At 47.8% G+C, this 230,686-nt stretch carries 192 protein-coding genes, 17 tRNA genes, 3 rRNA genes, 1 other RNA gene and 10 pseudogenes (2 of these 223 running past the window's edge); 79 read left to right on the forward strand and 144 right to left on the reverse strand.

The genetic code is table 11. The annotated features are described in order from the left end of the window. The 3 genes in view from xthA to rlmA are tightly spaced (at most 8 nt apart) and all read left to right on the forward strand, a layout consistent with a single transcriptional unit that may run on beyond the window. A protein-coding gene (gene xthA, locus PRUTH_RS06530) for an exodeoxyribonuclease III (protein WP_045978660.1) crosses the window boundary here: on the forward strand, positions 1-429 show its 3' portion. 375 nt of this gene lie to the left of the window's left edge; the window shows 429 of its 804 coding nt (coding positions 376-804); its start codon lies beyond the left edge, outside the window; it ends in the stop codon at positions 427-429. An 8-nt stretch (positions 430-437) separates the two neighbouring features. After that, positions 438-1,061, forward strand: coding sequence for an energy-coupling factor ABC transporter permease (locus tag PRUTH_RS06535; RefSeq protein ID WP_130144894.1), 624 nt, complete (start codon positions 438-440; stop codon positions 1,059-1,061). Continuing rightward, positions 1,058-1,867, forward strand: coding sequence for a 23S rRNA (guanine(745)-N(1))-methyltransferase (gene rlmA, locus PRUTH_RS06540; protein ID WP_151172888.1), 810 nt, complete (start codon positions 1,058-1,060; stop codon positions 1,865-1,867). Before PRUTH_RS06535 ends, rlmA begins: the two co-directional genes overlap by 4 nt. On the opposite strand, the gene yfbV is transcribed toward rlmA, so the two are convergent. Then, positions 1,852-2,298, reverse strand: coding sequence for a terminus macrodomain insulation protein YfbV (yfbV, locus tag PRUTH_RS06545; protein WP_022943645.1), 447 nt, complete (start codon positions 2,296-2,298; stop codon positions 1,852-1,854). The genes rlmA and yfbV overlap by 16 nt on opposite strands. A gap of 177 nt (positions 2,299-2,475) precedes the next feature. Between yfbV and PRUTH_RS06550 the strand changes: the two genes are divergently transcribed. From PRUTH_RS06550 to PRUTH_RS06580, 7 genes are all read left to right on the forward strand, one after another. Then, positions 2,476-3,678 (forward strand): acetate kinase, encoded by a 1,203-nt coding sequence (locus PRUTH_RS06550; RefSeq protein WP_151172889.1) that lies wholly within the window; start codon positions 2,476-2,478, stop codon positions 3,676-3,678. After that, positions 3,678-5,843, forward strand: coding sequence for a phosphate acetyltransferase (gene pta / locus PRUTH_RS06555; protein WP_138510216.1), 2,166 nt, complete (start codon positions 3,678-3,680; stop codon positions 5,841-5,843). The genes PRUTH_RS06550 and pta overlap by 1 nt, the downstream gene beginning before the upstream one ends. 247 nt (positions 5,844-6,090) lie before the next feature. Then, the gene (locus tag PRUTH_RS06560) at positions 6,091-6,474 is read left to right on the forward strand and encodes an ACT domain-containing protein (protein ID WP_022943642.1); all 384 of its coding nucleotides are present in this window, start codon (positions 6,091-6,093) and stop codon (positions 6,472-6,474) included. Beyond that, positions 6,471-6,965 carry a PTS glucose transporter subunit IIA gene (locus tag PRUTH_RS06565; protein ID WP_052698142.1) on the forward strand — a complete coding sequence of 165 codons (495 nt, stop codon included), beginning with the start codon at positions 6,471-6,473 and terminating at the stop codon, positions 6,963-6,965. The genes PRUTH_RS06560 and PRUTH_RS06565 overlap by 4 nt, the downstream gene beginning before the upstream one ends. Before the next feature lie 5 nt (positions 6,966-6,970). Further along, a complete protein-coding gene (locus PRUTH_RS06570; protein ID WP_045978657.1) occupies positions 6,971-7,324 on the forward strand; it encodes an ArsC family reductase in 354 nt (117 codons plus the stop codon). Between the two features lie 2 nt (positions 7,325-7,326). Continuing rightward, on the forward strand, positions 7,327-8,454 hold the full coding sequence (dapE, locus tag PRUTH_RS06575) for a succinyl-diaminopimelate desuccinylase (RefSeq protein WP_151172890.1): 1,128 nt from the start codon (positions 7,327-7,329) through the stop codon (positions 8,452-8,454). After that, entirely contained in the window at positions 8,451-9,134 is a 684-nt protein-coding gene (locus tag PRUTH_RS06580; protein ID WP_151172891.1) for a M15 family metallopeptidase, read from the forward strand. The genes dapE and PRUTH_RS06580 overlap by 4 nt, the downstream gene beginning before the upstream one ends. Here PRUTH_RS06580 and PRUTH_RS06585 read toward each other — a convergent pair. The 3 genes and pseudogenes from PRUTH_RS06585 to PRUTH_RS06595 form a co-directional block, all read right to left on the reverse strand. After that, positions 9,103-9,993 carry a DMT family transporter gene (locus PRUTH_RS06585; protein WP_170268906.1) on the reverse strand — a complete coding sequence of 297 codons (891 nt, stop codon included), beginning with the start codon at positions 9,991-9,993 and terminating at the stop codon, positions 9,103-9,105. The genes PRUTH_RS06580 and PRUTH_RS06585 overlap by 32 nt on opposite strands. 127 nt (positions 9,994-10,120) lie before the next feature. Continuing rightward, positions 10,121-11,338: pseudogene (locus tag PRUTH_RS06590) on the reverse strand (pyridoxal phosphate-dependent aminotransferase). Between the two features lie 88 nt (positions 11,339-11,426). Then, positions 11,427-11,768, reverse strand: coding sequence for an Hpt domain-containing protein (locus PRUTH_RS06595; protein WP_022943635.1), 342 nt, complete (start codon positions 11,766-11,768; stop codon positions 11,427-11,429). Positions 11,769-11,884: 116 nt separating this feature from the next. On the opposite strand from PRUTH_RS06595, the gene PRUTH_RS06600 reads away from it, so the two are divergent. Beyond that, on the forward strand, positions 11,885-12,475 hold the full coding sequence (locus tag PRUTH_RS06600; protein WP_130144875.1) for a tRNA-uridine aminocarboxypropyltransferase: 591 nt from the start codon (positions 11,885-11,887) through the stop codon (positions 12,473-12,475). After that, a complete protein-coding gene (locus PRUTH_RS06605) occupies positions 12,472-13,263 on the forward strand; it encodes a CLCA_X family protein (RefSeq protein WP_151172893.1) in 792 nt (263 codons plus the stop codon). The genes PRUTH_RS06600 and PRUTH_RS06605 overlap by 4 nt, the downstream gene beginning before the upstream one ends. On the opposite strand, the gene PRUTH_RS06610 is transcribed toward PRUTH_RS06605, so the two are convergent. From PRUTH_RS06610 to apbC, 3 genes are all read right to left on the reverse strand, one after another. Further along, positions 13,205-15,706, reverse strand: a complete 2,502-nt coding sequence (locus PRUTH_RS06610; RefSeq protein ID WP_151172894.1) for an EAL domain-containing protein — start codon at positions 15,704-15,706, stop codon at positions 13,205-13,207. The two genes, PRUTH_RS06605 and PRUTH_RS06610, sit on opposite strands and share 59 nt — an antisense overlap. Before the next feature lie 90 nt (positions 15,707-15,796). Next, positions 15,797-16,387, reverse strand: coding sequence for a dCTP deaminase (gene dcd / locus PRUTH_RS06615; protein ID WP_022943631.1), 591 nt, complete (start codon positions 16,385-16,387; stop codon positions 15,797-15,799). Between the two features lie 2 nt (positions 16,388-16,389). Continuing rightward, a complete protein-coding gene (gene apbC / locus PRUTH_RS06620; protein WP_151172895.1) occupies positions 16,390-17,475 on the reverse strand; it encodes an iron-sulfur cluster carrier protein ApbC in 1,086 nt (361 codons plus the stop codon). A 172-nt stretch (positions 17,476-17,647) separates the two neighbouring features. Between apbC and metG the strand changes: the two genes are divergently transcribed. After that, the gene (metG, locus tag PRUTH_RS06625; protein WP_138547155.1) at positions 17,648-19,681 is read left to right on the forward strand and encodes a methionine--tRNA ligase; all 2,034 of its coding nucleotides are present in this window, start codon (positions 17,648-17,650) and stop codon (positions 19,679-19,681) included. A 48-nt stretch (positions 19,682-19,729) separates the two neighbouring features. Here metG and PRUTH_RS06630 read toward each other — a convergent pair whose 3' ends face one another. Beyond that, a complete protein-coding gene (locus PRUTH_RS06630; RefSeq protein WP_138547154.1) occupies positions 19,730-20,713 on the reverse strand; it encodes an NAD(P)H-quinone oxidoreductase in 984 nt (327 codons plus the stop codon). Between the two features lie 175 nt (positions 20,714-20,888). On the opposite strand from PRUTH_RS06630, the gene PRUTH_RS06635 reads away from it, so the two are divergent. Further along, complete coding sequence (locus tag PRUTH_RS06635) at positions 20,889-22,133, forward strand: DNA-binding protein (protein ID WP_022943627.1); 1,245 nt, start codon at positions 20,889-20,891, stop codon at positions 22,131-22,133. A gap of 34 nt (positions 22,134-22,167) precedes the next feature. On the opposite strand, the gene PRUTH_RS06640 is transcribed toward PRUTH_RS06635, so the two are convergent. Beyond that, positions 22,168-22,566 carry a DUF4488 domain-containing protein gene (locus PRUTH_RS06640; protein ID WP_179954355.1) on the reverse strand — a complete coding sequence of 133 codons (399 nt, stop codon included), beginning with the start codon at positions 22,564-22,566 and terminating at the stop codon, positions 22,168-22,170. 163 nt (positions 22,567-22,729) lie between these two features. On the opposite strand from PRUTH_RS06640, the gene PRUTH_RS06645 reads away from it, so the two are divergent. Next, complete coding sequence (locus PRUTH_RS06645) at positions 22,730-23,665, forward strand: LysR family transcriptional regulator (RefSeq protein WP_138547153.1); 936 nt, start codon at positions 22,730-22,732, stop codon at positions 23,663-23,665. Between the two features lie 101 nt (positions 23,666-23,766). Beyond that, positions 23,767-24,156, forward strand: coding sequence for a hypothetical protein (locus tag PRUTH_RS06650; protein ID WP_045978644.1), 390 nt, complete (start codon positions 23,767-23,769; stop codon positions 24,154-24,156). Here PRUTH_RS06650 and PRUTH_RS06655 read toward each other — a convergent pair. Next, positions 24,130-25,329 (reverse strand): isocitrate/isopropylmalate family dehydrogenase, encoded by a 1,200-nt coding sequence (locus PRUTH_RS06655; RefSeq protein ID WP_151172896.1) that lies wholly within the window; start codon positions 25,327-25,329, stop codon positions 24,130-24,132. The genes PRUTH_RS06650 and PRUTH_RS06655 overlap by 27 nt on opposite strands. A gap of 101 nt (positions 25,330-25,430) precedes the next feature. On the opposite strand from PRUTH_RS06655, the gene PRUTH_RS06660 reads away from it, so the two are divergent. Beyond that, positions 25,431-26,279 (forward strand): hypothetical protein, encoded by an 849-nt coding sequence (locus tag PRUTH_RS06660; RefSeq protein WP_151172897.1) that lies wholly within the window; start codon positions 25,431-25,433, stop codon positions 26,277-26,279. Here the strand turns inward: PRUTH_RS06660 and PRUTH_RS06665 are convergent. Further along, positions 26,251-26,793 (reverse strand): dienelactone hydrolase family protein, encoded by a 543-nt coding sequence (locus tag PRUTH_RS06665; protein ID WP_151172898.1) that lies wholly within the window; start codon positions 26,791-26,793, stop codon positions 26,251-26,253. The genes PRUTH_RS06660 and PRUTH_RS06665 overlap by 29 nt on opposite strands. Before the next feature lie 101 nt (positions 26,794-26,894). On the opposite strand from PRUTH_RS06665, the gene PRUTH_RS06670 reads away from it, so the two are divergent. Continuing rightward, positions 26,895-27,791: a TIGR02285 family protein gene (locus PRUTH_RS06670; protein WP_151172899.1), complete on the forward strand. Its 897-nt coding sequence runs from the start codon at positions 26,895-26,897 to the stop codon at positions 27,789-27,791. Between the two features lie 10 nt (positions 27,792-27,801). Here the strand turns inward: PRUTH_RS06670 and PRUTH_RS06675 are convergent, their stop codons facing one another. From PRUTH_RS06675 to PRUTH_RS06695, 5 genes are all read right to left on the reverse strand, one after another. Further along, positions 27,802-28,380 (reverse strand): YceI family protein, encoded by a 579-nt coding sequence (locus PRUTH_RS06675; RefSeq protein WP_151172900.1) that lies wholly within the window; start codon positions 28,378-28,380, stop codon positions 27,802-27,804. Then, positions 28,373-28,936, reverse strand: a complete 564-nt coding sequence (locus PRUTH_RS06680; RefSeq protein WP_151172901.1) for a cytochrome b — start codon at positions 28,934-28,936, stop codon at positions 28,373-28,375. The genes PRUTH_RS06675 and PRUTH_RS06680 overlap by 8 nt, the downstream gene beginning before the upstream one ends. Before the next feature lie 98 nt (positions 28,937-29,034). After that, on the reverse strand, positions 29,035-29,562 hold the full coding sequence (locus PRUTH_RS06685; RefSeq protein ID WP_045978639.1) for a GNAT family N-acetyltransferase: 528 nt from the start codon (positions 29,560-29,562) through the stop codon (positions 29,035-29,037). 66 nt (positions 29,563-29,628) lie between these two features. Then, a complete protein-coding gene (locus PRUTH_RS06690; protein ID WP_151172902.1) occupies positions 29,629-31,788 on the reverse strand; it encodes a prolyl oligopeptidase family serine peptidase in 2,160 nt (719 codons plus the stop codon). A 287-nt stretch (positions 31,789-32,075) separates the two neighbouring features. Beyond that, positions 32,076-32,633: a GbsR/MarR family transcriptional regulator gene (locus PRUTH_RS06695; RefSeq protein WP_151172903.1), complete on the reverse strand. Its 558-nt coding sequence runs from the start codon at positions 32,631-32,633 to the stop codon at positions 32,076-32,078. 184 nt (positions 32,634-32,817) lie between these two features. Here PRUTH_RS06695 and PRUTH_RS06700 point away from each other — a divergent pair, with 184 nt between their 5' ends. Next, a complete protein-coding gene (locus tag PRUTH_RS06700; protein WP_151172904.1) occupies positions 32,818-33,237 on the forward strand; it encodes a hypothetical protein in 420 nt (139 codons plus the stop codon). 88 nt (positions 33,238-33,325) lie between these two features. After that, complete coding sequence (locus PRUTH_RS06705) at positions 33,326-34,240, forward strand: M14 family metallopeptidase (RefSeq protein WP_151172905.1); 915 nt, start codon at positions 33,326-33,328, stop codon at positions 34,238-34,240. 82 nt (positions 34,241-34,322) lie between these two features. On the opposite strand, the gene ccoG is transcribed toward PRUTH_RS06705, so the two are convergent. The 9 genes from ccoG to PRUTH_RS06750 all read right to left on the reverse strand — a co-directional run bounded on the left by ccoG (position 34,323) and on the right by PRUTH_RS06750 (position 45,796). Further along, a complete protein-coding gene (ccoG, locus tag PRUTH_RS06710; RefSeq protein ID WP_151172906.1) occupies positions 34,323-35,702 on the reverse strand; it encodes a cytochrome c oxidase accessory protein CcoG in 1,380 nt (459 codons plus the stop codon). Positions 35,703-35,865: 163 nt separating this feature from the next. After that, complete coding sequence (locus PRUTH_RS06715; protein ID WP_151172907.1) at positions 35,866-37,293, reverse strand: sigma-54 interaction domain-containing protein; 1,428 nt, start codon at positions 37,291-37,293, stop codon at positions 35,866-35,868. A gap of 73 nt (positions 37,294-37,366) precedes the next feature. Further along, positions 37,367-37,930 carry a YceB family lipoprotein gene (locus PRUTH_RS06720; protein ID WP_151172908.1) on the reverse strand — a complete coding sequence of 188 codons (564 nt, stop codon included), beginning with the start codon at positions 37,928-37,930 and terminating at the stop codon, positions 37,367-37,369. Then, positions 37,927-40,635, reverse strand: a complete 2,709-nt coding sequence (locus PRUTH_RS06725) for a DUF349 domain-containing protein (protein WP_151172909.1) — start codon at positions 40,633-40,635, stop codon at positions 37,927-37,929. Before PRUTH_RS06725 ends, PRUTH_RS06720 begins: the two co-directional genes overlap by 4 nt. Further along, complete coding sequence (locus PRUTH_RS06730) at positions 40,625-40,906, reverse strand: YeaC family protein (RefSeq protein ID WP_022943608.1); 282 nt, start codon at positions 40,904-40,906, stop codon at positions 40,625-40,627. Before PRUTH_RS06730 ends, PRUTH_RS06725 begins: the two co-directional genes overlap by 11 nt. Continuing rightward, positions 40,903-41,232: a hypothetical protein gene (locus tag PRUTH_RS06735; protein WP_022943607.1), complete on the reverse strand. Its 330-nt coding sequence runs from the start codon at positions 41,230-41,232 to the stop codon at positions 40,903-40,905. Before PRUTH_RS06735 ends, PRUTH_RS06730 begins: the two co-directional genes overlap by 4 nt. Before the next feature lie 67 nt (positions 41,233-41,299). Further along, a complete protein-coding gene (locus PRUTH_RS06740; RefSeq protein WP_151172910.1) occupies positions 41,300-42,967 on the reverse strand; it encodes an alanine/glycine:cation symporter family protein in 1,668 nt (555 codons plus the stop codon). A gap of 128 nt (positions 42,968-43,095) precedes the next feature. Beyond that, the gene (locus PRUTH_RS06745) at positions 43,096-44,223 is read right to left on the reverse strand and encodes a M14 family metallopeptidase (protein WP_151172911.1); all 1,128 of its coding nucleotides are present in this window, start codon (positions 44,221-44,223) and stop codon (positions 43,096-43,098) included. Positions 44,224-44,350: 127 nt separating this feature from the next. Next, a complete protein-coding gene (locus tag PRUTH_RS06750; RefSeq protein WP_022943604.1) occupies positions 44,351-45,796 on the reverse strand; it encodes a glyceraldehyde-3-phosphate dehydrogenase in 1,446 nt (481 codons plus the stop codon). Positions 45,797-46,095: 299 nt separating this feature from the next. Here PRUTH_RS06750 and PRUTH_RS06755 point away from each other — a divergent pair, with 299 nt between their 5' ends. After that, on the forward strand, positions 46,096-46,890 hold the full coding sequence (locus PRUTH_RS06755) for a DUF2989 domain-containing protein (RefSeq protein ID WP_151172912.1): 795 nt from the start codon (positions 46,096-46,098) through the stop codon (positions 46,888-46,890). 46 nt (positions 46,891-46,936) lie between these two features. On the opposite strand, the gene ihfA is transcribed toward PRUTH_RS06755, so the two are convergent. The 8 genes from ihfA to PRUTH_RS06795 all read right to left on the reverse strand — a co-directional run bounded on the left by ihfA (position 46,937) and on the right by PRUTH_RS06795 (position 58,056). Next, positions 46,937-47,236, reverse strand: a complete 300-nt coding sequence (gene ihfA, locus PRUTH_RS06760; protein WP_022943602.1) for an integration host factor subunit alpha — start codon at positions 47,234-47,236, stop codon at positions 46,937-46,939. Between the two features lie 2 nt (positions 47,237-47,238). Then, on the reverse strand, positions 47,239-49,626 hold the full coding sequence (gene pheT / locus PRUTH_RS06765) for a phenylalanine--tRNA ligase subunit beta (protein WP_151172913.1): 2,388 nt from the start codon (positions 49,624-49,626) through the stop codon (positions 47,239-47,241). A gap of 13 nt (positions 49,627-49,639) precedes the next feature. Further along, positions 49,640-50,620: a phenylalanine--tRNA ligase subunit alpha gene (pheS, locus tag PRUTH_RS06770; RefSeq protein WP_022943600.1), complete on the reverse strand. Its 981-nt coding sequence runs from the start codon at positions 50,618-50,620 to the stop codon at positions 49,640-49,642. A gap of 93 nt (positions 50,621-50,713) precedes the next feature. Then, positions 50,714-51,415, reverse strand: coding sequence for a DnaA regulatory inactivator Hda (gene hda, locus PRUTH_RS06775; protein ID WP_179954358.1), 702 nt, complete (start codon positions 51,413-51,415; stop codon positions 50,714-50,716). Between the two features lie 6 nt (positions 51,416-51,421). Then, the gene (locus tag PRUTH_RS06780; RefSeq protein ID WP_306669451.1) at positions 51,422-52,468 is read right to left on the reverse strand and encodes a DUF2066 domain-containing protein; all 1,047 of its coding nucleotides are present in this window, start codon (positions 52,466-52,468) and stop codon (positions 51,422-51,424) included. A gap of 678 nt (positions 52,469-53,146) precedes the next feature. After that, positions 53,147-53,261 (reverse strand): 5S ribosomal RNA (gene rrf / locus PRUTH_RS06785). A 115-nt stretch (positions 53,262-53,376) separates the two neighbouring features. Beyond that, positions 53,377-56,260: ribosomal RNA gene (locus PRUTH_RS06790) — 23S ribosomal RNA — on the reverse strand. Between the two features lie 261 nt (positions 56,261-56,521). Further along, positions 56,522-58,056 (reverse strand): 16S ribosomal RNA (locus PRUTH_RS06795). Together the 16S, 23S and 5S rRNA genes form the textbook arrangement of a ribosomal RNA operon. 664 nt (positions 58,057-58,720) lie before the next feature. Here PRUTH_RS06795 and PRUTH_RS06800 point away from each other — a divergent pair. Continuing rightward, positions 58,721-60,133, forward strand: coding sequence for an alanine/glycine:cation symporter family protein (locus PRUTH_RS06800; protein WP_045978058.1), 1,413 nt, complete (start codon positions 58,721-58,723; stop codon positions 60,131-60,133). A gap of 45 nt (positions 60,134-60,178) precedes the next feature. Here PRUTH_RS06800 and PRUTH_RS06805 read toward each other — a convergent pair whose 3' ends face one another. From PRUTH_RS06805 to PRUTH_RS06860, 12 genes are all read right to left on the reverse strand, one after another. Next, positions 60,179-60,727, reverse strand: a complete 549-nt coding sequence (locus PRUTH_RS06805; protein ID WP_151172914.1) for a hypothetical protein — start codon at positions 60,725-60,727, stop codon at positions 60,179-60,181. Positions 60,728-60,783: 56 nt separating this feature from the next. Continuing rightward, a tRNA-Cys gene (locus tag PRUTH_RS06810) sits at positions 60,784-60,857 on the reverse strand. A 33-nt stretch (positions 60,858-60,890) separates the two neighbouring features. After that, positions 60,891-60,966, reverse strand: a tRNA-Gly gene (locus PRUTH_RS06815). A gap of 55 nt (positions 60,967-61,021) precedes the next feature. Next, positions 61,022-61,108, reverse strand: a tRNA-Leu gene (locus PRUTH_RS06820). 38 nt (positions 61,109-61,146) lie between these two features. Then, positions 61,147-61,222 (reverse strand) — tRNA-Gly (locus tag PRUTH_RS06825). A gap of 55 nt (positions 61,223-61,277) precedes the next feature. Continuing rightward, positions 61,278-61,364: transfer RNA gene (locus PRUTH_RS06830), tRNA-Leu, on the reverse strand. Positions 61,365-61,399: 35 nt separating this feature from the next. Then, positions 61,400-61,473: transfer RNA gene (locus PRUTH_RS06835), tRNA-Cys, on the reverse strand. Positions 61,474-61,482: 9 nt separating this feature from the next. Further along, a tRNA-Gly gene (locus PRUTH_RS06840) sits at positions 61,483-61,558 on the reverse strand. A 161-nt stretch (positions 61,559-61,719) separates the two neighbouring features. Next, positions 61,720-62,271, reverse strand: coding sequence for a CDP-diacylglycerol--glycerol-3-phosphate 3-phosphatidyltransferase (gene pgsA, locus PRUTH_RS06845; protein WP_022944538.1), 552 nt, complete (start codon positions 62,269-62,271; stop codon positions 61,720-61,722). A 51-nt stretch (positions 62,272-62,322) separates the two neighbouring features. Continuing rightward, positions 62,323-64,143 carry an excinuclease ABC subunit UvrC gene (gene uvrC / locus PRUTH_RS06850; protein ID WP_022944539.1) on the reverse strand — a complete coding sequence of 607 codons (1,821 nt, stop codon included), beginning with the start codon at positions 64,141-64,143 and terminating at the stop codon, positions 62,323-62,325. A gap of 8 nt (positions 64,144-64,151) precedes the next feature. Further along, positions 64,152-64,802, reverse strand: coding sequence for a UvrY/SirA/GacA family response regulator transcription factor (uvrY, locus tag PRUTH_RS06855; RefSeq protein WP_022944540.1), 651 nt, complete (start codon positions 64,800-64,802; stop codon positions 64,152-64,154). Positions 64,803-64,879: 77 nt separating this feature from the next. Further along, positions 64,880-66,031, reverse strand: a complete 1,152-nt coding sequence (locus tag PRUTH_RS06860) for a dicarboxylate/amino acid:cation symporter (protein WP_022944541.1) — start codon at positions 66,029-66,031, stop codon at positions 64,880-64,882. A 208-nt stretch (positions 66,032-66,239) separates the two neighbouring features. Between PRUTH_RS06860 and PRUTH_RS06865 the strand changes: the two genes are divergently transcribed. The 3 genes from PRUTH_RS06865 to PRUTH_RS06875 all read left to right on the forward strand — a co-directional run bounded on the left by PRUTH_RS06865 (position 66,240) and on the right by PRUTH_RS06875 (position 70,252). Further along, a complete protein-coding gene (locus PRUTH_RS06865; protein ID WP_257221053.1) occupies positions 66,240-68,600 on the forward strand; it encodes a carbohydrate binding family 9 domain-containing protein in 2,361 nt (786 codons plus the stop codon). Positions 68,601-68,732: 132 nt separating this feature from the next. Further along, positions 68,733-69,701, forward strand: a complete 969-nt coding sequence (gene cysK / locus PRUTH_RS06870; protein ID WP_022944543.1) for a cysteine synthase A — start codon at positions 68,733-68,735, stop codon at positions 69,699-69,701. Between the two features lie 116 nt (positions 69,702-69,817). Next, positions 69,818-70,252, forward strand: a complete 435-nt coding sequence (locus PRUTH_RS06875) for a hypothetical protein (protein WP_151172915.1) — start codon at positions 69,818-69,820, stop codon at positions 70,250-70,252. Positions 70,253-70,290: 38 nt separating this feature from the next. Here PRUTH_RS06875 and PRUTH_RS06880 read toward each other — a convergent pair whose 3' ends face one another. Next, positions 70,291-72,564: an acyl-CoA dehydrogenase gene (locus tag PRUTH_RS06880; protein ID WP_151173714.1), complete on the reverse strand. Its 2,274-nt coding sequence runs from the start codon at positions 72,562-72,564 to the stop codon at positions 70,291-70,293. A gap of 189 nt (positions 72,565-72,753) precedes the next feature. Between PRUTH_RS06880 and PRUTH_RS06885 the strand changes: the two genes are divergently transcribed. After that, the gene (locus PRUTH_RS06885) at positions 72,754-74,613 is read left to right on the forward strand and encodes a M2 family metallopeptidase (RefSeq protein WP_151172916.1); all 1,860 of its coding nucleotides are present in this window, start codon (positions 72,754-72,756) and stop codon (positions 74,611-74,613) included. 69 nt (positions 74,614-74,682) lie between these two features. On the opposite strand, the gene PRUTH_RS06890 is transcribed toward PRUTH_RS06885, so the two are convergent. The 10 genes from PRUTH_RS06890 to nagK form a co-directional block, all read right to left on the reverse strand. After that, positions 74,683-75,474: a putative porin gene (locus PRUTH_RS06890; RefSeq protein WP_045978064.1), complete on the reverse strand. Its 792-nt coding sequence runs from the start codon at positions 75,472-75,474 to the stop codon at positions 74,683-74,685. Between the two features lie 130 nt (positions 75,475-75,604). Continuing rightward, positions 75,605-75,979: a PH domain-containing protein gene (locus PRUTH_RS06895; protein WP_022945089.1), complete on the reverse strand. Its 375-nt coding sequence runs from the start codon at positions 75,977-75,979 to the stop codon at positions 75,605-75,607. A 2-nt stretch (positions 75,980-75,981) separates the two neighbouring features. Continuing rightward, positions 75,982-76,893 carry an ABC transporter ATP-binding protein gene (locus PRUTH_RS06900; RefSeq protein WP_151172917.1) on the reverse strand — a complete coding sequence of 304 codons (912 nt, stop codon included), beginning with the start codon at positions 76,891-76,893 and terminating at the stop codon, positions 75,982-75,984. Then, positions 76,890-77,699, reverse strand: coding sequence for an ABC transporter permease (locus PRUTH_RS06905; protein WP_022945087.1), 810 nt, complete (start codon positions 77,697-77,699; stop codon positions 76,890-76,892). Before PRUTH_RS06905 ends, PRUTH_RS06900 begins: the two co-directional genes overlap by 4 nt. Positions 77,700-77,799: 100 nt before the next feature. Then, on the reverse strand, positions 77,800-78,978 hold the full coding sequence (locus PRUTH_RS06910) for a cystathionine beta-lyase (protein WP_151172918.1): 1,179 nt from the start codon (positions 78,976-78,978) through the stop codon (positions 77,800-77,802). Continuing rightward, complete coding sequence (gene nudC / locus PRUTH_RS06915) at positions 78,975-79,895, reverse strand: NAD(+) diphosphatase (protein ID WP_151172919.1); 921 nt, start codon at positions 79,893-79,895, stop codon at positions 78,975-78,977. The genes PRUTH_RS06910 and nudC overlap by 4 nt, the downstream gene beginning before the upstream one ends. Before the next feature lie 198 nt (positions 79,896-80,093). Further along, positions 80,094-80,888, reverse strand: coding sequence for a glucosamine-6-phosphate deaminase (gene nagB, locus PRUTH_RS06920; protein WP_045978068.1), 795 nt, complete (start codon positions 80,886-80,888; stop codon positions 80,094-80,096). A gap of 215 nt (positions 80,889-81,103) precedes the next feature. After that, on the reverse strand, positions 81,104-82,240 hold the full coding sequence (gene nagX / locus PRUTH_RS06925) for a transmembrane glucosamine N-acetyltransferase NagX (protein ID WP_151172920.1): 1,137 nt from the start codon (positions 82,238-82,240) through the stop codon (positions 81,104-81,106). A 93-nt stretch (positions 82,241-82,333) separates the two neighbouring features. Further along, on the reverse strand, positions 82,334-83,464 hold the full coding sequence (gene nagA, locus PRUTH_RS06930; protein ID WP_151172921.1) for an N-acetylglucosamine-6-phosphate deacetylase: 1,131 nt from the start codon (positions 83,462-83,464) through the stop codon (positions 82,334-82,336). After that, positions 83,461-84,378: an N-acetylglucosamine kinase gene (gene nagK / locus PRUTH_RS06935; protein WP_151172922.1), complete on the reverse strand. Its 918-nt coding sequence runs from the start codon at positions 84,376-84,378 to the stop codon at positions 83,461-83,463. Before nagK ends, nagA begins: the two co-directional genes overlap by 4 nt. Before the next feature lie 403 nt (positions 84,379-84,781). On the opposite strand from nagK, the gene PRUTH_RS06940 reads away from it, so the two are divergent. Then, a complete protein-coding gene (locus PRUTH_RS06940) occupies positions 84,782-85,411 on the forward strand; it encodes a hypothetical protein (RefSeq protein ID WP_022945886.1) in 630 nt (209 codons plus the stop codon). Continuing rightward, positions 85,404-86,159, forward strand: a complete 756-nt coding sequence (locus PRUTH_RS06945) for a DUF3307 domain-containing protein (RefSeq protein WP_045978073.1) — start codon at positions 85,404-85,406, stop codon at positions 86,157-86,159. The genes PRUTH_RS06940 and PRUTH_RS06945 overlap by 8 nt, the downstream gene beginning before the upstream one ends. Positions 86,160-86,192: 33 nt before the next feature. Here the strand turns inward: PRUTH_RS06945 and PRUTH_RS06950 are convergent, their stop codons facing one another. The 3 genes from PRUTH_RS06950 to metE form a co-directional block, all read right to left on the reverse strand. Further along, complete coding sequence (locus tag PRUTH_RS06950) at positions 86,193-87,032, reverse strand: isopenicillin N synthase family dioxygenase (RefSeq protein ID WP_022945884.1); 840 nt, start codon at positions 87,030-87,032, stop codon at positions 86,193-86,195. Positions 87,033-87,247: 215 nt separating this feature from the next. Beyond that, positions 87,248-88,291, reverse strand: a complete 1,044-nt coding sequence (gene pyrC, locus PRUTH_RS06955) for a dihydroorotase (protein WP_022945883.1) — start codon at positions 88,289-88,291, stop codon at positions 87,248-87,250. A 126-nt stretch (positions 88,292-88,417) separates the two neighbouring features. Continuing rightward, positions 88,418-90,688: a 5-methyltetrahydropteroyltriglutamate--homocysteine S-methyltransferase gene (gene metE, locus PRUTH_RS06960; RefSeq protein WP_151172923.1), complete on the reverse strand. Its 2,271-nt coding sequence runs from the start codon at positions 90,686-90,688 to the stop codon at positions 88,418-88,420. A gap of 299 nt (positions 90,689-90,987) precedes the next feature. On the opposite strand from metE, the gene PRUTH_RS06965 reads away from it, so the two are divergent. The 4 genes from PRUTH_RS06965 to PRUTH_RS06980 all read left to right on the forward strand — a co-directional run bounded on the left by PRUTH_RS06965 (position 90,988) and on the right by PRUTH_RS06980 (position 94,058). Next, entirely contained in the window at positions 90,988-91,878 is an 891-nt protein-coding gene (locus tag PRUTH_RS06965) for a LysR family transcriptional regulator (RefSeq protein ID WP_045978077.1), read from the forward strand. A 262-nt stretch (positions 91,879-92,140) separates the two neighbouring features. After that, on the forward strand, positions 92,141-92,719 hold the full coding sequence (locus PRUTH_RS06970) for a DUF2589 domain-containing protein (RefSeq protein WP_022945880.1): 579 nt from the start codon (positions 92,141-92,143) through the stop codon (positions 92,717-92,719). 74 nt (positions 92,720-92,793) lie between these two features. Beyond that, positions 92,794-93,489, forward strand: a complete 696-nt coding sequence (locus PRUTH_RS06975; RefSeq protein WP_022945879.1) for a hypothetical protein — start codon at positions 92,794-92,796, stop codon at positions 93,487-93,489. A 5-nt stretch (positions 93,490-93,494) separates the two neighbouring features. Then, on the forward strand, positions 93,495-94,058 hold the full coding sequence (locus PRUTH_RS06980; RefSeq protein WP_053911569.1) for a hypothetical protein: 564 nt from the start codon (positions 93,495-93,497) through the stop codon (positions 94,056-94,058). Positions 94,059-94,064: 6 nt separating this feature from the next. Here PRUTH_RS06980 and PRUTH_RS06985 read toward each other — a convergent pair whose 3' ends face one another. Further along, positions 94,065-94,817, reverse strand: coding sequence for a Nif3-like dinuclear metal center hexameric protein (locus PRUTH_RS06985; RefSeq protein WP_151172924.1), 753 nt, complete (start codon positions 94,815-94,817; stop codon positions 94,065-94,067). Positions 94,818-94,982: 165 nt separating this feature from the next. Between PRUTH_RS06985 and PRUTH_RS06990 the strand changes: the two genes are divergently transcribed. Continuing rightward, positions 94,983-95,372, forward strand: coding sequence for a hypothetical protein (locus tag PRUTH_RS06990; protein WP_022945876.1), 390 nt, complete (start codon positions 94,983-94,985; stop codon positions 95,370-95,372). 50 nt (positions 95,373-95,422) lie between these two features. Here the strand turns inward: PRUTH_RS06990 and PRUTH_RS06995 are convergent, their stop codons facing one another. Next, entirely contained in the window at positions 95,423-95,980 is a 558-nt protein-coding gene (locus tag PRUTH_RS06995; protein ID WP_151173715.1) for a DUF1287 domain-containing protein, read from the reverse strand. Between the two features lie 250 nt (positions 95,981-96,230). On the opposite strand from PRUTH_RS06995, the gene PRUTH_RS07000 reads away from it, so the two are divergent. Both PRUTH_RS07000 and PRUTH_RS07005 read left to right on the forward strand, forming a co-directional pair. Then, on the forward strand, positions 96,231-96,674 hold the full coding sequence (locus PRUTH_RS07000) for a host attachment family protein (RefSeq protein ID WP_022945874.1): 444 nt from the start codon (positions 96,231-96,233) through the stop codon (positions 96,672-96,674). Between the two features lie 39 nt (positions 96,675-96,713). Further along, positions 96,714-96,986: an acylphosphatase gene (locus tag PRUTH_RS07005; RefSeq protein WP_026111250.1), complete on the forward strand. Its 273-nt coding sequence runs from the start codon at positions 96,714-96,716 to the stop codon at positions 96,984-96,986. Here PRUTH_RS07005 and PRUTH_RS07010 read toward each other — a convergent pair. Further along, the gene (locus PRUTH_RS07010) at positions 96,983-97,357 is read right to left on the reverse strand and encodes a septal ring lytic transglycosylase RlpA family protein (RefSeq protein WP_045978081.1); all 375 of its coding nucleotides are present in this window, start codon (positions 97,355-97,357) and stop codon (positions 96,983-96,985) included. The two genes, PRUTH_RS07005 and PRUTH_RS07010, sit on opposite strands and share 4 nt — an antisense overlap. Before the next feature lie 285 nt (positions 97,358-97,642). On the opposite strand from PRUTH_RS07010, the gene PRUTH_RS07015 reads away from it, so the two are divergent. Then, positions 97,643-98,356: a hypothetical protein gene (locus PRUTH_RS07015; RefSeq protein WP_151172925.1), complete on the forward strand. Its 714-nt coding sequence runs from the start codon at positions 97,643-97,645 to the stop codon at positions 98,354-98,356. Between the two features lie 208 nt (positions 98,357-98,564). On the opposite strand, the gene PRUTH_RS07020 is transcribed toward PRUTH_RS07015, so the two are convergent. From PRUTH_RS07020 to PRUTH_RS07035, 4 genes are all read right to left on the reverse strand, one after another. Next, complete coding sequence (locus PRUTH_RS07020; protein WP_151172926.1) at positions 98,565-99,134, reverse strand: hypothetical protein; 570 nt, start codon at positions 99,132-99,134, stop codon at positions 98,565-98,567. Between the two features lie 164 nt (positions 99,135-99,298). Further along, positions 99,299-102,472, reverse strand: a complete 3,174-nt coding sequence (locus tag PRUTH_RS07025) for an amidohydrolase family protein (protein WP_151172927.1) — start codon at positions 102,470-102,472, stop codon at positions 99,299-99,301. Positions 102,473-102,720: 248 nt separating this feature from the next. Continuing rightward, the gene (locus PRUTH_RS07030) at positions 102,721-103,224 is read right to left on the reverse strand and encodes an outer membrane protein (protein ID WP_045978085.1); all 504 of its coding nucleotides are present in this window, start codon (positions 103,222-103,224) and stop codon (positions 102,721-102,723) included. 304 nt (positions 103,225-103,528) lie between these two features. Then, positions 103,529-104,359, reverse strand: coding sequence for a M90 family metallopeptidase (locus PRUTH_RS07035; RefSeq protein WP_151172928.1), 831 nt, complete (start codon positions 104,357-104,359; stop codon positions 103,529-103,531). Positions 104,360-104,451: 92 nt separating this feature from the next. On the opposite strand from PRUTH_RS07035, the gene PRUTH_RS07040 reads away from it, so the two are divergent. After that, positions 104,452-106,809, forward strand: coding sequence for a helicase-related protein (locus PRUTH_RS07040; protein WP_151172929.1), 2,358 nt, complete (start codon positions 104,452-104,454; stop codon positions 106,807-106,809). Here the strand turns inward: PRUTH_RS07040 and PRUTH_RS07045 are convergent. From PRUTH_RS07045 to PRUTH_RS07070, 7 genes are all read right to left on the reverse strand, one after another. Beyond that, the gene (locus PRUTH_RS07045; protein WP_151172930.1) at positions 106,806-109,706 is read right to left on the reverse strand and encodes a ligand-binding sensor domain-containing diguanylate cyclase; all 2,901 of its coding nucleotides are present in this window, start codon (positions 109,704-109,706) and stop codon (positions 106,806-106,808) included. The two genes, PRUTH_RS07040 and PRUTH_RS07045, sit on opposite strands and share 4 nt — an antisense overlap. 206 nt (positions 109,707-109,912) lie before the next feature. Next, positions 109,913-110,395, reverse strand: coding sequence for a M23 family metallopeptidase (locus PRUTH_RS19290; protein ID WP_257221057.1), 483 nt, complete (start codon positions 110,393-110,395; stop codon positions 109,913-109,915). Further along, positions 110,335-111,120, reverse strand: a complete 786-nt coding sequence (locus PRUTH_RS07050) for a LasA N-terminal domain-containing protein (protein ID WP_257221058.1) — start codon at positions 111,118-111,120, stop codon at positions 110,335-110,337. Before PRUTH_RS07050 ends, PRUTH_RS19290 begins: the two co-directional genes overlap by 61 nt. A 103-nt stretch (positions 111,121-111,223) precedes the next feature. Further along, the gene (locus tag PRUTH_RS07055) at positions 111,224-111,877 is read right to left on the reverse strand and encodes a CatA-like O-acetyltransferase (protein WP_151172931.1); all 654 of its coding nucleotides are present in this window, start codon (positions 111,875-111,877) and stop codon (positions 111,224-111,226) included. A gap of 86 nt (positions 111,878-111,963) precedes the next feature. Next, positions 111,964-113,004: a Leu/Phe/Val dehydrogenase gene (locus tag PRUTH_RS07060; RefSeq protein WP_045978088.1), complete on the reverse strand. Its 1,041-nt coding sequence runs from the start codon at positions 113,002-113,004 to the stop codon at positions 111,964-111,966. A 365-nt stretch (positions 113,005-113,369) separates the two neighbouring features. Then, complete coding sequence (locus tag PRUTH_RS07065; protein WP_151172932.1) at positions 113,370-115,433, reverse strand: alpha/beta hydrolase family protein; 2,064 nt, start codon at positions 115,431-115,433, stop codon at positions 113,370-113,372. Positions 115,434-115,488: 55 nt separating this feature from the next. Then, positions 115,489-117,015 (reverse strand): fumarate hydratase, encoded by a 1,527-nt coding sequence (locus tag PRUTH_RS07070; RefSeq protein ID WP_022945861.1) that lies wholly within the window; start codon positions 117,013-117,015, stop codon positions 115,489-115,491. Positions 117,016-117,169: 154 nt separating this feature from the next. On the opposite strand from PRUTH_RS07070, the gene pabB (PRUTH_RS07075) reads away from it, so the two are divergent. From pabB (PRUTH_RS07075) to PRUTH_RS07085, 3 genes are all read left to right on the forward strand, one after another. Continuing rightward, entirely contained in the window at positions 117,170-118,519 is a 1,350-nt protein-coding gene (gene pabB, locus PRUTH_RS07075) for an aminodeoxychorismate synthase component I (RefSeq protein ID WP_151172933.1), read from the forward strand. After that, the gene (locus tag PRUTH_RS07080; protein ID WP_249364409.1) at positions 118,516-119,109 is read left to right on the forward strand and encodes an NUDIX hydrolase; all 594 of its coding nucleotides are present in this window, start codon (positions 118,516-118,518) and stop codon (positions 119,107-119,109) included. Before pabB (PRUTH_RS07075) ends, PRUTH_RS07080 begins: the two co-directional genes overlap by 4 nt. An 81-nt stretch (positions 119,110-119,190) precedes the next feature. After that, on the forward strand, positions 119,191-120,567 hold the full coding sequence (locus PRUTH_RS07085; RefSeq protein ID WP_022944049.1) for an L-serine ammonia-lyase: 1,377 nt from the start codon (positions 119,191-119,193) through the stop codon (positions 120,565-120,567). Positions 120,568-120,622: 55 nt separating this feature from the next. Here PRUTH_RS07085 and cysB (PRUTH_RS07090) read toward each other — a convergent pair whose 3' ends face one another. After that, positions 120,623-121,600, reverse strand: coding sequence for an HTH-type transcriptional regulator CysB (gene cysB / locus PRUTH_RS07090; RefSeq protein ID WP_022944048.1), 978 nt, complete (start codon positions 121,598-121,600; stop codon positions 120,623-120,625). A 331-nt stretch (positions 121,601-121,931) separates the two neighbouring features. On the opposite strand from cysB (PRUTH_RS07090), the gene PRUTH_RS07095 reads away from it, so the two are divergent. Then, positions 121,932-122,696: a hypothetical protein gene (locus PRUTH_RS07095; RefSeq protein WP_151172934.1), complete on the forward strand. Its 765-nt coding sequence runs from the start codon at positions 121,932-121,934 to the stop codon at positions 122,694-122,696. 356 nt (positions 122,697-123,052) lie between these two features. Here PRUTH_RS07095 and PRUTH_RS07100 read toward each other — a convergent pair whose 3' ends face one another. Next, positions 123,053-124,345 (reverse strand): NCS2 family permease, encoded by a 1,293-nt coding sequence (locus tag PRUTH_RS07100; RefSeq protein WP_138548919.1) that lies wholly within the window; start codon positions 124,343-124,345, stop codon positions 123,053-123,055. A 257-nt stretch (positions 124,346-124,602) separates the two neighbouring features. Between PRUTH_RS07100 and PRUTH_RS07105 the strand changes: the two genes are divergently transcribed. Next, positions 124,603-125,052: a SulA-like leucine-rich domain-containing protein gene (locus tag PRUTH_RS07105; protein ID WP_026110985.1), complete on the forward strand. Its 450-nt coding sequence runs from the start codon at positions 124,603-124,605 to the stop codon at positions 125,050-125,052. A 125-nt stretch (positions 125,053-125,177) separates the two neighbouring features. Further along, entirely contained in the window at positions 125,178-125,546 is a 369-nt protein-coding gene (locus PRUTH_RS07110) for a YchJ family metal-binding protein (RefSeq protein WP_170268908.1), read from the forward strand. A 128-nt stretch (positions 125,547-125,674) separates the two neighbouring features. Here PRUTH_RS07110 and PRUTH_RS07115 read toward each other — a convergent pair whose 3' ends face one another. Further along, on the reverse strand, positions 125,675-126,184 hold the full coding sequence (locus PRUTH_RS07115) for a VC2046/SO_2500 family protein (protein WP_151172936.1): 510 nt from the start codon (positions 126,182-126,184) through the stop codon (positions 125,675-125,677). Between the two features lie 112 nt (positions 126,185-126,296). Here PRUTH_RS07115 and PRUTH_RS07120 point away from each other — a divergent pair. Together PRUTH_RS07120 and PRUTH_RS07125 are read left to right on the forward strand one after the other, a co-directional pair. Continuing rightward, a tRNA-Tyr gene (locus PRUTH_RS07120) sits at positions 126,297-126,381 on the forward strand. A gap of 24 nt (positions 126,382-126,405) precedes the next feature. Then, a tRNA-Tyr gene (locus PRUTH_RS07125) sits at positions 126,406-126,490 on the forward strand. A gap of 5 nt (positions 126,491-126,495) precedes the next feature. Here the strand turns inward: PRUTH_RS07125 and PRUTH_RS07130 are convergent. Continuing rightward, on the reverse strand, positions 126,496-127,173 hold the full coding sequence (locus PRUTH_RS07130; RefSeq protein WP_151172937.1) for a M48 family metallopeptidase: 678 nt from the start codon (positions 127,171-127,173) through the stop codon (positions 126,496-126,498). 286 nt (positions 127,174-127,459) lie between these two features. On the opposite strand from PRUTH_RS07130, the gene PRUTH_RS19295 reads away from it, so the two are divergent. From PRUTH_RS19295 to PRUTH_RS07140, 3 genes and pseudogenes are all read left to right on the forward strand, one after another. Further along, positions 127,460-128,611 carry an MHYT domain-containing protein gene (locus PRUTH_RS19295; protein ID WP_257221060.1) on the forward strand — a complete coding sequence of 384 codons (1,152 nt, stop codon included), beginning with the start codon at positions 127,460-127,462 and terminating at the stop codon, positions 128,609-128,611. Then, positions 128,589-130,784, forward strand: coding sequence for a PAS domain-containing hybrid sensor histidine kinase/response regulator (locus tag PRUTH_RS07135; protein ID WP_257221061.1), 2,196 nt, complete (start codon positions 128,589-128,591; stop codon positions 130,782-130,784). Before PRUTH_RS19295 ends, PRUTH_RS07135 begins: the two co-directional genes overlap by 23 nt. Then, positions 130,777-131,010 (forward strand): annotated as a pseudogene (locus PRUTH_RS07140) (response regulator); the annotation flags it as partial. The gene PRUTH_RS07135 and the pseudogene PRUTH_RS07140, both read left to right, overlap by 8 nt. Positions 131,011-131,035: 25 nt before the next feature. Here PRUTH_RS07140 and PRUTH_RS07145 read toward each other — a convergent pair. The 4 genes and pseudogenes from PRUTH_RS07145 to PRUTH_RS07155 all read right to left on the reverse strand — a co-directional run bounded on the left by PRUTH_RS07145 (position 131,036) and on the right by PRUTH_RS07155 (position 134,215). Continuing rightward, complete coding sequence (locus PRUTH_RS07145; protein ID WP_170268912.1) at positions 131,036-131,797, reverse strand: S9 family peptidase; 762 nt, start codon at positions 131,795-131,797, stop codon at positions 131,036-131,038. Further along, complete coding sequence (locus PRUTH_RS19120) at positions 131,772-132,242, reverse strand: hypothetical protein (RefSeq protein ID WP_170268914.1); 471 nt, start codon at positions 132,240-132,242, stop codon at positions 131,772-131,774. The genes PRUTH_RS07145 and PRUTH_RS19120 overlap by 26 nt, the downstream gene beginning before the upstream one ends. A 34-nt stretch (positions 132,243-132,276) precedes the next feature. Then, positions 132,277-132,636: a TolB-like translocation protein gene (locus tag PRUTH_RS07150; RefSeq protein WP_151172940.1), complete on the reverse strand. Its 360-nt coding sequence runs from the start codon at positions 132,634-132,636 to the stop codon at positions 132,277-132,279. 56 nt (positions 132,637-132,692) lie between these two features. Next, positions 132,693-134,215, reverse strand: a pseudogene (locus PRUTH_RS07155) (fumarate hydratase). A 154-nt stretch (positions 134,216-134,369) separates the two neighbouring features. On the opposite strand from PRUTH_RS07155, the pseudogene pabB (PRUTH_RS07160) reads away from it, so the two are divergent. From pabB (PRUTH_RS07160) to PRUTH_RS07170, 3 genes and pseudogenes are all read left to right on the forward strand, one after another. After that, positions 134,370-135,719: pseudogene (gene pabB, locus PRUTH_RS07160) on the forward strand (aminodeoxychorismate synthase component I). Next, the gene (locus PRUTH_RS07165) at positions 135,716-136,309 is read left to right on the forward strand and encodes an NUDIX hydrolase (protein WP_151172941.1); all 594 of its coding nucleotides are present in this window, start codon (positions 135,716-135,718) and stop codon (positions 136,307-136,309) included. Before pabB (PRUTH_RS07160) ends, PRUTH_RS07165 begins: the two are co-directional and overlap by 4 nt. A gap of 81 nt (positions 136,310-136,390) precedes the next feature. Further along, positions 136,391-137,765 (forward strand): annotated as a pseudogene (locus PRUTH_RS07170) (L-serine ammonia-lyase). Between the two features lie 65 nt (positions 137,766-137,830). Here the strand turns inward: PRUTH_RS07170 and cysB (PRUTH_RS07175) are convergent. Then, positions 137,831-138,797, reverse strand: a pseudogene (gene cysB, locus PRUTH_RS07175) (HTH-type transcriptional regulator CysB); the annotation flags it as partial. A 330-nt stretch (positions 138,798-139,127) separates the two neighbouring features. Between cysB (PRUTH_RS07175) and PRUTH_RS07180 the strand changes: the two are divergent. Beyond that, a pseudogene (locus PRUTH_RS07180) lies at positions 139,128-139,891 on the forward strand (hypothetical protein). A gap of 357 nt (positions 139,892-140,248) precedes the next feature. Here PRUTH_RS07180 and PRUTH_RS07185 read toward each other — a convergent pair. Then, positions 140,249-141,540, reverse strand: a pseudogene (locus tag PRUTH_RS07185) (NCS2 family permease). 257 nt (positions 141,541-141,797) lie between these two features. Here PRUTH_RS07185 and PRUTH_RS07190 point away from each other — a divergent pair. Both PRUTH_RS07190 and PRUTH_RS07195 read left to right on the forward strand, forming a co-directional pair. Continuing rightward, positions 141,798-142,247, forward strand: coding sequence for a SulA-like leucine-rich domain-containing protein (locus PRUTH_RS07190; RefSeq protein WP_026110985.1), 450 nt, complete (start codon positions 141,798-141,800; stop codon positions 142,245-142,247). A gap of 125 nt (positions 142,248-142,372) precedes the next feature. Continuing rightward, on the forward strand, positions 142,373-142,741 hold the full coding sequence (locus tag PRUTH_RS07195) for a YchJ family metal-binding protein (protein ID WP_170268908.1): 369 nt from the start codon (positions 142,373-142,375) through the stop codon (positions 142,739-142,741). Between the two features lie 128 nt (positions 142,742-142,869). Here PRUTH_RS07195 and PRUTH_RS07200 read toward each other — a convergent pair whose 3' ends face one another. Then, a complete protein-coding gene (locus tag PRUTH_RS07200) occupies positions 142,870-143,379 on the reverse strand; it encodes a VC2046/SO_2500 family protein (RefSeq protein ID WP_151172936.1) in 510 nt (169 codons plus the stop codon). Positions 143,380-143,491: 112 nt separating this feature from the next. On the opposite strand from PRUTH_RS07200, the gene PRUTH_RS07205 reads away from it, so the two are divergent. Next, a tRNA-Tyr gene (locus PRUTH_RS07205) sits at positions 143,492-143,576 on the forward strand. A gap of 24 nt (positions 143,577-143,600) precedes the next feature. Then, positions 143,601-143,685 (forward strand) — tRNA-Tyr (locus PRUTH_RS07210). A gap of 5 nt (positions 143,686-143,690) precedes the next feature. Here the strand turns inward: PRUTH_RS07210 and PRUTH_RS07215 are convergent. Beyond that, positions 143,691-144,368: a M48 family metallopeptidase gene (locus PRUTH_RS07215; protein ID WP_151172937.1), complete on the reverse strand. Its 678-nt coding sequence runs from the start codon at positions 144,366-144,368 to the stop codon at positions 143,691-143,693. Between the two features lie 287 nt (positions 144,369-144,655). Here PRUTH_RS07215 and PRUTH_RS07220 point away from each other — a divergent pair, with 287 nt between their 5' ends. Beyond that, positions 144,656-147,979 carry an MHYT domain-containing protein gene (locus tag PRUTH_RS07220; RefSeq protein ID WP_151172942.1) on the forward strand — a complete coding sequence of 1,108 codons (3,324 nt, stop codon included), beginning with the start codon at positions 144,656-144,658 and terminating at the stop codon, positions 147,977-147,979. Next, complete coding sequence (locus PRUTH_RS07225; RefSeq protein WP_151172943.1) at positions 147,972-148,958, forward strand: response regulator; 987 nt, start codon at positions 147,972-147,974, stop codon at positions 148,956-148,958. Before PRUTH_RS07220 ends, PRUTH_RS07225 begins: the two co-directional genes overlap by 8 nt. Here PRUTH_RS07225 and PRUTH_RS07230 read toward each other — a convergent pair. Together PRUTH_RS07230 and PRUTH_RS07235 are read right to left on the reverse strand one after the other, a co-directional pair. Beyond that, positions 148,955-149,353 carry a VOC family protein gene (locus PRUTH_RS07230; RefSeq protein WP_022944038.1) on the reverse strand — a complete coding sequence of 133 codons (399 nt, stop codon included), beginning with the start codon at positions 149,351-149,353 and terminating at the stop codon, positions 148,955-148,957. The genes PRUTH_RS07225 and PRUTH_RS07230 overlap by 4 nt on opposite strands. Further along, positions 149,346-149,984 carry an HD domain-containing protein gene (locus PRUTH_RS07235; RefSeq protein ID WP_371741521.1) on the reverse strand — a complete coding sequence of 213 codons (639 nt, stop codon included), beginning with the start codon at positions 149,982-149,984 and terminating at the stop codon, positions 149,346-149,348. Before PRUTH_RS07235 ends, PRUTH_RS07230 begins: the two co-directional genes overlap by 8 nt. A 207-nt stretch (positions 149,985-150,191) precedes the next feature. On the opposite strand from PRUTH_RS07235, the gene PRUTH_RS07240 reads away from it, so the two are divergent. Beyond that, positions 150,192-151,382: a class I SAM-dependent methyltransferase gene (locus tag PRUTH_RS07240; protein WP_151172945.1), complete on the forward strand. Its 1,191-nt coding sequence runs from the start codon at positions 150,192-150,194 to the stop codon at positions 151,380-151,382. Positions 151,383-151,391: 9 nt separating this feature from the next. On the opposite strand, the gene PRUTH_RS07245 is transcribed toward PRUTH_RS07240, so the two are convergent. The 25 genes and pseudogenes from PRUTH_RS07245 to pspA all read right to left on the reverse strand — a co-directional run bounded on the left by PRUTH_RS07245 (position 151,392) and on the right by pspA (position 176,190). Then, the gene (locus PRUTH_RS07245) at positions 151,392-151,691 is read right to left on the reverse strand and encodes a PilZ domain-containing protein (RefSeq protein ID WP_022944035.1); all 300 of its coding nucleotides are present in this window, start codon (positions 151,689-151,691) and stop codon (positions 151,392-151,394) included. A gap of 137 nt (positions 151,692-151,828) precedes the next feature. Further along, on the reverse strand, positions 151,829-152,200 hold the full coding sequence (locus tag PRUTH_RS07250; RefSeq protein ID WP_022944034.1) for a response regulator: 372 nt from the start codon (positions 152,198-152,200) through the stop codon (positions 151,829-151,831). A 78-nt stretch (positions 152,201-152,278) separates the two neighbouring features. After that, positions 152,279-156,181, reverse strand: a complete 3,903-nt coding sequence (hrpA, locus tag PRUTH_RS07255) for an ATP-dependent RNA helicase HrpA (RefSeq protein ID WP_151172946.1) — start codon at positions 156,179-156,181, stop codon at positions 152,279-152,281. Between the two features lie 132 nt (positions 156,182-156,313). Continuing rightward, entirely contained in the window at positions 156,314-156,742 is a 429-nt protein-coding gene (locus tag PRUTH_RS07260) for a CBS domain-containing protein (RefSeq protein WP_026110983.1), read from the reverse strand. A gap of 78 nt (positions 156,743-156,820) precedes the next feature. Continuing rightward, positions 156,821-157,849 (reverse strand): isoaspartyl peptidase/L-asparaginase family protein, encoded by a 1,029-nt coding sequence (locus PRUTH_RS07265; RefSeq protein WP_151172947.1) that lies wholly within the window; start codon positions 157,847-157,849, stop codon positions 156,821-156,823. Positions 157,850-157,991: 142 nt separating this feature from the next. Then, positions 157,992-158,735, reverse strand: coding sequence for a M12 family metallo-peptidase (locus tag PRUTH_RS07270; RefSeq protein WP_022944030.1), 744 nt, complete (start codon positions 158,733-158,735; stop codon positions 157,992-157,994). A 16-nt stretch (positions 158,736-158,751) separates the two neighbouring features. Continuing rightward, complete coding sequence (locus PRUTH_RS19300; RefSeq protein WP_235419663.1) at positions 158,752-159,468, reverse strand: protease inhibitor BamI-like protein; 717 nt, start codon at positions 159,466-159,468, stop codon at positions 158,752-158,754. 380 nt (positions 159,469-159,848) lie between these two features. Beyond that, the gene (locus PRUTH_RS07280; RefSeq protein ID WP_045978104.1) at positions 159,849-160,238 is read right to left on the reverse strand and encodes a nuclear transport factor 2 family protein; all 390 of its coding nucleotides are present in this window, start codon (positions 160,236-160,238) and stop codon (positions 159,849-159,851) included. Between the two features lie 246 nt (positions 160,239-160,484). After that, entirely contained in the window at positions 160,485-160,856 is a 372-nt protein-coding gene (locus PRUTH_RS07290; protein ID WP_170268916.1) for a hypothetical protein, read from the reverse strand. A gap of 96 nt (positions 160,857-160,952) precedes the next feature. Continuing rightward, the gene (locus PRUTH_RS07295; RefSeq protein WP_151172948.1) at positions 160,953-161,384 is read right to left on the reverse strand and encodes a WapI family immunity protein; all 432 of its coding nucleotides are present in this window, start codon (positions 161,382-161,384) and stop codon (positions 160,953-160,955) included. Positions 161,385-161,886: 502 nt separating this feature from the next. Further along, positions 161,887-161,962: transfer RNA gene (locus PRUTH_RS07300), tRNA-Ala, on the reverse strand. Between the two features lie 120 nt (positions 161,963-162,082). Further along, on the reverse strand, positions 162,083-163,999 hold the full coding sequence (htpG, locus tag PRUTH_RS07305) for a molecular chaperone HtpG (protein ID WP_138509132.1): 1,917 nt from the start codon (positions 163,997-163,999) through the stop codon (positions 162,083-162,085). Positions 164,000-164,145: 146 nt separating this feature from the next. After that, a pseudogene (recR, locus tag PRUTH_RS07310) lies at positions 164,146-164,758 on the reverse strand (recombination mediator RecR). A gap of 137 nt (positions 164,759-164,895) precedes the next feature. Further along, positions 164,896-166,059, reverse strand: coding sequence for a hybrid sensor histidine kinase/response regulator (locus tag PRUTH_RS07315; protein ID WP_151172949.1), 1,164 nt, complete (start codon positions 166,057-166,059; stop codon positions 164,896-164,898). Positions 166,060-166,185: 126 nt separating this feature from the next. Continuing rightward, complete coding sequence (locus PRUTH_RS07320) at positions 166,186-166,512, reverse strand: YbaB/EbfC family nucleoid-associated protein (RefSeq protein WP_022944023.1); 327 nt, start codon at positions 166,510-166,512, stop codon at positions 166,186-166,188. 58 nt (positions 166,513-166,570) lie between these two features. Next, on the reverse strand, positions 166,571-168,928 hold the full coding sequence (gene dnaX / locus PRUTH_RS07325; RefSeq protein ID WP_151172950.1) for a DNA polymerase III subunit gamma/tau: 2,358 nt from the start codon (positions 168,926-168,928) through the stop codon (positions 166,571-166,573). Positions 168,929-168,930: 2 nt separating this feature from the next. Next, a complete protein-coding gene (gene apt, locus PRUTH_RS07330; protein WP_151172951.1) occupies positions 168,931-169,476 on the reverse strand; it encodes an adenine phosphoribosyltransferase in 546 nt (181 codons plus the stop codon). 117 nt (positions 169,477-169,593) lie between these two features. Continuing rightward, positions 169,594-169,938, reverse strand: a complete 345-nt coding sequence (locus PRUTH_RS07335; protein WP_022944020.1) for a 4a-hydroxytetrahydrobiopterin dehydratase — start codon at positions 169,936-169,938, stop codon at positions 169,594-169,596. Positions 169,939-169,948: 10 nt separating this feature from the next. Beyond that, positions 169,949-170,746: a phenylalanine 4-monooxygenase gene (gene phhA / locus PRUTH_RS07340; RefSeq protein WP_026110982.1), complete on the reverse strand. Its 798-nt coding sequence runs from the start codon at positions 170,744-170,746 to the stop codon at positions 169,949-169,951. Positions 170,747-170,991: 245 nt separating this feature from the next. Beyond that, a complete protein-coding gene (gene megL, locus PRUTH_RS07345) occupies positions 170,992-172,176 on the reverse strand; it encodes a methionine gamma-lyase (protein WP_130145492.1) in 1,185 nt (394 codons plus the stop codon). A 102-nt stretch (positions 172,177-172,278) separates the two neighbouring features. Next, positions 172,279-173,340: a TIGR01620 family protein gene (locus PRUTH_RS07350; RefSeq protein WP_151172952.1), complete on the reverse strand. Its 1,062-nt coding sequence runs from the start codon at positions 173,338-173,340 to the stop codon at positions 172,279-172,281. Further along, a complete protein-coding gene (locus PRUTH_RS07355; RefSeq protein WP_257221062.1) occupies positions 173,337-174,728 on the reverse strand; it encodes a YcjX family GTP-binding protein in 1,392 nt (463 codons plus the stop codon). The genes PRUTH_RS07350 and PRUTH_RS07355 overlap by 4 nt, the downstream gene beginning before the upstream one ends. A gap of 85 nt (positions 174,729-174,813) precedes the next feature. Continuing rightward, complete coding sequence (gene pspC, locus PRUTH_RS07360) at positions 174,814-175,212, reverse strand: envelope stress response membrane protein PspC (protein ID WP_022944394.1); 399 nt, start codon at positions 175,210-175,212, stop codon at positions 174,814-174,816. After that, positions 175,209-175,442, reverse strand: a complete 234-nt coding sequence (gene pspB, locus PRUTH_RS07365; RefSeq protein ID WP_022944393.1) for an envelope stress response membrane protein PspB — start codon at positions 175,440-175,442, stop codon at positions 175,209-175,211. The genes pspC and pspB overlap by 4 nt, the downstream gene beginning before the upstream one ends. Before the next feature lie 76 nt (positions 175,443-175,518). Beyond that, positions 175,519-176,190 carry a phage shock protein PspA gene (pspA, locus tag PRUTH_RS07370; RefSeq protein ID WP_022944392.1) on the reverse strand — a complete coding sequence of 224 codons (672 nt, stop codon included), beginning with the start codon at positions 176,188-176,190 and terminating at the stop codon, positions 175,519-175,521. Positions 176,191-176,378: 188 nt separating this feature from the next. On the opposite strand from pspA, the gene pspF reads away from it, so the two are divergent. The 6 genes from pspF to PRUTH_RS07400 are packed head-to-tail and all read left to right on the forward strand — an operon-like array spanning position 176,379 to position 182,742. Next, positions 176,379-177,467: a phage shock protein operon transcriptional activator gene (gene pspF, locus PRUTH_RS07375; RefSeq protein ID WP_022944391.1), complete on the forward strand. Its 1,089-nt coding sequence runs from the start codon at positions 176,379-176,381 to the stop codon at positions 177,465-177,467. A gap of 3 nt (positions 177,468-177,470) precedes the next feature. Further along, positions 177,471-179,075 carry an ABC transporter substrate-binding protein gene (locus PRUTH_RS07380; protein ID WP_026111030.1) on the forward strand — a complete coding sequence of 535 codons (1,605 nt, stop codon included), beginning with the start codon at positions 177,471-177,473 and terminating at the stop codon, positions 179,073-179,075. After that, on the forward strand, positions 179,072-180,106 hold the full coding sequence (locus PRUTH_RS07385) for an ABC transporter permease (RefSeq protein WP_022944389.1): 1,035 nt from the start codon (positions 179,072-179,074) through the stop codon (positions 180,104-180,106). The genes PRUTH_RS07380 and PRUTH_RS07385 overlap by 4 nt, the downstream gene beginning before the upstream one ends. Beyond that, entirely contained in the window at positions 180,093-180,986 is an 894-nt protein-coding gene (locus PRUTH_RS07390) for an ABC transporter permease subunit (protein ID WP_022944388.1), read from the forward strand. The genes PRUTH_RS07385 and PRUTH_RS07390 overlap by 14 nt, the downstream gene beginning before the upstream one ends. Continuing rightward, on the forward strand, positions 180,986-181,981 hold the full coding sequence (locus PRUTH_RS07395; RefSeq protein ID WP_151172954.1) for an oligopeptide/dipeptide ABC transporter ATP-binding protein: 996 nt from the start codon (positions 180,986-180,988) through the stop codon (positions 181,979-181,981). Before PRUTH_RS07390 ends, PRUTH_RS07395 begins: the two co-directional genes overlap by 1 nt. Then, positions 181,981-182,742, forward strand: a complete 762-nt coding sequence (locus tag PRUTH_RS07400) for an ATP-binding cassette domain-containing protein (protein ID WP_022944386.1) — start codon at positions 181,981-181,983, stop codon at positions 182,740-182,742. Before PRUTH_RS07395 ends, PRUTH_RS07400 begins: the two co-directional genes overlap by 1 nt. Positions 182,743-182,745: 3 nt before the next feature. Here PRUTH_RS07400 and PRUTH_RS07405 read toward each other — a convergent pair whose 3' ends face one another. From PRUTH_RS07405 to PRUTH_RS07460, 12 genes are all read right to left on the reverse strand, one after another. Next, complete coding sequence (locus PRUTH_RS07405) at positions 182,746-182,925, reverse strand: hypothetical protein (protein WP_151172955.1); 180 nt, start codon at positions 182,923-182,925, stop codon at positions 182,746-182,748. A gap of 142 nt (positions 182,926-183,067) precedes the next feature. Next, positions 183,068-184,969 (reverse strand): peptidylprolyl isomerase, encoded by a 1,902-nt coding sequence (ppiD, locus tag PRUTH_RS07410; protein ID WP_151172956.1) that lies wholly within the window; start codon positions 184,967-184,969, stop codon positions 183,068-183,070. 163 nt (positions 184,970-185,132) lie between these two features. Next, complete coding sequence (hupB, locus tag PRUTH_RS07415; protein WP_022944383.1) at positions 185,133-185,405, reverse strand: nucleoid-associated protein HU-beta; 273 nt, start codon at positions 185,403-185,405, stop codon at positions 185,133-185,135. Positions 185,406-185,632: 227 nt separating this feature from the next. After that, positions 185,633-187,993: an endopeptidase La gene (gene lon, locus PRUTH_RS07420; RefSeq protein WP_138509141.1), complete on the reverse strand. Its 2,361-nt coding sequence runs from the start codon at positions 187,991-187,993 to the stop codon at positions 185,633-185,635. A 128-nt stretch (positions 187,994-188,121) separates the two neighbouring features. After that, positions 188,122-189,405, reverse strand: a complete 1,284-nt coding sequence (gene clpX, locus PRUTH_RS07425) for an ATP-dependent protease ATP-binding subunit ClpX (RefSeq protein WP_022944381.1) — start codon at positions 189,403-189,405, stop codon at positions 188,122-188,124. Positions 189,406-189,520: 115 nt separating this feature from the next. Then, on the reverse strand, positions 189,521-190,138 hold the full coding sequence (clpP, locus tag PRUTH_RS07430) for an ATP-dependent Clp endopeptidase proteolytic subunit ClpP (protein ID WP_022944380.1): 618 nt from the start codon (positions 190,136-190,138) through the stop codon (positions 189,521-189,523). 104 nt (positions 190,139-190,242) lie between these two features. After that, the gene (gene tig, locus PRUTH_RS07435; RefSeq protein ID WP_151172957.1) at positions 190,243-191,547 is read right to left on the reverse strand and encodes a trigger factor; all 1,305 of its coding nucleotides are present in this window, start codon (positions 191,545-191,547) and stop codon (positions 190,243-190,245) included. Positions 191,548-192,560: 1,013 nt separating this feature from the next. Beyond that, positions 192,561-192,637 (reverse strand) — tRNA-Pro (locus PRUTH_RS07440). Between the two features lie 28 nt (positions 192,638-192,665). Continuing rightward, a tRNA-Pro gene (locus tag PRUTH_RS07445) sits at positions 192,666-192,742 on the reverse strand. Between the two features lie 20 nt (positions 192,743-192,762). Further along, positions 192,763-192,838 (reverse strand) — tRNA-His (locus tag PRUTH_RS07450). Between the two features lie 8 nt (positions 192,839-192,846). Beyond that, positions 192,847-192,923: transfer RNA gene (locus PRUTH_RS07455), tRNA-Arg, on the reverse strand. A 50-nt stretch (positions 192,924-192,973) separates the two neighbouring features. Next, positions 192,974-193,050, reverse strand: a tRNA-Pro gene (locus PRUTH_RS07460). A gap of 357 nt (positions 193,051-193,407) precedes the next feature. Here PRUTH_RS07460 and folD point away from each other — a divergent pair. Continuing rightward, positions 193,408-194,265 (forward strand): bifunctional methylenetetrahydrofolate dehydrogenase/methenyltetrahydrofolate cyclohydrolase FolD, encoded by an 858-nt coding sequence (gene folD / locus PRUTH_RS07465; protein WP_022945640.1) that lies wholly within the window; start codon positions 193,408-193,410, stop codon positions 194,263-194,265. A gap of 52 nt (positions 194,266-194,317) precedes the next feature. Here folD and PRUTH_RS07470 read toward each other — a convergent pair whose 3' ends face one another. Both PRUTH_RS07470 and cysS read right to left on the reverse strand, forming a co-directional pair. After that, complete coding sequence (locus PRUTH_RS07470; RefSeq protein WP_151172958.1) at positions 194,318-195,229, reverse strand: DMT family transporter; 912 nt, start codon at positions 195,227-195,229, stop codon at positions 194,318-194,320. A gap of 195 nt (positions 195,230-195,424) precedes the next feature. Beyond that, positions 195,425-196,804 carry a cysteine--tRNA ligase gene (gene cysS / locus PRUTH_RS07475; RefSeq protein ID WP_151172959.1) on the reverse strand — a complete coding sequence of 460 codons (1,380 nt, stop codon included), beginning with the start codon at positions 196,802-196,804 and terminating at the stop codon, positions 195,425-195,427. A 185-nt stretch (positions 196,805-196,989) separates the two neighbouring features. On the opposite strand from cysS, the gene PRUTH_RS07480 reads away from it, so the two are divergent. From PRUTH_RS07480 to PRUTH_RS07490, 3 genes are all read left to right on the forward strand, one after another. After that, the gene (locus PRUTH_RS07480; RefSeq protein ID WP_151172960.1) at positions 196,990-197,481 is read left to right on the forward strand and encodes a peptidylprolyl isomerase; all 492 of its coding nucleotides are present in this window, start codon (positions 196,990-196,992) and stop codon (positions 197,479-197,481) included. Positions 197,482-197,524: 43 nt separating this feature from the next. Continuing rightward, positions 197,525-198,277 carry a UDP-2,3-diacylglucosamine diphosphatase gene (gene lpxH, locus PRUTH_RS07485; RefSeq protein ID WP_151172961.1) on the forward strand — a complete coding sequence of 251 codons (753 nt, stop codon included), beginning with the start codon at positions 197,525-197,527 and terminating at the stop codon, positions 198,275-198,277. 72 nt (positions 198,278-198,349) lie between these two features. Continuing rightward, the gene (locus tag PRUTH_RS07490; RefSeq protein ID WP_151172962.1) at positions 198,350-199,150 is read left to right on the forward strand and encodes a substrate-binding periplasmic protein; all 801 of its coding nucleotides are present in this window, start codon (positions 198,350-198,352) and stop codon (positions 199,148-199,150) included. On the opposite strand, the gene miaE is transcribed toward PRUTH_RS07490, so the two are convergent. After that, positions 199,123-199,893: a tRNA isopentenyl-2-thiomethyl-A-37 hydroxylase MiaE gene (gene miaE / locus PRUTH_RS07495; RefSeq protein WP_151172963.1), complete on the reverse strand. Its 771-nt coding sequence runs from the start codon at positions 199,891-199,893 to the stop codon at positions 199,123-199,125. The two genes, PRUTH_RS07490 and miaE, sit on opposite strands and share 28 nt — an antisense overlap. A 155-nt stretch (positions 199,894-200,048) precedes the next feature. Between miaE and PRUTH_RS07500 the strand changes: the two genes are divergently transcribed. Beyond that, entirely contained in the window at positions 200,049-200,648 is a 600-nt protein-coding gene (locus PRUTH_RS07500; RefSeq protein ID WP_022945647.1) for a Yip1 family protein, read from the forward strand. A gap of 60 nt (positions 200,649-200,708) precedes the next feature. On the opposite strand, the gene purF is transcribed toward PRUTH_RS07500, so the two are convergent. The 10 genes from purF to fabB form a co-directional block, all read right to left on the reverse strand. Continuing rightward, positions 200,709-202,238 (reverse strand): amidophosphoribosyltransferase, encoded by a 1,530-nt coding sequence (gene purF, locus PRUTH_RS07505; RefSeq protein WP_151172964.1) that lies wholly within the window; start codon positions 202,236-202,238, stop codon positions 200,709-200,711. 17 nt (positions 202,239-202,255) lie between these two features. Further along, the gene (locus PRUTH_RS07510) at positions 202,256-202,750 is read right to left on the reverse strand and encodes a CvpA family protein (RefSeq protein WP_022945649.1); all 495 of its coding nucleotides are present in this window, start codon (positions 202,748-202,750) and stop codon (positions 202,256-202,258) included. 60 nt (positions 202,751-202,810) lie between these two features. Beyond that, complete coding sequence (locus PRUTH_RS07515) at positions 202,811-203,434, reverse strand: SPOR domain-containing protein (protein ID WP_022945650.1); 624 nt, start codon at positions 203,432-203,434, stop codon at positions 202,811-202,813. A 2-nt stretch (positions 203,435-203,436) separates the two neighbouring features. Beyond that, positions 203,437-204,705 (reverse strand): bifunctional tetrahydrofolate synthase/dihydrofolate synthase, encoded by a 1,269-nt coding sequence (gene folC / locus PRUTH_RS07520; protein ID WP_151172965.1) that lies wholly within the window; start codon positions 204,703-204,705, stop codon positions 203,437-203,439. A gap of 30 nt (positions 204,706-204,735) precedes the next feature. Beyond that, on the reverse strand, positions 204,736-205,611 hold the full coding sequence (gene accD / locus PRUTH_RS07525) for an acetyl-CoA carboxylase, carboxyltransferase subunit beta (protein ID WP_022945652.1): 876 nt from the start codon (positions 205,609-205,611) through the stop codon (positions 204,736-204,738). 152 nt (positions 205,612-205,763) lie between these two features. Then, complete coding sequence (gene truA, locus PRUTH_RS07530; protein WP_151172966.1) at positions 205,764-206,567, reverse strand: tRNA pseudouridine(38-40) synthase TruA; 804 nt, start codon at positions 206,565-206,567, stop codon at positions 205,764-205,766. A gap of 178 nt (positions 206,568-206,745) precedes the next feature. After that, complete coding sequence (locus PRUTH_RS07535; RefSeq protein ID WP_151172967.1) at positions 206,746-211,380, reverse strand: FimV/HubP family polar landmark protein; 4,635 nt, start codon at positions 211,378-211,380, stop codon at positions 206,746-206,748. Between the two features lie 244 nt (positions 211,381-211,624). Beyond that, positions 211,625-212,641, reverse strand: a complete 1,017-nt coding sequence (locus PRUTH_RS07540) for an aspartate-semialdehyde dehydrogenase (RefSeq protein ID WP_130147230.1) — start codon at positions 212,639-212,641, stop codon at positions 211,625-211,627. Positions 212,642-212,657: 16 nt separating this feature from the next. Then, positions 212,658-213,773 carry a 4-phosphoerythronate dehydrogenase gene (locus PRUTH_RS07545; RefSeq protein WP_151172968.1) on the reverse strand — a complete coding sequence of 372 codons (1,116 nt, stop codon included), beginning with the start codon at positions 213,771-213,773 and terminating at the stop codon, positions 212,658-212,660. A 104-nt stretch (positions 213,774-213,877) separates the two neighbouring features. After that, complete coding sequence (gene fabB, locus PRUTH_RS07550) at positions 213,878-215,092, reverse strand: beta-ketoacyl-ACP synthase I (RefSeq protein WP_022945657.1); 1,215 nt, start codon at positions 215,090-215,092, stop codon at positions 213,878-213,880. A gap of 186 nt (positions 215,093-215,278) precedes the next feature. Between fabB and mnmC the strand changes: the two genes are divergently transcribed. Together mnmC and PRUTH_RS07560 are read left to right on the forward strand one after the other, a co-directional pair. Then, positions 215,279-217,255, forward strand: coding sequence for a bifunctional tRNA (5-methylaminomethyl-2-thiouridine)(34)-methyltransferase MnmC2/FAD-dependent 5-carboxymethylaminomethyl-2-thiouridine(34) oxidoreductase MnmC1 (gene mnmC, locus PRUTH_RS07555; RefSeq protein ID WP_151172969.1), 1,977 nt, complete (start codon positions 215,279-215,281; stop codon positions 217,253-217,255). Positions 217,256-217,318: 63 nt separating this feature from the next. Continuing rightward, the gene (locus tag PRUTH_RS07560) at positions 217,319-217,669 is read left to right on the forward strand and encodes a hypothetical protein (RefSeq protein WP_138547863.1); all 351 of its coding nucleotides are present in this window, start codon (positions 217,319-217,321) and stop codon (positions 217,667-217,669) included. 16 nt (positions 217,670-217,685) lie between these two features. On the opposite strand, the gene PRUTH_RS07565 is transcribed toward PRUTH_RS07560, so the two are convergent. Beyond that, positions 217,686-218,552, reverse strand: a complete 867-nt coding sequence (locus PRUTH_RS07565) for a flagellar protein MotY (protein WP_045978129.1) — start codon at positions 218,550-218,552, stop codon at positions 217,686-217,688. A 180-nt stretch (positions 218,553-218,732) separates the two neighbouring features. Between PRUTH_RS07565 and rnt the strand changes: the two genes are divergently transcribed. Then, positions 218,733-219,413 carry a ribonuclease T gene (gene rnt, locus PRUTH_RS07570; protein WP_026111206.1) on the forward strand — a complete coding sequence of 227 codons (681 nt, stop codon included), beginning with the start codon at positions 218,733-218,735 and terminating at the stop codon, positions 219,411-219,413. Between the two features lie 13 nt (positions 219,414-219,426). On the opposite strand, the pseudogene PRUTH_RS07575 reads toward rnt, so the two are convergent. Beyond that, positions 219,427-221,053, reverse strand: a pseudogene (locus PRUTH_RS07575) (flagellar assembly protein A). A 256-nt stretch (positions 221,054-221,309) separates the two neighbouring features. On the opposite strand from PRUTH_RS07575, the gene ssrA reads away from it, so the two are divergent. Continuing rightward, positions 221,310-221,667: a transfer-messenger RNA gene (ssrA, locus tag PRUTH_RS07580) on the forward strand. Between the two features lie 89 nt (positions 221,668-221,756). Next, complete coding sequence (locus PRUTH_RS07585; protein WP_151172970.1) at positions 221,757-222,197, forward strand: hypothetical protein; 441 nt, start codon at positions 221,757-221,759, stop codon at positions 222,195-222,197. A gap of 196 nt (positions 222,198-222,393) precedes the next feature. Here PRUTH_RS07585 and PRUTH_RS07590 read toward each other — a convergent pair whose 3' ends face one another. The 3 genes from PRUTH_RS07590 to PRUTH_RS07600 all read right to left on the reverse strand — a co-directional run bounded on the left by PRUTH_RS07590 (position 222,394) and on the right by PRUTH_RS07600 (position 225,395). After that, positions 222,394-222,936, reverse strand: a complete 543-nt coding sequence (locus tag PRUTH_RS07590; protein ID WP_151172971.1) for a hypothetical protein — start codon at positions 222,934-222,936, stop codon at positions 222,394-222,396. A gap of 285 nt (positions 222,937-223,221) precedes the next feature. Next, the gene (locus tag PRUTH_RS07595) at positions 223,222-224,403 is read right to left on the reverse strand and encodes a response regulator (protein ID WP_151172972.1); all 1,182 of its coding nucleotides are present in this window, start codon (positions 224,401-224,403) and stop codon (positions 223,222-223,224) included. A 56-nt stretch (positions 224,404-224,459) separates the two neighbouring features. Continuing rightward, a complete protein-coding gene (locus tag PRUTH_RS07600) occupies positions 224,460-225,395 on the reverse strand; it encodes a PDC sensor domain-containing protein (RefSeq protein ID WP_151172973.1) in 936 nt (311 codons plus the stop codon). Between the two features lie 249 nt (positions 225,396-225,644). Here PRUTH_RS07600 and PRUTH_RS07605 point away from each other — a divergent pair, with 249 nt between their 5' ends. The 4 genes from PRUTH_RS07605 to PRUTH_RS07620 all read left to right on the forward strand — a co-directional run bounded on the left by PRUTH_RS07605 (position 225,645) and on the right by PRUTH_RS07620 (position 228,697). Next, positions 225,645-226,070 (forward strand): hypothetical protein, encoded by a 426-nt coding sequence (locus PRUTH_RS07605; protein WP_022945666.1) that lies wholly within the window; start codon positions 225,645-225,647, stop codon positions 226,068-226,070. Between the two features lie 160 nt (positions 226,071-226,230). Beyond that, a complete protein-coding gene (locus PRUTH_RS07610; protein WP_151172974.1) occupies positions 226,231-226,764 on the forward strand; it encodes a porin family protein in 534 nt (177 codons plus the stop codon). Positions 226,765-226,908: 144 nt separating this feature from the next. After that, complete coding sequence (locus tag PRUTH_RS07615) at positions 226,909-227,421, forward strand: outer membrane beta-barrel protein (RefSeq protein WP_045978143.1); 513 nt, start codon at positions 226,909-226,911, stop codon at positions 227,419-227,421. A gap of 10 nt (positions 227,422-227,431) precedes the next feature. Beyond that, positions 227,432-228,697, forward strand: a complete 1,266-nt coding sequence (locus tag PRUTH_RS07620; RefSeq protein ID WP_151172975.1) for a hypothetical protein — start codon at positions 227,432-227,434, stop codon at positions 228,695-228,697. Between the two features lie 50 nt (positions 228,698-228,747). On the opposite strand, the gene PRUTH_RS07625 is transcribed toward PRUTH_RS07620, so the two are convergent. Together PRUTH_RS07625 and PRUTH_RS07630 are read right to left on the reverse strand one after the other, a co-directional pair. After that, complete coding sequence (locus tag PRUTH_RS07625; protein WP_151172976.1) at positions 228,748-229,470, reverse strand: SIR2 family NAD-dependent protein deacylase; 723 nt, start codon at positions 229,468-229,470, stop codon at positions 228,748-228,750. A gap of 36 nt (positions 229,471-229,506) precedes the next feature. Beyond that, positions 229,507-230,686: the 3' portion of a sensor histidine kinase gene (locus tag PRUTH_RS07630; RefSeq protein ID WP_151172977.1), read on the reverse strand. The gene runs 134 nt beyond the window's last position; the window shows 1,180 of its 1,314 coding nt (coding positions 135-1,314); its start codon lies beyond the right edge, outside the window; its stop codon occupies positions 229,507-229,509.

Below are 230,686 nucleotides of genomic sequence, written 5' to 3' on the forward strand. Positions count from 1 at the left end.
AAACGACAGTTTTATGCTGATTTGATGACTGAATTGGATAGCCATTACCACGCTGACAGTAAATTAGCCGTTATGGGGGATATCAACATTTCCCCAACCGACCTAGACATCGGTATTGGTGAAGCGAATAAAAAGCGTTGGCTAAAAACCGGAAAATGCTCATTTCAACCACAAGAACGCGAGTGGCTGGATACACTGCTGGCCTGGGGCTTGGTCGATACCTATCGCCAATGCCACCCAGATACGGACGACCAATTTTCTTGGTTTGACTATCGTTCGAAAGGCTTCGATGATAACCGAGGACTGCGAATTGATGTAATTTTGGCGACCAAGGCATTGGCGAGCACCCTGAGTGACAGCGGCATTGATTATGAGTTAAGAGGCATTGAAAAGCCTTCTGATCACGCCCCAATTTGGAGCACTTTTTAAACGCAGCCATGAGCTATATCATACTTGCAATTATCCTTGCCCTGAGCATCGATAAAGCCAGTTTAACCGGGTTGATAGCGCATCCTGCTCGGCAAAAAGGCTTATTTGCCTGCGCCTTAGTACTGGCACTACTTTGGCGTATCAAGGCAGGTATATTCCCGGGCCTAGATATCCATATTCTTGGCGTCACTGCGGTCACTCTGATCTTAGGCTGGCGCCTAGCGACACTGGCCAGTGTATTAGCAACGGCCTTGTTGCTGGCGTTTTCCGTGGTCAGTATTGAAAGTGCAGCAACCTTCATCATACTGACGGCGCTGATCCCTATTTATTTTAGCTATTTGTTATTTATTGTGGTGTATCACGCCCTTCCCCGGCATCTGTTCATCTATATTTTTGTTTGTAGCTTTTTGTGTGCAGCATTGGCCAATTGCCTAAAAATTTTTGTCGGTGCCGGCTATTTTTGGTTTATCGGTAGTTATGATTGGGTAACGCTCACTGAAAACTACCTATTTTTAAGCGCCCTGATCTGGTTTCCCGAAGCGATGCTAAATGGCATGGCCATGACATTGATGGTGATCTATCGGCCACACTGGGTGCGCACCTTTTATGATAAGGAATACCTCTCTCAATGAGTGCTTACTGTTGTCCTCTTTGTCAGCAACCGCTGCAACGTCAAAACCAAGCATTGGTGTGCGCCAAGGGCCATCAATTTGATTATGCCAAAGAGGGATACGTCAACTTGCTCCCGGTACAGTTTAAAAAATCCAAACAACCTGGAGATAATCAGGACATGGTGCAGGCGCGAAGACGATTTTTAAATGCGGGCCACTACCAATTTATGCGCGATGCGCTGGCACGAGAAGTCTCGGCGTGTTATTCGGGAACAGGTTATGTTGTCGATATGGGCTGCGGTGAAGGCTACTATAGCGCAGCGATGGCAGCACAATTACAAGACCCAGAGCTTGTTCATGGCATTGACATTGCAAAACCTGCCGTGCGTTATGGAGCCAAGCGCTACCCTGGTTGTCAGTTTGCCGTGGCGTCAACCAAACAAATGCCCATGGCCAGTGGCTGCGCCAGTGTGGTGAGCAGCGTATTTGCCCCTATTTTCGCCGATGAAAGCGCACGCTTGTTACAGGACAACGGCCACCTTATTGTTGTTTCGCCAGGGCCAAGACACTTAGCGCAGTTAAAAGCGCTCATATATCAACAAGTGCGCGAGCACACTGCTCCTGACACACCGCCCGGATTCAATCGGCAACGGCAACAGTTGTTACAACAGCAGATTTCATTAGCTGGAGAAGATGCCAAGGATTTAGCCCTGATGACACCCTTTGCATGGAAGTTCAGTGAAATTCAAATGGCAGATTTGGCAAGCGCCGATGAGGTGACTATCGACGCCGAGTTTTTCATTACGGTGTATCAGAAAATATCCTGACGAAAGGCTTTGTCCATTTTTTCAAACATATCACGGAGCAACTTAGCCAACTCCATATAGCAAGGTTTAGTTTTTGCTGGTGCTCCTTGATATCCTTGTGCAGCCATCTTCTCGTGAAGTTCACGATACCACAGTGCCATACTTGGTGGCAGCGGTGTCTCAGCACGTTTTCCGAGCCATAATAAACCTTGCACCGGTAAAGACAAGATCAGTAAGGCGCATGCAAGAGCGGGCCCCAAAAACTGTTGCCCCAACACCTGAAGCTGAATCACTAAACTTGTCAGTGCCACCGCAGGCATGATTTTGATAGCGAAGGCCGTGGCATTCACCACCCTGTTTTCTATAAACAGCGGCGCTAGCTCACGCCGTAGCGGCCACACTTTAGTGTACTGGTGACCTTGCTGTATTTGCGAAATAAGACTTTTTTGCATTTGCGCCTCTAACAACTAACGCTATGTCTGAAATTAAGGTAAAATATATATCACCTATCAATTATACCTTAGTCTAGTTTTGCACTAGGTTCACCTAAGGATTATAGCTAATCTTTTGGCGCCCGACTAAGTTCATTGATGGGTTCACGTTCCTACATTCAACCACAGGTCTATTTAATGTCTGTACAACACGTCCTCGTACTCAATTGTGGCAGCTCAAGTTTGAAGTTCGCTGTTATGGATGCCAACTCTGGCGATGAACTACTCACTGGATTAGCAGAACGTCTGCACAGTGACGACGCCACCTTAAAGTATAAATTTGCTGGCGACAAGCATACTAACGCCTTACCTAAGGGCGCCGATCACCAAACAGCGATCGATACCCTGGTCACGCTTATTGGTAATTTCTCTTTGAGCCAACATTTAATCGCCGTAGGTCATCGTGTGGTGCATGGCGGCGAACAATTCACTGGCTCGCAGATTATCACTCCCCATATTATTGATGCCATTACTCAAACTGCACAATTGGCGCCATTGCATAACCCAGCAAACCTAACGGGCATTCGTGCTGCACAGGCGGCATTTCCTGAGCTCGTTCAGGTTGCCGTATTTGATACCGCCTTCCATCAAACAATGCCTAAGCACGCTTATTTGTATGCCTTGCCTTACTCATTATATGAGCGCCATGGTGTGCGACGTTATGGCTTTCATGGTACCAGTCATGCGTATGTGAGTTTAATGGCTATTAAAGAGCTTGGATTAGATGCAGATAACAGCCGCATCATTAGTGCCCACCTCGGCAATGGCTGCTCGGTGTGTGCGATAAAAAATGGCCGCAGTGTTGACACCAGCATGGGGCTCACCCCTTTAGAGGGCGTGGTGATGGGCACTCGCAGTGGTGATATCGACCCGGGACTGTTTGACTTTCTGACTAACCAACTAGGTTATGCCAGTGCAGAAGTCAGCGACATACTCAACAAGCAAAGTGGCTTATTGGGGATCAGCGAATTATCCAATGACTGTCGCACCATAGAAGAGGCGCATGTCGCTGGCAATGCTAAGGCTACCCTGGCCCTGGATATTTTCTGTTACCGACTGGCTAAGCAGATTGCTGCTTATTTAGTACCGCTTGCTGGTCTCGATGCACTTATCTTTACCGGTGGCATTGGCGAAAACTCAGACATTATTCGTGCTAAAGTGCTCGCCCATTTAGGCTTTTTAGATATCCATGTTGATCCAGAGAGTAACCTTGCGGCCCGCTTTGGCAACCTAGGCGTTATTACCACGGCAACCAGCCGTGCTCAGGCGGTGGTGATCCCCACCAATGAGGAGTGGATGATTTGCCAAGATGCCGCTCGCCTAGCAAAAGGAGTGTCATAATGTCACGTCGTATTATGCTAATTCCCGTCTCCACGGGTGTCGGCCTTACCTCTGTTTCCGTGGGCTTAGTGAGGGCCTTGGAACAAAAAGCCATCAAAGTAAACTTCTTTAAGCCCATTGCCCAACCCCGTCGTGGCGAGTGTGGACCTGAGAAATCGACTGCGATCGTGAAAATCGGCTCTAGCATCAATCCACCAGAGCCATTTTCTTTGACCTACGCTGAAAATATGATTGGCGATGGCAAAGGAAATACCTTGCTTGAAGAGATCGTTGAGCGTTTTGAAAGTGCAATTCATGATGATGAAATTGCCATCATTGAGGGCATGGTACCAACCAGAAACCAACCTTATGCGGGGCGTGTGAACCGAGAAATAGCCCAGACTCTTGGCGCTGATATTGTGTTTGTAGTGACTCCCAGTAATGACTCTTTAGAGGAGTTAGAGGACAAAATTGAGATAGCCGCTGGCAATTACGGTGGCATCAGTCACCCGCGTGTGCTTGGTTGTATCTTTAACAAAGTGAATGCGCCGCTTGATGAGCAAGGCCGAGCACGGGCCGACTTGGTTGAGCAATTCAACCCGGAGCAACTAGAAAATGAGCTGCACCGTTTAGCCTCGATGCCGCTATTTCGCCGGCAACCCTTTCGCTTGCTCGGTAGCATCCCGTGGGATTTCGAGCTGGTCGCTCCAAGAGCCATCGATTTAGCACAGTATCTTGATGCTAAAGTGATTCATCAAGGCGATTTATTGCATCGGCGTTTACGTCGCGTAACCTTTTGTGCGCGCACCGTGTCTAACTTACTTAATCATATCTCTCCCGGAGTGTTACTGGTTACACCGGGGGACCGTTCAGATGTGTTAGTTGCAGGTTGCTTATCGGCGATGAACGGCACCAAGATAGGAGCCATTTTGCTCACCGGTGATATTGAACCTGAGCCCCGTATTATGGCGCTGTGCCAACAGGCTATGGAACAAACCGGCCTGCCTATTTTGGCTACCGAGCACGATACGTGGCGCACGTCATTATTGCTGCATAACTTTAACCTTGAAGTGCCCTGCGATGATGAGCAGCGCGTTGATAAAGTTAAGGCGCACCAAGCCACCTATATCGATAGCCAGTGGCTCGATAGCTTGGCGCAAAGTTCGCAGAAAACACGTAAACTCTCGCCGCCAGCATTCCGTTACTTGCTTACCGATAAGGCTCGTAGAGCCAACAAAACCGTCGTCCTGCCGGAGGGCGAAGAGCCACGCACCATCAAGGCTGCAGCTATTTGTGGTGAGCGCGGCATTGCCCGGACTGTGCTATTGGGCGACCCTCAAGAGATAGCGCGTATCGCTGAGCAACAGGGCGTGGAACTCAATGACTATGTTCAACTTGTTGACCCTGACAGCATCCGCGCTAACTACGTTGCACCTATGGTTGAGCTTCGTAAGAACAAGGGTCTTACCCATGTTGTCGCCGAGGAATTGCTGCAAGATAACGTTGTGCTAGGCACCATGATGTTAGCCGAAGGCGAAGTCGATGGGCTAGTGTCTGGGGCTGTCAATACCACAGCCAACACCATTCGCCCACCGCTGCAGTTGATTAAAACGGCGCCAGGCTCATCACTGGTATCATCGGTCTTTTTCATGTTGCTGCCAGATCAAGTACTGGTTTATGGCGATTGTGCTATTAACCCAGACCCAACGGCGGAGCAATTGGCAGATATTGCTATCCAGTCGGCAGATTCAGCAGCCGCTTTTGGCATTGAACCTAGGGTGGCGATGATCAGCTACAGCACCGGTAGCTCTGGCGCGGGCGCCGACGTCGAAAAAGTACGGACCGCCACTGAATTAGCGCAACAAAAACGTCCCGACCTTATCATTGATGGGCCCCTGCAATATGATGCCGCGATCATGGAAAATGTAGCGCGCAAAAAGGCCCCAAATAGCCCGGTCGCCGGACAGGCAACAGTGTTTATATTTCCTGACTTGAATACCGGCAATACCACCTATAAAGCTGTACAACGAAGCGCCGAGTTAGTGAGTATTGGCCCGATGCTTCAAGGCATGCGTAAACCGGTGAATGACTTAAGCCGTGGTGCCTTAGTGGATGACATCGTCTACACCATCGCACTGACAGCAATTCAAGCACAACAAGCGGCTGAGCAACTGAGCGACGCCTGAACAATAATCAGGCAGCACAGATAAGTGCTGCCTTTTCATAAAGTTATAGACTATTAACCACGCTACCCCCAAACTTATCCACAGCTTTTGTTAGCAACTTATTTTGTCACCATGGCCCTTACCTCACCCCACTCTTAATACCCATTTATGTTGGATTTGCTTATAATCTAACTAAGCAAAAGCAAAGTCCCTAGACCCGTCGAGTTATTTTCGGTATAAGTTAACTTTAACCTCAAAGGGGATCGTTATGGCTAAACAAACGCTACAATTGCTTGCGAACGACTTTACGATTCATAGCTTTGAGAGCACCAGCGAGATCCCCAAAGCCATTACCCAAAGCGAGTTTTATTTCGTTGCCAAAACAGCTGAAGAGCTTTCCGTTGTATGCAACAGTGATATTGAGCTTGATAGTTTAGAGCAAGAACCAGGCTGGGTGGCCTTTGAAGTACTCGGTCCCCTTGGCTTTTCGCTTACGGGTATATTGTCTAATATTTCCGGCGTGTTGGCACAAGCGAACATTTCCATTTTTGCTGTATCTACCTTTGATACAGACTATATTTTGGTTAAACGCGTACAGGCAAAAAATGCCATGTCGACACTTAAAAAAGAAGGTTACACCGTTCGCTCATGAGCCAAGTTAGTCAATTTTGCTTGCCAGCTGAGTTACCCCCTTCACCCACCCTAACACTGTGTGCTCCTGTGAGCGGCCAAGTGCACCCTTTAAGTTGCCTGCCCAGTGCACTTATGGCACATGGGTTACTTGGCGCTGGGGTGTGTATCGAGATGCATTCACATAAGTTGGTAGCCCCTTGCGACGGTCAGCTACTCAGCGTTGATATGGGTGCCAAACAATGGCGCTTTAAAAGCAATAACGGCGTGCATATATTAGTGCATTTACACAGCGATGAGCCCACGCTAACGAACAAGGCAAAACTATCGGCGCTTAACTGCACCCCTGTACGCAAAGGGATGCAACTCGCTTACTTTGACCTACGCCAGTTTAAATCGGCACCTCGGGTCGCTATGATAGTGACCCACACACGTTTTAGCGCAGAGATATTATTTAGCCACAAGCAGGCACATTGCGCTGAGCCTTTGTTATTCATTTATCACAAGAAGTAGATTTCATGAGCATCATTCTTTACGGCATTAGTAATTGCGACACCATTAAAAAAGCGAAAAAGCACTTAGATAATTTGGGCGTCGATTATTCATTTCACGATTATCGCAAACACGGTCTCGACAGTGACCTGCTGGCACAACTCGAAGCCCTGTTTGGTTGGCAAACCATGGTCAATAAACGAGGCACCACCTATCGCCAACTCAGTGATGAGCAAAAACAGCAGCTTGATAAAGACAGCGCCATGGCATTAATGGTTGAACACCCGGCGTTAATCAAGCGCCCTATTCTACGCACTGACGATCAGGCATTAATTGGCTATAAAGCGGCCGATTACGACAACATGTTCGCTAAGAGCTAATTATGAGTGATGTCATAAACCTAGCTAAAGAGCTGATGCGCCGGCGCTCGGTGACCCCTGATGACGCCGGTTGCCAGCATGTGATCAGTGAACGTTTAGCCAAGGTGGGCTTTAACAATGAGCCGATGTTTTTTGTTGATACCCTAAACACCTGGTCACGACGTAATAATCAGCCGCCCAATGTCTGCTTTGCCGGGCACACCGATGTGGTACCTACCGGCGATGAGAGCCAATGGCAATTCCCACCCTTTGCCGCCACAGAGCACGATGGTTATTTACATGGGCGCGGTGCCGCTGATATGAAAGGGTCATTGGCGGCGATGGTGGTAGCAACCGAGCGTTTCGTAAAAAAACACCCTAATCATAAAGGTTCAATCTCATTTCTTATCACCTCTGATGAGGAAGGACCCTTTATTAATGGCACCACTCGGGTTATCGATACACTGCAAGCACGTAATGAGCACATAGACATGTGTATTGTCGGAGAGCCTTCATCCACAGATAAGTTAGCTGATGTCGTTAAAAATGGCCGCCGTGGCTCATTAACTGCGTTTTTAACCGTGAAAGGTAAACAAGGGCACGTAGCTTACCCCCATTTAGCCGATAACCCCGTCCATCGCGCCACTGGTTTTCTAGACGCTTTGTGCGCTGAAAAGTGGGATGAGGGAAACGCATACTTCCCTGCCACCAGCATGCAAATCTCCAATATCAATGCAGGAACCGGAGCCGGAAATGTAATTCCAGGGGATTTAGAGGTGCAATTTAACTTTCGCTACAGCACCGAAGTAACGGCACCACAACTACAGCAACGCGTTGTGCAATTGTTACAACAACACCAGCTCCCCTATGAGCTCAGTTGGGTGCACAATGGTGAACCCTTTATCACTGAGCCGGGTGAGCTGATTGACGCTGTCCAACAGGCAATTCATAGCCAATTGGGTTATCAAGCCGAGTTGCAAACCAGCGGCGGTACCTCTGATGGCCGCTTTATCGCCCCCACAGGGGCAAAAGTCGTCGAGCTTGGGCCGCGTAATGCAACTATTCACCAAGTGAACGAATACGTCAGTTGTGCTGATTTAGACAACCTTGCGCTCATTTATGAGGGAATTTTGGAACGTTTACTCACATGAATCTAGCGATGTGTGCCACAGGGCGAAGTGACGAGCACTTAGTCAGTTATCAACAGCAATCTGTCCACCATGAGGCGCTACACGATTTGAAGCGGTTGCAGCGCGGGGCTGCAAAGGACGGTATTGATTTACGCGTAGCCTCGGCGTTTCGTTCGTTCTCACGCCAAGCTGCGATTTGGAATGCAAAATTTAATGGCCACCGCAGTGTATTAGATATCAATGAGCAGGTAGTCGAGTTGTCGCACCTCAATACTTTGCAACGATGCCAAGCTATTATGTTATTTTCAGCTCTCCCCGGTGCCAGTCGGCATCATTTTGGTACTGACTTTGATGTCTGGGACAGTGGCGCTGTCAGCGACGACTATGCGCTGGCATTAACGCAGCAAGAATATGCACCCACAGGGCCTTTTGCACAGTTATCTCAATGGTTGGATGAGCACATGGCCGAGTACGGCTTTTACCGACCGTATGATTGTTATCGCGGAGGCGTAGCGCCGGAGCCGTGGCACATTAGCCATATAACCAGCGCCAGTATCTTGCTGCCATGGCAAAACCCGAGCACCATCGCCGATGCCTTGCGCGACAGTGACGTGGCTGGCAATGAGACAATCATGGCGCACCTCGATACCCTGTGTACGCAGTTTGTTACTAATGTTGGCCCTGTTTTTGCCGCGCGATAATAAACACGCCAATTGCAGCCACTAATACGGCGGCACTGACCATGGCAGTGCCATCAATGCGCTCACCGAGCAAGACAGCCCCACCTACCATAGCCAGCGGCGGTACGCTGAGTTGCATCACCGCCGCTTGACTGGCTTTAATGCGCTGGATAACCCGATACCACAAGGCATACCCGAGCGCTGACGTTATAGCGCCCGAGACGAAAGCAAGCACAAGCCCTTTGGGGTGAGCAAATAATGTTTGTTGTGATACCAATACTCCAACCATAATTAGCACTGAAAGCATTGCCGCACGTTGAAAATTATCTGCACTTGCCAAAGTCGCGTCTTTGCGGCCTTGCCCGAGTATACTGTAGCTGCCCCACGCGACACCGGCGACTATCATAATTCCGCTATACCCTAAATGCACATCCGTGCCCTGTGGGCTCAGCAAAATGAAAAAGGCTGTCATCGCCACCAGTAGCATCACCCATTGCAAAACGCTGAAGCGCTCTTTGTGTAACAGGGCCCAAGAGATCATGCAAAACTGCACCGCACTGAACAGTAGCAAGGCGCCTAGGCCAGCATCTAAGCTAATGTATGCAATCGAAAAAGCAAACATGTAAATGGTTAAGCTTATTGCCCCGAGCCAACTGCCCCCTGTTGCCCGCACCGATTTCTTTTGGCCTTGCCGACCCGTAGAGCACATCACCAGGAGTGTTAACATTAAAGCGCCGCTAACGGTGCGAATGGCGGCAAAGCTCAACGGATCAATATGCACCATGGCCAGGGCCTCACGATTGAGTAAGGAATTAGCAGCAAATGCGAGCATGCTCAGCAGCGCATACAACCAAGGAGCATACCGAGAGTGTGAGGGCATAGTGGTTTCCATGTGTGCTTAATTATTTAGTAGCAGACAGGCAAAAACGGTAAAATTTTTCACGGCTAAGGGCATTAAAAACCCAATGGTGCTTCACACCAACGATAGGCTGGCGTGATAACCCCCACTAGCTTTGCCGATACCGACTGAAAAAGCGCCCGATGCGCTCCATCGCTGGTCGTAACTCATCTTTGTGCGGCAGGAACACAATGCGGAAGTGGTCCGGCTCAGGCCAGTTAAAACCGCGCCCATGCACCAACAGAATTTTCTCTTGCGTAAGCAAATCTAACACCATGGTCTCATCATTGGTGATATTAAAGCGCTTTGTATCGACCTTAGCAAAGCCATACAACGCGCCTTTGGGTTTGACACAACTAATGCCGTCAATATCGTTCAACCCTTGCCAAGCGATAGTACGCTGCTCGTACAAACGACCACCCGGCTCGATTAACGCATCAATGGATTGCACGCCCCCTAACGCTTGTTGAATTGCGTTTTGTGCTGGCACATTGGCACATAAGCGCATCGAGGCAAGCATCTCTAGGCCTTTGATTAAGTCTGCCATCCTTTTGGTGGGCCCGCTTAGTACCATCCACCCCATACGTAAACCCGCTGCGCGATAAGTTTTCGCCAAGCCATTAAAGGTGATCACCGGGACATCGTCGCACAACGCTGCAATAGAGCTATGTGGCGTATTATCAAATAGGATTTTCTCGTAAATCTCATCACTTAAAAGTAATAAGTTGTGCTCGCGAGCGAGTGCGATAAGTTCATGCAAGAGCGCATTGCTATACACAGCCCCGGTGGGATTATTGGGGTTAATTAATACCAGCGCCTTGGTCTTATTGGTGATTTTACTGCGAATATCGTCGATATCAGGAAACCAATCAGCCTGTTCATCACAGCGATAATGGACAGCTTTCCCTCCTGAGAGCGTCACACAGGCACTCCACAAGGGGTAATCAGGGGCAGGAATAAGGATTTCATCGTCATTGTTAACCAGCGCCTGCGTCACCATTTGGATGAGTTCGCTGACCCCGTTACCAATAAAGATATTATCAACGCTAAGGTTGTGTAGGCCGCGTTGTTGATAATGCTGATATACAGCTACACGCGCCGAGTATAAACCCTTTGAATCGCAATAACCTTGTGCTGAGCTCAGGTTACGGATGATGTCTCGGAGCATGTCCTCTGGCATGTCAAAGCCAAACGCGGCAGGGTTTCCGATATTGAGCTTAAGGACTTTTTACCCTTCATCTTCCATGGCCTTTGCGGCTTGTAAAACCGGACCACGAATATCGTAACACACACCCTGTAACTTCTGGCTTTTGAGTATCTCGGACATACTTCCCCCTTAATCGAAATGCTCAGTTAGATTATCGGGCCCAAAGGGAAATTACCAGTAGCGACAGGGGGTTATTAATGAATTAATTTCAACTCTGTTGCTGCCACTGCTTCATTTGCACGACGCTACTGGCGATGACCTCATCCAAACTATCAATATCCTGCTGTAGTGACTGGCGCTCACCTTGAGATAACCCCTGCTCAATACGTCGCGCAGTATCTGCTAAGGTGATAGCACCGAATTGCGCCGCATTCGACTTTAAGCTGTGAATGTTACGTATCGCTTCACTATCTTGGCTATCTAAGCTTTGCAAAAAAGCACCATGTAAGCGGGTAAATTCACTAAAGCAAAAGGTCAACGTCGCATCAAATTGATCGGCCAATAAACTTTTCATGGCAACCAGCGCATTCTCATCTATTTTTATTTCCATGATACTAATTCCTAAGGTTATTTCTTAAAGCATAAGCTGAGATTAGCAAATGGACAACTTGGAGCAAGCACTTAAAGCAATTACAATAGCGGTGTTTGCAATTTAATGGGGCATTTATGGCTCGGAATCTGTGCACTCAGTGTCACTACCCAAGCTCTCACTGCGTGTGTAAATATGTTATTGCGGTTGAGAATACCATCACTGTGTGGATTTTACGCCATCCCCACGAGCTCAGCCAAGCTAAGAGCACCACGCCGCTTCTTCAGCTCGCTTTAAAGCGAATTAATGTCTGTACCGGTGAAAACCCCGGGGATTTTTTGGCTGTGCAAAGCATCCTTGATCAGGGCGTTGCGGTTGTCTACCCCAGTGAGCAAGCAAACGCCATTGAGCAACTTAGCGAGCAGCGCGGTACCATCAAGCATATTATTCTACTCGATGGCACCTGGAGTAAAGTACATCGGTTGTGGCAGTTGAACCCTTGGCTGCATGCCCTGCCTAGTTTGACTTTCGCGCAACCACCGGCAAGCGAGTACCGGATCCGTAAAGCAAACCGTGACGATAGCCTGTCGACGTTGGAAGCGACGAATTATTGTTTGGCTCAGCTTGAGGGCCTATCAACACAGCCCCTAAAGCAACTATTGGCTGGGTTCGTCCAGGAGCAGCTCAAAAACATGCCTGCGCATGTTCGTCAGCGGTACTCATCATGAGTCAGTTAATGGCAAAAAAGTACCGCCGAGGGCCTGATTACCGCTTTGGTGTTGATGTCGATTTTGCTGAAGTGCGTGCCACATTTGGCTTTCGAGCCATATCTCTTGGCCGCTGGGTGAGCGCTGAGGAATGTCAGCGCGCCGCTAATCTAGTGTACGATGCGCTTGCGGACCTAACCCAGATTTTAGCCATCCCTCCCGAAGCGATTGGCCTGCGGCAAACCTTAACGCTGGCATTCGGTCAAGGCGGCCAGCTCGGTGTCCAAGCCCATTATCAAAGTACCACCCGGACCTTGGCATTGGCGAAAAACGCAGGCTGTGGTGCATTGGCTCATGAATGGTGGCATGCATTTGATCATTACATTAGCCGCTTTTTGTTCACTTCGCAGGTCAGCCGGCTCGCCTTTGCCAGCAAACTATGGCTGACGCGCGAAGATATCCATACACACCCCATGAACCAAGCGTTAAACTCTTTGTTCCGGCATTTATTTCTTGATGCCAGCGCGCATCATAGCTCCGATTACATGAAGCGCGCCATTGACCTTGATAATTCTGCTGGACGCCTTTACTTTGCGATGCCTGAAGAGCTTAGCGCACGCGCTTTTGAGCATTATATTCAAAGCCATACGCTGCAAAACCAGTATTTGGTCAATGGTACTAAACAAGGTGAGTTGGCAAAGCTTGGCGGCTACCCTACTGACGATGAAGCGCGCCTGCTAGCGCCCTATTTCAGCCGTTACTTTGCGATTTTGGGTCAAGCCCTAAGCCGAAGTCATGATGCTGACTAAGCCATTGCATGTACTGAGCAACCGGCATAGGTTTAGCAAAATAATACCCTTGACCGATGTCACAACCATAGCTACGCATGTACTGCGCATCGCTCAGTGACTCAATCCCTTCTGCGACCACCATCGCTTGAAGACTTTGCGCAAGGTCGCAGGTGGCTTGGCATATTGACTGATCTTTTGGAGAGTCAGCAATATTGTGCACAAACTGCTTATCGATTTTGAGTTCGTTAAAGCCTAAGTAACTTAAATATGCCAATGATGAATAGCCGGTGCCAAAGTCATCAATGGCTAATTTAACACCAATGCGCCGGAATTCATCAAACACTGTTTTAGCGTTACGCTGACCACCTATTGTCGCCGACTCTGTCAGCTCCAACATAATGCTCGATGGTGCGACCCGTTGCTCTTGTAGTGAGGTGAGAATATGCGTCGGCAAACTCTTATTGCTTAAGTCTCGACCGGAGATATTAATCGACATAACATGCTTGGGGGCGAACTCATGGAGTTTAGCCTGCAATGCAATACATTCGCTTAGCACCCATTCGGTTATTTCCATAATTTGCCCTGCCGACTCTGCAATGGGTATAAACTGGTCGGGGGTGATTAAGCCATTGCTAGGGTGTTGCCAACGCAGTAACACCTCGGCACCATAGACACTCTGATCTTGCAGACATATTTGCGGCTGCAAATAAATACGAAATTGGTTATCGCTGATGGCGGTTTTTAAATCTGAGGCTAAGCTTAAGCGCCGCTGCGAGCGAATACTGTCTTCCAAAGAGTACAGGTGCCACAACTGCCCGGGTAACCGGTCACGATATAAAGCTTGCATTGCGTAACGCACTAATTGCTCATGAGATTGAGCATGAAGTGGATAATTCGCAACACCAAAATCAACCTGGTCTATCAAGTGGGTATCATCAATCTCGACGCCCTCATTAAATACCGAATTGATCACGCATACCGCTTGCTCAATAGTACTGAGCTCCAGTGTGCCACAAATCCCTAAAGCAAAAATATCGTCACTAAAGCGACACACCACAGCAGAATTCTGATGCCCCAGCGCCAATAGCGGTAACCCATCAAGTTGGTGCTCAACATGGTGGATCACCGATTTAATGTAACGGTCCGCGTGGCTAATACCGAAATTAGCGCGCGACTGCACCAAACCCCGAGGCTTAAACATAACCAGCGTGATGGCCTCGTGACGAGCGCTCTTCAAGGTTTTATTAAGCAATTGCTTATTTGCCAGACCGGTTCCAGAATCTGTATACACTATCTGGCGATGGGCCATCATTTGCCCCCGCTCTCGCAGCGTCATCGCAAAGCCTATCAGCAAACAGTTCAATACTAAGGCAAAGGCAAACGCGGCGTACAAATAAATGCCCACTTCATAAGGTCGCAGATAAAATAACGCTAACGCCAGGACCACGGTGGCCAAAGGTAGCCAACTAAACGCCAATAGCCTGCCCCAGCGCTGCATCGGACTGTATTTGACACTAGCAATGATGGCTAACACTAGGGTTGCGGCAAACAACACCTCCATGATTACTCCTTGGTGAGCCAACGCCATAAAGGGGCTCACACTCGCGGCAATACAGCCAGCCCACAACGCGGCTATAAACACTTTATGCAGGGTTTTCGCACGCTCATCTAGCCTGAGTAATCGCGATAAGAAAAGTAATAAAGAGATGCATATAATCACGCCGTTAAGCGCCGTGTAGTGAACCAAAAAGCTGTGCACACTCTGGGGAGTTAAAAATTTAGTAATGCCAACTTGGGCCAGTAGAAATATGCTGCTACTGGCGATGTACAAAGCAAAAAATCCATAGTAACCAGCGCGATAGGCAAGCCATACAGCGACGCAGTAGATCACGAAGCCAAGCATCAACCCTGAAAAGGACGACCACCCAAGCCAATGCTGCTGTTGCTCTTTATTAAATGCGAGTTCTGTTTGATGCTCGAGGGCAAAAAGCGCATGACGCTGCGCCCGCACGTGCACATACACAATACGGTCTTGTGCACCACTAATGGCCATTGAGGCGCCAACATCACGCCCCGGTGGCCAAGCCAGAGACCCTGCGGCACTGTGGCTCAGCAACCGGCCATTATCAAAAAGATAAAAGTCGATATTAAAAATGGCGGGGTTTTGCGCGCGCAAGTAACAGCTTGAACTGGGACAGCTATCAGCAGGCAGAGCAATCTTGAACCAATAATCCCCTCCCGCATTAAGCAGCATTGCTTCGCCCATCGCTACCATGCGACTTCCTACAAAGGGCTGTTGAGTTACCTGAGCTAATGACAGGGGCTGCTCGCTTTGCATCATCTCGACGCTGACATGCTGTTGGTCATCAGCCAGCGCACCACTATGCCCTGGAGCCAAAAATCCCAGCATAACGATAACCATGACCCACAAATGTGCGCTCAGTTTATGCTGCTTTACCATTAAGCCCCCGTGCAACTTCTTCCTTGTACAGTATGGAAGAGGTGCACGATTTTTCCATGAAATTTAAATACTTTGTATTACAGCATAGGGTTATTGCTGACCATCATCACCAATACGACTGGCGATGGCACCGTCTTGTCCTTTGTATTTTGCATCTTCACGGGCATTATATGGCTTCTCAGCGGGGCTGGTGAGTGTTTCAAAGCTCATGGCACCAATTTTCATGTTCGGGCGCAGCGCCAGCGGCAGCTTGCCTGAATTATAAAACTCAAGGACAATATTGCCCGACCACCCCGGATCAATACGGTGAGCAGTCACATGAACCATTAAGCCCAAGCGGGCGAGCGATGACCGTCCATCGAGCCAGCCAACAATATCAGCCGGTAAGGTCACTGATTCGTAAGTGATTGCCAAAGCGAGTTCCCCTGGATGAAGGAAAAAGGCTTCTCCTTCACCAAGCACGATTTCATCACTCATAATGGATTCCATAGCCGCGTTTAGCTGCGCTTTGGGGCCACTGAGATCAACATACGGGGCGGCATGATCTTGAAATACTCTAAATTTATTACCCAATCGCAAATCAACGCTGACGCCAGAGATGGCTTGCTCACCTGGCGTCGGGGTAATTTGAATTCGCTGCTCAGCCAAGTACTGTTTTATATGGGTATCTGATAAACGCATGGTTAGTCGTCCGTAAAAATAATCTCAACGCGCTGCTTAGCGCCCTGTTGGTAATAAAGCTCACTGGCACTGATACGCGCCGCATGAGCAAAGTAGTGGCCTAACTCAGGATATTCATCACCCAAGTCCGCGCCTTGTTCCGAACATTGACGAATGCCCATCTCGAGCGGCAGCTGCGCTAATATAGGCACGCCATAACGCTGTGCCAGCTGTTGCGCTCCATCGGCACCAAAAATGTGGCTGGTTTCGCCACAGTGCGGGCATTGGAACTGACTCATGTTTTCTATCAAACCGAGAATGGGGACGTTCACTTTTTCAAACATCTTCACGCCCTTGTGGGCATCGGCAAGGGCTAGGTCTTGTGGTGTTGTGACGATAATGGCTGCGCTGGCCGGTACTTTTTGTGACATAGTCAATTGAATGTCGCCAGTACCTGGAGGCATGTCAACCAACAAGTAGTCAAGCTCGCCCCAGTCTGTTTCCATGAGCAGTTGCGACAGAGCTTGCGAGGCCATCGGTCCGCGCCAGACGGTGGCATCATCGGGGTCTACCAAAAAGCCGATAGACTGCGCTTTGATGCCATGGACTTCAAATGGCAGCAAAGTATTTTCATCCTTGGCCTGAGGTTTTTCACCTTGCAAGCCCAATAACAGCGGGATAGAAGGGCCGTATATATCAGCATCGAGAATGCCCACTTTCGCTCCCTCTCGGCGAAGCGCCAACGCCATATTGACAGCACAGGTCGACTTGCCAACCCCACCTTTGCCAGAGGCCACGAGAATAATGTGCTTAATGGCTTTAAGACGCGGCGATTCTTGCAGTGTTACGTCGATGTCAACACGCACATCACGTTGAAGATGCTCAGCGATATACTGACGCAACGCCGCTGCCTCTTGAGCACATGCAAAAGGAGCGTTGATGTGGCAATGCGTCTCGCTACTGTCACCACTAATAGCGTCTGGGGGAACCCCGACTGGAAATGCGGCGCTGCGATACGACGCTAAACACTGTTGATATTGAGACGGCCATTTTGCTGGCTTGTGACTACCGAAAAGTGCGGATTTCACTTTTGAACCAAATCCTAACATGATAACTGCATAAATAATTAACGAAGCGTAATGAAAAGTGCCGCCAAATTATGTAACATTCGGGGCATTAACACCAGTCTATTCACCCCACTGATACTCGGGAGACGCTTATGATCATTATAAGCCCCGATATTAGCGGGAGTAACCCTATCTGAGATGGAATGAGCACTTTATGGCAAAGAGAAAAATTCTCATAACAAGCGCCCTGCCTTACGCCAATGGCCCAACACATTTAGGCCATTTGTTAGAGTATATTCAAACTGATATCTGGGCCCGTTTTCAAAAATCCCAAGGCCATGACGCCTACTATGTGTGTGCTGATGACGCGCACGGCACGCCCATTATGCTCAATGCCCAAAAGCAAGGCATTACCCCTGAGGAAATGGTCGCCCAAGTCAGTGTTGAGCGCCAGCGTGACTTTGCTGACTTTAACATCGAGTTTGACAATTACCACAGCACGCACTCAGATGAAAATAAAGCGCTGAGTGAATTGATTTATACCCGTCTTGATAATGCGGGCTATATTAAAAAGCGGACCATCTCACAACTGTTCGATCCCGAAAAAGGTATTTTTCTTCCAGATCGTTTTGTTACCGGTACTTGCCCTAGCTGTGATGCCGAAGATCAAAACGGTGATAGCTGTGATGTTTGTGGAGCGACCTACGCACCCACCGAACTGAAATCACCACGCTCGGTGATGTCCGGCGCCACTCCTGTGCTCAAAGACTCTGAACACTACTTTTTTGATTTACCCGAATTTGAGGGCATGCTCAAACAATGGCTGCACTCCGGCTCAATTCAACAAGAGATGGCCAATAAGCTGGATGAATGGTTTGCCGATGGTCTACAGCAGTGGGATATTAGTCGTGATGCGCCTTACTTTGGTTTTGAAATCCCCGGTGCACCTGGCAAGTACTTCTATGTTTGGTTGGATGCGCCCATAGGCTACATGGCCAGCTTTAAAAATCTTTGTGATAAAAGCGACTTAGATTTCGATGCTTTCTGGAAAGAAGGCGCCGACGCCGAACTCTATCACTTCATCGGTAAGGACATCATTTATTTCCATAGCCTATTTTGGCCAGCTATGCTTGAGGGCGCAGGGTTCAGAAAACCAAGCAATATCTTTGCTCATGGCTTTGTCACCGTCAATGGCGCAAAAATGTCTAAGTCAAAAGGTACTTTCATTAAAGCGCGTACTTATTTAGAGCACTTGGACCCAGAGTATCTGCGTTACTACTTCGCCGCTAAACTCGGCAGTGGCATTACTGACTTAGATTTAAATCTCGAAGATTTTGCCCAGCGAGTTAATTCTGATTTGGTAGGTAAGGTGGTTAACATAGCGAGCCGCTGCGCCGGGTTTATCACCAAAAAGTTCGACGGTACACTCTCTAGTGATAACGTTGAAGCTGAGCTTATCGCTGAGTTTGCCGCTGCACGCCAAAGTATCGCTGATCACTACGAAGCCAGAGAATATGGCCGCGCTGTGCGCTTGATCATGGCGCTGGCGGATAAAGCCAACCAGTACATCGACGCGCAAGCTCCGTGGGTCTTAATCAAAGACGAAAATACCGCGAAGCAAGCTCATGATGTGTGCAGTGTGGGGATCAACTTATTCCGCATACTGATGACGTACTTAAGCCCTATCCTACCTGGTATGGCCGCAAAAGTGAGCAGCTTCCTCAACGATGACCTAGCATGGGATAAGGTAGACACCGTTTTGGTTGATCATAAGATCAATAAGTTTAAAGCCTTAATGCAACGTGTCGATATGGACAAAGTGAATACCATGCTTGAGCAGTCAAAAGAAAGCCTCGCACCAGCTGCTGCCACACCAGCGCCAGATGCCAATAATGGTGAGATTGATAAAGACCCTATTGCCGATGAAATCGAATTTGATGATTTTGCTAAAGTGGATTTACGCATCGCGAAAATTGCCAACGCAGAGCATGTTGAAGGTGCTGACAAATTGCTCAAGCTAACCCTTGATTTAGGGGGCCCACAGCGTCAGGTTTTTGCTGGTATAAAATCAGCGTACGCACCCGAGCAACTTATTGGCAAGCACACGGTCATGGTCGCAAACCTTAAGCCAAGAAAAATGCGCTTTGGCCTATCTGAGGGCATGGTGTTGGCTGCTGGACCAGGCAAAGAGGATATATATATTCTTGAGCCCCATGATGGCGCCAAACCCGGTATGCGGGTTATGTAATACCGCCAAAAGGCCAGCATATGCTGGCCTTTTCAATTTAGGGCTGCTTTAGCGCTCGCCTAACGATTCATGAGTAAGCACCACTTTGCCTAAATTAGCATTATCTTGTAGAACTTGATGCGCTGACATAGCCTCTTCCCAAGGGAAGATAGAATCAATGACTGGCGCGATGTGGCCACTGTTTAATGCATCGCCAAACGTACGCTTTAGGTTATCAACCAGTTTCGCCTTATAATCGGGTGTACGATTACGCAGCGTCGACCCTATCAGCTGAGCTCGCTTTTGCAATAGCTTGGCACCATCAAATTGCTCACTATAGCGCCCCCCCAACAGCGCTAAAACGACAATACGACCATCCATATTAAGCACCGACAAGTCGTCATTCAAATACCCACCGGCAACAGGATCAATAATGAGATCGGCGCTGAGCCCTTCGGCCTTCATCACCTCACGCCAATTGTGTTGACGATAATTAATCGCTTTATCTGCGCCATGAGCTAAACAAAATTGTTTCTTTTCATCACTGCCGACGGTCACCACCACCTGCGCTTGCAAATATTTTGCAAGGCTAATAGCCGCAGTGCCCACACCGCTCGCACCAGCATGTACTAAAACCGTGTGCTCTGCGCCAAACTCTGGGTACTGTGCAATGGCATCAAAAGCGGTTAAAAACACCTCACAAAATGCCGCGCCTTGAGCATTGGAGAATGTCGCCGGTTTGACCATACAATGACGTACATCGACTGCTACAAATTCACCGTATCCCCCACCCGCGCAAAGCGCCATCACATGCTGCCCTAACCATTGCGACGCTACGCCCTCACCCAATGCAACCACTTCTCCGCACACCTCGAGTCCGAGGATCTCACTATCACCTGGCGGTGGTGGATATTTTCCTTGACGCTGTAAAAGATCGGCGCGATTCACTCCCGCTGCGTTTACTTTTATTAACACTTGTCCGCGAGCCGCTGCTACAGTGGGCGTTTGCGCTATAACTAGCTGTTTATTTTCGTTTAAGTCAATTGTTAGCATTGTGTAATACCGTTTGATCGTAGTATGATGTAAACGTAATTTTAAAGGGACAAACCTACAACTAAAATAGTAATTACGAGCAGCCAAGGATCTTTTAGCTCCGATATTTTTATTAGAAGCACTTTTTCTTGGCCGTTTTAATGCTATCCTAAATGTCTGTTGGGAGGATAGGTTGATGACACAATATAGTGAAATAAAAGCAGTGTGCGATGAATTGCACCAAGCCGGTACACCAATCACGTTAGCAACATTGCTCGAGCGTGTGGATGGAGATCGCGCTACCGTACTCGAACATTACCGTCAGTGGCGTAGCGAGGATCGCTCGGCCCGGCCACAAGATAGTCAACAGCCTACCAAAGTGACCGACTTAGATATCGAGTTTTCTGAACAGTTTATCCATGCCTTCAAGGCGCAAACGCAGGCCTTTGCCGATGCGCAAGTCGAGCCCGTGCAAGCACAGCTTGACGAGATGCGTGAAGCTGAGCAATTAGCCATTCAAAGCCTTGAAGATCTACAACAGAATTACGATCAACTTGCTGAGCAAAATGAACAACTCCAACAGCAGGTCGATGCTCGCCAGAGCCAGCTCGATGAACAGGCTGCGCAGTTGGCTGAACAAACACAGAATATTGAACAGCTACACCAACAGGCGCAAGACACTGAACAAGAACATCAGCAGAAACTTGCAGGCTTGCAACAGCGTATCGAGAATTTTGACAACGACTATGCGGCTTTGGCGCAAGAGCGTGATGAAATTCAACGCCAACATGATGAGTTAAACCATCAGCACCAACAGCTCGAGGAGCTTAAAGCTCAACTTGACGCCAGCGTTGCCCAATTACAGGCGCAACTCGAAGAGCAACAGCCACTTGTTGATAAGCTGAAAAATGAAAACAACCTGCTGAAAGAACAAAGTGCAGTAGCCGCCAAGCACCAAGCTAGCCAACGCGAAGATATTCGTCAGTTGCGTGAGCAAAACAAAGAGCAAGGCGAACAACTCGGCACCATTCAAAGCGAAGCTGAGCAGGCCAAGCAGGATAATGAGAAGTTACACGAGCAAGTACGGTTCTTAAAAACCAACTCCGCTTCTACCATCGAGCGCCTTACTGCAAGTAACGAGCAGTATCAGCACAAGATCAAAGAGCTTGAAGAGCAACTGGTGGCTAAGGACAGCGAGTCTGCAGACACCGTAGCTGAGAATAAACGCTTGAAAGAACAAATCACCTTTCTTAAGCAAAACTCAAGCTCTACGCTCGAGCGCCTATCTAAAAGTGCAACCTTGGCACAAAGCCGCCTAGGCGAGTTAGAGCTGAGCTTAGCCGAAACTCACGCTGAACTTGAACGCTTGCGTTCTGAGGAAGACGGTGAAAGCGCAAAAAAGAACTCGGATGATGATATGGACTCCATCCAGTCAGCATAGGATAAAAGGCGCTATTACAGCGCCTTTTTAGTGCTCACTGAGCAACTCGTTGCCATACTTCATACTCTACCAGTTCATCTTCTTGATAAAGCGTGTGATGCCATAACTGCTCTTTGATTTCATAGTCAAAAACCAGTTCTTTGCCTAACAAAGAGGGAATGTTGCCATAATCAACATGCTCTATGAATGCATCTTCTGTAATCTCATACCGCCCACCAGCGGCATAATGAAATTCGCCATTTTTTTGCGTGATGTAATTAAAGTGGCCGCCACTTAGGACCTTTACTGAGGTCACATCAGGAGCCTCAGCATAGAACACCTGTCCCTCACTGTAATACTCCCCTTTTACAAATTGCCAGCTCCCCTCTAGCGGGTGGGCCTCGGTGACATGAGCCACAAATACACACGTAATTCCAACAATATATTTCAACATAAACCTTCCTTTTTCTTACAGGATACGGCGCTTTAAGGGTTGGTAAAAGTGAAAATTGCTCACTATCACTGCTGGAAATAGCCGTTATTTTCTAGTGAGTTAGCTATATACAGTTGGCTAAGCTAGAGTAAATAACAGCAGTAATAAGGGATGCGACCTGGGCATGAACCTAAGACAAATTGATTTAAACTTGTTGGTCTATTTGAACGTGTTGATAGAGGAATGTAGTGTGTCTGCGGCTGCAAACCGCCTCGCTCTTACCCAAAGTGCGATGAGTAACGCGCTCAAGCGGTTGCGTGACTTATTTGCTGATCCACTCCTTGTGCGCAGCGGCAGCACCATGCTTTGCACGCAAAAAGCATTGGCACTCAAACCCGAACTCGAACAATTCATCGCTCTCGCACAAGGGATCACGTCACAACAGCAGCCTTTTGATGCCAAGACAAGTAGCCACACATTTCGAGTAATGGCCAATGAATTTCTTGTCAGTTCGATGTTGGTACCCCTGATCAAAGAGCTCTGTTGTCATTATACAGATATCCACATAGACTTAGTTAATCCCAGTGATGTCACTCTCAGTGAACTAGAGCAAGGTCAGGTAGACATCGCCATAGACCGTTTCATGCGCCTACCGTCTTCATTCCATCAAAAAACCTTGTGGCGCGACAATTACTGTTGCCTGAGCGATCAATCACACCCAATACAACAGGATACCTGTTTGGAGAACTACTTATCAGCACCACATATTTGGCTTAACCGCAGTGGTTTTGGGCCTGAACCCTTGGTCAAAAATCGTGAGCCACAAAAGCTTGGCTGGGTTGATCAGGCGCTCATGCAACTGGGTGAGCGCCGGAATATCCGTGTGTACGCACGTCAACATAGTTTAATACCGAGCCTGTGCGAACATTCTCAGCTTATTGCTACGCTACCGAAACGCTTAGCTGAACATCTGGTCGCGACGAGCAGCCAAAAACTCGCTATATGCCCGGTGCCCTTTCCCATCGTGCCCATCAGTGTATCCATGCTTTGGAGCCCGCTTGTCCATCATAACAATGCCCATATTTGGCTCCGCCAACAACTGCTGCAGTTTGCACATTGATTTCATCAATACTAATAATGGATACCACCCATTTCATAAATAGCACTTTCACCCATACAGTTATAGTGACGCTGACAAAATGAGCCATAACGGAGGCAACTATGCAACAACGACACTACACCCACTATGACTGCATCCACATTAATGCTGATCTTGATACCTTTATTCGTGCTCAGTTAGATGCTTGCGGCAATGCCATCCATATTGAAGAATTTTACCAAGCACTGGCACAACTGAATGACGAGTTTGGCGGCCATTGTCGTGCCTGTGGCGATAATACTTTAACATTGGATGCGCTGCGCGAGCACTATCCTAACGCTGCTCAAGTCGACTCACGTGCTGCAGATATTCTCGATGAAGACAATTGTCCGGTTCCCGTAAGCATTTTATTTGTCATGCTTGATGAGTTAGGGCTGGCACCGAAATTAGGCAATACCGATGCGGTGCGTTTACGGGCACGACAGTTACTGCGCGGCGCGATTGCGGCTTAGATATTGCTCAATCGCCGTGATCACCGCGTCTGTGGACACCTGTGGCAGTTTATGAGTACGGGTGTCGAGTTGAAACAACTGCGGGTAGTGGCTGATAACATGCTTAAGCGCGTGAAATAACCGCGTACTTGCTTGCTCCAGGCCTAAGTGTTGTAGCAATAACACACCCGCCCATAGTGTTGCACAAGGGTTGGCAACACCCTGGCCTGCGATTCGTCGAAATGGACCATGACTGGGCTCAAAGATTGCCATCTCGTTATTACAATTAATGCTGGGAATAATGCCTACGCCCCCGACCAGCGCCGCTCCTAAATCAGCAATCAAATCCCCTGCGAGATTATTACACACCAACACGTCAAACTCTGATGCGTACTGCGGTAAACGTTGCATTACCCGATCGAGCATCATGAACTCGACTTCAATACTTTGGCCTGTGTTGCTGCGTAGCTGGTAATACTGCTTGCAGGTACTTAACGTAACCTCATGGTGCTGCTGCAGGTAGGCCAGCGCCCAACGTTGGAATTGCCCTTCAGTAAGCTGCCAAGCATTACTTTTATGTACAATAGTGAGCTTTGTGCGATGATGCGCCAAGGCATAGCTGAGTGCTTGCGCGACCAGTCGCTCGGTCGCGGCTTGCGAGCAGTTTTTGATCGCTAAGGCGCAGTTATCAGCAAAGCGGAGCTTGTAATACCCTAACTCCTGCTCCAACACCTCGATTAAACGTGACGCATCACTGCTTTGGGCAGCCAGTTCAATACTTGCAAAGCTATCCTCACTGCACTCACGAAAGACTACCATATCAATAGCGCCACTGTTTTTCAGAGGGCTTGGCAAACCATCGAGTGCTTTAATCACACGCATATTGCAAAATAAATCGAGCTCTTCACGTAAAGCAATGTTCAAGGAGCGAAACCCACCGCCAATGGCACTGCTCATCGGCCCTTTTAAGGCTACTTTGAGCGCTCTTAGCTGCGTGATTGTGGCCTCAGGAAACCACTCGCCATCGCCTTCTCTAGCCGCTTGCTCACCGAGCAATAAAGCATGCCAGTCAATGCCGTACTGACCATGGTAGGTAAGCGCAACCACCTGATCAATCACGGCGCGTACATACGGCATTATCTCCGGGCCGATACCATCGCCATCAATATAGCCCACCTCGAAATTATGCATCATAATGATTGTAATAAAGTTCAGCTTACAGAGATCTTGTTATAACAATCAGCAGTACAATTCGCTAATCAACCGTGACTTTGTTTAGCATTCATAGGATCAATATGCGCATTTATGTTGCCATCATAGTCTTGGCCTTTCTAACTCCCGGCACTAGTGCAGACACGCACTGGCAGTTGAACTTCGAAAGCTATGCAAGTGATGAGCGCCAACAACAGCTACAAGCGTGGGTAAATACCGCAGTAGACAATACCCACAAACAGCTTGGAGCCCTTAATTATAAGCATGTTGACGTGAGCATTAGTCAACCTGTGTTTACCACTGAAGCTGTGCCTTGGGGGGAGATAAAACGCGGGCCACCGGTGCAAGTGGTGCTCGAAATTGGACGTTTTGCCGATATAAAGCGTATACGCAAAGACTGGACTATTTATCATGAGTTGGCGCATTTATACATGCCCTATCTCCCCGCCGAAGACAGGTGGTTAAGCGAAGGGTTTGCCACTTTGATGCAAAACTACACCATGCTCCATGCAGGAATATACAATCGCGGGCAATTCGAACACCGCCTGCAAGCCGGATTAGCACGCGGTAAAGCTGACACACGTATCCAGCAAGGGCCGCTTAGTGAAGTCAGTGCCACCATGTGGCAACGCCAAGCCTATCAACGTGTTTATTGGTCTGGCGTGGCTTATTTTATTGAAGTAGAGAGTGAACTCGCACGCCAAAAGCTGAGGCTAAGCGATGTCATTGCACGTTATAATCACTGCTGCTTTCGCCCACGCAGCAGTGCCAAAGAATTTATCAGTGCCCTTGATGGCATCGCAAAGACACCTGTGTTCTCAAATTTGTATAGCCGCTATCGACTGCGCCGTGACTTTCCTACTATCAAACAGGCCCAAATAGCGCGCTTAACCATCAGCGCGGTCAACCTGGGCGCCGCCACTGGGCAATAAGGGCGTTGCCGTAATCACGTGCTTGAGCGCTGAAGCTCGATGCAAGTGGATTCATAAAGCCATGCTCATAGGCACTGCGATGGTAATGGATACGCGGGTGTGACAGTGTCGCCATCAGCTGTTTAACGTCAAATGCGCTTTCATGACGAGCAAAAATAATGTCCGTGTTACAGCTTGGCACTAAATCGACATGATGCCTTATTTGCGTTGGATAAAATAACAGGGCACGAGAGACATTTCGACTTTGACTTATCGCGCGCCATGCGGCACTTGCCCCCGCACTAAAACCAATGACATCAACCTGCCTAAAGCGCTCAAGGGTCTGCATAACACGCCGCAAATACTCATCATGGCCACCTTTTGCAATGAACTGCTGATAGGCCTGATGTTGCTGTGTAGCTGGCAACGCTGTGTCATTGGCACATAGTAATGTCGCATCGAGGCTCTTGGCGAGCGCTTGCGTCGCCTGCGTTTTAGAAAAAATGTCGGAGAGTAACAGTAATTTAGCCATCATCGCCCCCCTGCTAGGCAAACAACGATTATAAAGCAAGCTTGATAAAGTTTATATTTATTTATGTTCTTGATTCTGAAACATAAACAAAGCTGCTACACTCAATGAACAAGGTATTAATAAATGCAGTAAGCTTTATGTTGCGTCGGTATCCACTTATATTGCTCTTAGGCTTCGTGCACTCGCTCACAGCATATGCAAATGAGCGCCAAACGATACGCTGGCTGGTGTTTGACTTTGCCCCCTATTACATTATGAGTGACACACATCAAGGTGAAGGGCGAGATGAGCAAACCATCGCCCTGTTGCAGCAACAACTGCCTGATTACCGGTTCGACTATGTGCATATCCCAGGCAGTCGTGCTATCCATGAGCTCAGCAACCCGCAAAATACCTACTGCATCTTATCCTTGTACAAAACCCAGCGTCGCCTAGACAAACTGTTGTTTACTAATAACGCTTCAACTGTGGGACTTTCTCCTGCATTGGTGATGCGTAAGGAGCTTGCTAACACGTTAGGGTTGGTAGAAGGTGAGCCAGTATCGCTCAGCCAATTGCTCGCTGAGCAAGGCCTACGGTTAGGGTTACCGATGAACCGCTCTTATGGCAAAGAGCTTGACCACATCATCAACCACAGTCCACGCGGCAGCCTAGTCACTCGTCCGGGCAAAGACGTACTCGCCAGCCTGACTTATATGTTGATCAAAGAACGGCTAGATATGCTCGTTGGTTATCCGAGCGAGCATTACTATTTGGCATCAAAAATGGGAGTGAAAGAGCAAATGGCTATTTTTCCTATCGCCGAGGTCGCGCCCATTAGTCACGGCTACGTGGGGTGCAGCAATACCGCCTTGGGATCCGAACATATTGATATTATCGACAGCGCGTTAGAAAAAATAACAACAACCGATAGCTTCCAGCAAGTAATGATGCGCTGGCTGCCACCACAATTGAAGCCACGCTTACAACAACAGTTGCAAACGCGGCTAAAAGCACCGTAAGTCGAAAATATTACTTACGTACACCTTCTATCGATAGCTCGATGTCAACATGAGTCGATGCTGGTCCAAGGTTATAATCAATATTGTAGTCTTTAAGCGCTAGCTGGGTATGCCCTAAAAAGCCGACACGGTAGCCACCCCATGGATCATCACCTTCACCAATTTTTTCTATATCGAAGCTAATGGTTTTGGTTACACCATTGAGGGTAAATTCGCCCGTTACTTTACCAGTAGTATCATCGCTAAAGCTGATATCGGTGCTTTTGAAGGTCGCTTTAGGGTGCTCACCAACATTTAAGAAATCGTCACCACGCAAGTGCTTATCACGCTCAGCATGGTTAGAATCAATACTGCTGGTGTCTATCACGACATTGATCTTTGACTCGTTAGGTTTATCAGCGTCATAGCTGAAGTCGCCCGAGAAAGTATTAAAGCGGCCATATAACCAACTATAACCTAAGTGCTGAATTTTAAAGTTAACAAAGGCATGCGCCCCTTTGGTATCGATCACATAATCAGCAGCAAGTGCGGCTGAACTGGATGTGAGTAAAGCGGCACCAAGTGCAAGTTTAGTAAGTGATTTATTCATGATTATCTCCTTTTGTCGCTTTGAGCATACGCGTCAAAGTACGATCTCGATTAATAAAGTGATGTTTTAATGCCGCTAGGGCGTGTAACGCAGCAAAAATAATTAAGCTCCAAGCCACATACTCATGGATCAATCCAGCGATATCCTCTTGGTTATCAATGAATTCGCCCATTGAAGGGACAGTGAATAATGAGAACACCTCGATACCGCGCCCATCTGCAGTTGAGATTAAATACCCGGTCATCAGTAATACAGCTAACAACACATAGAGTAGCCCATGGGCGATGTGTGCTAGGCGGTTTTGCCATACCAAGGTCGGATCAGCGGCGCGCGGAGTCACCTGGGTAATACGCCACACTAAGCGCAGCGTAAACACCAGTGCTAGGGTGATACCGATGCTTTTATGCAAATCCAATGAGCCTTTGTACCAGCTGTCGTAGTAACTCAAATCAACCATGTACAAGCCCAATCCAAACAGCCCAAACACAGCTATAGCCACTAACCAGTGCAGAAATATGGCTATCCATCCATAGCCATATTGAGTATTTTTTAACATCGCTCACTCTCCTTAATAACTGCAAATAGCTTAAATCAGCCGTTGAGAAAAAAACATGGCGCTGGCGCAATGCTAAGTGTGCGTAAATGCACAAAACTTTATTCACCATCGCTGAAAGTGCGCTTAAATAGCCAGTCCTCCACTTCTTCGCCATTGATATAATAGCCGTTATAACCTTGGCAGTGCTGAGTGAAACCCTGCTTTAATAAAAGCGCTCGTGACGCCTCATTGCCGGCAGTAACTGTGGCTGTATATTCGCGCAGACTAAACTGACTGTGCCCATGCTCAAGCAACGCATGCAGAGACTCACTCCCCAACCCTTGCCCTTGGTATTGTGGTAGGAGCATAAATCCCAACTCTGCTAGGTGCTCACTGTGACGATAAAACCCCGTGACCCCAATAAGCTCACCGCTTCGCTTTGCAATGGCCCACGTATACCAACAAGGCTGCATACTCGTAGGGTTTAAACGTTGTTGAAAGCGTTCTTGCACCTCATCAATATCCCCTATATCCGCCACATAGCGCATCACCTCGGGGTGTTGATGTAAGGCATAAAACACTGGCCAATGTGCTGCTCGCAATGGCTGATGTTGTAATCGAGGCGAGTGAAAATCCATTAATGACATGCTCTAGTGCTCCAAAAAAGCCGAGCGCTAGGCTCGGCTTCGATACGTGTATAACGCAATAAATTGTTAAAGCTTTTTAATACCCATGTTGTAGAGAGTAAAGCCATAAATATCAGCGTATTGCTCAATGGTTTTACTGGTTGGTGTGCCAGCACCATGCCCGGCATTGGTTTCAATGCGGATCATCACTGGATTCTCACCTTGGTGCTTATCTTGAAGCTCTGCTGCGAACTTGTATGAGTGCGCTGGAACCACACGATCATCGTGATCGCCTGTGGTAATTAAAGTTGCAGGATAGTTCACACCTGGTTTTACATTGTGAACCGGTGAGTACCCTTTTAGGTAATTAAACATTTCTTTGCTATCTTGCGCCGTACCATAGTCGTACGCCCATCCCGCACCTGCGGTGAAAGTATGGTAGCGCAGCATATCAAGAACACCGACCGCTGGGAGTGCTACTTTGAATAAATCAGGGCGCTGGGTCATTACCGCCCCCACTAACAAGCCACCATTTGAACCGCCACGTACAGCAAGGCGCTCACTGGAGGTGTAGTCGTTATCGATAAGGAATTCTGCGGCAGCAATAAAGTCATCAAACACATTTTGTTTTTCTAACTGGGTGCCCGCTTTATGCCATTTTTTACCGTATTCGCCGCCACCGCGTAAATTAGCTACCGCGTATACTCCGCCCTGCTCAAGCCATGCAGCCGTTGTGGCGCTAAAGCGCGGCGTCAAGCTAATATTAAAGCCACCATACCCGTATAAAATAGTAGGCGCCTCACCGTTGAGCTTAGTGCCTTTTTTATAGGTGATGATCATGGGTACTTTAGTGCCGTCTTTAGAGGTGTAGAATACCTGTTTAGACTCGTACTGTGAGGGGTCAAATTTAGCACCTGACTCTCTATAAACCTGAGATTCTCCGCTTTGTACATCAAAGCTAAAAATAGTGCCCGGAGTCTTATAGTTAGTGAAGGTGTAATACAAGGTCTGTTGCTCTTGTTTACCGCCAAAGCCAGAGGCCGTGCCGACACCCGGTAACGCGATTTCTCGCACTAGCTTACCGCTTTTATCAAACTGTTTAACTTGTGAAATGGCATCGACCATATAGCGGGCAAAGAAATAACCGCCGCCCTTTGATAGGTTGAGTACATTGTCTGTTTCAGGGATCAAATCTTGCCAGTTTTCAGGAGCTGGGTCCTTCGCATCCACCGTAACCACACGCTTGTTTGGCGCATCTTTGTTGGTCACTAAAAACAGTGTGTCACCTTCGTTGTCAATGACACTGGTGTCATAGGTAATATCATCAATCACCGTGACCAGTTCACTGTTTTCATCTGTCAAATCTTTAATAAAGAGCTTGTTGCCTGATGTTGATACCGCTGCGGAAATAACCAAGAAACGCTCGTCTGAAGTCACCGCTGCGCCAACATAGCGATGTTTTTGCGCCTCAGTGCCACCAAAGATGAGTTGATCGTCTTTTTGCGCCGTACCTAGCTTGTGGTAATACAGTTTATGCTGGTCTGTTTTTGCTGACAGTTCACTGCCCTCTGGCTTGTCATAGCTTGAATAATAAAAGCCGTCGTTGCCTAACCAAGAAATACCGCTGAACTTAACATCCACTAAGGTTTCACCCAGCTGCTTTTTGCTCTCGGTATCAAGCACAATCACTTTACGCCAATCACTGCCGCCCTCTGAGATTTGATACGCTGCTAAAGAGCCATCCTCACTAAAGCTAATGCCAGCAAGCGACGTCGTACCATCTTCACTAAAAGTGTTAGGGTCTAAGAAAATTTCTGCCTCACCGTCTCCTTTTTGACGATAAAGTACATATTGGTTTTGCAAGCCGTCATTTTTGTAAAAGTAGGTGTAGTCACCTTCTTTAAAGGGGGCGCTGACTTTTTCGTAATCCATTAGCGTCTTAAGACGCTCTTTTAGCTCGTCTCGGTAAGGAATTTGCTCGAGGTAGTCAAAAGTGACTTGGTTCTGTGCCTCAACCCATTTAGCGGTCTCTTCGCTCATATCGTCTTCTAACCAACGATAGGGATCAGCAACTTGCTCGCCAAAATAACTGTCGACAACGTCGCCTTTGCGAGTATCCGGGTAGTTTATCTGGGCGACCTGTTTTTCAGGCTGTTCTAGTTGTTCATTTTGCTGTTGTGAAGCTGGCTTTTCGCTGCATCCCGTTAGGGCAATGCATACCGCAACTGCGAGAGATTTTTTAAGCATAATTTTTTCGTATTTTGTTGTTAGAATCGAAGTTAAATTAGCGCTCTAGCTGTCTATTGTCCAGCGAAGCGAGACAGTTTCGCGTTTAAAAGCCCTATAAAAAAGAAAACCAACCTGAGTATTCAGGTTGGCTATCTGGCTGGTTGCATGCCTGTTAACTTATTATTAACTCAAAACTGGCTTTTTTGCTCAACTTTTTCGTTATATAGCGACATTTAATTATATCGTTGAGTAATTTTGAATAATCATCCTGTACGTCGGCCTTGCGCTCTGCTGACTCAATCAAGCTAACTTTCAGGATTCGATTTACCAGTGAACTTGTCACGCATATCAAGCATTTTGGTAACCCCTGCTCCCAGTTTCATCAACGTTGAGAGTTTTTCAGGGCTTAACCGTTGCAGTTCACCGGCCCACTGGGTGATCATTTCCAACAAATCATGAATTTCCAGCATACGCTGCTGGGCGTATTGCTCTGCCTGGTTATTAGGTTCATCAAGAAGGTTATCGCGCAACAGGCTTAAGGTTGGGTCAATTTCGCGTTTTTGGCGCTGCTCAAATACGCGATTAGCCATTTGCCAAATCGTCCCTGCTGGTTGATAGTACTCTTTACGATCCCCTGGCTTATGTTTGGTGGCGATCAACTGCCACGAATTGAGCTCTTTAATTCCCATACTGACGTTACCACGGGAAATATGGAGCGTCTGCGAAAGTTCATTCGCACTGAGTGGCTGTTCACTGAGTAACAATAGCGCGTACATTTGCCCTATTGTGCGATTAAACCCCCAGCGGCTTCCCATCTCTCCGCAATGCATGACGAATGCTTGCATCTTTTCAGTCAATTCCATGCGCGCTGCCTTATTTTCTGTATTTTCTGAAATTATCAGCATTTATGGGGTGTAGCGCAAGTGTGAATGTTAACCCTGAGTAAACCACAAAGAAATCGTATTAATTTTAGACAAAATAGTCGTTTTTCCTCTTTACATCACTAGTAAATTGATTAAAATCTCGCCTCTTCAAAAAGGAGTGTGAATGTTTAACTACAACGGTACAAATGGTTCGCATCAGCTTAGCTTGCAAGAACAAATCGTCACGGCGTCTTTTGTCGGCGCGATTAATGGCCGCATGCTCGAATCATTCGCATCGCAATTGCAATCAATCATCAACGACAGCGCGTTGACCCATTGGGGTTACATTAGCAACTCTCAGCGTTTAAGCGCCGCAACCCCAGATGCGCAGCAAAAGATGATTGCACTGGCTAAGCACATGCGTGCTCATGGGTGTCAAGCTTCGGCCTTTGTGATTGACTCGGCGATTGCCATTAGCCAACTAGACAAGGTACGTCAATCGCTGCATTTAGAAGGCAACACCCGCGATATCATCTTCAGCTGTTATGATGAAGCTCTGCGATATGTAAAACAGCAGCTTAATCCCTTGGTGCTGGGCAGTTAACATGAATGTGCAAGTCAGCTCGCCAGAGTTGACTTTCACGTACACCTCTCTAAGCTGCGCCCATCACCATAGAGTTTAAGGAAGGGTTATGAGCGAGCAACACACATATCCAATTGGTATCGCTGGGCAACCATGGTCGAGCAAACACCGTCAACAATGGCAAGCACAGCAAACTGTGCAGCGCAGCTACGCCGATGAAGTGGTAACGAAAGTTAAGGCACTAGCCGACAACTGGGATATCATTGAGTATGGGCAACTGCCCTATGAGCAAAGTTACCCCTTGTTCGCACTAAAGCATAAGCAGTGGCAAAAAGGCCGCCCTATCGCCTTAGTGACCGGTGGCGTGCATGGCTATGAAAGTAGTGGTATTCACGGCGCTCTCGCCTTTGCCAAGCAGGTTGAGCACACGCAAAGCGCTAACTTCAATATTCTCGTTGTGCCCTGCATCAGCCCTTGGGGTTACGAGACGATCAATCGCTGGAATCCGGATGCCAATGATCCGAACCGCTCATTCTTTGAAGGCTCTCCTGTGCCTGAAGCGCAGTTGTTGTTAGACTTTATCGCTCCTTTTAGTAGCGATATTCTGCTGCATATTGATTTGCACGAAACCACTGATAGCGATAATTCCGAGTTCCGTCCAGCACTTGCCGCACGCGAAGGAATCGTAAACCATAATTGGAATATCCCCGATGGCTTTTACCTTGTCGCCGACAGCGAGCGTCCGCAAGCGTCATTTCAGCGCGCCATTATCGATGCCGTGGCCAAGGTCACGCATATCGCCCCCGCCGATGAGAATAATCAGCTTATCGGCGCTGATTTGGTGCAACCTGGTGTCATTGAATACGCTGGACGTAAGTTAGGTTTGTGCATGGGCTTAACGCCAGCGCCTTACGTCACGACTACGGAGGTGTACCCAGATAGCCCGCAGGCAACTGAGCAAAACTGCATCGATGCCCAAGTGGCGGCGGCCAATAGCGCCATTGCCTTTGTTGCCGCATTATAATTAGGCACTTGCCGTAAAAAAGGGTCACATCCAGTGACCCTTTTTTGTCTCTTTACCTTTGTAGCGTGGTAGCTCACACTGCTTATTTGTAAAAGCGTGTTTCTTTGCGCTGCTGCGTACTCGGATCGCTCGCTTGCTCAACAACAAACGTCAAAGTGCTCACTTTTTTGGCCAGTTCGTAGCCATCAATACTGACTGTCACGGGGATCTCTTTTTGCTCTCCCGGAGCTAAAGAAAGGCCGCCATGCACCGCCAGCTTCGCCCCTTCTAAGCCAGCAATACTGATTTGATACGCTTGCTGCTGTTGGGTTTTATTGACCACCGAGATACGGTAGGGATTCTCAACCCAGCCTCGATAATCTGTACGCGACAACTCGCCCCTATCACGACTAACGTACACCTCCAATGGTGTGCGGCTGCTCAACCACCACGCCATGACCACAAATACCAGCACCGTCATCGCTGCATAGCCCAATAGCTTCAGCCGCAGTATAGAGGTTTTACCTCCCTCCTGTTGGCGCTCACTGGTGTAACTGATAAGACCGCGAGGATAGTTAAATTTATCCATGGTTTGGTCGCAGGCATCAATACATAAACCACAGTTAATACACTCATATTGAAGACCATTGCGAATATCGATGCCAGCTGGGCACACCTCGACACACAGCTTACAATCAACACAATCCCCCAGTGCGAGCTCTTCACGTGCAGCTTTACGCTTGCGTGGTCCTCGGGTTTCACCGCGTTCACTGTCGTAACTGACGATCAGGGTGTCTTTATCGAACATTACCGATTGGAACCGCGAATAAGGGCACATATAAATACACATTTTCTCGCGCAGCCAACCGGCATTACCGTAGGTGCACAAAGCAAATAAAAACACCCAAAAGCTGGTTAACCCACCCCAAGTAAAGGCTAGCATCTGTGAATAAAGCTCCTTGGCGGGAATAAAGTAGCTCATAAAGGAGGTTGCGGTGAAAAATGCAATGCCAAGCCAAGCTGCATGCTTGGCTGCCTTTTTCATCATTTTGCTAAAGCCCCAAGGCTGTTTGTCGAGCTTTATACGCTGATTACGAGTCCCCTCGATGCGGTGCTCGACCCAGGTAAACAGTAACATCCACACCGTTTGTGGACACATATAGCCGCACCATACGCGCCCCAGCCAATTAGTCACAAAAAACAAGGCGAAGGCACCTGCCATAAATACCCAAGCTAGGATCATAAAATCTTGGGGAAAGAACGTAATAGAGAATATCCGGAATTGTTGTTGCGCCACATCCAGCAACACCGCCTGCTGGCCTTGGTAAGAAATCCAAGGAGGGGCAATAAAGGCAATCATTAATGCCCAACTCATAACCCTACGAATGCGTTGGTAACGGCCTTTTTGTTCACGAACATAAATAGGCCCAGACTGCTTATAGGGCTTAATGATGAGATCTTCTTCTTTAATATCGAACTTCATAATACTTGCTTGTCATTGCTTGAGAACAAGCGGGTATCCGCAAGTCTTGTGCCATAACAACAAGCATTAAAATCTATAATTTTCAGTGAGTTATAAAATAACCTAGACGCAAAATAACGATATATCGACACCCTTATCGATATATCGTTATTTTGCCTATTTTTTACTCGCGGTTGACGCCCAATTTTTGCATTTTTGAGCGCAGTGTACTCGGTGCCAAACCGAGCCGTTGCGCGGCTCCACCTTCACCATTGATGCGCCCGCCGCACATAGATAAAACATATTCGATATAGCGCTTTTGCTCACTATCAAGGGTTCTTATCTCTGTGCCTTCTAGGCGCGCCGCCTCCGATAATTGCATGTCATCGATATGCACAACTGGGCCTTGCGTGAGAATAGCGGCTCGTTCGAGAATATTCTGCAGCTCACGCACATTGCCCGGCCAGTGGTAGGACTTAAGACGATTAAGACTGCGCGCACTGATACCAGTGAATTGCTTGGCCAGCTTCTGTGATGGCTTACTGAGTAACTGCGCCACCAATAACTCTAAATCTTCAATGCGCTCGCGCAGCGCTGGCACCCGTAGCGGAAAGACATTGAGGCGGTAATACAAGTCCATGCGGAAGCTGCCTTGTTCAACCATGGCCCATAAATCACGGTTGGTGGCGGCGATAAGGCGAATATCTACTTTCAGGGTTTGCTGTCCCCCGACCCGTTCAAACTCTTGTTCTTGTAATACTCGCAGCAGCTTGCTTTGCGCCTCTAACGGCAGCTCTGCGACCTCATCTAAAAATAACGTGCCTTTGTGCGCCAATTCAAAGCGCCCTTTGCGCCGCTGTTGAGCGCCGGTAAACGCGCCTTTCTCATGACCGAATAACTCGGACTCAATTAAGCTCGCACTAAAAGCCGCACAGTTGACCTTAACCAAGGGTGCATTGCGACGCTGCGAGCGATTATGCAGCTGTCGCGCAATCAACTCTTTACCAGTGCCATTTTCACCGAGGATCAGTACCGTACTGTCAGTTTTAGCCACCAGCTCAATCTGTTGCATCATTTGTTGAAAAATGACCGATTGACCCACTAAATCACTGTCTTGCCACTGCGCATTGATCTCTTCTAGCAAGTAGCGATTTTCTGCCTGCAACTGTTCGCTAAGCTCATTCACTCGTGAGAGTGCTTCGCGTAACGCCTGCTCAGTACTGCGCTGCTGTGATACGTCACGAAATATCGCCACAGCACCAATAAGCTGTTGATCTTTATAAATAGGTGTGGAGGTATATTCCACTGGGAATTGACTGCCATCTTTACGCCAAAACACCTCGTTGCTAACCGTCCGTGGTTGGCCGTCGACCACAGTGCGATAGATTGGACACTCACAGGCTGGGTAGTCACTGCCATCAGCATGGCTATGGTGGTGAAAACGGTGGATCTGCTGACCAAGGAGTTCACTGGCTTGCCAGCCGGTCATGCGCTCTGCTGCGGGATTGATAAAGACCGCATTACCATCGCGATCAAAGCCATAAATACCCTCTCCTGCAGCATCAAGCAGCAGTCTAGGATCATGAAGAAAGTGTTTGAGTGATTGGTCCATTACTCATTCCAAGCGAGGTAACGACATATCGTTACTATACTCGCTTGGCAAAGAGATAAACAGAGGCGGCTGACTATAATCCGCTGGTTAGGGTAATTTCACCGGGTTTGACAGCCAGAGCAAGGTCAAAGCGCGATAACAAAGCTTGCTTCGGATCTTGGCTATTGAGGGTATAGACCGGGTATTGACGTAGTGCTTGCGTGACGATGTCTTGCACCTGTTGCGACAGCGGTGCTAGCTTGCCTCGGTACCCCATGGCATCAACGTCGGCATTAATAATAGTGAAGTCTTGCAGATAAACCGCGTCGTCATCATTGTTGAACACTGGCTTTGCGGCAATACTCAAGCGTACACGCACAGGAACTTTTAATGCCAAAGCTTGGACAAATACAGTGTTATCAACACTGAGTTGCACACTGTCGGGGTGTTGCTTAGGGCCAATATCAACGCCAACATCGTTCACTTGCATGCGCATAGGCATGCCCATAAGCTCGACCTCACCTTGCAAACGCTCACTATTAGATTGCAAGTTCTGCTCCAATTGCGTTGCACTGAGCGAATAAACCGACACAGGGGCGTGCGACGCACACCCCGCCAAGCTAAGTAACCAAACGGCGACGATTAAAAACCTTTTCATTGACTCTCCACGGCTTCGAGCACGCTAACAATACGATTAAGCTGTTGTTGCTCCCCTAGACATTGGTGTTGCTCATTAACCCCAACGGCGTTAAGCCAGGCAATAAGCAAATCATCCAGGCTATAAACCACACCTTGGTGCTTTTCATCAAGCATGGTCACTTGCTCTTGCATACGCAAACCGGCGTCACTGGATGGACTGTCAATATTAGCTGTCACTTCTAGGCGAACAAGTAATTGTTCAGCGGCTAATGCTAGCTTGCTGTCGCTTAACCAACGCTTATCAAGCGCCTGTCCTTGCGACAGTGCACTGCGTAGCTGCCGATAGTGCGTATGGCGCTGTGCCGCCTGAAGTGTGTGTAGCGACTGTTGGGCCTGTGCCAGTAATTGCTTTTTCATATCCTGCAACGGCCGCTCTACGTTGAGCGCCGTTACAGTATGCACCACTTCTTGGTAATCCCCAGCTTCCTTACATGCATTCAGTTGTTGTTGCAGTTGCGCTAACTGTGTTTGTTGCTCATTGAGCAAATCATTATGTACCTGCTGACGCTGTTCTTTGGCCTCATCACGCTGAGCAAAAACGGCATCGTTTATACGTCGAAACGCTAACCATAGTTTACGTTCTTTACTCTTACCCGCGAAGCCCACTTGCTGCCATTGTTGTTGCAAGTCTTTCAATGTATGGGTGGCGGCAAACACATCTTGCTGCTGCGCCTGATGAGCCTGCTCAAGCAGATCCTCTTTGGCACTAGCATTATGCTGGTAATAATCTTGTACGCGCTCAGCAATCGCCGTTTGTGCTTCGTTGAAAGCTTTGTTGAGCTTATGATAAAGCTTGCTCTCTAACCGTTTAGCGCCGCGCCACTGCTTTAGTAGCTGATTAAATTGGGCTTCTAAAGACACAATATCATGATCCGCTTGCTGTGCTTGAGCATCGAGGGTTTGCATCTGTGCAATCAACGCCTCGCGCTCAGCCACCGCCTGTTCCTTTTGTGCCTGCTGCTCAGCAAAATAGTCGCGACAGGGCGCAAACGCGGTTTCGATTTGTTGTTCAAACTCTTGCTTGGCTTGCGCCTCTACGTGCGGGCCCAATAGTTGCCAGCTTTTACGTAACTTTTTCACTGCGGCTAAACGCTCATTGGCATCTTCACAAGGTGATTGCGCGAGCTCGAGCGCGGCCTCGAGCAACTGCGTTTGCTGTGATTGCCCAGCATACTGATGCCAATCTTCAGCCTCGCTCAAGGTTGTCTTCAAGCTTTCATATTCTCGGCTGACTTGTTGGCGGTAGTGCTCGGTGAGCTCTTGATACAGCGTATCTAACCCATTAAACACGCCGAAAGCAACGCGGTAGCGCCCTTGATTAATTAAACGACGCAAGTCTTTTGTCTTTTTGCGCGCTTGGTTAAGGGTTTGCTGCTGCGCATCTAATAGTGGCTGCATCTGCGCAAACCATGCCTTTTTGGCTTGCTGGTATGATTGGCGCCATACGCCAGCAAGCTCTTTAGGTAAGGCCGACAAACTCTGTTGAATCTCTTTCGCAAGCTCAGTCTCACGCATAAGCGCTGCATCAAGCTGAGCTGAGGTTTCAGCAACAGCCATAGCTTGATATTCCTTTAGTCGCTCCCGCAACTGCTCCACATCTTGCTCATAGGCACTAAGTTGTTCAACTTGCTTAAATAAACGCTTGAGCTCTTGGCGCTGACTAGTCAGCTCAGCTCCAGGCTGCAAATCGGGGCTTTGCAACATATCTTCAGCTTGCGCTACTTTGGCATGCAACCAATCGGTTTGAATTTGCTCATTTCCATCGAAACGTAACGCCATGGCATTGCTGATCTCTTCCGCTAGCGCGCTTAAATTGGCCAATGCCAACACACTGCGTTGCTGCGCTTGTTGTTGCGCCTGTTGACGCTCATATTGTTCGCCAAGAATAGCGATATGACGCTCAAGCTTGTTTTTCAAAACGGCAAATTTCTCATCGTTTTGCGTTCGCAATTCTTCATCAAGCCAATGCGTCTCTAGTTGAGCGAACTGATGGCTGAACTGAGTGTATTGAGTCGTGACCAGTTGGTAGTCGTTTTTATCGCGCAAAGCGTTCAGCTGCGCCAACAAGAGTTTACTCTGCTGCGCTACCTGTTGTGGCATGTGTGCTGCTAATTGCTGCTCTTCAATGGCCTGTGCCAACCGTGTTTTCGCTTCGCCTTGAGCCTGCTTGACTAGCTTATCTGCTAACTGGGTATTAATCACTAACTGGCACAACTGCAGCTGCAAGGCCTCGTCTGCACCTCTGAACACCTGTTCGGTAAGCTGCGGTTTATTAAGGCGATGAATTAATTTAACTTTCGTTGCTGTGGTTTTCTCTGCTAATGCTAGTTGCTCTAACGTTTTCTCATTGGCGAAACGCTCTAAGTATCGCTCTTTATCTGCGCTCGACAAAGCCTGAGGTGAATGCATTAGCACTTCTGCCACTTTTTGATTGGCCAAGCGCTTGATACCCGGCTCGGCGTCACTTTGGCAAGCCTGCCACCACAAATCGATGTCATTGAGTTTTTTTAGTGCTGCCGAGCGCACTTTACTGCTCGGGTCTTGGCTGGCTAATTGCTGCAATATAGCATGGTGTTGTTGATTATCGAGCTGAGACAATGCCCCTAGGCGCGTGCTCTCATTAGGGTGCTTCCACTTTGGTTTGAATAACTGCTTAAAGATCATTTTCACTAAACCTGGCTATCTCATTGTCTGCTTTGAACTGCTTCTTAAGTTCTTGTTTGGATTTTTGTACTAGCTCACCATTTTCACCAACGGTGAACTGCTCGTCGCTTTTAAGTACTTTGGCTTGATACAACATGACCAACTGCACTGTTTGTTGTTTTTGTTCGTCACTTAGGGGTGTCCCATCCGGCCATTTACCAGTGGCGGCACCATACTGCAGGCGCTCAAAGGTTTGCGGAGTAATTGCTTGGACTAACTGCTCAATATTCATAACTTCTTTCTTTTCAAAAATACCAAACGAACGCGATTAATTAGATACCAGATAAACCCGAGAACGATGGCGCCGTAACAGGCATTTTGCTGCCATGAGCCAGGCTCCGGCTGCTGCCAATACAACACTAAGAAGCCACCAAGGAAAAAGATCAAAGCAATGAAAGATTGATTCATCAACCCCTGTTGCTTTTGCAGTTTAGTTCGCGCGGCTAAACGGCGCTGGTCTTGCTCGTTCATTTGTTCTAGAGCGATATTGCAATGGGGACAGGACTGGTGTTTGTCGGAAATCGACTTTTGGCACTGCGGACATGAAATGATGGCCATGCTTACTCCTATTTGCAACTACGCGCCCATAAAAAAAGGCGCCTTCTGGCGCCTCATTGTACTGGTTTTAATTGCTCTTGTCTTTTTCCAATTTCTGCCAGTAGTCTTTTACTGAGTCTTTCATTTCTTTACGCAGTAACATGATGCCAAACAAGTTCGGCAAGGTCATCACCACGATGGCTACGGCGGCGAGCTTCCATACCAAAGTGGTGTCGGCAAATGATGCCCAAAAGAAACCGGCCACATAAAATACGCGATACGGCATCACCGAGCGCGAACCCAATAAATAGGTCATCGCCCTATCCCCGTAGTAAGACCACGCTATCGCCGTAGAGAAGGCAAACAGTAATAAGCCTATAGACACGATATACTTACCATTGTCGCCCAAGAAGCCACGCGTAAAGGCTTTCGTGGTCAGCTCGGCGGAGTGCACTAGGGATTTACCCATCACACTGATACTGTCATCGACTATCTGGCCATCTTTCACTTCCACTTCACCGGTGTAGACGTGACGCTCAGTAATGCCAAAACGCAGGTCTTCAGCCACTGAACGTGAGTGCAAAATGGTGAAATCTTTATTTATAGCTTTGCCGTTAATTACGTTGATAGTGCCGTTGTAAGGCGCAACGTCACTGCCGTTACCGTTAAGGTAGTTGTAGAGATCGGTGCGGTCTTCATCACTTTGGTCTGAGTAGTTCCCTTGCAGCACGGTCATTGAACTGCGCTCAAAGTGTGTATCAAATTTTTCGTTCCACACCCCTGATGACAAGATCACTAAACCGGTTAACGTACAAATGATAATAGTGTCGATAAACGGCTCTAAAATTGACACCATGCCCTCGGATACAGGCTCATCGGCTTTGGCTGACGCGTGAGCGATAGGTGCCGAGCCCTGACCAGCTTCATTTGAAAATAGACCTCGGTTTACACCTCGGTTAAAGGCATAAGCAAAGCTGGCACCCAAGAAACCACCGGCGGCGGCTGAGCCTGTGAAGGCCTCGGTAAATACCGAAGCAAACGAAGGGCCTATATTCTCAATGTTATAGAAAATGACCAGGAGCGCGCCAATTACATAGACAGCGGCCATTAGCGGTACGATTTTCGAGGTAATCGCGGCGATGCGTTTAATGCCGCCAAGGATCACTAAGGCTAGTAAGATAGATAGAACGACCCCTGTGGCCATAGGTTCAAAACCAAAAGTGGCTTCCATACCCTGGGCAATATTATTAATTTGCGGCAGACTACCGGTACCAAAGGAGCTAATAACGGTGGCAATGGCAAATAAAATAGCTAACCACTTCATGTTTAGGCGTTTGTCCATGTAATACATGGGACCCCCTGCCATGGTGCCATCTTCGGTTTTCTCGCGATATTTGTGCGATAGCGTTACTTCCACAAATTTTGTGGTCATGCCGAAAAATGCCGTCATCCACATCCAAAACAGTGCTGCGGGGCCACCGATGGAGATGGCCAAAGCAACACCACCGATGTTACCAGTGCCCACTGTTCCGGACAGCGCAGTAGAAAGAGCTTGGAAGTGCGTGGTATCACCCTGGTGCGATTTTTTATCATATTTACCAGAGACGATGCGCACGGCATGTTTGAAGTAGCGAACCTGAGGGAATTTTAGATAAATCGTAAAAAATAAACCCACACCAAGCAAAACATAGGGGAACCAAACGGAACCACCAAGCATGGAGTCGAGGGTATCAAAGAAGTTTCCTAGGGCATCCACGGGTATATTTCCTCTTTTATTATTATGTCTAACTGCGAACTATGACAGCATCTCACAAGGTTGCGAATATGTTAAAGCATTTGTTATTAAAATGAAGCATAAAAAAGGCGCTTAAACGCGCCTTTTTGTTATCTTAGCTTATCAACCACCGCGATAATGGCGGCTAACGTGTCTTGCCCAAACTGATAGGACCGTCTGTCTGACCAGCCGTAGTCTATATCTGGCAAGTTAGCGTTGTCTTTAAATGGCATCTCTACGGTATAAGCCAAGGCTTTAAACTCCTCACCAACGGCGCAAGAAGCCACTGTTAGGTTAGCCTCGCCAGGAGCATCCTTGTCATAGCCGAATTCATCTTGGAATTCTGGTGTAATAGTCAAAAGTGCATCTTTAAAGGTGTTTTCTAAATCCTCGAGGCGAGCGTCATAGCTTGGGATCCCCTCGCCGCCAGCAACAAAGTTATAAGGCAATGCTTCGTCACCGTGGATATCGAGATACATATCCAATCCAACTTCGCGCATTTTGTTTAGTACTAGGTAAACTTCTGGGCTCTGGTCCATGCTCGGGGTGGCCCATTCACGATTCAAGTTGACACCAGCAGCATTGGTGCGCAGATGACCACGCACACTGCCATCAGGGTTCATATTAGGAACGATGTAGAATACTGCTTTCGATAGCAACTTCGCCGCATGAGGGTCCTCGTCGTCGAGTAATTTATGCAATAACCCCTCAACAAACCACTCGGCCATGGTTTCACCTGGGTGTTGACGAGCGGTGATCCAAATCGCCTTTTTATCAGCGCTTGGCTCGCCAATACGCAGCATCGTCATATCGCGACCATCTAAGGTGGTACCGAGGTTTTCAGCATCACAGATAGCATGACTTTGCGCCCAATAAATTAAATCAAGATGACGCTCATAACTGTAAGGGGCAAAATAAGCAAAGAACACCTGAGAACACTCTGGTTCAAAGTCGATAATCAAAGTGCCGTTGTCATAACGCGTAGGCACGCGGAACCATGTTTGTCGATCATAGGACGCAACGGCTTGGTAGTCATCCCAGCCCTCTGGGTATGCCGACTCTTTTAGATTATTAATGTGCAAGCAGTGTTCAACGAAAGGTGTGGTTTCTAGACGAAAGTGAAACCATTGAAAAAACGCGGACTGATTGTCTTTATTAATCTCAAGTTGGATATCCAGTGGCGATTCACAGGCGATAACCTTGATATTACCACTATCGAAATTACTGGTGATGTTCATACTTTATCCTTTCAGACATGAGAAGTAGTGATGCTCGCAGACTAGCACAGCCCCTGCAGAGCAACAATTAACAACAAAAAAGCCGGTGCGCTAAAAAGCGACCGGCTGTGAACTAACTTGGTTTTTATTAGCGTGGCAAGCTTGGGTGGGCAATTTCAGCCATATCTTGCATACAACGCACAACCTGACAGCTGTAACCAAACTCATTATCATACCAAACGTAAAGCACAACGCGCTCACCATCAACAATAGTTGCTTGGGAATCCACCACACCGGCATAACGGCTACCAACAAGGTCGGTAGAGACGATTTCTGTTGAAGCGGTGTAATCGATTTGATCGCGTAGCTCTGAGTGTAATGCGGTCTCGCGTAAGAAGGCATTCAGCTCTTCAACACTGGTCCCCTTTTCCAAGTTAAGGTTAAGGATAGCCATTGATACATTCGGTGTCGGCACACGAATAGCATTACCGGTTAGCTTACCTTCAAGTTCAGGCAAGGCTTTGGATACAGCTTTCGCCGCACCAGTAGAGGTAATAACCATATTGAGCGCAGCAGCGCGACCACGGCGCTCAGCTTTGTGGTAATTATCAATTAAGTTTTGGTCGTTAGTGTATGAGTGTACGGTCTCAACGTGACCATTTTTAATACCAAACTTATCATTTAAAGCTTTTAGCGTCGGCGTAATGGCGTTAGTGGTACAGCTTGCAGCACACACAATTTTATCTTCAGGTTTGATATCTTGGTTGTTAACACCGTAAACAATGTTCTTGATATCGCCTTTTGCCGGTGCTGTTAGTAATACTTTCGAAGCACCTTTTGACTCTAGGTGTTGGCCTAGGCCTGCTTCATCTTTCCAAATACCAGTGTTATCAACAACTAACGCATCCTCAATACCATATGCAGTGTAGTCAACTTCACTTGGCGAGTTGGCATAAATCACTTGGATGTAGCTGCCGTTAGCTTTAATGGCATTACGCTCATTATCAACGGTGATAGAGCCGTTGAATGGGCCATGAATTGAATCACGACGCAATAGGCTAGCTCGTTTTTCAAGATCCCCATCTTTACCACCACGTACCACAATGGCGCGTAAACGTAAGTCGGCATACGGGCCTGACTTTTCGATTAACAAGCGCGCTAACAAGCGACCAATACGGCCAAAACCATATAAAACCACATCACGCGGTGCTTTTGGCTCACCTGGATTAGTGATTTCTGCAAGCTCGTCTTTTAAAAATTCTTCTAACGAGCGACCTTTGGCCGCATCTTTATATAGGAAGCTGTAAGCCAATTTACCAATATCGATACGGCCAGAGCTAAGTTCCATGTTGCTGATCGCTTCTAACACCGGGTAGCTTTCGCGCAGACGTAGTTTAGAGTCTTCAAATTGCGCCACGGTTTTGTGCGCTTTGATAATATCGATGGTGCTGGCGTTGACCAGAGGGCGGCCATAAACGGCAATTTCGATACCACGGTTGCGATACAGTTTACCAATGATGGGTTGCATACTTTCAGCGTAGTCTTGGCGTTCTTGCCAGCTGTTCAAGTACTCTTGCTCGTGAGATGAGGTCATTGTTTCTGCCTTTGAAATTTGTTTTGAACGGATATAGCCCGAGGAGGGAATGTGTCATCACAAAGTGAGAGCGTGATCAAGGACAATATACCTCCTAGCAGGCGGGCATATTCTAATGCAAAGCGCGAGCAATAACCACCTCTACATTACTCTTGGGTACAAGGTGTCTCCCTATAACGCTTTGAGCTACAATAAAATCAATGACTAAAGCGGCTTTACACCCATTGACGAAAAGTAACGTCAATTTCAGCGCATAACATGATGGTGTGAGCGCACTAATACAAAGAAAAGGAATAACCATGCGACTTATTATCGGCTTGGCCTTAGTTACAACGTTGAGCGGCTGTGACTCAAGCCTGACAGTGCGGGAAGTCTGTGAGCAAACTCCGGCCATGTGTAATGACTTAAACACAGACAGTCACTGCCGACATGAACGCGCAGAAGTGATCATTAGTCGCTTTCATGAGTATGAAAAGCCGACTTTGGAGCGAAAATACCAATTATTAAAAGACTTTGAACGTTACAGCCAATGTGTCAATCTCGCTTCAAAAATTGAACACATAAAGCTTAAAGAAAAGACCGCCTCACGTTATAAGGGCTATCACACGGCACAAAAAGAAATTAATCGCTTACTTTATGAAACCCGTGGTAGTAATCACCCAGGGCTGCTGTATTTTCACTGGTCGCGTAACAACGATAATAGTGCACTGCAAAAACTGCTGTCGATGCAAGAAGACACAAAAGTAAAAAACAGCCGAGATGCACAGTTTTACCTCGCTAGCTATTACATGAAGGTAGACACCGAAAAGACCTTGGATCACTTATACCGTAGTCTTGAGCTTAATGGTGCTGAACAACAGCCTCACCCTGAAGTGCTTACTTCACTGGTCAATATTTTCTATCAGCAAGAACAGTATAATTTAGCGTATACCTTTGCGGTGGTGGCCAAGCAGGCCGGCGTGGAAAACATTGACTTTGCGCCTTTGCGCGCAAGAGCCTTAGATGACGGCCATGATCTCGAGCGCCTAGATACCTTAGCACAAACTACTTACGAGCAAATCATGAGCGGACAATTCCGCTCGCCCCGCTCATAAGTAAATTCCATAAAAAGTAAAAAGCAGCCTTAAGGCTGCTTTTTTATTACTTTAATTTGCTAGTGCCCACTTCAACACGGGTTTTTAGCTTTTGTCCGGGTCTAAAAGTGACCACTCGGCGCGCCGAGATAGGAATATCTTCTCCGGTTTTGGGGTTACGACCTGGTCGCTCTTTCTTATCACGAAGATCGAAGTTGCCAAAGCCGGAAAGCTTAATTTGCTCCCCATTTTCTAAAGCTGAGCGGATTTCTTCAAAAAACGCTTCAACTAGTTCTTTGGCATCCTTTTTATTGATCCCCAACTTCTCAAATAGGTGTTCAGCTATGTCGGCTTTGGTAAGCGCCATATCTAGTCCCTCAACGATGCGTTAAACTCTTTGGCCAATGCGGCCACGACGTTGTCGACAACTAAGTTGATATCTTTCTCTTCGAGCGTTCTATCAACCGCCTGCAGTGTCAGAGCAATTGCCAAACTCTTATAATTTGGCTCGATACCTTTGCCCTTATACACATCGAATAAGTTTAGGTCAACCAATTGATTTCCGCCAACTTTTTCTATAGTGGCTAAAACATCACCAGCATGAACCTTATCTTCCACCAAAATCGCGATGTCTCGGCGGTTCGATGGGAACTTGGATATTCCTACAGCTTCTGGAAGAACACGGGTAGCCACTGCGGCTACTTCGATTTCAAAGACATAGGCTGCACCGTTAATACCAAGCTGCTTTTGCAACTGTGGATGCACAGCACCAACAAAACCGACCTGCTGCCCATCAACAAAGATAGCGGCACTTTGGCCCGGGTGCAAACCATCACATTGCTGTGCTTTGAAACTAAAGCGCGCACTGTCATTGCATAACGCCAGTAACGCTTCCACGTCCCCTTTGACATCATAGAAGTCGACCGCGCGGCTTGGTACATTCCAATGCTCGCCATAACTTGTGCCCGAGACAATGCCACCAAACACGGCCTGCTGACGCACGCCATTTTCAGCTTGTTCATCAGCAATGAACTTCAGTCCATGCTCAAACAAGCGCACGCGTGATTGCTGACGATTTTGGTTGTACACCAACGCATTCAGTAACCCCGGCATCAACGACAGACGCATGACCGACATGTCCGCCGAAATAGGGTGCGGTAAATGCAATGCTTGCTCATCGCCGTGGATGGCAGCCTGGACCTTAGGATCAACAAAGCTATAAGTAATGGCTTCTTGATAACCGCGCGTCACTAAGGTATCGCGCAAACGCTTAACCGGCACTGACGCTTCGTTGTGAGCTGTCATGTTAAGTTTCGCCATTGGCGCAACATTAGGAATATTGTTGTAGCCATAGACCCGAGCGACTTCTTCAATTAAGTCTTCCTCGATGCGAATATCAAAGCGATAACTGGGCACATCGGCCTGCCAAGTACCGTTTGTGAATTGGACGTCTAGGCCTAACCGACGCAGGATATTGGTCACGGTTTCATCATCGATATGATAGCCAATCACACGGTCTAAACGTTCACGACGTAAAGTAACCGCTGTGACCTTTGGTAACTGCTCTGTAGCAACAGCCTCAACAACAGGGCCAGCTTGACCTCCGACTATATCAAGTAACAATGCCGTAGCACGTTCCATAGCGTCACGTTGTAGCGCAAAATCAACTCCGCGCTCATAACGGTGCGAGGCATCGGTGTGCAGCCCATAGCTTCGTGCCTGACCGGCAATAGCGACAGGGTTAAAGAAGGCACTTTCAAGTAAAATATCGCTGGTTTTCTCGGTGACCCCAGAGCCCTCACCACCAAAGATACCCGCCATGGCTAAGGCTTTATTATGATCGGCGATCACTAGCGTCGATTCATTGAGTTTCGCAGTGTTGCCATCAAGTAAAACCAGTTCTTCACCGCCATTGGCACTGCGTACCTTAATACCACCTTCAATGGCGGCTAAGTCAAACGCATGCATTGGATGGCCCAGCTCAATCAACACATAGTTGGTGACATCAACCACAGGGTCAATAGAGCGAATACCACTGCGGCGCAATTTCTCAACCATCCACAGCGGCGTTTGCGCATCAAGATTGATGCCCTTAATTACGCGACCAAGGTAACGAGGGCAACCTTGCTCGTTAACTAGCTCAATGCTGACTTTATCATCAATGGTGGGCTCTACTGGCGCAATCGTCAGTTCATTCACGTCCAGGTTGTTTAGCACCCCCACTTCGCGAGCCAAGCCTTTAATACCCAGGCAATCGCTGCGGTTCGGCGTTAAATCAACATCGATAATATGGTCATCAAGGCTTAGGTACTCACGTAAATCGGTGCCAATGGGCGCATCGGCTGGCAATTCCATAATGCCATCGCCCTCTTCACTGATACCTAGCTCTACAAATGCGCAAAGCATGCCATGCGACGGCTGACCACGCAGCTTGGCCTTTTTGATTTTAAAATCGCCGGGTAATACCGCGCCGACTTTCGCCACTGCCACTTTGATACCTTGGCGACAGTTAGGTGCGCCGCACACAATATCAAGTAACTCATCATCACCGACGTTTACTTTCGTCACACGCAGTTTATCGGCATCGGGGTGCTGACCACACTCGACAACTTCGCCGACAACCACACCACTAAACTGGCCTGCAGCTGGTTCTAATGCATCCACTTCCAGTCCCGCCATTGACAGCTGCTCCGCAAGTGCGTCGCTATCGATGGCCGGATTCACCCATTCACGTAACCACTTTTCACTGAATTTCATTTATCACGACCTCTTAACGGAACTGGTTTAGGAATTTCAAATCATTTTCGAAAAATGCGCGTAAGTCATTAACGCCATAGCGCAACATGGTAAGGCGCTCTACCCCCATACCAAAGGCAAAACCAGTGTATTTTTCAGGGTCGATATTAACTGAACGCAACACATTCGGGTGCACCATACCGCAACCAAGAACCTCTAACCATTTGCCGTCTTTACCTTTCACATCAACCTCTGCCGATGGCTCAGTGAATGGGAAGTAAGAGGGGCGGAAACGAATTTCCATATCTTCTTCAAAAAAGTTACGAAGAAAATCGTGCAAAATGCCCTTGAGTTCAGTGAAGCTAACGTCTGTATCCACCATCAAACCTTCAACCTGATGGAACATCGGTGTATGCGTTTGATCGTAATCGTTACGATACACACGACCTGGCGAGATAATACGCAACGGCGGTTGCTCTGTTTCCATGGTACGTATTTGTACACCACTGGTTTGCGTACGTAATACCAACTTGGGGTTGAAGTAGAAGGTATCGTGATCCGCGCGTGCCGGGTGATGTGCAGGAATGTTCAAGGCATCAAAGTTGTGGAAGTCATCTTCCACCTCGGGCCCTTGCTTCACCGCAAAACCCAACTCACCGAAGAAAGACTCGATGCGTTCAATGGTCCGGGTAACGGGATGAATGCCGCCGCTGGCCATATTGCGCCCAGGTAAGGTGACATCAATGGTTTCTGCTGCCAGCTTTTGTTCTAATGCTTTTGCGTTCAGCGCTTCACGCTTTTCGTTGATCGCTTCAGTCACTTGCTGCTTGGCTTGGTTAATCACTTGGCCGGCGCTCTTACGCTCTTCTGGCGCCATTTTACCAAGCGTTTTCAGTAACCCGGTAATTTCACCTTTCTTTCCAAGGTAGTTTACGCGCACATCTTCTAGGTGCGCGATTTCGCTGGCTGAATCAACCGCCTTTAAGGCGTCAGCCAAAATCGCTTCTAAGTTCATCGGATACCTGACTAGGGTGATAATTTAAAGTGTTTATTTAACCACTTATGATAACCAAAGGGCCGCTCTGATTCTAGCCCTGAGCGGCGCTTTCTATAGCTTTAAAGTGGCTTTTATAAACGGAATGGTGAGCTTTCGCTGCGCTGCCATAGAGGCATGATCGAGTGTGTCCAATACATCGAGTAGTGCACGCATGTCACGACTTAAGCGCGTCAATAAAAAACGTGCACAATCATCAGAAAGTTCTAAGCCGCGCATTTTCGCTCTATTTGTTAATGCTTGAGCCTTATCATCATCGCTCATCGAGCGGATTTGTAAGGTGGTGCCCCATTTCAGACGCGATTCTAAATCCGGCAGCGTAATATTAAGCATATCCGGCAATAAATCGGCGGAAATCAACAACAGCTTGCCCGGCTCGTTAAAACGGTTAAAAAAGTTGAATAAGGCTTTTTCCCAGACCTCATCACCGGCGACTAAGTGCAAATCGTCGATACATACCACATCGAGGGTATCGAGCCCCTCTAACACCTGAGCACCAAACTGCTGAACCTCACTTAACGACAACAGCATACTGGACAAGCCCTGCTCTTGGGCATGGATACAGGTAGCATAAAGTAAATGCGATTTACCCGAGTCCCCTAACCCACATAAATAGGTGTACTGAAATTGCTGTGTCAGGTGTTCAAAGGCCGCTTTTAAGTGATTAACCTCTAACGAGTCTTCGCCACCAAAGTAACTGGCATAGGTTTCGTCATCAGGTAAAGTAACAGGCAATGCCAGTTGCGAATGCTGCATCATCAGTTATTGCCACGCATACTCAAGATCGTCATTGCTAGTGGAGTAATAAAACTTATCTGGGTCGCGATAATCACTAAAATAGGAATCAAGCGTCAGTGCTTTGCGCAAGTCATCAATACTGCCAGTATGACTGACATTTATTTCAATGAACTTTTTAGCAACATGACTAACGTTGGCATCAGTGACCACACTCAGACTACGTAACCGCCGCAAGGCATACTCAATATCAACAAAACTGGTGGTGTTATAAAGCTTAAGCATTTGCTGCTGTGCATCATAGCCAGAAGCCGCATCAATTGCATACTCACTGGCAAGGGCACTGGCTAGCGCGTCGACCATATCGAGAATAACCTGTTGCTTGTCGCCCTTGTGTCGGGTGGCCTCGAACTGATCTTCATTGGTGAAGCGCCAATCGAGCTCCCACGCTCCGGAGCGTTCATCTTGATAGAGTCTCGCTGACACAACGCGTTCTGCCATATAGCGCTGCGAAGCGATGTCCAGCGAGTCACTGAAATTTCCCCATACGTCGGTGACTTCGACATGTTGTCTGTCTTCAAGGTCGAGTAAAGGAGTAACAATGGGGAGCCCGCGACGAGAGGCACGATCTGACAGTAACCCCTCGACTTGCGGGTGGGTATCAGCAGTGAGCAGCTCCCGTCGCCAGCCATCTTCAATCGCCAACCAAATGACCACCAAAGGACGGCGATTGCCCCACAGTGGCAAACCGGCTTCTCTGACTAAGGTATTGACCTTGTTGCTGTCAAATTGCACGTTTAAGTATGATTGCCCTTCGTTATCGCCGTATTCAAATTTAGTCATATAATCGGAGATATCAGATAATGCGCCCCGCACCACCTGGTTGTTCGTTGCATCAGGCTCGCCCGTGACCTTGATCACTACATTTAATAATGCGTTCTGACTTGCCGTGACCCGGCTGGCACGAGTTTTATCATCTACTGGCTGTTGATACTGGTACAGCCCTTTTACCTCTATCGCCTGACTTGAGAAGGCGATAAACATTGCATATAGCAGGAATAAATTACGGATCACGTTGCTTCATACCTCAATCATAATGCCCTGATCCTAAAGCAAAGACTAAAACAAAGCAAAAGGTTCGCTAAGATTAACAACGGCTATGAAGAGAGCCTGAATATAGGCGGTTAACAATGATTAATGTATCCCTGTGTTGTGGGTCGGGGTTTTACCCTGTCTAGGGTGATGCAAGGCTAAAAGCCTTGCCTACAGGTGTGATGACCGATGATGATGTGTTGTGGGTCAGGGTTTTACCCTGACTAAGGTGTTGCAATGCTGAAGCCTTGCCTACAGGTGTCGGGTTCTTCTGTTGTTTGGTTCTGTTGTAGGTCAGGGTTTACCCTGACAAAGGTGTCGCGAGGCTAGAGCCTTGCCTACAGGTGTGGGGTTCTACTGTTGTTTGGTTCTGTTGTGGGTCGGGATTTATCCCGACTATATGATACAAGGCTGAAGCTTTGCCTACGGTTGTGGTGACAGGGGTTTCGGTGTGTTGTAGGTCAGGGTTTACCCTGACTCGATGATGCAAGGCTGAAGCCTTGCCTACAAATGCGATGAGTGGGGATGTGCTGTGTTGTGGGTCAGGGTTTACCCTGAATAGGTGTTGCAAGGCTCAAGCCTTGCCTACAAGTGTGGGGTTCTTTTCTACAGGCATAAAAAAACCCGCTGCACTTCTGCAACGGGTCTCTCTAATTAGGAGCCTGGTGATGACCTACTTTCACATGGGCGAACCCACACTATCATCGGCGCAGTTCCGTTTCACTTCTGAGTTCGGCATGGGGTCAGGTGGGTCCAGAACGCTATTATCACCAAGCATAAACTTGGGCTAACACGGCGTGTTAGTCATTTGGAAAGCCGTATAAGTAAATCTACTTTAGTCTCTTAACTTCTGTGCTTAAACAGTCACATACAAACCACTTTGGCGTTGTATGGTTAAGCCTCACGGGTAATTAGTACAGGTTAGCTTAACGCCTTGCAGCGCTTCCACATCCTGCCTATCAACGTTGTCGTCTTCAACGGCCCTTTAGTGGAGTCGAACTCCAAGTGAGAACTCATCTCGAGGCTCGCTTCCCGCTTAGATGCTTTCAGCGGTTATCGATTCCGAACGTAGCTACCGGGCAATGCCTTTGGCAAAACAACCCGAACACCAGCGGTTCGTCCACTCCGGTCCTCTCGTACTAGGAGCAGCCCCTCTCAATTCTCAAACGCCCACGGCAGATAGGGACCGAACTGTCTCACGACGTTCTAAACCCAGCTCGCGTACCACTTTAAATGGCGAACAGCCATACCCTTGGGACCGACTTCAGCCCCAGGATGTGATGAGCCGACATCGAGGTGCCAAACACCGCCGTCGATATGAACTCTTGGGCGGTATCAGCCTGTTATCCCCGGAGTACCTTTTATCCGTTGAGCGATGGCCCTTCCATTCAGAACCACCGGATCACTATGACCTACTTTCGTACCTGCTCGACGTGTCTGTCTCGCAGTTAAGCTGGCTTCTACCATTACACTAACCGTACGATGTCCGACCGTACTTAGCCAACCTTCGTGCTCCTCCGTTACTCTTTGGGAGGAGACCGCCCCAGTCAAACTACCCACCAGGCACTGTCCGCAACCCCGATTCAGGGGCCAACGTTAGAACATCAAACATACAAGGGTGGTATTTCAAGGATGGCTCCATGATTACTGGCGTAACCACTTCAAAGCCTCCCACCTATCCTACACATGTAGGCTCAATGTTCAGTGCCAAGCTGTAGTAAAGGTTCACGGGGTCTTTCCGTCTAGCCGCGGGTACACAGCATCTTCACTGCGATTTCAATTTCACTGAGTCTCGGGTGGAGACAGCGTGGCCATGGTTACACCATTCGTGCAGGTCGGAACTTACCCGACAAGGAATTTCGCTACCTTAGGACCGTTATAGTTACGGCCGCCGTTTACCGGGGCTTCGATCAAGAGCTTCGACAAAGTCTAACCCCATCAATTAACCTTCCGGCACCGGGCAGGTGTCACACCGTATACGTCATCTCACGATTTAGCACAGTGCTGTGTTTTTAATAAACAGTCCCAGCCACCTGGTCACTGCGACCCACTTCAGCTCCAGACGCAGGTCCTTCACCTAATGTGGGCGTACCTTCTCCCGAAGTTACGGTACTATTTTGCCTAGTTCCTTCACCCGAGTTCTCTCAAGCGCCTTAGTATTCTCTACCTGACCACCTGTGTCGGTTTAGGGTACGATTCGATATAGACTGAAGCTTAGAGGCTTTTCCTGGAAGTATGGCACCAACAGCTTCCACTCCGTAGAGTGTCGTCTCGACTCTCAGCCTTAAAGAATCCCGGATTTACCTAAGATTCAAGCCTACTGCCTTTCACACGGACAACCAACGCCGTGCCTGCCTAGCCTTCTCCGTCCCCCCATCGCATCTATACCAAGTACGGGAATATTAACCCGTTTCCCATCGACTACGCCTTTCGGCCTCGCCTTAGGGGTCGACTCACCCTACCCTGATTAACATGGGATAGGAACCCTTGGTCTTCCGGCGTGCGGGTTTTTCACCCGCATTATCGTTACTCATGTCAGCATTCGCACTTGTGATATGTCCAGCATGCCTCCCGGCACACCTTCAGCCACTTACACAACGCTCCCCTACCCCGCAACTTACGTTGCAGCCGCAGCTTCGGTGGTATGTTTAGCCCCGTTACATCTTCCGCGCAGGCCGACTCGACTAGTGAGCTATTACGCTTTCTTTAAAGGGTGGCTGCTTCTAAGCCAACCTCCTAGCTGTTTTAGCCTTCCCACATCGTTTCCCACTTAACATACACTTTGGGACCTTAGCTGGCGGTCTGGGTTGTTTCCCTCTCCACGATGGACGTTAGCACCCACCGTGTGTCTCCCGGATAGTACTCATTGGTATTCGGAGTTTGCATGGGGTTGGTAAGTCGGGATGACCCCCTAGCCCAAACAGTGCTCTACCCCCAATGGTATTCGTCCGAGGCTCTACCTAAATAGATTTCGGGGAGAACCAGCTATCTCCCGGTTTGATTAGCCTTTCACTCCAAGCCACAGGTCATCCCCTAACTTTTCAACGTTAGTGGGTTCGGTCCTCCAATTGATGTTACTCAATCTTCAACCTGCCCATGGCTAGATCACCGGGTTTCGGGTCTATACCTTGCAACTCAACGCGCAGTTAACGCTCGCTTTCACTACGGCTACCCTATTCGGTTAACCTCGCTACAAAATATAAGTCGCTGACCCATTATACAAAAGGTACGCAGTCACCCTCGAAGGGCTCCTACTGCTTGTACGTACACGGTTTCAGGTTCTATTTCACTCCCCTCACAGGGGTTCTTTTCGCCTTTCCCTCACGGTACTGGTTCACTATCGGTCAGTTGGGAGTATTTAGCCTTGGAGGATGGTCCCCCCATATTCAGTCAAAGTTTCACGTGCTCCGACCTACTCGATTTCACTTATTAGACGTTGTCGTGTACGGGACTATCACCCTGTATCGTGGCACTTTCCAGAGCCTTCCACTAACATCAAATAAGCTTAAGGGCTGCTCCGATTTCGCTCGCCGCTACTTTCGGAATCTCGGTTGATTTCTTTTCCTACGGGTACTTAGATGTTTCAGTTCTCCGCGTTCGCCTCTTACACCTATGTATTCAGTGCAAGATACCTGCAAGCAGGTGGGTTTCCCCATTCGGAAATCCTGGCCTCAAGCGCTTTTTACTAGCTTGACCAGGCTTATCGCAAGTTAATACGTCCTTCATCGCCTCCAACTGCCAAGGCATCCACCGTGTACGCTTAGTCACTTAACCATACAACCCAAAGTAGTTTGAGTTGTTTGGTGCGACTGTTTAACTTCGCCAGAAGTTATAGAATACTAAAGTAGACGCACAATTAATCTGTCGATTAACTGGCATTTTCTTTACTTATTGAGAACTCTAAATCACTTAACGTGATTCAAAGTTTTTATCAGCTTTCCAAATTGTTAAAGAGCAAAATATTACCTACCCGCCTTAGCAAGTAAGTAACAATCATCTGTGTGGACACTGCGAACAAATTCGTTCTAAATCGTATAAGGAGGTGATCCAGCCCCAGGTTCCCCTAGGGCTACCTTGTTACGACTTCACCCCAGTCATGAATCACTCCGTGGTGATCGCCCTCCCGAAGGTTAGGCTAACCACTTCTGGAGCAACCCACTCCCATGGTGTGACGGGCGGTGTGTACAAGGCCCGGGAACGTATTCACCGCGACATTCTGATTCGCGATTACTAGCGATTCCGACTTCATGGAGTCGAGTTGCAGACTCCAATCCGGACTACGACGCACTTTAAGTGATTCGCTCACCCTCGCAGGCTCGCAGCACTCTGTATGCGCCATTGTAGCACGTGTGTAGCCCTACACGTAAGGGCCATGATGACTTGACGTCGTCCCCACCTTCCTCCGGTTTATCACCGGCAGTCTCCTTAGAGTTCCCGACCGAATCGCTGGCAACTAAGGATAGGGGTTGCGCTCGTTGCGGGACTTAACCCAACATCTCACAACACGAGCTGACGACAGCCATGCAGCACCTGTCTCAGAGCTCCCGAAGGCACCAATCTATCTCTAGAAAGTTCTCTGGATGTCAAGTGTAGGTAAGGTTCTTCGCGTTGCATCGAATTAAACCACATGCTCCACCGCTTGTGCGGGCCCCCGTCAATTCATTTGAGTTTTAACCTTGCGGCCGTACTCCCCAGGCGGTCTACTTAATGCGTTTGCTTTGGAAAACAGCTCCGAAAAGCCGAGCTCCTAGTAGACATCGTTTACGGCGTGGACTACCAGGGTATCTAATCCTGTTTGCTCCCCACGCTTTCGTACATGAGCGTCAGTGTTGACCCAGGTGGCTGCCTTCGCCATCGGTATTCCTTCAGATCTCTACGCATTTCACCGCTACACCTGAAATTCTACCACCCTCTATCACACTCTAGCCTGCCAGTTCGAAATGCAGTTCCCAGGTTAAGCCCGGGGCTTTCACATCTCGCTTAACAAACCGCCTGCGTACGCTTTACGCCCAGTAATTCCGATTAACGCTCGCACCCTCCGTATTACCGCGGCTGCTGGCACGGAGTTAGCCGGTGCTTCTTCTGCAAGTAACGTCACAGATGTAAGGTATTAACTTACACCCTTTCCTCCTTGCTGAAAGTGCTTTACAACCCGAAGGCCTTCTTCACACACGCGGCATGGCTGCATCAGGCTTGCGCCCATTGTGCAATATTCCCCACTGCTGCCTCCCGTAGGAGTCTGGGCCGTGTCTCAGTCCCAGTGTGGCTGATCATCCTCTCAAACCAGCTAGGGATCGTCGCCTTGGTGAGCCATTACCTCACCAACTAGCTAATCCCACTTGGGCCAATCTAAAGGCGAGAGCCGAAGCCCCCTTTGCTCCGTAGAGATTATGCGGTATTAGCCGTCGTTTCCAACGGTTGTCCCCCACCTCAAGGCATGTTCCCAAGCATTACTCACCCGTCCGCCGCTCGACGCCAGAGGTGCAAGCACCTCTTCGTTTCCGCTCGACTTGCATGTGTTAGGCCTGCCGCCAGCGTTCAATCTGAGCCATGATCAAACTCTTCAATTAAAAGTTTTTTATTCTCTACCTAATGAAAGGCGAAGAATCAGCTCAATGAATACTGATTTTGATATCTGTCGATATCGAATTGACTGTGCTGAATAAATTAAATTTATTCCGTTGGTCACTCAGTTCAATTGAGACTCTAAATCTGTTTGCGTCATCTAGCGAACTAGAATCGGCTGTTAGAACTCAATCTGTACGAGTGCCCACACAGATGATTGCTTCATATTTTTAAAGAACGTTTTAGGCTTTCGCCTCGGAAGCTTTGCTCCCGTTCAGGGCTGCGCATTCTACGCTTTCCTGATTTTGTGTCAACACTTAATTTTAAGTTTTTTTAATTCGCTTTAAACTAAGTTTTATCTGACTCTCTAACACTGCGTCTAGCTTGTTATTCGTTGCTGTCTGCCGTGTCAGTGGGAGCGCATTATAGGGAGAAACAAAATCAACGCAACCCCTTTTTTAAATAAAACAGAAAAAAATATCACCTCAAGATACCCCCCACAACTTAACCACCATTTACCCACAAAACCCTGTGGATAACACTGCTTTTCGAACATAAACTAACCGATTATGTGGCTCTTTTATCTATATACCCCAATTCACTAAAAATCTCGCGACCTATGTGCTAGATTGCCGCGCTATTCTCATACTAACTAAAGGTACACGTGTTATGACCGAAATCGCTAATACTATTAGCGGCCTTATTTGGGGGCATGTGCTGGTATATTTGCTAATCGCTGCTGGCCTATTCTTTACTGTGCGATTGGGCTTTATTCAATTTAGAGACTTTGGCCATACTTTTAAGGTTATGTTTAACAGCCGTCAAGGCGCGCAAGGTGGGATATCCTCATTCCAAGCATTTTGTACGTCACTTGCTGCACGCGTTGGCACCGGCAATATGGCCGGGGTGGGTGTTGCTCTGTATTTAGGTGGTCCTGGTGCGATATTTTGGATGTGGCTTATTGCTTTAATTGGTATGGCCACAAGTTTTGCCGAAAGCACATTAGCCCAAGCGTATAAAGTGAAGGATGAACACGGCAATTTTCGCGGTGGTCCGGCCTACTACATGGAAAAAGGCTTGGGTAAACGCTGGATGGGCGTTGCTTTTTCATTATGCTTAATTCTTGCGTTTGGTCTGGTGTTCAATGCCGTACAAGCAAACTCTATTGCGGCGGCTTTTAATGAGGCCTTTGCTATCCCCAATTACGTTGTCGGCATCGCCTTAGTTATAGGCTCTGGCTTTGTCATATTCGGTGGCTTAAAAACCATTGCTCGCTTTGCAGAATTGGTTGTGCCCTTTATGGCACTGGCTTACTTAGTGCTAGCACTATATGTGTGCGCGGTTAATCTTGAGCAGCTTCCTCAGGTTTTTATGGTTGTTATCAACCATGCGTTTGGTATTGAGCAAGCCGGAGCCGGTGCCATTGGCTATGGAGTCATGCAGGCGATGATCCAAGGCATAAAACGCGGCTTATTCTCTAACGAAGCTGGTATGGGTAGTGCGGCTAATGCAGCGGCAACAGCTACCCCCAACCCACCGCATCCTGCATCCCAAGGTTACGTGCAAATGTTAGGGGTGTTTATCGATACTATAGTGATCTGCTCCGCGACCGCCGCACTCATATTGCTCTCAGGGCAGCTGGCCCCAGGCTCTGGCTTGACTGGGATCGCTCTTACACAAAATGCTTTAGTTACACACGTTGGTGAATGGGGCGCTATTTTTGTAGCCGTTGCCATCTTATTTTTTGCCTTTACTTCCATTGTTGCAAATTACTCTTACGCAGAAACTAACCTGTTATTTTTGGAACATAATCACGAGAAAGGTATGCTGATTTTCCGCGCCTTGGTATTGGCTATGGTGATGTTTGGTTCTTTAGGTGAGATAAAGCTTGTGTGGACCCTCGCCGATATCTCAATGGGGATGATGGCCATTATTAATGTCATTGCATTGTTTATGCTTTCGGGCGTCGTGATTTGGCTGAGTAAGGATTACCAACAACAACGAAAACAAGGTGTCGTACCCACCTTTGATAAAAACAAACACCCCAAGTTAGCACAAGAAGTCGACCCCGACTCTTGGTAAAAACGCTTGGTAACAAAAAAGGAGCTTCACGCTCCTTTTTTGTATTTAAGGCAGCTGTGCCCCTAGTTTTGCTAGTGCTATTTTTAGCTCAGCAACTATTTCGTCAGTGCTTTGCATAGAAAGCTCATTCAGCGAGCCGATCAGTGCACTGTTTTGCTCATAGCTGGTTGCTACTATTGCTAAGTTATTTGTATCAACGATGCGCGAAGTGATCTCAACTTGATGGAAAGCTTGAGAGCGATTGGCATGATTGCTAATCACTTCCCCCTCTATCACACCGTCCGCGTTCACCTTTTTAGCCAGCTCAAAAAGCGCTTCTCGTGGGTGCTGCTCATATTGCTCTTGCAAATCATGCTGTTTAAGCAGCATATCGACGTTGTAACTAGGGATAACAGTGATCCCAGCGAGCGTGCTCAATTGGTAATCTACACGCTTGCTTACTGTGCGCTCGCTACTGTCTCCGCTAAATGGCGCAACAATCACAGTATGCCACTGCTGCTCATAACGTGGGTTAAATTTAACTGCGGTGCACGAGCACAACAAAACAATACTAGGAAAAAGTAGGAATATCCGTTTCACTTGTATAACGGCCATGACATTAAACTGAATGCCAATATACAAAATAACTGTAAGTAAAAAGGGATTTATTATGGAGGCGGAACCCGGAGTCGAACCGAGGTAGACGGATTTGCAATCCGCTGCATAGCCACTCTGCCATTCCGCCGTAGAGATATGATTTTAGCATGTTATTAAGAATTGGAGCGAGTAACGAGGTTCGAACTCGTGACCTCAACCTTGGCAAGGTTGCGCTCTACCAGCTGAGCTATACTCGCAATTCTAAATATATAAGTGCCATCTTATACTTATTGCCGAAGCAATGCTAGAAAATGGTGCCCGGGGCCGGACTTGAACCGGCACGCTGTTACCAGCGAGGGATTTTAAATCCCTTGTGTCTACCAATTCCACCACCCGGGCGGATGGCTGACATGCTGTCATACACACGTTAAGTAGATTGGAGCGAGTAACGAGGTTCGAACTCGTGACCTCAACCTTGGCAAGGTTGCGCTCTACCAGCTGAGCTATACTCGCAATCCTAACTGTATAAGAGCTAACTTATACTCATTGCCGAAGCAATGTTAGCAAATGGTGCCCGGGGCCAGACTTGAACCGGCACGCTGTTACCAGCGAGGGATTTTAAATCCCTTGTGTCTACCAATTCCACCACCCGGGCTCGGGTTGCTATACGCGTGTGGAAACGTTGAGATATGGAGGCGGAACCCGGAGTCGAACCGAGGTAGACGGATTTGCAATCCGCTGCATGGCCACTCTGCCATTCCGCCATCAATGATTGGAGCGAGTAACGAGGTTCGAACTCGTGACCTCAACCTTGGCAAGGTTGCGCTCTACCAGCTGAGCTATACTCGCATCATTGAACACTGTTTATAACGCTTAGTTAAATCAGTGGTGGGCTAGCGCCCTCTCAACACCGACGCATTCTACAGAGATTATTAAACGCGTCAATACAAAAAATATGGGTTTTGAATCGTTTGCTTAATTTTTATCTAAAACGGCGTGTTATTATACATTTAGCCTTCTTTAGCGAAGAAGCTATGGCGCGCAGCCATGAGATACTGCACCATAGAGCCAAAGGTCAGAATAGTCGCTATGTATAATAGAATATAACTCAGGGTCACCATCCAAGGCTGAAATTGCCAAATCAGGCCAATGATGGCGAGCATTTGCGCCGCTGTTTTCACCTTACCAAGTTGGGATACCGCTACCTCACCACGCTTACCCTGCTCCGCCATCCACTCTCTTAAAGCCGAGATCACTATTTCGCGGCCGATAATAATCAACGCCGGTACGGTCATCCACGCACTTTGATAGTGGCCAACTAACACCACCAGGGCTGCACTGACCATTACTTTATCGGCAACAGGGTCTAAAAAGGCACCGAACGGCGTCGACTGATTTAAACGCCGAGCTAGATAGCCATCAAGGATATCGGTGATCGAGGCTAGCCAAAATACAAATGCTGCTGCGAAAAACGCCCATTGACTCGGTAGATAGAAGATAAATAAAAAAATTGGGATTAAACACAACCTAAAGGCTGTTAGGGTATTGGGAATGTTCCACATAACTACTAGGCGTTCTTAGCGTTTTCTTTTCAGTAATATTCGCACGAAGGGCTATGCCTTGTCATGCAAATGGTTAAATATCTTTTCCGCCATCGCGGGACTGATCCCCGGCGCTTGGCTGAGCTGCTCAATTGTCGCGCTTTTCACGCCTTGCATACCACCGAGGTATTTTAGCAGCGCTTGGCGACGCTTTTGCCCTACACCACCGATTTCCTCAAGCACTGATTGATTACGCTGCTTCTGGCGCTTGTTACGGTGTCCAGCAATGGCAAAACGGTGCGATTCATCACGAATATGTTGAATAAGATGCAACGCGGGTGAATCACTGCCAAGAGATACGGTTTTGCGACCGGCATCAATCAATAACGTTTCTAAACCTGGCTTTCGGCTAGTGCCTTTAGCGACGCCGACAAGCAAGGGCATTTTTGCAAACGGCCAATCGCTAAAAAACGCCACGGCTTGGTTCAATTGTCCCTTACCACCGTCAATAAAAATGACATCCGGGATCTTGCTCTCGTCAGTCAGCTTGCCATACCGTTTATTGAGCGCAAAGGCCATCGCGGCATAATCATCACCTGGGGTAATGCCGGTGACATTAAAACGTCTATATTCACTCTTATTGGGTCCTTGACGGTCAAACACCACGCATGATGCCACCGTGTTCTCACCCATGGTGTGGCTGATATCGAAACACTCCATACGAGCGATATCATCAAGGTGTAGCGCCTCTTTAAGTAGTGCGTAGCGTTTATTGATAGCATCTTGCGTGCTTTGCTGCACTTCTAAGCTAGAGTCGGCATTTTTGTTCGCTAACTGCAGATACTGAGCGCGTTCGCCACGATGCACTGTATTGAGCTTTACTTGTGTGCTTTTAAGCTCACTCATAGCATTGCTCAACGGTTGCTGCTCATCAATTGCAAAGGGCAGCACCAACTCTTTCGCGATACGTCCAGTCGCTCCCGGCGCACAATAATACTGGGCAATAAAAGACGTTAAAATTTCGTCATCGCTGGAGTCTTTTGGCACTTTGGGGTACAACGTTTTGCTGCCCATCACTTTGTGATCGCGCACCATGAGAATATGCACCGCAACCATGCCATTACGGCGACAATAACCAAGGGCATCTAGCTCAGCGTGCTTTCCGGACACTGACTGCTGCTCTTGTACTTTACGTAACAGCTGGATTTGGTCACGGTACTTGGCGGCTTTTTCAAAGGCGAGTTGCTCACTGGCGTGTTCCATTTTAGCCACCAATGAACTTATTACCTCATGAGATTTGCCACCGAGAAACTTACGTACGTAGTCTACTTGGGCGCTGTACTCTTCATCACTGACTTTGCCAACACAGGGCGCACTGCAGCGTTTAAGTTGGTACTGCAAACAAGGACGACTGCGTGCTTTGTAGTAGCTGTCTTCACATTGACGTACGGGAAACAACTTTTGCATCAAACGCAGACTTTCAGAAACGGCGCCAGCACTTGGAAAGGGGCCAAAGTATTCACCCTTGATTTTGCGCGCACCGCGATGGAAAGCTAATCTAGGGTGTTGATGCTTAGTCAATAAAATGTACGGGTAGGACTTATCATCGCGAAGTAGAATATTGTAGCGTGGCTGATACTTCTTGATCAGGTTATTTTCTAATAGCAAGGCCTCGGTTTCAGTATTGGTCAGCGTTACATTGATATCATCAATATTACGCACCAATACTTGCGTTTTAGCATCGAGGCCCGTTTTACGAAAATAGCTTGAAAGGCGCTTTTTAAGGTTTTTCGCTTTACCTACGTATATCACTTGCTGCTCACTATCTAGCATACGATATACGCCGGGTTCTTCAGAGACCGTTTTTAAAAACTGGTCGGCAGCAAAACTCATAGCCAGGATCAGTGGTCGCTATCAATATCTATCATTTTATGGCGAATGGCTAAGTGCGTGAGTTCCACGTCGCCGTTCACAGCCAGTTTTTCGAATATACGATAGCGATAGCTGTTGACCGTTTTTGAGCTTAGATTTAATCGGTCGGCAATGCTTTGCACCTTTTCGCCTCGCGTAATCATCAGCATAATTTGCAGTTCGCGATCTGAGAGAGTTTGAAATGGGTTTTCGTCGGTGCGGCCACTGAACTGCGCCAACGCAATTTGCTGAGCAATTTGTGGCGCAATGTAGCGTTGACCGGAGTTCACTGCGCGAATCGCATTAACTACCTCTTCAGGGCCCGCCCCTTTGGTGAGGTAACCGTGAGCGCCAATTTGCATGACTTTGCTAGGGAAAGGGTCTTCGCAATGGACAGTGAGCACAATCACTTTAACATCAGGACAGTAACGGCAGATCTTCTTCGTGGCCTCAAGACCGCCAATGCCCGGCATATTCATGTCCATTAGTACGATGTCTGGCTCATTTTGACGGCAGAACTGCACCGCCTCTTCACCAGTTTTTGCTTCACCGATAACCTTAAAACCGCGAACATCATCAAGGATGCGCTTTATCCCGGTACGCACCAGTTCATGGTCATCTACTAGCAGTACATTAATCAACAGGAAAACCCTCTTTATACACGTGTAGTTACAGCTGTTTTGTACAACAACTACACGTATTATTCTTACACCCTAAATCAAGCACTTGTTTTATCAGAAAAACGGTCAACCCACAATGCTATGATACCATCACCGGTCACATTACAGGCCGTGCCAAAGCTATCTTGAGCCAAATACAATGCGATCATTAATGCAATTGCTGCATCAGTGAACCCAAGCATACTGGTTAATAGCCCCAGTGCCGACATAACCGCACCGCCCGGTGCCCCAGGGGCTGCGATCATCACTATACCTAACATTAGTACAAATGGCAGCATTTCCGTCAAGCTTCCTATCGCCATTGTCGGTGATAGTGCCATCACCGCCATGGCACAGGTAACGATGGTAATGGTCGAGCCAGAGAGGTGTATGGTCGCGCACAGCGGTACACTGAAATTAGCAATGTGTTCTTTCACGCCATTATCTTTACTGGCTTTGAGCGATACCGGGATGGTCGCGGCACTGGACATCGTACCAAGCGCGGTTAAATAAGCAGGCAACATATTCTTTAATAACATCCAAGGTGAGCGCCCCAATAATAATCCGGTGCCAATGTACAGCACACTTAGCCATACCCAATGCATAACCAGAGCGATGGCAAGGACAACGGCAAAAGTTTGCAATGTTGAGGCTACGGTGCCGGCAACGGTCATGTCAGCGAACACCCCGGCAATATAAAATGGTAACGCTGGGATGATGACTTTAGAGAGTAACCCGTCAATCACTTCTTTCCCTTGATCAACCACTTGTTGTAACTGTGTCAGCTGGCGCTGACTGATACCGATGCCAAAGGCGAATGCCGCCACTAATGCACTCATCACCCCCATCAACGGCGGTATCTCTATATCAATAAAGCTGCTCAGAGCCGATTCTTCACCGCCATGAAAATTGATTGAACCACTTATATAAGGGGCGGCCCAAGTCATAACAATGATTGCCAAGGTCCCTGCTACCACCGTCGAACCATAAGCAAACCCCACTGTGCGGCCAAGTAAATGATTCGCCCCTTTGGGTAGCCCAGCGATGCCTGAACAAATAAAAAATAAAATAATAAGTGGAATGGTAAAGCCTATCAGCTCGCCGATGAGCACTTTGGCAGTATACAAAGCGCGTGCTACGGCCTCCGGTGCAAAGGCGCCGATTAGCATTCCAAGGACAATGCCAGCAACCAATTTAAGTATTAGTTTCATGATGGTTTAGCAGTAATGAATAATGCCACCTGTTTTAACATTTTTTGCCATCAATGTATGGAAAAACCGCTGAGCACAAAGCTAAGTGTCTAATCATTGAGCACCTGTGCAGTTTATCGCGCTGAATCGCAACTGAACGAATATATTTTGTTTACACCCTGCTAACTTGTTACAACAGCGCCATCAAGAATCATCACTTGGACATGTTGTGCTTTTGTCTCGTTTTCTCGCAGGTCGTCTTGCTGTCTTAGCCATGGCCGTTACTCCCTTTATTGTATTGGCTGAGACGGCACAGCCGGCACTCAATATCCCCTACCTCGCTGATGCAGCGACTATTGATGGTCGTTTGGATGAGCCGCAATGGCAACAGGCTAAGCGCATCAGTGTAAATAACATCACTTGGCCCTATGAAAATAAACCATCACCGGTGAGTACCACCGCGCTGATTTATGAAAATGACGATACCCTCTATTTAGGGTTTATCGCCGAGGACCCTCACCCCGAGAAAATTCGTGCCTTTTATCGCGATCGTGATAGCGCTTGGGATGATGACTTAGTAGGGATAAAACTGGACACCTATGGCAGTGCCAAGCTCGCCTATCAGTTTTTTGTCAATCCGCTTGGAGTTCAACAAGACTCTATCGAAAATGAGTTGAGTAAAACTGAAAACAGTGCCTGGGATGGCATTTGGGATAGCGCAGGCCACATCACCGCCCAAGGATACCAGGTGGAAATAGCCTTACCTATGCGTATGTTCAACTTCGATGACGCACCACGCAGCCAAGCCATGACCATGGAGTTAGTGCGCTTTTATCCACGAAATGAGCGCCTTCGCCTTTCAAGTATGCAATTGGACCATGGTAATCACTGCTGGATATGCCAAATGCCGCAAGTGAACGGTTTTGCTAATGCCAAACAAAGCAGTAATCTCATCGTTGTCCCCTCCTTGGTGCTTAACCAACAGCAACAACGCGACATCAATGGCGCGGTCCTAAAGCCTTGGCAAAAAGACAATAACATTGAGCCAAGCTTAGACCTGAAATGGGGGATCACTCCAGATTTAACGCTCAATGCCACTGTTAATCCCGACTTCTCACAAGTAGAGGCTGATGTTGCACAGCTCAACGTCAATGAAAGCTTTAGCTTATTCTTCCCAGAAAAGCGCAGCTTCTTTTTAGATAATGCCGACTATTTTGCTTCGAATTTAAACTTAATTTATACCCGAAATATCGCTTCGCCTGGCGCAGGAGCGAAACTAACCGGAAGCAAGAATGGCCACACCGTGGCCGCATTTATTAGTAACGATGAGCAAACCAATGTGCTTATACCGGGTAATTTAGGTTCGCGAGTTGTGAGTTTAGAGCAACATTCACAAGCCGGCGCGCTGCACTATCGTTACGATATCAGCAGTGCGTTTTCCCTGGGTGCCAGTTCGACGTTCAGACGCAGTGACGATTATCACAACGAAGTGCTGAGCATCGATAGTAAATATCGGTTTGACGACTTCACCACCTTGGTGGTGCAAGCTCTGGCATCGCAAAGTGACTATAGTGAGGACTTCATTGAGCAATTATGTGATGCCGATGAACCTTGCCAAGCGCCACCCGTGCAACCTTGTGATAGCCGCTATGACTGCGGTTATTCGGAAGCTTTGCTACGTGTGAACGAGCGCCACTATGATGGCTATGGGTATTATTTAAGCTTGGATAGAGACACCAAATACTACAGCCTGTTTGGTAATTATCATATGCGCAGCCGTGGACTGCGTGCGGATTTAGGCTTTCTTAGTGAAACTGACTTCAACAAGTTTACCACCGGTGGTGAATACCGTTGGTACGCCGAGCAAGACGCATGGTGGAATCGCGCCCGATGGTATGCAGATTGGGATATCACCCACAACCAAGCAGGCGAGTTAATAGAGAAAGAGGCGCAAAGCTTTGTTTCACTTGACGGCCCCTGGCAAAGTTATCTAGAGCTTGGCACCATCAGTCGAGAGCGGCGTGGGTTACGAGCCGATCCATCATCCTTAGCAATCGACGGCAATAGTGCGCGCTTCAACGAAAACGAAATAAACCTATTTGCGTCCATCAAACCCAGCGCCGGTGTTGTTGCTGATATCGATGTGACCCAAGGTAATAAGGTTGATTTGGCCAATAACCGTTTGGGTGAGTTTGTGCGTATTCGCCCCACTGTGAATTACAATATCAATTCGCATCTAGCGCTGCGCTTGCGCCACACCTACGAGGATTTGCAACGTCGCTCAGGTGAGGACATCTTCAGCGCTAATTTAAGTGACTTACGCTTAACCTATCAGTTTAATTTACGTAGCTTTTTGCGTTTAACCATGATTTATACCGACATCGAGCGCGAGCCCAGTAGCTACGTTAAAGAAGTGGATGCGCGCTATCGAGCATTGAGCACCCAGCTGCTCTACTCTTATAAACTCAATCCACAGTCCGTGGTGTTTGTAGGTTACTCAGACAGTGGCTACCAGGACGATGACTTATCACAGTTGGAAAAAGATAATCGTACACTGTTTGCAAAATTCAGTTACGCTTGGATTTTGTGATATAAGAAACTACATTTATATACCTCTTCGTTATAACTGATTGGCTATATCATATAGCCAATCTTTCCTTTAGTTTTCATAAACAGTGAGTAAAGTGAGGGTATACAGCGACAAACCCGTTAGGTATTGAATATGTCAAAGATTTACGAAGATAACTCCCTATCCATTGGTAACACCCCGTTAGTAAAACTTAACCGTGTTACCGGTGGTAATGTTTATGCCAAAGTAGAAGCTCGCAACCCGAGCTTCAGCGTCAAGTGCCGCATTGGTGCTTCAATGATATGGGAAGCGGAAAAATCAGGACAACTGACCAAAGATAAAGAGCTTATCGAGCCAACATCAGGAAATACCGGAATTGCCCTCGCTTTCGTTGCGGCCTCTCGAGGTTATAAGTTGACGTTGACCATGCCCAACAGCATGAGTTTGGAGCGCCGTAAGCTACTCAAAGCGCTAGGTGCTAATTTAGTGCTCACCGAAGGTCCTAAAGGCATGAAAGGTGCGATTGAGAAAGCCAAAGAAATTCATGACAGCGATCCTGATAAATACATTCTGTTACAGCAGTTTGAAAACCCAGCTAACCCGAAAATTCACTTCGAGACAACGGGTCCAGAGATCTTTGATGCACTCGATGGTAAAGTCGACTTCTTCATTGCTGGTGTCGGCACTGGCGGTACTATCACCGGCGTGAGCCGCTATCTTAAGCAAGAGAAAGGCTTAAATGTGCAATCTATTGCTGTTGAGCCAACGGATTCTCCAGTGATCAGCCAAACAATGGCAGGTCAGGAGGTCAAGCCGGGCCCCCATAAAATTCAAGGTATTGGTGCTGGTTTTATTCCTGGTAACCTAGATTTAGAGTTGTTAGATGGGGTTGAACAAGTCAGTAATGATGACGCCATCGCTATGGCACATGAACTAATGAAAAACGAAGGGATCTTAGCCGGTATTTCATCTGGTGCTGCTGTGGTCGCTGCTAAGCGTCTTGCTGAAAAGCCAGAGAATGCTGATAAAAACTTCGTGGTTATTCTGCCAAGCTCTGCCGAGCGCTACCTTTCAAGTCCGTTGTTTGCTGGTGAGTTCAGTGATCAGGAACTTGAGCAGTAAAGCCAAGAGCCATTCTTTATTCTGAAAAAAAGGCGCTTTAGCGCCTTTTTCTTTACATATTTTCAATTGCCCCTCACACTTTATTCCAGTGTATAGCCTTTATTAAATACAGTGGAATGAAACGTACTTTACTTCTTGCTCTGATACTTTTATTGACTGCCTGCGGCCAAAACGACGATGATATTACAGGCGATCCTAACTCTCCGGGCTACGTGGCAACTCAGTACTTCTATGCGTTGTACAACCACGATAACCTTGAGCGCGCCACACAATATGCGACCCCAAAATTAGCGCGTATTATGCGCTCCTACGGTACGGCATCACAATTCACCCGTAACCTAGTTAATTTACAATATGATCAGGTCACCATCGAGTTAGACCGTACCGAGATGAGTGTTCGCCAACAATACGGCGACCACGCTACCATCAATTTAGTATTCACCGGGCACTTTCATGGTAACCAAGTCGATGATATGCGCAGTGTGAAGATGATCCGCGAACGCGGTGATTGGCTGGTGAGTGAGATTGTCCCCGACCCTTACGGTCGTTAGTAAAAAAGGCCGCTTTTGCGGCCTTTTATTGTCTCTAATCACTCAAACTCTTGTGCGGCAAAAACATCCACAGCGATGACCTCTTGCCTTAGTGACTCAGCCGCAATCAGTTGCTCGCTCTGCTCAGCACTAAGCTTATTCTTAGCCCGTGCATCTTCAATTAGCTGCATCATCGTCAGCCCTTGAATCTCTCCTTTTTTACGCAACTTATGAACCTCACGATATCCTTGAGCTGCATGTTGTTGCGCTTCTAAAGCCTTATCAAGCACCGCTGTACCATTGCTGTCATCAACCACACATAAATGCGTGAGGCGCTCACGTACCACGCCACTGCGAGTCATATGCTGCGCAACTTGCTTAGCGACCTCATCCTTAGGCATTTTAAAATGATTGCCCAACGGTAGTACCACGGCACGAACAGCCAACGACAGTGGCCAGCTTCCTAGGTTGTAGATAAATTCATCAAAGGCTTTGGTGCACAGATAGAGGCTACGCTCAACACTGTATTGTACAAATGGCAAATCGGCGTGTTGATGGCCCTCATCTTGGTAGCGCTTAAGTACTGCTGAGGCGAGGTACAAGTGGCTGAGCACATCACCCAAACGAGCCGACAGCATTTCCCGGCGCTTTAAATCGCCCCCGAAACGGAGCATGGCAATATCGGCACAAAATGCCAGTGCTCTAGAGAAGCGCCCTAGGTAGCGGTAGTATTTGGCTGTCGCTCCACCGACGGGTGCCTTGGCAAAATAACTACCAGTGAGCGCATGCACAAACGACATAACGCCATTACCAGCACTGTATAACATATGCTGGCAAAGCAGCGGATCAAACTCACGCACCCCTTTTTCTTCATCATCCAATCCTGCGGCGACCATTTCATCAATCACATAGGGGTGGCAGCGGATCGCGCCTTGCCCAAAAATCATCAGATTCCGGGTAAGAATATTGGCTCCCTCTACGGTGATCGATACCGGTGTGCCCATATAACAATGGGCGAGATAATTATTGGGGCCCATTTGAATGCCCTTGCCGGCGTGTATATCCAAGGCATCGTTGATCACTTGGCGGCCCATCTCGGTCATATGATACTTAGCGATGGCGGTGATCACCGAGGGGCTTAATTTTTGGTCTATCGCCGTTGCGGTCAAGACCCGCGCAGCTTCTAATTGGTAGGTTAATCCGCCGATGCGAGCGAGGGCTTCTTGTATTCCCTCAAATTCGCCAATTGCGACACCAAATTGTTGCCTTAGCGCCGCGTAAGCGCCACTGGTGCGCGCACTCAAGTGCCCGGTTGCCGTGCTCAGCGCTGGCAATGAAATACCGCGCCCAGCACTTAAACATTCCACTAGCATACGCCAACCGTTGCCTGCTTGCACTTCACCACCGATAATCCATTCAAGTGGAATGAAGACATCTTTCCCTTCTGTGGTGCCATTTAAAAAGCCCATATTCATGGGTTTATGTCTGTCGCCAGTGCGTACTCCAGGGTGGTCGGTGGGGATCAATGCACAGGTAATACCGATATTTTTTGTTGTTCCTAATAATCCGTCGGGGTCGAACATTTTAAAGGCCAAGCCCAATACTGTCGCGCGCGGTGCCAAGGTGATATAGCGTTTTGACCAGTTTAGGCGTAAACCCAGCACTTCCTTACCGGCAAATTCGCCTTTGCATACAACCCCAGTATCTGGAATGGCACCGGCATCCGAACCTGCTTCTGGACCGGTTAAGGCAAAACATGGCAGCGCTTCGCCTTTGGCAAGCTTAGGTAACCACTGTTGTTGTTGTGACAAGGTGCCATAATGAAGCAGAAGCTCAGCGGGCCCTAAGCTATTGGGCACCATGACAGTCACCGCAGCACTTAGGCTTTTACTGGCAATTTTGGCAACAATGGTTGAGTTGGCCAATGCCGAGAAGTCATGGCCACCGTGCTCTTTGGGAATAATTAGGGCGAAAAACCCCTCACCCTTTAGGTACTGCCACACTGACTCTGGCATGTCCTGTTGTGCGGTAATGGTTTCATCATCAAGCATGGCGCACAGCTCAACGACTTGGTTATCAATAAACTCACGTTCTTCAGCACTTAACTGTGAGGTTGCATACTGGTGCAATTGGTGCCAATCGGGGTTGCCGCGAAAGAGCTCCCCATCCCACCAGATATCGCCCGCTTCCATGGCATCTCGCTCTGTCGCAGACAGCGGCGGTAATGCTTGTTTAAACCACTTGAAAACTGGTCGAGTAACAATGCTCATGCGAATATCTCGTACTGCGAAAATAACGATCACAGCTACGATGATTAATAAAACTAACCACATCATCTTGTGTTCCTTGATACCGTAAAGGGTGTTTTTCAGTATGGACGAACGGCAAATATTTACAATCCCTTCAATGTACTAGCCGAGTGCTCTGACTATCTATAATAATTTACCCCCTCTGCGTACGCTGCTATATTTAGCCGGCGTTAGCGATGCCCACCATCGCCTATAACAATTAGAGGAAAAATAATGACACGTCTTCCATTTAAACTGAGCCTGAGTGCGGTTTTGGTCTCGGTAACCTTAGGGTTAAGTGGCTGCAATGACACAACCACAACTCAGCCCACTGAGAGCGCTGCAGAAACAAAAATGAGCAGCAACAAACTCACAGCAACTGATGCCAAAGCGTTTTTAGCAAACACTGAACAGCAGTTAGCCAAGCTGTATGAGAAAAGTAGCCGTGCCGCGTGGATTTACGCCAATTTTATTACTCATGATACGGCACAGCTCGCAGCGGCCGCGAACCAAGAAGTAACCGAAACCATCGTGCGTTTAGCCAATGAGGCTGCCCGTTTTGATGATCTGGAGTTAGACGCTGATAGCCGCCGCAAACTCGATAAACTGAAACTGGCACTGACGCTACCGGCACCACAAGATGCAGCAAAAACCGAAAAGCTGGCCAATATTGTCGCTGAGCTTGATGGTCTGTATGGCAAAGGCGAGTATTGTAAAGATGGTGGCCAATGTTTAAGTCTCGGTGAGATGACCGCAACCATGGCATCGAGTCGCGACTACAATGAGTTATTAGATCTATGGCAAGGGTGGCGACAAATTTCTAAGCCTATGCGCCCTTTATACGAACAGCAAGTCACGTTAACGAATGAAGGCGCGCAAGAGCTTGGCTATGCCGATACAGGCGCAATGTGGCGCAGTAAGTACGACATGCCTGCCGATGAATTTGCCACTGAACTTGACCGCCTATGGGGCCAAGTTAAGCCTTTATATGACTCCCTGCACTGTCATGTGCGCGCCAAGCTGGGTGAGCAGTATGGCGAAGATAAATTACCTGAAGATGGCACCATTCCAGCGCACTTACTCGGTAATATGTGGGCACAACAATGGGGTAATATCTACGACTTGGTTGCGCCTGAAAATGCCGATCCTGGCTATGATGTAACCGAACTACTAGCGCAGCATGACTATGATGAGCTCGAGATGGTGCGCGGTGCGGAAAAGTTTTTCACCTCCATGGGCTTTGCACCGCTACCTGATACTTTCTATGAGCGCTCTTTATTTACCAAACCTCAGGATCGCGATGTGCAATGTCATGCATCAGCGTGGAACCTCGATAGTAAAGATGATTTACGTATTAAGATGTGTATTCAGCGCACCGGCGAAGAGTTTGCCACCATTCACCATGAATTAGGACACAACTTCTACCAACGCGCTTACAACCAGCAACCTCTGTACTATCAAGAAAGTGCCAACGATGGGTTCCATGAAGCCATTGGCGATACGATTGCGCTGTCGGTCACTCCTGAGTATTTAAAAGAGATTGGCCTATTAGATGAAGTCCCTGATGAATCTAAAGACATTGGCTTACTCATGCGCATGGCACTAGATAAAGTGGCCTTTATCCCATTTGGTTTGTTAGTTGATCAGTGGCGTTGGCAGGTGTTTTCTGGAGAGATTACCCCTGAGCAGTACAACCAAGCTTGGTGGCAATTGCGCAAGAAGTATCAAGGGATCAGCGCTCCCATCGCTCGTTCTGAGTCGGACTTTGATCCGGGGGCCAAGTACCACGTGCCTGGAAACACGCCTTATACTCGCTATTTCCTAGCCCATATTTTACAGTTCGACTTCCATCGTAGCCTATGTGAGATTGCCGGCAATGACGCCGCCATTCACCGTTGCTCCATCTATAACTCAAAAGAAGCTGGGCAGCGACTTAACGAGATGTTAGAAATGGGCTCTTCGCAGCCATGGCAACAAGCGCTCGCAAAAGTAACAGGTAAAGAGCAAATGGATGCAACCGCTATTCTTGATTATTTTGCACCATTACAAGCTTACTTAGATGAGCAAAACAAGGGTCGTCAATGTGGTTGGTAAGCGTTATTAACCATTAGCGACAAAAAAGCCCAGCATATGCTGGGCTTTTTTTATTAATTAGTTCAACGCTTAGAACTGTGCAGTTGCTTTTAGGAACCACTGATCATAGCTTGACTCATCCCAGTTGCTGCCGTAACCAGCAGATACTGCGAAGTTGGTGTCGATGAAGTATTTCGCACCAAAGTTATAGAAGTCTTCATCGTCGAAGTTAACGAATACTGACGTCATTTTATTGAAGTAGTAGTTAGAACCTAGCTGCCAGTAGTTGTCCGCATCGTCACGGTTAATGTACTGTGCTTCAACAGTTAAGTAGTTACCTTGCTTAAGGTCTTTGAAGTACTTACCGTTAAGCTCACGGTGGTCGAACTCGTCATCAATACGCACTTCAAAACCGACGTAATCAGTGCTGTTTAAAGCGTGATCGTAACGGCCAGAGAAGAAGTAAGTTTCATCACCGTGCTCTGGGTCTACGCGCTCAGCTTTCAACAAGAAGTTGTCGCTAACTAGGTAACCAAGGCTTAGTGTGTATTGATCAGCACTGTCGAAGTCATCTGGGTCAACAACGCTGTAAGACGCGCCTACTAGGAATTGATCCGCGAAGTATTCACCGCCTACGTTGTAGCCAGTCGCATAATCATTGTCTGAGATACGGCCAAAGATGTTTGACTCTTTGTTAATATACTCAAACTGATCAAGCGGGCCCAACACCTGCTTTGGTGCGAAGTAGTAAATCGAATCTACGGCAACATTGTCCTCACTTTCTACATTGAGGTATTCAAGGTTGCTGATTGATTGATAAGACTGTGCGAAGGCAGCACCGGAGAAAAGTACAGACGCGATGGCGACGGATAGTTTTTTCATAAATAGATTTCCCTATATCTAGTTTTTTAAAACAGCGCCACTCTAGCGCTGTTGAAATGAATTATAACTTAACTAACCACTTGATTGTTTTAAATAAATGTTAGTTTTTGTTAGATATAGGTACAGTTTTTTACAAAACGTAGCGAGATAGGATCCGATACACTTCGTTAATGTTATCACCCGCTTTAAAGTTCTTACACAACGGACTCGGATCAGAGCCTATCCAAATTTTTAGTTCAGCATCCATATCAAAGTGGCCAGCACTTTCCTTACTGAACTTAGTGATTTTACTAAATGGAATACTGAGCACCTCCATCTTCGACCCTGTTACACCTTGTTTGTCTACTAAGATCAGACGTTTGTTAGTGAACAAGAATAAGTCACGGATCACTTTATACGCTTTTTCTAGGTTCTCACCTGGAGCAAGTATCTCTTCAAGTAAAGAGTCTAACTCCCCTTCATCTACTTCACTGGCATTGCCAATTAATCCACTAAGTAATCCCATTGCTATGCTCCTGTTGCGAATAATTGATTTTCTAGGGTGTGACCGTTTATCAAGGCGCGATAACGCCAATTTTGTTTATGGCACAGCGTTAGCAAGGCGATATCCATTGCCTCACTGAGGCCCTCGCTGCTGTAACCAATAACAAATTCATTACGCTGACTATTATCAACGCTCACTACGTGAGGAAGCGCCTTTAACGCCGCTGCAACGTGATCGTTTTGCTCACGTAGTTGCAGAGTTAGATACGCCAACTGCTCGGTTTGCGAGTCCAATTGATGGGTCGCCAAGCGCCCTTGCTGCAAGTATAAAACGCGGTCGCAGAGCCGCTCCAGCTCCGATAAGTCGTGCGAGCTCAATACAAAGGTCGTCTCGGTACTGAGCGCACTGACCAACTCTCGAATAGCCCTGGCATTGGCGGGGTCTAAACCAGCCGTTGCTTCATCAAGCATCACCAACTTCGGCGAACCAAGCAGCGCTTGGGCGATACAAATGCGCTTTTTCATGCCATGAGAAAGCTCTTTAGCGCGACTGTCTGCGGTGTCTTTGAGATTGACCAGTTCCAACACCCGCTGTGTTTCTATTTTTGCTTGGCGCTGGCTAAAACCTTGCAGGCGGGCATATAAAGCCAATTGCTGGGCAACACTAAAGTTGGGGTCCAGTAGCGCGTCTTGTGGTAAGGCACTTAACTGACCGAACAACGCGGCGCTGCCGGGACGATGTCCCAATACCTTAATCTCGCCTTCACTGGGTTGCAAATAGCCGCAGATAAGGCTAAACAGCGTGGTTTTACCTGCGCCATTGGGGCCGACTAACGCAATGGGCTTTCCGGTTTGTAATTCAATATCAACATTATCGAGCGCTTTTTTGCTGCCGAAATAGTGGCTAACGCCGCGTGCTAAAATTAACTGGCTCATAGACTACTCCGCTGCAACTTATAAAAACTTAGCGCTAACAACAGGCCACTTTGCAACAATGGCCAAGCTATGTCAGTGACAGGGCTAGGCCGAACGGTGGCGATATTATCTAGCGGCTCACCGGGAATAAGGTAATCCAACCACATCGGCAGTCCTAACTGGCCTTGTAGAATAGCCAGTACCATTAACCCTATGGTGTACAATAAAATAACGTAAATAAGCGCCATACGTGATGAGCGCGCTATGGTATTCAATAACGTCATCAAGGCAATAAATGGCATTAGGTTAACCAACAGGAGGAGTTCAAACTGCAGCGCGCGTGCCAAAGCAGGGACCAGTGCACTGGTATCGCGAAAGGCAATGAGGATCAGCGTGCCGATAATGCTAATCGCCAGCAACGCAGCGGCGCTTAAGCAGTGACCGAAATAGCGCCCTAATAGAATTTCAGCGCGAGTGGCGCGTAAAGCGATGAACCGCAGCGTGCCGCGTTCTTTGTCGCTAACAAATTGATCACTGGTTAAATAAATAATGAAAAGAGGAAAGGTGACTAAGGCAATCAGCCAATATACGGCCATTTCCGCATCAGGCCAGTGCAATAAACTCTGTAACCCGAGGTTGCCAAAAGCGGCAAGCATAAACTGTTCAAAGTTAGGGTCTGAAAGCACCGATACAGCTTGAGAAATACCGTAGCGATAAATCATCAACCACACTAAGGCAAAAGCAAGCAGCGCCAACCACGCCTTTTTGGTAAGAAAGTGTCGCGCCAGTTCAAATTTAACCAGCTCGAAGATACGCCTTGGATCCATCCTGATATCCTGATTTGTCGTTATTTGTCGTTATTTGTCGCTACTATAAATGAAAAAAGCGCTCAAAAGTATGAGCGCTTGTAAAAAGATGTGTCTGACGCTATTTCTTGGCTAAAGCATCGGCGTACACATTAAGCCCTTGGCTGAGATCGGCAATTAAGTCATCGACGTCTTCTAAACCGATATGCAAACGCACTACCGGGCCATACTGCCATGACGTTTCACTGCGCAAAGCCTTCATGCTCAGGTTGGTGGTAATTAGACTCTCAAAGCCACCCCAAGAGAAGCCCATTTTAAAATGGTGTAATGATTCAACTAAGGCATCAAGGGCTTGTTGTGTGCCCTCTTTCATTACAACGGAGAATAACCCATTACTGCCGTCAAAATCGCGTTTGAAAAACGCATGGCCCGGACAACTTTCCAGCGCAGGGTGACGAACATGATCCACTAACGGGTGCGACTGTAGCCACTTTGCTACTTGTAATGCGTTGCGCTCATGTTGCTGTAACCTCACAGCCATGGTGCGTAGCCCTCGCAAGGCCAAATATGCATCGTCGGCACTACAACATTGCCCCAAAAGGTATGACTGCTCGCGCAGCACCGGCCAATGCTGCTCATTGGCAACACTGACTCCCATCATCACATCACTGTGACCAACTATGTATTTGGTGGCCGCCTGAATACTAATATCAACACCATGCTCTAAGGGTCGAAAATGCATACCATTGCCGTAAGTGTTATCCAGCATGGTCATAATATTGTGAGCCTTAGCCTCGGCCACCATGGCGGGCACATCTTGGACCTCCATGGTGATTGAGCCGGGGGATTCCATAAATAGCACCTTAGTATTTTCCTGGAAAAGCGTACTAATATCGGCGCCAATTTGCGGGTCATAATAGGTAGTTGTCACCCCTAACCCTGCCAGCACTTTGTCGCAAAAATCCCGGGTAGGTTCATAGGCATTATCCATCATTAGAATGTGATCGCCGGCTTTGACAAAAGATAGCAGGCTATTACTGATGGCAGCAGCGCCCGACGGATAAAGGGCACAGCCGGCTCCGCCTTCTAGCTGAGCAATTGCTTGTTGTAGCGCAAAGTGTGTTGTGGTGCCGCGACGACCGTAAAATAATGCATGGTTTCCGCGATTTTTAGCTGCGTCTTTAAACTCAGCAACGGAATCAAAAACCACGGTAGAGGCGCGCTGTACCACAGGGTTAACAACCCCTTGAGTGAACTTTTTATCTCGCCCAGAGCTTATCAACTGTGTTTGTTTTTTCATTTGTTTTCCTCATTCTGTGCAACCCAAGTATCAATAAGATACCGTGAAATAGAATCGCAGCGGGGAAGTTTGTAGTCAGTGCCCGCATCTCCCCAGGTGCCAAAATGCTTTAGCTCGTCTCTAGAGAACCAACGTGCGTCGCTGAGCTCGTCTTGGTCAATAAAGATATCTGTTGAGCTTGCCTGTGCCATATAGCCTAACATCAGCGAGCTTGGAAAAGGCCATGGCTGTGAGGCAATATAGCGTGGCGATTGCACGGCTATTCCCGCCTCTTCCATCACTTCTCTGGCAACAGCAGCTTCGAGTGTTTCCCCTGGGTCGACAAATCCAGCTAAGGTGGAATAGACGCCCTCAGGCCAGCTTGCTTGACGACCTAATAAACAGCGTTCGATACCATCATTGAACTTATGATGCACCAACATAATAACGGCCGGATCGGTACGTGGAAAAGTAAGGTGACGACAGTCGCGGTTGATGCATTTTCGGGCATGACCGGCCTCCGCTTGAATATTTTCATTGCCGCAACGGCCACAAAAGCGGTGGGTCTTATGCCAATGGCACAGCCCTCGCGCAAGTACCAGTATTGCAGCAGCGCCAGGCTCAACTATCGAGCCATAACGGCGGATATCGACAAATTCACCTTCGGCATAAGCACAGTCGTTAGCCAATGTTTCACTCACATCAAGAGCAAAGTAATGCTGGCATTGATGCTCACCTAAATAAATCGCGTTATCGGGGGCGAAGTCTTTTACTTGCTCATAGCTCAAAAACAGTGGGGTTTGATTATCAATACTGAACAGATTTCGATCTGTATTTATTAATACATAACGCCCCAGCGGGCGTTTATTTAACAGCCAGTTAGGGTCTTTACGCTCGCTTGAGTGCCTATCCAATGGCAACTGGGTGTATTGCAGCATGGTTTTGCGGTAATTCAGGACAACATGGTTCTACATTATCACAGTTCAGTAAAATCACAGTAATGCGGGTGATAGTGACATAGCTTCTTTTATCGTTACATTAACCATCAAGGGGTTGTGCCTGTTCTCATTAATAAACGCCTCTAACACAGATACAAAAAAAGCCCGAGCTGGGCTTTAATGGTATTTAGCGTGATGTTACTTAGCTGCTAGGCGCGCCAATAACTTCTGATTTTCGGCCTCTATATGCTTGTAGAAATCAACATCGGCAAGCTCACTGGCTGCGGCTTCATCAATAACGATAACGGCATCGCGATGCATCTGCAGTGCCGAAGCTGGGCAAGAGGCAGTTAGCGGCCCTTCTACCGTGGCTTTGATGGCTGCCGCTTTATTTTCACCGGTTGCCAATAACACCACTTTTTTGGCATCAAGTATGGTACCAATACCCATGGTAATGGATAAGTGCGGCTGATATTCATCCTCGCTGAAAAAGCGAGCATTATCATCGATCGTTGCCTTCGTTAGAGTCTTAACACGGGTTCGCGATGTTAAGCCTGACGAGGGTTCATTAAAGCCTATATGGCCATTGCGCCCTATTCCAAGTAACTGAATATCGATGCCACCGGCTGCGAGAATGCGCGCTTCATATTCCTGACATGCAGCAATAGGATCTTGGGCATCGCCCGGCGGTACATGGGTACGCTCTTTGGCAATATCAATGTGGTCGAACAACTGCTCATTCATAAAGAAGCGGTAGCTCTGCGGATGAGAGCCGTCTAAGCCTAAGTATTCATCTAGATTAAAGCTAGTAACTTGTGAAAAGCTGATATCACCCTGTTGATTTTTTTCGATCAAATTTTGATATAGCGCCACTGGCGTTGAGCCTGTCGCCAGGCCGAGCGTGGAAGCGGGTTGCTTTTTTAGCTGGGCTACAAATAGGTCAGCGCCGTAACGGGCTACCTCTGTAGCATCTTTAAGAATCACGATTTGCATGTTTAGCTCGTTGTTATAGTTGATAAAAATGGGACCTATGACCAAGCGTTCCGTGCAATCTGAACTTGGTCATAGGTCAGAACCTAATCGGGATACTGTAATTAGGTTTACACCATTATGACAACGCTGTCATTATTGGTTATAAAACCTCATTTGTAAAGTAAAAGTGAGCAAAAAATGTCACTTTTTTAGTTATTTATTAAGCATCAACAGGGTTAAACACTGACAAAGATTTTACGTTTATACATCCAGTGTAGGACAAGCAGCTGTACTGTTAACAAGGCGACGACAGCAAATAGAGGTTGCCATGGCTCACTGACAGAGCGCACGACCCCACCAAACACACTATTGGCGATGTAGCCCCAGTTCACTAAGCTTGAAGCAAGGTAAATAATAATTGAATTAGCGCCGATAATTACAAACGGATAAGCGGCTTTACGTTGGCCAAGAATATCAACCACGCCATAGAACACCGCCAATAAAATTGCACTCCAGCCGACAGTAACGAGTACAAACGAGCTGGTCCACAATTCTTTATTCACTGGAAAGACACTGTCCCATCCCCAACCTAGCGCTAAGCTGACTAACCCCGCAGCAAACAGCTGCGCCGCTACTCGCCATTGGCCTTGAGTGGCACCTTGAGCAATTAATTGCCCGGCAAAGACACCTAAAATAGCGTTGGCGGCTGCAGGAATATTTGACAGTAAGCCTTCTGGGTCAAGAGGCCGGTTTTGGTAGGTAATACCAGGTAATAGGTGTTGATCAACCCAGGCATTCCAACTGCCTTCAGGACTCAGCGGCGAGCCGTGGCCGCCGGGTACCGGCAACACCGTCAACCAGAGCCAGTAGCCTAACAAAATTACCACAGCGACAATCGCTTGAGTGCGCAACGAGGTATGCCACACCAGCATCGCCGCGATAAACCAAGCAATAGCTATACGCCCAAGCACACTGGCATAGCGAATTTCGTCAAATGCCATTGGCATTCCTGTGCCCCAGCCGTGATTATAGAGAACTCCTAAGGCACTAAGTAGTAACAGGCGTTTTACTGCTTTGTGATAAAAAGGTTTGCGTTCGGCCAGCGGCAGATGATCAATCCGCTTCGGGGAAAGCCCCATGGCCACACCAGAGAGAAAGATAAATAGCGGGAAAATAAGGTCGTAAAAGGTGAAACCGTGCCATTGCGAATGCACTGTATGCGCTTCAAACGCCTTCCACCCTTGCCAACCTGTTAATACGAACAATGCAGCAAAAATAGATTGCCCGCCTAAAATCCAAAACATGCCCATACCGCGCAGCGCATCTAACGAGGCTAAGCGTTGTTTTTTTTTGCCGGTATCAGGTGTTGTCATAGTTTCTCGCTGTTAGTTTCTGCGCACTGTTACATCACTGTATCCATGCGTACCTCTTCCATGACGGCCTGTTTTATAAGGGGTTCACTGTGCTTAGCGGCTAAGGCGTATGCCGCCTATGTAGGTGGCCTGCACATGTTGGTGCTCATCCAGCGCCACAAAATCAGCATCGAAACCATTTAGGAGACGACCTTTGCACTGTGCTAAGCCCAAGTATTGCGCCGGATAGAGCGATGCCATACGCAGACTCTCAGCTAAGCTGATATCCAATGTATTTACGGTGTTGCGCACAGCACTGGCCATATCCAACACACTGCCAGCTAATTCACCCGTACTGGAATTCAACCGGTCGCCGGTGCGATAGACTTTACGGCCATCGAAAAAATCAAACTCTTCGGCATCGGTGCCCACTGGAGGCATTGCATCGGTAACAAGCATTATCTTGCCGCGCTGCTTGGTGCGAATTGCCAACTTCGCCGAATCCGGGTGCAAGTGATGACCGTCGACAATTAACCCGCACCAACTACTGTCATGCCACAACGCCGCACCGACAACCCCGGGTTCACGTGAGGTAAAGGCAGACATAGCATTAAATAGGTGGGTGAAGCCATCAGCGCCAGCGTCTAGCGCCGACATCGTGGTTTCATAGTCGGCATTGGTGTGGCCCAATGAGACCTTTACACCCATGGCGACTAAACGCTTAATATCCGCTGCGCTAACATTTTCTGGCGCCAAGGTAACCATTTTAATACCAAGGTCATCGCGCTCGTAAATCGCAAACTCTTCATCGCTAATGGGACGAATAAACTGCTCGCTGTGCGTGCCTTTTTTTGGCAAACTGAGATGTGGACCTTCAAAATGAACACCTAAAATACCTGGTGTATTTTTTGCCACCGCTTCAGCCACTGCGTCAGCGGCACGACGCATAATCGCGATGTCGTCTGTGATTAAGGTCGGCATATTGGCCGTTGAGCCAAATTGACCATGTGCTCTCGCTATTTGCGCTAAGCAGTCAACACTTTGTTCAGCATTAAAAAATGCGCCGCCACCACCGTTTACTTGTACATCAATAAAGCCGGGGACTACGAGCCCAGAAAGTTCAGTGACAGGGTCGCTGGTGGGTGCATCAATAAATTGCACTTTACCGTTAACACTTTGAAAATAAACATCGTTATGAAAACGCTGCCCGTCAAATAGGCGTTCAGCATGGAAACTTTGACTCATTTAATTGCGACCTTTTGTTCTTCTTCTAACAGCGCATTTTGGGCAAAATAAACAGCGCCCATCTCGGGTGGCTGACGAGGCACTTCAACACGTTTAGCTATATCAGGATCTAACCATGTTTGCATGGGTTCAGACAAGCCGCCAATCATAGATAAACGTGGAGGGTGAATTTCTAATAATCGTTTAGCCAAATTACTGATGTAGCGCGCACCGTCTTTGACTATGGAGAGCGCGACCATATCACCATCATGAGCCGCCTCTATGACCATACGCGCGAGTTTGGCGTAGCTGCTTGAGGGTTGACCCGCCATTTGCTCTGCAACTCCCATTGCTGAGCTGGCATTAAAATGCAATTTAAACATCTCACTCAGGCGAGTTTGCGGACCTAATCCGTCCAAATCTAATAACACCGCCTTGAGTGCTTCAAGACCCAGCCATGCACCGCTGCCTTTGTCGCCTTGAGCAAATCCATGACCGCCATAATTCACACTATGACCTTTAACACAGGCAAAGCCACAAGAGCCAGTACCGGTAATAATCACTGCCCCGTCACCGCCCTCATGTGCGCCGATACAGGCAGTATGCAGATCGGTGGTCAAATACATTTTTTGAAATGGGTGTTCCCACTCACTGATTTTCTCAAATAGACTGGGTAGGTTAACCCCTGCCAAGCCTAAACCAGCCACTAATTGATGCACGCTCTCTAGGCTTAGGCCTGCATCACGCATCGCTTGCTGAGTAGATACCATAATCGACTCTAAAGTGCGTTCAAGACCATGTAATGGATTTGCAGGGCCGCCCAAGCCGGTACCCAGTACTCCCCGTTGGGCGGAGTAAATGGTCGCCCGGCATTTGGTTCCCCCACCATCTATGCCTATAAATAATTGCTCTTGACTCGCACTCTTCGCCATCATTGTACGACCTCTAACCTTGTTAATGTATTCGCAAATACGCTTTATCGTTTTTGTAGCGCGTATGCTCTTCCTCAACCCATGTTGAAATTATGTTACACAATTAATGACAGCGTTGTCATTAATTTTTTTAAATTTTCCCTAATTAATTCTGTTCACTAGGTTACTACTTTGTTTTTATTGGTCTTTTCTTAATTCTAGCAGGATAGCTAAGACATCAGCATATATGAATTCATTAGTTCCATCAATCGAGAGTAATAGAATAAATAATTCCTACCGTCTGCCTTACCGCTCGACTTGCGTGTGTTTCCTTGCATCAACGGGTTTATGTAACTATATTGAGTTACCTAAGTACATGTAACTTTAATTAGTTACTTAACCGAATGTAACCATTGAGAGTTCCTTTATGCCCCAAACACCTTCTTATTACACTGTGTTAAGCGGTGATCTCGTCGACTCTCGTAAGCTAAGCAGTGACGACTATGACAATGCATTATATAGCCTAGAGCAAGGGCTACGCGCTATCTGTGAACGCTTCGATGGCGACTTTAGCATTTATCGCGGTGATGCCTTCCAGTGTATTCTTAGCCAAAGCCCCACCCCTTTGCTAGCCAGCATTATGCTGCGGTTGTTTTTACGTGCCCGAGCTCTGGACGCACGCATTAGTGAGGCATGGGGCCCTATAGATAACTACCGCAAAGACATAAAAACCGCCACCGGTCCAGCGCTACTCCTCTCGGGGACGGGCTTAGATAATATAAAAAATATGCGTCTTCGCCTTAGTCTACACCAAATAGACATGAGCCCAAGTTTTGTATTGAATATTCGCTTTATAGATAACCTGATCAGTCACACCAGTGCCAAACAAGCACAAGCCTTGTATTTGTACCATTGGTTACGTAATAATGACCATGCAACCATAGCCAAAGAGCTTGAAACTTCAAGAGAAAACGCCACCAAGCTACTTAACGCTGGCAACTACCACCTCGTTGATGAATTTATAGCCGTAGCCGCAAAGGAACATGCTTATGGATGAGCAAATAGCACTTCTATTGGCGCTATTATTAGCGCACTTTATTGCCGATTTTTATTTGCAACCAATGCACTGGGTGCACAATCGCAACACTTACCACTATAAATCAAGCAAATTAGCACTGCATGTGTTGGTTCATGGCGTGTTATCGGCCACCGTGCTTATTGCGTGGGAGCACATTTACGGCTTGGGTGAGTGGCCGGGCGTGTTGCTGGCTACGTTGAGTATTATGCTCAGCCATTGGCTCATTGATGTAGGAAAGTCCTATACTCGAGGCGGTATTATACCCTTTGTGGTTGATCAGCTCGCACACATAATGGTGATCATTTCGCTGTGCCTGTGGCTCAGTGATGCAGATACCCTCACACAATGGGCGAGTCAGGGGCTGAGTACACAGTCATTATGGGTAACGCTGCTTGCCTATGCCTTGGTTTTAAACCCCTGCTCTGTGGCTATTCGCATGTTATTGGAGCGCTGGCAGCTACCTTGTAGCCATAATGAGCAACAGCTGCCACAGGCAGGCCATAGTATTGGCGTACTTGAGCGCGTGCTGATGCTCACCTTTGTACTGATTGATGAACTCGCTGGTGTCGGTTTTGTGTTAGCGGCTAAATCGGTGTTTCGCTTTGGCGATTTGACCAATAGCAAAGAAAAGCACCTGACCGAATACGTGATGCTGGGCACCTTATTAAGTGTCACCTTAACATTGGCCATCGGCCTCGCTACCCGCGCTTTGTTAAACACCCTATAATGAAAAAAGCCCGCAAATGCGGGCTTTTTCTAGTTACTTTACACCAAGCTCTCGTAAGCGCTCTTGTAAGTAGCTATCTGCTGTATAGCGCTCGGAGAGCACCACATCCGGGCGCGGATGCAAAAACAGTGGCAGTGAAATACGTGATTTCGTTGACGCTTTCCCCGTCGGGTTAATAACGCGGTGAATGGTCGAAGGGAAGTAATCACCTGATGCTTCTTGCAGCATATCACCAATGTTGATGATCAGATTACCGAAGTCACTTGGCACATCTAACCAACCACCCTCTTTAGTTTGCACCTGTAAGCCAGGCTCGTTCGCTGCAGGTAAAACCGTTAATAGGTTAATGTCGCCATGCGCCGCCGCGCGAATAGCACCCGGCTCTTCGTCACCGGTCATTGGCGGATAATGAAGTATACGCAGTAAGGTTTGCTCTGAGTCCTTGATCATGTCTTTAAGATCAATGGAAAAACGTTTTTGTACTTCTTCTGGTGCGTGCGATTGCACCCAGCTCAGTAGCTCGCTAGCAAACTCATTAGCAAGTCGGTAATACTCACGAATTTGCTCTTCTAGTTGTGCCGGGACGCGACCTTTAGGGTAAACGTGGTAATACTCTTTAATGTCTTTAACATTAAAGCCTTTGGCTACTTCACTTACTTCCGGTGGAAAATATCCGTCTTGTGTAGTCTTATCATATAAAAACTCGTGCTTTTGCTCAGAGTTGAAAAAAGCCTGCCAATTTTCATAAATTGATTCCACTAAAGACTGCGGGATCGGATGGTTCGTCAATACCCCAAAGCCGGTATTGCGAAGAGACTCGACAAATTCAGCAGGAGCGTTGGGCGACTGATAGTCCACTGTAGGTAAGTGCATGGTAAATTTCACCTGTTCGTTGTAGCGCTAAGCACGAAAACATGCTTAATTTTAGCGCCAGAGCTTAGTCAAAGCCACCATAATTCATAAGGACAATTGTCCGCAGAGCCCTCTCAGCGAAGCGGCTATTGACGCAGATCAAAGTAACAGCGCAGCTGACATTGCTTGCCCGGATAGCCAATAAAAAGCCCGGTATCAAACCGGGCTCTAAACTCTTAGTCCTTAACCTGCCAGTTAAGTGTTTCACCGGCGCAGATAGGGATCACTTTATCATCGGCAAGTGGGTAACTTTCGGGCACTTGCCAGGGTTCACGTACCAACGTAATAGTATCGCTGTTGCGTGCAAGGCCGTAAAAGTCAGGACCAAAATGACTGGCAAAGCCTTCTAGTTTATCCATCGCATCGGCTTGCTCAAACGCTTCTGCATATAGCTCCAATGAAGCATGGGCGGTATAGGCGCCGGCACAGCCACAGGATGCTTCTTTTTTATCTTTTAAATGCGGTGCCGAATCGGTGCCCATAAAAAATTTCGCGCTGCCACTGGTAGCCGCTTCAATCAAGGCTTGTTGATGGGTATTACGCTTAAGAATCGGTAAACAATAGTAATGCGGGCGAATTCCACCAGCCAACATATGATTGCGGTTATATAGTAGATGGTGAGCCGTAATCGTTGCTGCCACATTGGTTGATGCTGAGCGTACAAACTCCACGGCATCGCGGGTGGTAATGTGCTCGAGCACCACTTTCAATTCAGGGAAATCAGAGACCACTTTTTTCAGTTTGGTTTCGATAAACACTTTTTCACGGTCAAAAATATCGATGCTGGAGTCGGTCACCTCACCATGCACCAAAAGCAGCATGCCGACTTCTTGCATTGCCTCAAGCACAGGATAGATGTTTTCAACATCCGTCACTCCTGAAGCCGAGTTGGTGGTCGCGCCAGCAGGATACAATTTAGCCGCGACAATTTTACCGCTGGCTTTGGCTTTGCGAATTTCTTCAGGCGTGGTGTTATCAGTGAGATAAAGTACCATTAATGGTTCAAATTGCGCGCTAGGACCTGCCGCCATGATCCGTTCACGATAGGCTAATGCCGTCTCGGTACAGGTCGCAGGTGGCACTAGGTTAGGCATAATAATCGCGCGGCCAATATAGCGGCTCGCATCACGCACGGTATCTTTTAGCTGTTCACCATCGCGTAGGTGAATGTGCCAATCGTCAGGACGAGTGAGGGTAATACGTTGCGGGGTACTTGTCATTGCTCTTATCCACTGAAAAATTTGTGTGATCTTAGGGGGGATACAAGGGAAAGTAAAGCAATCTGCGGGGTAATACCTAGGCTGAGCGGGGGGTGCCTGGGCCCACCCCGCTACAGTGAGCTTAATTTAGTTCAGCTCTTGTCGTAACTCCTTTGCGGCCTCTACCATGTTATAAAGCGCGGCTCGGGTTTCTTGCCATTGTCGCGTTTTCAAACCGCAGTCAGGGTTAACCCATAATCGCTCAACAGGTATTTTCTGTGCAGCTTTGTGAATTAAGGCCTTTATCGACGCAACATCGGGCACATTAGGAGTGTGAATATCATACACACCCGGCCCTATTTCATTGGGGTAATCAAAGTGTTCAAAGGCGTTCAGTAACTCCATATGAGAACGGGACGTTTCAATGGTGATGACATCGGCATCCATATCAGCAATAGCGCCAATAATATCATTGAATTCACTGTAACACATGTGGGTATGAATCTGAGTTTTATCCTCGGCACCGCTTGCAGCCACGCGAAATGCATAAGTCGCCCAATCCAAGTAATCTTGCCAATGACTTGTTTTTAACGGCATGCGCTCACGAAAAGCAGGCTCATCAATTTGAATAATGCCAATGCCCGCATTTTGCAAATCCACAACCTCGTCACGCAGCGCTACCGCGATTTGCTTGGCGATAGTGGGGTTGTCTAAGTCATCACGCACAAAAGACCAAGATAGAATCGTCACTGGCCCAGTTAACATGCCCTTCACTGGTTTTTTTGTAATTGACTGCGCATAGCGGCTCCAATGCACAGTCATTGGTTGCGAACGGGCCACATCACCCCAAATGATCGGTGGCTTCACACAGCGGGAGCCGTAGCTTTGCACCCAGCCAAACTGAGTAAAGGATACGCCCTCAAGCAGTTCACCAAAATACTCGACCATATCGTTACGCTCAGCTTCGCCATGCACCAGTACGTCCAAACCAAGCGCTTGTTGCTCTTCAATGACGTAGCGAATTTCAGCTTCCATTTGCGTGTGATACGCCTGGGAGTCTAAAGTACCATTTTTAAAATCCCGCCGCGCTTGGCGAATAGCTTGGGTCTGCGGAAAAGAGCCGATAGTGGTGGTCGGTAATAGTGGCAGTTGCAAGGCTTGACGCTGGGTCTTCGCCCGCTTAGAAAACGCACTTTGTCGTTGTGCGTCTTGCGCACTGAGCGCCGCAACGCTTTGTTGCACCCTCTTGTTATTCACTCGCGTTGAGCTCTGCCGAGCCTTAACCGCAGCACTGTAGCGATCAATAGCAGTGGTGTCGCTGCTATGCAGTGCATGACGTAACAGTTGCAGCTCTTGACACTTTTGTGTTGCAAAAGCCAACCAGCTTTTTAGTTCACTGTCGAGCTGCTGCTCCTGCTCTAAATCTACCGGAGTGTGAAGCAATGAACATGAAGGGGCTATCCACAACATCTCGCCCCGCTGCTCAGCAATAGGATGTAATTGTGCATGCAACGAGGATAAATCCGCACGCCAAACGTTACGTCCATTAACAACCCCTAAGGACAACACTCGCTCATTGCCTACGGCCTTATCTAAAGTCTGTATATCCACCGTGCTCGCCAGCCAATCAAAATGTACTCCGTCGATGGCGTAATCTTGAATATCATCAAGATGATGGCTGACATCATCAAAGTAAGTGGCCAATAGCAGCTTCACCCCGTGGCCAGATAAACTCGTAAAACTGTCTTTCAAGGCTTGGCGATAAGCATCATCCAATTCCAGGGCGAGAATGGGCTCATCAATTTGCACCCACTGAACCTGTTGCGCCGCAAGTTTGTCCAATATCTGCTGATACACCTCAAGTAACTGAGGCAATAGCGCAAGTTTGTCAAAAGGTTCATCGGCGCATTTGGCTAAATATAAATAGGTCACCGGGCCGATAAGCACGGGCTTTGGTGTATGGCCTAGTTGCTGTGCTTCACTGAGATGGGTAAATAACTCTGAATCAGTCAGCGAAAAGCGCTGCTCGGCGCTGAGCTCGGGCACAATATAATGATAGTTGGTATCGAACCATTTGGTCATTTCACTGGCGGCACAGACACATCCCGAAGGCGCTCGCCCACGAGCAATACGAAATAAGGTATCGAGGGGGTTGCTATCAGAGCTGTGATGACGCGCTGGCACGGCTCCGACCATCACTGTGGTAGCAAGCACATGGTCATACCATGCAAAATCACCAACGGGGAGCAACTCAACACCAGCCTGTGCTTGCAAAGCCCAATTTTGCTTGCGTATCTCAGCCCCTTTTGCTCGCAATGTGGACTGATCGATGGTGCCCGCCCAGTATGCCTCAAGGGCAAACTTAAGCGCCCGCTGCTTGCCGATTCGAGGGAAACCAAGATTATGTATTAATGCCATAACAAAACTCCATTTAGCTATATAGATGGCTAAACACTAGATTCCTCACCCTCACTGTGCAACTGCAGCTTTCTCACCATTAATGTGAATTTTATTCATAGCTAAAAATTATAAGTAAATGCCAAATTAGATGACACCGCTGTCATTTTTATTGCTATAGTGGAATTTATCTATGGTTAGCTTTACGTTTACATTTTATACATCAATTATGGACGTCTAGACTTTGAAATGTCTATTACGATGCAGTAAACTGTATTCACGTTGAGCACCGCTCACAATTTTTATGAGATTTACTAAAGATGATAGATATAAAACACCTCAAGACTATTTCCACCTTGAAAGAGACCGGCTCTTTAGTGAATACCGCACGTGAGCTGTTTTTAACTCAATCTGCACTTTCTCATCAAATCAAAGACTTAGAAAACAAACTCGACTGCCAATTGTTTGAGCGGAAAACCCATCCGGTGCGATTTACTCCACAAGGCATGCTGCTATTAGAACTTGCACATGATGTACTACCAAAAGTTGAAGCGGCGAAATGCCGTTTGAAAGAGAGCTTAAATCAGCCAATTTCGCAATTACGCTTGAGCGTCGAGTGCCACGCCTGTTTTCACTGGTTATTACCGACAATTAAAGAATTTAATAACTTTTGGCCCGACATTCATGTGGACTACGAACGTGGTTTTAGTTACGACGCTATCCCTGAGCTGCTTGAGGGCGATTTAGATCTGGTATTAACCTCGGATATACGTGACCCAGAGCGCCTAGAGTACGTGCATTTATTCGATTTTAAGCTCAAGCTGATCGTTGCCCCCGACCATGAGCTGGCTAATAAAGCCTATGTCACGGCGCTGGATTTAAAAGACGAAACCATCATCTCCTACCCTATTCCTCGCGAGCGCCAAGATATTTTCAAACACTTTATCCAAAATGCGCGTTTTGATGGCACCTTGAAAAGCGTGGATCAAGGCTTGCTTATTTTCCAATTAGTGAGCGCCGGCATGGGTGTTGCTGCGCTACCTGATTGGCTTGTTACCCCCTATGAAGCGCAAGGGTTAATAAAATCTATTCCCCTTGGTGCATTAGGTCTCAATCGCCCCATGTACTTGGCCATGAAAAAAGAAATGAAAGATAACCCTGTCTATCGCCACTTCTTGAATACCTGTAAACAAAATAACACGCGTAAATAGCAAAAGCTGGGGCTGATTGATCAATTGGCCCCATTGCACACAAACGCACTGCTCTGACCATTTCAACTGCCCCTTCACTTTAGTCCCTTAAAAAGAACAACTTAGAAATTAACAGGGACAAAGGTAAAAATAAAGTTAACAAATCAGCTGTTACTCTTGCCTTTTATACACTATAAATCTTGTGTGTTTTTTATACACACCTATCTCGAGTAGGCAGTGTAACTCGAGCCTCAACCGCGCCGTAAAAAAAAGGAGAATTTGTATGGCTATTGGCGACGAACTATCGAGTATTGATTTTAAATCTATGATTGGCGGCCCCCTTGATGCTGTGGTACGTGCTCAAGCGCAATCGGCTCAGACCTCGGTAGATTTTATAAAATCTGTCGGCTTTGACGCTGACAGCAATGAACCCACCATGATCACCTTCAGTTATATGAAGGCCGTAGAAACCCGAGATGGAGATGGTAATGTGACCGGCACAGAGCCGAAGAAATTCGACCTTACCGTACCTATCTTAACCATGTTACCCATTCCATTTATTCGCGTTGAAGAGACCACTATTGCTTTTAACGCAAAGATAAACTCAGTGCAGGAGTCCAGTACTTCCTCCTCTCATGAGCTCAATAGTAAGCTCTCGGTGAAAGCAGGCTGGGGGCCAGTATCAGCTAAACTCAGCGCCAGCTACTCGTACAAGAAGTCGAGCTCAAGCTCATCGAAAATTGAGCGTACCTACAGCCTGTCTGTTAATGTTCGTGCCGTTCAAGACGAGCTTCCAGCGGGAACGGAGAAACTGTTAGGCATTTTAGAGAACTCTATTACTGAAGTGGAATCGGCGGCATAACGCCACATTAACTAACATAGGGGGCAAAGCCTTAGGCTGCGCCCCCTTATCCAACTCACCAAGAGGGAAACGCCATGAGTGAATTAAGTGAGGTGCTAGGATCGCTGATGATAAGCTTAGTGCACGCACGCCGCCTTGCCGACGAAGAAACAGCAGCCGTAGCCGAATATTATAAAGACCACCCCTTACTTGAGGGCATGAGTCTACCTCGGGTGCGCGTCCCTGAGCTGACCATAGATATGCCACTGACCATTAATCAGCACATACCGGCTAAAAATGCCGAATTAGACAGCCCCGCCAATGTTCACAAAGCCTTGATGAGCCACTTTAACCAAGCACTCGATGATGAAGATATTCTCAGTCGTACGAAAAGCTTTCAACACAATTTCGACAGAGAAGCCCGTGCCGCATTGGATAAAGTAACAGAGCGCCAACGTAACGGAGATGTGCGGATCAGCAAAGAGAGTATGGTCAGAGCCGTTGACGAAGCCTTTCAAAAAGCCCTGAAAAAAAGCGGCTCCGATAAAGAAGTACCATTTGAGCGTCTCAGTGCGGTGAATAAGCAGGTGCGTCACAATGTTTCCGCTATCGCCTTAAAATCGCGTTCCACTCCGCCTGCGATAAAAACCAGCGTGGTCAGCTCCGAAGTAAAAGAAACCGCCACACCTCAGAACAGCATTCGTCTTAACATTACCATTCGTGAAGAAGGCTTAGAATGGGCCACAGGCCTTGAGAACGGCCAGACCAAGAACAAACTGATGCCGGAGTAACGGCCATGCAATCCGTTCTCAAAGAAACCATTATCACACAATTAATGTTGTTACCCGCACTCAGTGACAAATACTTGGCGCAGGAGTCCAGCTATGTTGTTGATGCTGCGCAATGGTTGAAAAACACGGAAGTCAAGCTAGCACCTTTGCGCAGCCCTTTAGTCAGTACACTGAGTTCATTACGCGGGCTGATTGAAGCCTGCGACGATGGCTATCAAGATCCATCCGTACAAAGCCATAGTCGCAGTAAACGTAAAGGCAAACGGGCTTTCGTTGCCGCCACCTTGAGTAAAGCAGAGCAGCAACTCAATGAAGAGCTGCAACGCATTGAGCAACACTTTAGTGAAGCCAACGATAAACTCGCGCAGCTGCTTGCCTTGGGGTTTGCTAAGCAGCCGCTGCCCATTCCCGAGACCTTAACAACTCACTATCTTGATAGTATCTGGCAAACATTAGGAGAGCACACAGACACCCAAACCATGTTTTTATATCTGCAGGCACGCTACAGCGCCACCGACCGCCGCTACCTCTTGCAGCAATTGTTGCACAACATGCTGGCGCAGCAATAACCGTGGCTATACTGGATTATCAATATCGATAAAGGTGACATCCAGATGATGCTCACGCGCTAAAAATTCACCTAGGGCTTTGGCGCCATAGCGCTCAGTGGCATGGTGCCCGGCTGCGAAGAAATCCACTCCTTGCTCTCGGGAGCTGTGAATAGTTTGCTCCGAAGCCTCCCCGGTTAGATACGCATCCAGCCCCAGACTCGCCGCCAAATCTATATAGCCTTGCCCGCCGCCGGTGCATAATCCAACAGTTTCAATTACCTCATCGCGTACCACAGAAGCCAGCGGCGTTCGGGATAAGACCTTGGCAATTTTATCAGCAAAAGCCTGCCCAGACAGCGGCGTGCGCAAACGCCCCCACACCGGCACACTACTTGGGCCACTTTCCATGGGCCCTTGAATTTCAATATCCAACAACTGTGCTAGCTGCGCATTGTTGCCTAGCTGGGGATGGATATCCAAAGGCAAATGATACGCAAACAGATTGATACCGGCGCTGAGCAGCGCCTCAATACGGCGCTTTTTCATACCGGTAATGGCTTGTGATTCACCCTTCCAAAAATAGCCATGATGAACAATTAATGCATCAGCTTCGAGGGCCACGGCTTTATCAACCAGTGCCTGACTCGCAGTCACACCCGTGACCACCTTATTGATGTGCGCACGCCCTTCAACCTGCAGCCCATTGGGGCAAAAATCTTTGATTGGCTGTGCCATTAATGTTTGTTCAAGGATCTGTGCGAGCTCTTTACGGTGCATATTACCCCCCTGTTAACCACAAATATTCCCAAATTGTCCCGTGAACACCGGTAAAAATAAAGAAAATTCGGTGTTTAGGCACAAAAAATTGAAAAACTCAGCGCAAATGGGTATAACTATAAACTTGTAATAAAATTAACCTGCGTTAACGACTAGGACCTTTTGATGAGTAAACTAGACAAAACAGAAGTGTTAGCTGCTTTTGAAGCTGCCTATGAAGCAGCCCATGGCAAAAAGCCAGAAATCACCACTAAGCCTGGCTGGTATAGCATTGACGGCGGAAAGAACATGCGCCTTGCCGATGTAGCTGCGCTAACTGAAGAACTCACTTCTGGTAAAACAGAAGAAGTCGCCAAAGCAGAGACCAAAGCACCGGCCAAAGCGAGCAAGAAAACAACGACTAAGAAAGCCGCTCCTAAGGCAAAACCAGCTGAGAAGAAAGCAGCATTCACTGTGGCTAAACCTAATGAAGAAGGTTACACCGCAGAAGAGCTTTGGATTAAGCAACTGGCAGAGAAAGATCACGACTGTCGCCTACCTCGCGGCGTAGTGTAAGCTTTCAATAATAAAGAAAAGCCGCTCAAGAGCGGCTTTTTTTGTGCTCGTTATTCAGCAAGGCCGTCACCATCATAGCGATAATGACCGGTAATAGGATACTGAAAAAGAATATCTGTCACTTGCGGGCCTGCGCCAATATTATGAATAATTAAAGGCTGTCCCAGCTCATTGCGTTGCTCGCTGACAATACCAATATGCGACAAGTTTCCTGGTAGCATCCATGAAACAATATCACCGGGTTCATAATTGTTACCGTCATCACTCACTCTCAGACTCTCTCCGTGACGAGTAAAAAAAGCACGTAAATTTGGCACGCGACGATGGTCAATATTGCTGTCCGGGCGAGTTAACCCCCAAATTCTCTGGGATGGATAGGCATCAAAGTTACGCTCCATATCCTCATGCACCAACTGCTGCAGATCAATGCCTAAGGCTCGATAACTGCGTATCACGACATCCGTACATACACCAATCCCAGCAGGAACATCCCCCCCTGGGTAATCAATAGCAATATAGCGACCATCATAGGTCACGTCCGCTTGAGTCCGCTCGTTAGCGGCACTGACTAACTGCTCACTGAAGCTCGGCTCTGCCGCAACCGGCATGGCTATGATGAGCGCGGCCCCAAAAAGCCAACTCCCTGTACCTCGTTTCCCTGTCATTGTCTCTCCTAAGTGTATGCCATATATCTGCACCCACATCTCATTAAAGGGCTAAGTTATTCATAAATCAGTTTAAGTTGAACACAGCCGGAGAAAAACAACAATCTTTACTTCTTAGGGTTGAAAAACTCCCCATCCATTCCAAGCTCTATAGTAAGGGCCAAGTTTTTGGCTCGCAAAAAAGGAGATTGATATGATTGGTCGTTCTTATGTGGTGGTTGCCAACCACAGTGAAGCACAAATTTTTGCCTTACGTAATCATTCCACCGAGCTTGAGCTGCAAGCCCATTGGTCAAACCCCTTCGCTCGCTCAGACGAGCAAGATATTTATACTGACCGTGCGGGCCGTCAAAGCGCCCCGGCAAAGCAAGTGCAAGGTGTCGATGCCATGAGCCGAAAAGATGCGGTTGATATAGAAGCGCAACGCTTCGCCGCTGACATTGCCAAGTGGCTTGACGACAAACGTAAAAACGACAAAGTATATCGTATCGAACTGATTGCTGAGTCGGGCTTTTTAGGCAAGCTACGCGGTGAGTTCAATAAGCACACCACCGAACTGATAGATAAGACCCTCGCTAAAGATGTGATTGGCGCTAATGAGGGACAAATTCTAGACTACCTTAAGAAAGTTCATTAATGATTCGTTAGGCGGCGTAGCCGCCTTTTTTGAGGAGAGATGATGACATACGCATTTCGAGCTTGGGTAAGTGGCAAAGTTCAGGGCGTGTATTTCCGTGCTAACACTGCCCGCCAAGCACAGGCTCTCAATATTGCTGGTTACGCCAAAAATCTTGATGATGGTCGCGTTGAAGTCCACGCAGAGGGGGATAAGGCAGCATTAACTTCCTTACTTACTTGGTTAGAGCAGGGCCCGCAAACGGCTCACGTTGAGCAGCTCAACCACAAGGAGGTTGATGTACAGGGTTATAGTGAGTTTACCACCGCTTAGGGCTCACTGAGCACTTCTACCTCTACGGCAATCACGCCGGCAGACAAATTGCTGATGTGCGTAAATGCACGACGGCTCAAGTCTATGATGCGCCCTGAAACAAACGGGCCTCTGTCATTTATCCGTACTACAACTGAGCGCCCATTATTGATATTGGTGACTTTTACTTTGCTACCGAAAGGAAGGTTACGGTGGGCTGCACTCAGAGCTGTTTGCTCAAAACGCTCGCCGCTAGCGGTAGTGCGCCCATGGTACTTATCATGATAATAAGACGCGAGACCCTGCTGCACAGCTCCTTTTTCAGCGGGCAAGTGATTGGCGCAGCCTGATAAAACAACTAATAACACCACGGCAATGGCACTTCTGAACATACTGCTCTCTCCTTGCTACGAAACGCTCAGTGTAATAGTCAAAACGTGAACTAAGCATGTATCGCCAGCAAACTGAGCGCACTGGTGATATTCCTCAGGTACTGTTAAATGAAACTCGATACGCAATGACCCCGACTTACTTAGGCTGTCGCAACGCAACGATCAAATATAGAGACAAGACCAACTTAATAAAACGAGAATAAAATAGCTAACAATTTAAATATCCACCCTCATAAACTCATGATAATATTCATCGCGGTTTATATTTTTATAAGGATATATTTTATGGATATTATCGTGGGACAACTGGTGCAAAAGAAAAAAACCCAGTTAACTAAGCTGGCCGAACGTGCCATAGGCCGTGAATTTAAAGACCAAGCCGCATTAGCGATACAGATGACACAGTGCAGCGCTGCTGTTTATCGTCGTTTGCAACGCACCTACAAATCCACTATTACACCTAAAGATCAAAAGCGCGTAAAAGCCGGAGGCTTAAGTACGCAATCAGTGACCTTCTCCGCCAGTAATAACAGTCAGAAAGCTTTTAACACCTTATTGCCAGCTATGCGCGGCGGCAGCTCAGCACCTGGCAATGCTCCAAAAACCTCCGACGATGTTGCCGTAGCGAGCCACCAACCGCAAGCCACTAACCTGCTCGCGTTATTACACCCTATTCTCAGTGACGACATTACCAAAGCAGGACACGGTGTTGAAAAAGCGGCGACTATTTTGGGTCTAGTGACCACCACCGCTGGCTTTGTTGTGCCAGGTGGAGGCGTTGCTTCATCCATCGTCACTTGGCTTGGCAGCGGTGCGACCTACTCTGCTTACTCGGTATCACGAATTCGCCCTGATGCCCCAGATCGCGCCTACTATCAACTAACCAACTACATTGCTTGTCTCGCCGCATGGAACAAAAAAGCCTGTGAGCTTATTGATATTGCCGACGCTAAAGGACAATGGACGTTCCGTGATATTGAAAGAGGCTTTGCATCATAACAGCACCAAAAAATCTCAACTTCGACTCATTTATAATAGCTATTACTTGGGTTGTATTGTGGGTTAAATAATTAAAGGCTCCAGTATTGTTAATTTAAAAACAAACTCTCGCTTTAAATAAATAATACATGTCTTTTGTTAGCAAAAGGATAACAACCAAGTCCTATACTCTAGGCTGATGTTATCCTTTTCCCTTTATTATGACCCCTTACCTTTGTATCGGCTGCCACTGCATTACAGCATTGAAATCACTGCAATTGTGCACAGCGTCACCGGCATCGGCTATGAACACTTGCTGCACCGCCGATACGCCATAGCGCAAATACTCAGAGCATTGTGCACTTTGGCCATTGCCCACCACCACTTGTACGCCGGGTTTAAGCTCACAGCGTACTAACTTATCTAGCGGCGACCATTGGTAGCAAATTTCATAGTTGGCGCGGTATTCGCTGACCGTGCCACTGGGTTTTGCCCAAGCCCACCAGCTCCCGAAGCGGCTATTTGGGTTCGTGCTGTTATACGCGCGATACAAAATCACTGTCGCAGGCTGTGTGCTTTCATACACCTGACCTTGGCAGAGCTTTCCTTGTTGTGGCTCACCCAGCGCCGATTGCAGCAGTTCGGGGTTGTCGACCGCGCGAAACTGGCCTTGCCACTGCGCTGGCAGTGCAGTGCTACCAACACACGCCTTGGTGAGTACATTAACATCATCTGAGCGGGGCTGTTGCGCGCAGCCACCAATGAGCAGCAAGATAGCTGTGATAGTGAAGCGTTTCATCTTGGCTTGTCCTTCCCTGTGGGTTCTGTTTGCAGTGTAGTTAATACAGAGACAACTCTCCAGTCACTTTGTAGCCCACAGCACTTAATGCTTATCTGCAGCGAAGCGATACCCACAAAAAAGCCCGTCGATGACGGGCTCAAGTAGCATTGCTGCGACAGGGCTTATTCGAAGTGTAGCGGAGCGCGTGCCGGCTCGCCGACTTCGTTCATGGTTGCAGCATCAAACAAACGTCCATTGATCATGGTGTAACGTACCTTATCGCTTTGACGAATATCACTTAGAATGTCGCCATCAATGACGATGAGATCCGCTAACTTGCCTGCTTCTAGCGAGCCCAGGTTATTTTCTAGACCTAAGGTTTTCGCCGGATCTATGGTGGCTGTGCGGATCACCTCTAACGGACTCATGCCGCCTTGTGCAAACATCCACATTTCCCAATGCGCCGCTAAGCCTTCACGTTGACCATGCGCGCCAACATTCACCAGCACCCCTTGGTCTTGCAACTGTGCTGCAACCCGCGCATTGTTAAAGTGATTGTAGTGGTGATCGGGCGCCTTGGTACGGCGCATCGCTCTCGGGAGCAACTGATTCTTGGGCACAAATTTACTTAACCGTGGATGATTCCACACATCGGTTTTATCGTACCAGTAGTTCTCCCCCCAGATACCGCCATAAGCCACGCCCAACGTAGGGGTGTAGGCAACATCACTTTGCGACCATAACTGGCGAATATCATCATAAATATTGGCAACCGGAATGGAGTGCTCAATCGTGGTGTGGCCATCAACCACCATGGTCAGATTATGCTGCAACAGAGAACCCCCTTCAGGGACAACCATCATACCAAGCTCTCGACCGGCGGCAATCACTTGTTGGCGCTGATCGCGACGCGGTTGGTTGTACGACTTCACACTAAACGCACCGACTTTCTGCAGGCGCTGAAGGTGGAATTTCGCATCATCAAGGGAGTCAACATGGGAGGTATACCCCGGCATGTTTGCTCCGTATAGAATGGTCCCTGTGGAGAAAATACGTGGTGCAACGATTTTACCGGCCTTTTGCATCTCACTGGCAGCGAAAATTTCCGTGGTATCGTTGCTGGGGTCGTGAATCGTGGTGACTCCCAGGGATAAACCGGCTAGGTTTTTCCAGTTTTGCTCAGGAATAATTTCGTCACTGCCTTGAGCGCCATGCGCGTGCGCATCGATGATCCCCGGCATAATGGTTTTACCGCTGACATCAATCACTTCAGCATCTTGTGGAATCTCTACCTGGTCTTGACTGCCAACCGCTTTGATGTGCTTACCATCGGTCAGCACCACGCCATTATCAATGACTTTATCGCCCTGCATGGTGATCACTTTTGCTCCCACCAGCGCTATCATGCCCTGTGGCTCTGCCATGGTTTGTTTAAAACCAATATTATCGCCACTGTCTACTTTAAAGTCGGCGTTCTCATCGCTTTGAATATTAAAAATACCCGCCAGTGAGGCATGATAAAGCTCGGGCCCTAAACTCCAGTAAAGCCTATCACTTGCACCACTCCAACTGATATTTTCACCAGCACGCACAGATAACGGCTCTATTGGGAACTGGCTGTCTTTAGGGCCGATATTAATGGTTTTGCCACGTTCAACAAAAGGCGTCACGAACACTTTAAAACGCTCAGCAAACGCCAAGTATTCCCCGTTTGGTGAAATACGAAACTCAGTGGCATGCTCAGATTCATACAGTTTGCGGATTTTTTTACTTTCCAGCTCAACCACACTTAAGGTCGGTTTTGGCCACGGGCTCATCACATAGATACGGTCATTGGCTTTGCCAAACTGTGGCTGATAGCCATGCTCAGTAATAAGCTCTGGCTGCTCATCACCATCGCTATCCACTGCGTAGATGCCTGCTTTCAACGACCACTGCGGGGCAAGTAAACTGCTTCCCGAAGATTTTCTAAATACCACGGTTTCTCCGTCGGGGCTGAACGCCGGCTCGACATATTTACCCGGCTGAGAGGTCAGCGTATCACCACGACCTGAGCGCGCCGAGACCACGCGAACACTGCCTTGTTTTTTGTCATCCCAAGTGACGTAGGCAATCTTTTTACCGTCGCGAGAAAAGGTCGGGAAGAATTCAAAATGATCGTCTTGGCGTGTTAGGCGCTGCACTTTACCTGATTCAAGGTCGCGCTTGTAAATATGACCCATGGCTTCAAAAATGGCGGTTTCACCATCGGGTGATACCTGCACATTGCGCAGCATTTTTACGTCAAATTCTGAGGAGTCTAACTGTTGGGTTACACGCACCGCTTTTTGGATGGATTTACTGGTGTTTACTGCAAAAGCGATTTCTGAACTCTCGCCACTTTGCACGTCAAGTTTGTGGATTTTCCCCCCGGCCCAAAACACCAATGACTCGTTGTCAGGTGTCCAAGCCATGCTAGGATACACCCCGTGAATTGCCCAAGTCTCTTGCATATCACGCTCAAGCTTATCGTACAGCTTGGTTTCTTTACCCGACTCTAAATCATATAAATACAGGGTGCTTTGGAAATCATCACGCTTGATGTAGGCCAACGTTTTGCCATCGGGAGAAGGCGTGGGCCGAATTGCACCACCGGGGCCGCTTAAAATGGTTTCTATCTCACCTGTTTCGCGGTCATAGCGCTTAATTTTGTAGATGCCCTGTACCGAGTCTTTGGAGTAGTGGAAGGTTTTACCTGGGGTGGCATCCTGTGAGAAATATACATAGCGGCCATCCGGTGAGAATGCGGGTTCGCCTAAGTCTTTCTGATCATTGGGGCGCTCTGTTAGCTGCACGCCCGAGCCACCGGCTTTGTGATACATCCATACTTCCCCGGCACCCAATGAACGGCTTGCAGTAAAGTGCTTACGGGCAACAATAAAGTCGCCATCGGGGCTCCATGCTGGGCTATTAAGCAAGCGAAATGACTCCTTGGTCACCTGCGTTTGTTCCGAGCCATCGATGTTCATAATCCAGATATTGTCACCGCCGCCTTGATCTGAGGTAAACGCAATATGCTTGCCATCTGGGCTAAAGCGAGGCTGCATTTGCCAGCCAATATCCGAGGTCAACTGTGTCGCCTCTCCGCCGCTTATCGGCATGGTGTAAATATCACCAAGCAAATCAAATACTAAGGTCTGCCCATCGGGGCTGATATCGACATTCATCCAGGTACCTTGAGTGACGTTGATGTTGGCATCAACAAATTCACCCTGAGGCTTATCTACTTGCCATTGTTGTTTTTCTTCTTGCTCGGCGCTGACCGGTAAAGCCAGCGAAACCGCCAGTGCTAAAGCACTGTATAGTGGAGTCTTCATTTGTGGGTCTCTTATTCTATTTATTTATTATCATTACCTACTAAAACAAAAACCGTATAAAAGTGGAAGTAACATGGGTTTAATAAGCAAAAATGGGGGATGGAATAGCAAGTCTGCGAGTATCGTTGTTATGTGAGCAAGATTGCAAGCTATGGCAATGTCGTTGACCAACCTGAGGCTAAAGTAAAAGGTAGCAAGCCAACAGCGCAGACCCTCTGGCCTGCCGCTGTTAGCATGATTAGCGAGACTTAGAAGTCAAACTTCACAGCAAGGCTAACCACATCCACACCATCAAACTGTTCGTACGACAGCTCAGCTAGCATAGCGTTGCTGAAGTTATACCCAACTCCGCCACCTAAGCCAAATTCCCATTCGTCTTCAGAGGCAGACTCGCCGTAAGCCGATGCTTTAACCTCTAGGTTAGCGTATGAAGGAGCGCCGTAGATATACAGGCCGCTCTCAAGGTCATATTGACCACGAAGTGACAGAGCCGTAAAGCTCTCTACTTCAATTTTAGCTCCGTATAATTCGTCATCACCAACACCTGTACCCAAACGTAACTCAGGTACAAGGTAAAAGTTGTCACCTGTTTTAAATTTGTAGCCTAAAGAACCAACCAAAGCGTTAAGGCTGATGCTGTCACCACCTTCACTGTCAGAAAGATTTACATAGCCTACACCCGCTTGCCAATTAGCCTGAGAAGCGAATGAAGTACCGGCTAAAACCAGTGCTAGCAGTGTTTTTTTCATCATGTTATTTCCCTTTATTTAATTATTAGCATTGCCGGGGGAGAACAAATCTTCAGCGTATACCCGCATCTTTTAACTGCTGGCATAACAGCTGTCGGGAGAGCGCAGAGTCAGTGCATAGAAAGGCTAATCGCATCCCAACGACAAATTCCATCCCTAGAAGTAACCCTGTAGTGATAGCTAGTTAACTAACACCTTTGTCACTTCGATGCGGATGTTAACAAAAAACAACATTAGCTACCTAGAGTTAAGCTTGATCTTTTTTCTGACCATTTAAGTAATAAGTTGCCTTGGAACGCTTACACTTTTAGTGCCTTTGCCAGTCACTGGGGTCGAATTGGTAATAATCTTTGAGGATATAAAATAGCTCAGCATCAAACTGCCGCATCGCCATGGGTTTTTCGATAAAAGTTTCGGTGGCCACAGCAAAAAACTCAGCCTCATTGGTGGCCCCGTAGCTGTGCATTACATGGGGCATATTGTAAGCAACATGGCTTTTTAACTTGGTAAAAGCGCGCGAGAACACCTCGCCCCAGCGTTGATACGCGGCCTTATTTGCTAGCTGCGGCGTACCATTGGTGCTGCCTGTTACCTGATCTAACTGGTGTGCAAATTCGTGAAACACCAAGTTATGGCCATCTTCCGGGAGGCGATTGCCCTCGAGCACATCGTGCCAGCTGAGCACCAAGGTGCCACCGGGCCATGACTCGCCTTCACGCACCACTTGATGATAGCTCACCAAACCGGCGACATCACGCTGGGTGACATTGGCGTAATAAGCACTGGGATAGAGCAAGATTTCTTTAACATTAGGGTACAAAGGCCAAGGTTTATTGAGCACCAACAGGCAGGCATCGGCGGCCACCACCAGTCTCATCGCCTCATTAACCTCTAAACCATCGCGACCGAGAAAACGCTTTTCGCCCAAAAACCAACAGATATGACGCTCAAGCTTGGCTCTATCGGCATCGGTCATGGCGTTATAAATGGGCATAGCCCGCTGCAAAAAAATCTGCTGCTCCTGGCTGAGTCCGGCATCATGGTATTGTCGCTGCCAGCGCTTGAGGCGGACATGGTCCCATTGCCAATACGCTACCACAAACACAATTAGCAAAATCAACAGTATCAGGTTTAACATCGGGTAATTCCTTGGCGCTATTACATGTTAATATGACCGCTGGCGCTAATTTTCAATTCCTCTACAAGCTTAAACAACATTATTTGTATCCTATGACATTACCAATCGAGGCAATAAAAGATCAGTTTTTATCAACACTTAGGCAGCAAAATGTAATCGTGCATGCGCCAACCGGCAGCGGTAAGTCCACCAACTTACCGCTATGGGCAAGCACACAAGGGCGTGTTTTGGTTGTGCAACCGCGGCGTATCGCGGCCACCTCGTTGGCGAACTATTTGGCTGAGCAATGCCAGCAAAAACCAGGACAACGCATCGGCTACGCAATTCGCTTTGAGGCTAAAATGGCGGCCCAAACCCAGGTTGTGTTTGCCACCCCTGGGGTCGCACTCAGGTGGTTTTTCGAGCAACAGCTTGCTGATTTTGACGTGGTCATGCTGGATGAGTTTCACGAGCGCCGCTGGGATACCGATTTACTCTTGGCGCTGTTGAAACACCATGGCAAGCACCGCTTGATACTCACCTCCGCGACCTTAGATGACCGTGCTTTAAGCGCTTATCTCACCACCAAAGCGCTCACCAGCCATGGCCGTACCTACCCTATCAGCAGCTACACCTTCGCCAGCGACGCCAGAGCGATGCCCAGCTCCCAAGATTTAGCGGCGCGTGTGCGCCAAGCCTGTGTCTATGCGCTGGATAACAGTGGTGCTGATATTTTGGTGTTTTTACCTGGTCGCGCTGAGATAGCTGCGTGCGTCAGCGCCTGCCAGGACTTACCCGCTGAATGTATTTCACTACACGGTTCCAGCCCGTTACAAGAACAACAGCGCGCGCTGCGCCAAGGGCCACAGCGACGCATTATTTTTGCCACTAACGTGGCCGAAACCTCGCTCACCGTGCCCGGGGTCGAATGCGTTATCGATTCCGGGCTTGAGCGCCGCACGCATCTTCGCAAAGGGAAAACCGTACTCGGCCTTGACGCCATAGCCGAAGACTCCATGCGCCAACGTATGGGCCGCTGTGGGCGCATCGCGCCTGGGCTATATATTCGCCTATTTGGTGAGCATGCTCCCTTGCTCAGCACCACGCCGGTAGAGGTGGAACGTGAAGCATTAGACGAACTCGTGCTAGCCAGTGCTTGCGCCGGTATTGCCGTGGATGATTTACCGCTGCTAACCGCGCCGCCGGACTCGTCTTTGCAACGAGCGATGACAAAATTACAACGCTTAGGGGCCGTAACCGCAGACGGCTTAGCCACGGCGTTGGGTAAAACCATTTACCCACTTCCTGTGGATGCTGATTTAGGTATGCTGATCCACAATATGCCCAGCAATGTATTGCGCCAAGCAATGATTGACTTGGCCGCCGCCATCGCCACCCCAGCGGCGCTATTTTCGCCGCCAAGCAGCAGTGAGCGTGAACAACTGCAAGCGCAACTCGGTGAGCAGTATGCCCTGTGCGACCTGGCGCTGCATATCGCCGTGGTCCGTGGCGGTGCTGCACAGCACATACTCACTATCAATAGCGAGGCGCTTAGCGAAGCGCGCACCTATGCCAACTATTTACGCCATGCCTATCAATTACCAGAGCTCGATAAAGCAGCGCGATACCAACATGCCACCCTAGTCGAGGCCATCGCCGAGCTAAACCCACACTGTGTCTATGTAAAACGCGATAATCGCCGTGGCAGCTTCGCCAATGGCGAAGATGAAGTGCGTCCTGCAAAAAGCTCCCTGCTTCAACACAACAGCAATGCGGCGCTGGTACTGGCAACATTTTCCTTAGCCGGGCGCGGTAAAAAGCACGCCGACACCTTAGCGACTATGTGTGCGCCAATGCAATTATCCCAGGTGCGCCAAGCTGTCCCTTACGACACCACCTTAGGCCAGTGTTATTGGTATGTTGACGAGCAGTGCCCGGAGGGAGAAATTCGTGCTGATATTATCCACAGCTATGCGGGAGTCGAGTTAGGGTCAAGCCATCAGCGCGTCGATGGCCAACATCTAAGCGCCAGCGTGGTTGCGCTTATGCGTGACAACCAGTTATTCGCCGGCAGCTATGAGCAGATATCGCAGGCTATTGCTCAGCATAATTTGTATCAGGCTTACCATCTACAACCAGCCATTGATATGGATGCCGACACCTTTATCGCTGAGCGTTTATATTCTCTGGGTGTACAAAGCCAAGAAGATCTACAGTTAATAGAGGCCGAGGATCTGCACTATCAGGGCATTGACCCTTGGCATGCGAAAGACTTTAATGAGCGCTTTCCCTTGCAAGTCACACTCCCGAGTATGGTACTCAACATCGAATATCACTTTCGCGCTAAGCGGTTAATCGCCCATTACCACAGCGGCGAGCGCAAAGACCCGCCCAAGCGCTGGGAGTTACCGGCGTGGAGTGGCCTTAAAATTCAATATAAAAAAGCCAGTAAGCTTGTGGATATCCGCTAGGGCATTGGCTTTTGGTACACCACAACTTGGTTTCTGCCGCTCTGCTTCGCTTGATATAGGGCGTTATCCGCTTGGGCGAGCATTCGGTCATAGTCCTGTGCGCCTTGACTGTCGGCAACGCCGATACTCACGGTAATATGCACACCATCGGCAAGCGCCGAGTAATCATGGCCAGATATCAATACCCGGATACGCTCGGCGCAGACTTGCGCCTCATGTACACTGAACCCAGGCAGTAGCAATGTGAACTCCTCCCCACCCCAGCGAGCAAACATCGCCTCTTGCGGCGCACAATGATGAATGAGGTTAGCCACTTCGGTGATCACTTTATCACCCACCATGTGCGAGTATTTATCATTGATGTTTTTGAAGTGATCAATATCAATGATCGCTAAGCTTAGAGGTTGTTGTTGCTGTTTAGCTTGCTCAAAATGCGCTATCAACCATTTGTCAAAGGCACGACGATTCGCCACCCCGGTGAGTTGATCATGCGTCGCTTGATGTTCAAAGGCTTTAGCTTGCTCCGCTAGGCTGCGAGTTTGCGCCTGCACCCTTAGCTTTAACTGGGCTTCGCTGCGCTTAAGGTGTAAAAAGCGCAAACGATATAGGGTAAATAATGCCAGTGCTAACACCACAATCATTGCGACTTTAAAGCTGAGTGTTTGCCAAAACTTAGGGGTAATGGTGAAATGAAAGCTTGCCGCAGATGCGGGCCATTCGCTATAAGGATAGCGCGCCCGCACATGAAACTCGTAATTACCGGGCGGTAAATTAGTGTATTCGGTCAGTGTGAGGTTACCGCGATTTACCCAGTTATCATCAAAGCCTTTGAGCTTAGTTTGATACTCAATGCGCTCCGGCATAATAAAGCCTAAACCGGCATAGGCAATAGATAAACGGTCTGCTTCTGAAGGCACCGTTAACGACGTTTTATCAAGGTTAGGTAGGAAGCCTTGCTCATCGTCAAAACCAATACTCTCGATGCTCACCGGCAGTGAGACACTGGCCATACGAACCAACTTCGCTGGGTCGACCACCGCTGCACCGCGCGCTGTCGCAATCCAAACGCTGTCATCATGGTGGCGCACTGCTGGGTATTGGGAGCCGCCGTTGGCTTGTGAGCTAAGCATACCATCACCTTCATCAAATAAGGTGAATTCTAATTGTGCATCCTCACTATCAAGGGAAGCCATCACATGAGTTTGACTTATGCGGATCACACCCCGGTTACTGGAAAGCCACAAGTGATCATACTTATCGTTTACAACGGCAAACAGCTTATCAACCGGTAACCCTTGCTCTCGACCGAGCTTGCGCAGGCGATGACTTTGATAATCATAATGGAGCAGCCCGCGATCGGTGGCCATCCACAGCGCATCATCCTGAACTAAAAACCCAAATGCATAGTCGGCATCGAAATGCTCGCGCAACGGCAAGGTGGTAAATTGCCCTTGGTGATAAAAAGCGACGCCGACCCCGGTGCCTATCCACAGTCGCTGTTGTTTATCTTGCGCTAGCGCCATAATAAAGTTACCGGGCAGACCTTGTTTATCGGTCAAGATTGTTACTTCTTCGGCGTTTTTCATACGCACAAGGCCACCCGCAGTGCCAATCCATAACGTGCCGTCAGCTTGCTCGTGAAGGGCCCTTACTTCGTTGCTCGGCAGACCCGTATCCCGGTTAATCACTGTTGTCAGACGTTGGCCGTCAAAATACATCAACCCGCTGGTATAAGTACCGACATACACACCACCGCGTTGGCTACTCGTGAGTGAAAGTACAGAAATGGGCGCATCCAGGGGAGATGAAATTTGCTCCACCTGTCCTTGGGTGTAACGGTTTAAACCGTTACTGGTACCAATGTAGAGCGCTCCATCAGTGTGCGAGAGCACACTACGCACATAATCTCCTGAGAGTCCGCGTGCGGTATTGACGGTGGTAAAGGGCGCTTGCCGCAAGCGAAAAAGCCCCCCATTGGTGCCAATCCAAATACTGTGTTCATTATCTTCAAGCAGCGATAAAATGCGATTGCTTGGTAGGCCAACATTGGCATCCAACTTTTCCAGCCCATACTCGCTGAAGCGAAATACCCCTTGATTGATGGTGCCAAGCCAAATGTCACCACGAAAATCAACCAAAATACTCGACACAGAATCGTCTGCTAGAGCGTTGTGTAGCAACGTAAATTCATTATTTACATAACGCCATACACCCTGCTCGGTGCCAACCAATAACGCCCCATCACGGTCTTCAGCCAACGAATAAATGGCGCCGGTAATAGCGCTGTTATCGCCCTCAACACCATGCATGGCTCCGTCTTCATAGTAATAAAGGCCGTTATTTGTTGCTGCCCAAATTCGCCCTTCTTGTTGCTCGAAGACTTGATAGGCACTGACATTAGGCAGCAAATTTTGCTCGTCGCCCTGTTGTGTTCTGCGCACCAAACCGCCATCTTCTAGCGCCAGCCATAAGGCGCCATCACCACTGCGCACGGCAAAATTCACCATCGGTTGTGCCGGTTTAAGTGCTTGCCAACGCTCGCGCTCGACCACGCTGATCCCACCCCGAGAGCCAGCTACATAGAGCTGCTGAGTCGCTTTATCGACATTGAGGCTGCGGATCCCTGAATCGGGCAACCCGGTGAGAACGCCGCGAGTAAAAAGCTTAAAAGTGCGGCCATTAAAACGGGCAACACCTTCCCATGTCCCCACCCAGACATAACCATCGGGAGTTTGAGCTAGGGCATTGACACTGTTGTGAGGCAAACCATCACGGGTATCCCAGGTTTCGGCAAAGTAGTGACTTAGGGGAACATTACTAGGAATGTTTTTTGGGACTTGATTGGCGAAACTGCTTAGGCTTAACAGTGAAATAGCTAAATAAAGGATGATTTTCACAGCAGCGCGCCTACGTCTTTTTTATTATTACGTTTTATTCTACTTCAAACACATAAAATAACAATTAGCTTGAGCCAAATCGCTTACAACTAATAACAATAGGCACTATAACGCCCATCAATAAGAACTTAACCTTTTGAATTAAAATATAAACTTCTAGTGAAGATACTGTAGATAGCGCCGTAGACCGGCGCTATCCGTTCGCACTAGCGATACAAGCGCTGCCACGCACAGGTTTTATAACCGTTCCGCTCAAAGTAAAAGTTGTAGCAATTATCGTCATAGTTGTAATTACCCACATCAATACGATAACCACTAATATAGCGATTTTGTAGGCTCACATATTGGCCATTATACAGCAGTGAAAAATGCACATGTGGTCCCGTTGACTGACCACCCTGACACAGCGCAGTACTTTGATTGTTAGCATAGCGCCCTATCCAACTCCCTGCGGAAATATAATCACCGGAGTTAAATTGCAACGCATCCATATGGTAGTAGTTGGTCGCATAGCCACTTGGATGAGTGATGCGAATATTACATTGCGAATAACGTGTAACAGTGCCCTCATGGGCCGCTTGCACCCAAGGTGTATTGCTGCCCCATCCCCCAGAGCCATTATTAAAGTCTAACGAGGAATACGGATACCCAGAGCCGGTGTTAGAGTGTGCCCCCCCCCACTGAACCAAGCATAGCCACTTGGCCACGGAAGATTCATACTAAAAGCTACCTGAGCTTGAGGCTGCGCACTGAGCGCTTGGCGCTGTGGGGCTGATACCTGCTTTTGCGTCAGTTGTATTGATGGTTTCCCGGTCACAACCTCATAGGCACTCATCAATGCGGTGATCTTCTTACCCTTACGCGGGCGGCGCGGACCCACTGGCTTTTGCCGCATAATAAACATATCGACCAACGCAAAGCTGGCGACATCTTGATTAAACTGCTGGCTGCTTTGTGCGAAGCGTTTATAGGCATAAAAGGTATGGCTGAGCCGGTTAGTGACATCGCGAAGCTGCGCTTCAAATCCGACTTCATCACTCAAATCAGCGAAAGGCCTTTGCATTGCCTCGGCAGTGGGGTTAGTGACTAGTTGGCTCTGCTGCTCCATTAATGCTAATAACAGCTCTGGGTTGATACTGGCGTAGCCAGCGAAATGCAGTATCGCTTCTTGCTTTGCTTGTAATTCGCTATTCAGCCCAGCGAAGAAATTAGTCCAATCCCGCGCTGCCAGGGCGTTATTAAAAACAAACTGTTCATCGGCAATAAGCGCTTCGCTGTGTAAATCAATCAGCGCCATATCTTGCTTGGCTACAATACGCTCGGGTAACTGAGCATGCTCTGCATGCACCGAAAAGCTCAATAGTGTTGTTGCACCGGCGCAGGCTATGCCGGTGAGTATGGTGTTCAATTTCATCTTTGTTCCCTCTATCGTTATCATGTCCCGTATGTGGGAATACTCACTATAGATCTATAAAGGGAACAAATGTAAATTTAATGTTTAAATATTTACATTTAAATCACAAATAATCCGAAGGATTATGCATCATTTCCTGCAATACTTGAATATATTTTGCACTATGCAGACCATCCATCAGTGCATGATGCACATCCAGGGCTAAAGGCATACAACCTGAAACTTTATCATATTGCCCCAACACCACTTTAGGAATACCGTGAGTAGCACCCAAACAAGTAGCGTGAGAAAAACTACTAAATTGTAACCACGGCAATACCGATACATGCAGCACATCGGCGCGCCCTTCGGTGTGCGCGAAAGCCTCACTAAACAAAGGCTCAGACGCAGCACGGGCTTTTTCTTCGCGCATACGCTGGGCGTAAGTTGTATAACATGGCGTGTCATCGAGATAACTAAAACGAAAGCTGTCATCCTCGGCCAGTTGCACCACACTCATCGTCACTTGCTGATAATGCACGGGCTGATCATCAACAATACGTAGCCCCATTGGCCAATATTGCTGCGCGCTTTTGTGCACCAAATAAATGTAAGCACTAAAAAAGGACAAAGCCTGCGCTTGGCAGTATGCAAATAACAGCCGTGCGTCTAGGCGCACACACACATTGAAGTAGGGTTGCTGAAAATCTTTGAAAAAGGCAAAGTGCTGTGCACGCGGCCACTGCTGGAGGTCCACTTGCGTGGCGGGATAAGGCATTATCTACTCGACAACAAAAAAGGCATGCCCGAAAGCATGCCTTAATCTGATATTAGGAGCAATAAAATGCGCCTAAACGCTGAGTACTAAAGACCCTGAGCGATGATCTCTTCTGCCAGTTTATCAGCGATAACATGCGTTGATACCTGCTCTTTTTCCGAGCGTTGGAAAATCTCCAGCAAAGTATCAAAGATGCCTTCAACGTGCTTAGTCGCATCGTCAGCATTATAGCCTTGTGGCTTGGTTTCGTAATAGACGTTGATGATGCCGCCGGCGTTAATAACGTAGTCTGGCGCATAGAGCATGCCTTTTTCACGAATGATCTCACCATGACGAGGCTCCGCTAACTGGTTGTTAGCACAACCGGCAATAATCGTAGCCTTAATACGCGGAATGGTGTTGTCATTAATGGTCGCTCCTAGCGCACAAGGTGCGTATACATCCACATCCAGGTCATAAATGTCGTCAATACCCACAGCTGTGGCATTGAAGTCATTGACTACACGCGCTACCGACTGCTCGTTAATATCGGTCACGAATAGCTCTGCACCAGCGTTATGCAAATGTTTACATAGGTCGTAGGCCACAGCGCCTAGGCCCTGTACCGCCACTTTCACACCTTCAAGGTTTTGATGACCGTGCTTGTGTTGAAAAGCCGCTTTAATACCTAGGAAAGTACCTAAAGCAGTAAACGGCGACGGATTACCACTTTTACCTTCCAAGCCCATTACATAGTTTGTTTCTTGGTGCATCATCATGACATCACCGGTGGTGATGTTGACATCTTCAGCAGAATAGTAACTTCCACCTAAACGCTCTAGTTGCTTACCAAAAGCACGAAATAGTGCTTCTGATTTAATGCTTTTTGCATCGCCGATGATCACAGATTTACCGCCACCGAAAGGCAAACGCGCCACAGCGTTCTTGTAAGTCATGCCTTTGGAAAGACGTAGTACGTCGGTAACGGCTTCTTCATCACTGGCATAGTTCCACAACCGGCAACCGCCCACAGCCGGGCCTAGGTTAGTGTTGTGTACGGCAATAATTGCCTTTAGGCCGGATTCTTTATCACTACAAAAAACCACTTGCTCGTGGTTATCGAAATCAACTTGATTAAAAACAGCCACTGTTATTCTCCGAACTTGTTACCCTACTTGGGTGCGCTGAAATTGCCGCAGACTCTATCACTAAGTGCTGTGCCTTACCACTATATAAGATGATAAAACCACGCATTTCGTTTGTGGTTGAATTTCTATTCACACATAGAGCAGTAAGTGAATATTTAATTCAAAATATGGTTAAATTAACGAACTTTAAACTATAACCAATCACCCTATGTACCACCTTTATCCACGCCCATCTGACGTTTACGTTAACGGCAATACCTATGTAAATATTTTAATACGCTGGGCGGGAATGTCGAGTTTCAAGGAGGACGGGCGCTGCCAGTCTAATCACCGGCGACGCCCTTAACTGGTCAGAGCAGAACTTATTATTGTTCGCTCTGTGGCTGGGTGTACTTTGCCATCCACGCAAATACTTGCTGATACCAGTGAATTAAATTATCAGGGTTATGGATCCAATGATTTTCCTCAGGGTAGACCACCAGCCGCGAGTCGATGCCCTTGCGTTGCAAGGTGGTAAACGCCCCTAAACTTTGCGCATATGGTACGCGGTAGTCTTTAAGGCCTTGAGTCACTAACATCGGTGTTTGCCAATTGGCGACGAAGTTAGCCGGGTTATACTTACTGTAATCCCCGTCTTTCGCCCAAAACGGGCCGCCCATTTCATGCTCAGCAAACCACAACTCTTCGGTGCTTTGGTGGAAGCTTGGCATATCAAATAAGCCCGCATGATTAACCAAACAGTTAAAGCCTTTAGGCCAATTTCCGGCAATCCAGTTCATCATGTAACCGCCGTAGGAGGCTCCGAGGGCACAGCCGTTGTTAATGTCTAACCAGGCATAATTATCGCCCACGTAATCGAGACCTTTTTGTAGGTCTTGCAGCGGCTTACCTCCCCAATCGCGGGAAATAGAGTTGGTAAACGCTTGGCCATAGCCCACCGAGCCGTGAAAATCGATCATCACTACGCCATAGCCTTGCGCCGCCCAAAGCTGAGCATTCCAACGACTGTGGAACATATTGCCGAACGAGCCTTGCGGACCCCCATGGACTAAAAATGCCAGTGGATAGCGCTTGTTAGCATCGAACTGGGCCGGCTTAACAAGATAACCATATACCTGTTCATCGTTGGCACCACTGAAGCTAAACTGCTCTACGTCACCTAAAGTCACATCAGCCATTTTTTCTTTATTAACATCACTTAACTGCATTAAGCCGCTGCCATCGCGATTAATACGATAGAGCTCTTTCGGTGAATTCAGAGCATGGCGAGAAAACACGATTTGCTCGCCTACAACCTGCACGTCACCGACATAGCCATCGCTGAACACGCTACGGATATCGCCAAACCCGGTGCTGATTTCAAATAAGCTGGTCTGACCTAAATCTTTGGCGGTGGCATAAATAGCACGGCCATTGGCACCGAATTGGAAGCTGCTCACACTGCGATCCCACTGTGGTGCCAGTGCTTTGTTCTCACCAGTGCGCAAATCTAGCAACTGCAAAGTGAACTTGTCTGATTCAAAGCCTGGTTTTGTCGTCGCTTTATAGGCAAGGTAACGGCCGTCAGCGGAGAACTGCGGCGCTGCATCCCAAGCTTTGTTTGCTTCGGTGAGGTTGCGAATAGAGCCGCCTTCGATAGCCACTTCAAATAAATCGAAGTTTGTGCTCCAAGCATTATCCGGGGCTTTAACCTTAGCGCTGAAAACCACCTTGGTGCCATCAGGGCTAATTGCCACTTCTTCCATGCCGGAAAAAGGCTTAGCAGGCACATCGGTTTGCCACTGTGGGGTGATGTCTTTAACGTCGGTGATCACTTTGTCAGCAAGTTTAGCACTAAATAGATGACGTACTTTATCGTCATTCCAGTGATCCCAATGCCGCACCATTAAACTGTCATAGACTTGGCCGTTATGGGCCGGTGGATTGGCATCGCGCTCGATAGTGCACGCCAAGGTATCACACTCGGGATACACATCTAAGCTCAGTACCACGGATTGGTTGTCAGAACTTAAGGTGTAACCCTCGATATCCATGGGTAAGTTGGTAACGGGGCGCGCTTCTCCGCCGCTAAGGGGCAGTCGCCACAGCTGATTGGAGCCCGAGCGGGATGATAAAAAGTAGATAGCTTGGCCGTCGCTAGAAAAGCGTACCGCTGTTTCACTGCTGCTGTCATAGGTTAACCGTGTCGCTTTCGCTAAATTGGCCGAGCCAGCATAACTGCTGCTCACTGCTGATAAGGGCTGCAGATATAAATCGCTGCCCTCGGGCGTTTTTACACCGTAAACAAGCTGCCTTCCATCACTGGATACCGCCACACTGTGCACTTTATTGAGCTGAGTTAGTTTTTCAACGCTGAGTACTTCAGCCTGGGCGCTCAGCGCTGAGCCGCCAAGCAACATCACACTGAGGATAGAATTTATTGTTGTCATTGTTTCACTCCATAAAAAAGAGCGCCAAGGCGCCCTTCTTAACCGAACCGATGCATTACTTCAACGCACCATCCAATTCTTCAATTTTTGCTTTCCAAATTGCTGGACCTTGGGTGTGAGCATTTGCTCCTTCGCTGTCCACGGCCACAGTGACCGGCATATCTTCCACTTCAAATTCGTAGATAGCTTCCATACCTAAGTCCTCAAATGCCACCACGCGGGCCTTTTTAATCGCTTTGGCGACCAGGTAAGCGGCGCCGCCAACAGCCATTAAGTATACCGCCTTGTTGTCTTTTATTGAGGCAACTGTAGCTGGACCGCGTTCAGCCTTACCAATCATGCCAATAAGGCCGGTTTTCTCTAGCATCACGTCGGTGAATTTATCCATACGGGTCGAGGTAGTGGGTCCTGCGGGGCCGACGACTTCATCGCCCACCGCATCCACAGGGCCCACGTAGTAAATAAATTTATTGGTAAAGTCAACCCCCTCAGGCAAGCCTTCACCGCTTTCAATCATTCCTTGCAAACGCTTGTGGGCCGCATCACGACCAGTCAGAATTTTACCGCTAAGCAGCACGGTTTCACCCATCTTCCAGTCTTGGATATCATCCTTGTTAAGGGTATCAAGATTAACGCGACGGGTGTCTTCGCCTACTTCCCAGGTCACTTCTGGCCAGTCTTCTAGTTTCGGCGGCTGCAAATCGGCGGGACCCGAGCCATCAAGAGTAAAGTGCACATGACGAGTCGCCGCACAGTTGGGGATCATCACCACAGGCTTTGACGCCGCATGAGTGGGCGCGGTCTTCACCTTTACGTCTACGACGGTGGTTAAACCACCGAGCCCCTGGGCACCAATACCGAGCTTGTTAGCTCGCTCAAAAATCTCCAAGCGCATTTTCTCTTCGGTCGTTTCAGCCCCTCGTTCGATCAGCTCATGAATATCCACAGGGTCCATCAACGACTCTTTGGCCAATACCGCTGCTTTTTCCGCAGTGCCGCCAATACCGATACCTAACATACCCGGTGGACACCAACCAGCGCCCATTGTTGGTAAGGTTTTTTCTACCCACTCGGCAACATCATCGGAAGGGTTCAACATCACCATCTTGGTTTTGTTCTCAGAGCCGCCGCCTTTAGCCGCAATCATCACTTCTACTTCATTGCCTGGCACCATATCAATGTGCACCACGGACGGGGTGTTATCTTTGGTATTTTTTCGACTGCCAGCAGGGTCGGCAACAATCGATGCACGCAACGGGTTATCTGGATTGGTGTAGGCACGACGCGTTCCCTCATCCACCATTTGCTGCACCGTCATGTCGGTTTGATCCCACCGCACATCCATACCAACTTTAACAAAACAAGTAACAATGCCGGTATCTTGGCACAGTGGGCGTTTGCCCTCGGCAGACATACGAGAATTAATAAGGATCTGCGCAATGGCGTCTTTGGCCGCCTTGCTTTGCTCTTTGTTATAGGCTTTTTCTAAAGCTTGAACAAAGTCTAGCGGGTGATAAAAAGAAATATACTGCAGCGCATCGGCAATGCTGTCGATAAAATCTTGCTGGCGAATAGTGCTCATGATTAATCCTTCCTACTGGGTCACACCTTCAGTTAATACATAAGTCGGTGCGACGACTCGGTGACGTGTGCACGGTTAGACCGCGTCTTCTGATAAAGTGTAACTTATGATAACCTCCCTGCCCGTTTCGGGCTAGTTCTTCGAGTTGAAGATAATGACAAATTCGCAATTACATTGCCGTAAATTGGCGCTTTCATCCTCGCCGTGTGAGGTGTTTGCCCAATTACACCATCTCCAAGGGGCGGTTTTTCTTGACTCTGCTAGTGCAGCGCACGTCAATAGCCGCTTCGATATCTTAGTGATTGAGCCTGAAGCGACGCTCAGCGTCGAGCACAACAAGGTATACCTAGACGGCGTTGAGCTGCATCAGGAGGTGTTCGCCTATATGCAGCAACGCCTAGCTAGCCTGTGCACGCAATCCCCGGCGCATGACCTGCCTTTTAGTGGCGGCTGGCTTGGCTACTTTGGCTATGATTTAGGACGCACCCTCGAGCGCCTACCCAGCTTAGCGGCGGACGATATTGCCTTGGCGCAGATGCAACTGGGCCTTTATCTTGATGCCTTAATTTACGATAAAGCGGCCAGCCAATGGTATTATATTGCCCAGCCAACGGTGGATGTCGAAGCCCGTTTACAGCGTTACCTGCAGCCACCCGCCGCCGCAAACGCAGGTAAATTTGCCTTAACCAGTGACTGGGCCTCCAATATGAGCCAAGCGCAATATGCCGATAAATTTACAAAGATACAGGACTATTTGCGCAGCGGCGACTGCTATCAGATCAACCTGGCACAGCGCTTCAGTGCCACATATCAGGGCTGCGAATGGCAAGCCTATCGCCGTTTACGCAGCCACAACAGCGCCCCCTTTTCTGCTTTTATGCGTTTACCGCAAGGCTGCATTTTATCCATTTCGCCAGAGCGCTTTATCGAAGTGCACCACAATCAGGTCGAAAGCAAACCGATTAAAGGCACGCTGCCGCGCAGCAGTGACCCTAAAAAAGATCAAGCCTTGGCAGCACAGTTGGCAAGCTCCCCCAAAGACCGCGCCGAGAACGTCATGATTGTCGATTTACTGCGTAATGACCTCGGCAAGGTTGCGAAACCGGGCTCGGTGCATGTGCCCTCACTTTTTGCCATAGAGAGCTTCCCCGCTGTCCATCATTTAGTCAGTACCGTGCAGTCGCAATTGGCTGAGGGCAAAACGGCGCTCGACCAACTGAAGGCCGCATTCCCGGGTGGCTCTATTACCGGTGCCCCAAAAATCCGGGCGATGGAAATCATTGAAGAGCTCGAACCACATCGGCGCAGTGCCTATTGTGGTTCAATTGGCTACATTAGCGCCTGCGGTGATATGGACACCAGTATCACCATTCGTACCTTAGTGGCCAAAGACAATACCCTACATTGCTGGGCCGGTGGTGGCATTGTTGCCGACTCAGATGTTGCCTCTGAGTACCAAGAGACTTACGATAAGGTAAATAAAATCTTACCGGTATTGACGTGATAAAATCACCCCATGCGGCGCTCTCATGCGCTCAGGTTATTGCGCGGTTTAATCTCAGTGCCGCGCCCTCCAGCTTTGTTCCAATCCACCCAAAGCGCCGTAGCGCCGTGGTTATGCTGCTCTCAGAGTCTGAGCACGGAGCACAAGTGTTGCTGTGTAAACGCGGCGCCCATCTGCGCCATCATCCCAGCCAACTGTGCTTTCCAGGAGGAAAGCAAGAGCGCGAAGATAAGACGCTTGCCCACACCGCCCTACGAGAGCTGCACGAGGAGCTAAATATAGACAGCAAAGATGTCACCATCATCGGCCGTCTCGATGAGGTGAGCACCCTCAATGATATGAGTATTACGCCGTATCTAGCACAGCTACGCGCCGGTGCCCGTTGGCAAATTGATCAAAATGAGGTCGAAGCCGCATTTTTTGTGCCTCTGGCTGAACTATTGGCAACCCAAAACTGGCAGTCTCTGCGGGTCGAGCGGCAACAAAAAAACCTCCACTTTCGCGTTTTTAAAACCCCTTATGGTCTGCTGTGGGGAGCAACCGAGCGAATTATTGAGCGCTTTACGAAGCGCCTTGGTCCGATCAGCTAAAATTAGTGTACAGAGGATTACATCCCTGGTGTTTAACGTTATGATGGGCGCCCGTTCAAAGGCAATGTGAGTATAGATTTTATGATCAGTGCATTCGATATGTTTAGCATTGGCATTGGGCCGTCGTCGTCCCATACCGTAGGCCCAATGCGCGCATCTCGGTTGTTTGTGCAAACCCTGCAAGAGCAAGGCACACTTGAGGATGTTACCGAGGTAAAAGTAGAGCTGTTTGGTTCCTTGGGTCAAACCGGTGTTGGCCATGGCTCAGGTAAAGCTGTTATTTTAGGGCTCGCCGGATACGACCCAGAGACGGTCGATGCCGACGCCGTGCCCGATATTTTGGCTAAAATCGAGCAAGAGCAGGTTATTTATCTCAATAAAACCCACCAGGCTAAGTTTCCAAAGCAAGGGGCGATTGTATTTCATCGCCGCAAGACCTTGCCCAAGCACTCTAATGCCATGGAGATTATTGCCTTTAAGGGTGATGAACGCATTGCCTCGCAAGTGTATTACTCTATTGGTGGCGGCTTTATCGTCAGCGACGAGGACTTTGATAAGGAAAAGCAGGCTGCGCTGGATATCCGTGAGCAAAATCCTGCCCCCTACCCGTTCGATAACGCACAGCAACTGCTAGAGCTTTGTAAGGAATCCGGCCTGAGCGTCTCAAGCCTAATGATGGCCAATGAGAAGACCTTGCGCGACGAAGCTGATATCAAAGATGAGTTATTTCATATTTGGCAGGTGATGAAAGCCTGTACTGAACGCGGTATGCGCACCGAAGGCATTCTTCCCGGTGGCCTAAAAGTTCGCCGTCGCGCACCCAGCTTATATTTAAAGTTAAATGTTGAGAACAATAACGACCCACTTAGAGCAATGGATTGGGTTGACCTATTCGCTCTTGCCGTGAACGAAGAAAACGCCGCTGGGGGTCGAGTAGTCACTGCCCCCACCAACGGCGCCGCAGGTATCCTGCCGGCAGTACTCATGTATTACCACACCTTTATCAAAGAGGTGGATCGCGATATCGCCACGCGCTATCTGCTGACCGCAGCAGCAATTGGTATCTTGTATAAAAAGAATGCTTCTATCTCCGGGGCCGAAGTGGGTTGTCAGGGCGAAGTGGGCGTGGCCTGTTCGATGGCTGCGGGCGCCTTAACGGAGATTATGGGTGGTAACGTAGTGCATGTAGAAAATGCCGCTGAAATCGGCATGGAGCATAACCTCGGTCTCACCTGCGACCCTGTGGGCGGCCTTGTGCAAGTGCCTTGCATAGAGCGCAACGCCATGGGTGCGATTAAAGCTATTAATGCCTCACGCCTAGCCATGCGCGGCAGCGGTGAGCAAAAGGTCTCCTTGGATAAAGTGATTAAAACCATGTGGGACACCGGCAATGATATGAAAACCAAATACAAAGAAACCGCTCGAGGCGGTCTGGCGGTAAACATCATTGAGTGTTAATCGCACAAAAGAAAGGCGCCAACAGGCGCCTTTTTAATATCGTGACACTGATCACTTAGCGCACTGGCAACTCGATGCTTTCAAACATCGCATCGACGTCATCTTGATTACGTAATAAGCAGGCTTTTTCAACCCGATCTTTGGTCAGGTGCGGCGCGAAACGCTCAATGAAGTCATACATGTAGCCACGCAAAAACGTTCCTTTACGGAAGCCGATTTTGGTCGTGCTTGCCTCAAATAAGTGGCTGGCATCAATGCACACTAAATCTTTATCGGTGATTTCATCAACTGCCATCGAGGCGACCACCCCGACACCCAAACCTAAACGTACATAGGTTTTTATAACGTCCGCATCAGTGGCGGTGAAGACTATATGAGGTTCTAACCCCTGAGCATTGAACGCTTTGTCTAGCTCTGAGCGACCCGTAAAGCCAAACACATAAGTGATCAGCGGAAACTCAGCAACATCAGCAATACTAAGGTTATCGGCTTTTTGCGCCAGCGGGTGAGTTTTCGCCACCACAATACTGCGATTCCAGTGATAGCAAGGCAACATCACTAAGTCGGAATACAAGTGTAAGGCTTCTGTTGCAATAGCAAAATCAGCATCTCCACGTGCCGCTGCATCAGAGATTTGCTGCGGCGTACCTTGATGCATATGCAATGAAACCGCCGGGTACTTTTTCATAAAACCTTGAATGACTTCCGGCAAAGCATAACGCGCTTGAGTGTGGGTGGTGGCAATATTAAGTTTACCTTGGTCTGGCAAGGTATGCTCATTGGCTACAGCCTTAATTCCCTCGACTTTGGAGAGAATCTCACGAGCAATATTGATAATGTCTTTACCGGCACTGGTTACGTGCGTCAGGTGCTTGCCACTGCGTCCAAAAATTTGCACCCCTAATTCGTCTTCCAACATACGTACTTGTTTGGAGATACCGGGCTGCGAAGTATAAAGACTCTCCGCTGTGGCGGATACATTGAGGTTGTGATTAAGCACCTCAACAATATACTTTAGCTGCTGTAGTTTCATGGTCGTTGTTACTTTCTATTATTATTTTACTTGCGATTGCACCAGGCGTTATACGCAGTGGCCTAGACCCTAATCTTCCTGGTGAATGGGAAGGCAAATCAACACCTTGAGCCCATCTTCTTATACATTTTAGCTATTGCGATTAGCTAGGCTAGCACATTTAATTATGTCTCGGTACTGTTGATTTATGTTCAAGGCTGCGATGTTCTCCTATACTCTTATTTTATTTAATGTTATTTCATGAATTTAACGTGTATTACTACCCCAACCTAGGTTCTTTCGGTTAAGATGGGTGGTAATTGGGCAACTCAATGAGTAAGAGAATCGGGGTATGATAGTCTCTATCATTATTATGTTAATTGTCGCGCTTATCGTTATTGCGGTTTGGGTAAGTGCAGTGCAACAGCATAAAGAAAAGCAAGAAGCTCAGCGCCGCCAAGAGCTCGCAAAGCAGAAAAAAATAATAGAAGAGACGGAAGAAGTGCTGGTCAACAGTGTCAATATCCCGTTATCTAATAATGTGATGATGATTCTTTATCGTCGAATTCACGATGCGCTTGCCGCCATGGTTGAGTTGTCACCCTCCTCGAAAGAGCTTAAATCTCGGCTTAATGATGCAAAAACTCGCTTAATCAGTGGCGTTGATGAGAGCGCCAATATGGGCGAGAACTTTGTTCTTCCCGATCATGACAAACAGCTTATTTCATTGATACAGGGAATAAAGAAGCTGCGTACCATCATGCGCTCTGAACACAGCAAGGGCAAAATCGATACCCCTGTGTTTATGCAAGAGGACAAAACCTTTGAGCGCCTGCAATTAAAGATAAATATTGAAAGCCAAATTAAGCGCGGCGTGGCTGCAAGAAACGCCAATATGGTTGGCTCGGCACGGCAGTATTTCGAAAAGGCGTATGCCACAATTACCGCCCTGAATTACAGCGACGACTATGTCACAAATAAGAAAAATCAGCTTGAGGATTATCTCAACGAGATCAGCTCTGAGTTGAAAGCCTCTAACGCCTCCGCCCGTAAAAAACGTGAAGAGGAAGAAAAAGACGATTTGGATGTGTTATTCGCGCCAAAGAAAAAGTGGTAACAGCGTAAATCAAGCTATAACAGATAGGCCGATATCAAACTTCGCCTATCTGCTGCCTGTACCGGGCCATGCAGGGTAAATACCTTACGTAAAATCTGCCCACTACCTTCAATCATTGAGCCATACATACCATCCAGCTGTGTGTGCGAACACCCAAACCAAACTCTCCATAATGCTGCGCCGGTACGCAGGGCTAGCCATGATCTGAGTGTGCTGAAGTACAACTACGAAGTGCGACGTCAAGGAGCGACAATTGACAATAGAGGCTGGTTTTTTGAAGCTCGTTGGCTCATACAAAAAATAAAGGCACAGCGTCATAGCTGTGCCTTTTTAGCTGTTATATATGACCTTGCTTACTAAGATAAAAACATGAACTTAAGCAAAAATAGTACTGTTAGAATCCACACACTCAAGCTAATCTCCGCCCCCTTATTACACACTAATTTCACCGCCGTATAGGCGATAAAGCCAAGGGCAATGCCGTGGGCAATGGAAAAAGTTAACGGCGTCATCAACAGCACCACGGCAACTGGAATCGCATCTGTCATATCATCCCAATCAACCAGCTTAAGGTTTTGCAGCATGAGCACCGAGACATACAAAATCGCACCCGCTGTTGCATAAGCTGGAACCATGGCTGCCAAAGGAGCAAAAAACATCATCAGTAGGAAGCAACAGCCCACCACCACAGCTGTTAAGCCTGTACGCCCACCCACTGACACACCGGATACCGACTCGATGTAGGAAGTGGTCGTAGAGGTGCCGAGCATAGAGCCTGCAATTGTCGCTGTACTATCGGCACTCAGTGCTCGACCCAAACGTGGCATGCGCCCTTGCTCATCGGCCAATCCCGCTTTTTGCGTTACCGCCACCAAGGTGCCTGAGGTGTCGAACAAATCCACAAACAAGAATGCGAAAATGACACTGAGCATGGATAACTCTAACGCCGAGGCAAAGTCTAATTGCATAAAGGTAGGAGCGATGGACGGTGGCGCTGAGATCACCCCTTGATATTCAACCAGCCCCAGAGATAACGCAATGCCTGTAACCAACATAATACTGATCAATACGCCGCTTTTGATATCACGATACAACAACGCCGCTATTACGAAAAAGCTCAGGATAGCGAGCAAAGGCCCACTGCTGGTAATATCACCCATCTGTACGAGCGTGGCTGGACTGGCAACAACAATACCCGCGTTTTTCAGTGCAATGAGCGCCAGAAAAGCGCCAATCCCCGTGGCGATAGCGCGCTTAAGTACCAGTGGAATGGCATTGATTATCCACTCTCTGACTTTAAATAGGCTCAACGCTAAAAAGATACACCCCGACATAAATACCGCCGCTAAAGCCGCCTGCCAGGTGTAACCCATACCTAATACTACGCCGTAGGTAAAAAATGCATTTAAGCCCATGCCTGGCGCTAATGCCAACGGATAATTCGCCCAAAAACCCATAATGAAGCAACCGATAGCAGCAGCAATACAGGTTGCGACAAATGCTGCCCCTTGGTCCATTCCCGCCTCTGCTAGCATTGCCGGGTTGACAAACACGATGTACACCATGGTGATAAAGGTCGTGAGTCCTGCGATAACCTCGCGCTTAACGGAGCTTCCATGCGATTTTATTTTGAACAGTCTTTCGAACATAGGAGTAAACAATGATACGTAAAATAGAAGCGGCGGATACTAGCATAAATGCGGACAAATGACCGCATGTTTACACAGCAATATTGGCACCGAAACACGGCTTTAGCTTCTTCGGTATCGCTAAGCGTTTAAAGCAACAAACAAGACGTTTAAAAAAGAAACAAAAAAAACTTGCACTGAATAACTGTATAAACTACTGTATACACATACTGTATAAAACACTGTATATGGTTCACAAAATCCACAGCGAGGCAATTATGTTACATACAGCAAGTGTTCGTCATGTTAAAAGCTATCAGCAAGATAACCCTAATGTGATCAATATCGTAAAAACTGAGGATGAGATCTCTGCAACATTTGAGATGCTTAAAATCGTTCATCGCTACAATCAAAATAATGGCTGGACGCTATTAGTCGCCCCTGACAATGTGCCTAGCCGTCACCTATTGGACGCTTGCTCTATCGACACGAATAAATTGCTGGTAATTCGGGCTAAACATGTTGTTGATATGGAGTACATGCTTAATTGTGCGCTGCAAAATGGCCGTTTTGCGGCGGTGATCACCTGGACGGACATTTTAAAACAGCAACAACTCGAAGCCTTACAACTTAATACCCACCAAGCTAAAGCACAGCTTTACTGTTTCACTACCGAGCATAACGCCAGCGAACAAACAACTGTGCCCTCGCAGTTACAAGTCTGCTAATATATTGGCGTGATTCCTTGTAGTTAGAAAATGCGATGTGCCATTGTGGATTGCCGCAGCCTTTTGCTGATTGCTGCGGCCGGTTTGTAAGTAGAGCTATTGATGCCCCCGACGCCCAGAGCCTCATGCGCTCTCGTTATAGTGCATTTTGTGAACAAGCTATTGATTACTTATGTTTTACCTGCTCAGAGAAAGCCCTAGAACAAAACCCCAGAGATGAAGTGGCTGAATTTGCCCAAGCTGCGCATTTTGTACGCTTACACATAATGGATTATGAGCCTGGCGATGCTTTGGCCTATGTTGAATTTAAGGCTTTTTACATCATTGCTGACACCCTTCACTGTATTCATGAACGCTCACAGTTCATTCAACGCCACCACCAATGGAAATACGACAGCGGACGGTTGTTTGAAGCCGCTGATGTAAAGCTTAAACGCAACGATCCCTGCCCATGCTTAAGTGGCAATAAATTCAAAAAATGCTGTATGCCTTGATGTGATGCCGCCGCCCGGTGGCAGCTTTAGGTATTCGCTTAATTAGTACAAGAAACCCTTGGCTCGCACCTGCTATTGCACCCTGATTAGCGCGCTCTGACTGGCCAAACGCCATTATGCGCAGGCCACTACGCGTGTGCTAAAGACGAGGACTTATTCATATCCACAAGTTGATCGTAAAAAGCTGCACTATCCATTTGCGGCTCGTTCAGTGGCTCATATTGGCGATGATGTTTTGCCTGTACGCTCGGATCGCAATTGTCAATTATAGGTAGTGGAACATAGGTTTTGTCGTCTCGCACTGCCAAAGGCTCGGGGGTTAGACACTCTTTTAATCGCAGAGTTGTCATTGAGCTTTGCGCCAATAATGCCCTGTCATGCTGAGCTCTATCTATGTGGTAATCCGGTAATGCCGTTGGTTTTGCAGGCGCAGCGCCCAACTGTAATCGCAACTGCTGCTCATCCACTTGGTGAGATTCTAGTTCCGATTTGGGAAGGTGAAACTGGGCAAAATCGAGTGCATCTGCTGATAATGATGCTAACAGCCAAGCAAAGTCTCCACGACGGGCCTCATGGACACTGCGACATAATTGCGAGTCCATTTGTAGTTCGTTACGAATGACGGGCTTAACTTGCATAAACTTTATTCAACCTGAATTACTTCTAAGCAGTTATCGGCCTTTTTTCAGCTTTCTTTAGTTTTTTTCTTTACTTGGACTCTGAGTTTGCTATTATCGCCGCCGTTGTTTAGGAGGGGTTCCCGAGCGGCCAAAGGGATCAGACTGTAAATCTGACGGCATTGCCTTCGCTGGTTCGAATCCAGCTCCCTCCACCACTTAACAACACACATCATTCTATCGGAGGGGTTCCCGAGCGGCCAAAGGGATCAGACTGTAAATCTGACGGCATTGCCTTCGCTGGTTCGAATCCAGCTCCCTCCACCACTTTCCTATCGTACAAAATCCAACAGATGTGCATTCTCTTTAAGCCATAATCGCGCTTGGTCGGTATGCTCGTAGTAGCCATTAACCAGTGCCCAAAATTGATGGCTGTGATCCATATGTACACGGTGCGCCAGCTCGTGAACAATGACATAGTCAATAACCCAATGCGGAGCTCCTGCCAACAAGGTATTAAAACATAACTCACCGCGCGAATCGCAACTGCCCCAACGACGCTTGTACACTTTAACACTAATGCCGTTAGCGGCGATATTCATCACCTTTTGCCACCGCATTATGCGGACCGATAAGTGATCAGATAATTCATCGTGCATCAGTGCCAATAGCTGTTGATTAAAATAGCGCTGGCGATGCTTCACTCGCTTACTGATTACGATGTTTATCGATTGGTTATCTGTCTGCTTAAGTGAGCTCTCGCTTACCTCTATTGCACGTAATTGACCGAAAAGCATAATGCGACGATGTAGCCAAGGGTTATACCTTGCCGCTTCAATATCAGATTGCTTATGTAATTGTTTGTTTATCCACGCCTGTTTGCTCTCAACGAAGTCTGCAATGAAATCACCACATGCCCCATAAGGCGCTTTCACACTCACTTGCTGATTTTTGACCACCAAAGCGAGCGTTCGTCGACGGCTGTAGTGCACATCATATTGCCTACTCATATTAAACCTTTGTTGTAATTACTTGAACTAAAAGGGTTTGCCAAACAATGTGCTAATATTAAGTACATCCTTTGCAGCGCTTACTAATATGATACCGTAATTACGCTCTTGGGTAAGCTTGCAGCGCACTCATAAATAACTAAACTCAGCCGTCGCTGCGCTGATAGAACAGTCAGTGTCATTGTAAGATACAGGGCGCTCTCACTTTTGTGCGCGACAGGTGTTTTTCACTGTGCTAGGCTGTGATTGCCACTTGGCATCCGTTGTTGGAGTATCGAAGTACTTTATGCTTTCTCAATTTTTTATCACCGACCCTGCTCCCGAATTGCTGGTCAATGGCAGCTATGATTGGGCCTTAGTGTTACTTTCGGTCACTGTTGCTATTTTTGCATCTTTCTTTGCGCTGCAATTAAGGGAATTTGCTCAACAACAACGCCACACCCCATTTTATCGCATGGCACTGCCAGCAAGTGCCGCCGCTTTTGCCGCTGGCGTGTGGAGCATGCACTTTATCGGAATGCTGGCATTTAGCCTATGCGTCAGCGTCGACTATGATTTCACAGTGACGGTGGTATCATTCATCCCTGTCTTTTTAGCCACTGCCTTAGGGTTCCATTTACTCAGTACGAGCGATCCATCTCGAGCCAAGCTTGCGCTCAGTGCCCTGCTGTTGGGCGCCGGCATAGGGGTTATGCATTACACGGGTATGGCCGCGATGCGCCTAGGGCCAATGCTAGGCTATGACCCACTTTGGTTTGTTGTCTCTGTATTAGTGGCGGTCATTCTCGCATGGCTCGGCCTGGCCGCTCATTTATATTTACAACCCACAGGGCGCAGCACTCTAGGGCAAACCGGTTATCGTATTCTCAGCGCCATTGTTATGGGCTGCGCAGTCTCTGGCATGCATTATACCGGGATGCAAGCGGCACGATTTGTGGCCCAATCCCCGGTGTACAGTGAGCTCACCGATAATAGCCATGTAACCGATCTCGCTCTGAGTATTGCTATTGTAAGCCTCTTGCTCAGTGGTCTCATTGCTTTATTGCACAGTGTGATGCGCTATCGCTTGGCCCTTCAGCAACAACTTATCACTCAATCACGCCTTGAAGCGGTCCTCAATACCGCCGTCGATGGCATTATTACCATTAGCGCGAAAGGCCAAGTACTGAGCTTCAACGCCGGAGCCGAACGTATACTCGGGTATCATCGCGATGAAGTGATTGGCGAAAACGTAAAAATGCTGATGCCACAAGAAATCGCCAATCAACATGATAATTACTTAAGTGCCTACCAAAGTACCGGCATTAAAAACATTATTGGTTCCGGACGTGAGGTCAACGCCGAACATAAAAATGGCGCGCTGATCCCCATTCGTTTGGGGGTTGGTGAAGTCGCTATTCCCGGACCAAAAGCGCATGTTTGTAGGTTTTATTACTGACTTGAGCGCGCAAAAGGCGATGCAAAATCAGCTTGCCCAACAAGAGCGTCATTATCGCACTTTGTTAACGAATATGCCCGGCGTGGCTTTTCGCTGCCGTTTAGATAAGCATTGGAGCATGCTCTACATTAGCCCCATCGTAAAACAATTAACCGGCTATGATGACCAGCAGTTTATCGACGGCAGTGTTAATTTTGACATGCTTATCTCTGCGCAGCATAGCAACTATGTGCGCGAGCAAATATACAGCGCACTTGCACAAGGAAAAAAACACTACTCTTTTGAATACCAAATACAGTGTCGCGATGGCAGCCGTAAATGGGTGATTGATAAGGGAACATTTGAGCATACCGAAGGAGAAGAGCTTTTCATTGCAGGTGTATTGGTCGATATCAGTGAGCGCCAACAAATGGAGCAAGAGCTTGTAAAAGCGAAAGAGAAAGCCGAAGCTGCGGCGGAGACAAAGCAAGCCTTTTTAGCCAACATGAGTCATGAAATACGCACGCCCATGAACTCCATCATTGGCTTCTCTGAAGTGCTGCTAGATAGCCCATTGAATAAACAGCAGCGTCAGCAACTCACCAACGTATTGCAATCTGCACGCTCTTTATTGCATTTACTCAATGATATTTTAGACTCCGCCAAGCTTGAGCAAGGTAAAGTGAGTATTGAGTCAGTGCCCTTTAACTTGCTGGCTCTCGTCGACTCTGTGGTCTCCAGCTTTTATCACAGTGCTGAACATAAGCAGCTCTCGGTTGCCCTGAATATGGATAGTAACCTCGGTGAGCACTATCGCGGCGATCCGCAGCGCTTACGCCAAGTATTAGTCAACTTAATCGGTAACGCAGTAAAATTTACCGAGCAAGGCAGTGTCACCATCAATGTTCGCGGCGATAATCAAGGTGTCTATTTTGAGGTGGTTGATACTGGCATTGGTATCGCCCCCGAGCGGGTGAGTGCTATTTTCAATCCTTTCGAGCAAGCAGACGACAGTACCACGCGGCGTTTTGGCGGCACCGGTCTAGGCACTACCATTAGCCGCCAGCTCGTACAACTTATGGGCGGGGATATAGGCGTCACCAGCACCTTGGGCCAAGGCAGTACATTTTACTTTACCCTGCCCCTAAAACAGGTGGCGGACGAGCACGTTAATGAGCAGAGCTCATTGACCCCACTTAGCGAAATGCCTAAATTGCGAATACTGGTGGCTGATGATGTACCGCAAAACCGCGAGCTACTGCAACTACGCCTAACTAAACTCGGTCATCAAGTAGAGGCAGCTGATGACGGCGAGCAAGCAGTGCAACTGGCCACAAGTAATAATTATGACATTGTGTTGATGGATATTCATATGCCCAAGTGTGATGGTCTCCAAGCAACCCGACAATTGCGTCAATATGAGCAGCACAACGAGGTTGCTACAACGCCCGTTATTGCTTTAACGGCCAGTGTCATGGGCAGTGACCGTGAAGCGGCTAAAGCCGCTGGAATGGACGGCTTTGCCAGCAAACCTGTGGTGCTGAGCGATTTACTAACGGAAATAGCCCGCGTTCTCGATATAGATTTGGCTGCACATGTATTCGCACAAACTAACGCCACCGCCCACGACAGCCAACAGCTGGTCAACGAAACCCAAGGAGCGGAGCTGTGGGGTTCAAAAGCGCATTACCTCAAGGAACTAAAGCACTTCTATAGGCAGCGCAATGAGCAACTGCGAACACTGAGTAAGTATGATCAGCTCAGCGCCGAACAGCTTGTTGACGTGCATACATTAAAAGGATTAGCCGGTAATCTAGCCCTGCCCAAATTAGCCGATACATTAAAGTCGATTGAACGACAAAAGCAGGTTCAAGACCCTCATCGGTTTGCCTTATTCAGCTGTATTGATGAGCTCTATCAATATCTGCAAAACCACACTGACACGCCTAGCAAAGCCGTGAGTAATCACCATAACGATGAGGACTTTAAGCAATTATTGCGGGAGGTTGCGCAGTTATGCGATAACTTTGAATATGATAGTGAACACAGTGAACAACTTATTGCGGCAACGCCACAACAATGGCATAAACAAGTAATGGATATCGCAAATCTCATTAACGAATTCGAATTTGCGGCGGCTAAGGCCGCTATTGAGCAATTACTTGAGCAACTGCAGAGTGTGCAACATGATTGAGACACAAAAGCCGACTCTCCTAGCTGTAGATGATGAGCCGACGAACCTTAAGGTTTTAAATCAAGTATTAGGAAACGACTATCGCCTTATATTTGCAAAATCAGGGCCTCAAGCTTTGGAATTAGCTCATAGCAAGCAACCCGCGCTCATTTTACTTGATGTTATGATGCCAGATATGTCTGGCTTTGAAGTATGTGAACTGTTAAAGCAACGGCCAAGTACGCAGCCGAGGGCACAGCCGTTGTTAATGTCTAACCAGGCATAATTATCGCCCACGTAATCGAGACCTTTTTGTAGGTCTTGCAGCGGCTTACCTCCCCAATCGCGGAAATAGAGTTGGTAAACGCTTGGCCATAGCCCACCGAGCCGTGAAAATCGATCATCACTACGCCATAGCCTTGCGCCGCCCAAAGCTGAGCATTCCAACGACTGTGGAACATATTGCCGAACGAGCCTTGCGGACCCCCATGGACTAAAAATGCCAGTGGATAGCGCTTGTTAGCATCGAACTGGGCCGGCTTAACAAGATAACCATATACCTGTTCATCGTTGGCACCACTGAAGCTAAACTGCTCTACGTCACCTAAAGTCACATCAGCCATTTTTTCTTTATTAACATCACTTAACTGCATTAAGCCGCTGCCATCGCGATTAATACGATAGAGCTCTTTCGGTGAATTCAGAGCATGGCGAGAAAACACGATTTGCTCGCCTACAACCTGCACGTCACCGACATAGCCATCGCTGAACACGCTACGGATATCGCCAAACCCGGTGCTGATTTCAAATAAGCTGGTCTGACCTAAATCTTTGGCGGTGGCATAAATAGCACGGCCATTGGCACCGAATTGGAAGCTGCTCACACTGCGATCCCACTGTGGTGCCAGTGCTTTGTTCTCACCAGTGCGCAAATCTAGCAACTGCAAAGTGAACTTGTCTGATTCAAAGCCTGGTTTTGTCGTCGCTTTATAGGCAAGGTAACGGCCGTCAGCGGAGAAACTGCGGCGCTGCATCCCAAGCTTTGTTTGCTTCGGTGAGGTTGCGAATAGAGCCGCCTTCGATAGCCACTTCAAATAAATCGAAGTTTGTGCTCCAAGCATTATCCGGGGCTTTAACCTTAGCGCTGAAAACCACCTTGGTGCCATCAGGGCTAATTGCCACTTCTTCCATGCCGGAAAAAGGCTTAGCAGGCACATCGGTTTGCCACTGTGGGGTGATGTCTTTAACGTCGGTGATCACTTTGTCAGCAAGTTTAGCACTAAATAGATGACGTACTTTATCGTCATTCCAGTGATCCCAATGCCGCACCATTAAACTGTCATAGACTTGGCCGTTATGGGCCGGTGGATTGGCATCGCGCTCGATAGTGCACGCCAAGGTATCACACTCGGGATACACATCTAAGCTCAGTACCACGGATTGGTTGTCAGAACTTAAGGTGTAACCCTCGATATCCATGGGTAAGTTGGTAACGGGGCGCGCTTCTCCGCCGCTAAGGGGCAGTCGCCACAGCTGATTGGAGCCCGAGGGATGATAAAAAGTAGATAGCTTGGCCGTCGCTAGAAAAGCGTACCGCTGTTTCACTGCTGCTGTCATAGGTTAACCGTGTCGCTTTCGCTAAATTGGCCGAGCCAGCATAACTGCTGCTCACTGCTGATAAGGGCTGCAGATATAAATCGCTGCCCTCGGGCGTTTTTACACCGTAAACAAGCTGCCTTCCATCACTGGATACCGCCACACTGTGCACTTTATTGAGCTGAGTTAGTTTTTCAACGCTGAGTACTTCAGCCTGGGCGCTCAGCGCTGAGCCGCCAAGCAACATCACACTGAGGATAGAATTTATTGTTGTCATTGTTTCACTCCATAAAAAAAGAGCGCCAAGGCGCCCTTCTTAACCGAACCGATGCATTACTTCAACGCACCATCCAATTCTTCAATTTTTGCTTTCCAAATTGCTGGACCTTGGGTGTGAGCATTTGCTCCTTCGCTGTCCACGGCCACAGTGACCGGCATATCTTCCACTTCAAATTCGTAGATAGCTTCCATACCTAAGTCCTCAAATGCCACCACGCGGGCCTTTTTAATCGCTTTGGCGACCAGGTAAGCGGCGCCGCCAACAGCCATTAAGTATACCGCCTTGTTGTCTTTTATTGAGGCAACTGTAGCTGGACCGCGTTCAGCCTTACCAATCATGCCAATAAGGCCGGTTTTCTCTAGCATCACGTCGGTGAATTTATCCATACGGGTCGAGGTAGTGGGTCCTGCGGGGCCGACGACTTCATCGCCCACCGCATCCACAGGGCCCACGTAGTAAATAAATTTATTGGTAAAGTCAACCCCCTCAGGCAAGCCTTCACCGCTTTCAATCATTCCTTGCAAACGCTTGTGGCCGCATCACGACCAGTCAGAATTTTACCGCTAAGCAGCACGGTTTCACCCATCTTCCAGTCTTGGATATCATCCTTGTTAAGGGTATCAAGATTAACGCGACGGGTGTCTTCGCCTACTTCCCAGGTCACTTCTGGCCAGTCTTCTAGTTTCGGCGGCTGCAAATCGGCGGGACCCGAGCCATCAAGAGTAAAGTGCACATGACGAGTCGCCGCACAGTTGGGGATCATCACCACAGGCTTTGACGCCGCATGAGTGGGCGCGGTCTTCACCTTTACGTCTACGACGGTGGTTAAACCACCGAGCCCCTGGGCACCAATACCGAGCTTGTTAGCTCGCTCAAAAATCTCCAAGCGCATTTTCTCTTCGGTCGTTTCAGCCCCTCGTTCGATCAGCTCATGAATATCCACAGGGTCCATCAACGACTCTTTGGCCAATACCGCTGCTTTTTCCGCAGTGCCGCCAATACCGATACCTAACATACCCGGTGGACACCAACCAGCGCCCATTGTTGGTAAGTTTTTTCTACCCACTCGGCAACATCATCGGAAGGGTTCAACATCACCATCTTGGTTTTGTTCTCAGAGCCGCCGCCTTTAGCCGCAATCATCACTTCTACTTCATTGCCTGGCACCATATCAATGTGCACCACGGACGGGGTGTTATCTTGGTATTTTTTCGACTGCCAGCAGGGTCGGCAACAATCGATGCACGCAACGGGTTATCTGGATTGGTGTAGGCACGACGCGTTCCCTCATCCACCATTTGCTGCACCGTCATGTCGGTTTGATCCCACCGCACATCCATACCAACTTTAACAAAACAAGTAACAATGCCGGTATCTTGGCACAGTGGGCGTTTGCCCTCGGCAGACATACGAGAATTAATAAGGATCTGCGCAATGGCGTCTTTGGCCGCCTTGCTTTGCTCTTTGTTATAGGCTTTTTCTAAAGCTTGAACAAAGTCTAGCGGTGATAAAAAGAAATATACTGCAGCGCATCGGCAATGCTGTCGATAAAATCTTGCTGGCGAATAGTGCTCATGATTAATCCTTCCTACTGGGTCACACCTTCAGTTAATACATAAGTCGGTGCGACGACTCGGTGACGTGTGCACGGTTAGACCGCGTCTTCTGATAAAGTGTAACTTATGATAACCTCCCTGCCCGTTTCGGGCTAGTTCTTCGAGTTGAAGATAATGACAAATTCGCAATTACATTGCCGTAAATTGGCGCTTTCATCCTCGCCGTGTGAGGTGTTTGCCCAATTACACCATCTCCAAGGGGCGGTTTTTCTTGACTCTGCTAGTGCAGCGCACGTCAATAGCCGCTTCGATATCTTAGTGATTGAGCCTGAAGCGACGCTCAGCGTCGAGCACAACAAGGTATACCTAGACGGCGTTGAGCTGCATCAGGAGGTGTTCGCCTATATGCAGCAACGCCTAGCTAGCCTGTGCACGCAATCCCCGGCGCATGACCTGCCTTTTAGTGGCGGCTGGCTTGGCTACTTTGGCTATGATTTAGGACGCACCCTCGAGCGCCTACCCAGCTTAGCGGCGGACGATATTGCCTTGGCGCAGATGCAACTGGGCCTTTATCTTGATGCCTTAATTTACGATAAAGCGGCCAGCCAATGGTATTATATTGCCCAGCCAACGGTGGATGTCGAAGCCCGTTTACAGCGTTACCTGCAGCCACCCGCCGCCGCAAACGCAGGTAAATTTGCCTTAACCAGTGACTGGGCCTCCAATATGAGCCAAGCGCAATATGCCGATAAATTTACAAAGATACAGGACTATTTGCGCAGCGGCGACTGCTATCAGATCAACCTGGCACAGCGCTTCAGTGCCACATATCAGGGCTGCGAATGGCAAGCCTATCGCCGTTTACGCAGCCACAACAGCGCCCCCTTTTCTGCTTTTATGCGTTTACCGCAAGGCTGCATTTTATCCATTTCGCCAGAGCGCTTTATCGAAGTGCACCACAATCAGGTCGAAAGCAAACCGATTAAAGGCACGCTGCCGCGCAGCAGTGACCCTAAAAAAGATCAAGCCTTGGCAGCACAGTTGGCAAGCTCCCCCAAAGACGCGCCGAGAACGTCATGATTGTCGATTTACTGCGTAATGACCTCGGCAAGGTTGCGAAACCGGGCTCGGTGCATGTGCCCTCACTTTTTGCCATAGAGAGCTTCCCCGCTGTCCATCATTTAGTCAGTACCGTGCAGTCGCAATTGGCTGAGGGCAAAACGGGCGCTCGACCAACTGAAGGCCGCATTCCCGGGTGGCTCTATTACCGGTGCCCCAAAAATCCGGGCGATGGAAATCATTGAAGAGCTCGAACCACATCGGCGCAGTGCCTATTGTGGTTCAATTGGCTACATTAGCGCCTGCGGTGATATGGACACCAGTATCACCATTCGTACCTTAGTGGCCAAAGACAATACCCTACATTGCTGGGCCGGTGGTGGCATTGTTGCCGACTCAGATGTTGCCTCTGAGTACCAAGAGACTTACGATAAGGTAAATAAAATCTTACCGGTATTGACGTGATAAAATCACCCCATGCGGCGCTCTCATGCGCTCAGGTTATTGCGCGGTTTAATCTCAGTGCCGCGCCCTCCAGCTTTGTTCCAATCCACCCAAAGCGCCGTAGCGCCGTGGTTATGCTGCTCTCAGAGTCTGAGCACGGAGCACAAGTGTTGCTGTGTAAACGCGGCGCCCATCTGCGCCATCATCCCAGCCAACTGTGCTTTCCAGGAGGAAAGCAAGAGCGCGAAGATAAGACGCTTGCCCACACCGCCCTACGAGAGCTGCACGAGGAGCTAAATATAGACAGCAAAGATGTCACCATCATCGGCCGTCTCGATGAGGTGAGCACCCTCAATGATATGAGTATTACGCCGTATCTAGCACAGCTACGCGCCGGTGCCCGTTGGCAAATTGATCAAAATGAGGTCGAAGCCGCATTTTTTGTGCCTCTGGCTGAACTATTGGCAACCCAAAACTGGCAGTCTCTGCGGGTCGAGCGGCAAAAAAAAACCTCCACTTTCGCGTTTTTAAAACCCCTTATGGTCTGCTGTGGGGAGCAACCGAGCGAATTATTGAGCGCTTTACGAAGCGCCTTTGGTCCGATCAGCTAAAATTAGTGTACAGAGGATTACATCCCTGGTGTTTAACGTTATGATGGGCGCCCGTTCAAAGGCAATGTGAGTATAGATTTTATGATCAGTGCATTCGATATGTTTAGCATTGCATTGGGCCGTCGTCGTCCCATACCGTAGGCCCAATGCGCGCATCTCGGTTGTTTGTGCAAACCCTGCAAGAGCAAGGCACACTTGAGGATGTTACCGAGGTAAAAGTAGAGCTGTTTGGTTCCTTGGGTCAAACCGGTGTTGGCCATGGCTCAGGTAAAGCTGTTATTTTAGGGCTCGCCGGATACGACCCAGAGACGGTCGATGCCGACGCCGTGCCCGATATTTTGGCTAAAATCGAGCAAGAGCAGGTTATTTATCTCAATAAAACCCACCAGGCTAAGTTTCCAAAGCAAGGGGCGATTGTATTTCATCGCCGCAAGACCTTGCCCAAGCACTCTAATGCCATGGAGATTATTGCCTTTAAGGGTGATGAACGCATTGCCTCGCAAGTGTATTACTCTATTGGTGGCGGCTTTATCGTCAGCGACGAGGACTTTGATAAGGAAAAGCAGGCTGCGCTGGATATCCGTGAGCAAAATCCTGCCCCCTACCCGTTCGATAACGCACAGCAACTGCTAGAGCTTTGTAAGGAATCCGGCCTGAGCGTCTCAAGCCTAATGATGGCCAATGAGAAGACCTTGCGCGACGAAGCTGATATCAAAGATGAGTTATTTCATATTTGGCAGGTGATGAAAGCCTGTACTGAACGCGGTATGCGCACCGAAGGCATTCTTCCCGGTGGCCTAAAAGTTCGCCGTCGCGCACCCAGCTTATATTTAAAGTTAAATGTTGAGAACAATAACGACCCACTTAGAGCAATGGATTGGGTTGACCTATTCGCTCTTGCCGTGAACGAAGAAAACGCCGCTGGGGGTCGAGTAGTCACTGCCCCCACCAACGGCGCCGCAGGTATCCTGCCGGCAGTACTCATGTATTACCACACCTTTATCAAAGAGGTGGATCGCGATATCGCCACGCGCTATCTGCTGACCGCAGCAGCAATTGGTATCTTGTATAAAAAGAATGCTTCTATCTCCGGGGCCGAAGTGGGTTGTCAGGGCGAAGTGGGCGTGGCCTGTTCGATGGCTGCGGGCGCCTTAACGGAGATTATGGGTGGTAACGTAGTGCATGTAGAAAATGCCGCTGAAATCGGCATGGAGCATAACCTCGGTCTCACCTGCGACCCTGTGGGCGGCCTTGTGCAAGTGCCTTGCATAGAGCGCAACGCCATGGGTGCGATTAAAGCTATTAATGCCTCACGCCTAGCCATGCGCGGCAGCGGTGAGCAAAAGGTCTCCTTGGATAAAGTGATTAAAACCATGTGGGACACCGGCAATGATATGAAAACCAAATACAAAGAACCGCTCGAGGCGGTCTGGCGGTAAACATCATTGAGTGTTAATCGCACAAAAGAAAGGCGCCAACAGGCGCCTTTTTAATATCGTGACACTGATCACTTAGCGCACTGGGCAACTCGATGCTTTCAAACATCGCATCGACGTCATCTTGATTACGTAATAAGCAGGCTTTTTCAACCCGATCTTTGGTCAGGTGCGGCGCGAAACGCTCAATGAAGTCATACATGTAGCCACGCAAAAACGTTCCTTTACGGAAGCCGATTTTGGTCGTGCTTGCCTCAAATAAGTGGCTGGCATCAATGCACACTAAATCTTTATCGGTGATTTCATCAACTGCCATCGAGGCGACCACCCGACACCCAAACCTAAACGTACATAGGTTTTTATAACGTCCGCATCAGTGGCGGTGAAGACTATATGAGGTTCTAACCCCTGAGCATTGAACGCTTTGTCTAGCTCTGAGCGACCCGTAAAGCCAAACACATAAGTGATCAGCGGAAACTCAGCAACATCAGCAATACTAAGGTTATCGGCTTTTTGCGCCAGCGGGTGAGTTTTCGCCACCACAATACTGCGATTCCAGTGATAGCAAGGCAACATCACTAAGTCGGAATACAAGTGTAAGGCTTCTGTTGCAATAGCAAAATCAGCATCTCCACGTGCCGCTGCATCAGAGATTTGCTGCGGCGTACCTTGATGCATATGCAATGAAACCGCCGGGTACTTTTTCATAAAACCTTGAATGACTTCCGGCAAAGCATAACGCGCTTGAGTGTGGGTGGTGGCAATATTAAGTTTACCTTGGTCTGGCAAGGTATGCTCATTGGCTACAGCCTTAATTCCCTCGACTTTGGAGAGAATCTCACGAGCAATATTGATAATGTCTTTACCGGCACTGGTTACGTGCGTCAGGTGCTTGCCACTGCGTCCAAAAATTTGCACCCCTAATTCGTCTTCCAACATACGTACTTGTTTGGAGATACCGGGCTGCGAAGTATAAAGACTCTCCGCTGTGGCGGATACATTGAGGTTGTGATTAAGCACTCAACAATATACTTTAGCTGCTGTAGTTTCATGGTCGTTGTTACTTTCTATTATTATTTTACTTGCGATTGCACCAGGCGTTATACGCAGTGGCCTAGACCCTAATCTTCCTGGTGAATGGGAAGGCAAATCAACACCTTGAGCCATCTTCTTATACATTTTAGCTATTGCGATTAGCTAGGCTAGCACATTTAATTATGTCTCGGTACTGGTTGATTTATGTTCAAGGCTGCGATGTTCTCCTATACTCTTATTTTATTTAATGTTATTTCATGAATTTAACGTGTATTACTACCCCAACCTAGGTTCTTTCGGTTAAGATGGGTGGTAATTGGGCAACTCAATGAGTAAGAGATCGGGGTATGATAGTCTCTATCATTATTATGTTATTGTCGCGCTTATCGTTATTGCGGTTTGGGTAAGTGCAGTGCAACAGCATAAAGAAAAGCAAGAAGCTCAGCGCCGCCAAGAGCTCGCAAAGCAGAAAAAAATAATAGAAGAGACGGAAGAAGTGCTGGTCAACAGTGTCAATATCCCGTTATCTAATAATGTGATGATGATTCTTTATCGTCGAATTCACGATGCGCTTGCCGCCATGGTTGAGTTGTCACCCTCCTCGAAAGAGCTTAAATCTCGGCTTAATGATGCAAAAACTCGCTTAATCAGTGGCGTTGATGAGAGCGCCAATATGGGCGAGAACTTTGTTCTTCCCGATCATGACAAACAGCTTATTTCATTGATACAGGGAATAAAGAAGCTGCGTACCATCATGCGCTCTGAACACAGCAAGGGCAAAATCGATACCCCTGTGTTTATGCAAGAGGACAAAACCTTTGAGCGCCTGCAATTAAAGATAAATATTGAAAGCCAAATTAAGCGCGGCGTGGCTGCAAGAAACGCCAATATGGTTGGCTCGGCACGGCAGTATTTCGAAAAGGCGTATGCCACAATTACCGCCCTGAATTACAGCGACGACTATGTCACAAATAAGAAAAATCAGCTTGAGGATTATCTCAACGAGATCAGCTCTGAGTTGAAAGCCTCTAACGCCTCCGCCCGTAAAAAACGTGAAGAGGAAGAAAAAGACGATTTGGATGTGTTATTCGCGCCAAAGAAAAAGTGGTAACAGCGTAAATCAAGCTATAACAGATAGGCCGATATCAAACTTCGCCTATCTGCTGCCTGTACCGGGCCATGCAGGGTAAATACCTTACGTAAAATCTGCCCACTACCTTCAATCATTGAGCCATACATACCATCCAGCTGTGTGTGCGAACACCCAAACCAAACTCTCCATAATGCTGCGCCGGTACGCAGGGCTAGCCATGATCTGAGTGTGCTGAAGTACAACTACGAAGTGCGACGTCAAGGAGCGACAATTGACAATAGAGGCTGGTTTTTTTGAAGCTCGTTGGCTCATACAAAAAATAAAGGCACAGCGTCATAGCTGTGCCTTTTTAGCTGTTATATATGACCTTGCTTACTAAGATAAAAACATGAACTTAAGCAAAAATAGTACTGTTAGAATCCACACACTCAAGCTAATCTCCGCCCCCTTATTACACACTAATTTCACCGCCGTATAGGCGATAAAGCCAAGGGCAATGCCGTGGGCAATGGAAAAAGTTAACGGCGTCATCAACAGCACCACGGCAACTGGAATCGCATCTGTCATATCATCCCAATCAACCAGCTTAAGGTTTTGCAGCATGAGCACCGAGACATACAAAATCGCACCCGCTGTTGCATAAGCTGGAACCATGGCTGCCAAAGGAGCAAAAAACATCATCAGTAGGAAGCAACAGCCACCACCACAGCTGTTAAGCCTGTACGCCCACCCACTGACACACCGGATACCGACTCGATGTAGGAAGTGGTCGTAGAGGTGCCGAGCATAGAGCCTGCAATTGTCGCTGTACTATCGGCACTCAGTGCTCGACCCAAACGTGGCATGCGCCCTTGCTCATCGGCCAATCCCGCTTTTTGCGTTACCGCCACCAAGGTGCCTGAGGTGTCGAACAAATCCACAAACAAGAATGCGAAAATGACACTGAGCATGGATAACTCTAACGCCGAGGCAAAGTCTAATTGCATAAAGGTAGGAGCGATGGACGGTGGCGCTGAGATCACCCCTTGATATTCAACCAGCCCCAGAGATAACGCAATGCCTGTAACCAACATAATACTGATCAATACGCCGCTTTTGATATCACGATACAACAACGCCGCTATTACGAAAAAGCTCAGGATAGCGAGCAAAGGCCCACTGCTGGTAATATCACCCATCTGTACGAGCGTGGCTGGACTGGCAACAACAATACCCGCGTTTTTCAGTGCAATGAGCGCCAGAAAAGCGCCAATCCCCGTGGCGATAGCGCGCTTAAGTACCAGTGGAATGGCATTGATTATCCACTCTCTGACTTTAAATAGGCTCAACGCTAAAAAGATACACCCCGACATAAATACCGCCGCTAAAGCCGCCTGCCAGGTGTAACCCATACCTAATACTACGCCGTAGGTAAAAAATGCATTTAAGCCCATGCCTGGCGCTAATGCCAACGGATAATTCGCCCAAAAACCCATAATGAAGCAACCGATAGCAGCAGCAATACAGGTTGCGACAAATGCTGCCCCTTGGTCCATTCCCGCCTCTGCTAGCATTGCCGGGTTGACAAACACGATGTACACCATGGTGATAAAGGTCGTGAGTCCTGCGATAACCTCGCGCTTAACGGAGCTTCCATGCGATTTTATTTTGAACAGTCTTTCGAACATAGGAGTAAACAATGATACGTAAAATAGAAGCGGCGGATACTAGCATAAATGCGGACAAATGACCGCATGTTTACACAGCAATATTGGCACCGAAACACGGCTTTAGCTTCTTCGGTATCGCTAAGCGTTTAAAGCAACAAACAAGACGTTTAAAAAAGAAACAAAAAAAACTTGCACTGAATAACTGTATAAACTACTGTATACACATACTGTATAAAACACTGTATATGGTTCACAAAATCCACAGCGAGGCAATTATGTTACATACAGCAAGTGTTCGTCATGTTAAAAGCTATCAGCAAGATAACCCTAATGTGATCAATATCGTAAAAACTGAGGATGAGATCTCTGCAACATTTGAGATGCTTAAAATCGTTCATCGCTACAATCAAAATAATGGCTGGACGCTATTAGTCGCCCCTGACAATGTGCCTAGCCGTCACCTATTGGACGCTTGCTCTATCGACACGAATAAATTGCTGGTAATTCGGGCTAAACATGTTGTTGATATGGAGTACATGCTTAATTGTGCGCTGCAAAATGGCCGTTTTGCGGCGGTGATCACCTGGACGGACATTTTAAAACAGCAACAACTCGAAGCCTTACAACTTAATACCCACCAAGCTAAAGCACAGCTTTACTGTTTCACTACCGAGCATAACGCCAGCGAACAAACAACTGTGCCCTCGCAGTTACAAGTCTGCTAATATATTGGCGTGATTCCTTGTAGTTAGAAAATGCGATGTGCCATTGTGGATTGCCGCAGCCTTTTGCTGATTGCTGCGGCCGGTTTGTAAGTAGAGCTATTGATGCCCCCGACGCCCAGAGCCTCATGCGCTCTCGTTATAGTGCATTTTGTGAACAAGCTATTGATTACTTATGTTTTACCTGCTCAGAGAAAGCCCTAGAACAAAACCCCAGAGATGAAGTGGCTGAATTTGCCCAAGCTGCGCATTTTGTACGCTTACACATAATGGATTATGAGCCTGGCGATGCTTTGGCCTATGTTGAATTTAAGGCTTTTTACATCATTGCTGACACCCTTCACTGTATTCATGAACGCTCACAGTTCATTCAACGCCACCACCAATGGAAATACGACAGCGGACGGTTGTTTGAAGCCGCTGATGTAAAGCTTAAACGCAACGATCCCTGCCCATGCTTAAGTGGCAATAAATTCAAAAAATGCTGTATGCCTTGATGTGATGCCGCCGCCCGGTGGCAGCTTTAGGTATTCGCTTAATTAGTACAAGAAACCCTTGGCTCGCACCTGCTATTGCACCCTGATTAGCGCGCTCTGACTGGCCAAACGCCATTATGCGCAGGCCACTACGCGTGTGCTAAAGACGAGGACTTATTCATATCCACAAGTTGATCGTAAAAAGCTGCACTATCCATTTGCGGCTCGTTCAGTGGCTCATATTGGCGATGATGTTTTGCCTGTACGCTCGGATCGCAATTGTCAATTATAGGTAGTGGAACATAGGTTTTGTCGTCTCGCACTGCCAAAGGCTCGGGGGTTAGACACTCTTTTAATCGCAGAGTTGTCATTGAGCTTTGCGCCAATAATGCCCTGTCATGCTGAGCTCTATCTATGTGGTAATCCGGTAATGCCGTTGGTTTTGCAGGCGCAGCGCCCAACTGTAATCGCAACTGCTGCTCATCCACTTGGTGAGATTCTAGTTCCGATTTGGGAAGGTGAAACTGGGCAAAATCGAGTGCATCTGCTGATAATGATGCTAACAGCCAAGCAAAGTCTCCACGACGGGCCTCATGGACACTGCGACATAATTGCGAGTCCATTTGTAGTTCGTTACGAATGACGGGCTTAACTTGCATAAACTTTATTCAACCTGAATTACTTCTAAGCAGTTATCGGCCTTTTTTCAGCTTTCTTTAGTTTTTTTCTTTACTTGGACTCTGAGTTTGCTATTATCGCCGCCGTTGTTTAGGAGGGGTTCCCGAGCGGCCAAAGGGATCAGACTGTAAATCTGACGGCATTGCCTTCGCTGGTTCGAATCCAGCTCCCTCCACCACTTAACAACACACATCATTCTATCGGAGGGGTTCCCGAGCGGCCAAAGGGATCAGACTGTAAATCTGACGGCATTGCCTTCGCTGGTTCGAATCCAGCTCCCTCCACCACTTTCCTATCGTACAAAATCCAACAGATGTGCATTCTCTTTAAGCCATAATCGCGCTTGGTCGGTATGCTCGTAGTAGCCATTAACCAGTGCCCAAAATTGATGGCTGTGATCCATATGTACACGGTGCGCCAGCTCGTGAACAATGACATAGTCAATAACCCAATGCGGAGCTCCTGCCAACAAGGTATTAAAACATAACTCACCGCGCGAATCGCAACTGCCCCAACGACGCTTGTACACTTTAACACTAATGCCGTTAGCGGCGATATTCATCACCTTTTGCCACCGCATTATGCGGACCGATAAGTGATCAGATAATTCATCGTGCATCAGTGCCAATAGCTGTTGATTAAAATAGCGCTGGCGATGCTTCACTCGCTTACTGATTACGATGTTTATCGATTGGTTATCTGTCTGCTTAAGTGAGCTCTCGCTTACCTCTATTGCACGTAATTGACCGAAAAGCATAATGCGACGATGTAGCCAAGGGTTATACCTTGCCGCTTCAATATCAGATTGCTTATGTAATTGTTTGTTTATCCACGCCTGTTTGCTCTCAACGAAGTCTGCAATGAAATCACCACATGCCCCATAAGGCGCTTTCACACTCACTTGCTGATTTTTGACCACCAAAGCGAGCGTTCGTCGACGGCTGTAGTGCACATCATATTGCCTACTCATATTAAACCTTTGTTGTAATTACTTGAACTAAAAGGGTTTGCCAAACAATGTGCTAATATTAAGTACATCCTTTGCAGCGCTTACTAATATGATACCGTAATTACGCTCTTGGGTAAGCTTGCAGCGCACTCATAAATAACTAAACTCAGCCGTCGCTGCGCTGATAGAACAGTCAGTGTCATTGTAAGATACAGGGCGCTCTCACTTTTGTGCGCGACAGGTGGTTTTTCACTGTGCTAGGCTGTGATTGCCACTTGGCATCCGTTGTTGGAGTATCGAAGTACTTTATGCTTTCTCAATTTTTTATCACCGACCCTGCTCCCGAATTGCTGGTCAATGGCAGCTATGATTGGGCCTTAGTGTTACTTTCGGTCACTGTTGCTATTTTTGCATCTTTCTTTGCGCTGCAATTAAGGGAATTTGCTCAACAACAACGCCACACCCCATTTTATCGCATGGCACTGCCAGCAAGTGCCGCCGCTTTTGCCGCTGGCGTGTGGAGCATGCACTTTATCGGAATGCTGGCATTTAGCCTATGCGTCAGCGTCGACTATGATTTCACAGTGACGGTGGTATCATTCATCCCTGTCTTTTTAGCCACTGCCTTAGGGTTCCATTTACTCAGTACGAGCGATCCATCTCGAGCCAAGCTTGCGCTCAGTGCCCTGCTGTTGGGCGCCGGCATAGGGGTTATGCATTACACGGGTATGGCCGCGATGCGCCTAGGGCCAATGCTAGGCTATGACCCACTTTGGTTTGTTGTCTCTGTATTAGTGGCGGTCATTCTCGCATGGCTCGGCCTGGCCGCTCATTTATATTTACAACCCACAGGGCGCAGCACTCTAGGGCAAACCGGTTATCGTATTCTCAGCGCCATTGTTATGGGCTGCGCAGTCTCTGGCATGCATTATACCGGGATGCAAGCGGCACGATTTGTGGCCCAATCCCCGGTGTACAGTGAGCTCACCGATAATAGCCATGTAACCGATCTCGCTCTGAGTATTGCTATTGTAAGCCTCTTGCTCAGTGGTCTCATTGCTTTATTGCACAGTGTGATGCGCTATCGCTTGGCCCTTCAGCAACAACTTATCACTCAATCACGCCTTGAAGCGGTCCTCAATACCGCCGTCGATGGCATTATTACCATTAGCGCGAAAGGCCAAGTACTGAGCTTCAACGCCGGAGCCGAACGTATACTCGGGTATCATCGCGATGAAGTGATTGGCGAAAACGTAAAAATGCTGATGCCACAAGAAATCGCCAATCAACATGATAATTACTTAAGTGCCTACCAAAGTACCGGCATTAAAAACATTATTGGTTCCGGACGTGAGGTCAACGCCGAACATAAAAATGGCGCGCTGATCCCCATTCGTTTGGGGGTTGGTGAAGTCGCTATTCCCGGACAAAAGCGCATGTTTGTAGGTTTTATTACTGACTTGAGCGCGCAAAAGGCGATGCAAAATCAGCTTGCCCAACAAGAGCGTCATTATCGCACTTTGTTAACGAATATGCCCGGCGTGGCTTTTCGCTGCCGTTTAGATAAGCATTGGAGCATGCTCTACATTAGCCCCATCGTAAAACAATTAACCGGCTATGATGACCAGCAGTTTATCGACGGCAGTGTTAATTTTGACATGCTTATCTCTGCGCAGCATAGCAACTATGTGCGCGAGCAAATATACAGCGCACTTGCACAAGGAAAAAAACACTACTCTTTTGAATACCAAATACAGTGTCGCGATGGCAGCCGTAAATGGGTGATTGATAAGGGAACATTTGAGCATACCGAAGGAGAAGAGCTTTTCATTGCAGGTGTATTGGTCGATATCAGTGAGCGCCAACAAATGGAGCAAGAGCTTGTAAAAGCGAAAGAGAAAGCCGAAGCTGCGGCGGAGACAAAGCAAGCCTTTTTAGCCAACATGAGTCATGAAATACGCACGCCCATGAACTCCATCATTGGCTTCTCTGAAGTGCTGCTAGATAGCCCATTGAATAAACAGCAGCGTCAGCAACTCACCAACGTATTGCAATCTGCACGCTCTTTATTGCATTTACTCAATGATATTTTAGACTCCGCCAAGCTTGAGCAAGGTAAAGTGAGTATTGAGTCAGTGCCCTTTAACTTGCTGGCTCTCGTCGACTCTGTGGTCTCCAGCTTTTATCACAGTGCTGAACATAAGCAGCTCTCGGTTGCCCTGAATATGGATAGTAACCTCGGTGAGCACTATCGCGGCGATCCGCAGCGCTTACGCCAAGTATTAGTCAACTTAATCGGTAACGCAGTAAAATTTACCGAGCAAGGCAGTGTCACCATCAATGTTCGCGGCGATAATCAAGGTGTCTATTTTGAGGTGGTTGATACTGGCATTGGTATCGCCCCCGAGCGGGTGAGTGCTATTTTCAATCCTTTCGAGCAAGCAGACGACAGTACCACGCGGCGTTTTGGCGGCACCGGTCTAGGCACTACCATTAGCCGCCAGCTCGTACAACTTATGGGCGGGGATATAGGCGTCACCAGCACCTTGGGCCAAGGCAGTACATTTTACTTTACCCTGCCCCTAAAACAGGTGGCGGACGAGCACGTTAATGAGCAGAGCTCATTGACCCCACTTAGCGAAATGCCTAAATTGCGAATACTGGTGGCTGATGATGTACCGCAAAACCGCGAGCTACTGCAACTACGCCTAACTAAACTCGGTCATCAAGTAGAGGCAGCTGATGACGGCGAGCAAGCAGTGCAACTGGCCACAAGTAATAATTATGACATTGTGTTGATGGATATTCATATGCCCAAGTGTGATGGTCTCCAAGCAACCCGACAATTGCGTCAATATGAGCAGCACAACGAGGTTGCTACAACGCCCGTTATTGCTTTAACGGCCAGTGTCATGGGCAGTGACCGTGAAGCGGCTAAAGCCGCTGGAATGGACGGCTTTGCCAGCAAACCTGTGGTGCTGAGCGATTTACTAACGGAAATAGCCCGCGTTCTCGATATAGATTTGGCTGCACATGTATTCGCACAAACTAACGCCACCGCCCACGACAGCCAACAGCTGGTCAACGAAACCCAAGGAGCGGAGCTGTGGGGTTCAAAAGCGCATTACCTCAAGGAACTAAAGCACTTCTATAGGCAGCGCAATGAGCAACTGCGAACACTGAGTAAGTATGATCAGCTCAGCGCCGAACAGCTTGTTGACGTGCATACATTAAAAGGATTAGCCGGTAATCTAGCCCTGCCCAAATTAGCCGATACATTAAAGTCGATTGAACGACAAAAGCAGGTTCAAGACCCTCATCGGTTTGCCTTATTCAGCTGTATTGATGAGCTCTATCAATATCTGCAAAACCACACTGACACGCCTAGCAAAGCCGTGAGTAATCACCATAACGATGAGGACTTTAAGCAATTATTGCGGGAGGTTGCGCAGTTATGCGATAACTTTGAATATGATAGTGAACACAGTGAACAACTTATTGCGGCAACGCCACAACAATGGCATAAACAAGTAATGGATATCGCAAATCTCATTAACGAATTCGAATTTGCGGCGGCTAAGGCCGCTATTGAGCAATTACTTGAGCAACTGCAGAGTGTGCAACATGATTGAGACACAAAAGCCGACTCTCCTAGCTGTAGATGATGAGCCGACGAACCTTAAGGTTTTAAATCAAGTATTAGGAAACGACTATCGCCTTATATTTGCAAAATCAGGGCCTCAAGCTTTGGAATTAGCTCATAGCAAGCAACCCGCGCTCATTTTACTTGATGTTATGATGCCAGATATGTCTGGCTTTGAAGTATGTGAACTGTTAAAGCAACGGCCAAGTACGCAGGCTATTCCGGTTATTTTTGTGACCGCCATGCAAGACGAAGTAGATGAAACGCAAGGCTTTGCCAAAGGCGCGGTTGATTACATTACTAAGCCAATCAGCCCAGCAATCGTCAAAGCGCGGGTTAAAAATCATTTGTCTTTAGTGCAAGCTGACTTACTCAAAGCCGCGCAACTTGAATTGATCCAAAGGCTGAGTCATGCAGCCGAGTACAAAGACAATGAAACCGGACAACACATAATTCGTATGAGTCGTTATTGCCACATCATCGCGCGCGCTTATGGCTTTAATGAGGCCCATGCCGAGTCGTTGCTACTCGCGGCGCCAATGCATGACATTGGCAAAATCGGTATCCCCGATAATATCCTTCTTAAACCCGGGCGCTTGGATCAAGACGAATATCGGCAAATGCAAACTCATGCCAGCATTGGTGCGGATATCTTGGCAGGTTCAAGCTCTGCATTAATCCAACTTGCCCATCGACTTGCTCTTGAGCACCATGAGCGCTTTGATGGCAACGGCTACCCAAATGGCTTACAAGGCGAAGAGATCTCCATAGAGGGCCGTATATGTGCCATTGCCGATGTATTCGATGCACTAACTTCGAAGCGGCCATACAAAGAACCTTGGCCAATCGACAAAGCCGTGCAGTTACTTCAAGAAGAGAAAGGCAAGCACTTTGACCCCGAACTGGTGGATATTTTTATGGCTTGTTTGGACGATATTCTTGCTGTTAAAGCACAGTATCCAAGCTAGAGCAGCTCAGCAACGGCCTCATATTCATAACAGGTAATTTCATGGACATTGCCGCTGGGATCACGAAAGTACAATGACCAAGATACCTGATGATCGGCTCGCGTGACCTTGATATCGCAATCGTGCAGGTGCTGTTGCCAGTGCACAAAGGCTAACGCATCGCAACGAAACGCGATGCCGTTGCTTTTTTTATCACCAACAAATAAAGCCAAGCAAATGGACTTTGCCTGATCTTGCAGCATAAGCGGTCCATCGTGTTGCTGTTCAAACCAAAAAGCCAGCTCGGGGACGATATCAAAACCCATTACTTGGCGATAAAACGCCAATGCAACCTCAATATCATGCACTTGTATATGGCAATGGTGTACGCCACGCAATAACGGTGGGTTACTCATAGGCAATACCTATCTCTTCGCCCAGTTGGCGTAAGAAATCGTGCATGTACTGCGTGCGCTTATGTGCTTCATATCGAGCACTGGCCGTGTTCATGCTCTCACCTATGTGCAATAACTTCACAAAAAAGTGATCAAGGGTGTATTTACTGTCATCAGCTTGGCGGTTCTTACAAAACGGATCCTGGGGATGATATAAGCCACGACAAATCGCCCCGCCTACCTTCATGCAGCGACTCACTCCCACTGCGCCAAGGGCATCCATACGGTCGGCATCTTGTACTATCTGCGCTTCTAAAGTGGTGGGTGTGACATTGGCACTAAAGCTATGGGCGACAATAGCATGGTGAATAGCATCGAAATAGCGACTGTCATAATGGATACTGTGCAAAAAGCTTAACGCCTTGTCGGCTGCCATGGTCGATGCCTTCGCTCTGTCCGGATGGTTTTTCGCCACCGCAACACAATCGTGCAGCCACGCCGCAGGCAGCACCACTTCAATCTTGGCATGCTCCTGTTCACACAAAGTTTTCGCCACCTGCACAACGCGTTCAATATGCGTAATGTCATGAGCTGAGTCGGCGCTACCGCAACTGAGAATAAAATCGCGACATTGTTGTTCGATTTCTTGCATAGTATTCATTATTAAGAGTTTATGTGATGACAATAAATCACTCATCGGCTATTGGCAAAATTAATTTGAGAAAGCGCCTTAAGATGCCTAGAATAGCGCCTCTCAAACCAACGACCTAGCGTGTCAACATGCCTTGCGGTGGGTATTCCATTGCCTCAGTGCACAGCAGCTTCAACATACTCACTCTAGGAATTATTAGGAGGCTCAATGGCCGGTGCGATTTATCTTCAAGCAGGACGCGAAAAATCACTGAAACGTAAACACCCGTGGATCTTTTCAAAAGCAATTAAGAAAACCAAAGGCAACCTCGGCCTAGGTGACACGGTCACCGTTTACGACAGTCAGGGAACATACCTGGCTACGGCCGCTTATAGCCCACAGTCACAAATTCGCGCTCGGGTATGGAGCTTTGACGAGAAAGAATCTATCGACCAGGCGTTCTTCTATCGCCGTTTAGCTCGGGCCCTTGATGCCCGCCAGCACGCTATTGAAGAAGGCCAGTTAACCGGTTTCCGCCTATGTGCCGGTGAATCTGACGGCCTTCCTGGAGTAACAATAGATAAATTTGATAACTACTTAGTCTGTCAGTTGTTAAGTGCCGGTGCAGAGCGTCACAAAGGTGAGATAGTCGCCGCGTTAGTGGAACTGTTCCCTTCTTGTCATGTTTACGAACGCTCAGATGTAGAGGTGCGTAAAAAAGAAGGATTAGCGCCAACAACCGGCGTGCTATCTGGCACGGCGCCAGAGCACCCGGTGTTGATAAAAGAAAATGGCCTCACCTGCGAGGTAGATATTCTGCAAGGCCATAAAACCGGCTTTTATCTCGACCAGCGAGACAGCCGCGCCGCCCTAGAGCGCTTCTCCAAAGACAAGGAAGTATTAAATTGCTTTTGTTACACCGGCACGTTTGGTTTATATGCCTTGCGCGGTGGCTGCTCTAAGGTGATCAATGTCGATGTATCACAGCAAGCCCTTGATATTGCCAAGCGCAATGTGCAGCACAATGACTTAGACTTAGGACGCGCTGAGTTTGTCAAACAAGACGTATTTAAGCTACTTCGTGAATACCGCAGCGAAGGACGCACCTTTGATACCATCGTCATGGATCCGCCCAAGTTTGCCGACTCAAAGGCGCAGCTCAACGGCGCATGCCGAGGCTATAAGGATATCAATATGTTGGCGATGCAGCTGCTTAAGCCAGGCGGCACTTTACTGACATTTTCGTGTTCTGGACTCATGGAGCAAAACTTATTTCAAAAAGTGGTCGCCGATGCTGCCCTAGACGCCAATAGAGAGCTACTCATTGTCGAGCGCTTAAATCAGGCCACCGATCACCCTATCGGAGGCGCTTACCCTGAAGGCTTTTACCTCAAGGGGCTGATCTGCAAAGTGTATTGACGCTTCAGCCTAATTAATATCAAGCATTTCCACGCCAATGCAGTACTGTCCCTGGTCGTCTTGCGTACAACGCACGACCTGGGTCAGCGCTTTTAGTGGCGGCACCGAACCATCGGGTGAGTTGATATCCACTTTTACCGTGGCACCCGGGTCGATGGGTTCATCAACCAGTAACTGCATGCCAGTGGCGCTCAAGTCGCGGCAGGTTGCCGTTAACTGCAAATATTTATCATTGTGTGATACCTCAAGCTTTGCTTGAGCATTCACCATCATACGCATAAAGCCGCGCTTATCGTCATCATAAAGCATTGTTGTTCTCCTTTTGTGCTTTACAGCAGCCGATCGCAGGCCTATCACTACCTACCTACGCATGCCGCAGTTGGGGTCGCACCACAAAGCCCATTTAAACGGGCGAAACATGTGTTGCTATAGGCAGCATACTCGGATTAAATAAGGGTTTGCAAGCTATCCAATAACTCATTGAAAGATAATGGTTTTACGAAGTAGGCATCACAGCCAGCGGCGTACCCTTGTTGCTTGGCATGGGGGGATTCGAGTCCGGAGATCATCAACACCGGAATATCTTGCGTTTCTGGGGTGTTTTTTAACATACGACAGGTGTCGAAGCCATCAAGCCCCGGCATACACACATCGAGCATGATGGCGTCCGGGTGCTGATTGATGGCCTCGTTCAGGCACTGCTTGCCCGAATCAACATACTGCAATTGGTACTGTTGACCAAGTGCTTGAGCATACAGTGTAAAATTAAAATATTCGTCATCGACTACTAATAGCTTAGCTTTGCCGTGATTATTCAACTTATTCCCTATCCTTGTCGGCGAGCACCTGAATCACTCTAATAATATAAAGTTACCTCAGCTTAGCGCGAATGCAAGTTAACTCTCGGCGAGATAGTCATTAATTGCGTTCAACACCCGTTTTGCAGAAACCGGGTAAGGGGTTCCCAGCGTTTGCGCGAATAACGATACACGTAGCTCTTGCTGCATCCAAAACAGCGCTTGCAAGGCCGGCGGCTGGGGCTCGCCTTTAGGGTGTTTGGCCAAACACTTATGGTACGCCTGCGCTACTTTATCCAGCTCAAGGGTACACAAGCGGTCGCGGTTAGGGTCCACCGGTAGTTTTTCCAAACGTTTATCTATGGCTTTCATATAACGGCATAAATCGGCCATTTTATGCGCCCCATGATGGCTAACGAAGCCTTTAAAGACGAGGCTTTCCAATTGGCTTTTAATATCACCGTGAGCGGTGATCATGGTTAAGTCCACTTTACCACGCATACGCTTATGGATACCGTGGGCCAAACTCAACACCTGCTCCACTTGCAAAGCGATCGCCACCACAGTGTCGCCCAGTTCGCCGCGAATAAACTCTTTGGCTTTATTAAACGCTTCGGCGTCTCGGATTTCCCCGCATTGCTCCAGAAGCTTATCAACCCCAGCGGCGATACAATCATCAATCAGCAATTGCACTTTACCAAAGGGGTTAAAATACAAACCTAGTTTGGCTTTATTCGGTAAATTCTGCTGCAAATACTTAATTGGCGAAGGAATATTCAAAAGCACCATGCGTCGCAGACCCATCTGGTGCGCTGCAGATGCTTTGCTTGGTGAATCGAATAGCTCAATCGCCGTGCTGTCTTTTTTGTCGACCAAGGCAACAAAGGCTTTGACCTCGTATTGGCCTTGTTTTTTCACATAGGACTGAGGTAAAGAGTCAAATTGCCATTCCACTAAGCCTTCGCGCTCAATGCCCTTATCCGCGACCTGCGATAGGGTATTACTCACTTTATCCGCAAGTTGTGTTTTTAAGGCCTCTAAGTCATAACCACGGGCCACTAACTTACCCTTATCATCACGCACTTCAAACGCCATGCGCAGGTGCTCATCCAAGGCGCTAGTATCAAAGTCCTCAGCGTCCACTTTGGCCCCGGTCATGCGAAATAGGCGCAGCGCCAGCGCCTCACGCAACGACCCTTGCAGTGGCTCTACAGAGCTGAGCACCGCGTCCGCGTAATTCGGTGCCGGCACAAAGTTGCGACGTTGGGTTTTCGGTAATGATTTGATAAGAGCGCACACCAACTCATGGCGCAGCGCCGGAATATGCCAATCAAAACCTTCGCCGCTGACTTGGTTGAGCAGCGCCAAGGGAATTTGCACCGCCACCCCATCGACGTCTTGCCCGGGTTCAAAGTTATATTGCAACGGCAGCACTAGGTTGCCTTGCATCCACACATCCGGGTAGTTATCCGCCGTGATCTCAGTGGCCCCGTGCTGCATCAGGTCTTCTTTGCGCATGAACAAAAAGCGTTTGTTGTGACGCTTTTGTTCTTTGTACCACTTCAAGAAGCTAACACGATTACATATATCACTAGGGATGTGCTGGTCATAGAAATCAAACAGCGCTTGCTCGTCCACTAAAATATCGCGTCGGCGTGCCTTGTTCTCTAAATCTTGAACTTCTTCGATAAGCTCACGGTTAACTTGCAAAAACGCTTCACTGGCGCCGAGCTCTTGCTCGACCAAGGCCGTGCGAATAAATATTTCTCGGCTAAGGGCCGGGTCAATTTTATCGTACTGACTGCGCTTACGCGCCACGATAGTGAGGCCATACAGAGTTTGTTGTTCAAAGGCGATCACTGCGCCGGCTTTTTTCTGCCAGTGCGGTTCACTGTAACTGCGTTTCACCAAGTGCTGTGCTAGGGGCGCCAGCCAACTGACGTCAATTTTGGCATTGATGCGAGCATATAACTTGGAGGTTTCCACCAGCTCGGCAGACATCACCCACTTGGGGCGCTTTTTAAACAGGTTGGAGCCCGGGAAAATATGAAACTGACTATTGCGTGCGCCCTGATAAAACGCATTCTTTTCGTCTTTTTGGCCTATATGGCTGAGTAACCCGCTCAACAGCGCCTGATGTATCGCCTCATGTTCAGGCTCGTTGTTACTGTCCTTTAGGCCCATTTCGTTACAAATCGTCGTGACTTGATAAACAATATCTTGCCACTCACGAATACGCATATATGCCAGAAACTCTTTTTGGCATAACCTGCGGAATTGATTGTTGGTGAGCGCTTGCTGTTGCTGCTCCAAATAATGCCACAAATTCAAGAACGCGACGAAATCAGAATGCTCATCATCGAAGCGCGCATGCAGCTCATCGGCCTTGGCTTTTTTCTCTTGCGGGCGCTCTCTGGGATCTTGGATAGCTAACGCCGCCGCAATCACTATTACTTCACGCATTGCCCCCATGGAGACACTGCTGAGCACCATCTTCGCTAACCGAGGGTCCAACGGCAAGCGCGCTAGGTCGCGCCCCAACTTAGTGAGCTTGGTCTGCCCCTTATATTTACTCGCTTGCACTGCTTCGAGCTCTTCAAGCAGGCGCACACCATCGTTGATGTTGCGGCTATCCGGCGGCTGTACAAAAGGGAATTGGCTAATATCACCAAGCCCCAAACCCAGCATTTGCAAAATGACCGACGCCAAGTTAGTACGTAGAATCTCTGGGTCAGTAAATTCTGGACGACCAAGAAAATCTTCTTCGCTGTATAAACGTATACACACCCCTGCTTCAACCCGGCCACACCGGCCCTTACGTTGATTGGCACTGGCTTGCGACACCGCCTCAATAGGTAGGCGCTGGACTTTAGTGCGGTAACTATAGCGGCTAATACGCGCCGTACCCGGGTCTATGACATAGCGGATCCCAGGCACCGTCAGTGAGGTTTCGGCCACATTCGTGGCGAGCACAATACGGCGTTTATTACCGGGGTGGAATATGCGATTTTGTTCGGCATTGGATAATCGCGCATACAAAGGCAGCACTTCGGTATGCTTTAAGTTGCGCTTAGTCAAGGCATCGGCGGTATCCCGAATTTCACGCTCACCATTCATAAAAATCAAAATATCGCCAGGGCCTTCGCTGTAGAGCTCATCTACAGCATCAAAAATACCCTGCAATTGATCATTCTCATCTTGGTTGTCGTCACCGCCTTGTATCTCGGTTAAGGGCCGATAACGTACTTCAACGGGGTATGTACGCCCGGAGACTTCAATGATTGGGGCGTCATTAAAGTGACGAGAAAAACGCTCTGGGTCGATGGTCGCTGAGGTGATAATTACTTTAAGATCCGGGCGCTTGGGTAGCAGGTTCTTTAAATAGCCGAGGATAAAGTCGATGTTTAAACTGCGCTCGTGCGCCTCATCGATAATAATAGTGTCGTATTGATTCAAGTAGCGGTCGTTTTGTATCTCTGCAAGTAAGATACCGTCGGTCATTAGTTTAATGTAGCTGCGTTCACTGACCTGGTCGCTAAAGCGCATTTTAAAACCGACGGTTTCGCCGATTTCGCTATGGAGTTCTTCGGCAATACGCGCTGCTACACTGCGAGCGGCTAATCGACGTGGTTGAGTGTGGCCAATCAAGCCCTCAACGCCACGGCCTAACTCTAAGCAAATCTTCGGCAGCTGAGTCGTCTTACCCGAACCGGTCTCACCGGCGACAATCACCACTTGGTGCTTCGCTATTGCCGCTTTTATGTCTTCACGTTTATCGCTAACCGGCAGGGCCGCTGGGAATTGCGGCTTTGGCAGTTGTTCAAGGCGTTGTGCGCGCTGGCTGATGCTGTGCTCTATCGCCTGCTCAATTTTGGCCAGTACGCTTTGTTGCTTCTCGGAGTCGGAAATCTTATCAGCGCCTTGCAGGCGCCTTTTTAATACAAACTGATCCTTTTTCAAACACTCAGAGAGTTTACCATACAACGGCTTGCTTGCTGACACTCAGGCCCCTAATTAACGACTTAAAAATGGTCGCTAAGCTTAGCAAACTATGAGCGCCAAGTGTACCGGGTATTGAGCCCTGAATGCCGATGGCTAGGCCTTTTTGGCTATTAATCAGAGCCTACAACAACACTAAACAAATCGATGTCCGGACGTATAATTACAATGCAGATGCTTATCCAATGCCAGTAGGATGTGCGCGCGGGTGATAATCCCGAGTAACTTACCCTGTTCATCACATACCGGGTACATTTTCGGCTTATCAACTTTCATATTTTCGGCGAGTGTCATCACACTCTCCTCTGGCGTCACGCACAGTGGCTCTTTGGTCATAACATCACCAACAACTGTATGTGCTTCATTTTGGTAAGTGGATGTCAACATATGTTGTAAGCAATCCTGCTCCGACACGAAACCGATGATGGTTCCGAGGTCGTCGACAACAGGTCCTCCGGTTTGGCCGCTTTGTAATAGCCTCTCCACAGCCGTTTCAATCGGCATAGTGGCTTTGAATTTTACTGGTCTATGGTTGTAATAATCAGCGACTTTGATTGATTGCATAGGCACCCCCAAATAAGTAAACGCCAACATAGCTAACTATAGTTGGCGTTTACAAAATTGCTTATATCTTTGAAGGATTTATTCGTCTTTAAAAATCGCTACATAGGTGTCACTGGTTGATGACTTGCTAGCGCGATACATACCTTTGGTATTAAACGGCATGCTGATGTTCCCTTTGCCATCAACAATGATGACTCCCCCGGTGCCACCAGCGTCAAACATGGGTCCAAAAATAACTTCTTTACCCGCCTGCGCTATGCTTTTTTGCTGATATTGCACACGTGCGCAAATGTCGCTCGCTACTTGATAACGGATGAAAAACTCACCGTGGCCGGTTGCTGAAACTGCACAAGACTCATTGTCGGCGAATGTACCCGCGCCGATGATCGGTGAATCACCAATACGACCAAAGCGCTTCGCCGTCATGCCTCCTGTTGATGTACCCGCTGCCATATTACCGTGTTTATCCAAAGCTACGGCGCCAACTGTACCCATTTTATAGGATGTTGGTAACGCTTGATGACGAGCTTGGTAGTCTTGACTAGCAGGCTTGGCTTTATCTAATTTTTGTTTTGCTTTGAGCAAGGCTTCATAACGATGCTCTGTATCAAAATAACTGTTATCAACCTTCTCCATCCCCTGCTGCTGAGCAAATGCTTCAGCCCCTGCACCGCTGAGCAGCACATGAACAGAGTCTGTCATTACCAACCGCGCCAAGTTAATAGGGTTTTTAATGTGCTTTACTCCAGCTACTGCACCAGCTTGGCGCGTACGTCCATCCATGATCGAGGCATCGAGCTCATGAGTGCCTTCATAGGTGTAAACGGCCCCCTTGCCGGCATTAAAATAAGGAGAATCTTCCAGTATGTTGATCGCCGCATTGACTGCATCTAGGCTTTCACCCCCTTGCGCTAATACTTGGTAGCCGGCTTCAACCGCCTGCTTGAGTTTATCGCGATAGGCTTTTTCTTGCTCCGCAGTGAAGCGGGCTTTTTCGATGGTGCCAGCACCACCATGGATAGCAATGGCAAAGGGTTCATCGTCAGCCATAGCAGGTTGCGCTGCTAAAGCACTCAGTGCTGCGAATGTATAAAGTATAGACTTCATGAGGCTCTCCGTTTATGGCCTAAGGCTTTTGTTATTATTCGCCAAATACTATGGGCGCTTGGATAACGATTGGCAACCTGATGCGATTAACGGCAGTGATAAAAAAGAGCACCACAGTGGTGCTCCTCATTCAGGGGGAATACTATTTAAAGTTGGCGATACTGTTTTTTGTTGCTTCCACGGTTTTCCAGGCATACGCTTGCCCAGTTATGCCGTAAGGCAGACCGTTTACACTCCAGTTTGGATTGGCAAAGTAATCATATTGCGTGGCACTGCCAAATACATGTGGGTAGGCCATAATGCTGGCAAATTGATTATCAACGCCGTGACCCATGCCATCGACATACACACCGCCACTGGTATCGCCTTGTTTGCGTGAATGGGCCAAGCCTTGATTATGTCCTAGTTCATGAACAAAGGTGGTTGCTCCACAGTCCACTGCGGTAATGCTATACATGTTGTTTGAGGTAGAGGCATATAAGTTACCAGAAGCACTGCTGCCTTGGCCTACCCAAGCAATACCGCAGGTAATATAACCATTCGAGCCTGCCCCTTTACCTAGCACAGCCATCATATCGGCTCCCCAGCTATTACGCAGGTTTTGAACACTCGAAGCATTGGTCACTGAGTTCAACCAACTGCTTGAGGGGCTGATACTGTAATTACCTAGGTTTTGCTGGCCAGCAACACGAAGCTGTAGATCAATACCGTTTTGACTGTAAACCTGATTCGCAAAAGCAATCAACTGATTGATCTTTGTATTAATATTACCTGTAGCCGCTGCTGCTTCATCAGTATACAAAATACCAATATCAATCGTCGCTGCTTGCGCCATTGACGCACCCATAGCACTTGCAATAAGCGCTGATTTTACGAGTTTTTTCATTATTGTTCCCTTATTTTTAGTTAGTGGGGGTGGTTGTAAATTGAGGATTGAAATTTTCCGGGTTGGCGTCAGCTTGGTGACTACTTGCATGCACCTCTTGCTCTTGGTGCTGGCGATAAAGATCGCGTTTTGCCGCTATCCATCCATGCTCGTTTTTTGATTCAAAAACATAATTGCCACTGGGTGCTGTCAGCTGACCATAGACGGCGTCTTTTCCAACAGTTAATACCGTGGTATGAAAACGCCCCCCTGCCCCTGTTACCGCACCAAACACACTCCTATCGCCATTTTCAGCGACACTGACGTTATTTACTTCAGCAACAAAGCTCTCTTGAGTTTGCGGTATCATCAGTTCAAAAGTGTCACCGGCTTCAAGAGCACGCAACGCGCTCAGGTCAAATTCCACATAGGCTTCATTGCGTAAGTCTGTTGGGATCACGCCCGCCTCTTGCAGCTTTGCTTGCGCGGTTTTCGATACCTTATTGACCGAGGCAACACCAAAGTCAGTAGGCTGATGCTTATCGTGCTTCGCTGGTGTCTTTAACAAAGGTTGGGGACTGCTTTTCGGTTCAGTGACCGCTTGTTTGTGTATTGATATTTGTGCAACAGGAGGTTGCTGCTCGGTTGTTTCGATTGTTGCGTTATGATGAGTGCTTGGGCCTTGCTGCCCAAGATAAATCCAAAGAAGTGCACCTGCACTCACGCTGATAAGCGCTAAAAATATCCACCGCATGATACGTTCCGTTATTAGTTATTTTGGAACGCAGAATAATCATACAAATATAAATTTTCAATTAACAAATGTTCAATAATCAAGCGCTAAATATTAAAATTTAAAAATAACCTATTATATACAATGGGTTATGACATTTACATAAGTTTACATTTAAATAACAAATATACCTATTTATGGTACTTATGCGTACTCATAAACTCCTTTTGCTAACGTCAAGGGGGAAGTGAATAAAGGTTCATCAGTTAGGTTCGATTGACAGAATTCAATCAAGTCTGACAGTCGCATTTGTGCCAATAGAGAATGGTGAACGCCTAAGTGAAGCTGCTCTGCAAAGCATAATCGGCTTAAATGAGTTATTAGCCAGCCAATGGCTGCTACTAAGTACCGCAAAGATTGCTCTGTTCATTAGGTGAGAGAACTTGGCGCACTTTCATACTATCGTAGAAAGACTGGATTTCCTTGATCTTGCCATCCTCAACGCGAACCCAGTCGCAAGAAGGAATAGCTCCTTGTGGGGTCAGGTTTTCAAACCAAATAGCGGCTTGATCATTAGTGGCAACAACCTCTTCTATTTTGAGACGTTGCACGCTCTTCCGGGCCATGGGTTCTACGGTTTCAATATAATGTTCACGACCTGCAAGCCGCCCAAATGGGCTGGTGTGGACAAAGTCGGGGGTCAAGTGGTCCCTCAACCACTCGATATCCATTCTGATCCACGCTTCAATCCACCCTGTTGCAAGCTTAGCGCTCAGCTCTGTTTTGGTCATAAAGATCTCCTTCAGTCTAGCTTCGGCTGGCTAACGCCGCATTAAGGGGTGAGCAACACCAACAAAATTCGCTGCAAACAACTTAAACACTAAAACCAACACCTAGTAAAAATGCCACGTATTGCGAATTACTCTTAAACAGTTTGTATGGATAATAACTCCATATTTTTATTCTTTTAAACCAGTTTAGGGTAATGTGGGAAGCGCCAAAAGCTTAAAAAGAGCTATTGACGCCATAGTCTCTTGTTAGTTTTCGAAGTTTTCATAAGTCCCAAGCCAATCTTTATGCTCAGGATATTTTTGCTTATAAGCCTTCAAGTCGGCTTTAGGAGCGTACTTAAAATACAAACCGAAATAATCAACTAAGTAATTTTCACCTTTACCCATTCGCCAAAACATATCTGTTGGGTGGAGATCAGGAAATTTAACCCATGGTGGTTCTGGTGGGTTACTTTTTAATTCATTCTCGTAACGTTCTTTGAGCATTCTTTCCCATGCGACTTTATGCTCAAGATACTTGTTCCATTGCTCGTCAGTTAAGTTCGCTGGCTTATCATTCGCCATTGTCGCAACTGATATAAAAATCAAATTAAAAAATAATACTCGAAACATACTCATAGAAAACTAACGCCCTAATAATGGGCAAAAAATTGTTGGCTAAATTGTTGAGGAACGAAAACAGCCAACTGTTTTTTGTCCTTATTAATTAGCTTGTTATAAAGCACGTACGGGAAAACCCTTTAAAATTTCATCTAGGTCTTCGATGATAGATTGGAGAAAGGTTTGATCAAACCCACTAGAGAATTTAAGCTCATTTCCAACACCAACACTGTCCATGCAATTTCCCTCTAATTCTATTCCACCTCTTCCATTCCCAACTAATTTGATTTCAAGTTGCCCCTCAAGGCTGTCAAATGTAGCTGTACCTTTTAAGCAAGAATAGAGTTTTTGTATTTCTTTAGAGAATTTAACGAAATCATAGGTTTGGAAACTGGCAGAAAATTTACCACTAAAGCTTCCGAATGAAACACTAACAGAGCAAAGAAGCCAGTTATCATCAAAAGACTCGCCACTGGGAGAGTGTTGGTACTTTTCTACAGTGATCTCTACTTGTTCATTTGGAGAACAACCGATGGGTAAACTCATACGTTCCTTGTGCTTTATAACAACTTATTAGCGAGAGTTTGCGCGATACACTTCCTTGTAAGGTCGGAGGCTGAGTATATATAGGTACACTAATAAGACTTAAAAAATCACCTTAAATCATACAATAAAGTAAATGTCGCCTCGGCACAATGCGAACAGAGTGATACTGCAGTTCAGCATATTCCCGCGCTACGTAGGGTGATTGAAATTACAGATTTCTGTAGTGGTGAAGCTATAACGCATAAGTTGGAGTTGTTTAAAGCAAACCAAACTGATTGTTATGAAGTCTTTGTAGATGGCAAGCTTTGAAAGAAACGTATTGGCTGGAGCATCATTCTTGCTGGCATTAGGATAGCACTGCCAAGGCTAGCTAGAGAACGTCTATTTTTCGCTCATAGCTGCCAGTCAGATAAAGCCTAAACCTGCTCATCTAAACTGTAAGATCAGATATTCGCAACTAAAAATAAAGAGGATCAATGTACTGGTAAGTAAAAGAAGTGATTGGTGGAGCTAGGCGGGATCGAACCGCCGACCTCTTGCATGCCATGCAAGCGCTCTCCCAGCTGAGCTATAGCCCCAAAACACGATGTTATTCTATGTTCTTTTAACTCGCTTGAAAACCCCTAACCTTCCGTTTTTTATGAATTTATCAATAAAAAAACCCGAGCTATTGCTCGGGCCTTTCGGTTGGGAACTGTTTACTTATTTAAATCAAGCATGAGTTTATTCAGTCGACTAACAAAGCCAGCTGGGTCTTTTAAGCTGCCGCGCTCAGCCAATAGTGCTTGGTCAAGCAATACTTCTGACCACTGCTTGAACTTATCTTCGTCTTGCTCATCATTTAAATGTTTCACAAGTTGGTGCTCAGGGTTAAGCTCGAACACCGGCTTGGTTTCCGGCGCTTGCTGCCCAACTGATTCCATCAACTTGATCATTTGCGAGCTCATGTCGTTCTCATCAGCAACAACACAGGCTGGCGAGTCAGTTAAGCGGTGTGTAAAGCGTACTTCTTTAACTTTATCGCTAAGCACCTCTTTGATGCGCTCTAAAAGTCCTGCTACTTCCTTCTCCGACTCTTCTTGCGCTTTTTTACTTTCTTCGTCGTCCAAGTCACCTAAGTCAAGATCGCCACGAGTAATCGACTGGAACTGCTTTTCTTGGAACTCAGTAAGGTGGCTCATCATCCACTCGTCAACACGATCGCTCAGCAGTAATACTTCGATGCCTTTTTTACGGAAAATCTCCAAATGCGGTGAGTTTTTCGCTGCTTCAAAGCTATCAGCCACAACGTAGTAAATCTTGTCTTGGCCTTCATCCATGCGCTCAATGTATTGCTCTAGTGATACATTCTGAGTTGCTTCATCGCTGTGCGTTGAAGCAAAGCGCAGCAGCTTGGCAATGGCTTCTTTGTTAGCCATATCTTCAGCTGGGCCTTCTTTAATCACCCCACCAAACTCATTCCAGAAAGTCTGGTACTGCTCAGGCTTGTTTTTGCCCATGCGGTCAAGCATTTTTAATACCCGCGAGGTACAGCCTTTACGGATCGCCTGGGTCACTTTGTTGTCTTGTAAAATTTCACGAGACACGTTCAATGGTAAATCATTGGAATCAAGCAAACCTTTTACAAAGCGTAAGTAGCCAGGCATAAACTGCTCTGCGTCATCCATGATAAAGACGCGTTGCACATACAGTTTTAAGCCGTTTTGGCGGTCGCGATTATACAAATCAAACGGTGCACGCTTAGGAATATAAAGCAGGCTAGTGTATTCAGTTTTACCTTCTACTTTATTGTGCGCCCATGTCAGTGGCTCTTCCCAATCGTGGCCTACATGCTTGTAGAATTCTTGATATTCTTCATCACTGATTTCAGATTTATCACGTGTCCATAAGGCTTCAGCTTTGTTAATAGCTTCCCACTCACCGGGCTTGGCTTCAATTTTCTCACCGTCAGGGCCTTCAGATTCGGGCACTGGCTCGCGATACATTTCCACCGGAATCGAAATATGGTCTGAGTATTTAGTCACGATACCGCGTAGACGGAAGTCATCAAGGAACTCTGTTTCATCATCGCGCAGGTGTAAAATAATCTCAGTGCCTCGACTCGGCTTGTCAATATTCGCTAGTGTGTACTCACCCTCGCCTTTTGACTGCCATTCAACAGCCTGGCTTTCGCCGGCCTTACGCGTGCGCACAGTCACTTCGTCGGCAACAATAAAGGCCGAGTAAAAACCCACGCCGAATTGACCAATAAGTTGCGAGTCTTTAGCTTTATCTCCGGTAAGGTTTTGGAAAAACTCAGCAGTACCCGATTTGGCAATCGTGCCCAATGCACTCACCACTTCATCGCGGTTCATGCCTATGCCGTTATCGCTGATGGTGACCGTTTTTTTATCTTTGTCGGCGCTAATACGCACTTTTAAGTCGGCATCGCCTTCATACAAACTGTCATTTTCTAACGCCAAGAAACGCAGCTTGTCTGCCGCATCTGACGCATTAGAAACCAACTCACGTAGGAAAATCTCTTTGTTGGAATACAAAGAGTGGATCATTAAGTTAAGCAGTTGCTTTACTTCGGTTTGAAAGCCGAGCGTTTCTTTTTCTGATGTTGCTGTCATTTCTCTCTCCGTTAGCAAACAATCCCAGCATGTCTGGGAAGCAGATATGCTCTGTATATGGGGTATTGCATCTCGGATTCAAGAGCGTACGCATAAAAAAAACGCCTAACGGCGCTTTTTTGTAAGTAAACAGACTTCTCTAAAAGTCAGCTTTCATATTGCACTTGTTTACGACCGTTGAAGGCATGGGACAACGTCATACCATCGACTAAGTCAAGCTCGCCTCCAACGGGCACGCCATGGGCGATGCGCGACGCACCGACATTGTACTGTTTACACAACTGGGCAATATAATGAGCCGTGGTTTCGCCTTCAACTGTCGGGTTGGTCGCTAATATCACTTCATTGATGCTGCCTTGGGCAAGTTTTTGCTCTAACACGTCTAGGCCAATTTCATTCGGGCCAATACCATCGAGTGGCGAAAGATGACCCATTAATACGAAGTATAAGCCTTGATAGTGCCCTGTTTGTTCAACCGCCAAGACGTCACTGGGTGATTCCACAATACATAACAAGCCCGAATCTTGGCGCTTTATATTGCTACATAACTCGCAGATGTCTTGCTCAGTAAAGGTACGACAGCTTTGGCAGTGACCAATGTCTTGCATCGCTTGGTTTAAGGCTTGCCCTAATTGTGCCCCCCCCTTCTCGGTCTCGCTCTAATAAATGAAAAGCGATGCGCTGCGCTGATTTCGGGCCGATGCCTGGTAGGCAGCGTAAAGCGTCAACAAGTTGCGTTAATTTTGGAGATAATTGCATAACGGATCCCAAGTACCACAGAGGTCATGAATACACCGGTGGCCTAGCCAAAAGCGTTGGCAAGAGCACAAGGCAGACATTGACCTTGGCGCTAAAGCCCCAGTATAAAGCGCTTCAGCACTTAGGCTCAAGGGCTTTTAGTAGCGCGCTCCTGCTTGCAAGCGATTAGGTGAACCAGATTGGCTCTGTAGCGGCACTTGTATACTAAAACGCACACCACGCGGGCGCAGCGCCTGTACTTCAATAGAGCCATTAAGCAGCAGGGTAATGCCTTGGGCAATACGGGTTCCCCCAAGCCCTAATGCTCCATTAGCTCGTGCTGTGGTGTAAAAGGGTGACAATATTTGCGCCGCTTGCTCGGCTGATAATTCCGCTGCGTTATCTTCATAGATAAGTTGCGCATATTGACCCCTTTGCTCTAGCTTGAGCACAACGTCTAAATTGTCACCCGGCTCTAACTGAGCATGTTTGCAGCTATTGGCCATCAACTCCAACAGGACCCGCTGTATGGTATTGCTGCCGTGATCCATATGCAGCTGTCCTTGCACATCAAACGAAAGCCGGAAGGGGTAACTTTGGTAAGTGAAGGGCTCGAATAACATTAATGCCATATCATGAATATTAATCGCTTCACCGTCTGGGGTGCTGTAGTCATTAAACATAGTTTGAAACTCACCCACCATTTCACTGGTTTTCAGCAAATTGCGCATCAGCAAGGTGTTGGCATGGTCGATTTTCTGCAAGCCAGAGTTTAACGCTTTGGCGGTTAGGGATTTTTTATTCAGTGCTTGATGCAGTGTTTGACTCTGCATCTCTAGCGACCCACTCGCTGTTAGACAATTTCCGAGTGGCGTATTGAGTTCATGTGCCAGCCCTGAGGTCATCAAAAGAATATCTTTGAGCGTGCTTATCTGTTGTTGTCGATGCGTTGCCTCTATCAGCATAAGGTAGGTACTGACCCGTTGTTGTACTTCCGTTTTATTAAAGGGCTTAACAATGTAGTCGACGCCACCGGCGGCAAAGGCATCATCAATATGTTGGCGATCAGAGTATGAGCTAATAAAAATGATAGGCACATGGGCGCTGTACTCATCCTGCTTAAGCTGCCGGCAGAGCTCTAACCCATTCATACCGGGCATTTCTATGTCCATCAGAATAAGTGCCGGTAAATGGCGATGAATTTCAACCAACGCGTGCTCAGCAGATGTAGCGTGAGTCAGTGAGTGGTGCTTTTCTTCCAATATCGCTTTAATAATACGAAAATCAAATTCCTGATCTTCGACCACCAATATATCATTCATGACAGCGGCTCCCTCTTCCTTTGTAGTTGAGTGTAGCAGTCCTCAAGAGCCTCTGTGTTTGCTATCTTAAAGAAATAAAAAACCCCGCTATAAAGCGGGGCTAAACACATAAATCTAGATACAGATTTAGAACGGCATTTTCATGCCTGGGGGTAAGTTCATCCCACCGGTTACTTCAGACATACGTTTTTGACTTTCGTCTGCTACGCGACGTACAGCGTCATTGCACGCGGCTGCAAGCAAGTCTTCAATCATGTCTTTGTCATCTTCCATTAGGCTTTCATCGATTTCCACGCGGCGTACATTGTGGCTACCTAACATGGTCACTTTAACTAAACCCGCACCGGCTTCACCGGTCACTTCTAAATTGGCAATTTCTTCTTGGGCCTTTTGCATGCGCTCTTGCATTTGCTGCGCCTGCTTCATCATATTGCCCATTCCGCCTTTAAACATAGTGCTCTCTCTCGTTAAAAATCGCTCTGCTGGCAAAGATAAGGCCAACAGCCGTAAATTACAATGCTTGAACCGAGTTTTCGTCCAAGATTGCTGAAAATTGCGTCATCAGCTGCTGCACGTGTTCATCTGCTTTCACTGCAGCAACCGCCTGTTGATAGCGCTGGCCATCAATGCTTTGCTGAATTAAAAACGGCGTTTGTTGCAATTCATCGACAAATTCAATCTGCACGTTCAATGGTTCTTTAAAATGCTCAGCTAACCCTTGTTGCAGGCGCTCACGTAACGCGCTGCTATCTAGATGACGCTGGCTTTGCTCTACATGCAACGTCAGTTCCGTGCCTTGTTTTTGATAACGACTATGCAAAGCAAACTGCCTAATACGCCCACCGAGACCCATAGACTCAATAATATGTGCCCAGTCATCCTGTTGGTGCGCAAATTTGACATCACTTACACTGCTTTCAAAGCCTTCAGGTGCGGCGATAGCAACTTGCTCTTGCTGCGACTCTTTGCGCGGTGTAGCCGGCGCTTCTAGTTGCTCCACCAGCTCAGGGGCCAATTTTTGCGGATCAGGCTGATGTTTATCCATTAACCGCTGCGCTGGCGATTGTTGCCGCTGCGCTTTGGTTTTTACTGGTGGAACGGCATTAGCCGTTTCTTGGCTCGCAGTGCTTACGGCGGTGGCCCGTTTAGTTCGGGCCTCGGCCTTTTTTGCATTATCATCCTCTTGCACAGGCCTGCTCGCTGTTCCCAATTTGCGGTTTTTTAAGATACGCGCAATGGCAGACTGCGCCTCATCTTGCAGTTGGTCTAACTGCTGCGCTGGTGAAGCGGGTGCGGGGCCTTGCTCAGCACCTGCATTGGCGGCTACTTCTGCGCCCTGCTCGCTGGTCATTGCTGTTTGCGCATTCTCTGTGTGGGGTTGATAACCTTGTTCATGTGCCTGCTGCATCACTTGTTCAAACTGCTGCGCGGCCATCGCTTCATGATGCTGATCATCTTGAGAGTCAGCTTCATATTGGGAATTTGCTGCGTTTGCCCCCTGATTATCGCCACCATTTGCAACGGATTGCGCTGGCGTAGGTTCGGTGCCCATGGCAGGTTCTGCGCGTTGCGGTTCAGAGGCAGAAGTACTTTGTTGCGCCGCCGCGCGTGGCTCCTGAGGCTGAGGCTGAGGCTGAGGCTGAGGCTGAGGCTGAGGCTGAGGCTGAGCAGTATTTTCTAATCCAGCCTTGTTACGCGCTAGCATTGCCCGCAGGTTCGCCGTTTTTTCTTCATTATCACCACGAGACGGCGTCTGTTGAGCCGTCGATGTGGTCGAAGTGCCATACTGTGGTTCAAAAGCGAGCAGGCGTAGCATTAACATCTCAAAACCCACTTGCGCAGAGCTGGCCCATTGTAGGTCCCGCTTACCCGCTAACAACAATTGATAAATCAAGTGGATATGTTGCGTATCAGCAGTGTTTGCTACCTCAGTAATATAATCACTGTCACGGTCGTTTAGTAGCGCTGCACTGGGCACCAGCTGAGTCAATTGCACACTGTGTGTAAGATTCAAAAGGTCATCAAGTACAGCAATATAATTCGGGTTGTGTTGTGCTAAATTGCGAATTTGCTGGATCAGCTCATCGCCATCGCCGAGCAATACCGCACTGAGCAATTGCTGGGCATAGCGCACATCCATCAGCCCGAGCATGTCTTTAATCGGCCCCTCGTGCAACTGCCCATTAGTTTGCGCAATAGCTTGATCGGTTAAACTCAGTGCATCTCGCATACTGCCATCGGCAGCCTTAGCCAACACCGCTAAGGCAGGCTGTTCAAAATCGAGTTGCTCTTGGCTGAGCACATGCGCTAACTGAGTACTGATCTGTTGCACCGACAGCGCACTTAAATTGAACTGTAAACAACGAGATAAAATGGTTACAGGCAATTTTTGCGGATCGGTAGTCGCTAGCAGAAACTTAACGTGCTCAGGTGGCTCTTCCAATGTTTTTAACAGCGCATTAAAGCTGTGCTTGGAAAGCATGTGCACTTCATCAATGAGGTAAACCTTGAACTGCCCGCGAGTCGGCGCATACTGCACGTTATCTAGAATCTCGCGGGTGTCTTCAACCTTGGTCCGCGATGCCGCATCGATCTCAATAAGGTCAATGTATTTACCGGCTTCAATATCTAGACAAGTACTACACTGACCACATGGCTGTGCCGAGATACCCTGCTCACAGTTCAGGCTTTTAGCAAAAATACGGGCTATAGTGGTCTTGCCCACACCGCGAGTGCCGGTGAACAAGTAAGCGTGGTGCAAACGCTGCTCGTTTAAGGCATTAACCAATGCTTGTTTGACATGGTCTTGACCCACGAGTTGATGAAAGGTTTGCGGTCGCCACTTACGGGCAAGAACCTGATAGCTCATGTTTAATCGCCTTCATATTCAACTAATTTGAACACATCGATACCTTGCTCACGCACTCGCTGTTCACCACCTAGAGCGGGCAGAGAAACCACAAATGCTGCGTCGCTGGCGTGGCCGCCTAATTTGGCCACCAGCTTGGCGGTCGCTTCTATGGTGCCGCCCGTAGCGAGTAAGTCGTCAACGAGCAGTACTTTATCGCCGGGTTCGATGGCATCTTTGTGCAATTCAAGAATATCTTCACCATATTCTAACTGGTAGCTTTGTGCAATGACCTCACGCGGCAGTTTGCCCGGCTTACGCACAGGAATAAAAGGAATGCCTAGGACATAAGCCAAAGGGGCGCCAAAGATAAAGCCGCGAGACTCTGTGCCAATGATTTTGGTAAAGCCTTGGTCTTTATACTTGCTCACCATGCTATCAATGGTCAATTTTAAGGCCTTTGGATCGGCCAGCAAGGTGGTCACATCGCGAAATTGGATGCCTGGCTTAGGGTAATCTGGCACTGTGGCAATAGATTGCTTGATGTATTGAAGATCAGCAGCACTCATAGTTATTTCATTTTTTGTTCTGACAAGCGCTGCATTATAGCAAGTTGTGCTCAACAATGAAGCCGCTAATAAAAAAGGCCACCTTGTGTGGTGACCTTTTAAGCAAAGCTCAATTGCTTAAAGCGATGCGAACACTTTGTCGGTTTTAGCCGCGCAGATAAAGTCGTTCTTATGCAAGCCTTTAATTGAGTGAGACCACCAAGTCACTGTTACTTTACCCCACTCGGTTAAAAGACCTGGGTGATGCCCTTCTTCTTCTGCCATATCACCTACCGCATTGGTGAAGGCTAACGCTTGTTTAAAGTTTTTAAACTTAAAAACGCGCTCTAATTGCATGATACCGTCACGAACTTCAGGCACCCAATCTGGGATATCTTTAATTAACTCGGCCAACTCTTCATCTGATACTTTGGGCGCATCGGCACGACACGCTTCACATTTTTGTGCGCTTAATTCAGACATTGCTAATTCCTTAACTTGCTTTTTTCTCTTTAGGGGGAAACTTAGGTTCAAACAAACCAAGCTCTTTGGCCTTGGCTACCATCGACATTAAATCCATTTGCGAGATTTCAAATAAATCATGGATAGAGTTAATGGTGTAGTACACGGGCTGCATGATATCAATGCGATAAGGGGTACGCAGCACATCCAACACATTTATTGGGTTGATTTCGGGCTCATCGGTGTACACGTAATTGGTCTCGCCTGGACTTGATAAAATACCACCGCCATAAATACGAAGACCGTCTTTAGTTTGCATCAAACCAAACTCAACGGTAAACCAGTATAAACGCGCTAAGTAGACACGGTCTTTTTTGTCTGCTGCATAGCCTAGCTGACCGTACTTGTGGGTAAATTCAGCGAAGTCCGGGTTAGTGAGCATAGCGCAATGGCCAAAGATCTCGTGGAAAATATCCGGCTCTTGTAAGTAGTCGAATTCCTCACGAGTGCGGATAAACGTGGCGACAGGAAATTGTTTGTTCGCTAATAAACGAAAAAACTCATCAAAATCAATCAACGCAGGGACAGGCGCTACCTGCCAACCCGTTTCGCGCTCGAGTACTTCATTCAGCTCACTAAGCTGCGGAATACGATCGGTGGGCAAGTTAATTTTTTTCAGGCCTTCGATATACTCATCGCAAGCGCGCCCTTCAATGCACGCCAACTGGCGCTCGACCAACTCGGCCCAGGTTTGGTTTTCTTCATCGCTCCAATGAATAACGCCATTCTCATCCGGCGTTCGAGAAACGTATTTACTTGATTTAGCCATAACTACCTTACCTTGTCCCATTTGCTTTTGTTTGCACTGCAAACGCACGACGCAAATGACTCTGTGTGTGTTAACCAGATACTAAGGAAAAGTACATCTGTTTGTAATACTTGGTGCTGTTATACGTTCTGCGCAAACCGCCCAAAACGTAAACTTAAAGGTACACCCATACACCTTAAAAATTACACCCCTGCTTTTAGTGAGCTACAAAGCAAAAGGGTGTAAAGTATTTATTACTAAAATTATTAAAGCTTTGCTAACCCTTGGCTTAGATCTGCAATAATCTCATTAACATCTTCTAAACCTATCGAAATGCGGACCAAGCCATCGCTAATTCCTGCGGCTCGACGCTGTTCCGGTTCATAAGTAGAGTGAGTCATTGAAGCCGGGTGCTGAATAAGGGTTTCCGTATCACCTAAACTGACCGCCAATGTGCACAACTGCAAGCTATTAATAAACTGCTCTGTTTGTGCTAAAGACGCTTTAAGTTCAAAAGCAATCACGCCGCCGGCATCTTGCATTTGCGAGCCCATAAGCCGATGTCCTGGATCGTTTTTGAGCCCCGGAAAATAAACGCGTTCAACGCTTTGATGCTGATGTAGAAATTCCGCCACCTGATGAGCACTTTGACAATGGGCCTGCATGCGCACCGCTAAGGTTTTCATGCCTCGTAATATTAACCAAGCATCAAATGGACTCATGGTGGCACCAATATCTTTGAGTACCGTCGACTTAATACACTGAATATGCTCATTACTGCCACACACCAGGCCCGCGACGACATCACCATGACCATTGAGGTACTTCGTCGCACTGTGCACGATCAAATCTGCACCAAAGTGCGCGGGTTTTTGCAAAATAGGCGTCAAGAAGGTGTTATCAACAACGCTGATCAACTGGTGACTTTTCGCTACATCGCACAACTGCTGTAAGTCGTAAACATCAATGTTTGGATTGGCAGGTGTCTCTACAAATAACATTTTAGTATTCGGGCGCAGCGCTTGCTTAACAGCCTGTATATCGTTGCAATCAACAAAAGTGACTTCGACGCCAAAGCGAGTAAGTAAGTGGCTAAACAGTGCATAAGTGCAGCCATAGACTGTTGTTGATGCTATCAGGTGATCGCCTGCGCTAAGAAAGCTCATGACTGCTGCTGAAACCGCCCCCATACCAGTCGCGCAGGCCGCCGCATCTTCGGTCTGTTCAAGCGCTGCCAGCTTCTGCTCTAACTCGCGCACTGTGGGGTTGCCGAGACGCGAATAAATATACCCGGCCTCTTCGCCGGCAAAGCGGGCTGCACCTTGTGCTGCGTCGTCAAACACAAAGGTTGAGGTTTGGTATAAGGGGGCCGCTAAAGCGCGATGGGGATCGCGACGCTCACCCTGGGGATGGATACATTGCGTTTTGTCTGAAGGTTGAATATTTTTCATAATGCCACCGTTTTTCTTTCTAACATAGTGGCAGTTCTGGCTATAAAACAAGCAAGCTAGCCGCTTGGATGGCTAGCTTGCTGTATCATCTCGGTGTTTTCGTCAATCTTTGTTGACGCTCTCGGTCGTCTGCTCGTTTTCACGCTTATCTAAACGCGTCAATCGGGCAGCTAAGCGTTTTGCTGTCGCTCGCAATAAAGATGGCTTGGCTTCCAGCTTCGGTAATGGTCGACACAGCTCCATCGCCTTATAGCCAATGCGTGCAGTCAACACCCCGGCGCTGAGGCCTTGGGCAGCACGAGTCGATAATACACTCAACAACTTGGTGCCAAACGCCGTGGCGGCGAGATCGGCAAGCAACTCGGTCGAACCGACAAAGAGCATTTGCTTAACCAAACTGCGGTAAAGCCGAACACGACTCATGTAGCCCAGTGCCAAGCCATAATTATCCGCAAGGGTATCGACCAGTTTCAGTCCGCGCCATAACACCGCAAGCATATCCACTACCGCTAATGGGCTGACACTGACTAGCACCGCTGATTCAACGGCGTAGCGATTAATAATCTGCTTAGCCTGTTCATCTTGGCGCACCAGCAAGGTGTCGCGATACAACTCCATCACTTCGCGGTCACTTAGGTGCTCGGCAATTTGCCCTTTAAATTGTGCAAAGTCCGCATGGTTTTGAATACGGTTAACGCTCTCTAGCCAAGGCAGAGCTTGGCCGACTTGTTCACTCGCCAACAACCGTTGAGCTTGTTGTTGATGATGACGATTAACTTTGAGGCGCTTCAAATTGACCAGCTCACGCCATAGCAATCGGCCAATTAGCAACACCGCCAGCCCGATAACACTGCTATATAACGCGCCAAGCCATACAGAGGCTTGAAAGCTCGCAACAATACTCAGCACGGTTTCAACTATAATGAGGGTTAACAACAGCCAAGCAAACAACCTTTTCAATAGCGAGCGTTTACCACGCTGGCGCCCCAATTCCTTATCCAGTGTTGATTCCAGCTCGCTTCCCTGCGCCAAGTCGAAATCATCCTCCTCTTGCGGCGCTTCATTACGAGCAACCACTTTAGCGGGCTCCAACTGAGATGCAGATTGCTGCTGCGACTGACCCTCAAAACGCCGCGCTCCGGCTAAATTAACTGGCTCACTCATGTCAGCTTATCCCCCAATAAAAATTCCAGCGCATGATCCATACGCATATGTCGCAAGCGTCCGTCGCTGTGCGGCCAAGGGGCAAAATCGATATAGTCAAACCCCTGTTGTGGCCATTGCTGTGCAGTCAAACGGTGTCGCGGTGGCTGCGGTGGCAAATAGGTGAGCCACTGCGACTCATGCAGCGGTTTACCATAGACGCAATGCAAACTTTGCCCTTTTTCCACCACTTGCTTGCCCTGTGTTGCGCACACAGCGGCCATCGCCATGGTGTCCACTTCAACCCCAGAAAAGGTCAAGCTATTGGCTTTTTCTTTAACAATATCGTGCAACAGTAGCGCCAAGTCTTGATGGTAATTAGCTCCAACTTGGTCTGCTTTATTGGCGATAAACAGCAGCTTATCAATGTTGGGACTGAACAGTCGCCGCAGCACATTGCTCTTGCCGTAATCAAAAAAAGACAGCAACTCTGTGATTGCCTCGGCTTGCTCATCGAATATGTCCGGACCCAGCTTTAGCGCTCGCAATAAGTCCACAAGCACCACTTGACGGTCAAAATGGCAAAAATAATCTTTATAAAAAGGCTTAACGACTTGTGCTTTATAGGCTTCAAAGCGTGCCTCAAGCTGCTGATATTGAGTATGTTGCTCACCCTGCTTAGGCGCATGGCAAGGAAAAAAAGACAAAAGCGGCGCGCCCTCTAACTCCCCGGGGATCAACATCCGCCCCGGTTGCAAGTTAGCGGCGTGGGCATGAGCCTTAATATTCACTAAGGCTTGTTTGTATAACTCACTGAGCTCTTTTAAGCGTACTTCATCGACCTCTGCATTAGCGTCAAACTCATGCAGTGCAGTCATAAAGTCCTGTGCATGCTCTGCTCTCGCGGCCTTGTTGAGCATCGTTAACTGACGTTCACACCAAGTGGGATAATCCATGTTCAACATAGGTAAATCCATTAGCCACTCACCTGGGTAATCAATAAGATCAATGGTTAGTGTGGCGCTATCACCAAATTGTGCCCGTAACCCCTGCTTGGGACGGTAGCGCATGGCGAGGCGCAAAGTATTAATTCGTTGCGTTGACTCTGGCCAGGCCGGCGGTTGCTGATTCAACGCCGCCATCGCTTGACGATATGCGAAAGTCGGGATATTCAGCGCTTTTTGTGGCACCGGTTGTGTGGCTATGTGGCGCCCCTCGCGAACAACACGAAAAAAAGGCATGTTTTGTTCGCTCGCTTGCTCTGATAGCTGGTGCACTAAAGCTGTGATAAAGGCTGTTTTTCCACTGCCTGACAATCCTGTAACCGCCAGGGTGATATGGCTATCTAAGGTACGCTTTAAAGTCTTTTTGGCTCTGTCTTTGAGCTTATCAAGGCGTGAGTACGACAAATTAACTCCTTGTTTAAATACCCTTGCATACAAACGCAGGCAACCAGCTAATCATGACTAGCTGGTTACAATGCGCCTGAGGGCTTTATAGCTTATTAATTTCTCTGTCTACCGTGAAGGTCGGCGAAGTTACATGAGTCTCCATATGCTGAATACGGTTGTCTAACTCACCTAAATACTCCTTCAATTCTTTAAGGGCCTTACGCGGAGGCTCACCCTTTTGCCACACTTTGGCTTTCACCTCACCGACATGGGCGCTCTTACTACTGGGCGCTGTTTGCTCTGCGGCTGGCTTTTTCTCTAATATAAGCCAAGCAGCAATGTAGGCGACGATAAATAAGGGTCCCCCGGCCAACAACACGGCGGAGATGAAAATAATGCGTACCAACCACAACTCAAAATTAAAGTAGTCGCTGACCCCTGCACATACGCCGCCTAGCTTGCCGCGTTCGGGGTTGCGATATAATTCGCGTTTGCCACTCATACCTTACTCCTCCACTGCGGGGACTCCTGGTCGAGCAAGGTCTCTAAGGTATTGATGCGCTCTGCCATTTTCTCTGCTTTATTAGCCAGCTCAACCAATTGACGGTGCTCGTGTTCACTTAACCCTTGGCTTACCTGTTTTTTACTGCGGTAATGTAATATCAGCCACAACGGCGCCACAAAAATCAAAAATATGACAATCGGTGGTAATAACATATCAAAATCAAACATAATCCTCTCCTGCCTTGTTGTTATGGTGCGCCATCGTGTGGCTAGGGCCGCGTACGACCCTTCACCTTATACATTATTATTCTGCTTTATCGGTTTTGCCCATTTTTGCTTTCAAGGCTGAGAGTTCATCGTCAATTTTCTCGTCCTTTTCTAGCTGCTCGATTTCATCAGACAGCGACTTCTGGCCTAACTCATAGGATTCTACCTGAGCCTCGAGGCCATCAATCTTTGTCTCGTAACGCTCGAACTTATCTAGTGCATCTTGCACCTTGTCACCATCAAGTGTCTTTTTCACATCTAGACGCGATTGCACTGAACGCTGACGAAGAACAATGGCTTTTTGGCGCGCTTTAGCGTCGCTGAGCTTCTCTTGCAAGGTGCTGATCTCTTGTTGCAACTTGTTGATGTGCTCGTCTACATGTTCAAGCTCACGCTCAAGTGACTCTTTCGCTTCGGTACACTTGCTCTTTTCTAGTAGTGCAGCGCGTGCTAAATCGTCGCGGTCTTTAGATAAGGCTAGCTCAGCCTTCTCTTGCCACTGCTCGGTTTGCTTGTTCAATGTTTCTAAACGGCGGCTGAGCTCTTTTTTCTCTGCGAGTGTTTTCGCCGATGTCGAGCGCACCTCCACAAGTGTGTCTTCCATCTCTTGGATGATTAAACGCACCATCTTTTCTGGGTCTTCTGCTTTATCTAAAATAGCATTGATATTCGAGTTTACGATATCTGCAAAACGTGAAAAAATTCCCATAATCTTTACCTCGGATGTTGAAGTCTTTGTTGACTACTCTACGTATTATCAAGTTGCTTGCCAACTTTAAAACTACACAAAAAACTTAATTTATTCATTAAGTTACTTTATATTCACCAAATCACTTTCTTATCTTTAAATAATGAAATACACTAAGCTTTAGCAAAAATAACTAAGAGTTAGTGTAAATGAGCCAGTTCCGCAAAAAAGACGATTTACTGGGCCAATCCGATAGCTTTTTAGAGGTGCTCGATCAGGTCTCCCAATTGGCCCCCCTTGATAAGCCGGTGCTAGTCATTGGTGAGCGCGGTACCGGTAAAGAGCTTATCGCTGCACGGTTACACTATCTATCTGGGCGTTGGGATCAAACCTATGTCAGTCTTAACTGCGCTGCACTCAATGAGAACTTGCTTGAAAGTGAGCTATTCGGTCACGAAAGTGGCGCTTTTACTGGCGCCAGTAAACGTCATGAAGGACGTTTTGAGCGCGCCAACGGCGGCACGTTATTTTTAGACGAACTCGCAAATACCCCCGCAGCGGTCCAAGAAAAACTGCTTCGGGTAATTGAATATGGCGAGTTTGAACGCGTTGGAGGTCGGGCACCAATAAAAGTTGATACACGACTTATTTGCGCCACCAATGAAGACTTACCCAGCCTTGCCGATGCCGGCGAGTTTCGACACGACTTGCTGGACCGCCTCGCCTTTGACGTAATTACGCTCCCTCCGCTGCGTGAGCGCCAAGAAGATATTTTGCTGCTAGCCGAGCATTTCGCTATTAACATGGCACGTAACCTAGGGTGGGAGTTATTCAGTGGTTTCACTACCCGAGCCAAGGCGGCTCTGCTGGACTATGACTGGCCGGGGAATGTCCGTGAGCTGAAAAATGTGATAGAGCGCAGCTTGTATCGTCATGGCAATGAAAGCCTCGCTGTGCATACGATTAATTTAGACCCCTTTGCCAGCCCCTATCGGCCTAAGGCATTGAGCACTCGCAAACCTGCGATGGCCGTCAATGAGCAGCCACTACTCAGTGACTCAGAGCAGCCTCAAGTGGCGCCCGCAGAGCCGGCGAAAAACAACCAACGAATGGACTTCCCGTGCGATTTAAAACAACTCTCCAGCGACTACGAAACGGAACTGTTGCGCCAAGCGCTGGAATTTAGCCAATTTAATCAAAAGAAAACTGCACAATTGCTTGGTTTAACGTATCATCAGCTAAGAGGATATTTGAAAAAATACAACTTACTTGATTCGCAGCAAAAACAAGAGGCTTAGCCTGTGTACACACGGTTGTTAGGCATTGCCATGGTGCTCTTAATGGGGTGCCAAGACGAAGACACGCAGTATGCACCTATGGAAGGCATGGTTTATTGTGCTGAGGCCAACCCTGTCTCTTTTAATCCGCAAGTAACGACCACCGGTTCAACTATCGATCTGATCGCTAAACAGTTGTACAACCGCTTACTACGTATTGATCCCATCACCGGTGAATTTATCCCCGAATTGGCGACCAGTTGGGAAATTAGCGATGATGGCACGGAAGTGACTTTTAACCTGCGCGAAGATGTAAAATTCCATACCACCCGCTATTTTACTCCCAGCCGTAATTTTAACGCCGATGATGTGGTATTTACCTTTAGTCGCTTATTCGACGTATACAACCCCTATCACTTCGTTGGTGAAGCCAGCTACCCATATTTTCAGAGTGTTGGTCTTGATCAGCTTATTCGCAACATTCGCAAAGACTCACCATACCAAGTTACATTTGAGTTGTTTAACCCCGAAAGTAGCTTTTTAGCGAATCTGGCTACAGACTTCGCGGTGATCACCTCGCAAGAGTATGCAATGACCCTGATGGCCAACGAGCAGATGGATTTGTTTGACCAGCTACCTGTGGGCACCGGCCCGTTTGTTTATCGTGAATACCAACGTGACCGACTGATCCGCTACTATTCACACCCCGAGTACTGGGAACACCAAGTAAACCTCGATCAGTTGGTATTTGATATTACTCCTAATGGCACAACACGCATTGCCAAGCTTTTAACCAAAGAATGCGATGTCACCCCACACCCAAGTGCGACCCAATCAAGCGTTCTGCGCCAACGCGACGATATTGAGTTGGAACAACAAGATAACCTTAACGTGGGCTATTGGGCCTTTAATACTGAACGTGTGCCCTTTAATAATCCACAAGTACGCCGAGCATTAGCCCATGCCATTAATGTCGACAAAATTATGCAGGCGGTCTATTACGGTCAAGGCGTGAAAGCGGCTTCAATGTTACCGCCCATTAGTTGGGCCTACCAGCAGCAATCTAATTTGCCCCAATACGACCCAGAAAAGGCTCGAGAGATGCTCAGTGCCGCTGGCTATGAAAATGGCTTTGATATGACTATTTGGGCCATGCCAGTAAGCCGTATTTATAACCCCAATGCACGCAAAATGGCAGAGCTGATGCAAAGTGACCTGCGTGCAATTGGTGTTAATGTGCGTATTGTCGAGTATGAATGGAATACTTTTTTACAGCGCGTAGGCGAACATCGTCATGATAGTGTGTTGTTGGGATGGGCCGCAGACACCCCCGACCCAGACAATTTCTTTAGCCCATTACTGAGCTGCGCCGCCACTTACAGCGGTAAAAACCCGGCCAACTGGTGTAATCCCGAATTTGATATGCTCCTGACGCAGGCGTTAGACACCACAGAGCAAGCGCAGCGACAACAGTTTTACCACCAGGCGCAACAGATGATAGCGAAACAGCTACCCCTATTTCCTCTGGCTCATGGTAAGCGCTCGCAAGCTCGTGACAGCCAAGTAAAAGGGATCAGCCTTAGTCCCTTTGGCGGCATATCTTTAGCCCACGCGAGTAAAAAGCCATGATGTTAGAGTTCGCCTTACGCCGGGTTTCATTGCTGGTTTTTATGCTTTTTACGCTGAGTGTGTTTACCTTCTCATTGGGCTACCTGTTCCCTGGTGACCCGCTAACGAACTTTAGTGGTATTGAAACTGCAGGCTTTTCGCAAACAGCGCAATTGCAGCAGCAATACCATATGGATGATGGCTATGTAACGCAGTATTTTGCGTTTTTAGGACGCATTATGCAGGGCGACTGGGGGTTATCTTTTGCTTCCGGCGATGGTGTTTTTGGCCATGTATTAGATTTGGCTCCTGCGACCTTTGAGCTCGCTATTTATGCGCTGTTTGTGTCCGTGTTGGCGGGAGTTCCGGCGGGAGTCATCGCCGCCCTATCACACGGGCGTTGGGGTGATAAGCTCATTAGTGGTTTTACATTAGTCGGTTACTCTGTGCCTATTTTTTGGTTAGCACTGCTGCTTATTATGGTATTTTGCTTACAACTGGGGCTATTCCCTATGTCTGGGCGTATCAGTTTGCTTTACGAGATCCCCGCATACAGTAATTTTATTTTGCTAGATATTATGGTTGCGGGCTTTCCCTATGGCGGCCTTGCCTTTGCCGATGCACTGCATCATCTGGCATTGCCAACACTGGTGCTGGCGACCTACCCAACCACGGTTTTAATCCGCTTTACCCGCGACTCAATGCTCAACGTGCTTGACCAAAACTATATTAAAACGGCCCGGGCGAAGGGGTTGAGCCGTCGCCAACTGATTTTTCACCATGCGCTTCGCAATGCGTTGTTGCCGGTGATAAAACAAATCGGCCTGCAATTTAGTGCGCTGATCACGTTAGCCATGATCACTGAAGTTATTTTTTCATGGCCTGGCATTGGTCGCTGGTTAATAGACAGCATTTACCAACGTGACTTCCCAGCAATTCAAGGTGGCTTATTGGCAATCTCGGTATTCATTATTTTCGCCACCATTATCACCGAGTTGCTCTACACCCTGCTCGACCCGATTTCACGGAATCAAGCGCATGGCAAAGTTTAAATTATTTACCGAACAGTCTAACGTGTCGCCGCTGTCGCGGTTATGGCGCAAGTTTAAATCTAACCATGTGTCTTTGGTTGGTTTATGGCTCTTTATTGCGCTGGCGGTACTTGCTACCACCGCGCCGTTACTGGCGCCTTACGGCATTAACGAGCAACATGCGGATGCGCTATTAATTCCTCCCTCATGGCATGAGGATGGCGATGTACGCTTTATTTTAGGTACCGACGATTTGGGCCGTGATGTACTTTCACGCCTTATGAATGGTGCGACCTATACCTTCGGCTTATCAATTATTGCAGCACTGATGACCACCTTGGTGGGCGTATTGGTTGGCACCTTCGCCGGTATGAGCCATGGCCTGCGTGCGAGCTTCCTAAATCACCTGTTAGACATCACCTTATCTATCCCGTCGTTACTGCTGGCGATTATCATCATCGCTATACTCGGACCGGGTTTGATGAACACCGTGTGGGCGATTATCTTTGCGCTGTTGCCACAGTTTATCCACTCAGTGCGTAACTTGGTGGTCGAAGAGCTTAATAAAGATTACATCAGCGCATTTCGCCTTGATGGAGCCAGCCGCTGGCAAATCTTAGTGCGGGGCATCTTCCCCAATATTTACGAACGTATTGTGGTTATTTTTACTATGGCGCTGTCATTAGCCATTTTGGACATTGCTGCCTTAGGCTTTTTGAAGCTTGGCGCGCAACCTCCGACAGCTGAGTGGGGAGCTATATTGGCGGAAAACCTAGGCCTAATTTACCTCGCACCATGGACCGTTGCCTTACCGGGGATCCTTTTGTTTTTAGCGGTACTGTCCACCAATCTTGTTGGTGACGGTTTGCGTAATGTACTCAAAGAGCGGCGGGCGGACTGATGCAATTGCTCGATATTCGAAATCTGACCATAGAATTGACGACCTCAGATTCGGTGATTCGTGTGGTAGATAAAGTAAACTTCAGCCTAAAAGAAGGTGAAGTACACGCCTTAATTGGCGAGTCGGGGTCTGGCAAAAGCCTCATTGCCAAGGCCTTAGTGGGTGCGTTAAATAAACGCTGGCGGGTCACGGCCGACCGCATGCACTGGCGCGGCGTTGACTTGATGCGGCTCTCTGATGAAAAGCGACGTAAGTTGGTAAGCCAAGACTTAGCGATGATTTATCAGGAGCCGAGTCGTTGCCTCGATCCCACAGCGAAGATCAGTGACCAAATTGAAGAAAGTATTCCGGCGCGCAACTACACCGGTAATTTATGGCAACGACGCAGAGCTAAACGCCAGCGTGTCAGGGCACTGTTGCACAAGGTGGGCATCAAAGAGCACTCCAAGGTTTTGACCAGTTACCCACATGAGTTGTCAGAAGGCGTGTGCCAAAAGGTAATGATCGCGATGGCCATCGCCCGCTCCCCTAAGCTACTTATTGCCGACGAACCGACCACAGCATTGGAGAGCACCACACGAGCGCAAGTATTTCGACTACTGAAAAGTTTAAATCAGCTTAAAAATATGTCGATTCTGATGATCTCTCATGAACTCGAAGAATTGACTGACTGGACACATGGTATGCACGTGCTGTATTGCGGGCAAATGGTGGAGGCTGGACCGACCAAAAAAGTGTTTGCTCAACCGCGTCACCCTTACACTAAAGCGCTGTTACAGAGCTTGCCCGACTATGATGTTGCACTTGGCCATAAAGAGCCGCTGTTCGCCCTCAAAGGCACCATTCCCACCTTGCAGCATCTACCTATAGGGTGTCGGCTTGGGCCACGCTGTCCTAACGCACAGAAAGCCTGTGTCGTTACTCCTAAGTTAGACAAAGAGCAAGGTCATAGTTATACCTGTCACTTCCCTTTACATAAACAGGAGCAAAGCTGATGCAACCCTTATTGAAAGTACAAGGTTTGGGCAAGCAACTGGCTGTGAGGGCGGGCTTACTGAGCCATAAGAAGGTCAGTTTACTCAAAGATATCTCATTTTGTATAGGTCGCGGCGAAACGTTAGCGGTTATTGGCGAGACGGGTGCAGGAAAAAGTACACTCGCAAAGGTGTTGGCCGGCGCCGATGAGGCCAGTAGCGGCCAGATCATTTTAGAAAGTGATTTAGTGCATGACGGGACTAGTCGCCATGGCGACTGTCGGCACATCCGGTTGATTTTCCAAGACCCAACCACGTCACTCAATCCTGCGCTCACTATCGGCGAGATTTTAGATGACTGTTTACGCTTGAATACCGAGCTTAGCAGCGAACAAAGACTGGAAAAAATAAAGCAAACATTAGCGAAGGTGGGGCTGCTTGTTGAGCACCGTTTATACTACCCGCATATGTTCTCTGGCGGGCAATTGCAGCGCGTTGCACTGGCACGCGCATTGATCCTGGACCCTAAAGTTTTAGTATTGGATGAGGCGCTTTCCTCCCTTGACCCCTCAGTACGCGCACAGACGGTAAACTTACTGTTAGAGTTACAACGGGAGACAGGGTTAAGTTACGTATTGATCACCCATCATTTGAGTTTGGTAAAACACATGAGTGATCAGGTGTTAGTGCTGGATCACGGGGAAGTGGTGGAGTATGGGAAAACCGGTGAAATTTTCGGTAACCCCCAATCCAAAACCTGCCAGCGTTTACTGACTTGTTAATGGCTAGCAGGCGTGTGATTTGCGCTTTTTACTCAGTGGGAAAAGGCGCAACCAAAAAGCCGCTTCAAACATAAAGCCAAGCACCACAAAAGCAAAAAGCCCGGTACTATTCCCAGCGCTGTATGATGCTATCGCTGCAACAATAAGCACCATAGCAATTAAAAATCGATATACACCTTTCATACTTCCTCACACTCCTTATTGGGGTTAGTTTCACTGTACTACATTGCTAAGTGTAATTCATGTTCCGACGTCAGTTTTATTATTAGGCGCTGCGCAGAGACAAAAAAGGCGCCGAATAGGCGCCTTTTGCATTCATGTTACTTTATTCTGATTGCCCCTGCTGGCGCATGCGAACCACTTCAGCCTGAGCCTCAAGCGCTTCAATAAAGCTTTGATAGTTTTTGTTTGCCATTTGCATGGTGAGGTTTTGCTTCACTTGGGCATTAACTTCAGTTTCACTCGGAGTGTTAACTGACTTCAACGCAACCAGGGCTATGTTGCCATTATTAAGCTCAACCATATCCACGACAGGCTCATCCTGTGGGTGTGCCAGCTTAAATACCTGCTCTACCAGAGCGGGTGCCACACTGAAGCTGCGACGATTAAGGGCGTCCTCGCTTTGCATTTCAACACCTGCTTGCTGAGCAATGGCGTTAAGGCTGGTGCCGCTTTGTAATTGTGCAAACAGCTCTTCACCTTGCTCTTTCGCTTTGGCGGTAGCCTTTTCAGCTATCAGCGTTTGTTTAATTTGTTCGCTCACCTCAGCCAAAGGCTTAGTTGCCGCAGGTTTATGATCAGCGATACGTACCACAATCACGTGCTCATTACCTAAATCCAAAACTTCTGAGTTAACTCTATCTTCCAGTAGCTCTGGCGAGAAGATGGCTGCTTGCACGTTAGCCTCATTCAACGGGGCACTTAGCTGTCCACGGGCTAACCAAGGTGTGGTTTGTACTTGCGCTCCTACCGCAGCAGCAGCGTCTTCTAATGTATCAGCCACCTCAAATGAAAGCTCTGCCAACTCTGTTTGCTGCTCATAGAATAGGTCAGCTTTTTCAACTTTCGCCAGCTCAGTGCGGATGTCTTCTTTTACCTCGGCAAGAGGCTTGGTTTCACCTGGCTGCAAGTCGGTGAGCTTAATAATGTGATAACCGAATTCAGACTCAACAACTTGTGAAAGTTCGCCCACGTTTTGCAAAGCAAACGCTGCTTTTTCAAAATCAGGATCCAGCATATCACGCTCAATCCAATCTAGGTCACCGCCCATTTCCGCGCTGACGATATCGTCTGACTCATTACTAGCCAGCTCGGCGAAATCAGCGCCGTTGTTAAGCTGTGTGAGTAGGTCATTGGCTTTTTGTTCAGCACTGTCCTGATCATCGCCATATTCAACCAAAATATGGGCAACACGGCGCTTTTCAGGCTCTGAATAGTAGGCTTTGTTTTGCTGATAGTAGTCGTTGATTTGCTCATCTGTGATAGGCTCAGCCAATTCTAAATCATCGGCACTTAGCTCAACATAAGACACTTTCACCTGCTCTGGCGAAAGGAACTGCGCTTGATTTAGGTCGTAGTATTCTTGAACCTCTTCGTCGCTCACTTCTACTTGGGCTTTGTAAGCGTTGTTATCGAGCACTAAATAATCAATAGCACGCTGTTGCTGTTGCAGACCCACGGCTTGGCTTAACTCATTACTTAGCGTGAAATCTGTGCCAGCAAGTGCCGAAACAAGTTGTGAACGCGTCATTTCTTCACGCAGGTACTCACGGAAGCCATCTGCTTGATAACCCATTTGGCGGATCACTTGCAGGTAACGGTCATTACTGAACTGACCACCAAACTGGAAAGCTGGGAGTTCTAGAATCGTTTGTTTAACTTGTTCATCGCTAACGCGAAGCCCCATTTCTGCCGCTAACTGTGTTTGTAGTTCTTGCTGTACTAAGCGGTCAGTGACGGATTGACGCACTTGCGCCATATAGCTTGGATCGTTAGCAAGTTGTGCGAAGTATTCGCCAAACTGCTGCTCTAAGCGGGCACGCTCGTTTTCATAGGCACGAGCAAATTCGCGCTGAGTGATCTTAACTCCATTTACCTCAGCCACGGATTGTTCGGTTGATTGGCCTAAATAGCCACCGATCCCTGCTAAAGCAAAAGATAAAATCACCAGCCCTAGAATAATTTTGGCCGCTAAGCCTTGCGAGCCTTCTCTGATTTTTTCTAGCATTTATTTTATCTCTATTTTATTTAACCGCTAAACAACGAACTCAGACTCTATTGTCCCTCAATTTCGAGGCGGTGGGTATAAAAAAAGCGTATCTTAACAGATACGCTTTTTCACTTGAAGCAATCTAGCACAGTTGCGCTAATTGCAGCTCAAGTTTCGCAAATTAGTTAACTGCGTCTTTAAGCGCTTTACCTGCTTTAAACGAAGGAATGTTTGCAGCAGCAATTTGAATTTCTTCACCAGTTTGCGGGTTACGGCCAGTGCGCGCTGCGCGCTCACGTACAGAAAAAGTACCGAAACCAACTAGGGCAACGGAATCGCCGTCTTTAAGTGCAGTTGATACTGACTCAATGAATGAATCCAACGCACGACCTGCAGCCGCTTTAGAAATGTCAGCATCAGCTGCGATTTGATCGATTAATTGAGACTTATTCACAATATCATCCCCTTACATTGTTATTATCCAGAGCGACTAACCTTGTGCGGTTTTACACAAAACGGCCTCATCACTTTGCTATGTAATTTAGAAAAACAAAGGTCGTCTTTCTAACACCTAGATCTGCTTGAAACCTAGGCCGGACAAGGCCTAGGCTCAAAATCTAGTGCTTAACTTATCACACAGGTGTGATTTGAAAAGCCCTTTGCGGCAATTTTTTGTGATTTTTACTCACTTTTTGCACGATCTGTTGAAAAACGCTCCACAGGCTGCGCCAATGCGTGATCTAACACCTCGTCAATCCACTGAACAGGGTGAATTTCAAGGCCTTCACGAACGTTTTCTGGTATCTCTTTTAGGTCCCGCTCATTCTTTTTGGGAATGACCACTGTTTTAATACCGCCACGGTGTGCCGCTAACAGTTTTTCTTTAAGACCACCGATAGGCAGTACTTCACCGCGTAAGGTGATTTCACCGGTCATCGCCACATCGGAGCGCACAGGGTTACCCGTTAAGCTTGAGACTAAAGCAGTCACCATGGCGATGCCCGCGCTGGGACCGTCTTTTGGTGTGGCGCCTTCAGGCACGTGCACATGAATATCACGCTTTTCGTGGAAGTCATCGTTAATACGCAATTTTTCAGTGCGATCGCGTACCACGGTCATCGCGGCTTGAATCGACTCTTTCATGACGTCGCCCAATGAACCGGTGTAGCTTAACTTACCTTTACCTGGTACCGCAGACGATTCAATAGTCAGTAGGTCTCCCCCCACTTCAGTCCACGCCAGACCAGTGACCTGACCGATGCGGTCATCACCTTCCACTTTACCGTAATCGTAACGTTGCACACCTAGGTATTCTTCTAGGTTTTCATCATTGATGGTAATGTGTTTAAGACCTTTATCGAGCAAAATATTTTTCACCGCTTTACGACATAACTTGGAAATCTCACGTTCTAAGTTACGAACCCCGGCTTCACGGGTGTAATAACGGATAATGCCAATAATGGCGCTGTCTTCGATGGTCACTTCTTTTTCTTTCAAGCCATTGCGCTTAATTTGCTTGGGGATTAAGTGCTGCTTGGAGATATTGAGTTTCTCGTCTTCGGTGTAGCCAGATAAACGGATCACTTCCATACGGTCCAACAATGGGCCTGGTATGTTGAAGCTGTTAGAAGTGGCAACAAACATCACATCGGATAGATCATAGTCAACTTCTAGATAGTGATCAGCAAAGGTGCTGTTTTGCTCTGGGTCCAGCACCTCCAGTAAAGCAGATGCAGGATCGCCACGCATATCCGATGACATCTTGTCGATTTCATCCAATAAAAACAGTGGGTTACGAACCCCTACTTTAGTCATATTCTGGATTAACTTACCTGGCATAGAGCCGATGTAAGTGCGGCGGTGACCGCGAATTTCGGCTTCATCACGTACGCCGCCCAGTGCCATACGCACGTACTTGCGACCCGTCGCTCGAGCAATGCTTTGCCCTAGTGAGGTTTTGCCCACGCCTGGTGGACCTACAAGACATAAAATGGGGCCTTTAAGCTTGTTGGTACGGTGCTGCACCGCCAAATATTCAATGATGCGGTCTTTTACTTTTTCGAGACCATAGTGGTCGGCATCAAGAATCTTTTGTGCCCCTGCTAGGTCTTTTTTCACTTTTGATTTTTTCTTCCACGGCACATTAACCATGGTATCTATATAAGAGCGCACCACCGTCGCTTCGGCCGACATCGGCGACATCATTTTCAGTTTTTTCAGCTCCGCCATCGCCTTTTCTTCGGCTTCGGCTGGCATCCCCGACTCTGTTATTTTCTTTTGTAAACCTTCAAACTCGTCAGGCACATCATCCAATTCACCTAACTCTTTTTGAATGGCTTTCATTTGCTCGTTGAGATAGTACTCGCGCTGTGACTTTTCCATTTGCTTTTTAACGCGGGCACGAATTTTTTTCTCTACTTGCAGGAGGTCTATTTCGCCCTCCATCATTGCCATAAGGTATTCAAGGCGCTCGGTGACGTCACTGATTTCCAGCACTTTCTGCTTTTCGGGCACCTTGATAGGCATATGCGCAGCCATGGTATCGGCTAAGCGTGCGGGCTCATCAATCCCCGACACCGAGGTAAGTACTTCTGGTGGAATTTTTTTGTTGAGCTTAACGTAACCTTCAAATTGGCTTATCGCACTGCGGATGAAAATATCCTGCTCTCGCTCATCAATATCAGTCGAAGGAATATACTCAACTTCGGCTGCGAAGTACTCTTCTTCTTGCGTATAATGGGTAATAGCGGCGCGTTGCGTGCCCTCAACCAGCACCTTGACGGTGCCATCGGGTAGCTTGAGTAGCTGCAGCACACTCGCGACTGTCCCTACGGTATATATTTCATCCGTTTGTGGGTCATCGACAGAAGCGTCTTTTTGTGCCACTAAGAAAATTTGTTTGTCTTTATCCATCGCTGCTTCAAGGCAGCGAATCGACTTTTCCCGACCGACGAACAAAGGGATCACCATGTGGGGATACACCACCACATCCCTTAGCGCCAATACTGGAATGTCTACGCGATCCGTTCTTTCAAGCGTCATGCTAACTCTCTTCGGACTTCTTAAAATTTAAAGATTACCCAAGTATATGGGGATAAAGGGGGGAAAGTTCAAACAAATTTATAAAAAAAGGAGCTTAGTGCTCCTTTTTTAATTAAACTGCTTGTTTTTTACTCTGACGCGGCCTTGTCTTGGCTGCTGTTTTCGTAAATCAAGATAGGGTCTGACTCACCCTTAATCACTGTCTCGTCTATTACCACCTTACATACTCCTTCCATCGAAGGCAGCTCATACATGGTTTCCAGCAATACGCCCTCAACAATTGAACGTAAGCCACGAGCACCGGTTTTACGTTCCATCGCTTTGTGAGCAATCGCACGTAAAGCATCTTCTCGGAATTCAAGCTCGACATCTTCCATTTGGAATAATGAAGAGAATTGCTTAGTTAATGCGTTTTTAGGTTCGTTCAAAATCTGAATCAGTGCATCCTCATCCAATTCAGTAAGCGTTGCAACCACAGGTAAACGACCAATGAACTCTGGAATAAGACCATATTTAACTAGATCTTCTGGTTCCACGTCTTTAAACGTTTCACTGATGCTACGCTCACCATCGGCAGACTTAACGTGTGCGCCAAAACCAATACCGGTATTCTTAGCACTGCGTTGCTCGATAACCTTGTCTAATCCGGCGAAAGCACCGCCACAGATAAACAGTATCTTCGAGGTGTCTACCTGTAAGAACTCTTGCTGAGGATGCTTACGACCACCTTGTGGTGGCACCGAGGCAACAGTCCCTTCAATCAGTTTAAGGAGCGCCTGTTGAACCCCTTCCCCTGATACATCACGAGTGATGGATGGGTTATCTGATTTACGAGAAATTTTATCAATTTCATCAATGTAAACGATCCCGCGCTGAGCCTTCTCGACGTCGTAATCACACTTTTGCAGTAGTTTCTGAATGATATTCTCGACGTCTTCACCGACGTAACCCGCTTCGGTTAACGTTGTCGCGTCCGCCATGGTGAATGGTACATCCAATAGGCGTGCCATCGTTTCTGCGAGTAAGGTTTTACCACTGCCCGTTGGACCAATCAGCAAAATATTACTTTTACCGAGTTCGATACCTTCGGTGGTACCCGCATTGCGAAGACGTTTGTAGTGGTTGTATACCGCTACTGACAATACCTTTTTCGCGTGCTCTTGGCCGATCACATAGTCATCTAGGTGGCTGCGGATCTCTTTTGGAACGGGCAGCTTATCGGACGCGTTGGTTTTTGGCGCGATATCTTTAATTTCTTCCCTGATGATGTCGTTACACAGCTCGACACATTCATCACAAATATAAACAGATGGACCTGCAATTAGCTTGCGTACTTCGTGCTGCGATTTACCACAAAACGAGCAGTACAGCAGCTTGCTAGTCTTTTCGCCGTCTGTTGGTTTATCGGACATTCAGCTACCTCATTCTTTGCGCTACTATTTTTATTCATAGTAGCAAATGTACTTCTTAACAAATATACCAAACTTTACTTATCAATGCGCAGCTGTTTGGCAAATGCGCTCGCGCTTATTTATCGTTACGGCGATCAAAGACCGAATCGATCAGCCCGTACTCAACAGCCGCATCAGCAGTCATGAAGTTATCACGGTCAGTATCACGAGCGATAACATCGAGCGGCTGGCCGGTGTGCTCAGCTAGCAAGCGGTTTAGTTTGTCTTTGATATATAAAATTTCTTTGGCGTGAATCTCAATATCAGACGCCTGGCCTTGGAACCCACCTAATGGTTGGTGAATCATCACACGTGAGTTAGGCAGACAGTGACGCTTACCTTTGGCACCACCAGATAATAAAAACGCGCCCATGCTTGCGGCTTGACCGACGCACAAGGTGCTTACATCTGGCTTGATAAAGTTCATGGTGTCGTAAATAGACATACCAGCGCTTACAGAGCCGCCTGGTGAATTAATATAAAGGTGAATGTCTTTGTCTGGGTTTTCTGATTCAAGGAACAATAGCTGAGCCACAATCAAGTTGGCCATTTGGTCTTCTACTGGGCCAGTTAAGAAAATGATTCGCTCTTTTAGAAGGCGCGAGTAAATATCGAAAGAGCGCTCACCTTTAGCAGTTTGCTCAACTACCATTGGCACTAACGCGTTTAGGGGATCTGTCATACCATTATTCATTATTACTTGATTCCTTAGTGACCGACACAAACTAAAATGGCTCGGTGCTTTGTAAACAAAGCATACGAGCCATTTAAACGTTGCTTTTAGCTTAAGTCAACGACTTATTGAGCTGCCTGCGGGTTCATGATGTCGTCAAACGCAGTTTCAACATCAGTTACTTTCGCGTTGGCTAGTAAAGCATCAATTGCTTGCTCTTCCATCGCTACGTTACGCATTTGCTGCATAAGCTGATCATTTGATTTGTAGTATTCAACTACTTCACTTGGGTCTTCGTATGCAGACGCCATGGTGTTGATAAGCTCTTCTACTTTTGCGTCATCGGCTTCGATTTCGTTCGCTTTGATTACTTCACCAAGCAGTAGGCCGGTTTTAACACGCTTAATTGCTTGCTCTTGGAATAACTCAGCAGGAAGCTCAGGCATGTTGTTAGCATCGCCACCAAAACGCTGTGCCGCTTGCTTGCGAAGCGCATCGATTTCTTGCTCAACAAGTGCTTTTGGAACGTCCACTTCGTTTTGCTCAAGTAGGCCTTCAATCGCCTGCTCTTTAACCTTAGCTTTAACCGCTTGGTCGAGCTCACGGCTCATGTTTTTCTTCACTTCTTCTTTAAGTGCGTCAACACCGCCTTCGGTAATACCGAACAGCTTAGCAAACTCGTCGTTTAGCTCTGGAAGCTCTTGAACTTCAACTTTCTTCACAGTAATAGTGAACTGCGCTGCTTTACCTTTAAGGTTCTCAGCGTGGTATTCTTCAGGGAAAGTTACGTCAGCAACAACTTCTTCACCGGCTTTCTTGCCAACGATGTTGTCTTCAAAACCTGGGATCATACGACCTTGGCCAAGCTCTAGTGGGAAGTCTTCAGTTTTACCACCTTCGAACTCTTCGCCATCAATAGTGCCAACAAAGTCGATTGTTACACGGTCATTTTCACCGGCTTTGTCATCAGACTCTTTCCAAGAAGCGTGCTGCTTACGAAGTGTCTCTAGCATGTTTTCTAGATCTTCGTCTTTTACTTCAACAGCTGGCTTTTCTACTGCGATTTTGTCTAAACCTTGAAGTTCAACTTCAGGGTAAACTTCGAAAGTCGCTTCGAATTCTAGGTCTTTACCTGTCTCAAGCGTTTTTGGTGCAAATGAAGGTGCACCCGCTGGGTTAATTTTCTCAGAAACGATCGCTTCAATGTAGTTACGCTGCATTAATTCGCCAGCAACTTCTTGAAGTACAGCAGTGCCGTAACGCTTTTTAATGATAGAAACTGGTACTTTGCCCGGACGGAAACCGTCGATACGTTGAGTTTTAGACAGTTGTTGTAGGCGTTTTTTTACTTCGGTCTCAACGTTCTCTGAAGGAACAGTGATAGTCAGACGGCGCTCAAGGCCTTGAGTCGTCTCAACAGAAACTTGCATGATTTACCTCAATCTTCAAATGTGGCGACTTTGCGCCTTCCTTACATACATGGCGATCAATTAGTTGCTACACCACATTAAGTGCACATTATGCACCTCGGCGATAGCCAGCGATCCCTATGCTTGCACTGCCCTATGGGCACTTACGTTAAACAATAGACGCGGCATTATAACCTAATATTTATAAGAGTCGAGAGCGAGCACCAATAAATTGGGCGTATGGCGCATTGCTGATTACTTTTACAGCAATAAATTGAGGGGATTTGCTAACAATGAATTCTAAGCAACAGCTACGTTGGACTCGCGTCAAAAAAGTAATTACCGCTTGGCGTTAAAGTATCGCTAATGGAGCTGTGTTCAACATGCCACTCTACGAGTCTGTACAAAAAGCTGTCTTAAAAATAAGGTCGGCTAAGAATCTTGGATTAACTGATGTCGGCGAGTAAGAGCGCAGCGATAAACGCAACAATGCTTGTCATATCTAGCGCAAAACGTTGATGACTGATAAGAGAAAGATGGTGCGGTGTATGTTAGAGAGTTTGAGTCTGCGACTGTATGAGCTGTACCCAAACCAAGATGTTTATTTCTGAATTAATTAGAAGTGGTCGGCGATGCAAGATTTGAACCTGCGACTGCAGGCGGTTATACCCAAACCAAGATGTGTATTTCTGAATTTATTAGAAATGGTCGGCGATGCAGGATTTGCACCTGCGACTGCATGAGGTTATACCCAAACCAAGATGCGTATTTCTGAATTTATTAGAAGTGCTCGGCGATGCAGGATTTGAACCTGCGACTGCATGTGTTCATACCCAAACCAAGACGTGTATTTCTGAATTTATTTAGAAGTGGTCGGCGATGCAGGGTTTGAACCTGCGACTGCATGTGTTCATACCCAAACCAAGATGTATATTTCTGAATTAATTAGAAGTGGTCGGCGATGCAGGATTTGAACCTGCGACTGCATGTGTTCATACCCAAACCAAGATGTATATTTCTGAATTTATTAGAAGTGGTCGGCGATGCAGGATTTGAACCTGCGACCCCTTGGACCCAAACCAAGTGCGCTACCAAACTGCGCTAATCGCCGATACTGAGATGTGTTCTAAATATGAAAATGGTCGGCGATGCAGGATTTGAACCTGCGACCCCTTGGACCCAAACCAAGTGCGCTACCAAACTGCGCTAATCGCCGATAAACATATTGTATAAAAATGGGGCGACTGATGGGACTTGAACCCACGACAACCGGAATCACAATCCAGGGCTCTACCAACTGAGCTACAGCCGCCACTATAATGGCGCACCCGGAAGGATTCGAACCTTCGACCGACGGCTTAGAAGGCCGTTGCTCTATCCGACTGAGCTACGGGCGCGGTGCAACGAATACTTCTTCGTGCGAACCAAGTGACACTTTCTAAGAAAGTGGTCGGCGATGCAGGATTTGAACCTGCGACCCCTTGGACCCAAACCAAGTGCGCTACCAAACTGCGCTAATCGCCGATACTTGATGCATCATTGAGGACTCTTTACTGACCCCTCGCTGACAACGGGGTGCATAATAGTGATTTGCCCTGACAAGGTCAAACATTTTTTTGCCTTGAACTGCGCGTTTGCTCATTTTTAGGACATAGTGCTGTTGTTTTAGCAATTTTGGTTGATTTTTTATCACCTTAGACCATAAAAGCATGCTAAGCATCCCCCTTTACCTTGGCGGCAAGACGCTTTTCTGCGAAAATATCCGCCAGTTGGTGACGGGAGACCCCAAAATGCCCTCACTGATAATAAAAGTATTTCGTTCACATGTGTTGCTCATGCATTAAAGCAAAAAGCACACTAACCCCAAGGTATAGGTTACCCATGACGGCAAACATCATTGATGGTAAAGCAATTGCGAAGCAAGTGCGTTCGCAAGTGGCTACACGTGTTGCTGCTAGGAAAGAGCAAGGTCTTCGTGCTCCTGGTTTAGCGGTGGTACTAGTTGGGCAAGACCCAGCTAGCCAAGTTTATGTAGGTTCTAAGCGCAAAGCATGCGACGAAGTCGGCTTTGTTTCCAAATCTTACGATCTCCCAGGTGATACCACCGAAGCGCAATTGTTGGCGCTGGTTGACGAGCTCAATGCCGACAAAGAAGTTGATGGTATTTTAGTACAACTTCCTCTACCTGAAGGCCTGAACGCAGAGAAAGTACTAGAGCGCATCACCCCTCATAAAGATGTCGATGGCTTTCACCCTTATAACATTGGCCGCTTAGCACAACGTATGCCGGCATTGCGCCCATGTACACCAAAGGGGATCATTACCTTATTAGATTCCACTGGGGTCCGTTATAAAGGCATGCATGCCGTGGTCGTTGGCGCGTCGAATATTGTTGGCCGCCCCATGTCATTGGAGCTGCTGCTCGCTGGCTGTACCACTACCGTTTGTCACAAGTTCACCCAGGACCTTGAGCAACACGTTCGTCGTGCCGATTTACTTGTTGTGGCAGTAGGCAAACCTGAGTTTATTCCTGGTGAATGGGTGAAAGACGGCGCTTTAGTGATTGATGTTGGCATCAACCGTCTTGATAACGGCTCTTTGGTTGGCGATATTGCCTATGAGGCTGCGAGTCAACGTGCCAGTTACATCACGCCCGTGCCCGGCGGTGTTGGCCCAATGACGGTGGCGAGCCTAATAGAAAATACCCTTGAGGCCTGTGAGAACTATCACAGCGACTGACAGCCAGTGTCAATATGAAATAAAAGCCAGCTTAATGCTGGCTTTTTTGTGCTTATTTCCCTTGCCTTGGTTGGGCTGCCACCACCGGTCTGAGCCGCTGTTTTGCTAAGTTAACACCCTGTGGCAGTACCGAGAACATGATCATCAACGCCATCAAGGCATATTGCCAACCTTGGTAATGTTCAGCGAGCAAAATTACCGCTGTTACTATGCCTGCTATTGGGTTGGCAATGGTGCCAAAGGTAAATTCCACCACCGTCATACGCCCTAAGAGCCAAACGTACAAGGTGTAAGCAAGTGCTGTATTAGGAACAATAAGCCAGAACAAAGCGATCCATTGCTTTGCCGTCATAGGCTCACTAAGCGGTATATACGCATCGGGTGTAAATATGCTGGCTTGCACTGCGGCGGCTATCAGCAGCGCAGTGCCGCCAATAATTAACTGCCAGGTGAGCACGGTCCACCAATGAATATGCATACTCACGGTTTGCACTAGCGAACTACCAATGACAATACACAACAACGCCCCAGCTAAAGCAGCAAGCCCTAGGAGGCTCAATTCGACATGCTGAGGGTCAAACAATAACCAAGCGATGGTAACAATGGCCACAGCACATAGCGATTGCACGGCACTTGGGCGCTGACCTTTAATAACCCAAGTATAAATCATCGCCACCACTGGCACCGAGACCATGCCTACACCGGCAATGGCTGCTGGCAAATTCACCGCCATAACAAAAATAAAAGCAAAAAACAGAGCAATATTGACCAAAGCGAGCACTGTTAGCCCCCGCCATTGTCGACCTTTAGGGAGCGACGGCTTTATCAACCAAAGCAGTATCCCTGCAGGCAAGGCGCGTAAAGCACCGAGAAGAATTGGCGGCCAATCTGGGGTGGCGTACTTAGTGACCGCATAAGTGGTGCCCCATAAAAATGCGGGGATCATTGCCAGTAGAATATTCATCAACGCTCCATAGTTACATTCAGCGCGAACAGGGTAAAACCTCAACTAAGATTGAGGTCAATGGAAAAATCACCACTTAAAGGCAACGTTCAAAAAACAAAGAACTGAGTGTGCAGCCAACCATGGTGAGAGAAAAAGAGTGACGTAAAAACGAAAACGCCGCGCCTAAGCGCGGCGTTTAATTAACATAAACGCTTAGGCCTTACGCCATGTTGTTTTACCAGCGGAGTCCTCGAGTACCACTCCCATGGCCGTAAGCGCATCACGAGCGGCGTCTGCCTCAGCCCAATCTTTATCAGCACGAGCCTGATTACGTGTGGCGATCAACGCTTCAATTTTTTGCGTTTCATCATCGTCTTGCTCACCTTGTAAAAAGGCAGCAGGGTCTTGCTGGGCAATACCTAACACTTCAGCCAGCTTAATTAAGATATAGGCATGCTCACCTGCACCTTGCTCATCTTGCCCTTTTAGGCGATTTACTTCCTTCGCCAACTCGAACAGTACGGGCAAGGCTTCAGGGGTATTGAAGTCGTCATTCATGGCTTGCTCAAAACGCGCTACCAACGGATGACCGTTCAGTTCAACAGCTACAGGCTGAACATCACGTAGAGCGGTATATAAGCGCTCCAACGATGAGCGCGCCTGCTCGAGATTCTCTTGCGAGTAGTTCAACTGACTCCGGTAGTGGCCGTTTATAAGGAAATAGCGTACGGTTTCGCGGTCGTAGGCTTTGAGTACTTCGCGTACGGTAAAGAAGTTCCCTAATGACTTAGACATTTTTTCTTTGTTGACCTGAACCATGCCAGTATGGATCCAAGTTTTAACGTAGCGACCATTATTGGCGCAGCATGACTGAGCGATTTCATTCTCATGGTGTGGAAACTGCAAATCAGAGCCACCGCCGTGAATATCAAAATACTCACCTAGGTGTTTTGAGCTCATAGCTGAGCATTCAATATGCCACCCTGGACGCCCCTCACCCCAAGGGGAAGACCAACTAGGCTCACCGGCTTTGGCCTTTTTCCACAACACAAAATCTAAGGGGTCGTCTTTACCTGCTGCGACATCAACGCGCGCGCCCGCTTGTAACATCTCTAAGTCTTGCTGCGACAGCTTGCCGTACTCTTTAAAGGTGGATACATCAAATAAGACATCGCCACTATCGGCAACATAGGCATGCTCTTTGTCGATAAGCCGCTCGATCATCGCAATAATGTCATCCATGTGCCCGGTAACGGTAGGCTCTATGTCGGCATCAAGAATATTTAAGGCACGAAAGTCTTCGTGCATCGCGGCGGTCATCCGCTCTGTTAAGGCGTTAATAGGCTCATTGTTGTCATTAGCACGGGTAATGATTTTATCATCAACATCGGTGATATTACGCACATAAGTGACATCGTAACCGAGATAGCGTAGGTAACGATTCATCACATCGAAGGAAACATAGGTGCGCGCATGACCAACATGGCAATAGTCATAGATAGTGATGCCACACACATACATGTCTACTTTATTCTCGTTAAGTGGAGTAAAGCGTTCTTTTTGACGTGAAAGTGTGTTGTATATCTGCAACATTGCAATATGATCCTATCGTTATATTAATGGCGCTATCTTACCACTGCCCCGACTATCTCGCCACACGCAAGACCTCTGAAAATAACAAAAATAAAGCCTTTAGGGCAGTGTCATTGCTTGGTGCATTGTCTGATCCGCTACCCTACTATAAAATAGGCCCCTAATTATTAAATCAGAGACTCATCATGGTTGTACTAGATACCAACTTTGGCACGATTAAAATCGCGCTGTTTGCTGACAAAGCCCCTGTAACGGTTGAAAACTTTTTGAACTACGCCAAATCCGGATTTTATGACGGCACTATTTTCCACCGTGTCATCGACGGTTTTATGGTTCAAGGCGGCGGTTTTGCTCCGGGCATGGAACAGAAAAAAGTGCAGTCACCGATCAAAAACGAAGCCAATAACGGGTTGAGCAACAAAAAAGGCACGCTGGCCATGGCTCGCACCCCAGATCCACACTCAGCGACGGCACAATTCTTCATTAATGTGAATGACAATGACTTCCTTAACTTCAGCAGTGAAACTTCACAAGGCTGGGGCTATTGCGTGTTTGCCGAAGTCGTTGAAGGCATGGATGTAGTGGAAAAAATTAAAGACGTTGCAACTGGCAGCGCCGGCTTCCACCAAGACGTCCCCCTAGAAGATGTAATCATCAACAAAGTCATTGTTGAATAACTTATAGGCGCGCCTTGCGCGCCACTTTACTATCTGGACGCCTATGTCACGCACCTTGTTTATTGCCGACCTCCACCTCAGTAGCAACCAACCAGAGATCACAGATGCTTTTTTCGACTTCCTTGATAAAGAAATAGATCAGCAAGTAGATGCCTTATACATATTAGGGGATTTCTTCGAGGTTTGGGTGGGCGACGATGCCAGTGACGCATTCAGTGATGATATTGCCGCTCGGCTTAAACAACTCGCAGACCAAGGTATTGCCATTTACTTTACCCATGGCAATCGCGACTTTCTACTTGGTCAACGTTATGCGCAAAAAGCAGGCATGACACTGCTTGCAGAGCAAACGGTGATAGACCTTTACGGAACACAGGTGTTGCTATTGCATGGCGATGAAATGTGCACACAAGATCTTGAATATCAGCGTTTTCGGCGCAAAAGCCGAGGTTGGTGGTGGCCGCGACTAATACTCGCGATGCCGCTTTGGTATCGCCGTCGTGTGGCGAAAAAGGCCCGTGCAAAAAGCAAACAAAGCCAACAGCACAAGGCCATCGAAATTCTTGATGTGGAGCGCTCAGCAGTACTTGATACCTTTTCGAAACATCAAGTAAGGATCATGATCCACGGCCACACTCACCGCCCAGCAGTGCATCAATATGATCAAGAGCAAACCCGTATCGTCCTCGGTGATTGGTACGAGCAAAGCTCTTTTCTAGTGGTTGATAAACAGCATATGCGGCTGCACTATGGCGACCATGCTGACACGCTTACACAGTGGCAACACGCTGACTAACTCGCGCTCGCTGAGTTTCAAACTATACTTGCTCTAATGAACGATTGCCCAATGTTGCGATAGGAGCAAAGTATGGTCTTGCGTGCACTTTTAAGCGCACTCGTGTTTATACTCAGTCAGCACACACATGCATTGGAGCGATTAGAGCTCGCCACAGAACCTTTCCCACCTTATTTTTCCAACACTTTGTATCAACATGGCTGGATGGCCCATTTAGTCAGTGAAGCTTTCCGAAGCCAAAATATAGTTGTGCGTATTCATTTTACGCAGTGGTCTCGGGCCTTACGAGGGACAAAGAAAGGGAAATATTCGGCCGTATTAGGCGCATATAAAACCACGGCGCGGCAGCAAGACTTTGTCTTTAGCGCCGCACTGGCAAAAGCCCATAGTGGACTTTTCCGCCATGCAAAAAGCAATCGTGATTTTACTGGCGACTTAGCGTTAGTCGCACAAGACCCGATTGCCGTTGGTCGCGACTATGGTGAGGAGCAATTGCTCATAAACTATGGCGGCATCGACTACGTTGAGTTGCCCAATCTGAGCAAAGCCTTGCAATTACTCGAACGCCGTCGAATTAGCTGGGTGCTCGGTCCGCAAGAAGTGGGTGAACATATTATTCGTGAATTAGCACTCTCTGAGCACTTGATGTTTGATTCACCGGCGTTGAGCGAAAACACCTTACATTTAGCCTTCGCCCGTCAGCATCCCCTTAGCCATTATCATCTAAAGGCGTTTCGCAGCGGCATGCAAAGTCTACTCAAACAAGGTCGGGTGGCGGATATATTAGCACAGCACCCCTTGCCGCCACCGCAGCAACAAGCAGTACTAAGTTTACTTAAACAGCACTATCTTGATACTGGCGCACCAGAGTGAAATTTAAAATCTGGGTCTGGAGATGAAATAAGTTCCGCCTCTACTTCACCAAAAAAAGCGATGCGGGCACTGATATCTTCACCTGCTATTTGCTCGCCAAGGCTCAAGTAATCTTGATAATGGCGCGCTTCTGAGCGCAATAAGGAGATGTAGAATTCTCCCAATTGCTTATCAACATGGGGGGCCAACATAGCAAAGCGTTCACATGAGCGTGCTTCGATATAAGCGCCGCAAATCAATTTATCGATCAGCGCCTGCGGCTCGTAGGTGCGTACATGTCGCAACAAGCCCTTGGCGTAGCGGCTGGAGGTAATTTTATCGTATTCAATGCCACAAGCTTGCATAATCTCTAACACTTGATAAAAGTGGTGCAATTCTTCTTTGATGAGTAACACCATTTTATCGATCAGCTCTTGGCCATAAGGGGTGTCTGACTTGGGCATCATCGATTTGTTTAAGCGGTTATAGTCAGCTAGCTCTCGCCAATCCCCCACCTGGCGGTAGGTAAAATCCTCGTATGGTTTGAGCCAAGCCAACAGCGCTTCTGCACTTTGCTCATCCACCGCATAACGACGAATTAAGTACATGGCGCTTTGTGCCGCTTTCAACTCACAAATAAGGTGATCGGTCAAAATTACCGTTAAGTTCTCTGGCCTTTTAGCTTGCTGCAGCCATGCATCCGGTGTCTGACATTGTAAAAATGCGTTGATCGGTTCTAAGAGTTGTTGGTACTTCGCTAACATAGAATTGTAATACTAACCGCTAATGCCGACCATTTTACCATACTGATTTTACCATGGGGCTTTCTTGACAAATTCTTTGCTCTGAACGATACCTTAATTAAGGCTGGTGAAAAATAATACAGCCATAACAACCAGTTTATTTAAGGGGCACACCTATGATTTTGAACCATCTTTGGGGCTTATACGCCCACCCAGTGGAAGAGTGGCAAACGATTGATAATCGCCACGAAAGTTTACTCTACAGTTTATCGCATATTCTCCTCATCGCCTGTATTCCCAGTGCAATGGGCTACTACTCCGGCGTACACTTAGGCTGGCATGTCGGCACGGGCGATGCCGTATTTCTTACTCACAACAGCGCTATGCTGATAGCTGTGGCTATGTATGTTGCTCTGATTGTCGGGGTTTTTGCACTTGCATACCTGGCCCACTGGATGGCAAAAACCTTTGGCGCCGAGCCAACTTTTACGCAGACCTTAGAGCTTGCGGCATATACCTCTACTCCCGTGTTTATGGCCGCGTTTGCAGCCTTCTACCCTACTTTATGGTTTATCGTGTCTGTGGGCATTGTCGCGGTTGGCTACTCGGTGTATTTACTCTACACAGGTGTTCCTATCTTGATGCATATTCCCCATGAACGGGGCTTTATCTACGCCAGCTCTGTAGTGACATGTGGTTTGGTGTTACTCGTTATTATTCTTGCCGCTACCGCAATTTTGTGGACTAACGGGATTGTCTCGCCGGTCTTCAGTTAGCAGTGTGGGAGCAATAAAAAAGGAGCCTTTGGCTCCTTTTTTATTGCTCTTTAACCACAGTTAGTCATCTTGCGAATCGCTATCTTGGTTGTGTAATTCCAAGCTCGATGACATGGCTTGCTCTCGTACTGATTTGGCGGCATCGTTACGCAACTCATCAATGCGATTTAGGTAGTCCTGATTGATGTCGCCAGTGACATAATTGCCATCAAAAACAGAGGTCTCAAAACGACTAATTTCTGGATTTTCCTGAGCCACTGCAGCCACCAAGTCGTCCAACGATTGATAAATCAAACCATCTGCGCCGATGCTCGCATTGATATCTTCTACTTCACGTCCATGGGCAATTAGCTCTGCCGCTGAGGGCATATCGATACCATAGACGTTAGGGAAGCGCACCTCGGGTGCTGCTGAAGCAAAATAAACGTTCTTAGCGCCGGCTTCTCGGGCCATCTCTACAATTTGCGCAGAGGTGGTGCCACGGACAATAGAGTCATCAACCAGCAATACATTTTTACCTTTGAACTCACGATCTATCGCGTTAAGTTTGCGGCGCACTGACTTTTTACGCAGCTCTTGCCCAGGCATGATGAAAGTCCGGCCGATATAGTGGTTTTTAACAAAGCCTTGGCGATAAGGTAAATCCAATACCGAAGCAATTTCTAGGGCGATATCACAGGATGTTTCAGGGATGGGGATCACCACATCAATGTCTTTGTCTGACCATTCACGGTTAATTTTTTCGCCTAGTTTGGTGCCCATATTAACGCGAGTAGCGTACACCGACATATTGTCGATGGTGGAATCCGGTCGCGCAAAATAAACGAACTCAAACAAACAAGGGTTTTGTACCGACTTATCTGCACACAGTTGCGAATACAGTTGTCCATCCTCGGTTACGTAAATGGCCTCACCTGGTGCCACATCACGAATCACCTCAAAGCCGTCAGTATCCAGTGCCACGCTCTCTGAAGAGAACATGTACTCGGTGCCTTTTTCGGTTTCACGTTTTCCGAAAATTAGCGGACGAATGCCATGGGGGTCACGAAAAGCAACGATGCCATGACCGATAATCATCGCCATGGTGGCATACCCACCCACTACTTTTGAGTTAACCTCAGAAACCGCAGCGAAGATATCTTCTGGTGCCAAGTGCAGCTTGTCAGATTTGCTGAATTCATGCGCAAGAATATTCAAGAGAATTTCTGAATCTGAGGTGGTGTTAACGTGACGACGCGCTTCGGTAAATAGCTGTTCTTTTAGCTGCTCGGCATTAGTCAGGTTGCCGTTGTGCGCCATGGCGATGCCAAAAGGCGAGTTAACATAAAAGGGCTGTGCCTCTGCAGAGCTTGACGTACCTGCGGTAGGGTAACGTACATGGCCAATACCAATATTTCCCTGCAGACGTTTCATGTGTCTAGTATGGAACACATCCTTAACTAGACCATTGGCTTTACGCAGACTAAAGGTATTATTGTCTATGGTAATAATACCGGCCGCGTCTTGGCCTCGGTGTTGCAAAACAGTCAAGCCGTCATACAGCGCCTGATTGACGGGCGATGTTCCGACTATACCAACGATACCACACATTAAAATTTCCTCGCCGATTAACGGTTAGCTGAATTTAAAAAGCTTGAATTGTGTTCGAGATAGTCAAAAAACCACTCTATCACAAAGCCAAATTCAGGGATTAGTCGAGATGCGCTCCACCAGTCGGTGTTTGGGGCTCCGGTAAAGGCATCCAGGAAGAAGAGTATGGCGCTCACGACTAACACGCCACGTAAAGCACCAAACACGATTCCAAATACGCGATCGGTGCCCGACAACCCAGTGCGCTGCACTAGTTCGCCTAAAATATAGTTTAGCAATCCGCCTAAAAGCAACGTAGAGAAAAATAATATGGCTATCGCTGCTGCATTTCTTAAAAGGGGTTCTGAAATGTTGGTAAGGTAGGAGGCTAAATAGGGGTAAAATAAACTGGAGACAAAAAACGCGGCGGCCCATACGGCTAACGACATTGACTCTTTAACAAAGCCACGCACTAAACCAATTATGGTGGACAGTGCAATAATGCCGGCAATGGCGTAATCAACCCAGATCATAATAACCACTAGTCGTTTATTTGGGGCGCATTCTAACGGAGCGAGGCACTAAATACCAGATCATTTTGTCACTTGGAATTGAGTGATACGCCCTTTTAAGTTAGTGAGCTTTTGCAACTGGGGGAGTTGCTTTTCCAAGGTTGCCTTATCCAATTCAGGCCCCACTAACACTTTCGTCAATTCGCCATTTGGGGTCTTCACCGGGCGGGTAAATACATTAAAACCGGCATCTTTAAGCTTTTTGCTCAAGGCATCCACGCTACCTTGGCGAGAGAAGGCCCCTAACTGCACCACGTAGGCCATTTCTTTTAACGCACTCTGTTGTGGGCGGGTCAATGGCTCATCTTTGGCTAAGGTGTTAACCGTGACCGTATCATTGCGCTCGGTAACCTGCTGCGCACTTTGTTCATCAGCCCCGCTTTGAGTATCACCACGCTGTTGCAACTTATCGTCATCGGCTGCCAGTTCTTCGCTTTTGGCATCATCAGGCAGTGGTGCGCTATCGGCTTTTTCCGATAACGCTTCTTGCAGATCAATAGACTTAAACTCAGGGCGCTCTGGGATGGCTTTAAACCCTTCTTTGTAGCGCACTTTATCGCCATCAAGGATATTGGGAATAAAAACGACCGCAGCGACGACGACAATAATGGTTCCCACTAAGCGGTTTATAAACCCTGAGTTCACTGTTACGCCCTCTCGTTATCAAAAAAGGTGATTGCTTGTGCTACAGTGTAAAACGATCCGAATATAATCAAAAGGCTTTGCGCACAAAGTTGTGGTAAAACAGCGCGCATTGCGTCACTGACCTGCTCATATGTTCCTTCAACCTTGACAGACTGTGTCACTTTGGCTGTTAATTGCTGTGCACTCAACCCGCGCGGATTATCTAATCCAGCTACGTGCCAATGAGTAACCACCGGTGCCATCGCTGTAATCACGTCGGCATGCTCTTTATCACCCAGCATGCCGATAATGGCATGTATTGTCTTACCCTGTGCCTGAAGGCTCTGTAAACGTGTGGCTAAATAACGGGCTGATTCTCGGTTATGGGCCACATCAGTATAGACCAAAGGCTCCTTACTCAGTTGTTGAAAGCGCCCTTTCACCTGAAGTTGTTTCAAACAATCAGCTATGTCTGTTACCGCCGGCAATAAATCCAGTTTTGCTAACACACTCAATGCGGTAGCGGCATTTTGCGCCGGAATAGCGGGTTTAGCAAAGGTCAGCGACAGCTTGCCCATCTGCCAATTGAAGGTTGCTTCATCTTCGGTAAAAATAAAGTCGCGCTTAGACAGACACAAATCGGCATTAATTTGCTCGCCATAATCCACCACAGTGTGGGGGATATCTAAGTCACCCACCACTGCGGGTACATTGCTACGAAAAACCCCCGCCTTATCATAACCGACCAGTTCACGGGTATCACCGAGGTACTCTTTATGATCGAGATCGACGGTAGTGATCACGCTCGCGACTGGATTAACTATATTGGTGGCGTCGTAACGCCCCCCAAGCCCTACTTCCAAGAGCACATAATCCACCGCTTCGCGTTTAAAAATTGCCAGCGCTGCCAAGGTGCCATATTCAAAATAGGTAAGTGGCACATCGCCTCGTCCTTGCTCGAGACTGTTAAAGGCATCAACATGGTATTGATCGTCAAGCTCGGCACCATTGATGCGGACCCGCTCGTTATAGCGAATAAGATGGGGAGAGGCATAGGTGCCCACGGAATACCCTTGGCTCAGTAATAGCTTTTCCAGGCATTGTGCGGTGGTGCCTTTACCATTGGTGCCGGCAATTAAAATTACTTTGCTAGGGGTATGAACAAGGCCCATCTTATCGGCAACGTTCTGCACGCGCTCAAGGCCCATTTCGATGTTAGCAGGATGGATTTGCTCTAAATAACAAAGCCAATCATCAAGGCTTGACGATTGGCTCGGTATGGAATCTGACATAGGTTGTAAGTTTCTAGGTTACCGAGAAATTTACGCTACTCTATGCTCTTGTTCGGTAGAAGGCAAGTTCATTAGCTTAGCCAATAAACGCGCCACAGTGTCGCGCATTTCGCGGCGATCAACGATCATGTCGATAGCACCATGCTCTAATAAGAACTCACTGCGCTGAAAGCCCTCTGGGAGAGTTTCACGTACTGTTTGCTCAATAACTCGTGGGCCGGCAAATCCAATCAGTGCTTTGGGCTCAGCAATATTCACATCACCTAGCATAGCTAAAGAAGCCGATACCCCCCCCATTGTTGGGTCAGTCAGTACGGAAATAAAAGGCAGCCCTTTTTCACTCATTTTTGCTAACGCGGCACTGGTTTTAGCCATTTGCATCAACGACATCAATGCTTCTTGCATGCGTGCACCGCCTGATGCAGAAAAGCACACCAACGGCATATTATGCTCTAAGCACACATTGACGGCTTCAACGAAGCGGGCGCCAACAACAGAGCCCATTGAGCCACCCATGTAGGCAAACTCAAACGATACCGCCGCAACAGGAATGCCTTTAAGCTGCCCTTTCATAGCAACTAAGGCGTCTTTCTCGCCACTGCTTTTGTTCGCGGCGCTGATGCGGTCTGAATATTTTTTTGAGTCTTTAAACTTCAGTACATCTTTTGGCTCATGCTGCTCACCGAGCTCGGCGCGCCCAGCGTCATCGAGAAATAGCTCTAAACGTTTACGGGCGCTGATACGCATGTGGTGATCACATTTCGGGCATACGTTCATGGCTTTTTCTAATTCTGCTTTGTACAGAATCGAATCGCACGACGTACACTTAGCCCACACCCCTTCTGGAATTTCTTTCTTGCCAGAAGATTTTGTGGTTTTTGGTAAGATTTTTTCTAACCAGCTCATTGGCAACTCTCTTAATGCTTGTCAGGACCGGGGCGGATTGAGCACCCCAAAATTAGCCGATAAATTAGCACAATTAAAACATGAAATTAGTTGCTTAGATATAAAAAACTGGTCGGCGTAGTCCATTTACACCCACCATTCACCCCTTTTTATTAGCTCTGTGGTGGCTCGTTATCGGGTAAAAAAAGCGGTCCCAGTGGCGTGCTGGGAATTTGCCACTGCTCCGGATAGTCTACGTCCACCAAATATAAACCATTAGGCTTAGCGGTTGCACTGGCTTGGGTGCGGTCTTTAATAGCCAATAAATGCTGCATCCATTGCGGCTCTTGCTCACCAACCCCAATGTCCATCAAGCACCCGGTAATATTGCGCACCATATGGTGCAAAAAGGCATTGGCCTTAATATCAACAACAATGTAATCGCCGACGCGCTCAACAAATAAATGGTGGATATTACGAAACGGCGTGTTGGACTGGCAATGCACCGCCCGAAACGAGGTGAAATCTTGCTCGCCGAGCATGTAAGCACAAGCGGCTTGCATGCGTGTTTCATCCAGCGGGTGATGATAATGAGTCACCCCTGAGCGCAGGATGCCTGGGCGATAGGGGTGATTATAAATCACATAACGATAACGTCGCGCGGTGGCACTAAAACGAGCATGAAAATCATCGGCGGTTGGCATTGCATAGCGCACTGCGATGTCATCAGGCAACTGCGAGTTCATACCTAAGGTAAAAGCGCCCATATCACGCTCAGCATGGGTATCAAAGTGCACAACTTGGCCGGTGGCATGAACGCCGGCGTCGGTACGCCCTGCACAAGTAATATCCACAGGGTGATTACAAATACGGGACAACGCAGTTTCAATTTCCGATTGGATACTGCTGACATGAGATTGACGCTGCCAGCCACTGTAGCGGGCACCATTGTATTCGATTCCTAAAGCGACGCGCATTGATACTCTTAGCTCAATAAAATTTTCGGCATTTTAAACGCTCTGCGGGCAAATAGCTAATGCTGAGGGTAATGAGGCTCCCGAAGGAAGTAAGCTTGCCCATAGACAAGCAGTTAATACAAAAAATGCGCAGACACTTTGCCTGCGCATTTATCATCTTGCGGCTGAGCTTAGCACGCTAGCGTTTCAGACGTTCTTGCAAGGCTTGCGCCTCTTTATGAAGCGACTGCGGGCCATTATCAAGCACGTCTTGTAGCGCCTCGAGGGCTGAATCAACATCATCAATTTCGATATAAGCCCTCGCTAAATCCAATTTAGCGCTAAAACCGCCGTCTTCACTATCAACATCGGTCTTTTGCGAGTCGTCGAGCATGTCATCAAACTCACCCAAGCCCACATCCATATCGACTTCATCATAGGGTTCGTTATCAGGCTCTGAGTCATCACTCTGCTCGAGCAGGTCATCAATATCAAGATAGTCCGGCTCTGCTGCGCCACTGTCGTCTTCGTTCGCGTCTGCGACCGCGTCTGCACCCGCGTCTGCGACCGCGTCATCATCCGCGTCAAAGTCACTATCGGCGAGCAAACTCTGCAGATCAAGGTCGTTATCTTGCGGTTCACCGATCACATCTTCATCTGGCTCAGCAAGTTCGTTGAGCAGAGCATTAAAATCGGTCTGCGTTAAGTCAGCAAGGAAATCCTCATCGAGCTGACTGTCGTCGAGTTGTTCGTCACCATCGATATCGTCATCTAGAGAGTCATCCATCAGTGCGCTTAACTCATCGTCAAGGTCACCATCCAAATCACTAGAGAGATCGAGCTCTTCACCTCCCTCTTGAGCCATCGCTTCGCTGAGTTGCTGCTCAGCTTCGCTACTAAATGGCTCGTCGAGTTCAAGCTCGGGATAGTCATCTAGCTGCTGGCTAGGATGTTCAACATCCCCCATTTGGGGCTCTTGAGAGCTAACAGGCTCAACGTCCGATGCATCTTCGTCTTCAAGTAGCGGATCGTCGCCTAAGTCAAGTTCGAGATCAGGCTCATCAAAATCAGCAAAGTCTGCTTCAAGTAGCTCTTGGTCGGCACTTTCGTCAATTAAATCTTCATCACTTGCATCCGGTTGCGCTTGATCTTCTATTTCAAGCTCTGGTGCATCAGCAAGTAAGTCATCACCATCGAGGTCATCATCCTCTTCTAATACAAGTTCTGGCTCCGGTTCAACGTCACCCTCTTCATCAGGAGCCTGCTCATCTTCAGGAAGGTCATCGCCGTCTAATTCGTCATCTTCTTCCTGCGCAAGCTCTAGCTCCGGCTCAACGTCATCCTCTTCATCAAGAGTCTGCTCATCGCGAGGTGCATCATCAAGGAGATCGTCCCCATCTAAGTCGTCATCTTCTTCCAGTGCGAGCTCTAGCTCCGGCTCAACGTCATCCTCTTCATCAAGAGTCTGCTCATCGCCAAGAGCATCATCAAGGAGATCGTCACCATCTAAGTCGTCACCTTCTTGCAGCGCAAGCTCTGGCTCCGGCTCAGCGTCATGCTCTTCATCAGGAGTCTGCTCATCGCCAGCGGCTTCACCAAGAAGATCGCCGCCGTCTAAGTCGTCATCTTCTTCCAGCGCAAGTTCTGGCTCCGGTTCAACGTCCCCCTCTTCATCCGCCGCTTGCTCGTCGCTAGGGGCATCTTCAAGGAGATCGTCGCCGTCTAAGTCGTCATCTTCTTCCAGCGCAAGCTCTGGGTCCGGTTCAACGTCACCCTCTTCATCTGCCGCTTGCTCGTCGCCAGGAGCATCATCAAGGAGAGCGTCGCCGTCAAAGTCATCACCTTCTTCCAGCGCAAGCTCTGGCTCCGGCTCAACGTCACCCTCTTCATCTGCCGCTTGCTCGTCGCCAGGAGCATCATCAAGGAGATCGTCGTCGTCTAAGTCCTCATCTTGTTCCAGCGCGAGCTCTGGCTCCGGTTCAATGTCCCCCTCCTCATCAATAGTCTGCTCATCGCCAGAGACATCTTCGAGGAGTTCGTCGCCGTCTAAGTCGTCATCTTCTTCCAATGCGAGTTCTAGTTCCGACTCAACGTCACCCTCATCACCTGCCGCTTGCTCATCGCTAGGGGCGTCATCAAGGAGATCGTCACCATCTAATTCGTCATCTTCTTCCAATGCGAGTTCTGGCTCCGGTTCAACGTCACCCTCTTCATCAGCTGCTTGCTCATCGCCAGGAGCATCATCAAGGAGATCGTCGCCGTCTAAGTCGTCATCCTCTTCCAATGCGAGCTCTGGCTCCAGCTCAACGTCACCCTCTTCATCAGGAGTCTGCTCATCGCCAGAGACATCTTCAAGGAGATCGTCACCATCTAACTCGTCATCTTCTTCCAGCGCGAGTTCTGATTCCGGCTCAACGTCGCTTTCATCGGCATCTGCTGTTGGTTCTTCTACCGCTTCATCGAGCAGGCTATCAACATCAAGGTCCTCTTCTTCAGCGCCTTGCTCGTCTGCGGCGTTTTCATCCATCAGTTCATCGATATCAACATCGCTCTCATCGGCATCGGCCGCTGACTCTTCTGCCGGTTCATCAAGCAGACTATCAACATCAAGGTCATCTTCTTCAGCGCCTTGCTCGTCTGCGGCGTTTTCATCAATCAGCTCATCGATATCAACGTCGCTTTCATCGGCATCTGCTGCTGGCGCTTCTGCCGCTTCATCGAGCAGGCTATCAACATCAAGGTCATCTTCTTCAGCGGTTTGCTCATCTGCGGCGTTTTCATCCATCAGCTCATCGATATCAACGTCGCTCTCATCGGCATCGACCGCTGACTCTTCTGCCGCTTCATCAAGCAGACTATCAACATCAAGATCGTCTTCCTCAGCGCCTTGCTCGTCTGCGGCGTTTTCATCAATCAGCTCATCGATGTCGACGTCGCTTTCATCGGCATCGGCCGCTGGCGCTTCTGCCGCTTCATCGAGTAGGCTATCAACATCAAGGTCATCTTCTTCAGCGCTTTGCTCGTCTGCGGCGTTTTCATCAATTAGCTCATCGATGTCGACATCGCTTTCATCGGCATCTGCTGCTGGCGCTTCTGCCGCTTCATCGAGTAGGCTATCAACATCAAGGTCATCTTCTTCAGCGCCTTGTTCGTTTGCGCTGTTTTCATCAATTAGCTCATCGATATCGACATCGCTTTCATCGGCATCTGCTGCTGGCGCTTCTGCCGCTTCATCGAGCAGACTATCAACATCAAGGTCATCTTCTTCAGCGCTTTGCTCGTCTGCGGCGTTTTCCTCTAGTAAGTCATCGACATCGAAATCGTCATCCGCCGGCTCGGACTGTGTTTCATCAACAAGCTCATCAATATCAAAGGTGTCATCCCCTAACTCGGCATCTGTCTGCTCGAGCTGATCGTCAGCCAACTCCTCAGACAATGCGGCCATCGCCTCATCGCTATCATCGCTCGCTTCTTCACCGTTAGCGTTTGCCTGTGACTCGTCTTCGCTATCGTCGGTGGCAAATAAGTCGTCAATATCTTCATCGCTAAGAATATCGCTATCTGGTTCATTTTCTTCTGGCACATCAACACTGATGTCATCACCGGGGGCATCAAAATTTTGCTGTAATACCGCTTCTTCTTGGCTAACTTCAGCATCAGACTCATCGTCAAATACCACGTCATCATCAAGTAAGCCGTCTAACTCGTCTTGGTCTAACAGTGAGTCGATATCGTCAGCCCCATCACCGCCTTCATCTAAAATATCGTCGCTTTGATCAAGGAAGTCGTCATCGTCTAACTGAATGCCCGGCTCATCTAACGCATCATCGGGGTCATCGAGCGGTAAATCATCAAGGCTGTCGTCTAAACTGTCGTCATCCGCACCTAAATCTAGGTCATCGATACCGGCCTCAGGTTGAGTTTGCATTTGCGGCGTCGGTGTTTGTGGTAGGAATTCATCGTCGTCGCTTGGCTCAGGCTCTTTTGCTGACTGGCGTTTCTTTAAAATGAAAATAATTAACCCGAGCACAGCTAATGCTGGAATAGTCATCATCAAAACTAATTTCAGCCACGTTGGGATGCCTTCGAGCGCACTTTGTTCTTGCTGCGCTTGCTGTAACTTCTGCTGCGCCATGGCCTCACGTTCAGCCAGTATTTGTTGCAGCTGGCGCTGCAACTCTGCGTCCTTTTCGTCAAGCTGATCTTTGACTGTGGCAAGCTGTTCGCTGATCTTCTCAAGTTGCGATTTCAGCTGACGATTCTCAGTCAATATCGCCTCTACATCGGTCACAGACGACTTGAACTGCTCTTGTAGCTCCACCAACCGCTCGCCTTGTAAACGCTTAAGCTGCTCTAATTCGCTTTTCAGTTCCGTTTTGGCTTTTTCGACATCTTCTTGACGCGCCGATGTGGTTTTTTTCGCGACCAGATCGATTTCATTGCTATTGAGCGTGCCGTTTTTAATTTTTTCCCACAAACGGTCATCTTGCTCAGACTTTTGTCGTGCCTGAGCCGGGTCAATAGTACGAATTTCATTTAACGAGGGAATACGCAAATATGCGCCATCACGCATGTGGTTAAGGTTTTTGTCTAAAAATGAGTCGGGGTTTTTCTCGTAAAGGGCAACCATTACTTGATACATGGTCACTGAGTTGTCGGGACGCACCTTGGCAGCGATTCGCCACAAGGTGTCAGTTGGCTTAATGGGTCCGATAGAGCGGCCTTGAGCACCATAGTCGACCCCTTTAGGACCACGAATTTCAGTGCTTTGCGCACTCGTGCCAGCCGCTACTAGGGTCGCGACAACAAAAACCAGTGTAACTAAACCGCGCATGCTTTTCCTTTACTCATTTTTTTGTGCTTTATGGAAGGTTATCGGCCGCAAAAGCCATCTCCCGAGTCATTGTTTTTCTTGTGTTTATCAGCAAGCTTTATTCCACTTTCAAACTATAAACCAGATATAGGGGAATATCCACGCCGGAAAGGGAATTTCACTTTACTCCGAAACAATTGATAACTAAGAAAAAAGCGGCAATTTGCCGCTTTTTTACTGTACTTACTCGCCGTTGGCCTTCATTTTACAAATATTCGGCAATGAGCGCCTCAGCAATCTGTACGCTATTGGTCGCCGCACCTTTGCGGGTGTTATCGCTGACGATCCACAAATTTAAACCGTGTGGATGAGAAATATCTTGCCGCACGCGGCCAACATAGACGCTGTCATTGCCGCTTGCATCAGTCACCGGCGTCGGAAAATCATGGTCATCATTGATAAGCTCAACGCCAGGGGCTTGATCGAGCAGCTGTTTAACGTGCTCGACATCCACCGGCATACGTGTTTCTAGGTGTACCGCTTCAGCATGACCGTAAAATACCGGCACGCGCACCGCTGTTGGGTTCACTAATACGCTGTCATCACCAAGAATTTTTTGCGTCTCCCACACCATTTTCATTTCTTCGCGGGTGTAGCCATTGTCTTCAAACTTATCAATTTGCGGAATGACGTTAAAAGCCATTTGCTTGCTAAAAACTTCATTTTCCATGGGCCGGCCATTCATTAAGTGCGCCGTTTGCTTAGCCAGCTCTTCCACCGCTTCTTTACCTGCCCCCGACACCGCTTGGTAGGTTGAGACATTAATACGATCGATGCCATAGGCGTCATAGATAGGTTTCAGTGCCACCATCATCTGAATAGTGGAGCAGTTCGGATTGGCAATGATATTACGATTGCGAAAATCTGCTAGCGCTGCGCCATTCACCTCAGGCACAACCAGTGGCACATCAAACTCATAGCGAAACTCTGAGGTATTATCGATGACGATACAACCAGCTTCGGCGGCAATGGGAGCATATTTTTGTGACACGCTGCCACCAGCCGAGAACAGACCAATATGGGCATCAGCGAAGTCGAATTGCTCGACATCCAACACCTCAATGCTCTGGCCATTAAACTCAATTTCCTCACCGGCAGAGCGACTGCTAGCCAATGGATAAAGGTTATCAACCGGAAAGTTACGCTCCGCGAGCGTTTCGATAATTTGGCGACCTACGAGCCCTGTGGCTCCTAATACCGCGACATTAAACTTTTGCGACATGCTATTTCCTCAGGCATTAAATACTGAACCCCAGTGCAGCCAGCGCACTGAGGTGAGGGTTATCACCGCGCAGCCGCAAGGTGCTGAGCTCACGGCGAACCGGATAATTCTTTCTTAGGCTATCAAAGCCCTCTGTCGCGAGTGCTTGACGCATAATGGCATCATCGCGACGAACGTCATAAATAAGGTGCACAAGCGAGCCAAGCTCCTGCAATGTCCAACTAGGGCTTAATGTGAGTTCATTTAAACTCGGCGTCGGCAGCAGCTCACTGAGGGTGGCTTCAGCGCGAATCCCCAAGTGCTGACACAACGCTTGATACAACATAAAGGTGCCTCGACCTTTACCTTCGAGAGTATGACCGCCAATATGCACCGTAGCTAAATCCACATAATTCATCAGCTCAGTAAGAATATGCGGCTCATTTTCCCACACATCTAGTACCAGATGCAGGTCATTGTCACTTTGCTGACGCGCAAGCAATGCGACGTTATCAATCACATCACCGCGACAGGCATTAATGATCACCTTGTTGCTGGCTAAAGCCGCAATGCGCTCGGCATTGAGTAAGTGCCGCGTTTGATGACTGCCTTCTTTTACCAAGGGCACATGGAAGCTAATGATGTCTGCTTGCGCTAACGCTTGCTCTAGTTCGTACCATTGGCCACTGTCACCTCGCGCAGCACGCGGCGGGTCAACCAGCAAGGTTTGTACGCCGATGGCGGCGAGCTTATCGGCTAAGCATTGGCCAATATTGCCGACCCCCACAATAGCCACCTTCTTGGTGAATAGCGAAAACTGTTGTTGCTGCGCTAACACCAGCATGGCACTTAGCACGTATTCTGCCACCGCAATGGCATTGCAACCTGGGGCATTGGTAAAAGGAATACCACGGTTTTGCAAATACCCTTGGTCGATATGATCGATACCAATGGTCGCCGTGCCAACGAAAGAGAGTTGCGTGTTGCTATCTAGCAGCTGCTCGTTCACCTGGGTCACAGAGCGCGTTAGCAGTACATCGGCATGCTGCGCTTGTGCCGCTGTGAGTGTGCGCCCATCGAAGCGCTCGACATCGCCCAGCGGTGAAAACAATGCATCCACCAAAGGCATATTTTGATCAGCTAATATCTTCATGGCAGTTATCCCAGCCCAGTTTGGAGCGCCATTCTAATCGCCCTTGGCACACAAAGCAAAAAGCCACGCATCAGCGTGGCTTTATGATTAACAAAGCAGCAAAATTAGCCTTTGTATTTACTCATCACCAATGTGGCGTTGGTACCGCCAAAGCCGAAGCTATTCGACATCACGGTATTAAGCTCCACATCGCGGCGCTCAGTGGCTATATCCAAGCCTTTTGCTTGCTCGTCCAGCTCATCAATGTTAATGGATGGCGCTACAAAGTTATTCTCTAGCATGAGCAAAGAGTAAATCGCTTCATGAACACCGGCTGCGCCGAGCGCATGACCCGTCATTGCTTTAGTGGCGCTAATAGCTGGTGATTGCTCACCAAATAGCTCTTGAATTGCACCGAGTTCTTTGACATCACCCACTGGCGTTGAGGTGCCGTGGGTATTAAGGTAGTCAACAGGCCCTTGCAGGTTTTGCATCGCTTGTTTCATACAGCGAACGGCACCCTCGCCCGATGGCGCCACCATATCGAAGCCATCGGAAGTTGCACCATAACCGGTGATTTCGGCGTAGATATGCGCGCCACGGGCCAATGCATGCTCTAGCTCTTCAACCACGACGATACCGCCGCCACCAGAGATGACAAAGCCATCTCGGTTAGCATCATAAGTACGAGACGCTTTTTCTGGCGCATCATTATACTTGGTCGACAAGGCGCCCATAGCATCAAATTCCATCGCAAGGGTCCAGTGCAGCTCTTCACCGCCACCGGCGAAAATAACATCTTGCTTACCTAGTTGAATTTGCTCTACCGCATGGCCAATACAATGCGCCGAGGTGGCACAGGCCGAACTGATAGAGTAATTCACACCTTTAATTTTAAACGGCGTGGCCAAACACGCCGAGGTGGTACTAGCCATGGTGCGCGGGACCATGTATGGGCCTACCCGCTTAACTCCTTTCTCGCGAAGAATATCGGCGGCTTCCACCTGATACTTCGATGAGCCACCACCAGAGCCAACAACCAATCCGGTGCGCTCATTAGACACTTGCTCGTCGGTGAGTTTAGCGTCAGCAATGGCCTGAGCCATTGAGATATAAGAATAGGCTGCTGCATCACCCATAAAGCGGTGGGCTTTGCGGTCAACGTGATCTTTAACATTAATATCAATGTGGCCAGAGACCTGGCTACGCAAATTGTATTCTGCAAATTCAGGGTTAAAGGCAATACCACTTTTACCCGTTTTTAGAGATTCCAGTACTTCTTCTTTATTATTACCGATGCTAGAGACAACACCGATACCCGTAATGACGGCTCTTCTCATGAGAATTTACCTTAGCTTAGATCTAAATTGCGTATAGTTTACGCGGAAACTGATTCCGAAGTGGTCATTCCAGCGTACATATGTACACTGAAATTTTCAAGCGCCCGAGATGATCTTTTAGTGACAATATACGCACCGCTGTAAAGTCGCTAAAATAGTGGGCAAAGACTTACTCAAAGAGCCAAAATGATTACCCACGCTAAAATCCATTTTAATGACTGTGGCACCCCCGTCGCCGATGATTTTGACGATGTTTACTTCTCTAATGAAGACGGCCTGGCGGAATCAGATTATGTATTTTATCAGCATAACCACATCAGTGAGCGACTACGCAGTCATCCGCGCGAGCAATTTGTCATTGCCGAAACAGGGTTTGGTACGGGTTTAAACTTTTTGAATGCATGGCAACGCTTTGCCACCCAAACAGAGAAAAAAGCCACCCGGCTGCATTTTATCTCCTTTGAAAAATTTCCTATCCAGCGTCAGGATTTAGCTCGAGCTCTAGCAGCCTGGCCGCAACTGAGCCATTACAGTGAGCAACTGGTGGCACAGTACCCCGAGGCCTTGCCTGGTTGCCATCGCCTGCACTTTGGCGAAGTTACCTTGGATTTATGGATTGGCGATGTGCTTGATAGCATCGAGCAGATGAACTTCAATCAGCATGGTCTTGTCGATGCGTGGTTTTTAGATGGCTTTGCCCCGAGTAAAAATCCTGATATGTGGCAGCAGTCTTTGTTCGATGCTATGGCACATCTTGGTCGCGAAGCCGCCAGCTTTGCCACCTTCACCGCTGCAGGCTTTGTACGCCGAGGGCTGCAGCAAGCCGGGTTCAAGGTGAATAAAGTGAAAGGCTATGGCCGCAAGCGCGAGATGATAGTGGGTGAGCTTGAACATACCACCGCGACCACCAATGTTCCGGCGCCATTTGTTCGCCATACCCGCCCCTTAGATAAGGTTGCCATTGTTGGTGGTGGCATCGCTGCGGCGACATTGGCTCATCGGTTAACGGCACGCAATATTCCTTGCACCCTCTTTTGCGCTGACGACGAACTGGCTCAAGGTGCGTCACACAACAAACAAGGCGCAGTGTATCCGCACTTGCAAGCAGATGTATCGCCCTCCAGTGAGCTCTTCGCGCACAGCTTTTTATATGCCAAGCGCTTGTACGAGCAACTGGCAAACGATGTTGATTTTGCCCACCAATGGTGTGGCGTGCTGCTACAAGGCGTTAAAGAGGAAGGACAAAAACGCCATGCCAACTTGCTCAGTAAGAACAATTGGCCGCAGTGGTTGATACAGGGTGTAGATGCGAAGCAAGCCAGCGATATTGCCGGCATTGATACTCCCTATGGTGGTTTATTCATCCCTGATGCGGGCTGGGTTAGCCCCGTGGAACTGGTGCAGGCATTGGTCACTCAAGCCAAGCGGCAGGCGCAGCTCGACATCCATTTTGCCACTCAGGTTACGGCTGTTAATCGCGTGGGTGAGCGGTGGCAGTTGCTATGCAAAAACCAGGGCTATGACGGTTTTAGCGATGTATTTATTTGTATGGGGGAGCACTCCACTGAGCTGTTGCCAGAGAACGAGTTGGCGCTACAAAGTGTGCGCGGTCAAGTGTCACACCTGAGCGCCAGCGATAACTCGCGCAAGCTCAACACTGTGCTTTGCCACAAAGGGTATTTTACACCGGCTCACGATGGCAGCCATTGTATGGGCGCAACCTTTGAAAAAGACACCCAAGCGCGAGATATTCGCGATGCTGATGATCGTACTAATTGGCAACAATTTGCCGGATTTTATGGTGATTGCGACTGGACTCAAGAGTTGCAGGATATTAACGGTGCCAAAGCCGCTATTCGCGCGACCCTCGCAGATCATTTGCCTATTATTGGGCAATATGCGCAACAAGACGATTATATAGCGGCCTTCCCTTTGCTACCTAAAGGACAGTGGCAAGGCCAGCAACCACTGCGTCATCAAAACCCTGGTTTACACTTGTTTACTGGCTTAGGGGCACGAGGCTTATGCACGGCTCCCCTGTGCGCCGAGAGCTTAGTTGCCAGCCTATGTGACGAGCCGTTACCGATTTCAAATCGTGTCGATCAAGCCCTGCACCCTGCCCGTTTTATTATTCGCGACCTAAAGCGCGGACAAATAAAGTGATTTTTGGTTAAATATAGGTTAAATTTTATAATATAAAGATGTGTTTATAATCGGAGTGAAACCATGAATAACGCTTTTCGCCGACTAGCTACCACCCTTGCAGGAAGTGTTTTGGTAGCGGCGAGCAACCTAGCCTATGCGGACTTGTCTTTGCTACCTTTGCCAGAAGATTTTACCACCCGCATGACCGTGGAAAAGAAATACCCCATGGTGCTTGATGGTTTCACTCGACTTACTGACAACGAAGTCACTGATTTTTATCAGAGTAAGCTGGGTGAGCCGTTGAATATTACCAGTGATATTGGCCGCTTTACCTTGTTTTATGATGTAAACGGCCATCCTGTACGCATTAGTGTGTATCAACGTGATGAGTGGACAGAAATCAGTGCCATGGTCAGCGCCGCTAACGAATAAGCTACGCTGATGAGCCTTATGGCTTAGCTATTTGAATCACTACGCGACGGTTTTTGCCGCGACCAATCACCGTCTCGTTTGGAGCTACATGGCGCTTCTCGCCAAACCCCGTTGTCACCAACTTACCTTCATCTACACCTAACTCTTTAATATACTCGGCAATCGCCGCCGCACGGCGTTTAGAAAGTTCGAGGTTATTCCAACGTCCACCATAGCTATCGGTATAGGCCGAGATCATCACCGATTCTATTTCTTTGTCATGCTTGAGGTACTCACCTATCTGTGCGAGGCGCTTTTTCGATGATTTGGTCAACTCGCTGGAGTTTTTCTTGTAGTTCATCACCGTAAACGCGATATCTTCAAAACTAAAAGGCAATAATCCGTCACGACATTGTAAAAACGCCCAATACGCTTGCTTAAAATTAACCGACGATAAGCCTACCGAAACCTGATCACGGGCGTTACGCCAGTCTTGGTAGTAAAAAGTGGGGTGATTGCCCTTTTCTAGCTCTGAGAGCATCTCCCAAGCCGTACTGTCACCGAGCTCGCCATCGAATTGCCGCAGTAGCTCCATTGACGCTAACGCTTTCGCATGGGTGCCTGGGCGCCAGCTTGGCGGCACCGCTTCCAATGCGGCTAAGTCATAATTATTGGGGCGAACAACCATGTCCAAATTAAAGTTTAAGGCTTTATTTTTGCTAGCATGAGCGCGGAATATGGCTTCGCCATAATAGGGAACTTCATGATTAAGTTGGCACTGTAAACGCGAGTTTTCTACCAAGGTCCAATGCGAGGACTGTGCTGAAGCCTCATAGCTGCGCATCGCCGCCTGCGCCTGAGCGCTTAACAACACACTCAATGCAATTAATGAAAACCTAATCATGATGTGAACATACCTCGTCGAACCATTGACGCTTTTACCGTGTACGAAACGCAATGCAATACTTGTACCACAGAAAACGAACTTGATGGCACTATGGCGTGATTAATTTTACCTTAGCCCCTGTTGGCATGGCGCAGTTTTTGCCATAATAGCCGGCCTTTATTGGCTTTGGGCAGTATTATGGCAGACACAGAACCAACACGCTTTGCACAGCGCTTTCGCGGCTTCTTTCCTGTAGTTATCGACGTGGAAACCGCTGGCTTTAATAAAAATACCGACGCATTGCTTGAAATTGCTGTCACCACATTAAAAATGGATGAGCAAGGCTACTTGCACCTAGACCAAACGCAACATTTTCATGTTGACCCTTTTGAAGGGGCAAACATCGAGCAATCGGCTATTGAGTTTAATGGTATCGACCCTTTCTCGCCATTGCGTGGCGCCGTGGATGAAAGCGAAGCAATGAAAAGTATCTGTAAATTTGTACGCAAAGCGCAAAAAGATGCTGGTTGCCAACGCTCCGTGGTGGTTGCTCATAATGCCGCCTTTGATCATGGCTTTTTAAATGCCGCCATTGAGCGCTGTAAAATTAAACGCACGCCATTTCACCCCTTTGTAAGCTTTGACACCACGTCGCTGGCCGGATTAGCGTTAGGACAAACGGTACTGGCGAAAGCGTGTCGCACTGCGGGAATCGAGTTTGATAATGCCCAGGCACACAGCGCCTTGTATGATACAGAGCGCACCGCTGAGCTGTTCTGCTTTATCGTTAACAAATGGCAAAGCTTGGGAGGCTGGCCGCTCGCTAGTACCGAGACTAGCGAAGAGCCTACACCGCCGGCAAATACCGAAGGCGTCTAAGGCCGCATGTGCCTTAAAGTGGAAATTGTTGAGTGATTTTGCCTTCACTCAATAGCGCCGAATGCGGCGGATAGATACGCGATATCTGCGTTGTATCATGGGCAATTTTCAGCTCCACTCCAGGGTGCATTAAGTCATTTACCCGCACACGGCTCGTGCCCAACAACATATTAATGCGCTGTTGCACGAGTCGCTTTTTCTTCTCTAACCCTTGCTTGATGGCCACCCACTGAGCTTCATGCTTATCCAAATGTGCGCACTGACGTTTGCGTTTGTCATTATCCGCCTCTTTTAAGGCCTTTTTACGAAGCACCTGTAAGGCAGCAAACTTCTCGTTAATGCGTTTTTGCTGTTCAGCCAAGGTTTTACGCTTTTGTTTTAGTTCATAGTAATACTGACCCAGATACACTTTAGTGCGTGTACCCGATGGCGCGCCCAACTCGCCAGTCTCTATGCGCAAAGCATTGCTGACAAAACCACCAATCAACTTGCCTCGGGGGGTTTTGCCCCGGCCAACACGAATTAAGCGCCGAGCGCTTAGCTCACAGTGCAGTGCTTGGCGGTCGATAAAGATATCTTGCTGCGATTGAATATCACTGTATTGAGCATAGCCAATAGAGACACTGCGTTTGGCTTGAATGCGGCAACTACAGGGCTCAGACTCGTCTCGTTTGCGTCCGATCACGCCCTTAACGACGGTGATCTCATTGTCGCTTTGTAGCGTTGCCGATTCGACAAAGCCCAAGACGGTGATATCACCAGTGGCGACAATTTGCATCGCATCTTTTACATCGCCGCTGACAATCACACTGCCCTCGAAGCGAATATGCCCCGTTGTTGCATCAACAAAGTCGTAGCACAGCACGTCGTCCACTCGCACACCCCGAGCAAGTGCAACCGGCACCCCGACAGCGTCGGCCACCAAGAGGTTCTCATTGTCACTATCTAGACGCGTGCCTTCCATGACCTCAAGCGGAAACTGTCGACCAGGTTTAGGCGCAAGTTGCTCACCAAATAAATTGTACCCAGGCTCCCCTGCCGTTGCTGGCACTCTTTGCATTAACGGGCTACCCGGCTTCACAGTAATAATATCGCCAAGGTCGCGCATATCCACCTTGCCATTTTCAGCTTCTTTCGGACATAAAACGCGATCTTGAGCAGTGGCGCATAGACGAATAAAACGTGCATCTTCACCACTTTTGGCTTTACGCCCAACAGCAACAATTGCCGTGGCACGCCCCCCCTGGTGGCAGCTCAAACTGCTTTGCTAGCAACAACTCAAGCGCTTTACGACTAATACCTTTTTTAATTCCAGCTTCACGAAGTTGGCGCACAGCGTTGTCTAAATCTAAAATTTCACCACCACGAGCGCAGATGAGCTCGCCCTCTGCCATCATCAGTGGTTCATCGATATTAACATTCAGACGAGCATTAACTGCCCGCGCTACAACACGTGACTGACTAGACTTAGACGGATTAAATAATGCCGCGATATTGGCATCAAGGATTTCGCAGTCGGCGTAAGGCGATTGCGCCAGTAATTCCATAAGCTGAGTAGCGCTGGCAGGTACTGAGCCATTCATGGGGTGATCAATTAAGCTCACCTCGCCACTGAGCTTATCAAAGGCAAATAGGGACACGTTATTTTACTTCCAAGAAGCGCCCAACAAGTGAGCACGATTTTATTATTAGTGTTTTTGCATCGAGCGCTATTTGACCATACTCATACTTAATTGTTAAGTAATTGTTCATACTCTTTTCGCAGTTGTTATAGCAAATGCGTTGATTTTGCACAGGGAATAGGCAAACACGCCTGATTTATAAGAAATTCAGTTGCTTTCGCTTGTAGTAGGGTCATGCTCTCAGTTATACTTGTGGATACTGAAACGTATTTCAGGGGCTGATTAGGATTCGACGGGATTCAAGACGCCTGAGGTGCATGTCGAGGTGCGGTTGGCCTCGTAAAAAAGCCGCATTTTAAAGTAATCGCAAACGACGATAACTACGCTCTAGCGGCATAATAGCCCGCTAGCACTTCTCCGGTGTATGTCTGTGGACCCGGTTCTGAAGTGTCACCCTACACAGACTCGCTACGGAAACCCTGGCCGGGGTTGAAGGGTTAAAACTAAGCGGCCTCGCCTTTGTTTATCGTGTGCGTCCGAGACTCAAAGGTTAACCAAAAGACGACACTAAACATGTAGGACCGATGGTCGAGGTTTTCCGGACGGGGGTTCAAATCCCCCCAGCTCCACCAATAATAACCCTGCGCTGTAAGGCGCGGGGTTTTTTATTGCCTAATACAAATCTCTTTGGAAAGAAAAGCTACTATTTAAAAGGACTTTCATGAACATACTTGCTCCTATACTAATAAGTTCAACACTAGCAGGCTTTGCTAGCCAAGCCATAGCCGTTGACAAGCAAGTACAAGCAAGCTTCGACACCACATCGGTGACTGAAGTTATCGCTAACCCACAGAAGTTTTCACGAAAACGTATTAGCTTAAAAGGCTTTTATTCACAGATAGGTCAGCCCTATTTATTCCTATCTCCTGCGCACGAAAGGATAAACGACACCGAGTCAGCCATCTCAGTGTTACTGGTAGAGCCGACGAATAACATCAATTTCATGGATAATTGCAGTGGCAATTGGCTAGAAGTAACAGGCACTTTAATCCCTACTGTACAGGACGTTACTTATCGACTCTCTTATCGTCTAGCAATTGATAAGGCTACCCGATTACCCGACTACGTTGATTGCTTTAGTGACACTAATGAAAATGAATGAAGTGCCGGCACCAACATTTTACTTTGGCTGTTCATTAAACTTCTTGGGATAAATAGATAGGCTCAATTAGTAAATCTAACGAGTACGCATATAGCGCCACCGGAAAAGGATAGCAATACGCGGGCTATAATGCGGCACGAAGTGGCACATGAGCCCATGTGTTCCCGACCCGCTTGCTCACCTTATTACAGCCGTATTATTTACTAATTTTAAGCAAACCCTTTGATATTTTGCGTTTTCCAACGTCAGGATAAAGAGCTTTTAGTTTTTCAGTATCTCTCTCGTATTTATCGCCAATCTTGACCGCTATACGAAAACAACCATCCACTTCAATCTCTCCCAGGTACTTAACTTCTCCCAGCTCTATTTTAAATGGGGTTAAAAGTTGCTCATACTCGACATTCGGTATTGGGTGCCCTTGATCAAACAAGAGTTTATACGTACCAGCTGGCAAAGAAACTATTTGAAAAAGCCCCCTAGTTTCTGGAAAGTCCTTTTCGACGAATTGATTTGTAACAAAAAACTGATACTTTGGGAAATTAACTGCTTTATCATCCTTTTCATTCTTTAGAGAAAGGTAAATGCCGTGAGCAATACACTTTTCCAAAGATGCAGTAGAAAAATATGCGATTCCCCCATGAGTAAGTTCAAGTTCCGATAATTTAGGCTTTATATGTGGATTCACACAACCCGCAAGCCCAAATAAGCTTGCTATTAAAACCAGTTGAAATACTCTCATAATTTCCCTGTGGCCCGACCATATTTATATGTGAGTTAATAACGCGCTTTATTCTAGTTTGCTTTTTACCAGAGCCAGTAACTAATTGCTAGAATTGAGAATATATAGACTAAAGCGAATGACTGGAGCGTATATGTAAGCAAAGTTCTTGAGCAGGGTAGAGAGCAAAAATAGATGAGCATCAGCTTTTCACCCATAGTCATGTATTTTACGCGGCTTTAAACTTTCCAATTCAACTATAAAACAGGTATGAGCTAGTACAACTTATTACTATAAGAAAAGCGCTCATTCTTTTAGCGCTAGACGGCGCTGCAGCTGAGTAAGCGCTGCATCTAAGCTTTTCATGGTCAAAGGTTTTTCCAGCAGTACCTCAAAACCCGCGTCTTTTGCGCGCTGCTTGGTTACACTGCACAGCTGCTTGACCATTAATATCAAGGGCGTTTGCTGATTAGTGCCTTGGTTATGCTGAATTTGATATGCGATGTTTATACCATCAGAGTCATCAAGGTTAATGTCCAGCACGATTAAATCAAATGCGTGTTGTTGTAATAGTTTCAGTGCCTCGCGGCCATTAAGTACTTCAACCACCTGACACTGATAATGCGCTAAGCAGCGGGCGCTTAATTGCAACGACACCTCTTCGTGATCCACCAGTAAAACATTATTAACTTGCGCATCTTTGACACAGGGCTGCACCCGCTCGATTGTGGCTTTCGACGTATCAACAGTGTCACCGCTTTGCTGACTGCGGCTAAGCAAGCACTGCTCCAGAAGATCTAAAGCTTGCTGTTGTAAATGGAGCAGCATAGGTCGTAACTCATCGGAGCATAGCCGCGAAAGCAATGCCTTTACCTCTTTAACATCAACCTGTTCACCGTCATAACCCAAGTGCTGGGACTGGTCCATAATGTGCGCTTGTAATTCATTTATAGAGTGAGTAAATGCCTCTTTCAGCGCTTTTCTATGTCGCAGCCCTTCAAGCATTTGCTGCTCTACTTTAGCGCTCAGGTGAAGCTGCTGAAAATGGGCCTTTTTAGCTTGCTTCGACGCTGCCACCACACCCAATTGGCGCATTAAGGTGGTTGCAACTAATATCGGCCGATGTACCTCGTAGAGCGGGCGCACCACCACGTAGTCATCAATAGCGTCGATGGCAAACGCGTGATAGGCGTCCGCTTCGTCTTTACGAGCAATAAGGTAGGCAACCTTAAAGGTGGGCGGCGTGCGCTGCATTGGCTCTAAATGGGTGTAATAAAATTGCAGCGCGTCGGCAAAATGCTCAAAAGACATAAACACAACTACAGCGGGAGATTGGCTCACAGCAGTCAGTAGTTGCTGCTTATCACTAGTAACCAAAATATGGTCAAAGTGTCTGCTAAGCACATCAATCGCATGCTGATCGATGTCTTTATCTGGGGTGTAAAGAATCACCGTGTAGTGCTGATGATTCTTTAAGTTGTCATACATAGCTCACCACTCCCAAGGCCCGCACAAACGTTGCCACAAGTATAGTAGAGACACTCTCAACTGCCTTTTTTAGCTCGCTGAGCTTGTATTAACAGCAGCTCTGCCTTAGCACCTAGATAAACATACACGCCTAGCCCTATCAGCAACCCCATCACACTCAACATCATCAGCAGCGCGGCGGTGGTGTACTCTGTCTGCCCCAAAGAAGCCTTGAACATGGTCAATAACGCTTCAATGGAGATGGCAATAAGGATAGTGGAAATAAATCGCGTAATTGTTCGTCGCGTAGAACTGTGACGGAAGATATCTTTATGCATTAAAATTTCTTCCTCGAGGATGGTTTTACCTAAGTCAAATACGGATAACGCTAAGGTAATAAAGATAATAATGCCAAAAGGCTGCAGCGGGTCGCTATCACCATTTAGGCTCAGTAATAAGTGCCAAATTTCCATGCTAACGGTGTACATAAGCACTAATACCAGTGTAAATAAGCTCATAACAATGACACTGTAGCCGGCTTTAAATACGCCACTAAAACGGCTTCGAGAACGGTCCCCCATCACATACTCCACCAGCTGAGCGAGGTGAATATCAACCACGACATAGCCTTTATTATCGCTACCTTGTTGGCAAGGGGCCATCACCGACACACATAGGTTGCCGGTGGCTAAAGAGATGTATGGTTCGCTGAGAGTAAATTGGCCCTGCTGCTGCGCCGTGAAGTAAGGCCGAGAGGCTCGACTACACCCCTGCCCGTGCAGGGTATTCCCTTTGTTATCGATATTGGCTCTCAGTTGCACCGCGTTGCTATCAAGTAAATAACACAGCTCAGCAAAATGGTAATGTTGGCATAGCTTTGCAAAAGCAAGGTGTGGCTGGTTTTGCCACTGCGGGTGGGCTTGCAAAGACTGAATAAGTGCATCGAGTAAGGGTGTGATGACGCTATGATGCTCTTGATAGCGTTCAATCACGCTCAGGTAACTAATGCCCATGTCGGTGCTCCTCAACCCCTTGCTTGGCAAAGACCGCCGCAGAATTAGTGCCAACTCTATTTTTCTTTTCGTCTTCAGTACCTTAAATTTTTATTCGCATAATCCGGTGCAGTCATTGCGCCATCAGTGCACAGCGCTGCTTCGAAGTGGTGCACGGTCGCAACTGCTCAGATAAAAGTAGCAAATTCATGCTCTATTTATATTTTTACCGCTATACTGAGCCCAGGTTTTGTCAAAGAGGAAGACACAATGAAGCAATTATTAGCTGTTATTACCGTTCTAGCCAGTGCCTTGGTACTGAGTGCTTGTGAAGATGCTAATGAAGCAAAAGAGCAAGCGAAAGACAGTGCGGTCGAAGCAAAAGAAGAGATCAGCCAAGCATGGGACTCTGCTGTTGCAGATGCTAAAGATCTTAGCGCGCAATTGCACGATGAGTCTTTCGGTGAGCAACTTGATGAGCTTGTTAACGAAACACAAGCACTTGTTGCCGTAGCCAGTGAAGAAGGTAAAACACATTTAGATAATTTAGTTGCCGATTCTAAAGATCTAGCCCAGCAAGCTTGGGAAGAGTCAAAAGAAGGTGCCGGTGAATTATCAGAAGAAACAAAAGAAAAGATTGAAGAGCTGAAAGAAAAAATTCGCGCTAAACGCGAAGAGTTAGAAGCGAATCAATAACAGCCACAGTTCAACATTGTGATGCACCAAAACCCAGCCTAGCGCTGGGTTTTTTATTGTTTGCTGTGTTAGCACCACAGAGTACATCCATTTACTTCGCTAAATCATTAAGTTAGGATTTTGCATACAATTTTTTGCTCACTACAACAGGGATAATGTTATGAATAAGCTCCTGTGTGCCTTGCTTGGTGCTACCTGCCTGAATGCCCATGCCGACAATCGTCCTTTTGAACACCCAATGGACTTTTATCTTGGTAGCGATTATCAATTAATGGATTTAAAGACTGTCGGCACGCCCGGACAAGCAGATTTTAGCCACGTTAATTTGCGCGGTGGTGTATTTATCTTTGAACAAATTGCTTTGGAGGCACAGCTGGGTGTCTACGACAATGATGACATGGTTGAGGGGACCACTTATGAGTTAAGCGCTAACCGCGCATTGTTTGTGCGTTTACTCACCCCTCGCCATCGTGGTTTTGCCTTTGATTTAGGATTAGGCTATGCCCACACCGAAGTAGATTTAACTAATCAAGCACTTAACCAAAGTATCTCTGACGATGGCTTTGCCTATTCTGCACGCATTGACTACGCCGTGAACCCTAACTGGCATGTTGCGCTTGATTACACATCACGTGATTTAGGTAACGAAGTTGAGCTCGACAGCTACGGTTTAGGCGTGAGTTATCACTTTTAACCCCTTGTATAAAGGCCGCACTATCATGCCATGGGCGCTGCGTTCCTAGCATAGCCTGTTGGCGAAATTTAGGTTACATCTTGTTACCCACTTTAGATACAATTTTGATACACTGCTGTGGATCATCTCGAGAAGGAAGACACAATGAAAAAGCAACTGCTGTGCTTAGGCTTGGCGCTCGCGTGCAATTACGCTCACGCCAATGAATATTATATCGGTGCAGATTACCTGCAACTAAGCACCGATTTTGATGGCAATAGCGCCTCCCCCACGGTGAACAATATTAAGCTAGGTGCTGAACTTTACAATGGTATTTTCCTTGAGCTTCAAGGCGGAGTGAGTAGCAGCGACGACGATCTTCTAGGTGTCACCACGGACATCGACCAAAATTACAGCGCATTTTTTCGCTTTCGCTCACCGAATTACGATGGTTTTAGCGTCGATTTAGCCTTAGGTTATGCGCGTACCGAAGTGCTCTTCAGTGGCAAGCCCAGTGTCTATGATGGCTTAGAAGAATTCTCAGGCTTTGCTTGGGGAGGCAGAGTAAATTATGACCTTCCCTATAATTTTCGTATTAATGCCGATTACCAGCAGCGTTATAACAAAGACGATATCCTCATTGACGCGTGGGGCGTTGGTCTGAGTTATGTTTTTTAAGGATAAAGCAATGAATAAAACTCTATTGGCAAGCAGCCTGCTTTTAAGTTTAGGCATGCTCAGTGGCTGCAGTGACAATGACAATGCCAACAGCATTAACACCGCATTCGAGAAAGAGCGCCAAAGACAATCTGGTGAACTTATTGAAAGCATTTCCATTACTGGCGGTGGCATTCGTATTGAGCCTGGTGATGAGCTGCAACTCAAGGCCACGGGGGTGGACTCAAAAGGCGACTCTCGCGACATTACCAAAGAGGTGACATGGCAATCCTCACACCCTGATTTTGCGAGCATTAATGACCAGGGTAAAATCACCGCTAAAGCTCAAAGTGACACTGAACAAGGCCTAGTCACCTTCACTGCGACAACCATCAATGACGTTAGTGAAAGCATCGAAGTATCTATTAAAGACATTCAAGTAGCGAGCCTGACCTTGAGCGCAAACAGTGCCCGTGCTTATGCCTGTCAACCAAACACAATTACCACCGCCGTCACCTATGATGATGGTTATCAAGGCACCGTGGATAACAACAAGCTGACCTGGGAAGTGGCAGGCAGCGCCACGGCTTACATCAATGATTTTGGTGTTTTATATACCTCAGATAGCAGTGGTGATGACCTCCAAGTACGCGCCTCCTACGCACAAGCAAACAGTAACCAACTCAGTTTCACAACCGCGCCAACACAAATCACCAGCATTCGTTTTGTCGATAACGACGAGCAGAGCTATGAGTCTTTAGACCTTGATTTAGGTGAGCGCGAAACCTTGCAAGTGCGTGGCACGCTTAACGAGCAAAGTGTTGATGTTACACCGGGTGTGAATTGGGCTGAAAATAACAATGCTATCGCCTATATCGAAACAAACCCAAGATTCAGTGGCGCCGTATTGGCAACAGAAAAAGGGGATGGGTTGGTGTATGCGAGCTGCTCAGACTCTGTACAAGACTCCATCAGCCTGTCAGTCACTTCTGCGCAAGAAGGTGAGTTATCTGCTATTTTTATAAACGACAATAGCGAAACTATCAGCTTAAATGCAGGTGAAAGCACCGAAATACGTGTGTATGCGGATTACACTGGTTTTAGCGACAATATTAACGTCACCGATGCCAGTACGTGGATTATTAATAACAGCTTGGTCACTGCTACCTTAAATAAGCGCGCAAGTGACGAAGTGTATTTGAATGTCACTGCAAAGCCGGATGTCAGCGGTGATGCGCTCATGACATTCGGGTTTCTCGAACAAGAACAAAGCGTTATTTTTGAAATTAGCAACTAACTCCTAGTCGTTAACTAAAGGCGCCCAGTTGGGCGCTTTTTTATTACCTGCTAACCCATACGTTGCACATATTCCAACGCCGTCATGCGGTGATAAGTCACCTGTGCATGCGCTACTTGCACCGGTTCAGGGTCAACAACCTCAACATCAATGCCTCTGCTTCGGGCAATCTCCAAAGCCATTTGCGTAATATTGACGCTGAACGAGGTACCAATAAACACGATTTTATCCGCTGATAGCATGCGTTGCTGAGCCTCGGTAATACCATATAGGTCGGTGTAATACTCATCAAAGAGCAGGACCAAAGGTTTGTAAGAGTGGTATAGCTGGGGCTTTTCACCGTCAATGGCAAAGGCCGCCAGCAACGAAGCATGGAGGTTCCCCTCATCAATGCTCTCCCAAGGCGCTGGGTATGTCGTCACCGCCTCTCCTTGGTTATGAAATTCGGTCATTAAATCTAAGCGCCCGTGAATAGCGATATAATTGTTGTTCCCCGCCTTGGCATCTAAGCCATCAATATTTTGGGTGATCAGATTTTTATCGCTGAGCCAGTGATGCACATCATTCGGGCCATGGTGGCGGTACGTAGCAAAACGATGATAATACCAGGCTAAAAACTCCTTGGGATTATGTTGGTACATGGCCCGAGTTGCCATTTCCATAGGCGTGTAGTGTGCGCTGCCGATGCGCCAGAACCCATCCTCACCACGAAAGGTGGGAATACCGCTGGCGGCGCTAACCCCGGCACCGGTGATGTATAAAGTGTTACTCATGCTGATTTTACATTCGCTTTTGCCTGGCACAACCGACTAAGCAAGGGGCAGGTGCACACGCACTACTAAGCCACCGTGGTGGCGATTGTGTAAACTGATGTCACCATGATGCGCCTCGCAAATTTCACGACACAGCGCTAAGCCTAGCCCTGACCCCGTACTTTTAGTGGAGTAAAAGGGCACTAACGCACTGGCCATCACGGCTTCTGACATGCCTTTACCGCGATCGCGAACCAGTATTTCCTGCTGCGCCTCGCTACAATTCACCTCAACACTGATATCTGCCTCTGGAGAGCCTGATTCATGGGCATTTTTGAGCAGGTTAATAAGCAATTGCTCAAGCTGAGTATCATCGCCATAGCCCTGCTCTGGCAATTCCCCAAGCAGTGTAAAAGCCCATTGCTGCGTAAGCCCTTGCATCATATTGTCCCAGCTGAAATGTTTCATCTGCGGTTGTGGTAATTTAGCGAACCGCCCATACCCTTGAACAAACTCACTGAGTTTACCGATTCGCTCGTCAATCGTTGTAAATACTCGCGCTAAACGGGTGTCTTCAATGCCTTGTGCCAACAACTGCCCAGAGTGCAACATGGATGATACCGGCGCGAGGGAGTTATTGAGTTCGTGGCTAATTACTCGGATCACCTTTTTCCACACCTGCACTTCTTGGCGTGAGATCTCCCGTGTCATGGGCTTGAGTATATACAAGGTATGAGCTTGATTGTTGAGCAAGAAGTGCCCGGTGGCTAAGTGCCATGTTTGCCGCTGCTCATGTTGCTGCTCAACACTAAATAAGCCCTCTTTCCCTGCCTGCAAAGCTTGCGCTAACCCGTTTGGCATGCGCGCAAACAATACCGATAATTGCTCACCCTCAACGCGTAAATCGGCAAACAACAAGCTCCTAGCACTGTGGTTACTGTACACCACCTGCTGTTTGTCATTCACTAATAACAGCGCTTGCGGCGAGCTATGCAGAACCTTATCGAGCATCAATTCTCGTTGGTATATCCATTGCCGCTCTTGATGTAATTTGCTCGCGGTATCATTGTAAAGCCGACACAAATCGCCCAACTCATCATTTTTGTTATAAGCCAAAGAGGTGGAAAAATCCCCATCCTTAAAGTTCAACAACCCCGACTCTATAGCCTGGAGCCCTTTCACTCTGGGTGTGACCACATAATGTATAAACATGGCTTGCAGCGCGCCAAGCGCGACG

This window comes from Pseudoalteromonas ruthenica (assembly GCF_008808095.1).
Lineage (GTDB): Bacteria > Pseudomonadota > Gammaproteobacteria > Enterobacterales > Alteromonadaceae > Pseudoalteromonas > Pseudoalteromonas ruthenica.

Coding starts and splice junctions, on each gene's coding strand:
- PRUTH_RS07020 (WP_151172926.1), bottom strand. CDS start 99,134: ATGAAACGCTTCACTATCACAGCTATCTTGCTGCTCATTGGTGGCTGC.
- PRUTH_RS06565 (WP_052698142.1), top strand. CDS start 6,471: ATGAGCCAAGTTAGTCAATTTTGCTTGCCAGCTGAGTTACCCCCTTCA.
- PRUTH_RS07625 (WP_151172976.1), bottom strand. CDS start 229,470: ATGAGTAACACTTTATACATCACCGGTGCCGGGGTTAGCGCCGCCAGC.
- PRUTH_RS07230 (WP_022944038.1), bottom strand. CDS start 149,353: ATGAGTAACCCACCGTTATTGCGTGGCGTACACCATTGCCATATACAA.
- PRUTH_RS06705 (WP_151172905.1), top strand. CDS start 33,326: ATGAGCGAGCAACACACATATCCAATTGGTATCGCTGGGCAACCATGG.
- PRUTH_RS07590 (WP_151172971.1), bottom strand. CDS start 222,936: ATGAGAGTATTTCAACTGGTTTTAATAGCAAGCTTATTTGGGCTTGCG.
- PRUTH_RS06580 (WP_151172891.1), top strand. CDS start 8,451: ATGAATCTAGCGATGTGTGCCACAGGGCGAAGTGACGAGCACTTAGTC.
- ccoG (WP_151172906.1), bottom strand. CDS start 35,702: ATGAAGTTCGATATTAAAGAAGAAGATCTCATCATTAAGCCCTATAAG.
- PRUTH_RS06945 (WP_045978073.1), top strand. CDS start 85,404: ATGGATGAGCAAATAGCACTTCTATTGGCGCTATTATTAGCGCACTTT.
- PRUTH_RS06745 (WP_151172911.1), bottom strand. CDS start 44,223: ATGAACATCACCAGTAATTTCGATAGTGGTAATATCAAGGTTATCGCC.
- PRUTH_RS07560 (WP_138547863.1), top strand. CDS start 217,319: ATGAATAACGCTTTTCGCCGACTAGCTACCACCCTTGCAGGAAGTGTT.
- PRUTH_RS07085 (WP_022944049.1), top strand. CDS start 119,191: ATGATCAGTGCATTCGATATGTTTAGCATTGGCATTGGGCCGTCGTCG.
- mnmC (WP_151172969.1), top strand. CDS start 215,279: ATGATTACCCACGCTAAAATCCATTTTAATGACTGTGGCACCCCCGTC.
- PRUTH_RS07585 (WP_151172970.1), top strand. CDS start 221,757: ATGAACATACTTGCTCCTATACTAATAAGTTCAACACTAGCAGGCTTT.
- PRUTH_RS07095 (WP_151172934.1), top strand. CDS start 121,932: ATGATAGTCTCTATCATTATTATGTTAATTGTCGCGCTTATCGTTATT.
- PRUTH_RS07335 (WP_022944020.1), bottom strand. CDS start 169,938: ATGTCTGAATTAAGCGCACAAAAATGTGAAGCGTGTCGTGCCGATGCG.
- purF (WP_151172964.1), bottom strand. CDS start 202,238: ATGTGTGGTATCGTTGGTATAGTCGGAACATCGCCCGTCAATCAGGCG.
- PRUTH_RS19295 (WP_257221060.1), top strand. CDS start 127,460: ATGCTTTCTCAATTTTTTATCACCGACCCTGCTCCCGAATTGCTGGTC.
- apt (WP_151172951.1), bottom strand. CDS start 169,476: ATGAGTGCTGCTGATCTTCAATACATCAAGCAATCTATTGCCACAGTG.
- PRUTH_RS06965 (WP_045978077.1), top strand. CDS start 90,988: ATGATAGATATAAAACACCTCAAGACTATTTCCACCTTGAAAGAGACC.
- ppiD (WP_151172956.1), bottom strand. CDS start 184,969: ATGCTAGAAAAAATCAGAGAAGGCTCGCAAGGCTTAGCGGCCAAAATT.
- nagX (WP_151172920.1), bottom strand. CDS start 82,240: ATGACAACACCTGATACCGGCAAAAAAAAACAACGCTTAGCCTCGTTA.
- PRUTH_RS06600 (WP_130144875.1), top strand. CDS start 11,885: ATGGCTCGGAATCTGTGCACTCAGTGTCACTACCCAAGCTCTCACTGC.
- PRUTH_RS19300 (WP_235419663.1), bottom strand. CDS start 159,468: ATGCGGTGGATATTTTTAGCGCTTATCAGCGTGAGTGCAGGTGCACTT.
- PRUTH_RS06750 (WP_022943604.1), bottom strand. CDS start 45,796: ATGACCTCATCTCACGAGCAAGAGTACTTGAACAGCTGGCAAGAACGC.
- pabB (WP_151172933.1), top strand. CDS start 117,170: ATGACAAATTCGCAATTACATTGCCGTAAATTGGCGCTTTCATCCTCG.
- uvrC (WP_022944539.1), bottom strand. CDS start 64,143: ATGAGTTTTGCTGCCGACCAGTTTTTAAAAACGGTCTCTGAAGAACCC.
- PRUTH_RS07015 (WP_151172925.1), top strand. CDS start 97,643: ATGGATATTATCGTGGGACAACTGGTGCAAAAGAAAAAAACCCAGTTA.
- PRUTH_RS06670 (WP_151172899.1), top strand. CDS start 26,895: ATGAACAAGGTATTAATAAATGCAGTAAGCTTTATGTTGCGTCGGTAT.
- cysB (WP_022944048.1), bottom strand. CDS start 121,600: ATGAAACTACAGCAGCTAAAGTATATTGTTGAGGTGCTTAATCACAAC.
- PRUTH_RS06645 (WP_138547153.1), top strand. CDS start 22,730: ATGAACCTAAGACAAATTGATTTAAACTTGTTGGTCTATTTGAACGTG.
- PRUTH_RS07280 (WP_045978104.1), bottom strand. CDS start 160,238: ATGACCAAAACAGAGCTGAGCGCTAAGCTTGCAACAGGGTGGATTGAA.
- PRUTH_RS07350 (WP_151172952.1), bottom strand. CDS start 173,340: ATGAGTGAGCCAGTTAATTTAGCCGGAGCGCGGCGTTTTGAGGGTCAG.
- PRUTH_RS06640 (WP_179954355.1), bottom strand. CDS start 22,566: ATGTTGAAATATATTGTTGGAATTACGTGTGTATTTGTGGCTCATGTC.
- PRUTH_RS06880 (WP_151173714.1), bottom strand. CDS start 72,564: ATGTGGTTAGTTTTATTAATCATCGTAGCTGTGATCGTTATTTTCGCA.
- PRUTH_RS07610 (WP_151172974.1), top strand. CDS start 226,231: ATGAATAAGCTCCTGTGTGCCTTGCTTGGTGCTACCTGCCTGAATGCC.
- PRUTH_RS06665 (WP_151172898.1), bottom strand. CDS start 26,793: ATGATGGCTAAATTACTGTTACTCTCCGACATTTTTTCTAAAACGCAG.
- dnaX (WP_151172950.1), bottom strand. CDS start 168,928: ATGAGCTATCAGGTTCTTGCCCGTAAGTGGCGACCGCAAACCTTTCAT.
- megL (WP_130145492.1), bottom strand. CDS start 172,176: ATGAAAAATATTCAACCTTCAGACAAAACGCAATGTATCCATCCCCAG.
- rnt (WP_026111206.1), top strand. CDS start 218,733: ATGGCAGACACAGAACCAACACGCTTTGCACAGCGCTTTCGCGGCTTC.
- PRUTH_RS07545 (WP_151172968.1), bottom strand. CDS start 213,773: ATGAAGATATTAGCTGATCAAAATATGCCTTTGGTGGATGCATTGTTT.
- PRUTH_RS06595 (WP_022943635.1), bottom strand. CDS start 11,768: ATGGAAATAAAAATAGATGAGAATGCGCTGGTTGCCATGAAAAGTTTA.
- PRUTH_RS07010 (WP_045978081.1), bottom strand. CDS start 97,357: ATGTTCAGAAGTGCCATTGCCGTGGTGTTATTAGTTGTTTTATCAGGC.
- PRUTH_RS07405 (WP_151172955.1), bottom strand. CDS start 182,925: ATGAAAGGTGTATATCGATTTTTAATTGCTATGGTGCTTATTGTTGCA.
- folC (WP_151172965.1), bottom strand. CDS start 204,705: ATGTCAGATTCCATACCGAGCCAATCGTCAAGCCTTGATGATTGGCTT.
- PRUTH_RS07470 (WP_151172958.1), bottom strand. CDS start 195,229: ATGAATATTCTACTGGCAATGATCCCCGCATTTTTATGGGGCACCACT.
- PRUTH_RS06975 (WP_022945879.1), top strand. CDS start 92,794: ATGAGTGAATTAAGTGAGGTGCTAGGATCGCTGATGATAAGCTTAGTG.
- PRUTH_RS07490 (WP_151172962.1), top strand. CDS start 198,350: ATGGTCTTGCGTGCACTTTTAAGCGCACTCGTGTTTATACTCAGTCAG.
- cysS (WP_151172959.1), bottom strand. CDS start 196,804: ATGTTGCAGATATACAACACACTTTCACGTCAAAAAGAACGCTTTACT.
- fabB (WP_022945657.1), bottom strand. CDS start 215,092: ATGAGAAGAGCCGTCATTACGGGTATCGGTGTTGTCTCTAGCATCGGT.
- PRUTH_RS06985 (WP_151172924.1), bottom strand. CDS start 94,817: ATGCACCGTAAAGAGCTCGCACAGATCCTTGAACAAACATTAATGGCA.
- PRUTH_RS06560 (WP_022943642.1), top strand. CDS start 6,091: ATGGCTAAACAAACGCTACAATTGCTTGCGAACGACTTTACGATTCAT.
- yfbV (WP_022943645.1), bottom strand. CDS start 2,298: ATGCAAAAAAGTCTTATTTCGCAAATACAGCAAGGTCACCAGTACACT.
- PRUTH_RS07390 (WP_022944388.1), top strand. CDS start 180,093: ATGGCAAAGTTTAAATTATTTACCGAACAGTCTAACGTGTCGCCGCTG.
- PRUTH_RS06535 (WP_130144894.1), top strand. CDS start 438: ATGAGCTATATCATACTTGCAATTATCCTTGCCCTGAGCATCGATAAA.
- PRUTH_RS07385 (WP_022944389.1), top strand. CDS start 179,072: ATGATGTTAGAGTTCGCCTTACGCCGGGTTTCATTGCTGGTTTTTATG.
- nudC (WP_151172919.1), bottom strand. CDS start 79,895: ATGCTGCAATACACCCAGTTGCCATTGGATAGGCACTCAAGCGAGCGT.
- PRUTH_RS06950 (WP_022945884.1), bottom strand. CDS start 87,032: ATGCACTTACCTACAGTGGACTATCAGTCGCCCAACGCTCCTGCTGAA.
- PRUTH_RS06720 (WP_151172908.1), bottom strand. CDS start 37,930: ATGAAAAGGTTTTTAATCGTCGCCGTTTGGTTACTTAGCTTGGCGGGG.
- PRUTH_RS07130 (WP_151172937.1), bottom strand. CDS start 127,173: ATGAGTAGGCAATATGATGTGCACTACAGCCGTCGACGAACGCTCGCT.
- PRUTH_RS07110 (WP_170268908.1), top strand. CDS start 125,178: ATGCGCTCTCGTTATAGTGCATTTTGTGAACAAGCTATTGATTACTTA.
- PRUTH_RS19120 (WP_170268914.1), bottom strand. CDS start 132,242: ATGGATATCGAGGGTTACACCTTAAGTTCTGACAACCAATCCGTGGTA.
- PRUTH_RS07005 (WP_026111250.1), top strand. CDS start 96,714: ATGATGACATACGCATTTCGAGCTTGGGTAAGTGGCAAAGTTCAGGGC.
- phhA (WP_026110982.1), bottom strand. CDS start 170,746: ATGGCTAAATCAAGTAAATACGTTTCTCGAACGCCGGATGAGAATGGC.
- PRUTH_RS07480 (WP_151172960.1), top strand. CDS start 196,990: ATGGTTGTACTAGATACCAACTTTGGCACGATTAAAATCGCGCTGTTT.
- PRUTH_RS06585 (WP_170268906.1), bottom strand. CDS start 9,993: ATGCCCTCACACTCTCGGTATGCTCCTTGGTTGTATGCGCTGCTGAGC.
- pheT (WP_151172913.1), bottom strand. CDS start 49,626: ATGAAATTCAGTGAAAAGTGGTTACGTGAATGGGTGAATCCGGCCATC.
- PRUTH_RS06690 (WP_151172902.1), bottom strand. CDS start 31,788: ATGCTTAAAAAATCTCTCGCAGTTGCGGTATGCATTGCCCTAACGGGA.
- PRUTH_RS06910 (WP_151172918.1), bottom strand. CDS start 78,978: ATGAAAAAACAAACACAGTTGATAAGCTCTGGGCGAGATAAAAAGTTC.
- lpxH (WP_151172961.1), top strand. CDS start 197,525: ATGTCACGCACCTTGTTTATTGCCGACCTCCACCTCAGTAGCAACCAA.
- htpG (WP_138509132.1), bottom strand. CDS start 163,999: ATGACAGCAACATCAGAAAAAGAAACGCTCGGCTTTCAAACCGAAGTA.
- PRUTH_RS06800 (WP_045978058.1), top strand. CDS start 58,721: ATGACCGAAATCGCTAATACTATTAGCGGCCTTATTTGGGGGCATGTG.
- PRUTH_RS06970 (WP_022945880.1), top strand. CDS start 92,141: ATGGCTATTGGCGACGAACTATCGAGTATTGATTTTAAATCTATGATT.
- PRUTH_RS06635 (WP_022943627.1), top strand. CDS start 20,889: ATGACACAATATAGTGAAATAAAAGCAGTGTGCGATGAATTGCACCAA.
- PRUTH_RS07115 (WP_151172936.1), bottom strand. CDS start 126,184: ATGCAAGTTAAGCCCGTCATTCGTAACGAACTACAAATGGACTCGCAA.
- PRUTH_RS07500 (WP_022945647.1), top strand. CDS start 200,049: ATGATTTTGAACCATCTTTGGGGCTTATACGCCCACCCAGTGGAAGAG.
- pta (WP_138510216.1), top strand. CDS start 3,678: ATGTCACGTCGTATTATGCTAATTCCCGTCTCCACGGGTGTCGGCCTT.
- PRUTH_RS06630 (WP_138547154.1), bottom strand. CDS start 20,713: ATGCTAACAATTGACTTAAACGAAAATAAACAGCTAGTTATAGCGCAA.
- PRUTH_RS07100 (WP_138548919.1), bottom strand. CDS start 124,345: ATGTTCGAAAGACTGTTCAAAATAAAATCGCATGGAAGCTCCGTTAAG.
- PRUTH_RS06700 (WP_151172904.1), top strand. CDS start 32,818: ATGTTTAACTACAACGGTACAAATGGTTCGCATCAGCTTAGCTTGCAA.
- PRUTH_RS07030 (WP_045978085.1), bottom strand. CDS start 103,224: ATGATGAAAAAAACACTGCTAGCACTGGTTTTAGCCGGTACTTCATTC.
- PRUTH_RS06995 (WP_151173715.1), bottom strand. CDS start 95,980: ATGCCGGTTGCGGCAGAGCCGAGCTTCAGTGAGCAGTTAGTCAGTGCC.
- nagA (WP_151172921.1), bottom strand. CDS start 83,464: ATGAGTCAAAGTTTCCATGCTGAACGCCTATTTGACGGGCAGCGTTTT.
- PRUTH_RS06605 (WP_151172893.1), top strand. CDS start 12,472: ATGAGTCAGTTAATGGCAAAAAAGTACCGCCGAGGGCCTGATTACCGC.
- PRUTH_RS06990 (WP_022945876.1), top strand. CDS start 94,983: ATGAGTAAACTAGACAAAACAGAAGTGTTAGCTGCTTTTGAAGCTGCC.
- PRUTH_RS06805 (WP_151172914.1), bottom strand. CDS start 60,727: ATGGCCGTTATACAAGTGAAACGGATATTCCTACTTTTTCCTAGTATT.
- truA (WP_151172966.1), bottom strand. CDS start 206,567: ATGCGCGTCGCTTTAGGAATCGAATACAATGGTGCCCGCTACAGTGGC.
- PRUTH_RS07620 (WP_151172975.1), top strand. CDS start 227,432: ATGAATAAAACTCTATTGGCAAGCAGCCTGCTTTTAAGTTTAGGCATG.
- PRUTH_RS06860 (WP_022944541.1), bottom strand. CDS start 66,031: ATGAAACTAATACTTAAATTGGTTGCTGGCATTGTCCTTGGAATGCTA.
- PRUTH_RS07195 (WP_170268908.1), top strand. CDS start 142,373: ATGCGCTCTCGTTATAGTGCATTTTGTGAACAAGCTATTGATTACTTA.
- PRUTH_RS06900 (WP_151172917.1), bottom strand. CDS start 76,893: ATGAGCCAGTTAATTTTAGCACGCGGCGTTAGCCACTATTTCGGCAGC.
- PRUTH_RS07190 (WP_026110985.1), top strand. CDS start 141,798: ATGTTACATACAGCAAGTGTTCGTCATGTTAAAAGCTATCAGCAAGAT.
- PRUTH_RS07605 (WP_022945666.1), top strand. CDS start 225,645: ATGAAGCAATTATTAGCTGTTATTACCGTTCTAGCCAGTGCCTTGGTA.
- PRUTH_RS07295 (WP_151172948.1), bottom strand. CDS start 161,384: ATGAGTTTACCCATCGGTTGTTCTCCAAATGAACAAGTAGAGATCACT.
- PRUTH_RS06885 (WP_151172916.1), top strand. CDS start 72,754: ATGACACGTCTTCCATTTAAACTGAGCCTGAGTGCGGTTTTGGTCTCG.
- PRUTH_RS07600 (WP_151172973.1), bottom strand. CDS start 225,395: ATGGGCATTAGTTACCTGAGCGTGATTGAACGCTATCAAGAGCATCAT.
- PRUTH_RS06875 (WP_151172915.1), top strand. CDS start 69,818: ATGAAACGTACTTTACTTCTTGCTCTGATACTTTTATTGACTGCCTGC.
- PRUTH_RS07040 (WP_151172929.1), top strand. CDS start 104,452: ATGACATTACCAATCGAGGCAATAAAAGATCAGTTTTTATCAACACTT.
- PRUTH_RS07215 (WP_151172937.1), bottom strand. CDS start 144,368: ATGAGTAGGCAATATGATGTGCACTACAGCCGTCGACGAACGCTCGCT.
- PRUTH_RS07565 (WP_045978129.1), bottom strand. CDS start 218,552: ATGATTAGGTTTTCATTAATTGCATTGAGTGTGTTGTTAAGCGCTCAG.
- PRUTH_RS06570 (WP_045978657.1), top strand. CDS start 6,971: ATGAGCATCATTCTTTACGGCATTAGTAATTGCGACACCATTAAAAAA.
- PRUTH_RS07540 (WP_130147230.1), bottom strand. CDS start 212,641: ATGTCGCAAAAGTTTAATGTCGCGGTATTAGGAGCCACAGGGCTCGTA.
- apbC (WP_151172895.1), bottom strand. CDS start 17,475: ATGTTAGGATTTGGTTCAAAAGTGAAATCCGCACTTTTCGGTAGTCAC.
- PRUTH_RS07220 (WP_151172942.1), top strand. CDS start 144,656: ATGCTTTCTCAATTTTTTATCACCGACCCTGCTCCCGAATTGCTGGTC.
- pspB (WP_022944393.1), bottom strand. CDS start 175,442: ATGTTTGATTTTGATATGTTATTACCACCGATTGTCATATTTTTGATT.
- PRUTH_RS07105 (WP_026110985.1), top strand. CDS start 124,603: ATGTTACATACAGCAAGTGTTCGTCATGTTAAAAGCTATCAGCAAGAT.
- PRUTH_RS06730 (WP_022943608.1), bottom strand. CDS start 40,906: ATGAATATTGAGCAGTTAGTCCAAGCAATTACTCCGCAAACCTTTGAG.
- PRUTH_RS06980 (WP_053911569.1), top strand. CDS start 93,495: ATGCAATCCGTTCTCAAAGAAACCATTATCACACAATTAATGTTGTTA.
- PRUTH_RS07035 (WP_151172928.1), bottom strand. CDS start 104,359: ATGTTAAACCTGATACTGTTGATTTTGCTAATTGTGTTTGTGGTAGCG.
- rlmA (WP_151172888.1), top strand. CDS start 1,058: ATGAGTGCTTACTGTTGTCCTCTTTGTCAGCAACCGCTGCAACGTCAA.
- PRUTH_RS06675 (WP_151172900.1), bottom strand. CDS start 28,380: ATGAATAAATCACTTACTAAACTTGCACTTGGTGCCGCTTTACTCACA.
- dapE (WP_151172890.1), top strand. CDS start 7,327: ATGAGTGATGTCATAAACCTAGCTAAAGAGCTGATGCGCCGGCGCTCG.
- PRUTH_RS07615 (WP_045978143.1), top strand. CDS start 226,909: ATGAAAAAGCAACTGCTGTGCTTAGGCTTGGCGCTCGCGTGCAATTAC.
- PRUTH_RS06895 (WP_022945089.1), bottom strand. CDS start 75,979: ATGGGATTACTTAGTGGATTAATTGGCAATGCCAGTGAAGTAGATGAA.
- PRUTH_RS07265 (WP_151172947.1), bottom strand. CDS start 157,849: ATGAAGTCTATACTTTATACATTCGCAGCACTGAGTGCTTTAGCAGCG.
- PRUTH_RS06650 (WP_045978644.1), top strand. CDS start 23,767: ATGCAACAACGACACTACACCCACTATGACTGCATCCACATTAATGCT.
- PRUTH_RS07200 (WP_151172936.1), bottom strand. CDS start 143,379: ATGCAAGTTAAGCCCGTCATTCGTAACGAACTACAAATGGACTCGCAA.
- pgsA (WP_022944538.1), bottom strand. CDS start 62,271: ATGTGGAACATTCCCAATACCCTAACAGCCTTTAGGTTGTGTTTAATC.
- metE (WP_151172923.1), bottom strand. CDS start 90,688: ATGGCATTAATACATAATCTTGGTTTCCCTCGAATCGGCAAGCAGCGG.
- PRUTH_RS07315 (WP_151172949.1), bottom strand. CDS start 166,059: ATGAATGATATATTGGTGGTCGAAGATCAGGAATTTGATTTTCGTATT.
- PRUTH_RS07225 (WP_151172943.1), top strand. CDS start 147,972: ATGATTGAGACACAAAAGCCGACTCTCCTAGCTGTAGATGATGAGCCG.
- nagB (WP_045978068.1), bottom strand. CDS start 80,888: ATGCAAATCGTGATTCTTAAAGATGCTACAGAGGTAGCCCGTTACGGC.
- metG (WP_138547155.1), top strand. CDS start 17,648: ATGGCAAAGAGAAAAATTCTCATAACAAGCGCCCTGCCTTACGCCAAT.
- pspA (WP_022944392.1), bottom strand. CDS start 176,190: ATGGGAATTTTTTCACGTTTTGCAGATATCGTAAACTCGAATATCAAT.
- folD (WP_022945640.1), top strand. CDS start 193,408: ATGACGGCAAACATCATTGATGGTAAAGCAATTGCGAAGCAAGTGCGT.
- PRUTH_RS06550 (WP_151172889.1), top strand. CDS start 2,476: ATGTCTGTACAACACGTCCTCGTACTCAATTGTGGCAGCTCAAGTTTG.
- pspC (WP_022944394.1), bottom strand. CDS start 175,212: ATGAGTGGCAAACGCGAATTATATCGCAACCCCGAACGCGGCAAGCTA.
- PRUTH_RS07270 (WP_022944030.1), bottom strand. CDS start 158,735: ATGAAAAAACTCGTAAAATCAGCGCTTATTGCAAGTGCTATGGGTGCG.
- PRUTH_RS07595 (WP_151172972.1), bottom strand. CDS start 224,403: ATGTATGACAACTTAAAGAATCATCAGCACTACACGGTGATTCTTTAC.
- PRUTH_RS06695 (WP_151172903.1), bottom strand. CDS start 32,633: ATGGAATTGACTGAAAAGATGCAAGCATTCGTCATGCATTGCGGAGAG.
- dcd (WP_022943631.1), bottom strand. CDS start 16,387: ATGCGTTTATCAGATACCCATATAAAACAGTACTTGGCTGAGCAGCGA.
- PRUTH_RS07070 (WP_022945861.1), bottom strand. CDS start 117,015: ATGAGCACTATTCGCCAGCAAGATTTTATCGACAGCATTGCCGATGCG.
- PRUTH_RS07150 (WP_151172940.1), bottom strand. CDS start 132,636: ATGACAACAATAAATTCTATCCTCAGTGTGATGTTGCTTGGCGGCTCA.
- PRUTH_RS07395 (WP_151172954.1), top strand. CDS start 180,986: ATGCAATTGCTCGATATTCGAAATCTGACCATAGAATTGACGACCTCA.
- PRUTH_RS06680 (WP_151172901.1), bottom strand. CDS start 28,936: ATGTTAAAAAATACTCAATATGGCTATGGATGGATAGCCATATTTCTG.
- PRUTH_RS07290 (WP_170268916.1), bottom strand. CDS start 160,856: ATGAGTATGTTTCGAGTATTATTTTTTAATTTGATTTTTATATCAGTT.
- nagK (WP_151172922.1), bottom strand. CDS start 84,378: ATGATGGCGAAGAGTGCGAGTCAAGAGCAATTATTTATAGGCATAGAT.
- PRUTH_RS07320 (WP_022944023.1), bottom strand. CDS start 166,512: ATGTTTAAAGGCGGAATGGGCAATATGATGAAGCAGGCGCAGCAAATG.
- PRUTH_RS07245 (WP_022944035.1), bottom strand. CDS start 151,691: ATGCTTTATGATGACGATAAGCGCGGCTTTATGCGTATGATGGTGAAT.
- PRUTH_RS06685 (WP_045978639.1), bottom strand. CDS start 29,562: ATGTCATTAATGGATTTTCACTCGCCTCGATTACAACATCAGCCATTG.
- accD (WP_022945652.1), bottom strand. CDS start 205,611: ATGAGCTGGTTAGAAAAAATCTTACCAAAAACCACAAAATCTTCTGGC.
- PRUTH_RS06655 (WP_151172896.1), bottom strand. CDS start 25,329: ATGATGCATAATTTCGAGGTGGGCTATATTGATGGCGATGGTATCGGC.
- PRUTH_RS07055 (WP_151172931.1), bottom strand. CDS start 111,877: ATGCCTTATCCCGCCACGCAAGTGGACCTCCAGCAGTGGCCGCGTGCA.
- PRUTH_RS06610 (WP_151172894.1), bottom strand. CDS start 15,706: ATGGTAAAGCAGCATAAACTGAGCGCACATTTGTGGGTCATGGTTATC.
- pheS (WP_022943600.1), bottom strand. CDS start 50,620: ATGAACTTAGAAGCGATTTTGGCTGACGCCTTAAAGGCGGTTGATTCA.
- PRUTH_RS06715 (WP_151172907.1), bottom strand. CDS start 37,293: ATGGACCAATCACTCAAACACTTTCTTCATGATCCTAGACTGCTGCTT.
- PRUTH_RS07050 (WP_257221058.1), bottom strand. CDS start 111,120: ATGAAATTGAACACCATACTCACCGGCATAGCCTGCGCCGGTGCAACA.
- miaE (WP_151172963.1), bottom strand. CDS start 199,893: ATGTTAGCGAAGTACCAACAACTCTTAGAACCGATCAACGCATTTTTA.
- PRUTH_RS06905 (WP_022945087.1), bottom strand. CDS start 77,699: ATGGATCCAAGGCGTATCTTCGAGCTGGTTAAATTTGAACTGGCGCGA.
- PRUTH_RS07065 (WP_151172932.1), bottom strand. CDS start 115,433: ATGACAACAATAAATTCTATCCTCAGTGTGATGTTGCTTGGCGGCTCA.
- clpX (WP_022944381.1), bottom strand. CDS start 189,405: ATGTCCGATAAACCAACAGACGGCGAAAAGACTAGCAAGCTGCTGTAC.
- PRUTH_RS06940 (WP_022945886.1), top strand. CDS start 84,782: ATGCCCCAAACACCTTCTTATTACACTGTGTTAAGCGGTGATCTCGTC.
- hda (WP_179954358.1), bottom strand. CDS start 51,415: ATGCAGCATTCGCAACTGGCATTGCCTGTTACTTTACCTGATGACGAA.
- PRUTH_RS06725 (WP_151172909.1), bottom strand. CDS start 40,635: ATGATCTTTAAGCAGTTATTCAAACCAAAGTGGAAGCACCCTAATGAG.
- clpP (WP_022944380.1), bottom strand. CDS start 190,138: ATGAATAATGGTATGACAGATCCCCTAAACGCGTTAGTGCCAATGGTA.
- PRUTH_RS07535 (WP_151172967.1), bottom strand. CDS start 211,380: ATGCGCGGTTTAGTTACACTGGTTTTTGTTGTCGCGACCCTAGTAGCG.
- pspF (WP_022944391.1), top strand. CDS start 176,379: ATGAGCCAGTTCCGCAAAAAAGACGATTTACTGGGCCAATCCGATAGC.
- PRUTH_RS07025 (WP_151172927.1), bottom strand. CDS start 102,472: ATGAAGACTCCACTATACAGTGCTTTAGCACTGGCGGTTTCGCTGGCT.
- PRUTH_RS06660 (WP_151172897.1), top strand. CDS start 25,431: ATGCGCATTTATGTTGCCATCATAGTCTTGGCCTTTCTAACTCCCGGC.
- tig (WP_151172957.1), bottom strand. CDS start 191,547: ATGCAAGTTTCTGTTGAGACGACTCAAGGCCTTGAGCGCCGTCTGACT.
- ihfA (WP_022943602.1), bottom strand. CDS start 47,236: ATGGCGCTTACCAAAGCCGACATAGCTGAACACCTATTTGAGAAGTTG.
- PRUTH_RS06735 (WP_022943607.1), bottom strand. CDS start 41,232: ATGGCCATCATTTCATGTCCGCAGTGCCAAAAGTCGATTTCCGACAAA.
- PRUTH_RS07240 (WP_151172945.1), top strand. CDS start 150,192: ATGGCCGGTGCGATTTATCTTCAAGCAGGACGCGAAAAATCACTGAAA.
- cysK (WP_022944543.1), top strand. CDS start 68,733: ATGTCAAAGATTTACGAAGATAACTCCCTATCCATTGGTAACACCCCG.
- pyrC (WP_022945883.1), bottom strand. CDS start 88,291: ATGACAAGTACCCCGCAACGTATTACCCTCACTCGTCCTGACGATTGG.
- PRUTH_RS07145 (WP_170268912.1), bottom strand. CDS start 131,797: ATGCAGCGCCGCAGTTTCTCCGCTGACGGCCGTTACCTTGCCTATAAA.
- PRUTH_RS07000 (WP_022945874.1), top strand. CDS start 96,231: ATGATTGGTCGTTCTTATGTGGTGGTTGCCAACCACAGTGAAGCACAA.
- PRUTH_RS07510 (WP_022945649.1), bottom strand. CDS start 202,750: ATGATCTGGGTTGATTACGCCATTGCCGGCATTATTGCACTGTCCACC.
- PRUTH_RS06890 (WP_045978064.1), bottom strand. CDS start 75,474: ATGAAAAAACTATCCGTCGCCATCGCGTCTGTACTTTTCTCCGGTGCT.
- PRUTH_RS07235 (WP_371741521.1), bottom strand. CDS start 149,984: ATGCAAGAAATCGAACAACAATGTCGCGATTTTATTCTCAGTTGCGGT.
- lon (WP_138509141.1), bottom strand. CDS start 187,993: ATGACGCTTGAAAGAACGGATCGCGTAGACATTCCAGTATTGGCGCTA.
- PRUTH_RS07260 (WP_026110983.1), bottom strand. CDS start 156,742: ATGCAATCAATCAAAGTCGCTGATTATTACAACCATAGACCAGTAAAA.
- PRUTH_RS07135 (WP_257221061.1), top strand. CDS start 128,589: ATGTTTGTAGGTTTTATTACTGACTTGAGCGCGCAAAAGGCGATGCAA.
- PRUTH_RS06755 (WP_151172912.1), top strand. CDS start 46,096: ATGCGACTTATTATCGGCTTGGCCTTAGTTACAACGTTGAGCGGCTGT.
- PRUTH_RS07400 (WP_022944386.1), top strand. CDS start 181,981: ATGCAACCCTTATTGAAAGTACAAGGTTTGGGCAAGCAACTGGCTGTG.